The organism is Cupriavidus oxalaticus (assembly GCF_038900635.1).
In the GTDB taxonomy this organism is placed as follows: domain Bacteria; phylum Pseudomonadota; class Gammaproteobacteria; order Burkholderiales; family Burkholderiaceae; genus Cupriavidus; species Cupriavidus oxalaticus_B.
This window is the reverse complement of sequence record NZ_JAYMRX010000006.1, coordinates 1-230,686: the sequence shown is the minus strand read 5'-3', so window position 1 is coordinate 230,686 and position 230,686 is coordinate 1. Positions and strand designations below refer to the sequence as shown.

The following is a 230,686-nucleotide window of genomic DNA, read 5'->3' as shown; positions in this document are numbered from 1 at the left end:
GCCGGACCGGTGGTGCCCGAGGTGAACATCATCAGGAAGGGATCGTCGCCGCCGCGCATGACCGGCTCGAAGCTGGCCGGCTGGCGCGCCAGTTCGGCCCAGAAGCTGAAGTCGCCGGAGGCTGCGTCCCCGGGCGCCTCGCTGGTGCCGGCCACGGTGACGACCGGTGGCGCGCCCTCCACCTCATCGAGCTTGGGACGGTTGACGGTATCCGTGACCACCACTTTCGCGCCCGAGCTGTTGAGCCGGTGCTCGATGGCCTTGGGACCGAACGCCGTGAACAGCGGCTGGTACACCGCACCGGCGCGCCAGGTACCGAGGATGGTCACGAGCAGCTCGGCCGTGCGCGGCAGCAGCCCCGCAACGCGATCGCCCGGCTGCACGCCCCGCGCCTTCAGGAAGCCGGCAAACTGCGCCGACAGCGCCTGCAGTTCGGCATAGGTCCAGCTGCGCGCGTTGCCGTCGCGGCCTTCCCAGTACAGCGCGATGCGGCCAGCGTCGGCATGGCGGTCGCAGCATTCCACGCAGGCGTTGATCGCATCGAGGCTGCCGTGCAGTTGCCGGGCCACCGCCTCGTCATAGGAAAAGCCGTCGTAGGCCTGGGCGTAATCGCGCATGGTGTCTCCTCTATGTCAGGTATGTCCGGCTGTCCTGCCGCGGGCGCCGCCCGGGACATGGTGCCTGTTATCGTCTGTGATCGTCTGCGATCGTCGGTGCCGCGCGGCGCGGCTGCCGCAGCAGTGTGCGGCAGCGCCGTGCCGGCGGGCAATAACCGATTCCGCCAGCGCGCCTGACGGTTTTTGCCATGCGCCGGACGCAACGCGCGGTGCGCTTGACGCCATGCGGCCCGGCGCCGACGATACTACGAGGCGACAACACGGCGATCGCGGCGGAGTTTGCTCCAGGGAGGCCAGCGCATGTGCACCAACTACGCCCCGGTCCAGCGCCGGATCCTGCGCGAGATCTTCGGCGTGGAGCCGCCACCGGGCGTCTTCAAGGCCGAAACCTATCCCGACTACCTGGCGCCGATCGTGCGCGCCGCGGACGACGGCGTTCGGCATGCCGAGCTGGCGTCGTTCGGCATGGTGCCGCGGCCGCGCATCCCGCCCGGCACGCGCCGCTACGACACCACCAACGCGCGCAGCGAAACCGTTGGCGAGCGCCCGGCGTTCGCCCGCTACTGGCGGCAGGGGCAGCTGTGCCTGGTGCCGGCTACGGCGTTCTACGAGTACGCCTACCCCGAAGACGCGGTGCCGGGCGGCCCGCCCGGCAAGCCGGTGCGCTGGCGCGTCTGGCTGCCTGGCGAGACCGCCTTCGGCATCGCCGGCCTGTGGCGCGGCTGGCCCGATGCGGCCCTGTCCTTCACCATGCTGACGGTGAACTCCGCGCAGCATCCGGTGATGGAGCGCTTCCACAAGCCCGGCGATGAGAAACGTTCAGTGGTCGTGATCCCGCGCGAGCAATGGGACGACTGGCTTGCCTGCCGCGACCCCGAAGTCGCGCGCACCTTCCTGAAGCTGCTCCCCGCCGAAGCCATGCGGGCAGAACCGGCGCCCAAGATCACCGGCGCACCGATCCCGGACGCCGACTGAACCCTTCCCAGCCCGATGCCAGCCGGTGCCAGCCGGTGCCAGCCGGTGCCAGGCGGGCATCAAACGGCGCGTGCCCTCCGTCATGAGGGTGTCGGGCGATAACAATGCTGCGCATACTGCCCCGCACACCGGCCACAAGAGCCGACATCCCCGGGTCGATCATCATGCAAAACGTTGCCGCCTTGTGCGCGTATTTTTTCGGGTGCCTTGTCGCATTGCTATTTGCCGCACGCTGGATCCTGCGCAACCATCCGGCGCTGCGCGAGCGGCCGCCCGCCCCGCCCCCTTACACTGCCAGGAACGATCCGCCAGGCCCTGGCTGACCATCTAACGGGCCAAAACGCGGCTGCCAATGCCAGAAAATGCCCGCCAATTTCCGCGAATTTCTATCAACTAGCGGGAACTCATAGCATTCTGGTTTGCCATACCCTGTGGCCACAGCCGTTAGAGTGGCGCCTGCATCATATCTCCAAGCTATCATGCGTGCCTGCATTGGCACGCCCGTGCCGCCCGGCATGGCATAAGGACAAGAAAGGACACACAGGGATGGCTCCGACTTCCAACAAGCTGCCGGCATGGACCGTCGGCGCGCCGGTCGCTGCCGCGGCCACGCTCGCGCTCGCCTGGCTCATGCCCGGCCAGGGCTGGCTGATCGCGTTGGTGGCCGTGGCACTGGCCGGCGCGGTATTTGCCGCCGTGCACCACGCCGAGGTGGTTGCGCACAAGGTAGGCGAACCGTTCGGCACGCTCGTGCTGGCGATTGCCGTGACCGTGATCGAAGTGGCGCTGATCGTCTCCGTGATGCTGTCGTCCGGGCCGGAGAAAGCCGGCCTGGCGCGCGATACGGTGTTTGCCGCGGTCATGCTGATCTGCAACGGCATCGTTGGGCTATGCCTGTTCGTCGGCGGCCTGCACCACCGCGAGCAGGCGTTCCAGGCGCCCGGCGCCAATGCCGCCATGGCGGTGCTGGCGGCGCTGCTGGTGCTGACGATGGTGCTGCCCAACTACACCAGCTCGTCGCCGGGGCCGGTGCTGACGCCGGCGCAACTGGCGTTCTCGGGCGTGATGTCGCTGGTGCTGTACGGGTCGTTCGTATTCGTGCAGACCATCCGGCACCGCGACTACTTCCTGGCCGAAGGCAGTTCGGACGAGAATGTGCACGCACCGCCGCCGCCCGCGCGCGTGGCGCTGGCCAGCGGCGTGCTGCTGGTGGCTTGCCTGGTGCTGGTGGTGGGCCTGGCCAAGCTGCTGTCGCCGTCGGTCGAGGCCGCCGTGCTGAAGGCGGGTGCGCCGGCCGCGGTTGTGGGGATCGTGATTGCCGCGATGGTGCTGCTGCCCGAGGGGCTGGCGGCACTGCGCGCCGCGCGCGCGGACCGCATCCAGACCAGCCTGAACCTGGCACTCGGTTCGGCGCTGGCCAGCATCGGGCTGACCATCCCGACCGTGGCGGCGGTGTTTATCTGGATCGGCCAGCCGCTCGAACTGGGGCTGGGAGCCAAGGACATGGTGCTGCTGTTGCTGACGCTGGTGGTGTCGTCGCTGACGCTGGGCATGGGCCGCACCACGATCCTGCAGGGCGTCGTGCACCTGGTGATCCTGGCGGCCTACCTGTTCCTGTCGATCGTGCCATAGCCGGTCCGCCATCCGGATCCGCGGCGTGTTGCGGGTGGCTGCCGGGCCCTTGGCCTGGCGTCCGCGACGTCTACACTGGAACCTCCCGAGCAGGAATCCCGACCAGGGCGCGCATGCCTTGCCGCGCACGCACCGGAGAACGCCAATGCTGGAAGTCGCTGTCACCGCCGCCGACCACGCCGTCGGCCCGGATACCGCCAGGGTCACCGTCGTCGAATACGGCGACTTCGAATGCTCCTACTGCCGCATCGCCTACGGCGCCATGAAGATCCTGCTGGAGCACTATGGCCCGCGGGTGCGCTTTGTCTACCGGCACTACCCGATGGCGAACTGGCACCCGTCCGCCGAGCCGGCGGCCGAGTGCGCCGAGGCCGCGGCGGCGCAGGACCGCTTCTGGGATATGTACCGCATGCTCTACGAGCACCCGCAGGGCCTGAAGCCCGATGCCCTGCGCCAATACGCGGGCATGGCCGGCCTGGATCTCGATCGCTACGACAAGGACATGTCCACGCACCGGCACCTGCCGCGCATCCGCGCTGACCAGCACGGCGGCACGCGCTGCCGGGTGCGGGGCACGCCGTCGTTCTTCGTCAACGGCACGGTGCAGGACGTGACCTTCGGCATGGAGCGGCTGCAGCGCGCCATCGATACCGCGCTGGCAGCCTAGCCGGGCGCGTCAGAAGCGGTACGTCACGCTGCCGACCACGGTACGGCGCGCGCCGAAGTAGCAATCGCCGCGTGCCAGGCAGGTGGTCAGGAACTGCTTGTCGAACAGGTTGTTGGCGTTCAGCGCGACGCGCAGCGGACCGTGGTCGTAGGCAATCATGGCGTCATACAGCGTGACCCCGCCGACGCGATTCTGGTCGGTGCCGTCGTAGCTCGGGCCGACGTAGCGCACGCCGCCGCCCGCCACGAAGCCCGGCAGCCCGAACAGCTTGAAGCGGTAATTGGCCCACAGCGACGCCATGTTCGACGGCGTGCTGGCCAGGCGCTTGCCGACCTCGGCGGCGCTGCCTTCGATCACGCGCGCATCCAGGTACGTATAGGTCGCGATCAGGTCCAGGCGATTGGTCAGCGAGGCCAGTGCCTCGACCTCGATGCCGCGCGTGCGGGCCTCGCCCACCTGCACCTGGTCAGGAATGCCGTTGACCACGCCAGCCGTCTTGCGATTGTTCTCGCGCATGTCGAACGCCGCCACGGTCAGCGAAGCATTCTTGCCCGGCGGCTGGTACTTGATCCCCGCCTCCCACTGCGAACCGCGCAGCGGCTTGAAGGCCTGGTTGGAGCGGTTGAAGCCGGGCAGGCCCTGGAACGACTCGGTGTAGCTGACGTACGGGTTCAGGCCGATGTCCGAGCGGTACATCAGGCCGGCGCGCTTGGTCAGTTCGTTGTCTTCGCGGCTCGCCGCAGGCGTGTTGTCCTGTGCCGCGCGCGACCAGTCATAGCGCAGGCCCAGCATCAGCAGCCACTTGTTCCACGACAGCTGGTCCTGCAGGTACACGCCGGTCTGGATCTGCTTGCTGGGATTCAGGTCGCGCGTGCCAGGCAGCGTGAAATTGCCGTAGACCGGGTTGAACACATCGAGCGGCGCAGCGGTGCCGCCCACGCCCGAGCGGCCGGTGATCTCGGCATGCTGGTAGTCCATGCCGGCCAGCAGCGTGTGATCGACCGCGCCGGTGCGGAAGTTGCCTTGAGCCTGCGTGTCGACCACGAAGGAATTCAGCGTCGGCTGGTTCAGGTAGACCGTGCGGCGCATCAGCGTGCTGCTGCCGGGCACCCAGCCGTGCGTCGCGCCGGTGAAGCCAGCGGCGTAGATGCTGCGGTAGTCCACGGTGCTGTGCGAGTAGCGCAGGTTCTGGCGGACCGTCAGCGCATCGTTGACCTTGTGCTGGAACTCGTAGCCCACCGAGGTCTGTTCGGCGTTGTAGCGGTCGTAGCCCGGCTCGCTGATAAACAGGTGATCGGGAATCTGCCCGCCCGGGTTCGGATAGAGCGTGCCGCGCCACGGGAAGAAGCCGACCGAGGTCCCGCTTTCGTCGCGCTGGAAATTGGTCAGCAGCGTGAACGAGGTATCGGCATTCGGACGGTACGTCAGCGACGGCGCAATCAGGTAGCGGTTGTCCGGCACATAGTCGACCTGCGTGTCGCTGTCGCGCGCCAGCGCCACCAGCCGGTACATCCACTTGCCCTCGGCATCGAGCGGGCCGGTCAGGTCGGCCTGCACCTGTTTGCGGTTGTAGTTGCCGAACTGCACGCCGACCTCGCGCGCGGCCTCGGCCTGCGGGCGCTTGCTGACCAGGTTCAGGATGCCGCCGACCGCGCCCTGCCCGAACAGCATCGACGACGGGCCGCGCAGCACGTCGATGCGCTCCAGCCCGTAAACGTCGGCGCGCACGTTGTTGTAGAAGCCGACCTGGTTGAGCAGGCCGTCGCGGTACTGCGTGAAGTCCGTGCCGCGGAACTTGCCCCAGTCGCCGCGCGCGTCATTGCCGTACGGCCCGGCATAGACGCCGGCGGTATAGCCGATAGCCTGCTGCACCGACTGTGCCCCCTGCGCTTCCATCCGGTCGCGCGTGATCACCGTGATCGACTGCGGCGTCTCCATCACCGGCGTATCGGTCTTGGTCGCGGTGGCGCTGCGCCTGGCAACGAAGCCGTGCACCGGCCCGGTTGCGGTCTCATCCGCGCCAGAAGCACGCACGGTCACGGCCGGTAACTCGGCGGCAGCGCCCGAGGTTGCCAGGGGCGTGGATGCCGACTGGGCAAACACGCCGCCGGCATGCAGGCTCAGGGCCAGGGTAGTCAGCGAAAGGCCGCGGGGAGGCGTCAGCCGGGAGCGGGCAAAGCGCGGCCTGGCCCGGGAGATCGGATGAAAGGACATCACTCAGGAACGGGAATGTAGCGTACCGTGCACCACAAGGGCGGACGGGCTGCCAGTGGAAATTTCTTATTACGAATGCGAACAATTCGTAATTACATTCCAGATTGTAACCTGAATGTGTCAGATGCGATACATTTTCCAGGGACGCCCTAAGGGAACGGGCGCAATGGGATGGCGCAATGGGATGGCTGTCCGGCTACGGAGTCGGATCGAGCACTTTATCGTCCTGCAGCCTGCCCAGCAGGCGCCGCCCGGCCTCGATCACCGCCGCGTCGCCGTGCATCTGGTAGCGCACGATCATGCCTTCGATGCACAGCATGGCTTCCTCCGCCACCTGTACTGGCTGGCTCAGGCCGAGCCGCGTGGCGATATCGGCAACGAACGCCGCCAGCTCTTCCTTGTGTGCGGCAGCCTGTTCCGCCGCGCGGGCATCGCCGCCGGCCTCGGCGACCACGTTGATGAAGGCGCAGCCGCGGAAGTCCGCGGTGAACCAGTCTGCCAGCGCGTCGGCAATCACGTCCAGATGCGGGCGCACGGCCAGGCGGGCCTCGACGTCGCCGCGGAACCAGGCCATCCACTCGTCATGGCGCCGCTCGAGGAAAGCCAGGATCAGCTCGTTCTTGGAAGCGAAATGCCGGTACAGCGACATCTTTGCGACGCCCGATTCCGCAATGATCCGGTCGATGCCGGTGGCGCGATAACCCTCCTGGTAGAACAGGCGGGCGGCGGTGTCGAGGATGCGGTCGCGGGCGGACGGATTGGCCATGGTGGCGCGGCGAAAGACTGGTGGGAATCGGCAACGGGCCGGCGGCATTTCCTCGCCGCCGGCCGCTTGCGCCAATACTATGACAGACAGACCTGTCTAGCAATCACGGGCCACGGTCATGCGGCAAGCCTGGCCGCCGCGTCGCGCAGCGCCGTGCGCAGCCCCTCTTCCACCACCGGGTGGTAGAACGGCATGGCCAGCATCTGCTCGATGGTCATGCCCTGCTGGTACGACCACGCCAGCAAGTGTGCGATGTTTTCCGCACGCGGGCCGATCCATTCCGCGCCCAGGAAACGACCGCTCGCCTTGTCCGCGTAGACATGCATCAGCCCGCGGTTCTTCAGCATCACCCGGCTGCGGCCCTGGTCTTCGAAGCTGACTTCGCCGGTGACGAAGCTGCCTTCCCCGCGTTGCACCAGGTCAGCGTAGCGCTGGCCGACCATCGCGATCTGCGGGTCGGAGAACACCACCGCCAGCGGCGCCCGGCGCGCCAGCCGCTTTACCTGCGGATAGCTCACGGCGTTCTCGCCGGCGGCCTTGCCCTCGTCCGCGGCTTCGTGCAGCAGCGGCAGGATGTTGTTGGCGTCGCCGGCGATAAACACCGGCGCATTGCCGCACTGGAGCGTTTCGGGATCGAACACCGGCACGCCGCGCTGGTCCAGCTCCAGACCGGTGTTTTCCAGGCCCAGTCCGCGCACGTTCGGCTCGCGGCCAGTGGCGGCCAGCGCGTAGTCGAAGCGCTCGGTCACGCTGCGGCCTTCGCGGTCGGCATAGGTCACCACCACCTGGTCGCCGTCGCGGCCCATTTCACTCACCCTGGCATCCGGGTCGAGGTAGAAGTCATCGTTGAAGGCCTTTGCGGCATAGGCGCGAATCGCCGGATCGGTCAGCGGCCCGAGCGAACCGCTGACGCCGAACACGCGCACCCGCACGCCGAGGCGCGACAGCGCTTGCCCAAGCTCCAGCCCGATCACGCCCGGCCCGAACACCACCACGCTGCCCGGCAGGTCTTCCCATGCGAACACATCGTCATTGACGATCAGGCGGTCGCCAAAAGCCTTGAATGGTGCCGGCAGCGAAGGTTTGGATCCGGTGGCAATGACTACGCGGCTGGCGCGCACGGTCGTGTGGCCGTCCACTTCCAGCGTGGTGTTGTCGATAAAGCGGGCGTAGCCGCGGAGCCGGTCGGATTCGGGGATGTTCTCCACGCCGCGCACGACAAAGCCGACAAAGCGGTCGCGCTCGCCGCGCACGCGGGCCATGACCTCGCGGCCCTCGATGCGCACCTGGCCGTCCACGTGCACGCCGAACGGCGCAGTGTGGCGCAGTTCGTTCGCGGCCTCGGCGGCGGCGATCAGCAGCTTCGAAGGCATGCAGCCGACGCGGGCGCAGGTGGTGCCGTATGGGCCGCCTTCGATGATCACGGCGCGCTTGCCGGCGGCGATCGCAGCCCGGTAGGCAGCAAGGCCGGCGGTGCCTGCGCCGATCACGGCGACGTCGGTCTGGATGGTAGTCATGGCGTGCGGTTCCTTGGTTGTCATGGCGTGAATCAGAGGTCAATCAACGGGCTGGATGGCACCGCCCTGCCCCTTGCCAGCAAACGCGGGCAAGGCGGTGCCATCGGGTCCGGCGACTGCCGGTCCGCGCAAGCGGAAAAGAAGGGATCTGAGCGGCTTAGCTGGTCACTAAGCTGGTCACTAATCTGGCCACTTAGCTGGCCAGGTACGTCTGCAGCGCGTCGGCGCCGCCGACCAGCTTGCCGTTGATGAAGACCTGCGGCGCGGTCATCTCGCCCGACACGGCGCCCAGCACCTTGCCGCGCACCTTGTTGTCCAGCGGCACGTCGATGTAGTCGAAGCCGTTGTCGTCCAGCAGCTGCTTGGCCTTGGCGCAGAACGAGCAGCCGACCTTCGAGAACACCACCACCTGGTCAGGCCTGCGCGCACCCGGGGCAATGTGGTTCAGCATGGTGTCGGCGTCGGAAACCTTGAACGGGTCGCCCGGCTCTTCCGGCTCGATGAACATCTTCTCGACCACGCCGTCGCGCACCAGCATCGAATAGCGCCAGCTGCGCTTGCCGAAGCCCAGGTCGGCCTTGTCCACCAGCATGCCCATGCCTTCGGTGAATTCACCGTTGCCGTCGGGAATCATGGTGATGTTTTCGGACTCCTGGTCCTTGGCCCATTCGTTCATCACGAAGGTATCGTTGACCGACACGCACAGGATGTCGTCGACGCCGTGTTTGGCGAACACCGGCGCCAGTTCGTTGTAGCGCGGCAGGTGGGTGGACGAACACGTCGGCGTGAAGGCGCCCGGCAGCGAGAACACGACCACGGTCTTGCCGTTGAACAGCTCGCCGGTGGTGACGGTCTTCCACTCGTTGTCTTCACGGACGCGGAACGAAACATTGGGAACGCGTTGGCCTTCACGGGATTGCAGCATCGGAATCACTCCTTGGTCTGGGTCAGTCGGTTGTTTCGGCTGCGTGTTGCAGCGAAGGCCTCATTCTGTCGATCGGGATGTGATTTGTACAATTCATCGTTTCAAACGAACCAATTGCCATTAACTATCAATGCAGCATAGGAACCCTCTATTGCGGCCTGGGACACACCGCACGCGCGCATTCCACGGCATATTTCTTCGGCAAACCCTGGCGGGTGCCCTATCATGCGGCATCCAACCTGACACCCTCTTCGCAATGACCCCAACTTGCCGCCCGCACCACCGGCCGACGCCACGCCGGTGGGCTGTACTGCTTGCGCTATCGCTGCTGATCGCGCACCCGGGGCAGGCGCAAACCCTGAAGAAGCCGGCGCTTGACGCGCTGGTCAGCAGCCCCCGCACCGCCGCGACGGCCGACCTGCAGGCCTTCATGGCCGCCGCCGCCAAGGTCGAGCCGGCGGCCGCCCCGGCCGTGGCCGCCTGGCAAGCCAAGGCGCCGCTGGCCGGCGACAACCTGGTCAATATCGGCCGCCTGCTGGGCGTCTACAACCGCGTCCGCAACGAGGCGGCGGTGATCGACACCATCGGCAAGATGGTGGCGTTGCGTACCGTGCGCGATGAAAAGATCGCCCAGCACGACAACCCCGCCATTGTGGAGTTCGGCAAGCTGGTGGAAGGCATGGCGCGCGACTTCGGGCTGGCCTACCGCAACGTGGACAACCGCGTGTTCGAAGTCACGCTGCCTGGCGGCGGCAAGGACACCTTTGGCATCCTGACGCATGCCGACGTGGTGCCGGCCGTGGCCGAGGAATGGGTGCTGGACGACGGCACCCGCCTCGACCCGTTCCGGCTGACACGGGTCGGCGATACGCTCTACGGGCGCGGCACCATCGACGACAAGGGCTCGATCGCCGCCGTGCTGTATGCGATGAAGACCGTCAAGGAAAGCGGCGTGCCACTGGAACGCACCATCCGCCTGATGATCGAGACCACCGAGGAAACCGGCGGCGACGGCATGAAGTACTACCGCCAGCACACCACGCTGCCGGAGTACAACATCGTGCTCGACAGCAAGTACCCGGCCGTGGTCGCGGAGAAAGGCGCCGGCACCCTGACGGTCTCGTTCGGAATCAAGTCGGCCGACGGCAAGGCCGAACGCGGCAGGGCAGACAGCAAGGGCCCCGCCATCGTGGCCATGCGCGGCGCCGCCTCGGCCAATGCCATTCCCGAGACCGCCACCGCGCGCATTGCCGGCGGCGATGCCGCCGCCGTGGCCGCGGCGCTCGAACAGGCGAAGGCGGATTTCGTGCGTCGCTACGCGCCGCGCGGCAAGTTCTCGATCGATGTGAAGCGCGAGGGCGATGAAGTCGAAGTCAAGGTCACCGGCGCATCCGCGCACGGCTCGCGCCCGGAAGAAGGCGTCAACCCGTTGCCGCGGCTGGCGCTGTTCCTGCAGGCCAGCGGCGTGCGCTTTGCCGACAACCACTACCTGAACGCGGTGCGCTACCTGAACGACCTGTACGGGCTGGACTACCTCGGCAACAAGATGGAAGTGGCATATCGCGATGCCTTCATGGGGCCGCTGACGATGTCGCCCACGCTGGTGCGCGAGCGCGGCGAGTATGTCGACGTCGTCACCAACGTGCGCATGCCGCGCGGGCGCACGCCCGACGAACTGGGCGCCCGCATCACCAAACGCATCTTCGGCTGGGCCGCGACGCACGGGCCGGTGGAGATCAAGTACGACCAGGGCAACTGGATGGCGCGCGACCCCAAGGGCGCCTGGCTGTCCACGCTGCTGAATATCTTTGGCGACACTACCGGACTGGAAGCCAAGCCGGTCGCGACCGCGGGCAGCACCACCGCCAAGCTGATGCCCAATGCGATCAACTTCGGGCCGGCGATGCCGGGCAAGAAGTACACCGCGCACAATGCGCGCGAGTACAAGGAAGTGGCCGATCTGAACCTCGACATGCAGATGTTCACGGAAATGCTGGTGCGGATCGGCAACCTGGACAAGATGCAGTAGCGCTGGCTTAGCCCTGGTTCCCTCTCCCGCGTGCGGGAGAGGGCAAAACAACAGCGGTTTTTTCGCTTACAACCCCAGTTCGCTCAGTCCCGGATGCCCGTCCGGACGCCGCCCCAGCGGCCAGTGGAACTTGCGGTCCGCCTCGCGGATCGGCGCATCGTTGATGCAGGCGAAACGGCGCCGCATCAGTCCCGCCTCATCGAATTCCCAGTTCTCGTTGCCATACGACCGGTACCAGTTGCCGGAATCGTCGTGCCATTCATAGGCAAAGCGCACCGCGATGCGGTTGCCGTCGTGCGCCCATAGCTCCTTGATCAGGCGGTAATCCAGTTCCTTCTGCCACTTGCGCTGCAGGAAGGCGACGATATCCGCGCGGCCATTGGCAAACTCGGCGCGGTTGCGCCAGGCGCTGTCGACGGTATAGGCCAGCGCCACGCGCTCCGGGTCGCGGCTGTTCCAGCCGTCTTCGGCGGCGCGGACCTTGGCGACCGCGGAATCGTGGGTGAACGGCGGCAGTGGCGGGCGGATTTCGGGTTGGGCGGACATCGGGTTTCTCCTGCAAGGCGAAGGGTGGTTGGTTTTGGCGGCCTGTGCCCTCGGGCATCGACAACGCGCCAGACAATGATACAGACCTGTCTCATTATTTGTAGACAGATCTGTCTTGTCAAGGCAATTTCTCGTGCAGAATTCAAAAGCAAGACCCGGAGTGCCACGGCCGCTTGCCAGGCCTAAAGTGGGCACCATGCAAGCCAACAGCGGAGAACGGCAGTGACGATCAAGCAGGCACAGCGCCCCCAGGCACGCGCGATGACAGTTGGCGGACCGCGCCGCCCCGTGCCGGCATCGCAGGAAATCCAGCGCCAGCCGGCACCGCAAGCGGCCATTGGCGCGCGCGTCGATGGCATCGACTGGGCCACGCTGGAGAGCGAGCTGGACGCCTATGGCTGCGCCGCCATCCGAGGCCTGCTGGCCGAAGCGGAATGCCGGGCGCTCGCCGCGCGCTACGAGCAGGACGGGCTGTACCGTTCGCGCATCGTGATGGCACGGCATGGCTTCGGCCAGGGCGAGTACAAGTACTTCGCCTATCCCTTGCCCGACATCGTCGGCGCCTTGCGCATGGCGCTGTACCCGCGACTGGTGCCCGTTGCGAACCGCTGGAACGCCGCGATGGGCATCGACACCCGCTTTCCGGCCGCGCACGCGGACTACCTGGCGCGTTGCCACCAGGCCGGCCAGGCGCGTCCCACGCCGCTGCTGCTGCGCTACGGCCCCGGCGACTACAACTGCCTGCACCAGGACCTGTACGGCGAGCATGTGTTTCCCCTGCAGGTGGCGGTGCTGCTGTCCGAGCCCGGACGCGATTTCACCGGCGGCGAGTTCGTGATGACCGAGCAGCGCCCGCGCATGCAGTCGCGCGCCGAAGTGGTGTCGCTGCGCCAGGGCGATGCGGTGGTGTTCGCCGTCAGCCAGCGGCCCGTGCAGGGCAGCCGCGGCAGCTACCGGGTCAACCTGCGACATGGCGTCAGCCGGCTGCATGCGGGCCAGCGCTACACGCTCGGCATCATCTTCCACGACGCCAGTTGAGGATCGACATGCCTGCATCCATGCCAGGGCCGCGCCGGAACACCGGCGACGCCACCACCATTGAAAACGACCCGCGCTGGGCGCGCGTGCTCGCGCGCGATCCCGCCGCCGACGGCAGCTTCGTCTACGCGGTCAAGACCACCGGCGTCTATTGCCTGCCCAGCAGCCCGTCGCGGCTGCCGCACCCCGCCAACGTCGAGTTCTTCGACAACGCCTCGGCGGCCGAAGCCGCAGGCTACCGGCCAAGCCGCCGCGCCGCGCCGCCAGCGCTGGCCGCACAGCACGCCGCCATGGTGGCCGACGCATGCCGCCGCATCGAGGCCGCCGACACCTTGCCCGCGCTGCCCGAACTGGCGCGCGCCGCCGGCGTCAGCCCCTACCACTTCCACCGGCTGTTCAAGGCCGCCACCGGCCTGACTCCGCGCGCCTACGCGGCCGCGCACCGCGCCAGCAAGCTGCGCACGCAACTGGGCAGCAGCGAATCGGTGACGGAGGCGATCTACGATGCCGGCTTCGGCTCCAACAGCCGCTTCTACGAGACCGCGGACGCGGTGCTCGGCATGACGCCGTCGCGCTACCGCGCCGGCGGCGCAGGCACCGATATCCGGTTCGCCATTGGCCAGTCCGCGCTGGGAGCGATCCTGGTCGCGCAGAGCGACCGCGGCGTCTGCGCGATCCTGCTGGGCGACGATCCGCAGGCTCTGCTGCAGGATCTGCAGGACCAGTTCCCGCGCGCCAACCTGATCGGCGGCGACGCCCGGTTCGAGCAACTGGTGGCGCAGGTGGTCGGCTTTGTCGAGGCGCCATCGACCGGTCTGGCGCTGCCGCTGGACGTGCGCGGCACCGCCTTCCAGCAGCGCGTCTGGCAGGCGCTGCAAGAGATCCCGCCCGGCAGCACCGCCAGCTATGCCGAGATCGCGGCCCGTATCGGCGCGCCGCGGGCGGTACGCGCGGTGGCGCAGGCCTGCGCGGCGAACCACCTGGCGGTGGCGATTCCGTGCCATCGCGTGGTGCGCAGCGATGGCGGCCTGTCAGGCTACCGCTGGGGCGTGGCGCGCAAGCGCGACTTGCTTGCGCGCGAAGCGAAAGGCTGAAGCCTGCGCTATCGGGCCGCCGCCAGCCGGACCTTCGCCAGGTAGTCGTGGATCTGCGCCACCACGGCAGCGCCCTCGCCCACCGCGGCCGCTACGCGCTTGGTCGAGCCCGAGCGCACGTCGCCGATGGCGAAGACACCCGGCACGCTGGTCTGCAGCGGATACGGCACCGCTGCCGCGCAGCCAAGTTCGCCGCCTCCTGTGCGCACGAAGCCCTTGTCGTCGACCTCGACATGGCAGGTGCGCAGCCAGCCCGCGTTGGGGTCCGCGCCGATGAACAGGAACAGGTGGCGCACGTCCATTTCCACCGGCGTGGGGCTTTCGCCAGGCGCGTCGTAGCGCACCCGCGACAACCAGCCGTTGCCCGTCAGCGCGGTGATGTGCGCATGGGTATGCAGCGTGAGATTGGGCAGTGAACCGATGCGGTCGATCAGGTAGCGCGACATGGTCGCGGCCAGCCCGGGTCCGCGCACCAGCATATGCACGTGCGCGGCGTTCGACGCCAGGTAGACTGCCGCCTGCCCGGCCGAGTTGCCACCGCCGACCAGCATCGCGGACTCGTTGCGGCACAGCTTGGCTTCCACCGGCGAAGCCCAATAGTAAACGCCGCGCCCTTCGAAGCGCTCCAGCGACTCGATGCCGGGCCGCCGGTATTGCGCGCCGGTGGCGATCACCACGGTATGGGTCGGAATCATGCGTCCGTCGACAAGCTCCAGCCGGATCGGATCGGTGCCGCAATGCAGGGCCTTCACTTCCAGCGGGATGGCGATATGCGCGCCGAACTTCAGCGCCTGCACGAAGGCGCGTCCGGCCAGCGCCTGCCCGGATATGCCGGTGGGAAAGCCCAGATAGTTCTCGATGCGCGCGCTGGCGCCAGCCTGGCCGCCAGGCGAGCGGCAGTCGAACACCGCGACCGACAGCCCTTCGGATGCCGCATACACCGCCGTCGCCAGGCCGGCCGGCCCCGCGCCCACCACGATCACGTCATAGACGTGGTCCGGATCGAACTCCGGCAGCAACCCCAGGCATGACGCCAGCTGGCCCTCGTCCGGCGCGCGCAGCACGCGGCCGTCGGGGCAGATCACCAGCGGGAAGTCGCTCGCGGGCGCGTGAGCGTACTCGAGCAGCAGCGAGCAATCGCCATCCACGTCCATGTCGATCACGGTATGCGGATAGCCGTTGCGCCGCAGAAACGCCTGCAGCGCCAGCAGCAGCGGCTCGGTGCCGTGGCCGACCAGGACCGGGCCGCTGCCGGACTCGATCAGGCCGACGCGGCGCAGGATCAGCGCGCGCATGATGCGCTCGCCCAGCTCGGCCTCGGCCACCAGCAGCGCGCGCAGGCGCTCGGGTGCGATCGCGTAGCCGTCGGTGTCGCTCACGGCGACGCCGTCGACCAGTGCCGGCCGGCCGCTGAGCGTGCCCACCTCGGCCAGGAAGTGGCCCGGTCCCTGTTCGGTGATCGTGTGCTCGCGGCCCAGCCCGTCGCGGCGCACGATGCGCACGCAGCCGCTGGTGACGAGATACATGCCGCGCCCGGTCTGGCCGATCGAGAACAGCTTCTCGCCGGCGCGCCAGCGCTGCGGCGTGCCGAAGCGCTGCACCCGTGCCATGTCTTCGGCGCCAAGCTGCGGGAACATCTGGTGCCAGCGCGACTCCAGCGTGGAGTACGGCGCTTCCAGGCCGGCGACGTCAGGCGTTGCGCCCGCGCTGCCAGCCTCGTCATCGGTGGCACCCGTTGCCATCGCTTCCGCCTGCAAAATCGCCATGTTGGCCCCCCTGTAGTCAATGCGCGCACAGCCAGTGCGGCGCGGCGCGGCCTCTCGATAGTAGACGGCACGCCGCAGAATGCGAGGGACGAACCGGGCGCAAGCAGCGGCGCTGCGGCGTTGGCATGGCATAGTTGCGCCTGGCGCTGCCTTGCGCTTGAATGGGAGCGCGCTGCCAGGCCGGCAGGCGCCGCCCGAGTCCAACCCAGAGTCTTGATGCAACCCGATTCCGTCTCCGACGCCAGCCAGCCTGGCGACCGCCCCGCCCGCCCCGCGCCGCGTCCCCTTTCCGCCGTAGAAGGCCGCGTGCTCGGCGTGCTGGTGGAAAAACAGCACACCGTCCCCGACACCTATCCGCTGTCGCTCAATGCCCTCGCCTCGGGCTGCAACCAGAAGACCGCCCGCGCCCCCGTCATGAACGTGAGCGAGCCCGAGATCCTCGACGCCATCGACGGGCTCAAGCACCTGAGCCTGGTCTTCGAAGGCAGCAGCAGCCGCGTGCCGCGCTTCGAGCACAACATGCAGCGCGCGCTGGCCGTGCCAAGCCAGTCAGTCGCGCTGCTGGCAATGCTGTTGCTGCGCGGACCGCAGACCGCGGCGGAACTGCGACTGAACACGGCGCGCCTGCACGCATTTGCCGATATTTCGTCGGTGGAGGGGTTCCTGGAGGAACTGGCGGAGCGCGAGCCGCCCTTCGTGGTGCGGCTGGCGCGCGCGCCCGGGGCGCGCGAGCACCGCTGGATGCACCTGCTGAGTGGCGAGGCGGGGCTGGAAGCCGCGCAGGAGCCGGCTTACGGCGGCGGCCAGGGCAGTGCCGACGGGGGTGCCGGCGGGGGTGCCGGAACGACCGCCGAGCTCGCCCAGTTGCGCGCGGAACACCAGGCGCTCGCGGAGAAGGTTGTCCGCCTGCATGCGCTGGTCGAGCACATGGCCAGCCAGCTTGGAATTTCTCCCGACGAATTCCTGGAATAGCGCACCCAATCCTTTTTCGCGCCCCGGCATGCCCTGCCGCGGCCGCGGGTACCGCCAGCAGGATCCCTCCTGCTGCAAGCCCTGCAAGAAGTTGTCCGAAATATTCTCTTGGCGGTTAATTGCATAATTTGGGGGACGAAACACGGACGTGACGGCCGGCTCTTCGGGGACACCATCATGCCCAGCCGGTCCGGTGTCGGTTATGCTTTTGCCAGGGTCGGGACACGCGAGCCGACATGCAAAGGGGAAAACGGCGCGGACGCACTGCGCCATTACGACAGCCATGGACAAGACAGCCTTCGTATTTGCCGGCGGCGGCAGCCTCGGCGCAATCCAGGTCGGCATGTTGCGCGAGCTGGTCGCATGGGGCGTGACGCCCGACATCGTCATAGGCGCCTCGGCGGGTGCAATCAACGGGGCCTATTTCGCCTGCAACCCTGGCGTTGAGGGCGCTGGCCGTCTTGAGCAGTTGTGGCGCGGCATCCGCCGCGCCGACATCATGCCGTGGGGCTGGCGCAGCGTGCTCGGCATGGTTGGGCGCAGCCGCGGACACCTGGTCGAGTCGGCGGGCCTGCGCGCGCTGCTGGCGCGGAATTTCGGGCCGCGCCGGCTGGAAGCTGCCGACCTGCCCCTGCACGTGGTCGCGACCGACATGAGCAGCGGCGACGAAGTGCTGCTTTCGCGCGGTAACATCGTCGATGCGGTGCTGGCCAGCGCCGCCATTCCCGGCGTGTTCCCGCCGGTCCAGTTCGAAGGCCGCACGCTGATCGACGGCGGCGTGGCCAACAATACCCCGGTATCCACCGCCGTTGCCCTCGGTGCCACCCGGGTGATCGTGCTGCCCGCGGGCTTCACCTGCGCCCAGCGCCGGGCGCCGCGCGGCGCGCTGGAACATGCCTTCAATGCGCTGTCGCTGCTGGTGGCGCGCCAGCTGGTGAACGACCTGCAGCACTTTGCCGACCGCGCATATATCAGCGTGGTGCCACCGCTGTGCCCGCTCGATATCTCGCCCTACGACTACACGCGCTGCGGCGAACTGATCGACCGCGCCGCCGCCACCACCGCCCAGTGGCTGCAGGGCAAGGGCCTGGAGAGCCGGCATGTCCCGCACGCGCTGCACGTGCACTCGCACGACGACGCGTCGCCCAGCTGCAGCACCGATATCCCGGCGGAAGCGCCGCACTGACGGCGCCCGCGTGCGGGCAGGGTCCGGCACGTTGCTACAATGGCCGGCATGCCGTCCCAGACCGAGCGCAGCGCGAGTACCCGCCAGGCCCTGATCGAAGCCGCAGCAGCCTTGCTGATCGAGCAAGGCTATGCGGCTTTCTCGGAAGCGCGCGTCAGCGAAATCGCCGGCACCAGCCGCGGCTCGCTGCGCCATCATTTCCCCGATGGCCGCTACGACTTGCTGCCCGCCATGCTGGCATGGCTGCTGGAGCGCGAGTCCGCCAGGCTGGCGGCACTCGGGCCGCTCACTCCCACGCTGCGGCTGCACCTGATGCTGCATATCCTGGCGAACCGCCCGCAGCGCCACAACTCGCTTGCGATCCTGGAAGTCTGGATGGCGGCGCGCGGCGATGAACGCCTGGCGCGCGCGGTCCGCGACCCGCTCGAGACCGTGCCTGCGCTGCTGTTCGGCCAGCCTGCGGATGCGCCGCCCTGCCCGGAATGGCTGGCGCTGCGGTGCTTCCTGCACGGTGCCACGCTGCAGAGCTTTGCGCCCGACTATGACGGCCATGCGCTGGCCGATGCCGTGCGCTGGCTGCTGGTTCAGATCCCCGCGCCGGCCGGGCTCGACGCGGTGCTCGGACGGATTGACCTGGCGCAGCGATAGCCCTCCGGGGGCTTCAACGCTTCATGGCTTCAGGGCAGCCGCGCCAGCAAGCGCTCGCGCCATGTGGGCGGCAGCGCCAGCCGGCCTTGCGCACCTCCCCCCGGAGACGCGTAGACCAGCGCCTGGCCATCCCAGCTCACGTGGACCGGACCGACGCTGGTGATGGTTCGATGTACCAGCAAATGCTCACGCCCTGCACCACGCCCATCGCCACGCCCTTCGCCATACACGCGCAGCAGCAGCCGGTCATGGCGCAGGTAGCAGTATTCCGCGGCGTAGCGCGCAGCCGCATCGACCGCCGGCAGGTGCCGGCAGTTGTGGGCACCGGCGCGCTCCCATGCGCCGTGCCCATAAACGATCGCCGTCCAGATGGCGCCGAGCGCGGCCAGCCGGCCAATTGCAACGCGCACCAGGCGCTGCGCTCGTTCGCGGCGCCCCTCGCGCGTGGCCAGCACCTGCAAGATGGCGCGGCCGGAAAAGAACGACAACAGCAGCAGCGCCACCGCAGCGAGGTGAAAATAGAAGGCCGATTCCGGCAATGCCGCCAACGCATGGTTCATGACCCGTTCCCGGAAAATGCCGGTGCCGGCTCTGGATAATCTGGCTGAAATGGCCGCGCCGAATTCCATCCATGCCCGCACCGAATGAATCGGCAGCATTCATTACCGGATATTCAGGATAACCAGCCACCGTTAATCCAGCATAATCAAGCGGCGTGTTTGTGCCAATCCGGTGAATCACCGTGCCTGATAATCGCGTCAATTGGCCAGGCGCTATGTCCTGGCCGCCAGTGCCATCAGCAATTCAATCAGGCGCGCGCAGGTCGGCTCGAACACCGCGCGGAGCGCCATCACCGTCCCGGCATCACCGCTGCGGGCGGCGTCTTCCATGCGCTGCGCCAGCACGCGCAGCGCGTCGCAACCGACGTAGTGCGCAGACGATTTCATCCGATGCGCGATGCTCCCGCATGTTTCCAGTTCGGTGCCGGCAGCGCGCAGCTGAGCCAGGTCGGCCTGCGCCGACGACACCAGCGCTTGCAGCAATTCGACCGCGAAGCTTTTGTCGCCGAGGGTCTGCGCGGCAATCGCAGCGGGGATCGCGGCAGCCTCGTGCGCAGGCAGCGCAAGGTAGTGGCGCTCGGCCAGCATGGCAAGTATCGCCACCTCGGTCGTCGGCACCGGCAATCGGGCCACGAAGGCACCGTGGTCCGCGTGTTTCCCGGGCGGTACCGCGACCGCGCACAGCGCGCCGGCGGCATGCCAGCCTTCCAGCAGCGTGGGCGGCAGGGTTGTGCCCGGCCCCGCGATGACCAGCCCGACCGTGCCGGCCGATGCCGGCGCAAGCGCCGTACCCGGCGCGGCCAGGTGCGGTGCAAACCCCAGCCGCTGCAGCAGCGCCGCCAGGCTGGCGCCCCACTGTCCGTCGTGCAGGGCTGCAATCAGCAGCGCGCCGGTCATGGCAGCGCGCCCCCGGGCAACACGAATGAAACCAGCCCCGCCATGTCAGCCGATCGCAATATGGTGGCGCCGCGCAAAATCGATGACGTCCACGATCGAGCGCGCCTCCAGTTTTTCCATGATCCGGGTCTTGTGGGTGCTGACGGTCTTATTGGAAATAAACAGCACTTCGCCGATCTCCTTGTTGCTCATTCCTTTCGCCAGCATTTGCATGATAATCAGCTCCTTGTCCGACAGGCTGGCCAGGCGCAATGCTTCATCGCCGAACTCCGATTTGCCGCCCTCGAGCTCGGGCATTACCGTGTAGCCCGCCAGCACCGATTCGGCGCAGCGCACGATTTCCGAAATCTCCTGGGTCTTGCTCACGAAGCCCTGCGCGCCAGCCTGGCGCGCCCGCGGGGCAAAGGTATTCTGGTCCTGGCCCGAGATCACCAGGATGCGCACACTCGGATGCACGGCCTTGAGGCGGGGGATCACATCAAGGCCATTGATCCTCGGTATGTCCAGGTCGAGGATCACCACGTCCGGCGCATACTGCCGCACGATTTCCACGGCAGCCTGGCCGTTGTCCGCTTCCAGCACATGCGTGACGCCCAGCACCTGGGACAAGTGGGTCTTGAGGACGACTCGTACGGGCGGATGATCGTCGACAATCAGGATAGTGGCCACTGCATTTACTCCATAGCGAACTTTTCTGTGCCTGGTTGAAAGGAGCACAAAGTCAGGCGTTGCAGAATTGTGCTCAGCATTTGCTCACGAATACACCTGAAGGCTCCGAGGAGTGAAAGGAAAATTCCCATCTTCGTGAGCAGGCAAGTGGTTGTCCTGGTTGTCCTGGTTGTCCCATGCCGCGGCCCGTGCTTCGATCGCGAGCGATGAGCATGGATGGAGCGCGTACGCATCGCGATCGACAAGGTGAAATCATAGCGCTCCGGTCGCACTTGCAATGTGCAGAGATCGTCGCCCGACATCCATTCCGTCGGCGCGGGCGCAGGCCAAACTCCCGCTGCAGGCCCGCCAATGGCAGCGCATTAGGCACTGTCACCAATCGATTCGGAAATTTCCACAGGCATTTTCGGCATTGTCTGAATGAAGTGGAGCAGCTTGGCTCATAGAGTGAACACCAGCCGCATTTTCCTGGTTCGCCTTTCCCGCCTTGCCCCGCCTGCCCTGCTTCTCCTGGTTGCCTGCCTGTTCGAAATACCACCGCACGGCATCCCGCGCCCCATCGCTCCCCCGCCACGCAACTGCCGTGTTGCATCGTTGGGCCGCGATGCTCCTGTTCGCCTGCTCGACCGGCGCCGCGGCCCAGGCCATGGCGCCCCTGCGCGCCACACCGCTCGCCCATGAACGCCTGTACGGCTGGGCCGCGATGCTGCTCTGCGCCCTCAGTGCATGCCTGCTGGCATGGATCGCCGTACTCCACCGCGAGGTTCGCCGGCGCCGCGCCGCCGAGAGTGCGCTGAACGACCACATAGCGATCCAGTCGGCGCTGCTTGACGGCATCCCGCAGCCGGTCTACCTGCGGGATGCCTCGCTGCGGCTCATCACCTGCAACCGCAGCTACGAGGAGCTTGTCGGCGTCACGCGCGATCTGCTGCGCGGCCAGCCGCTGGATGCGCCGGGCCACGCGCATCCCATCGTCACCGACATGGCCGAGCTGGCGCGCGACTACCGCAAGGTCCTCGACGAGGGCTCGCCGCTGCGCAAGGACCGTTGCCTGCAGCTCGACGGGCGCAGCCATCATGTGCTCAACTGGATTACCCCGCTGCGCGCCGCCGACGGCAAGGTCAAGGGCCTCGCGGGCGGCTGCGTCGACCTGACCGAACGCCACGACATGCTGGCCGAACTGGCGCACGCCACGGCCGAGGCGGAAGCCGCCAACCGCGCCAAATCCACCTTCCTGGCTTCAGTCAGCCATGAGATCCGCACGCCGATGAACGCGATCACCGGCATGCTGGAGCTGACACTGGCGCAATGCCAGCTGCCTGACCGCGAACGCCTCCAGCTGGTGACCGCGCATCAGTCGGCGCTAGGCCTGCTGGCACTGATCGACGACATCCTGGACTTGTCAAAGATGGAGGCCGGCAAGTTCAGCGTCCAACCGGCGCCGGCATCGCTGCCGGCGCTGGTCAAGGACACCCTGCTGATATTCGGTCCCGTGGCCGAGCAGAAAGGATTGACGCTGACCAGCGAAACCGGCGCCGGCCTCGCGCCGATGCACCAGGTCGACGGCCTGCGCTTCCGGCAGATCCTGGGCAATCTGGTGTCGAACGCCGTGCGTTTTACCGACCGCGGAACGATCCATATCCAGCTCGAAGCCGGGCCGGCCGAGGACGGCAAGCAAGGCGTGACACTGACCGTCAGCGATACGGGCATCGGCATACAACCGGCGGCGCAAGCGCGGCTGTTCGAGCCGTTCGCGCAGGTACACGGCCAGTCGCGCGCGCACGCAGGCGGCACGGGGCTGGGCCTGGCGATCTGCCGGCGCCTGGCGAGCGCGATGGGCGGACAGATTGCGCTGGCCAGCCAGCCGGGCCAGGGCACGCGCGTGACGGTATCGCTGCCGCTGGCGTTGGCCGACGCCGTCGCAGCCGCGCCGGCGCAGCCGGTGCCGATGCCGGGCTGCGCACGCTGCCATGCCCGCATCCTGGTGATCGACGACCATGCGCCGAACCGCCTGCTGCTGCAGCGCCAGCTGGAGTACCTGGGCCACCATGTGGCCACCGCGAAGGACGGCCGCGACGGGCTGGCCAGGCTCGATGGCGCCGTGTTCGACGTCGTCGTCTGCGACTGCGCGATGCCAGTGATGGACGGCCTGGCGTTCGCCCGCGCGGTGCGGGCCCGCGATGACGCGGTCCGCGATGTGCCGATCATCGGCTGCACCGCCAGTGCCGTGGCGGATGACCATGCCGCGGCGCTGGCTGCAGGCATGAACGCCGTGATCGTCAAGCCGGTGGGCCTGCAGGCGCTGGACGAAGCGGTGGCACGCGCCTGTAGCGGCGGCCACCCGCCGCCGCCCCGGCCAGCGATGACGGTGCATGCGCCACGATCCGACCCACCCGCCAAGGATGCGCCAGACGCCAGCAAACCCGGCTCATGTCCCGCCTGGTGTGCGGTTTGCCGCGCGATGAATGTGGCGTGCGACCGGATCGACTCGGTCCCGGAGTAACGGGAAAACCGGGAACCCCGGCGCACGCTTTCAGGCTTCCACCGGCACGGCGCTGGTGCACTTGATCTCGTCCAGGCAGACGCTGGACTTGACCGCACTGACGCCCGGTATGCGCATCAGCGTATCGAGCAGGAAGTCGGACAACGCCTTCAGGTCCCTGGCGACCACTTTCAGCACGTAGTCAATATCGCCGGTCACGGAAAAGCACTCCTGGATCTGCGCCAGTTCCGCCACCAGCCGCTTGAAGTTGGACAGCTCGCGGATATGCCCGCGCTCCATGGTCACGTGGATAAAGGCAACGACGCCCAGGCCGAGGGCAGCGGCATCCAGCCGCGCTTCGTAGCGTTTGACCAGCCCTGCCTCCTCCAGGCGGCGGTGGCGCCGCAGCGTTTGTGCCGGAGACAGCGCAATGGCCTCGGCCAGTTCCAGGTTCGAGGCGCGCGCGCGCTCCTGCAAGACCGCCAGCAGGCGGCGATCGGTACGGTCCAGCTCGATCGTTTGCACTTTGATTTCCTCACTTCATCGATTCAGGCAATTTGATTTCATAAGCTAGGGTTTCCCTGCGTGGCTAACGAAATCCAATTTTGCTGGGCAGAATATACACTGCATCCCAAGCCAGCGACATAAAGCCAGCACCAAAACCCGCTGGCCGGCAATGACTGGCGGCGACGCCACCCGCTGCGGGCAACATCGCCACTGCAATAATATTTCCCGACTGACCGGTTCTGAACGCCCCCATGACCACGAACCTGCCTTCCCTGCCTGGCACGCCAGGCGCCGGCGCCGACGGCGCGGAGCGCTGAACCGGAATCCCGATCTCCGATGCGCGCCGGCCCTGCCCGATGGCACTCTGCCGGCGCCGCACCGATCCAAATCCTTAACTTCCCCTTAGCGAGAAAGCCATGGCCGACCTGTTTGACAACCCGATGCAACTGATGGGCTTCGAATTCGTGGAATTCGCCTCGCCCACCCCTAATGTGCTCGAGCCGCTGTTCGAGCAGATGGGCTTCACGCTGGTGGCAAAGCACCGCTCCAAGGACGTGGTGCTGTACCGCCAGGGCGAGGTGAACTTCATCGTCAACCGCGAACCGAATAGCCACGCCGCCTACTTTGCCGCCGAGCACGGCCCCAGCGCCTGCGGCATGGCCTTCCGCGTCAAGGATTCGCACAAGGCCTATGCCCGCGCGCTGGAACTGGGTGCGCAACCGGTGGAAATCCCGACCGGCCCGATGGAACTGCGCCTGCCCGCGATCAAGGGCATCGGCGGCGCGCCGCTGTACCTGATTGACCGTTTCGAGGAAGGCAAGTCGATCTATGACATCGACTTCGAGTTCATCGAGGGCGTCGACCGCCACCCGGTCGGCCACGGCCTCAAGCTGATCGACCACCTGACGCACAATGTCTACCGTGGCCGCATGGCTTATTGGGCGAATTTCTACGAAAAACTGTTCAACTTCCGCGAAATCCGTTACTTCGACATCCAGGGCGAATACACCGGCCTGACCTCCAAGGCCATGACCGCGCCGGATGGTAAAATCCGCATCCCGCTGAACGAGGAATCGTCCAAGGGCGCCGGCCAGATCGAAGAGTTCCTGATGGCCTTCAATGGCGAAGGCATCCAGCACATCGCCTTCCTGACCGACAACCTGCTCGAGGTCATCGACAACCTGCAACTGGCAGGCGTGCCGCTGATGACCGCGCCGAACGACTACTACTACGAAGCGCTGGACACGCGCCTGCCCGGCCATGGCCAGCCCGTCGAGCAACTGAAGTCGCGCGGCATCCTGCTGGACGGCACCACGGAAGGCGGCAAGCCCCGCCTGCTGCTGCAGATCTTCTCCAAGACCGCACTGGGTCCGGTGTTCTTCGAGTTCATCCAGCGCCGCGGCGACGAAGGCTTCGGCGAAGGCAACTTCAAGGCGCTGTTCGAGTCGCTGGAACGCGACCAGATCGAGCGCGGCACGCTCAAGGTCGAGGCCTGACCGGCATCGGCCTTCACTGACCGGCCGCCTGTGACAGGCACTGGCCAGTTCCGGTAAGCGAACCACTCACGCGGCAGTCACCCTGCCGCGCGGGTGGTGGCGTCCCCCGGCCCAAGCGTCCGACTCCAAACAGCCAGAGGCGCGGGCCCACATTCCATGAGAATGGGTAGAGGAAACATCTGAATGCATGCAAGCAACAATGACGGCACGCTCAAGCGTGGCCTGAAGAACCGGCATATCCAGCTGATCGCGCTGGGCGGCGCCATCGGCACCGGCCTTTTTCTGGGCATCGCCCAGACCATCAAGATGGCGGGACCCTCGGTCCTGCTGGGCTACGCGATCGCCGGCATCGTGGCGTTTTTCATCATGCGCCAGCTCGGCGAGATGGTGGTGGACGAGCCCGTCGCCGGCTCCTTCAGCTACTTCGCCGACAAGTACTGCGGCCACTTCGCCGGCTTTATCTCGGGCTGGAACTACTGGGTGCTGTACATCCTGGTGAGCATGGCCGAACTGTCGGCCGTCGGCATCTACGTGCAGTACTGGTGGCCGGAAATCCCGACCTGGGTCTCGGCGCTGGTGTTCTTCCTGGTGATCAATGCGATCAACCTGTCGAGCGTGAAATCCTTCGGCGAGATGGAATTCTGGTTCTCGATCATCAAGGTCGCCGCCATCATCGGCATGATCGGCTTCGGCGGCTACCTGCTGATGTCCGGCAATGCCGGCCCGCAGGCCAGCGTTGCCAACCTGTGGCAGCACGGCGGCTTCTTCCCCAACGGCATGGGCGGCCTGGTGATGGCCATGGCGGTGATCATGTTCTCGTTCGGCGGGCTGGAGCTGGTGGGCATTACCGCGGCGGAAGCGGATTCGCCCGAGAAGACCATTCCCAAGGCCACCAACCAGGTGATCTATCGCATCCTGATCTTCTATGTGGGCGCGCTGGCGGTGCTGCTGTCGCTGTACCCGTGGGAGAACGTCGTCACCGGCGGCAGCCCGTTCGTGCTGATCTTCCATGCGCTGAACAGCAACTGGGTTGCCAACGTGCTCAACGTGGTGGTGCTGACCGCGGCGCTGTCGGTCTACAACAGCGGCGTGTACTGCAACAGCCGCATGCTGTACGGCCTGGCCCAGCAAGGCAATGCGCCCAAGGCGCTGCTGAAGGTCAACAAGCGCGGCATCCCGCTGACGGCGCTGGGCTTCTCGGCGCTGGCCACCGCGGCCTGCGTGGTGATCAACTACTTCATGCCGGGCAAGGCCTTTGAGATGCTGATGGGCCTGGTGGTCTCGGCCCTGATCATCAACTGGGCCATGATCAGCCTGATCCACCTGAAATTCCGCGCCGACAAGCGCAAGGCCGGCCAAAGCACGAAGTTCCAGAGCTGGGGCTATCCGCTCACCAACTACCTGTGCCTGGTGTTCCTGGCCGGTATCCTGGTGGTGATGTACCTGACGGAAGGCCTGCGCCTCTCGGTGTACCTGATCCCGGTGTGGCTGGTGGTGCTCGGCGTCAGCTACCTGCTGCGCCAGAAGAACGCGGCCGCCACGGTGCAGGACGGCGTCGCCGCCCAGCAGTTGCGCTGACCGGCCAGTGCGGCCCCGCGACCCGCGGGCGCCGCCGGTTAGAATCCTTGCTGCGCGGTGCCCGGCGCCTGCCGAGGCCACGCAGCAGCCTCCTCCGACCTGATTCCATCGCATCCCATGTTTGCACACATCGAAGCCTTCCCCGGCGACCCGATCCTCTCGCTCAACGAGGACTTCCAGAAAGATCCGCGCACCGACAAGGTCAACCTGAGCATCGGCATCTACTTTGACGATGACGGCCGCCTGCCGGTGATGCAGGCCGTCGCCAAGGCCGAGGCCGCGCTGCTGGCGGACATGGGCCCGCGTCCCTACCTGCCGATGTCGGGCCTGGTGGGCTACCGCAGCGCGGTACAGGCGCTGGTGTTCGGCGAAGACTCGCCGGCGCGCGCTGCCGGCCGCATTGCCACGCTGCAGACGCTGGGCGGCTCCGGCGCGCTGCGCGTGGGCGCGGACTTCCTCAAGCGCTACTACCCGCAGTCGCAGGTCTGGATCAGCGACCCAAGCTGGGAAAACCATCGCGTGGTGTTCGAGCGCGCGGGCTTCACGGTCAACACCTACCCGTACTACGACGACGCCACCGGCGGCCTGAAGTTCGACGCGATGATGGACGCGCTGCGCGCCATTCCCGCGCAAAGCATCGTGCTGCTGCACGCCTGCTGCCACAACCCGACCGGCGTGGACCTGAACCAGGACCAGTGGCGCCAGCTGATCGCGCTGATCAAGGCCAACAAGCTGCTGCCCTTCGTCGACATGGCCTACCAGGGCTTCGGCGCCGGCCTGGAAGACGACGCCTTCGCCATCCGCGAACTGGTGGCGCAAGACGTGCCCTGCCTGGTGGCGAATTCGTTCTCGAAGAACTTCTCGCTGTACGGCGAGCGCTGCGGCGGCCTGAGCGTGTTCTGCAACACCGCCGGCGAAGCCGCCAACGTGCTCGGCCAGCTGACCGGCGCGGTGCGCGCCAACTACAGCAACCCGCCGACGCACGGCGCGCGCGTGGTGGCCAAGGTGCTGACCACGCCCGAGCTGCGCCAGCTGTGGGAAGAGGAACTGGCGCAGATGTGCGGCCGCATCGCGCGCATGCGTGAAGCCATCCACCACAACCTGCGCGACCATGTCAGCGGCGAAGCGCTGTCGCGGTACCTGACGCAGCGCGGCATGTTCACCTACACCGGCCTGAGCGCCGACCAGGCCGAGCGCCTGCGCGAGCAGCACGGTGTCTACCTGCTGCGTTCGGGCCGCATGTGCGTGGCCGGCCTGAACGAGCGCAACGTGGGCATCGTGGCGAAGGCCATCGGCAGCGTGCTGAAGGGCTAAGGCTTTCCGGCCACGCTGACAAATGCCAGGAGCGGCGCCATCGTGCGCCGCTTTTCTTTTGGCTGGCCGACCGGCGCAAGCGTAATTTCTACAAGTCCCCGTGGAGTTATGACGCACGCGGCGGTACCGCTTTCCCGCCACTGCCGGTACAGGCCTGCCCCGCCGCCGGGCACCGAATTTGCTGTCCTTCTTGCTGCAGTATCAGGCGCGACGCCATCCTCCTGGTGCCGCCCAGTCCACAAGAGGCCAGCACAATGTCCGAACACAAGGAGCCCTCCCGGCGCGATGCCACCGCGCCCGCAGGCAGCGCCGCGCGACCCGTCACGCTCAGGATCAACGGCCAGTCCCACACCCTGCAACTCGAGCCACGCACCACATTGCTCGACGCGCTGCGCGAAGTGATGCACCTGAGCGGCACCAAAAAGGGCTGCGACCGCGGCCAGTGCGGCGCCTGCACGGTCCTCAGCAACGGGCGGCGCATCCAGTCCTGCCTGACGCTGGCCGTGATGCAGGAGGGTCGTGACCTCACCACCATCGAAGGCCTGGCCGACGGCGACGCGCTGCACGCGGTGCAGGCGGCCTTTGTCGCGCTTGACGCACTGCAGTGCGGCTTCTGCACGCCCGGGCAGATCTGCTCGGCCGTCGGCATGCTGAGCGAGGCGCGCGCCGGCGAGGCCAGCGCGGTGCAGCCGCTGGCGGCGCCCACGCTGCCGCTTGGCGACGAAGAGATCCGCGAGCGCATGAGCGGCAACCTGTGCCGCTGCGGCACCTATCCCAAGATCGTCGCCGCAATCCGCGAGGCCGGCGGCAAGCAAGGCACGCGCTAGGCGGCGGCATGCAGCCCTTCTCCTACGCGCGGCCCGACACCATCGACGAAGCGCTGCGACTCGGCAGCCAGCCGGGCGCGCGCTATATCGGCGGCGGCACCAACCTGATCGATCTGGTCAAGGCCGGCGTCGAAGCGCCGCGACAGCTGGTCGACGTGAGCCGCCTGCCACTGGCGCAGGTCGAGGCGATGCCAGACGGCGGCCTGCGCATCGGCGCGATGCTGACCAACACCGACGCGGCCAACCTGCGGCCGGTGCGCGAACGTTATCCGCTGCTGGCGCAGGCGCTGCTGTCCGGCGCCTCCGGGCAGCTGCGCAACATGGCGACCGTCGGCGGCAACCTGCTGCAACGCACGCGCTGCCACTACCTCTACGACACGGGTTTTCCGGCCTGCAACAAGCGCAAGCCCGGCTCGGGCTGCGGAGCGCTCGGCGGCATCAACCGCATGCACGCGATTCTTGGCGCGAGCGAGCATTGCATCGCCGTGCATCCGTCAGACATGTGCGTGGCGCTGGCCGCGCTCGAGGCCGTCATTGTCGTGCGTGCGCCCGGCGGCGAGCGCCGCATCCGCATCGCCGACTTCCATCGCTTGCCGGAAGACCGGCCCGAGATCGACACGACGCTGGCGCCGGGCGAACTGGTCGTGGCGCTGGAGCTGCCGCCCTCGCCCTACGCCGCCCATGCGCACTACCTGAAGGTGCGCGACCGCTCCAGTTTTGCCTTCGCGCTGGTCTCGGTGGCCGCCGCGCTCGAATTTTCCGACCATATCGTGCGCAGCGCACGGCTTGCGCTGGGCGGCGTGGCACACAAGCCCTGGCGCGTGCCCGCCGCCGAGCAGGCGCTGACCGGCCGGCCGCTGAGCGCGCACAGCGCGGCCGAAGCCGCCCGCCTGCTGGTCGATGGCGCCAGGCCTTATGAGCACAACGCCTTCAAGGTCGGGCTGGCGCAACGCGCCGTGGTGCGCGCGCTGCAAGTGGCGGCGCGCCCGCCAGGCGCCTGAAGGAGCATTGCAATGAGCGTTACCGGGGCTCCCATCGACCGCACCGACGGCGTGCTCAAGGTCACCGGCCGCGCGCGCTACGCAGCCGACCATTTCCTGCCGGGACTGGTCCACGCGGTGATGGTCACCAGCACGATCCCCCATGGCAAAGTGGAATCGATCGATTGCGCCGCGTGCGAGCAGTTGCCCGGCGTGCGGCTGGTCTTGACCCCCTTCAACGCGCCGAAGCTGCCCAAGGGCGGCAAGGCCGGGGCCGATACGCCGACCGCCGGCCACGTGATGACGCTGCTGCAGGACACCGCGGTCCATTACAACAACCAGCCCATCGCCGTGGTCGTGGCCGATACGCTGGAGCAGGCGCGCGATGCGGCGGCGCGGGTGGTGGTCCGCTACCGTGAGGAGCCGGCCGTGCTGGACTTCGCGCAGGCACGCGAGCACGCCGGCAAGCCGCAGGGCGAAGACGCCGGCGAAGCCGACAGCCATCGCGGCGATGTCGACGCCGCGCTGCATGCAGCGAGCACGGTTGTCGACGAGATCTACACCACGCCGATGGAGCACCACAACCCGATGGAGCCGCATGCCACCATCGCCACCTGGGACGACGACGATCTGACGCTGTACGACTCGACCCAGTACGTCACCGGCGTGCGCAAGGCGGTAGCGGCCACGTTCGGCATCCCGGACGGCAAGGTACGCGTGCGCTGCCCCTTCGTCGGCGGCGGTTTCGGCTGCAAGGGTTCGATGTGGTCGCACGTGGTGCTGGCGGCCATGGCGGCGCGCGCGGCCGGCAGGCCGGTCAAACTGGTGGTCGAGCGCGTGCAGATGTTCGGGCCGGTGGGCGCGCGGCCCGTCACCGAGCAGCGCGTGCTCGCCGCTGCCGGGGGCGATGGCCGCCTGCTGGCGATGCGCCACGACGTCGTCGTCGGCAGCGCGCAACTCGAGGAATGGCTCGAGACTTGCGCCGCGCTGACGCGCTCGCTCTACGCATGCCCCAACCTGCAAACCAGCCATCGGCTGGCACGGCTGCAGATCGGCACCATGACCTTCATGCGCGCGCCCGGCGAGGCTCCCGGGAGCTTTGCATTGGAGTGCGCGCTGGATGAGCTGGCCGATCGGCTCGGCATCGATCCGGTCGAATTACGCCTGCGCAATCACGCCGATGCCGACCCGCACAAGGGGAAGCCCTTCTCCAGCAAATCGCTGCGCGAATGCTATCGCGTGGCGGCCGAGCGCTTTGACTGGTCACGCCGCGATCCGAAGCCGTGTTCGATGCAGGCCGGCGGCAAACTGGTGGGCCTGGGAATGGCCACCGCCACCTATCCTGCCTACCGTTCGCGCGCGAGCGCCATGGCGCGTATCCTGCCGGACGGGACCGCGCTGGTGCGCAGCGGCTCGCAGGACCTTGGCACCGGCACCTATACCGTAATGACGCAGGTCGCTGCCGACGCGCTCGGCCTGCCGTTGGGGCGCGTGCGCTTTGAACTGGGCGATACGGACTTCCCGGAGGCGCCGGTTTCGGGCGGCTCGCAATCGGTAGCCAGCGTCGCGCCGGCGGTGCAGCAGGCCGCCTTTGCCGCACGCGACAAACTGGTGGCGCTGGCCGTGGCCGACGCCGCCTCGCCACTGTCCGGCGCGCGCCCGGATGAGGTGGAAGTCGTGGACGGCTGGCTGCGGCTGCGCAGCGACCCGTCGCGCCGCGAACCGGTCGGCGCCGCCATCACGCGCGCCGGCGGCCAGCCTGTCGAGGCTCGCGCCAGCGCCGCACCGGGCGACGAGCGCAAGCAATACTCGATGCATGCCTTCGGCGCGGTCTTTGCCGAAGTGCATGTCGATCCCGAACTGGGTGAGGTCCGCGTGCATCGCGTGGTCGGCTGCTACGACGTGGGTCGCGTGCTGAACCGCAAGACCGCGCATAGCCAGCTGGTGGGCGGCATCGTCTGGGGCATCGGCATGGCGCTGCATGAGAAAGGCGACCTGGACCTCGCCACCGGCCGCGTGGCCAATGCCAACCTCGCCGAATACCATGTGCCGGTCAACGCCGATGTGGGCGAGATCGAGGTCGACATGCTGGACGGGCACGATCCGCATATCAATGCGCTGGGCACCAAGGGCATCGGTGAAATCGGCATCGTGGGTGTCGCCGCTGCCATTGCCAATGCGGTGTACCACGCGACCGGACGGCGTGTGCGCGACCTGCCGCTGACACCTGACAAATTGCTTTGAGGGTTGGATGGATTGGTTTTTTGATTGCTGTTCCTGCGGCTTGGCATCTGGCAGGTTTTGATATACCCGGGTTTCGCCCCTAAAGGGGCGAGTCACTTTTGCCCGAGCGGCAAAAGTAACCAAAAGCGCGTTTACGGCCCTGCGGGCGGCCACTCTTATCGTAGTGTTCCGGGGCTTTCGTACGGGGCTTCGTTTCGTCGCAAAACAAGACTGCCTGCCGCCTTGGTGCGCCACAGTGGCTGGGATTGACGCGGCGATTGAACGAGCCCTGAGCTGTTGGGTGGCCCCTGCTGCGGGCGTCAACGTAGGAACGCCTACGGCTGCGCTGCGCGCCGGCAGTATCACAGGTCCTGGAGGCGGGCACAGATCGCGTCGCTGCGCTCGCTTGGCGCCATCGGCGGTGAACCCGCAAACCTTTCCCTGCCCCGCTGGTTTGCTCCCCTCTCCCGCTTGCGGGAGAGGGGCCGGGGGTGAGGGCCAGAGCATCCACGAAGTGAGAACGTCCCCACCGTACGTCGCTTTACGTTCGGCCAGCCCCGGCTCACGCCGTCGGTATTCCCAAACAGCCTACGTATGTCAAAATTCGTTTCCGATCGGTCAGTCTCATTGACCGGTTAAGTGCGGGTGTTTGAGAATGGTTCGTCGCCCAGACAACGGCGACCAGGTTTAGCAGCCTGAAAAATGCTCCTCCATCTCTAACTCGGAGGTTGTCATGCAAAGCACCAGCCGGGCTCCACAAGAGCCAACCCTCACCCAAGACCAAGCCGAGCTTGCGAGTAGCCGAGCCAAGGCCGATCGCGCCCTCGCCCGCCGGCTCGCCGGTACCGTACCGCCGCCATCCGTTAAATCTGTCACGATTGAGGAGCACGTTCTCCAAGTAAGCGATGACCTGCTGCGGGTCAGCGCTGGATTTGAATCCGTCCTGACTTTGCTCGATTTGCAGAGCGATACCTGTGCCGGGAGTATCGGCCTGCATGCGTTGCTGTTGCCGCTCAAGCAAGAGATCGATATGAGTGCTGATCGGCTGCAAGCGATAGTCTAGCGAACAGCGATGCGTTAGCGTAAAAGGGTGCGATGGGAGGGACCTGTCAGAAATTTTGTGTTTAGGGCATAACATGTCGCCAAGGAGCATGTATGCCACGCAAAACCAAGACGAGCCAGGCCGCCGACCGTGAGCTGCCGACCATCCCCGAGGACTTGATTGCCCATTTCGTAAAGGGCCCGATGACTGCCGAGGCGGTCCAGGACGCTTCGATGGCGTTCAAGAAGGCCCTGATCGAACGAGCTTTGGGCGCCGAACTGGGCCATCATTTGGGCTACCCGCCGGGCGCCGAGCGCCCGGCCGGCACAGCCAACCAGCGCAACGGCAAGAGCGCCAAGACCCTTCTGACCGACGACGGCCCGCTGCGGGTAGACATCCCGCGCGACCGCGACGGCAGCTTCGATCCGATCCTGATCCCCAAGCACGAGCGGCGCTTCACCGGGTTCGACGACAAGATCATCGCCATGTACGCCCGGGGCATGACCGTGCGCGAGATCCAGGCGTTTCTGGCCGAGCAGTACGGCACCGAGGTATCGCCCGAGTTCATCAGCTCGGTGACCGATGCGGTCATGGACGAGGTCACCGCCTGGCAAGCCCGCCCGCTGGAGGCGATGTACCCGGTGGTGTTCTTCGACGCGCTGCGGGTCAAGATGCGCGAGGACGGCGTAGTGCGCAACAAGGCCGTCTACCTGGCCTTGGGCGTGCTGCCCGACGGCACGCGCGACATCCTGGGCCTGTGGATCGAGACCACCGAGGGCGCCAAGTTCTGGATGAAGGTGTTCAACGACCTGAAGACCCGTGGCACGCAGGACATCCTGATCGCCGTCACTGATGGGCTCAGAGGCATGGAACAGGCCCTGAATGCGGTGTTCCAGAATACGACGCTGCAGACCTGCATCGTCCATCTGATCCGCAACAGCCTGGAGTACGCCAGTTGGAAGGAGCGCCGGGCTGTGGCGGCCGCGCTCAAGCCCGTGTACACGGCCCCCACCGTCGAGGCGGCGCTGGCCGAGTTGGAGGCCTTCGAGCAGGGAGAATGGGGTAAGAAGTACCCCCCGATCGCCGCGTCATGGCGTCGCGCCTGGGATCAGGTGATCCCGTTCTTTACGTTCCCGCCGGCGATCCGCAAGATCATCTACACAACAAATGCCATTGAGAGCATCAATGCGCAGCTACGCAAGATCATCAAGACGCGGGGGCACTTCCCCAGCGATGAGGCGGCCACCAAGCTGCTGTGGCTGGCCCTGCGTAACATCACCGGGAAGTGGGGCAGTTCAACGCACGACTGGAAGGCTGCCATGAACCAGTTTGCGATCCTCTACGAGGAACGCTTTACCCACCCACATCGTTGAGATAATGCTGACTCACCGATCAGGTTGACGGTGAGCCTTTACCTGCCCTGCACACAAAAAAACTGACAGGCCCGATGGGAGGGTTTCACTTCGTGGAGGCTCTGGCCCTCACCCCCGCCCCTCTCCCGCAAGCGGGAGAGGGGAGCAAGCAAGCAGGCAGGGAAAGGCTTGCGGGTTCACCGGCGATAGCGCCAAGCGAGCGCAGCGACGCGTTCTGTGCCAGTGCCCCTGACCTGTGATACGGCCGGCGCGCAGCGCAGCCGTAGGCGTTCCTACGTTGACGCCCGCAGCAGGGACCACCCAACAGCTCAGGGCTCGTTCAAACAGCGCATCAATCCCGAGCCACCGTAGCGCACCAAGGCGGCAGGCAGTCTTGCTCTGCAACGAAGCGAAGCCCCGTACGAAAGCCGCGGAACACTACGATAAGAGTGGCCGCCCGCAGGGCCGTAAACGCGCTTTTGGTTACTTTTGCCGCTCGGGCAAAAGTGACTCGCCCCTTCAGGGGCGAAACCCGGGCATATCAAATAGCCACCAGATGCCCAGCCGCAGCACACACAAAAAAACTCAATGAAAATCCCGACTCCCCACCATCAACCTCCCCAACAAAAAACTAAGATCCACCAGCTCCTTGGCCACAAGGTGCCGAACGTCCCCCTGCCGCTGCCAGGTCCCCACCACCCCCAGCAACGTAGCCCCCAACACCTCCCTCCGCTGCCTCTCCACCAGATCCGGCCATAAGATCAGATTGACCGTCCCAGTCTCATCTTCAATCGTCGCAAAAATAGTCCCGCTGGCCGTAGAAGGCCGCTGCCTCACCGTGACAATCCCGCAAGCCCTCACCCGCCGCCCATTGCCACAGCGCTGCAGCTGACTGGCGGTAGCAAACCGCATCGCCTTCAACCGGTCCCGCAACAATGCCAGCGGATGCGACTTGAGCGAGAGCCCGAGGCTGGCGTAGTCCGCCGTCACATCCTCTCCCAGCCGCGGCGCGGGCAGTATGAGCGCGTCTTCTGCCGGCGGCGCCTCGTACAGAAGATCGCGGTGCGCCGCGTGCCCGGCCGCCGCGCGTGCCTGCCACCGCGCCTGCCGGCGATGACCCGCAAGCGGCGCCAACGCGTCTGAAGCGGCCAGCACGTCGATATCATGCCGATCCAGCGCGGCACGCAGCGCCAGGTCTTCCACACTGTCGAACGCACGCTGCGCACGCGCATCCTCGATCCGCAGCGCGGCCTCTTCGCGCATGCCCTTGACGCGGCTCAGGCCCAGGCGCACGCGCGGATGCGTTTCCGCGGCATCGGCCTCCACCGGCTCCAGCGTGCTTTCCCACCGGCTCGACGTGACGTCCACCGGCAAGACCACCACATCATGCCGCTGCGCATCCTGCACCAGCTGCGACGGCGAATAGAACCCCATCGGCTGGCTGTTCAGCAGCGCGCACAGGAAGGCCGCCGGATGGTGGCATTTGAGCCAGGAACTGACGTACACCAGCTTGGCAAAACTGGCCGCATGGCTCTCCGGAAAACCGTATTCGCCAAACCCCTCGATCTGCTTGCAGATCGCCAGCGCGAACGATTCCGGATAGCCATTGCCGGTCAGCGCGCGCACCAGCGCGTCCTGGTGCTGCCGCAAGTCGCCGCGCCGCCGCCACGCGGCCATCGAGCGCCGCAGCTGGTCGGCCTGTCCCGGCGAAAAACCGGCCGCGTCGATGGCCAGCTGCATCACCTGCTCCTGGAAGATCGGCACGCCCAGCGTGCGGCCCAGCACCTTCTCGATCACGGCGTTGAAGTAGACCGGTGGCTTCTTCGTCAAGCGGAACGCCTCGCGCCGCTTCAGGTAAGGGTGGACCATGCCGCCCTGGATCGGGCCGGGGCGCACGATCGCGACTTCCACCACCAGGTCGTAGTATTCACGCGGCTGCAGCCGCGGCAGCATCGACTGCTGTGCGCGCGATTCGATCTGGAATACGCCGATGGTGTCGGCCTTGCAGATCATGTCGTAGGTCTTTCCATCTTCCTTCGGGATGTCTTCCATGCGCGCCGGCATCGCCGCGCGCGCGGGGTCGTCGCTGGGGTTGGGAATCATCTCCAGCGCACGCCGGATCGCCGACAGCATGCCCAGCGCCAGCACATCGACCTTGAGCAGGCCCAGCGATTCCAGGTCATCCTTATCCCACTGGATCACGCTGCGGTCCGCCATGGCCGCGTTTTCAATCGGCACCAGCCGCGACAGCTTGTGGCGCGCGATCACGAAGCCGCCCACGTGCTGCGACAAATGGCGCGGAAAGCCGCGCAGCTGCGCGGTCAGGCTGGCCCATTGCTGCACCGCCGGCGAGTCGGGATCGAGCCCGTAGCGCGCGATCTTCTCCACGAAGCCGGGACCGTCCCACCAGGCCTGCCCCTTGACCACCTGCTCGACCACGCTCGCGTCGATGCCCAGCGCACGGCCCACGTCGCGCAGCGCGCTGCGCGAACGGTAGGTGATCAGCGACGCCGCCAGCGCGGCACGGTGGCGGCCGTACTTCTGGTAGATGTACTGGATCACCTCTTCGCGCCGCTGGTGCTCGAAGTCGACGTCGATATCGGGCGGCTCATCGCGCTCGCGCGACAGGAAGCGGCCGAACAGCAGGTTGGCCTGCTCGGGGCTGACCTCGGTCACATACAGGCAGAAGCACACCAGCGAGTTGGCGGCCGAGCCGCGGCCCTGGCACAGGATGCCGTTGGCGCGCGCAAAGCGCACGATGTCGTGCACGGTGAGGAAGAAAGGTTCGTACTGCTTTTCCTCGATCAGTTGCAGCTCTTCCTCCAGCTGCCTTTCCCATTCCGGCTTCAGGCCATTTGGGAAACGTTCGGCCTTGCCGCGCTTCACTTCGTCGCGCAGGTAAGAGATCGGCGTAAAGCCCGGCGGCACCAGTTCCTCGGGATATTCATAACGCAGCATGCCCAGCGAGAAATCGCACTGCGCGGCAATCTTCAGCGTCTGCGCCAGCGCATCGCGCGGGTACAGGCGCGACAGCACCTGGCGCATGCGCAGGTGCTGCTCGGCATTGGGCGCCAGCGCCATGCCGCATTCGGCCAGCGGCTGGCCGAGCCGGATCGCGGTCATCACGTCGGACAGCGGCTTGCGCGAGCGCACGTGCATGGTGACCGCGCCGGCGGCGGCCAGCGGCACGCCGGTCTGCGCCGACACGGCTTCCAGGCGCGCGCGGTGCAAGCCGTCGGCATGGCCCTGCAGCAGTTCCAGTGCGATCCAGGCGCGCTCGCCGAAAACGTCGCGGCACCACTGCGCCTGTTCGCGCAGCAGCTCGGGATCGGCGCAATAGTCCGGCAGCAACAGCGCCAGGCAGCCCGGCATGCCGCGCAGGTGGGCTTCGTCGCCGGTCGGCGCGGCGATGTCTTCGGGATGCAGCCGGTAGCTGCCCTTCTGCGCGCGGCGGCGGCCCAGCGTGATCAGCTCGGACAGGTTGCCAAAGCCATCGCGATGCCGGGCGACCAGCACCAGCCGCAGCGGCGGGCGGTCGGCGCCATCAGCCGGCGGCAGGCTGAAGCGGCTGCCGATCAGCAGCGCGAAGCCGTCGGCGGCGGCGGCCAGCGCCTGCAGCCGCCGGTGGCGGCTGGCGTGCGCGGCGGGGTCGTCTGCGTCGGGTTCGGCGTCGACCTCCGGATCGAGCAGCGGCTCGTCGATGTCTGCCTCCGCGCCGCGCGCCGCGCTGCGTGCCACCGCGTCGTGCAGGCGCTTGCGCAGCGTCTGGATCGCATCGTGGGCGCGCGCGGTGCCGGCCACCGAGCACTCATCGGTCAGCGCCAGCCCCCGGTAGCCCAGGCCGAAGGCGCGCTCGATCAGCTCGCCCGGGTGCGAGGCGCCGGTGAGGAAGGTGAAGTTGGAGATGCAGTGCAGCTCCACGTAGTCGGGCAGCGCCGGCAGCAGGCCGGGCAGCGAAGCGATCACCGGCGTCATGCGAACAACCCGTGCAGGAACCAGCGGTACTCGCTGCCCTCGTCCGCGCCGTGGCCGGGGCGTTCGCGATAGATCCAGCAGCGCAGGCCGTCGGCGCGCTCGGCGATGAAGTAATCGCGCGTGGCCAGCGCGCCGTCCCACCAGCCGGCCTCGATGCGCTCGGGCCGGCTCAGCAGGGCCAGCGGCCCGCCGTGGCTGGGGCGGTGCTGCTGCACCGGCAGCGGCAACGGTTGCGGCAGCAGCCACAGCGGGCGCTCCGGCAGCGGGCCCGGCATGGCGGCGGCCTTGCCGCCGGGATAGGGTTCGTCGACCGGCACCCAGCGGTTGGCGCGCTCGGGACGGTGGTCGGCCAGCGGCCGCGGCTGCAGCACGTTGTCGCGGCCCAGCCGCGCCATCAGCGTATCGAGCAGGCGGCCCAGGTCTTCCGGCGAGCCGCCGGGCTCGGGGAACAGCGCCTCGCTCTGCGGCACGCAGGCCTGCATCGCTTCCACGCGCAGCGCCAGGCCGGTGACCGGGGCGTGGAAATTGAGCTTGTCGAGCTTCTCTCGCAGCAGCCGCGACAGGTGCGCGGGATCGCGGCTGGGCTGGGCCAGGCCGAGCGCGACCGGCGTCCCTTCGGTATCGACGCCGCGCCGGTAGCGCTCATGCTCCAGCACCAGCACGCAGCGCGTGACGCCGGCCTGCAGCAGCGCCAGCCAGCCGGCCAGCGCCAGCAGCAGGCGCTGCGCGCCGGCCAGCACGCCTTCGGCGGATTCGATCCGCCCGGGCAAGTCCATGCGCTGCGCGAACGTGGGCGGCGCCGCGTACCAGGCAAAGCGCGCCGGGGCCCCGCCATAGGCCTGGTCCAGCCGCGCCAGCAGCGCGGGGCCCAGCCGCCGGGTCAGGCCGGCGCGCGGCAGGCGCCGCACCTCGCCCAGCGTGCGGCAGCCGATGCCGTCGAGCCAGGCCGGGTCGGCCAGCGTGTGCAGCGCCTCGACCGGCAGGCGGTCGAGCAGCCGGTGCAGCCGCGCCATGCCCACCGCCCGGCGCGCGGGCCGCACCACGCCGCGGCGGCTGCGCCGCAGCGGCTGGCGCGCCAGCCAGGCGGCGCCGTGCGCGGTCGGGCCGCTGCCCACCTGGGCAATGGTGCCGAGCTGGCGCACGCAGGCGCGCACCGCGCGGCACAGCGCGCGGTGGCCGCCGAAGAGGCGCAGGCTGGCGGTGACGTCGAGCATCACCGTTGCCGATTCCGGCTCCTCGTCGAATGTCACGGCCGGCGTGAAGCGCAGCAGCGCCAGCGCCACCGTTTCCATCAGCGCCGCTTCCGCAACCGGGTCGCGCTCCAGCTGCACGATGTCCGCCGACAGCGCCTGCACGCCGCCGCGGCGCATGCCGTAGCGCACGCCCAGCTGCATCGCGGGACCGTTGGCCAGCACCACTTGCTCCTGCGCCATCACCGCCACCGGCAGCGCATGGTGCAGCGTGCCGGTGACGGAGGATGGGCTGGAGGCAACCGGCTCAGGCCAGTTGGGCTGCAGTGCGTCCAGGGGCAGGCGCGGCAGGTGCACCGCGATCCAGTACGGCATCGGGAGAAGACTGAGAAGACGAAGACACAACGGAACGCGTGGCGGCCGGGGCGCCGGCGGGCACCGGCCAGGCGGCCGTGCGCGTGGCCGCCTCCATCCCACCCAGGCGCAGCAGCAACGGGGTATCGCGCACCGGGCCGCGCCGCTTGTGGAAGGTGATCGACAGCACATTGCCGGGTTGCGGCGCCAGCAGCAGGCGCAACACCGCCGGCGACGACTCGCGCAGCGCCGCGGCCGGGCGCAGCGCCCACACCACCGCGTCGCCGGCCTGCGCCAGCACCTGCAGCCGGCGCAGCGCCTCGGGCCGGGCCGAGGGCAGCCACACCAGCACGCCGCCGAAGGCCTGGCTGCGCAGCATCTGTTCGGCCGCCCACAGCATGTCGGCCTGCCCGGCAACCTGGGAGCCCTTGGCCGCGCTGGCGGGCGGACGCACCCAGTACAGCTGGCGCGCCGGCAGCCCGGCCGCGGCCAGGCCCATCGCATTGGGCAGGCAAGGCGGCGCCACCAGCGCGATGCGGCGCCCCGCCCCGGCCAGCACGCGCAGCGCCGGCAGCAGCAGGCGCAGCTCGCCCGCGCCACCCTGCGTGGTCAGCAGTTCGGTCAGTCCGCCCGCCGGCCAGCCGCCACCGGGCAGTTCGGCCGAGAGCGCGTCATACCCGGTCGGGCACACCGCGGCGCTGCCGGCACGGCCCAGCTGGCCGGCGCGCCACAGGCCGGGATAGCGCTGCTCGAGCGCCGACAGCGCCTGCTGCCGCGTAGCGTGGACCGCTGGGGCTGCGGGCGTGGCCGGCGTCGGCGCAGGGAAAGAAAAGCCCTTCGCCGCCATGGGCGGGGCTGCGTGCGATTGCGCAGGCATGTGAAGTCAGGGTCGCTCGGGAGGCGAGGACATAGGATATTTACGATAACTGTATATTTATACAGTATCGGGGCGAGCGCAAGGGGTAGCCGCGCGAGGGATGTCAGGGGGCCGTGCAGCTGATTAGGACCGCTACCGGGCCATCTACGGACGCTCGCCCACGGCTTCACGCGGACAGTCGAACGTCGGCTTTTCCCAGCTATCCGACCTTCGTGGATGGACCAGTCGATTCACGTTGTCGGCCAACACGGCCCTTCGATCAGCCGCTTCGCAGGCCCCGCCGCATGGATGGCCAGCGCCGGATTGCCTGCCGCTAGTCTACGGCTGCCTGACCGCTATCCCGCCGGAAATCGGTAATCGTCTTGAAGTCAGGGGCCAGCCGCCCCGTCAACCAAATCAGTTTCAGATTGCGCCGACATTCCCCGCCGCAGATCGCGCTCGGCAAGAGAAGCGCCCCCGAGCGCTAGACGTTCATGGCCCGAAAGTTGACACCGGCAACACTAGCGTATCCCATCTCAATATGGGATTGTTTTCGGGCTCTCAACACCGGCATCTTCACGAACCATGTAGTTGGGAAGATTGGGATTCTTGCCGCCATTCCACCAGTCAGTCATGTCGAAGACAATATTCGAGTCCGCCAGTTTTTCGACAAAGACGTCCGGCATGCTCAATGGCGTGCCAGACGTGCATATGCTAGGCGACGTCAGCGGACTCAGGAAGTGGACGGCGCTGCTTGAATTCGTCGAGATATTGGTCACCCGCTGAGCGATGTAACGCCCTGAAACGTTTTGAATTTCGAGCGCGGTCTCGACGTCAAGGCCAATGCCTCTGGCGTTTGAAGGCGTCAGAATCCCCTGGGAACAACCTGTGTTGTTAGACCCGGGGGCAATGGTTCTCGAGACGAACGTGACCAGTCGGCCCATCCGATCACGGGCGTCGAAATGAGGGTCGACAAACGTATTCGCTAGCGCCGGAACGTTCAGGAAGCTGGTACCCGAAAACGGGGTCGGCTCGAAGGTCATGAGGTTGTTGTATGGGTCGCTCACTGCCTGTGCCGACGTTACGGTTCCGTTCAGGGCGGCGAAGACGAACTCGCCGAGTACGTTAGCCCCGGCGCTGGTGCCGCCTACGGGGACATTGTTCGTGAGGAGTGTCGCAATCGTCGACTCGAGAGGTGTGCCTTTCCACAACCTGATGTAGTTACTCTGGTCACCGCCGGCGATCCACAAAGCGTTTGCGGAGGCAACCACGGCATTAACAAAGGGATCGTTGGCAGCTTCCCTGGTTGTAATGATGAGGGTTTCCGCCGAGGTCAGACCCAGGTAGGCACCACCGACAAATCCATCCACCGCAGGGATATTGGTAGCGTTTTGCTTGTCGCTGTAATAGAAATAGGGATCGTAAGCGTCGGTACCACTGGCTCGGATCACGACGAAGCGCCCCCCGGTAGCTTTTGTAATGCCTGCCTGCTGAATCATCCACCGGTACGCTTCATCAACATCCGGCCCCCCACCCATCAGAACCACAGGTTGCACGGCCTGCGGGCGAGGTGAAGGGAGCGGTTGCACTGGCGTCGGCTTTCCGGCCACGAAGTACTGCGTACCGGTCACGAAATAACTGTAGGGAGGAGTGGGACTAGTACTCTTGTTAGCTGCAAAGGCAGGGGGCAGCGTCACAAAGACTAGGATGAGCCCAACAGAAGCGGCTGCGCGGCGTACGACAGTCCTGCAGCGCGAAGCAAATTCGGCAAGGATTCCCATAACTCAGCCTCCCAGTGTTAGTTAGTCTAAGCTCGTGGCGCACCGTGGACGGACCTGCTCCGGCGATGGAGACATAAGCAGAAGCTTCTTTCTGGCGCATGTTCACCAAACGCAGTTTTGGAGTCTATAGCCCGGGCAGGTGGTGGTCAATTGGCTCGTCGATGCCACGCTTTTGCTATCGCAGACAAAGGTAGCAGCGAACTGTGACAAGTCATCGGTCGCCAGCGACGGATGGACAGTCCGGCGCAGAGCCGAAACAGCGTTGGCACAACCTGGTTCTATCACGGTCCTGTATGGCGGATGACTGCAACGGTTGGTCTTGTCCGGAGCGACGGATTCTCGACCAAAGCCGACGACACTGTCACGGATCCTGCGCCTCGCAAGTGCAAGAGGTGACCCCCATCAGAATGGGGCCGGCCAATCTCCAGGTAGCAAAGGTGCGGCTCGCGCGGGTACCCCTTCCAGATGTAGTAGACTCACTTCCGACCTATTGCCGTCAGCTTGACTCCCTTGAAGCAAGCGATTGTTCTACATTGGATTGATAGAACATCTTAAGCCGGCCACCGGTGATGACTCGGTACTGGACCAACATCCTCTTGATGCGGTAACCCGGTGGAAGGAATTCGCTCATGGGTCGACAGGTGGAGACGGCGGCGGCGGACCTTGACGTCAAGATCGTTGTGCTTTTCGCACTGACAGTCTTCCTGAGTGCGTTCCTCCTGTTTCAGGTCCAGCCGCTGATCAGCAAGTGGATCTTGCCGTGGTTTGGCGGCAGCCCGACGGTGTGGACCACCGCCATGCTTTTTTTTCAAAGCGTCCTGTTCGGCGGCTATGTCTATGCCCACACGATTACCCGCCGCTCCCCCCGCGTGCAGGCCGGCGTTCACATTGTCTTGCTTATCGCGGCGGCAGTGCTAGCGATGTGGGTCGTGCCAGGCCAATCCATGAAACCCGCAGGTGATGAGAATCCGATCACAAAGATCCTGCTGCTCCTTTGTCTGAGTGTCGGCCTGCCGTATTTTTGTCTGGCCACGACCGGTCCGTTGATGCAGTACTGGTTTTCCCGGGCCCGCCCCGGCGATTCGGCATATCGCCTGTATGCCTTGTCGAACGCGGGATCGTTTATTGCGCTGCTTTCCTTTCCGTACGTCTTCGAACCGCTGTTCGAATTGCCGCAACTGGGCCGCTTCTGGACGTATGGATTCTGGGTTTTTGCCCTGTTGTGCGCCGTGGTCACGCTTCGCGTCAGGCACAAGCCCAGACAGCTTCCTGCCGAGGGCGATTCAGCAGTGACCGGAACGACTGAGGCGCGCGATCAGCCAACACTGAAGCAGCGCATTTCGTGGGTAGTCCTGCCGGGACTGGCGTCGCTGACCTTCATCGCAACCACGGATCATGTCAGCCACAATATTGCCCCGGAACCAAGGCTGTGGATCGCCACACTCAGCCTGTATCTGCTGACGTTTATCATTTGCTTTGACCATCCTCGCTGGTACCGCCGCAATTGGGTTGCCTTTGCCTGTGTGCTGACGGCCGTACTGCTCAGCGGGCGCAACGAGATACCCGGTTGGTTCGGTCAGGAGTGGGACTATGGCGTGACAGAAGTCCGCTGGAGCCACCTTGTCACCATGTTTCTCGTCTGCTTCATGTGCCATGGAGAATTGTATCGGCGACGCCCAAGTAATCCCCGATATCTGACTGAGTTCTATCTTTGGATGTCCTTTGGCGGGGCATGCGGCGGACTGTTCGTCGCGCTGATCGCGACGAACTTCTTCGTGGACTACTATGAATGGCCGCTGTGTCTCGTTGCGGCGATCGCCCTCGGTTGCTTCATTTTTGCTTCCGGATGGCGCGCGCCGGGCAGCACAGCACGCCAACGCAACAGATCGGGCGGGGTGGCCGGCCGGCCGCAGGGCAATACTACCCTTGCCATTGCCCTGGCGGTGCTGGTCTGCCTGGGCCTGGCAGGGCTGGTCCTGTATTGGGAGGACTCGCTGCATTGGCGGTCCGACTCGACCCCGGAATACACCGACATCGCGCTGCATCAGTCGCGCAATTTTTACGGGACGATTTCTGTCAACGAACGCCGTTATCAACATGCCCCGTCCGGAAGCTACCGCGTGTATTACAGCGGCCAGGTCATTCACGGCGTCCAATACCTCGATCGGGAAAAACGCCGGCTGCCGGTCGGTTACTACTCGGAAGAGAGTGGCGTGGGGGAGACGCTCGGCTATGCGAAATCCCGCAAGCCGAGCTTGCGCGTGGCCGTTATCGGACTGGGCGCCGGAACGCTGGCGACGTATGCCAGGGCGGCCGACCGCTACGATTTCTATGAGATCAATCCTGAAGCGGTGCGGGTGGCCAGCCAATGGTTCGACAATCTTTCCGCCTGCCTCGCGCAAACCAGGCAGGTAATCATCGGTGACGCTCGCCTGAAACTGGAGCAGCAACCCGCCGACGTGCTGTATGACGTCATTGCATTGGACGCCTTTACCGGAGACTCGGTGCCAATTCACCTGCTGACCCGGGAAGCATTCCAGCTCTACAGACGCCATCTGAAACCCGATGGTTTTATCGTCGTCAACATCACGAACAGCTATTTGAATCTTTATCCTGTGGTCCGCCGCCAGGCGGAAGCACTGGGCATGGGCTTCCGAAACAAATATCAGCCGCCGGAACCGGATCGTCTCATCCGCCGCAATCATTACTTTGTCATGACCGACGATCGGGAATACCTGCAACGCTTTCAGTCGGTGAATCGAAAATACTTCGATGAGCACGGCATTCTGGCACGAGTGGAAGATCCCAATCTTCCAGACGTCCCTCTCTGGACCGACCATTTCAGTAGCTTGAACCCTATTGAACTGCCCGATTGAATTCCCCAGGGTATTGATGATGGGCGCAGGTGCCGACACGACTGGCCGCAGAGGCCGACAACTTGCCGGCAAAGGCGGCTGTTCGAGTGACCGTTGTACACTGCAAGTGGCCGTTGATTGCGCGAGGGAGCGCACGACCGAGATGGGTCGCTCCAAGACGGTCGTAGGCCACCGCGAGTTGGCGGCCCTACCCGGGATCCCACGTCCGCGGCCTGATCCGCGACAGCTATGCCGACTTCGGCCCGACGCAGCCGTCACCCCAAGATGCCGCTCGACGTGTTCCGCTCGCGCGATTTCTCCGGCGCCAACCTCGTCACACTGCTGCTCTACTTCGGTCTGGGCGGCGCACTGTTCTTCCTGCCGTTCACGCTGATCCGCGCACATGCCTACACCGCAACCGAAGCGGGCGTGGCGCTGCTGCCCGTGCCGGTCATCATCGGCTTGCTGTCGCGCTTCACCGGTGGCCTGACGAGCCGCTTTGGTTCGCGGGTCCTGCTGAGCGCTGGCCCGTGCGTCGCCGGAATCGGGTTCGTGATGCTGGCGTTTCCGTTCGTGCGCGGCAGCTATTGGGCCGGATTTCCCGACGCTCGCCGTGCTCGGCCTCGGCATGACGATCACCGTCGCGCCACTCACAGCGACTGTGATGGGCTCGGTGCCGGGCGACACGCAGGCGTCGCATCCGGCATCAACAATTCGGTTGCACGCGTGGCGAGCCTGTTGGCTATTGCGGTGCTTGGCATCGTGTTCGTGTGGTCGCACCAGGCGGCGCTGTCGGCGCGGCTCGACGAACGGCACGTTCTTCAGGACGCACGCCAGGCCGGGCAGTTGCTGGAACCGGACGCGCAAGCCGAGGGGTAGCGGGTGACGCTCTTACGCCGCTTCAGACACCCGTGGCGCCGGCGGAAGCCGAAGCCATCGCTGACGCGCTGCGCGCCGTTGCGCTGGTGTCCGCCGTGTGCGCATTCGCCGGAGCGGGTCCCGCGGTAGCGACCATCCAACCCCGCAAGTGAGCGCTTCCCGTCGCCGGACGCGTACGCATGCTGCATCGATACGTCGATCTCCGCAGAAGTGATTCCGTGGCCTTCACTTCTCCGCCAAGGCTTGGGCCCAAGCTCCATGAAGTTCCTTTCCGTTCCAATTGCGTTGGCCGGTTTAGCCTAAGCTATAGACGAGTTGGGGGTGAATGTTATGGTCCGCCCAGCGGCGTCGACGATTCTCGTTCTGGGGCTCGCTGCCTGTGCCCACACGAAATACCATACGCAAGCCTGCGTTTCTGGCATCGGTGTTTATGAGGTTACGGCTGATGGTAGCGATGCCGGCGCGGTGACGTTCTCAGGAACGGACAGCAGACTCGTCGAACCGTGCCAAGGGGCGAGCGCAGGCCAAGGTGGTTTCTGGATTGTCAGCCTTGACCGCACAGGCCCGGTGCGGTCGAGTCAGGACGCCACTGTCCTCGGCGGCGAGTGGCAATGGTGGCAGGCTCACGGTACCCTGCAGAGTGGCAGCGTTGCCGGGGGGGCGTGTGATATGGCCAACCGATTCGCACCATGACGTCGGCAGTTGTGGCTACGGAGTTGCACAAATCAGCGTCGCGCTCTCAGTGAGCCAGGAGTATCCGGGTAGCGGCACCTTTGAGGGCTGTCTGGATGGCACGCACTTGGACCCGACATTGCCATGGGTTGTCTTCCCGCCCAAGATTTGGGGTAGGTTGACGACAAGTTCGCCATAGTGCAGTTCGCGCCCCAAGACGGAGCCCGATGACGCAGGCCGCCCTACAACAAATGCCTGATACTCCCTACCAGAGCGGGGACATCATGAACGACGACACCGTTTCGACCGTTACAGTTACCGTACAGGACAATGGCCCCTACCGCATAAAGGGTCCCGTCAGGATCGTGACCCCGGCAGGAGCTGCCTTCACTTTCGAAGGGGATCAAGTCTGGCTGTGCCGGTGCGGCCATTCCGAAAACAAGCCCTTCTGCGATGGCTCGCACAAGCGAGTCGGGTTCTCCAGCATGCCGCAACCCAAGCCTTGACCTGCTGATTGCATACCTGCTCCACACGCGCGAGCAGGCCTTTCGCGACCCTGCGGACGGCTCAGGGATGCCTTCTTCCGAGCTCAATTGGCTGGCCATGGGGAGTGCGTCGTGCCGCCAGATCCCAATCGGCTCGACGCAGCAGGAGTTTGTCACTTGCTACCAATAGCCAACTCTGAATAGAAATACGAGCTGATCGGTTGAGGAAATCGCCGTTGATATGTATGTGAGACAGAGGGTTGGCCGCGCATGCAATCAGGCGACCTCGACGATCAGTTCGATTTCCAGGCAGGCGCCGAGCGGCAACTGCGACACGCCGAACGCGCTGCGCGCGTGCTGGCCGCGCGTGCCAAACAACTCGGCGAGCAGATCGCTGGCGCCATTGGTCACGAGGTGCTGCTCGGTGAAGTCCGCTGTCGAATGGACGAGGCTGGTGAGCTTGACGACCCGCACGATCGAATCGAGGTCGCCGGTGGCGGCGTGCAGCGTCGCGAGCAAGTCGATGGCAACCAGGCGGGCCGCCGCGACACCGTCGGCGGTGCGCAGATCGTCGCCAAAGCGGCCGGTCCGAACCTGGCCATCGGCGCGGGAGAGATGGCCGGACACGTGGATCATCTTGCCGGACCGCACGCTCGGCACATAGGCCGCCGCCGGGGCCGAAGCCGTGGGCAGTTCGATGCCGAGCTGCGCAAGCTTGTCGTAGATTCGTGGCGCCGGCGCGAACGCAGGACCGTTCGGTTTCAGGCGCATGCCGGGCTTGAGATGCCGCCATGGCAGGTCCGCCGGATCGGCGATGAACGGACCGGGCGCACGCACCACGAAAATGTCTTCCGCGATCGCGGCGAAGTCGGCGCGGAAATGCACTGAGCTCTTGTTCACGAGAATCTTCATCCCCGCCGGTTCGATGCCGACCGCGCGGTACATGTTGCGGTCGAGCAGCTGTGCCTTGGTCGAGCTGACGGCAACGAGCACACCGTTGAGCCGCAGCCGCGCCATGGGTCCCATGTCGGCAGCCTTGCCATGCATCATCGGTCCGCCATAGACGAACTTGCCATCGGACAGTGCCTCCACCTCGAAGGTCGCCCGCAGCGGGGCATCTTCGCTCACCTGTGGGCAGCCGCCAAGCGCAAGATCGATCCTTGCGCCGACTCCAGCCTGGTGCGCGGTGGCAGCCGCGGCGGGATCGCAGATGATCCCGATCGCGGCGTCCTGCGCACCGGCCTTGAGAAGCGCGCGCAGCATGCCCATGGTGTTGCCATCGCCACCGACGCCCGGGTTGTCCTGCGTGTCCGCAAGGATCACTGGCCGCGTGGCTGTTTGCGCGATCCGCATGGCACGCTGCACCGCTGCATCCGGCTCCTCGAACTGCACGGCCCACTGGCTCTCCGGTTCGCAGATGCGCGCGAACAGTGCGTCGACGGCCCGCTCGACGCGGGTTTTGTCGAAGCCGTACCCCCAGACCACGGGACCGCACTCGGCGAAGTCGGCCGCGGGAAAGCCCGGTGTGAACGACAGCGACAGCACGCCTTGTGGCTCCAGCTCTTCGAGCAGGCCGTAGATGCCTTGAGCGGGCTGCATCATCGTGGACATGCTGTTGACCGGTATCAGGAACGGTACGCGTCGTGCCACCAGGTGCGCACGCGTCTCCCGCCTGCACAACTCCAGCAGCATCTCGGCTGCCCGCTTGCCGGTGGCGGCCATGTCCACGTGCGGATAGGTGCGATACGCCACTACCCCATCCGCCAGTGCGAGCATCCGTTCGGTGACATTGGCATGCAGATCCAGCGAGACCACGATCTTCATGTCCGGGCCGGCCACGGCACGGATGCGCGCCAGCAACTCACCCTCGCCGTCGTCGAGGTGCTGGGCCACCATGGCGCCATGCAGGTCGAGATAGATCGTGTCGTACGAGGCCGTCGTCACCGCCTCCATGATCTCGCCGGCGATGCGCTCGTAGGCATCGGTCGTGACATGGGCCGAAGCGCCGGCTGCCGCCCAGATCACCGGCGTGACGGTGTGGCCGTGCTCGCGAACGTGGTGGATGAAGCCGCTGATCGGCACGTTCACGTCCAGCAGGTCGTAGATCGCCTCGCCGCGCACCATGGCGGGAAAGTCCTCGCCACGGACGAAGCTCTCGTAGGTGGCCATGGTTGGGGCGAACGTATTGGTTTCGTGCTGGAAACCGGCAACTAGGATATTCAAGGAGAACCTTCCTGGAACGGGATGCTGGAACGAGGCGGGGCCGGCGATACGAGCGCGGGCGCCGCCATGGGAACGGCCGTGAGGGGTGGTATTACTGCGGCGTCAGCTTGATCGAGGCGGCCATCTTCCTGAACTTCTCGGTCTCGTCGACGTAGAACTTCGCGGAGGCCTCGAGCGTCTGCGGCTTCATCGGCTGCACGCCGGAGAGCTCGAGCGCCTTGATCAGTTCGGGCGACCGCAGCGCTTGCTGCGAGGCGTCCATCAATACGCGGGCACGCTCCGCCGGGACGCCGGCCCTGCTCATGACGCCCAGCCAGATCGAATACACGAACTCGGACTTGCGCGCGACGCTGGTTTCGGAGATCGCAGGCACATCGGGCAGGTTTCGCATGCGCTGCGTGTCCAGCACTGCGACCGCCTTGATCTTGTGCGTTTCGAGCAGCTGCGTGGAGGCACCGAGGTTTGGCAGAATCGTCATGTCAATCTGGCGACCGGTCAGGTCTGCCAGCATCGGCGTGGCGCCCTTGTACGGCACCTGCAGCATCCTGGCGCCGGTCAGCTGAGCCATGTATTCGGCGACGATGTGGTACATGGTCCCGTAGCCCGGATTGCCGAAGGTCAGGCTCTTGCCACCTGCCGACTTGCTGGCCGCGATGATCTGTTCGAGCGAGCTGTACGGCAGGTCGCTGCGCGTCATCACGACGAGCGGGTGGTTCGAGACTGGCGCCAGCAGGGCCAGCTCCTCCGACTTGTACTTGGCGCTGGCGAGCGCCAGCGGCGTCAGGATGGCCTCGTTGGGCGAGCCCATGATCAGCGTGTAGCCGTCGGCCGGACGGCTCAGCAGCCGCTGCACTGCCAGCGCGCCGCCGGCGCCGGGCAGATTCTCGATGACCACGGGCTGGCCGAGCGCCTTGGCCATCGCCGGCTGCATGGCCCGCGCCAGAACATCAGCGGGCCCCCCCGGAGGGAATGCGACCAGCATCGATATCGGCTTGGAGGGAAAGGTGTCGGCGGCGGACGCTGGTGCGCTGGCCAGCGTCATCCCCAGAATGGCGGCACCCAGCGCCATCCAGCGTTTGACGGGGGGTAGTTCTCGGTCTTGCATGTCGTCCTCTACTTTCTTGAATCTTCCTCGCATCTATGCGAGAACTGGTTGTGAGAGGGATTGTTGGCGGGAAAATTCGTTCGAGGAACAGCAATCTTTGCACGAGATCGTTGCCCTGCGGGCAACGCAGACCGCTTCAGGCGCCGAGGTGCTTTCCGCTTTCCGGTCAATGCGCTGACCGGGAAGTGCTGCGTAATGTGGAACAACCGGATCAAACTCGGACAAGGGGCAGGAAGGCCCGCTCAATGGCGCACAGGGATGATGCTGAAGCGGACCACGTCCTCCGCAGCGGTGATCTCCTCGGCCAAGCCCGCCGGCGACACCGCACGCGAGCGGTTCAGCGCCACGAGGCTGAAGCGCCACACTAGTTGCTTGTTGTCAAAGGTAATGGTCAGGCTGTCGCGCAACAGATGATATCCGCGGGCTTCTGCAGTCCTGGCCAAGACGCCTAGGTCCGGCGGGCCAGCCCGGAAGGTCAACGAGACATCGAGCGTCGCGCGACCGGGCAGTTTGACTTCGAGGCGATGCAGCAGCGACATCGACAGCATGCACAGCATCGCCAGCAGCAGTGCCGCGGCGTAGAACCCGACTCCGAGTAGCACGCCCACGGCCGAGGCGGCCCAGATGGAGGCCGCGGTGGTCAGGCCGCTGATGCTCAGGCCATCCTTCATGATGACGCCCGCACACAGGAACCCGACTCCTGTCACCACGCCCTGCACGACCCGTGTGGGGTCGGTGCTGTGCTCCGCGACGCCGCCAAACCACAAAGGCGCATAGCCGACGAAGACGGTCAGCGCCGTCGACGCCATGCACACGAGCCCGTAGGTCCGCATGCCCGCGGCGCGGCCGTTGTACGAGCGCTCGTAGCCCACCAGCATCCCGAGCAGAAGCGCCCCCAAAAGGTTCAATCCGATGAGGGCATTGGCAGCGAGGAAGGCGCCGCTCCAGTAGTGCTGCAGATTTCCGAGCATCGTGTGTTGCGGGCGAGTTCTGCATTGGCAGTCGGGCGGCTACGCCGCCCAACCACACGCGAGACTGCGCTTCTGTGAAATCAGGAACGTGCCGCCTGGCAACGTGCCAGCGCCATGCGCAGCAGAGAAGCCGACGCTGCCAGCAGCACCAGGTCCTTCAGCAGGAACTGGCCGATCGGCGCGGAGATCGCCGGGAACCCGCCAGCGGTCGGCTCTGCAACGCCGGGCGTGGTGACGAAGAACGTCAGCGTGATGGCGTATGTCGCGCATGACATGGCAGCACCAAGTAGTGCGACCCGATGATGGAACGCACCGACGGTCAGTGTCACGGCGGTGGACAGTTCCATCACGCCAATGACAGCGCTGGCGCCACGGACACCGAATGCGTCGATAAGCCAGGCCATGAAGGGGCTGTTCTCGATGAACGGGGCAATGCCCTGCGCTTCGTAGCCGGTGAACTTCATCCCGCCGAACCAGAGAAAGACGACAACCAGGGACCAGCGCAGCAACGCCTCGTGGTTGTTGACGACTGCGTTGGACCGCGTTGTCGTGGCGGCGGATGTGATGGGATGCATATCTACTCCTCAACGGATTGTGGTGTGGTGGAGGAGCACGCCCCGGTGGCGCAGACCTCCTTTCCTGTCACTGCAACGACGCGCATGCGTGCATTTCCGCGTCGCCGGTTCCGGCGCTGCCAGAACCGGCGATTCGAACAACGCTTCGTTCCAGAGACGTAGCGGGTGTGTCGTTTGCCGATAGACGCTCGCCCCACGGACTTCGGGACGACCGCCGCTCGGCAAGGTGCGTTGGATGGCGTTCAGTCGCGGAACAGGTGCGTGGCATGCGTGACGGCACCGCCCGCCCGGATGGCGGCGGCCACGAGTGCGGCTTCCGCAAGTTGCGCATTGGTGGCGCCGGCATCGTGGGCGGCCTTGGTATGCAGGGCGATGCAATATGGACACTGCGTGGTCAGCGCGACGGCCACCGCGATAATCTGTTTCTGCTGCACCGAAAGCGCGCCGTCGGCAAAAGCCGCGTGGTCAAATGCACGGAAGCTCTTCATCGCTTCAGGAGCGTTTTCGTCCAGCTTCCTCAAACGGGCAAGATCCTTCATATCGAACATGGAAAACTCCATCAAGGTTGGGATTGGAGTAGGAATGATAGGAATGGCAAGGTTCCACTTGGTCTTAGTTTGGTTTCAATTCGTCCAAGAATGGCATCCGCCCCTTCAGCACATCGTGTGCTCGAACGTTTCCTTGCCTGCGAGCCTGAGCGACCAGTTCGTCATGCTGTTGGCGGAGTCCGCACAGCCTGGGCTGGGACCGGGGTGTTGATCGAGGCTTTACACGAGCGATGCCTAGTCACGCTGCCGAATTCGCGCATCGAGAAACTCTTTAAACCTCCCGAGGCGGCGCTGTCGGTGCAGCATATGGCCGATCTGTCCGGAATGAGCCATACAGCATTCGCCTCCACACTTCGAGCGTGAGAGTGGCTGATGCCAGCGTGGCCATGGTCAATACCCATTGGCTGACCGTCGCATTCGCTGGTGCCAATATCGGGTCCAGGTTTGGTCGGAACGGGCCTCAGCGCTGTCTCAGTCGCTACCCACCCTGACGAATAACGAAATGGCCGCTCAGGCTCGCAGGCAAGGAAACGTTCGAGCACATCCTTGGACGAATTGAAACCAAACTAAGACCAAGTGGAACCTTGCCATTCCTATCATTCCTACTCCAATCCCAACCTTGATGGAGTTTTCCATGTTCGATATGAAGGATCTTGCCCGTTTGAGGAAGCTGGACGAAAACGCTCCCGAAGCGATGAAAAACTTCCGTGCATTTGACCACGCGGCTTTTGCCGACGGCGCGCTTTCGGTGCAGCAGAAACAGATTATCGCGGTGGCCGTCGCGCTGACCACGCAGTGTCCATATTGCATCGCCCTGCATACCAAGGCCGCCCACGATGCCGGCGCCACCAATGCGCAACTTGCGGAAGCCGCACTCGTGGCCGCCGCCATCCGGGCGGGCGGTGCCGTCACGCATGCCACGCACCTGTTCCGCGACTGAGAGTTCACCTGATACGCCTCGGGAACGAGCCATTTTCCGCGATCGCCGGTTCTGTCGCGCGTAATGTCGCATACGACAAAGGAAACATCATGAATGTCATTTCCAAGGGACAAAAACCGTTGAAGATCGATATCTGGACAGATTTTCTCTGCCCCTTCTGCTATTTGACGACACTCCGCGTTCAGCGCCTGGCGCAGATCATTCCGGTTGAAGTCACCGCGCGTGCCTTCATGCTCAGGCCTCATGACGCGCCGCCATTGCCAGAGGATTTCCGCGGTATCGTGGAGGCGGAGTATGAGCGCATCGGCTACGACATCGCGGCCGAGTTTGATCTGCAGATCGCGCCCGGTCCTGTCGGCTTGCGAACCTACGCGGCGCATCTTGCCAGCAAGCTGGCGCAGGGCGAAGGCATCGGGCTCGAATTTCACCGGGCCGTGATGCGTGCCTATTGGCTCGAAGGGCTTTCTATCGACGACGCGGATGTCCTGATGCGCATCGGGAAAAGCGTGGGGGCCAAGCGGAGTGTCGTCGCAAACGATCAGATGATGGCTTGTGCCGATGCGGCATTACGGGCGGACCAGGAAGCGGCACTGGCCTACGCTGCGCGCAGCGCCCCTCTCCTTGTGTTTGACGAGCGCATCATTCTGCGCGGGGCTGTGTCCTTCGACACGATGCTCAAGGCCGCCACCGATGCCACGTGCACCGATCTCGCGGGGAAGTCTTCATGCGTGAAACTCCCGGACTGGACTGGCTATTCTTTCCAAGGCTCCGGGCAACAGATACCCCGCCGCGTCGAGTAGCAGGGACAAATGTATCGGTTCGTATCGGCCGCCGTGAGCCATACGTTGCAATACAAAAAAACCGGCAGTGCGCGGCCGACGTGTGCTCAGATGCAACGCCTATCAGCAATTTGCACGTCACGTCCCCGGCGGGGGATCTGCGTGCCGCGGTAACCCGTCTGCATAGAAGGACAACACCATGCCCTCCCTCCTGAAATACCTCTCGGCCGCTGCCGTTGTCGCGGCGTTCTCCGCGAGCGCGTCTGCGCAAGTCGCGAGAGATGCCATTCGCCCGCCAGCCATTCTTCCGCTCAATGCCGAACCTGCGCCAAAGCTGACCCCGTACGCGGCGCTGCCCGAGCCGCTTGCGCGCGGCGTGGTCATTGTCCAGTTCCGAACCGAAAATTTTCGAGTCATGCCGGTATTCGGCAAGCCCGCCGTCGACATCTCGCCCCGTATCGGGCACCTGCACGTGACGGTTGACGATACCCGTGGCACCTGGGCCCACACGAGTGAAGATCCGATCATTGTGGTTGGGCTCACGCCCGGGCCGCACAAGCTGCGCCTGGAACTGGCCGACCCGAGCCACCAGATCCTCGCCACCGAGGTGGTTGCCGTCACGGTCCCCGATGTGAAGGCATCGGGCTCACCCGCTGCCTCGCCTTCCGCCTCACATCAGCATTGATCGGACCTCTGACTTTCGCACTCCAATCAAGGCCAGCCCCTGCGGAGAAATCCCGCGGAGCTGCCTGCTGACCCATACCCGCCAGCTATCGCGTGTCCTGACCGCGGTCTATGACGACGCGCTCAGGCCCTTTGGCGTCAACGCACCGTTCACGCTGCTGGTGATGATCCCATGACTCGGACCAATCGGCCGCGCGGCACTTAGCCGCCGCAATCGCCACGACCGCTCCACGCTCGCCCGACATCTGCAGCCGCTGCTGGCCCAAGGATGGATCGTCGAGCGTCCGCCGGATGAGGACGGGCGAGGATAAAGCCGATGCAGACGCCATCGCGCGGCATGCTGCCCTGCGCAATTGCCGGGAAGTCATAGCTGCCGGCTTCGACCAGAACATCACCGAGCACCAGGCGCTGATGCTCCATCGTGGCATTACCGGCCGCGAGCAGGCGATGCTCAAAGTGCCCTCCATAGACGATGTCAAAGGCCTGCAGCGGCTTGAAGCCGGAATAGGTATGCCGGAAGTAAGGCGCGGAACCGGGAAAGGACCGCGCGCGATACCAGATCGGTTAGGCGTGCGAGTCGAGCCCGAGAGTTCAAGTCGAGATTTCTAAATTCGCCCGCGCAAAAGATTCACTTCCGCCACATCGGGGGAAGCGAAAGGATATGAGTCGGGCCTCGCCCCGAGTTGCTATTCGTTCACTTGAGGGGAAATTTCATGTCCGGACGTGTTCGTACCCTGCTGTCGATCGCGGCGCTGTCCGCGATGCAGGTCACGCTGGCGAATTCCGCGCTCGCCCAGGCCAGCCGCTTCGACGCACTGGCAAAGCAGCCCTTCAAGCAGAACCGACCCACGGAAAAAGCGGCCGAGACGCTCAAGGACGAATTGCTGTTCCAGCGGGCAACACAGACTTATCTTTGGGCGATGCCGCTGCTCAATTCGATGGGGATGCGGGACGGCTTCGCGCAGTCGTTCGGCGCTGGCTACAACACCATGGCCATCTGGGAGAAGCGTCTGGATGCCAAGACGCGCATCACGATGATTGCCTTCAACGACGCCTCGTGGCAGCCGCTGGTGGGCGCCAACAGCTACAAGGTCAGGCTTCCGCCCAATATCCCGACCGAGGCCTTCTTCAACAAGTCCTGGGCACTGCCCGACTTCGAGAAGGTGAACTGAACCCACTGAACCCACTGAACCCACTGAACCCACTGAACCCACTGACCCGCCAAGCCCGCCAGCCCGCTGCCCGGGGAGCCAGCCGCCATCGCCATGGAACAAATCATCCGACACCCGGCCGTCCTGTTCGTCCTGATGCTGGTCCTGCTGGCCATTGCCACGGCCATCGGCGCCCTGGTACTGCGGCGATTCCGACCAATTCGCAGCGAGGGGCGGGACGACTTCAACATCATCCAGGGCGCAACGCTGACGCTTCTGGCGCTGCTGATCGGCTTCACGCTGTCGATGGCCGTGGGACGATACGACCAGCGCAAGAATCTCGAAGAGGAAGAAGCCAACGCGATCGGCACCGAATATCTGCGCGCGGACCTGATCGAAGGACCGGAGGCGGACAAGGTCAGGGCGCTGCTGGTGCGCTATCTCGACCAGCGCCTGCTCTACTACCGGACGCGCGATCGCGTGCAGCTACGCGAGATCGCGACGGCGACCGCGCAGGTCGAGGACGAGATGTGGAAGATCGTGCGAGACGTCGCGCGCGAGAAGCCCAACCCCATCACCTCGCTGGTGGTGGCGGGCATGAATGATGTCATCAACTCGCAGGGCTATGCCGAGGCCGCCTGGCTGAACCGGATTCCGGTTGCCGCCTGGTGCCTGATGATCATCATCGCCTTCTTCGGCACGCTGATGCAGGGCTATGGCGCGCGCACGGAAACGTCGAAGGTGTTCCTGCTATTCGTTCTGCCGGTGACCGTCTCGCTGTCGCTGGCACTGATCGCCGATATCGACAGCCCGCGCGGCGGCCTGATCCGCGTTGCGCCGCAGAATCTCATGAGCCTGGAGGCTTCGCTGCGTCGGTAGGCAGGTTTGTGTTTCGAATCTCATCTCGCGGACGCAACTGGCAACGTGGCGCGGGAAGTACTATCCTCCTCCATGGGTTAGGGTAAGGAGGCAAAATGTCGCAATGTTCTCGGCATTCTTGCAAAGCGAGCTTTACTGTACTCTGCGTGGCAGGCGTGCTCGTTTCGTGTACCACACCGAGGATATCGGCTCCTCCCGAGCTCCAGCCCGCCGACGCGCGTGGAACGATTACGGTGCTGCATGCATCCGGTGTACAGATTTATCAGTGCAAGCGTGCGAACGACGGCCGGTTGTTATGGATCTTTTCAGCCCCGGAAGCAACCCTGAAGGATGCCACCGGACAACTCGCCGTCAAACATTATTCTGGGCCGACCTGGGAAGCGCCTGATGGCAGCAAGGTGACCGGCAAGGTATTGCGGCAGACGCCCAATGCGCAGGAACCAGACAGCATTCCACTCTTGCTGTTGCAGGCAACGAGCACCGGCGGAGCTGGCCTGCTTTCGAGGACGCGTTACGTGCAACGGCTGAATACCCAAGGCGGACAGGCCCTCCCTCAGGCTTGCACGCAGGAGGGACAGGAGAATCGCATGCCGTATCGGGCGGACTACGTCTTCCTGGAATAGCCATGCGATTCAGAAGCAGAGCTAAGCGCAGCGGCTGCTTCTTGATACGGTGGGCGCGCAAGGCGCCCCGCGGTGATTTATCCGGCCAGGCCCTTGTTCGGGTTGATCAGGTACTTCTCTCCCGTAGCACGCTTGTTGTAGACGGCGATCACGTCCAGGTCCAGCACCTCGGCCAGCGAGATCTCCTTCGCGTAGTGGCTGGCAAAGGTGGTCTTCAGGTCCGCCACCACGCGTTGCTTCAGCGCGTTGGCCCGCTCGCGTCCGATCTTCTGCAGGAACGGGAACAGCAGCCAGCCGCCCATGCCCCACGCCATGCCGAAGTTGCGGTTGAATTCTGTCGGGCTTGTGTCCAGGCCGCCGTAGAGGTAGACCTGCTTGTGGGTGGTCGAGCCGTAGCGGCTGTATTCGCGGGCCGTCTTGTTCAAGGCCGCTTCCATGCAGGTGAGTATCTGGCCGCCAAGCTTGCCGCCGCCCGTGGCGTCGAACGCGATTGTTGCGCCAGTGGCGACAAGTGCCTCGGTGAGGTCCTGCATGAACGTGGGCGACGCGGCGTTGCAGACGTGGACCGCGCCTTGTGCCTTGAGCAGGTCCGCCTGCTCTTGCTTGCGCACGATGTTCACCAGCTTGATGCCATCCTTGAGACAGATCTGATTGAGCATCTGGCCCAGGTTGGAGGCCGCGGCGGTGTGCACCAGGGCGCTGTGTCCTTCGAGCCGCATGGTCTCGACCATGCCCAGTGCGGTGAGCGGGTTGACGAATGACGACGCGCCGTCAGCAGGCGTGGCGCCGTCGGGCAGGACCAGGCACTGGTCCACGGGAACGCAGCGGTACTGCGAGTACATCGCGCCGCCGATGGCAGCCACGGTCTTGCCCATCAAGGCTTGCGCCGCAGGGGACGAGCCTGCATCGACGACCACGCCCGCGCCCTCATTGCCAACCGGCATGGACGCATCCAGGCGGCCGGCCATGCTGCGCATTGCGCCTTCCGGAACGCGCGCGGTGACTACGGGGCGCTCGGCCGTGCCGCTGGCCTTGGCCGTGCTCATGTCGGCCGCACCGAACAGCAGGCCGAGATCGGACGGGTTGAGGGGAGAGGCTTCAATGCGGATGAGCACTTCATCCGGGCCAGGGTTCGGCGTGTCGATGCTGGCTAGCGACAGCTCGAGTTCACCGCTGCTCTTGATTTGCGAACGAAGTTGAAGTGTGGTGCGCATTCGATGTCTCCTTGGTCTGTCGGTTTGCGATGAGCGGGACAGCAGCGTGGGGCTGTTTTTGTCAGCAGTCAGCAATGTAGCAAGTTCCTGCAAATCGCGTACTGGCCGGAAATTCAGTCATGCGTCGGCCGGCCAACTCTCGTATCGGTGCGCTTGCCGGTCTGGTCGTGCCAGCCGCCGCCCAGGGCCTTGTACAGGTTGACTTCACTGGAGAGTTGCTCGAGCCGGGCTTCGATCAGCAATTGTTGCGCGTTGTAAAGCGAGCGCTGCGCGTCCAGCACGGCAAGGTAGCTGTCGACACCCGTGCGGTAGCGCCGGTCGGCCAGGCCATAGGCGTCCTGTGCAGCTTCCACGAAACGGACCTGGGCCTGGAGCTGGCTGGTGTAGGTGCCCCGCGCCGCCAGCCCATCGGCCACCTCGCGGAAGGCGGTCTGCACCGTTCGCTCGTACTGGGCGACGTTGACGTCCTTCTGGATGGTGGCGAAGTCCAGGCTGGCCCGCAGGCTGCCGGCGGTAAACAGCGGCAGATTGATGCGCGGCTGGAACAACCACGTGCCGGAGCCCGCCCCGAACAGGCCGGAAAGCTGGCTGCTGGCGGTGCCCGCCGACGCGGTCAGGCTGATGCTGGGGAAGAACGCCGCCCGCGCGGCGCCGATATCGGCGTTGGCGGAGCGCAGCCGGTGCTCGGCCGCGAGCACGTCCGGACGGTTCTGCAGCAGGTCTGAGGGCAGCCCGGCCGGCACATCGGCGAACAGCTTCTGCTCCAGCGGCAGGCCTTCCGGCAGGTCCGCTGGCAGGGACGTGCCGAGCAGCAGCACCAGGGCATTCTCATCCTGGGCAACCAGCCGGGTGTAACGCGCAAGGCTCGCGCGGGCGGTTTCCACGGCGGTCTGCGCCTGGCGCAGGTCCAGCCGGGAAGCGATCCCTTCCTCGTAACTGCGCCGGGTCAGGCCATAGCTGCGCTCATAGTTGGCCAGGGTTTCCAGGGTGAGCCGCAGCAGGGTTTCATCGGCGCGCTGGGTCAGGTAGGCGCTGGCAACGCCCGCCACCAGCGAGATCTGGGCACTGCGGCGTACCTCGTCGCTGGCGAAATACTGTTCGAGCGCGGCTTCGCTGAGGCTGCGCAGGCGGCCGAACAGGTCGATCTCCCACGCCGTGGTGCCCAGCGACACGCCATACTGGCTGCTGATCAGGCTCCGTCCGGTGGCGGACAGGTCGGCGGGAATGCGCTGGCGCGTGCCCTGTGCGGCCGCGCCGATGGCGGGAAACAGGTCGGCGCGCTGGATGCGGTACTGTGCCCCGAACGCCTCCACGTTAAGCACGGCCACGCGCAGATCGCGGTTGTTCTCCAGCGCCAGTTCGATGAGGCGGCGCAGGCGCGCATCGGCGAAGAATTCGCGCCAGCCCAACTCGACCGCAGGCACCTGGCCGGCTTCGGCGGCATCGGCGGCGGCATCGGCGGGCAGGTAGGCCGGGCCCTGCGGGTACGCTGCCGCCACCGGCGAGGCCGGGCGCTCGTACCTGGGAATCAGGCTGCAGCCCGCCAGCATGGCCATGGCGGCGGCGCAAGACAAGGTCTTCTTCATTCGAGCGCGCCTTTTTCCACGGAGGCGCCATGCGGCTGCGGCCTGCGCTTGCGTCCGAACATGGACGTGACAGCGACAAAGAACAGCGGCACCCAGAAGATCGCCAGTACCGTGGCAGTGATCATGCCGCCGATCACGCCGGTGCCGATGGCGTGCTGGCTGCCGGCACCGGCCCCGGTCGACACGGCCAGCGGGAACACGCCGAGCATGAAGGCCAGCGAAGTCATCACGATGGGGCGCAGGCGCAGGCGGCACGCCTCCACGGCGGCCTCGACCAGGCCCTTGCCCTGGTCGTACTCGCTCTTGGCGAATTCCACGATCAGGATGGCGTTCTTGGCTGACAGGCCGATGGTGGTCAGCAGGCCCACCTGGAAGAAAACGTCATTCGACAAGCCGCGCCCCAGTGTGGCAAGCAGTGCGCCGATCACGCCGAGCGGCACCACCAGCATCACCGAGAACGGGATCGACCAGCTTTCGTACAGCGCGGCCAGGCACAGGAACACCACCAGCAGCGAGAGCGCATAGAGCGCCGGCGCCTGCGAGCCCGACAGCCGTTCCTCGTAGGACAGGCCAGTCCAGGCATAACCAACGCCTGGCGGCATCTGCTTCATGATCTCTTCGATTGCGTTCATGGCCTCGCCGGAACTGCGCCCCGGCGCGGGCTCGCCGAGCAATTCCACCGCGGCCACGCCGTTGTAGCGCTGCAGCTTGGGCGAGCCATAGCCCCACTTGCCGTCGGCAAAGGCTGAAAACGGCACCATTTCGCCCTTGCCATTGCGCACAAACCATTTGTCGATATCGTCCGGGCTCATGCGGGAATCCGGGCGGCCCTGCACATAGACGCGCTTGACCCGGCCGCGGTCGATAAAGTCGTTGACGTAGCTGGAACCCCAGGCGATCGACACCGTGCTGTTGATGTCAGCCAGCGAAACGCCGAGCGCGCGCGCCTTCTCATCGTCGATCACCAACTGGTACTGCGGCTGGTCGTTCAGGCCGTTGGGACGCACGCGCTGCAGCACCGGGCTTTGCGAGGCCAGCGCCAGGAACTTGTCACGCGCGTTCATCAGCGCCACGTGGCCAATGCCGGCCTGGTCCTGCAGGTAGAGGTCAAACCCGGTGGCATTGCCCAGCTCCTGCACGGCGGGCGGGGCGAACGCGAACGACATCGAATCGCGAAAACTCATGAACTTGCGCTGCGCGCGCGCGGCCAGGTCGAATACGCTGGTGCTGTCCCCGCTGCGCTGCGCCCATGGCTTGAGCAGAATGAATGCCAGTCCCGAGTTCTGGCCGCGGCCGGCAAAGTTGAAGCCGTTGACAGTGAACAGCGATGCCACCACGCCGCCCTCTTCCTTCAGCAGGTATTCGCGCATCTGGTCGAGCACCTTCTGCGTGCGCTCGGCGGTGGCGCCGGCAGGCGTCTGCACCTGGGCGTACAGCACGCCCTGGTCTTCCTCGGGCAGGAATGAAGTGGGGATGCGCGTGAACAGGAAGCCCATCACCACCAGGATGGCCACGTAGATCAGCAGGAACGGCAGGCGGCGCTTCAGGATGCCCGACACGCTGCGTTCATAGCGCCGGGTGGTCGCGCTGAACATGCGGTTGAACCAGCCAAAGAAGCCGCCCTTGTTCTCGCCATGATCGCCCTTTTCGATGGGCTGGAGCATGGTGGCGCACAGGGCCGGCGTCAGGATCAGCGCGACCAGCACCGACAGCACCATGGACGAGACAATGGTGATGGAGAACTGCCGGTAGATCACGCCGGTCGAGCCGCCGAAGAACGCCATCGGCAGGAACACCGCCGAGAGCACCATGGCAATGCCCACCAGCGCGCCCTGGATCTGGCCCATCGAGCGCCGCGCCGCCTCCCTGGGCGGCAGGCCCTCCTCGGCCATCACGCGTTCGACGTTCTCGACCACGACGATGGCGTCATCCACCAGCAGCCCGATGGCCAGCACCATGCCGAACATGGTCAGCGTGTTGATGGTGTAGCCGAACGCCGCCAGCACGCCAAAGGTGCCCAGCAGCACCACCGGCACGGCGATGGTGGGAATCAGCGTGGCGCGCACGTTCTGCAGGAACAGGTACATCACCAGGAACACCAGCACGATGGCTTCCATCAGCGTCTTCACCACTTCGTGGATGGAGCCTGCGATCACCGGCGAGGTGTCATACGGAAAGACCACCTTCATCCCGGGCGGGAAGAACGGCTCGAGCCCGTCCAGCGTCTTGCGGATGGCGCGCACGGTTTCCAGCGCATTGGCCCCCGCGGCCAGCCGCACGGCAATGCCCGAGGCCGCCTGGCCGTTGTATTGGGCGTTGATGTTGTAGTCCTGCCCGCCCAGGCCCACCTCGGCCACGTCCTTCAGGCGTACCTGGGAGCCGTCCGGATTAACCTTGAGCAGGATGTTGCCGAACTGCTCGCTGGTCTGCAGCCGGGTCTTGCCGATCACGCTTGCGTTGAGCTGCTGGCCCCGCACCGCCGGCAGGCCGCCCAGCTGGCCCGAGGCCACCTGAACGTTCTGCGCCCTGATCGCGTTGCTCACGTCCAGCGGCGTGAGCTGGTAGCTGTTGAGCCGGGCCGGGTCAATCCATACCCGCATGGCATACTGCGCGCCGAACACCTGGAAGTCGCCCACGCCGTATGTGCGCGACAGCGGGTCCTGGAGACTCGAGACAATGTAGTTCGACAGGTCTTCGCGCGTCACCTTGGGATCAGTGGAAATCAGGCCCACGATGACCAGGAAGTTGCGCACCGACTTGGTCACGCGGATGCCTTGCTGCTGCACTTCCTGCGGCAGCAGAGGCTGCGCCAGCGCCAGCTTGTTCTGCACCTGCACCTGGGCAATATCCGGATTGGTGCCCTGCTCAAAGGTCACCGTGATCGTCATGCTGCCGTCGGCGTTGCTTTCGGAGGAGATATAGCGCAGACGGTCCAGGCCGTTGAGCTGTTGCTCGATCACCTGCACCACGGTGTCTTGCACCGTCTCGGCGGAGGCGCCGGGGTAGTTGACCGAGATGGCGATGGTGGGCGGCGCGATGGCCGGATACTGGCTGATGGGCAGCGCACGAATCGACAGCACGCCGGCCAGCATGATGACCAGGGCGATCACCCACGCAAAGATGGGCCGATCGATAAAGAAGTTGGACATGGCTACTCCCTCGCCCGGGCGGTGCGCTCAGGGCCTGGCCGCGGATGGGGCGGATTGTGCGGATGGACCGGATGCGGCAGCCACCGGCGCACCCGCACCGCTCCCGGCCTGGGCTACGCGCACTTTTGCCCCGGGCCGCACGAACTGCAGGCCCTCCACGATGACGCGGTCGCCGGCACTGAGACCCTCAGACACCAGCCACTTGTCGCCAACGGCGCGCTCGGTGCGGATCTGGCGCAGTTCCACCTCGTCCTTGGCATTGACCACCAGCGCCGTCGCCTGGCCCTTGAGATCGCGCGTCACCCCCTGCTGCGGCACGAGCAACGCATCGGTCTTCACGCCTTCACGCAGTCGGGCATGGACAAACATGCCCGGCAGCAGCTCATGGCGCGGGTTGGGAAACACCGCGCGCAGCGTCACCGAGCCGGTGCCCTGGTCCACAGCCACTTCAGAGAACTCCAGGCGGCCGGTTTCGGGATAGCGGGTACCGTCTTCGAGCACCAGGCTAACCTGGGCCGCGTTGGTGCCGGCACTCTGCAGCGCACCATTGGCCAGTTCGCGCCGCAGCCGCAGCAGCGACGAAGACGCCTGGGTCACGTCGACGTAGATCGGGTCGAGCTGCTGCACCACTGACAGCGCGGTAGCCTGGCCATTGGTCACCAGCGCACCTTCGGTCACATTCGAGCGTCCGATGCGGCCGGAGATCGGCGCCAGCACCCTGGTATAGCGCAGGTTGATTTCGGCGCGATCCACCGCGGCCTGCGCCTGCAGCCAGGCAGCCCTGGCCTCGTCATACTGCTGCTTGCTGACCGCCTCGTCACCAACCAGGCGCCCGTAGCGCTCTGCCAGCAGGCGGGTGGATTCCAGCGTCGCCCTCGCGCTCTTGTAGGTGGCCTCGTAGGTAGACGCGTCGATCTGGTAGAGCTGCTGGCCCTGCGTGACGTCGCTGCCTTCCTTGAACAGGCGGCGCAAGATGATGCCGTCCACTTGCGGCCTGACTTCGGCAATGCGGAACGCCGTGGTGCGCCCCGGCAGCTGAGTATCCAGCGTCAGTTGCTCGGCCTTGAGCGTGACCACGCTCACTTGCGGTGGCGGCGGGCCTGCGGCCTCCTTCTTGTCGCCGCATCCGGCAAGCATTGACATGGCGATGGCCAGCGTGACCGGAACCCGGGCGCTGCAGCCGCGTGATCGTTGCATGGCGATGTCCCGCGTAGGAATGAAGCCGAGTCAGAATGTCGCTGGCGGACCGGGAAGCCGAAGAATAGCTCCAGGTGCCGCAAACGCCATGTCCGCAATTGGTCCAGCGGCAGCGCCAGTTGCAGGCGCAGCCGACAAAGTCTAGCGCGACTCGAAGAATTGGTTAGGCCGATTATCGGCCACTTATATTTCAATCACTTGCGTGATGGCCTGACATTCCCTCGGCGAGCGGTAGCCGCCGGCGGCGGACACGGGGGGGCGGGGGCGCCTCGGCAAGCCGTCGCAGTCGCAATGACAAACAAGCGCTGCCAGGCGGCAGCGCCGACGAGAACTTGAACGGTACTCAATGACCGGCGACCTGGCCGCCATCGACATGCAGGATTTCGCCTGTCACGAACGGCGCTGAATCCAGATACAGGATCGCTTCGACGATGTCGCTCATTTCGCCCATGCGGCCCATCGGATGCAACGCTCCGAATCTCGCGTACAAGTCCGGGGGAAACATCGGGGTCTTGATCATTCCCGGTGAGACCGCATTCACGCGGATGCCGCGCTTCGCGTATTCGATCGCAAGCGCGCGAGTGGCCGCCGCGAGTCCGCCCTTCGTCAGCGACGCGATAGCCGCCGGCAAGGCTTCCATCGCATGTTCGGCGAGGGTCGCGGTGACGTTGACGATATGCCCGCCCGATTGCTTCTCCATTTGAGCCAGCGCGAGCTGGGTGATATAGAAAAAGCCCGCCAGGTTCACGTTGATCAATGACGTGAAATCTTCGGCCGTGTATTCGGCGAAAGGCTTCGCGATGAAAATGCCGGCATTGTTCACTAGCGTGTCAACACGCCCAAAGCGTGCCATCGTTTCATCGATCACACGGCGCGCGGTGGCGGGATCGCTGATATCGCCCGCCACGGCCAACAGGTCGGCATCGTCAGTCGGCTTGATGGAGCGAGCCGTTGCGACAACCTGGTGTCCCCGGCCGCGAAATGCCTTGACGGCCTCCGCTCCCATGCCTTGCGAAGCGCCGGTGATAACAATGACCTTCTGTTGGTTGCTCACGTTACACCTCCTCCAGTTGCAGGTTGACGCGGTGCGGGCCCGGACTCAAAGCCCTCCGGACGGCTCAGCCGGCGTCGGCGCGGCTATGCGCGGTTATCGTTGCCAATGTCCTGCTCAACGATGGAACGAGCGTATACATGTGGTACGCGTTGACCCCGAATTAGTCCAGTGGTGTTTTGTTTCCCCGAGAGCAACATGCAAGTTCCCTACGCGTGCATAGAACATGCTGGCGTCGATTGCTAGCATCCGACGCAGCACACCAATCATCGGTGCGATCACAGGCGAAGGGTTGTGCAGGCAGCGCCTCGGTACCCACCGCAACCAATACGCGGCCAGTTGGCCGAAATGCAACAGAAAAGGAGAACGCAATGAACGGTGAAAATAAGTCTGTCATGACGGCGACGCGTCGCGATGCCCTGAAGGCTGCCACGTCTGCCGCGGCATTGCTCACGATGGCTGGCGCCGCAGAGGCCGCCACGAACACGAGCACTGCTGCGCGCCAGAGCAACAAGCAGGGTGACCAGGGCACGCGCACGGTCAGGACAAAGGACGGCGTCGATATCTTCTACAAGGACTGGGGCAGCGGGCAGCCCATCGTGTTTTCCCACGGGTGGCCACTGAGCGCCGACGACTGGGACGCGCAGATGATGTTCTTCCTGAGCCAGGGCTTCCGCGTGATCGCGCATGACCGGCGGGGGCACGGCCGGTCGACGCAGACCGCCGACGGTCACGACATGAATCACTATGCCGACGACCTCGCCACGCTGACGGCCCACCTCAACTTGAAGAACGCCATTCACGTCGGCCATTCAACCGGCGGTGGCGAGGTCGTGCGTTATCTGGCGCGCCACGGCGAGAGCCGCGTGGCGAAGGCCGTCCTGATCGCCGCAGTGCCGCCGCTGATGGTCAAGACGGATGCCAATCCGGGCGGGCTGCCGAAGGATGTCTTCGACGGCTTCCAGGCGCAGGTCGCCAGCAACCGGGCGCAGTTCTACCGCGACATCGCGGCGGGCCCCTTCTATGGCTTCAACCGGCCAGGTGCGAAGGCGAACGCAGGGATGATCGAAAACTGGTGGCGCCAGGGCATGCAGGGCGGCGTCAAGGCGCACTACGACGGCATCGTTGCTTTCTCGCAGACAGACTTTACGGAGGACCTGAAGAAGATCACAGTACCGACGCTGGTAATGCACGGCGACGACGACCAGATCGTGCCCTTCGCTGACTCAGGCCCGCTGTCGGCAAAGCTGTTGCGCAACGGCACGCTGAAGACCTACAAGGGATTTCCGCACGGCATGCCTACCACGCACGCCGAGACGATCAACGCAGACCTGCTGGCCTTCATCCGGTCATGATCCATACCTGACCGGTGCCGGGCACGTGCTTCCTGCCGCTCGATCCATCGCCGTCCAGGACGGCGATGTTCCGCAAAAGGTAAACACTGCACGGTCCCTTGCACTGGAGTTGAATCCGGGCTAAGTTGAAACAGCCGTCATGCGCCGGCGGGGGCAGATATGGTGCGATTGGCACTTCTACCGAGGTTGCTGGCCTTTGCGGCCATGCTGTTCGGACCACCGCTACTTGCCCAGCAGAGGCCATCGATGCCGCTCATACTGACATCCCCCGCGTTTGCCCAAGGCGGGGAGATTCCCACTGTGCACACGTGCGAAGGCGCCGATGTGTCACCTCCCCTGGCGTGGTCAGGGTTGCCACCCTCCACCGCCAGCCTGGTCTTGATTGTCGACGATCCGGATGCGCCGGACCCGGCGTCACCGCAAATGACATGGGTCCATTGGCTCGTGTACAACCTGCCTCCCAGTCCCGGCTCGCTTGCGCAAGGGATGAGCCGGCAGAGCTTGCCGCCCGGCGCTCGCGAAGGTTCCAACGACTGGCACCGTGCCGATTACGGCGGGCCGTGTCCGCCAATTGGCCGGCACCGGTATTTTCACAAGCTATATGCCTTGGATGTCGTCCTGCCGGATCTCGGCAAGCCGGACAAGGCGGCGCTGGAACAGGCGATGCGGGGGCACATATTGGCCCATGCCGAACTGATCGGCACCTACCAGAAGCATACGCGCTGACGTAGTCGTGCACTCGGCCCGAGCAGCACAGGCAGCGCGCAGGCATCGGTCTGCCACCGCGCGTTCTGGCATGTGCTTCACGTTCTCGACAGGCAGCGGATCCAGGATCCGGGGGGCTGACTTGGAGAGTGTTGCATGATGCTGTACGTGCCTCAGCCCGAAACCTCGGTGACGTCCTCAAGTTTCCAGCGCTTGTCGAACCAGGGCTGGAGCGGCCCATAAAGCCGGAAGATGGTGAACCAGCTCTTGCCCGGCACGGTCTGGATCCAGTTCGATGCCTTGCCAGCCGGCGCGCGCGGTCCGAAGTACAGGTCGACCGAACCGTCAGCGTTCCTGGCAAGCGTGCCCTTTTCGCTGGACAGGCTCGGAAACCGCTGGTCGGTCTGCAGCATCGACCGGGTCTGCGTGTCATACACCACGACCGACCAGAAGTCCTTCGCCGGTACGTTCGCCGGAACGCGCAGCCGATAGGTCCTGGCGCCATCGAATGGCTTGCCGGACGCGTCCACATTGGCCGCGGCGTATTGCGAGCCGACGCCTGGCATCGCCACCGCCATGGCTGGCGTGTCGATGGTTGCCGCATAGAAGAACAGGGTACGGGCGTCGAAGTTGCGCGCACCGTTGCGCAGCCATTCATAGCTGCCGCCGATGAAGGGAGTGGTCCAGCGACGGTCCGGGTAAATCAGCACCCCGGGATCGCGGTTCGCGAAGTCAATGGCACGAGCCGTGGCATTGCCCACCGCCACGGCATCGGTCAGGATGCGTTTCATGCGGTCATCCGGCGCGAACGGCTTGCCCTTCTCCATCCCGATGGCGGCGAAGATACCGGCCATGTCGGCGCCGTATGCGCCAGCGGGCTCCTCCTGGATGATCTGGTTCACTTCCTCGAAGAACTTGAAGTTGTTGGCATGCACCGTGTTCATCACCTTGCCGGAAAGATCGATGAAGCGGGTGACGGGCGGACTGGCGGCATCCGCGAGCCGGTAGACCTTGAGCCCGCTCTTCAGGCTGGCCACGCCGGGGCGCGGATCGCCATGCTGCATGAACGCCCGCCCGAACAGCAGGTTGCCGTAGGTCGGGGATCTGACGATGAAGTACCCGCTCGCGGGCAGCGGCCCGCTGTAGCCAGGGGGAACAAACAGGTATTTTCCGCCCTTGCCTTTGTCCGGTCCGGCATTGCCCATGTCGGTGACATAGCGGAACCAGAAATCGTCGACCACCCCGAGGATGTTCGCCGGGGTCTCAACCACCATGGGCCCATCCTTCAGGTCCATCCAGTTCCAGAAGTAGACGGTCTCGGTATTGGCGGTCAGGAAGAGCGACTTCGAATCCATCAGCGACTCGAACACGCCGACTGTGTTTCCCACCGCGCCCGCTTCACGCAGGCCGGCTCGAATAGCAACCAGCGAAGCGCCGGGAATGCCGTTCAGGAAAGCCTCGACACCGCGCACGAAATCGAGATTGTCATAGACCTTCTGGGTGGTGGCCGTTGTCGGCACGCCGTCGAAGAACTCCAGCCGCCCGATCCGCGTATCGACCGATGCGGGCGTGGTGATCTCCGCGGGGATCGGTGTCGTCATGGCATACTGCCTGGCGTCGTGCACAGGGCTGGTACATGCCACAAGACTGGTCAGCGAGGCAAGCGCGCTGGTCAGGCAAAGACCGCGAATCGTTATCACGTTGTTCACTCCGTCATCGTCGAGCCTGAATGCGGCCGGCGAGCGCTGCCAGTTCCGACCGCGCCGCCTTCCTTGCTCGTTTGCACAAGGTCATGTCGAGGCCAGCGCTCTGCGGCCCGATCGATGCCAGCTCATTTCACTTCCACGAAATCGCCGGGCTTCCAGCTCTTGTCGAACGCCGCCGGCTCGGGACCATAGATGCGGATGTAGGCGAACCAGCCCTTGCCCGGCGTCGTCTTGATCCAGCGCCCCTCCTTGCCAGCGGGCGCGGTGGGCCCGACGTAGAGGTCCAGCGGCGCGTTGGCAGGTACGTCCTTGAGCTCGAACAGCGAGCGCAGGGCCGCCTTGTCCTGGTCGGTCTGCACCTGCGAGCGGGTCGCGCTGTCGTAGATGGTGACCGACCAGAACAGCTTGCCTGGCACCGGCTGCGGGATGGTCAGCTTGTAGTTCTTGCCGCCGTCGAGGAAGGCCCCGGCGCCGTCGCGCACGGCCATCCAGTAGAGCGAGCCGGCCCCGGCACTTCGCCTGAACATGGCCGGCGAGGTGACGATGGCCTGGGCGAACCAGCGATCGCGCGACTCCAGGTCCATGCCGGCCGGCGTTTCAAATTGCGCGCTGCCGGGAGTCAGCCCGACCCATTCCACTTGCGATCGGTAGCAACCGTGTACTGCGGCTCGATGAAGGCGTTGAAGATGGTCGTGCCTTCTTTCCACGCCTTGCCAAGGCCGAGCCCGGCCGGAATATAGAAAGTGTCGCGCTGCAGATCGAAGGTCCAGGTCCCGGTCGAGCGCACGTACCAGCCTTCGGGCAGGTTGAAGATCAAAAAGGGCTGCGCCTGCACCGTCGGCCGGCTGCTCTGGCCTGCAAAGGAGTGCTGCCATTGCAGCAGCATGCCCAGCAGCCGTGCGCGGGTCGCGTGGACCGCGACGCCGGCCAGGCCTGCTTGCCACTTGCCAGTGCCAAGGCTCGGATCGGTGGCGGTGGGGATGGTCAGCAACGGGCCGACGCCAAGCTGCACCCCCTGCGTCTTCAGCAGGAAGATGTCGAAGAAGTTAATGTCGCCGAGGCCGGTTTCATATCCGCCATCGGCCTTGGGCCGTGTGCTCACGGGCACCGTGGCGCGAAAGATCCGCGGTACGCCGATCCAGTCGCCCGGGGCGACGGGAATGGTGGGCCGCAGCAGGAAATCGTTGGTATGGGCATTGCTGCCATACAGGCGCGGCGAGTAGTAGTTCTGGATATTGAACGACGCGGCCAGATTGAGCGGATTATTGCTCTTGTTCGCGTCGTCGGCCTTGCTCTGGGCCCTCGCGCCTTGCGCCACTCCCGTTGCACACAGGAGACAGATCATGGCGCGCGCCACGAGTAGCCATTGGGATCGGCAAACTTGCATGATTACTCTGGTCTTCCCAACCCCGAGTCGCCTGTATCCGGCCGTGGCTCGCATTGAAAGTCGTGTCAGAGTATCGCAAGGCGTGGCGGAATGTGCTCTTTAGCGTATTGGATGCTTTCGCAACCGACTTAAAAGGGCTCGACTGCGCTGACTTCGCGACGAAATCACTTAGATCTCGCGAGAAAAGATGAAATTCGGCTCCGTGGGCAGCGCCAATAGAATCGAGCATCCATGCTCCACCCTGCGAGTCTTTCCGTTTGCACCTTTCGCGTACACACAAGTCCGATGCGTAAGCCAACTGCATGCTCAATGGGGAAGCAACTGGCGGCTTGCTCCCTGCTGCTGTCGATCTCGATATTGGCATCAAGTGTGGCCCGGGCAACCGAAGGCGCTCTCGGCCGCCCCGTCACCGGTACCAGCGTCACGCCGAGCGCCGGGATCGTCGCGCCGGAGCCCATTACAGTCGTCAACCTCAGCGAGCTCTACCTGAATGGCTCCGTCGGCGGGGGGCGACAAGTCCCGATCATCGGGCAAACCTCACTCGGCATCGACGCCGAGATTGCCTTTACGCTGGCTACCTTCATGAAAGTCTGGGATACCGGTCCAGGCGCATGGAACTTCGCGTCCAGCTTCACCCTGCCCTACGTGTGGGAGCAAGTGAGCGCCAATCTCAGTACGGGCCCTCGGCAGGGCCGCATCGAAGATCGCGCCTCGAACCTGTTTGACATCACCTTTACGCCGCTGATTGCGGGCTATCACTTCTCCAAGACAGCCCACGCCGCGCTGAGCCTGAACATTTGGGCACCGACCGGGCAGTACGACAAGAATGCGCTGGCCAACCCGAGCCTGAATAACTGGACGTTCACTCCACAGATAGCCTTCACGAAGCTCTGGCCCGAGCACGGGGTCGAATTCGACGCAGTGGCAGGCATCCAGTTCTATACGCGAAACAGTGCCACCGACTACCAGAACGCCCCGCTGTTCACGCTTGACACCATGGTGCTCAAGCGTTTCGCCAGCGGGCTGGGCGCGGGCCTGATCGTCGGTACCACCCAGCAACTCGGCGACGACAGCGGCCCGACCGCCGACCGTCTCAACGGCTTTCGCGGCCACGACTGGGCAATCGGCCCGGTGCTGACTTACGACACCAAGGTTGGCACGAAAAGCAAGCTGTCGCTGGGCCTGCGCTGGGTGCCGACCGTATCGAGCAAGAACCGGATTGATAGTACGAGGACCTTCATGGGTTCGGCCACGTTGATCTTCTGAGCACCGAAGCGTGGCCGAATCACTCTTCGAGGTTACGCGTCAGACGAGGACAAGCGCGTTCCCAAGGATCGTTGGCACATGGATGCGCCGAACGTTGTCTCAAGCCAAAGGCAACTATTGCTACGCGAGCATCAGGTTCAGGTTTTGAATCGCGGCGCCGGATGCGCCCTTTCCAAGATTATCGAAAACCGCGGACAAGAGGACGTGCCCGTGCTCCATGCCAGGAAATACGCTCAAGCGCATCTCGTTCGTACCGTTTAGCATCTGCGGATCCAGGTGTTTTAAGGCGCACGATTCTTGCAGCGGCAAGACATTTACGTGGTCCGCCTTGGCATAGTGGCGCGCGAGGCAGGCGTGTAACGTGGCGCCATTCACGCCGGGTGCCAGCAGCCGCAACGCCAGCGGCACCGTCAGCACGATGCCCTGGCGGAACGCTCCGTATGCAGGGACGAAAATGGGAGGCTGCGCGAGCCCGGCGTGCTGCTGGATCTCCGGGGTGTGCTTGTGCGCGAGTTCCAGGCCATAGACCTGGTATGAAGGCGCGTTAGCGGCTCCCGGCCCCTCATATTCCTCCACGCCGGCGCGTCCGCGTCCGGAGTAGCCGGATACCGCATGAATGCTGATGGGGTAATTGCCCGGTATGAGCCCAGCCTGTACCAACGGACGCAGCAGGCCGATCGCACCGGTCGGATAGCAACCGGGGTTGGTGACCCGACGTGCGTTTGCAATTCTGTCCGCCTGCCCCGGCGTCATCTCCGGAAATCCGTAAGTCCAGTCCGGCTGTGTACGGTGGGCGGAGCTTGCGTCGATGACCCGAACCGCAGGATTGACAATGGTGGCCACTGCCTCGCGCGCGGCGGCATCCGGCAAACAGAGGACGGCGATGTCGCAGGCGTTGATGGCTTCTGCGCGACGCCGCAAATCTTTGCGCTCTGCAGCAGCAAGGGTAAACAGTCTGATGTCGGTCCGGTTACGCAGCCGTTCGTGGATTAGCAACCCGGTGGTGCCTTGGTCGCCGTCGATGAAAACAACGGGAGAACTCATACGTGAAATACTCCGCTGACTTTGGGTTGCAAGAAGTAGAACGAAGAAAGAGCCCCTATGTTCCGTGGACCGTTACAATAGAGAAAGTTGAATTTCATGACGTAGACATTCAGTTTTTCTGAATCTGGACGCCGACATGCGAGAGATCAGCCTGGACCGCTTGCGCACTCTGGTCGCCATTGCAGACCGCGGCTCATTTGCCGATGCGGCGCGTGCATTGCACCTGGCGCCGCCAACGGTTAGCCTCCATATCGCTGAACTTGAAGACCGCATTGGGGCTCCACTCCTGTCGCGCAAGCGCGGACATGTCAAGCCGTCGGCGATAGGAGAGGTGCTGGTGGAGCGCGCGCGTCGACTGCTGGCCGACGCGGAGCAGGCGTTAGACGATATTCAACGCCAGGTGCAGGGGCTCGAAGGGCGCGTGCGGCTCGGTGCGTCGACTGGCGCGATCGCGCACCTGTTGCCGCAAGCGCTTGAGGTGCTGCGCCAGCACCATCCCGCGATCGACATTCAAGTTGCAGTGCTGACTTCACATGAAACGTTGTCCCGACTGGCGGATGGGACGCTGGACGTTGGGCTAGTTGCACTGCCTCAGCCCCCGGTGGCAGGACTCGTGATCAAGCCTTGGAGGCGCGACCCCGTAATGGCCTTTGTGCCGGCACATTGGCGTTGCCCAGCCCGCGTCACACCTGAATGGCTCGCTGCCCAACCTCTCATTCTCAATGACGCGACCACGCGTCTTTCACGTCTGACTGCGGAGTGGTTCGCGACCGGGGGGTATCATCCTGCGCCTCGCATTCAGCTCAACTACAACGACGCGATCAAAAGTCTGGTAGCGGCAGGTTACGGCGCCGCGTTGTTGCCCCATGAGGCGACTGCGCCATTACCCGACAAGCGCATTGTCATGCGTCCGCTGCGCCCGGCGTTGTGGCGTCGGCTCGGCATTGCACATCGTGCGGGGTACGTTGAGCGTTCCACGCAACACGTACTTGATATGTTGCGGGATCTTCGATTGGCGTAGGAGTTGCCATGTTCCGCTTCGGTTCGTTCTCGCTGGCCGTGCTGGATGGTCATGAAGAAGAGAAGGGACTGCGTCGCAATCCGTCACATTGAACAACTCAAGACGCGCTTTGCGAATCACCGTCAATTGGAATCATCTGACCAGAAATGGAGCGCCCTGCGTCGGATGCGAGAAATACGGCGAGCGCTGCAATTTCGGCGGGATCGACGAAGCGTTTGATCGACTGATTGGCCAGAGCGGCAGCTTCTTCCTCCAGCACGCTGCGGCCACTCGCCGCAGCGCGACCCGCCAGAACTTGCTGTATGCGCGGCCCCTCCACGGCGCCCGGCAGGATTGCATTGACTCGGATGCCGGACGGCCCTAGTTCGCGCGACAGCGTTTTGGTGAACCCGATAAGTCCCCACTTCGTCGTGGCATAGGGGCTACGATCGGGATATCCAAAACGGCCTGCCAGCGATGACATGACGAGGATCGTGCCCAAGCCGGACTGCTTCAGATGGGGAATGGCCCGTTGCGTCACCATGAAGGTGCCGGTGAGATTGACCCTTAGCACGGTCTCCCAGGCGTCCGGATCCACGTCTGCAACACTGGCGACGGGCCCTGCAATCCCCGCGTTGTTGATCAGTACGTCCAGTCCGCCGAGAGCGGCTGCCGCCTCGGCAACCATGCGCTCGACGGATGCGCGATCGGCGATGTCGCACACGGATATGGCCACGCCGGGTACTTCCGCCTGCAATCGCAATAGCGCGGGTTCGTCAATATCGCAGGCAAAGACCTTTGCGCCGGCGGCTGCAAAGGCAGTGGTGATAGCCCGGCCTATGCCGCCCGCCCCTGCAGTCACAAGGACACGCTTGCCTGTCAGTGTCGTCATGAATTTCTCCTTTCGATCAGGTTAGCAGCGCCGCTCAGGAACAGGCAGCGCGGATGAACTCGGGTACGGTGATGGCTTTCAGTCGCCCATCCGTCTGCCGCACGCATAGCGCGCGCGTTTCCCGCCCCTCGCAGACCAGAGTGTCACCGCGCAGAACCCGATGGCGCTGGATGAAGATCTTGCCCCGCCATTCCTCGATGTCGGTATGCACGTCAAGGCTTTCTCCATACGTCGCCGAGGTGTGGAAGCGAGTGTGGATCTCGAGCAGCGGCGCGCCGACGCACTGCGGGATCTCGGAGATGGCGCGCCATGGCGGCAGTCCGCACTGTATGAAATAATGATGTGAAGCGGCGTCCATCCAGCGCGAGAAATTGGGGAAGAAAACGATTCCCGCTGGATCGCAATCGCCGAACTGCACGTTGACACGGTAGTTGATTTCCTTGCTCATGAGGCCATGCTCCTGCGTTCGCGGCCATTGTGCGGATGTCGCACCTGCAGCACTGTCAATGCGGCGACACTTGGCGTCGGTGTTTGCCATGATTCCAGCCGGGGAAGTGGATGACCAGGCAGTCACGAGTAGTAACTCCATCGCTCACACTCGATGAATTGCTGGGCCAGTCATCCTGGTTCACGCAGTTGGATGCGCCTACTCGGGGTCAGGTCCGAGCCGAGGTATCGGAGCGTGCGATCGGCGTGGGTCAGAGTCTCGGACATCACGGCGAGCGGCAGCACTTCTGGTTCGGCATGCTCGAAGGTCTGATCAAGTGGTCCATCACTGCACAGGATGGGCGGACGGTCACGCTGGGCGGGCAATCCGTCGGGAGCTGGTTCGGAGAAGGTACGCTGATCCGCAACGCGCCGCGCCAGTCCGAACTCATTGCGCTGCGGGACAGCCGGGTGGCACAAGTCCCGCTTGCCACCTTCAACTGGCTGCGCCAGCATCAACCGGCCTTCAATGAGTTCCTGCTCTTGCAGGTGAACGAGCGCCTGCACTGGTTCATGGGGAGCGTGGCCGCACGCGGGCTGCTGGATACCGACAGCCTCGTCGCCAGGGCTCTGGTTGGCATGGTGCATCCACTCCTGAACCCCGCCGGCGAGCGGCACCTGCAGCTTTCGCAGGAGGAACTCGCGAACCTGGCCACCGTGTCCCGCCAGACTTGCAACAAGGCCATGATGCGTTTCAAGGACTCGGGTCTGGTGCGCACCGAGTACGGCGGAATCGTCGTGCTAGACCTGGCCGGGCTCCAGGCGATCGCGCAGTAGGTCGGGCGGAGATCATTCCCGCCGAGGATCGCTTCACGGTCCTCACCCCCTCGACAGAGAGGCGGCAGAACCGCATGGATGTGGCATAGGCGACCTCGCGTTTACGCTGACGCCAACTGTCGATACATCGACAGTCTTGCCCGTGATCGCCCGAAATAATGCGTGTCATACAAGACCAGGAGACACGCAATGAATCGCGCTCGTACGCTCTCAGCAGGCGCCGCCCCGGGGACCATCAGTTCGTCAGACCGGTCCGCGGAAGACACCGTTTACAAGAAAATCAGCCGGCGTGTAATGCCGATCGTGCTGATCGCCTACATCTTCGCTTTCCTCGACCGCATCAATATCGGGTACGCCCAGCTCCAGATGAAGCAGGACCTGGCGTTCTCCGACGCCGTGTACGGGTTGGGCGCCGGAATCTTTTTCGTCACGTACCTGCTCTTCGAGGTACCCAGCAACCTGCTGCTGGAAAAAATCGGGGCACGGCTTACGTTCCTGCGGATCATGGTGCTGTGGGGCCTGACGTCCGCAGCGACCGCCTTCGTCACCGAGCCCTGGCAGTTCTATGCGATCCGGCTGCTGCTCGGAATCTTCGAGGCCGGCTTTTTTCCCGGCGTCATCCTGTATCTCACATATTGGTATCCCAGCCACCGCCGCGGCCGCGTGACCGGGTTGTTTCTGTTCGGGATGCCCGTCACGGGTGTCTTGGGAGGTCCGCTGTCGGGAATGATCATGAGCAGCATGGAGGGCCTTGGCGGCATGCACGGCTGGCAGTGGCTCTTCCTCGTCGAGGGCCTCCCGACCGTCCTGCTGGGGTTCCTGGTCTATCGCATGCTTCCCGACAATCCCGACGGAACGCCGTGGCTGAGCAATGCGGAGAAAGCACTCGTTCGCTCGGTCATGAACGCCGATCACCGAGGCGATGCGCTGGACGGTCATCACGGCAAGCTCGCCGCAGCGCTGGCCGATCCAATGACCTACGTGCTTGCGTTCATCTATTTCTGCTGCGCGTGTGCCGTCTATACGGTCACGTTCTGGCTGCCGACCATGATCAAAGGGATTGGCATCGGGGAGATTGCCATGATCGGCTGGTATACGGCGGTGCCCTATTTCTTCGGTGCGCTTGGCGTACTTGTCATCAGCCGCAGTTCGGATTATTTCGGCGAGCGTCGCTGGCACGTCGGCGGAACTCTTGCCATCGGGGCTATCGCGCTGGCATCGACCTCCTTTCTCGGGACCGCCGTCGCGCCGGTCATGGCCCTTCTCTGTATCGCCGCATTCTTCATCTTCGGCGGCGGCTCGCTGTTCTGGTCGATCCCACCGACCTACCTTGGCCGACAGGCCGCTGCGGCCGGCATCGCGGTGATCAGCTCGCTTGGAATTCTTGGCGGCTTCGTCAGCCCCACGCTGATCGGCTGGATCAAGGGGGCTACCGGCAGCATTCAGATGGGCCTGTTATCGCTAACCGGCCTGGTTCTCGCTGGCGGCCTGACGATCCTCATCGGCCTGCCCAAAAGCGCCGTCCGCGTTGGCACCGGCCTCACGAACAGCACGCACTAGCCTCACCTACGGAACAGATTTGTCCCCTCTCAGGAGAAAACCATCATGAGCAAGCCAAAAATCATCGTGACCGTCGCCCCGACCGGCGGCATGGCCACCAAGACAATGAACCCGAACCTGCCGACGCAACCGCAGGAGATCGCCAACGACACCTACCGCTGCTACAACGCCGGCGCCAGCGTCGTGGCAGTGCATGCCCGCCGTCCCGACGACCAGGCGACTTGTGATCCGGCAATCTACAGCGAGATAAATCGCAGGATTCGCGACAAGTGCGACATCATCCTCAACAACTCCACCGGCGGCGGTATCAACGGCGATATGGTGCGTGAACTGAACAACGGATTGTGGGAAATCCAGTGGGAAGAGCGCCTGAAGGGCATGCAAGGTGATGGCGTCGAGATGTGCACGCTGGACGCGCAGACCGTGATCGCAAGTTTTGAAGGCAAAGAGATCCTGGTCGCCACCCCGCCCTCGCGAATCCGGCAGATCGCCACCATGATGAAGGCACGCGGCATCAAGCCGGAATGGGAGGTGTTCGGACTCGCCGACATCGTGCAAGATGTCCAGCGCGCCCTCAACGAGGGACTCGACGACGCCCCTCACTTTATCAATATTGTCATTGGCGCGAATGCGTTCCAGGGCGCATTGCCCTACACCCCACGTTTATTGCAGACGATGGTTGATCACCTCCCACCGCAAACGGTCTTCAATGTCAGCGCCATCGGCGCCGCACAACTCCCCGCTGCGATGAATTCGCTGTTGCTGGGCGGCCACGTGCGCGTGGGTCTCGAAGATAATCTGTACTACAGACAGGGGCAACTGGCGACCAACGTCCAACTGGTCGAGCGGCTCGTCCGCCTGGTACGCGAAATGGGCTACGAGCCAGCTACGCCGGACGAAGCACGGGAAATCATCGGCTTAAGACCGCTGCAACAGGAAAGCAACGCTGCGTGTCTGGCAGATTAGACTGGCTACAAAAGAACCCTGAGCCTGCCGTCGTCGACAGGCGTCATCTCACTGGAGCCGTGGCGAAACCCGGCACACTCCGATGCCTTGGCATCGAGGCAGCCGACGCACTCGAAATGGCGCGCTGCGAGTTGCTCGCCTTGAGCGCGGCATCGTCCGGCGACTTTCGTCGGCTGTCGAGCCCCCTGGTCTACGGATAAATTCTTTCGCCGCGATTGAGCATGCCGATGAACTCCTCGATCTTGCGCACCCGTGTTGCGGGCTTTTTGGCATTCTGTATCCGAAACAGGATAGCGTAGCGGTTTCGGCCGTTCAGCGTCGCAAAGAACGCGCTGGCCTTGGGATTGGCATCCAGTGCGGCCTGCAGGTCGTTCGGAACGACCGAGTTGCTGGCCGACGTATAGGCAGCCTCCCAGCGGCCATCCTCTTTGGCTTTCTCGATTTCTCGCATGCCCGAAGGAAGCATTCTGCCTGCGGCGATCAGCGCTTCGGCCCGGTCTTTGTTGAGCTTGGACCAGATACTTTTTGCGGAGCGTCGAGTGAAGCGTTGCAACCAGTATTCTTCACTTTCAGTCTGTTTTTGACCATCGATCCAGCCATGACAAAGGGCACTTTCCAGCGCCTGTTCGTAAGTCAAGGTTGGCTGCCCGGCGCCCTTTTTGGCAAGGCGCAGCCATATCCCGTTCGAGGTACCGCCGTTTTGCGTCAACCAGTTTTCCCATTCATTCTGGTAAAGGAATATCAGACGAGGCTCAGTCATGGAGGATCCGAATGGTTGCATTCAGGCAGCGCGGCTCTTTCGTTCACTGCAACCTCGCAGATTACCGATTTGCGCGGATTTGGGAATACCCGATTTATCGACAATTCAGCGTGTACATCGGAGGAAAGATGGAGGCCTTTCCTGGCGGAGCATCCAGTTGACCAGTTCCCCGCCAACATCGGCCATTGCCATCGGTTCCGGCGACGACCGGCAGGGGTCGGCTGCGGTCCCCCTTGCACGCCCCGGATATTGCCTGCGCCGCTCCGAACGGTCGTTCGCCTCAGGGGTATAGGCGCTATCGGGACCGGCAGCCCCTACCTGCTGCTGCCGCGCGCGTCGCCGCCGAGCGGCTCGACGATGAGCATGGTGCGATCCAGCACGCCGCGATCGTCAAAGTAGGCGCTGAAGTGCGCCGGCTGGTAGGCGCCCGCGTACATGCGATAGGACCAGGCCTCGCGTTTCATCAAAGGGTAGTACTGGATGGCCTCGCGCGGCAGGCCGAAGCGTTCGGCAACGTCCTGCTTGGTCCAGACGCCAGGGCGGGCCTCGTAGATCTCCTTCTCCGTCAGCATCTGGCGGAAATCGGTCAGCTTGCCGCTTGCGTCGAAGTCCGCCGCGTAAACCTGGAAGCCGAGCGGCTGCTTCGAATAGATCCATCGACTGGTCCCGTTGGCGAGCTGGTATGTCTCCGAGGGGGCGCCAAAGGTATCGCGTACGGCACTCTGCGGGCTTCCGAACATCTTCCGGGCGGTCTCCACAGGCTGGAGGGTGGCACAGGCGCACAGCAGGGTTGCCGCAACTGTGGCCAGCGCGGACAGGCGATGGCGCATGGTCGATCTCCGGTAAAGGCGGCGGGCGCGATCAGTTCAGCATAGTGCACGCCACGCCTGGGCAGGCGTTCCTGAGCCGCCCCGGTTTCACGAATCCCATAGCCGAGCCATCAGGCCGCTTGCCCTTGCTGGGCAGCGGCCCAGTTCTTCTCGAACGGCCGATCCCTTTAGCGCTGTGCGTCAAGCACTTTCAAAAGCAGCCTTACGTGTCCTCGTGCGTTTAGGCTTGCAATCGACGGCAGGCAGGCTGCAGCCTTCGGGGTGACCTTCGCAACAATGCTCGACCAGGAACGCTAGCAAGTGGTTCATGCGGTCAAGTTGCGCCCTGTAAATCACAAACTTGCCATCATGCGTGCTTTTGACCAGACCAGCATGGACCAATTCCTTCAAATGGAAAGACAGCGTTGCCGGCGGAAGGCCTAGTTCTTGAGCAATCCCCCCTGCATTCACGCCGTCCAGACCAGCGCGCACCAGCAAGCGGAAGATGGCGAGGCGAGAGCTTTGGGCAAGCGCAGCTAATGCCGCAACTGCGGTTTCATGATTCATTATTCGCGAGAATGTAAAGGCACCTGAACTGAAGGTGAACTTTGTATTTAGGGCTTGTCATGTAAATGTCATGAAGCGACATTTCATTGTCATCCTACCGGCCCGGCATTCCATATGCCTAGATTTTTGGAAATGTAATTCCTAATCTAGCGTTGTCAACAGATCGCTTAAGGGGGCTCAAGATGCGCATCACCCAAGCCACTTTGACGGCACTGGCTCTGGCCGCCCATTCGCATCTCGCTTACGGCCAGGCTGTTGTGAAGGCCGATGGCTCCAGCACGGTGTATCCGATCACGGAGGCCATCGCCGAGGACTTCCAGAAGGCCAAAAAGAACACCATCAAGGTGACTGTCGGCATTTCGGGAACGGGAGGCGGCTTCAAGAAATTCTGCCGGGCCGAAACAGATATCTCGAACGCGTCGCGTCCCATCCTGAAACAGGAGATGGAGGCCTGCGCAAAAGCCGGTATCAAGTACTACGAACTTCCCATTGCTTTCGATGCCCTGACCGTCGTCATTAACCCAAAGAACACCTTCGTCAAGCAGCTGACGGTTGCGCAACTGAAGACGATGTGGGAGCCGGCCGCGCAAGGAAAGGTTACGTCCTGGAAGCAAATTGACCCTTCCTTCCCCGATGCTCCGTTGAAGCTGTTCGGTGCTGGCTCCGATTCCGGCACGTTCGATTACTTCACTGAAGCCATAGTCGGGAAAGCCAAGTCGTCGCGAGGTGACTACACGGCGTCGGAAGACGACAACGTCCTGGTTCAAGGCGTGTCGCGGGACGTCAATGGCATCGGCTACTTTGGCTATGCCTATTACGAAGAGAACAAGAACAAGCTCAAAGCCGTACCTGTTGTCAACAAGGATGGCAAGGCTGTGACTCCGGGCCCAGCGTCGGTGATCGACGGCTCCTACAACCCGCTTTCCCGCCCAATCTTCATCTATGTGAACGAGAAATCCATGGATAAGCCGGAAGTCAAGGAATTCGTCGCCTACTACCTCCAGCATGGCGCCCGCCTGTCGGCCGAAGTCAAGTATGTGCCCCTGCCGGCAAAGGCCTACACCACCGCGGCTGAGCATATCGCCAAGAAGAAGTTAGGCACCGTCTTCGGTGGTGAGCCGGACGTCGCTGCCACCATCGAATCCGTGCTGGCTCGGGAAGCCAGGCTGTAATCAATCAATGGCGCGGGACTTTATCCCGCGCCTCGCCATCGAGGTTCGTGGGTTCCAATGCCAGACGTTCCGACCTTCAGTGTCTCCCCCCATGTGGTCAGCGACCGCTTGGCCAAGAAGGCCTTTCGGAACCGAAAAGAACGCGCGATTGAAATCATCCTTTTTCTTGCAGCCGGCGTGTCGGTCCTGACGACGCTTGGCATAGTCTGGGTATTGGTAACAGAGTCGGTGCACTTCTTCACCAGTATTCCGGCACGCGACTTCTTTACCGATACCCTGTGGACCCCACTATTCGCCGAGCCTCGCTATGGCATTCTTCCCCTGCTGCTCGGCACCCTGACTACTTCGCTGGTCGCCCTGGCCGTGGCCATTCCGCTTGGCACCACTATCGCCATATACCTGTCCGAGTTTGCCAACCCATCATTGCGGGAAATCATCAAGCCCTTCCTTGAGTTACTGGGTGGCATCCCAACCATTGTCTACGGCTATTTCGCCCTGACTGTGGTTACACCGTTACTGCAGGCATGGATGCCCTCGCTCCCCGGCTTCAACATGCTTTCCGCAGGACTAGTAATGGGCATCGCCATCATCCCCTATGTCAGTTCTCTGGCCGAGGATGCCATGCGCGCGGTGCCGATGGATCTGCGCGAGGGTTCTTATGCCATGGGCGGAACACGGTTCCAGACGGCTGTACGTGTGGTGGTTCCGGCCGCGCTGTCCGGCATCCTTTCGGCCTACATCCTTGGCGTTTCCCGGGCCGTCGGCGAAACCATGATTGTGGCGGTCGCAGCGGGTATGCAGCCGAACTTCACAATGAACCCGATGGAGCCCGCTCAGACCATCTCGGCATACATCGTTCAAGTCGCGTTGGGCGATCTTCCCCACGGCTCCATCGGCTACCAGTCCATCTTCGCCGCTGGCCTGACCTTGATGCTGATGACCTTGCTGTTCAACATCCTCGGTCACGTCATTCGCCGCCGCTATCGCGAGGCCTATTAAGGTGCACGCCATGCACCAGCCACCACTTGACCTCATTCGCAGCATCATCAGGGCTAACAAGCGTTGGGACCTCTTCTTTGCCATCGCCGGCTTCCTCGCCTTGCTGGTTGCCGTACTGGCGTTCGTCGCGCTCTTCCTGCAAATGCTGTACACAGGCTGGGAACGATTGACGCCCGAATTCTTCTCCAATTTTCCATCGCGACGTGCCTCGCAGGCGGGAGTGCTCTCCGCCTGGGTTGGCTCCCTGTTAGTGATGCTCGTCACGGCTGTCGCTGCCGTGCCCCTGGGCATTGCCGCGGGAACCTATCTTGAGGAGTATGCGCCCAAGAACCTGGTGACCGACCTCATCGAAATCAACGTCACCAACCTGGCTGGCGTGCCATCCATCGTGTATGGGCTGTTAGCACTGGGGGTGTTCGTCTATGCCTTCGGCTTCGGCCAAAGCATCCTGTCGGCCGGGCTGACGTTGGCCCTACTCATCCTTCCCGTTGTCATCGTGGCAACACGGGAGTCGATTCGAGCCATTCCCCAGCACATCCGCGAAGGGGCCTACAGCCTTGGTGCCACCCGCTGGCAGGTTACGCGCGACCACATCCTGCCATACTCCATGCCCGGCATCATGACCGGAGTCATCATTGGCATGTCGCGCGCCATTGGCGAAACCGCGCCCATCATCACCATCGGAGCGCTGACCTTCATCGCTTTTCTGCCGCCATCCCCGTTGTCGGCAGAGTTTCCCTGGCTCAACTTCGACTGGCTTTGGTCCGGCTTCACCGTGATGCCAATCCAGATGTTCAACTGGACCTCGCGGCCTGAAGAGGCCTTTCAACAGAATGCCGCTGCAGCCGGATTCATCCTGGTCTTGATGACGCTCTCCATGAACGGTCTTGCCATCTGGATTCGCTATCGCCTGAGGAAGGAAATCAAATGGTAAGCAGTAGCATCCCGCTGCAAGGCCAGGGGACGTTGACCGTACCCGCCCCCCATGACACCGCGCAGAGCGGCGCAACCATCGAGCAATCCGCCGTGAAAGCGGCGGCCGTCAACTTCAATTTCTACTATGGAGCATTCCACGCGCTCAAGGATGTAAACCTGCAGATTCGGGAAAAGCGGGTGACCGCCCTGATTGGCCCATCAGGCTGCGGGAAATCCACATTACTGCGCTCCTTCAACCGCATGCACGACCTCTATCCCGGCAATCGCTACGAAGGCGATATCCGACTCTACCCCGACAATACGAACATTCTCGACCACAGGGTCGACCCCATCGAGGTACGCATGCGTATCGGCATGGTTTTCCAAAAGCCGAATCCATTTCCCAAATCCATCTACGAGAATGTTGCCTACGGATTGCGGGTGCGCGGGGAGAAAAGCCGTAGCCGGCTCAATGACCGCGTCGAGCAAGCGCTGCGCAGTGCCGCGCTATGGGATGAAGTCAAGGACCGCCTGCAATCCCAGGCCACGGAACTGTCCGGCGGCCAGCAACAGCGCCTGTGCATAGCGCGCTGCCTTGCCACCGACCCTGAAATCCTGCTGTTCGACGAACCGACTTCAGCGCTCGATCCCATGGCCACAGGCAGTATTGAAGAACTGATCAGCCAGTTGCGCGCCCGAGTCACGATTCTCATAGTGACCCATAACATGCAGCAGGCTGCGCGGGTCTCGGACTTCACCGCCTATATGTTTCTAGGTGAGTTGGTCGAATATGGCCAGACCAACCAAATCTTCCTGAAGCCCGTTAAAAAGGAAACGGAAGACTACATCACCGGGCGTTTCGGCTGACCACTTGGAGTGGCGCATGCCAGGGAAGCACTTGTCCAGCCCCCGGCAAAGGTTGTCACTTTTCTCGGAGAGCGACGGTGGTCGGTGAGTCTCGCATCAGCTTCTGCAATACAAGGCGCGTGCCACTCGATCGATCCATGGATCGATCGATTTCCAATTCAAATCAGCTGCTTAGCCGTAGATGTGGCGGATTTTTTGCGAATCCCGGCCACCGCTCATGTGGTTCCGGGAACCAGCTGGTGGCTTCTCCTCCTTCGCGCAGTCGATTCGGCCATGACGCGCCATTCGACCTTGTACTCGGGCGGACATTCGAACGTCGGCTCCGATCAAGTACCGGGCCTTCGTGCTCATCGGGACATCGGCTCCTGCGGACCTTGGCGCCTGGGGAAGTTGCAGACCCCTCCGGATACCGCATTAATCCCCGCTCAACTCGCTAATCAATCGCTGAAGCGCTTCAAGGCTCACCGGCTTGACCAAGTGGGCATCGAACCCTGCCGCTTCGCTGCGCTGCCGATCTTCCTCCTGTCCCCACCCGGTTAATGCGATCAACACCACCGGCCTGCCGCGCGCCTGCTCTCGGATCTGGCGTGCCGCATCAAAACCGTTGATTCCCGGAAGACCGATATCCAGCAGGATGACGTCAGGCTGCCGTTCCGCGGCAACCTCCACAGCCTCGATGCCATCGAAGGCGGTGTGGACGTCATGCCCCTCCTGGGTAAGGAGCATGGCGAGCGATTCGGCGGCATCGCGGTTGTCGTCCACCACCAGAATCCGTCGCGGCGCGTTTGACTGCGTAACCCTGACGGGGGGCCACGATCCTCGGCGAGGGCCTTGAAGAAGTGGTCGACGGGCAGATGCAGGCGGCGTCCGGTATCGCGCGCCTCGACGTGAAGCACGCCCTTTGCGATCGAAAGGGTCGTGTTAGGCGCTATGACATACACATGGTCGGCCTTGACTGGCATGCCGTCCGCCGCTTCCCGCACGATCATTGGCGTGCCGGAGGCCAGCAGATCGCACAGCCTGCGCTCATGCTGAGGATCCAGATGCTGGATGACAACGAATGCCATTCCAACGGTGGGCGGTAGTGAAGCGAGCAACTGAGTCAACGCCTCCAACCCACCCGCGGACGCGCCTATTCCAACCACCGGGCATCCGGGGTCGGCGGATTGACGGGAATGCTCCTCCGCCGGCGCGCATTCCGCGAAAGCCGCGTCGGACCGACTTTCCTTCATGTGTCCCTCGGTGAACAGGGGTTTTGCATCGGTTCGGCTGGAAAGGGTAGCAACGCTTCCATACCGTCAGATCTTCCCAACAATCCCACCCGACCAGCGAAAGGTCAAGACTAGTGGTGCCCGCCAGGAATCGCTAAGCGCCGGCGGTTAGCTCGGCCGAGAAAATCAGCCTTTAAGTGCATATTAAGTCATGCCGGCAGGCTTTACACGATGCCATTGCCGAGAAGTCGCGATCGGCGTCAGGTGCCGACATGCTGCTGGCGGGACAGAACGAAGCAGCCGCCGACTTTATGCGCTTGCATCTGCGCAATGCGGTGCGAGAAAAAGTCAGATAGCTAGTCAATCCTGGTGACGCCCGCCGCAGCCTCAACGCTATCTTGCAGTCGGCACTGGTCCAATCAGCCGCGACTTCAGGCATGTTCACGTCTGAAACATACTTCTGCTCGATATTGCGCGAACCCCTAAGGAACTAATCTGACATCACAACAAAAGGGGGTCCTCATGAATCGGTCAATTCTGGTGATTGGTCTTGGCCTGCTGGCAATTCAGGGCTGCGCGACAAAGAACTACGGGCGGGTTGGGACGGTGACGGACTTCGAGCGGCAGACGATGTCCTGTCGCGAGATTCAGCTTGAGCAGGCAAAGGTAAATGGCTTTACCCAGGCCATTGAGAAGGAAAGCGAATTCAGTGGCCGCTCAATTCTGTCGTTCCTGGGAGACTTCGGCATCGGCAACATGATCGAGAAGAGTAGCGCGATGGAAAGCGCCGACCATCGGGCGCGTCAGTTGCAGACACTCAGCGACCAGCGTCAATGCTCCGAGGCGAAACCGCAGGCAGCGACGGCGTCAGCTCCAGTGCCAACCGCGAGCCGCTAGTCGGAAGCGGCACGGCCCGTAAATGATGGCGGCATTATTGGAAGCGAGCATGTGCTACTCCCTTCATACTGCGGCGAACCTGGTCGAGCTAGCGACGTCGACCGACCCGGGTTCGAATCCTCGAAAGTATTACGACGAAATTACGACGACTACCGAGAAATCGATTCGCCTTATCCTCGGTCAGTCGCAAAGCGGTCGCGGCAGCAATATCCGAGACGCATGGCTTGCCTACGGCCTCTACGTGGCATGGTGGAAACTCACGGCAAGTCATAGGACACCAGAGGACGATGAGCGTTTGCATAAGCTCGCGAGGCGATTCAGAGAGACGCCCTAGCGACGATGTTGCATCGGTGGTGACATCTCAAACCCGGCCTCCGCAGCATCGCCGCATCGATCCGTGAGAATCTCTATCAGCCGGCAGACGACGGGAGCCAGATAGGCTCCGCTGCGGTACATGATGCCGATGCGCCTGCCAAGGTCCAGCTTGCCGGGCGCCATGTCCAGCGCCCGAAGGTAATCGAGCCTGCCAAGCGTGTCCTGACTGCAGAGACTTAGCCAGCGGGATCCGTGCACGAGTTCAAGCATTGCGAAGCGATTCGAATCGGTTTCCACGCGCAGCCTGGGCTGGGGCAGTCCTTGTGCGAGGAAGGCGTCCTCGATCTGCTCCCGTAGCAAAACCCGCCGGGGCGGCAATACCCATTCCTCCTGCGTCAGGTCCTCCAGGCTGACGTTACGCTTGCGTGCCAGCGGATGACCGGCGTCCGCCACGACGAAGAGCCGATCCGTATACAACGGTTGCATCGTCACCTGCTCGATCTCGGCGTCGGGGATCCGCGCGACGATAAGGTCGACATCGCCGCTCAGGAGCGCATCCAGCAATGCATCGCCCAGCCGCTCGCGCAGATAGAACCGGGCTGCGGGTCGCTCGCGCACAAGCTGCTTGCAGGCACCGAAGACCAGAGATGCCGCAACCGTCGGGCTAAAGCCGAAGCGCACCGTGCCGACCACTCCGGCACGCATCCCTGCGAGTTCCCGCACTGCGTCGTCGTGCTCGAGGCGGATCTTCCGCGCCCGCGCGACCAATGCCGCTCCCGCGATGGTTGGCATCATGCCGCGGCGACTGCGCTCGAACAATGGCATCCCGACCTCGCGCTCCAGCCTCGCCACAGCCTTTGTCACGGCCGGCTGCGTCATGCCAAGTTGCTCCGCAGCGCGCAGTACGCTGCCATGCTCTGCAACGGCAAGCAGGTAGTCCAGATCACGAACGTCCATGGTATTCCCGACGGTTATATAAATTTTCCATTCTGAATATTGTAGGAATAGCACCCAGCATACAGACTGCAGCCAAGGCAAACAAGGAGACGTTATGAGCTTTCCTGCATTCCTGCGTCGGGCTGCGCAGTTCTGGGCAGACCGCCCGGCGGTGCGATGCGGCGACCGCACTCTTACCTATCGGGACCTGAACGACCGCTCCACACGGCTGGCCAATGCGTTGCAGGCGCTGGGGCTGAACCGGGGCGACCGCGTGGCAATACAGGCCCGCAACTGCGTGGAACTGGTCGAAATCGAATGTGCACTGTACAAGGCAGGCCTGGTGAAGGCCGCGATGAATGCGCGCTTCACGGCCGGCGAGGTGAGCGAACTGGTGGAGGGTTGCACGCCACGCGTGCTGATCGCAGGTCCCGGCTTCACCAATTACTGTGCCGACACCCCGGGGTTCGGATCCATCGAGACTTTTGTCGCGATCGGTGGCGGCGTGGAGGGATATGCCGACTACGAAACCATGGTTGCCTCCGCCTCCGCCACGCCGCTAGACGTCCGCTCGGCACCCGATGACCTTGCCGTGCTTCATTTCTCGTCGGGCTCCACTGGCAAAGTGAAGGCGGCAATGCAGAGCCATGGCAACCGGATGGCGGCGTTCCGCAAGGTCTTGCTGACCGACGGCGACGTCCGCCCGGGCGATCGCATCGCACTGCTCGGGCCGGTCACCCACGCCTCCGGCATGCTGGTCCAGCCGAACCTGTTCCGAGGTGCCGAGCTCGTGCTCTTCGAGCGCTTCGATCCCGCAGAATTCCTCGACGCCGTGGGGCGCTACGGCATTACCCACGCCATGATGGTGCCCGCGATGATCAACATGCTGCTCGCCGAGCCGGGCCTTGAGCGCGCGGATCTGCGGACCTTGCGTGCATTGAGCTACGGCGCGGCGCCAATGGCTCCCGCGCGCATCCGGGAGGCATGGGAGCGCATCGGCCCGATCCTGGCACAGGGCTACGGCGCCAGCGAGTCAACCTCCGGCGTGGCGCGACTCAGCATTGCCGACCACGCCCATGCCATCGCGCAGCGACCCGAGCGGCTGGCCTCGTGCGGGCGGCCCTTCGCCGAATCGGAGGTCCGCGTTGTGGACGATGCCGGGAACGACGTGAGTGGCGACGCCATCGGCGAAATCATCATCCGGGGCGACGATGTTTTCCAGGGCTACTGGGGCGAACCGGCGCTTACCGCCGAAGCCATCGTTGACGGATGGCTGCAAACCGGCGACCTCGCCAGGGTGGATGACGAAGGTTATCTATACCTCGTCGATCGCAAGAAGGACATGATTATTTCCGGTGGCTTCAACGTGTACCCGACCGAGGTGGAGGCGGCCCTTTATCGGCATCCCGACATCTTCGAAGCCTGCGTCATCGGCGTGCCTGACTCCACCTGGGGAGAAAGCGTGAAGGCGGTGGTTTCGCTGAAGGAAGGCGCCATGACGCACCAGGACAACATCATCGCGCATTGCCGTGCCCTCATCGCCGACTACAAGACCCCGCGATCCGTGGAGTTCGTCCGCGAGTTGCCCAAGAACCCGAATGGCAAGCTCGCACGCAAGCTGGTGCGCGAGCCCTACTGGAAAGGCGTGGACCGCCGCGTGAACTAGGAGACACTAATGGATCATCTTGTCAGCCCTGAACTCGGGCACATCCGCGAACGCATCCGCACCTTCATCCAGGATGAGCTGGTTCCGCTGCAGGCATCGGCGCAGCTTGGACCCGAGGACCCCTGGCCACGCGACGTGCTGCGCAAGGTCTGGAAGCGCTCGGCAGAGCGGGGCCTGTATGGCATCTATCTGCCGAAGGAGCATGGCGGCCAGGGGCTGACCATTGTCGACCAATGCGCCCTGAAGCTGGAGATCGCCTCCTCGGAGTGCGCGCTGGCGCCTCACGTGCTGGGCGATCTGGGCGGGCCGCCGCGCGTTGGCAACATGCTTCGCCATGCGACCCCGGACCAGATGGAGCGGTATTTCCTCCCTGTTATCCGCGCAGACAAGGCCACCTGCTTTGCCCTGACCGAGCCGCATTCGGGCTCGGATGCCAACAGCATCTCCACCACCGCGGTCGCTGACGGCGACGACCTGGTGATCAATGGCCGCAAGCACTACATCAGCGGCGCTCCCTTTGCCGACTTCGCCATCGTCATGTGCGTGACCGATCCCACCACGACCCCGGCGACGGTCACAGCCGTGCTGGTCGACCTCGATCTGCCGGGCGTGACAGTCGAGGTGGCATACGTGCCGATGTCCGGCCAGCACATCGATGCCGACATCAGTTTCGAGAACGTGCGCGTGCCGAAGTCGAACATTCTCGGCGGGCTCGGCAACGGGTTCCGGCTTGGCATGAACCGTATCAACGTCAATCGGCTGCTGCATTGCCCGAGCATGCTGGGCCAGGCCAGGAAGGTTTACCAGCGCTCATTGCAGTATGCGCAGCAGCGCCATCAATTCGGCGCCCCCATCGCGCGGTTCCAGGCCATCCAGCATATGCTGGCAGATATGGCGGCATCGTTGTGGGCTTGTGAAAGCATGATCGCCAACACAGCGGTGCTCGCCGATCGCGGCGCGGATATCCGCATGCAGGCCTCCGCCTGCAAGCTCTTTGTTTCCGAACGCTGCTTTGAAGTCGCGGACAAGGCGGTGCAGATACACGGGAACGTCGGCGTCACCAGGGGGCACCCCGTGGAGCACGTATTCCGCAAATTGCGCATGAGCCGGATCTACACCGGGACGAGCGAGATCCAACGCAACACCATTGCACGCGTGATCCTGGAAGCCGCCAAGACGGACGCGTGAGTTGCCTGCCGACGCCAGGCTGCCCACGCGTACCACAAAAAAGGAGACACTCAGATGAACCGAAGATCCTGGCTGCTTGCGACGGCAGCCGCAATGGCGCTGCCGCAGCTTCGGACAGCCTTCGCCGCAGGCTACCCCGAGAAGCCCATTCGCATGATCGTTCCCTTTCTCGCCGGAAGTTCGCCCGACCTCCTCGCTCGCATGCTCGGCGCCGAGTTGGGCAAGCGCCTGCGCCAGGCGGTGGTCATCGAGAACATTCCAGGTGCTGGCGGGCTGATTGGAACGACGGCCCTGAAGCGCGCCGCCCCGGATGGCTACACGCTCGGCTTGCTGGCCAACACGCAATTGATCAGCTCGCACATGTATGCGAAGAAGCCTTATGACCTCGCTACGGATTTCACGCCGATCACATGCTTCAGCGGCGGCGCCTCGGTCGTGGTCGTCAAGTCAACCTCGAACCTACGCACCCTGCGCGAGCTCGTGGCGGAGATCCGGCGCGCGCCGGAGAAGTACAACTATGCGTCGAGCGGAAAGGGAAGCATTGCTCATCTCGCGGCGGAGGCGCTTCTTCGTCAGCATGACGCGAAAGCCGTTCACGTCCCGTACAAAGGCGGGCCGGAAATTACCAATGCCGTCTTGAATGGCCAGGTACTGTTCGGCATTCCCGTCGCGTCGATGACGGTGCCCTACCTGCGCAGCGGCCAACTGACTCCGCTGGCGGTGACCACCGCAGCCAGATCGCCCATCCTGCCTGAGGTACCGACGCTGGCGGAGGCATTGCCGCCCGGCTACGTGCTCGATAACTGGGGTGGCATTTTCGCGCCTGCCAGATTGCCGCCTGACCTGTTGGCGCTCCTGTTCACACATCTGCACGCCATCATCGCCCACGGCTTGCTGGACACCCACGCACGCGGTATCGGTGCCGAGATCCGGCTCAGCAAGTCACCGGCCGAATTCGCCGAATTCGTTCGGGCAGAAGACCGCCAGTACGGCAAATGGATCGCCGGCATTGGCATTGCAAAAGAGTCGGGAGGCTGACGAGATGACCATTGCAGCATGGTCCTGTCTGAAGGACGCAAAGATACTGGACGTCAGCCAGCTTCTGCCAGGGCCTCACGCGGCGCTCGCACTGAGCCAACTGGGGGCGGACGTCATCAAGGTGGAGCAGCCCAATGGCGGTGATACGGTCAGGACGATGGGACGCAATGCGTTTGCCCAGCTGAATCACGGCAAGCGCTGCATTGCCCTGGACCTGAAGTCGGACGCGGGGCGAACCGCATTCCTGGCGCTCGCCCGCGAGGCAGATGCCGTGATCGAAGGGTTTCGGCCGGGTGTCATGGATCGGCTCGGCCTCGGCTATGCCCAACTCAGCGCGGCGAATCCGCGCATCGTGGTGTGTTCGATATCCGGATTCGGGCAATCCGGCCCGTACTCTGCCGATCCCGGTCATGACCTGAACTACCTGGCCCTCGCCGGCTACTGGGGAGTACCGGCGCAGATGGAAGACCTGGTGGCACGGCCCCGGGTGCGTATCTCGGACTATGCCGCCGCGGCCTACGCCAGCCTGGCCCTTGCCGTCGCGATCATGAGCGCGCGGCAGAGCGGGTGCGGGCAGCATCTGGACGTGTCGATCCACGACTCCATCTTCGCCTGGACTGCCGGAGCGGCCTGGACAGCCAGGCAAGCGCTCGCAGCCGGCCACGACACGCCTGGCGTGATGCCGGACAACGATATCTTCCAAACCGCGGACGGTCGTCACATGGTCCTCGGGATCATGGAGAACAAATTCTGGCTGTCGCTGCGAGACCGGCTTGGGGCTGAATTTCCGGAGTTGCTGTCGGAAGCCTACGCGTCCCGTGCACAGCGACAGCAGCACAAGCGGGAAGTCCATGCATTGCTGAATCGCATTTTTGCCTCGCGTCCCCTTGAGGCATGGCGAGCTGAGTTCGAGGGGACAGACGTGCCGTTCTCGCCCGTGCTGGACGCCACGGAACTCTTCGACGACCCTCATGTCAAGTCGCGGCAGGTCATACGGCCGCTCGATGGCAACGCAACGATGGCAACACGGTTTCCCGTGAAGTTTTCTGCGGGTCTCGCGGATATCCCCGGCCGGGTGGCGTCAGTCGGCCAGGACAATGACGCTGTGCTATCCGCGCAGGGCTGGCCTGGCCGGGACGTTGAACGCCAGACGGACCTCCAGGGGCAGGATGCCACTTGCCACTCCGTGCGGATCGCTCAGCCCGGGGCCGCAGACGATACTTCAACGAAACGGATGACGCCATGAAAGCAAGGGTGTTCGTGTTTTCCGCCCTGGCATCCATGGGGGGAACGGCGCTGGCGCAGTCCAGCGTGACCATATACGGCGTATTGGATGCCCCCATCGAGTACGTCAACAACGTAGCGCGCGGGGTACCCACTGTCGTCAACGGCCAACTCGTGCCGCAACCGGGCGGGAAGCGCTTCTCGATGGTTAACGCCGGCCTCTCGTCTCCGCGGTGGGGGTTGCGCGGGCAGGAAGCATTGGGAGGTGGCATCTCCGCCGTCTTTGTTCTCGAAGGCGGCTTTGGCGTCGATACGGGGACCGCGACGTCGAACCGGCTGTTCGGACGTCAGGCCTACGTAGGCCTTCAAGGTCCATACGGCAGGCTGACATTCGGACGCCAGTACACCAGCATCTTCGACGGCTTCTCAAACTTTACGCCCACCCGATATGCGGTACTGTATGAACCGATTGCCTGGCAACTCGGGGTCAACTATCGCAGCGACAACGTGATCAAATACCTTGGGACTTTCGGCCGCCTGACGGCATCCGCGCATTACACGCCTGGCGCCGGCACCGGCGTCCTTGGTACCACGGCACTCGCCAACGGCGGCGGCGGCGAAACGCCCGGCAACTTCCGCGACAACACCGGCTATGGCGCTTCCTTGACCTACACCGACGGCAAGTTCGGTGCCACAGCGGTGTACGACGAGTGGCGACCAACCGTCACGACTGGACAGCCAGGCAGGGTTCGCAAGTTCGGCGGTGCCCTCAGCTACGATTTCGGCCCGATCAAGGCCATGGCCGGCTACCGCTGGAACCGCTCCAGCTTTGCCAATAGCAATACATTGATTCGTGACGACTACTGGTGGGCTGGAGTGAACTACCGCGCCATGCCGGCTTTAGGACTCAGCCTCGCCTACTTCTATGGCGACATCAAGGAAGCCAGACTCATTGCCACGGCGCCCGGAACCGAACCCGCCAATCCCTGGCAGGTGACCTTTATCGCCGACTACGATCATTCCAAGCGCACGGATGTATATCTGACGACCGCCTATGCGCGCAACGCCGGCCTGAACTTCGACTCGTCGCCGATCAGCTTTGCCAATGGGTACTTCCCCACCGCCGGACAAAAGGGCATGTTCGGCGTAGCGATCGGAGTTCGCCACAGGTTCTGACCGAAACGCAGTGTGTCAAGCGACTCCGGATGCCTTGCAGGGGACCGCTGCTTCCCCGGTGTGCTGCGATGCTGCCTGTTTCAATGATGTCTCTCCGATTCGGATGCGCTGATGCTACGGACCGGAAGGACGTTGGAAGAATATTCTTGCTGTGTCGCTCAATACATCGGCAGTATCGGCAGCCGGACCGGCCGTTGCGACTCGTCCGCGCCACGCATGGCGGAATAAGTATCACCGGCCATAAGTTCTCCCGTGGTTTTCCCTTTCCCACCCGAACCCTCCATTGCGCGCGCACTGACCGCCCCCCAACAATGGCGTCGCAACCCATACCAAGGACAAGGAGGAGACAGCATGGCCCGACCCTACCCGGACAGTGAGCGGAATCCAGATCGCAACCTCGACCGCGATATCGACGTCAAGCGTTTCATCGACGCGCGGCGCTTTTCGCCCTACCAGTGGGGCATCCTGGCGGTCTGCTTCCTGATGATCGCCATCGACGCCTACGATGCCCTCACCGTGGGCTTCGTGATTCCCGCCCTGATGGAGGCCTGGCACATGGAAAAGTCCGTGTTCGGACCCGTCATGAGCGCGTCCATCGTCGGCATGGCGCTCGGCGCGATGCTGTCCGGCCCGCTGTACGACCGTTCCACGCCGAAGACCGTCATGGTCGTCTCGATGGTCATGTTCGGCCTGTGCAGCTTCGCCAGCATCTTCGCCGAGACGCCGCTCACGCTGGGCATCTGGCGCCTCCTGACCGGCCTCGGCATCGGCGCGGCGGTGCCCGGCGCCAATACGCTGATGTTCGAGTACGCGCCGACGCGGCGCAGCTCGCTCGTGATCAATACGATTGCCTGCGGCGGCATGCTCGGCGCGGCGGGTTGCGGCGTGGCCGCCGCGCTGCTGGTGCCGTCGTTCGGCTGGGAGAGCCTGTTCGTGGTGGGTGCCGTGCTGCCCATCGCACTTGCGCTGGTGGCGCACTTTGCCATGCCGGAACCAGTGCGGTTCATGGTGCTGCGCGATTGGCCGGCCGAACGGATCGCCGCCGTGCTGCGCCGGATCGACCCTGCGCAGCGCTTCGAGGGCGTCCGCTTCGTGTTCACCGAGGCGCATGCCGCGGACCAGCAGTCCGGCATGGGCGTGCTGCTGTCGCGCCGCCTGCGCACGGGCACGCTGATGCTGTGGCTCGCCTACTTCAGCGGCACCTTCGCCTATTACCTGCTGATGAGTTGGCTGCCCACCCTGATCCAGGAAGCCGGCGCGTCGCTGCGGCAGGCCACGCTGTCCACGAGCCTGCTGTCCGTCGGCGGCATCGCCGGCGCGTTCTGCTTCGGCTGGCTGATGGACCGTTTCGACCGCAACACCGTGATCTCGCTTGCCTTTGCGGTGGGCGGCGCGTCGGTCTGGGCGCTCGGCCGCCTGGTTGGCCATCCGGAACTGCTGCCCGTGATTCTCTTCCTCACCGGCGTCGGACTCAGCGGCGCGATGTTTTCGCTGCCGGGGCTGGCCGCAGCCTTCTATCCGACCAATGGCCGCTCGGCGGGCATCGCGTGGATGTACGGCATCGGCCGCATCGGCGGGATCCTTGGGCCGGTCACTGGCGGCATGCTGCTGCACGGCAGCGGCGGCCCCGCCGTGTTCTACGCGGCCGTGACCGCGACGATCCTCATCCCCGCGCTGGCGCTGTGGTGCAAGCGGCGGGCCACGCTGCGCCTCGCGACAGCCAGCGGGGCGGGCGAGGCCCGTGCGATGGCCGACGACCGGCAGGCCGGCTGACCCGGCCTGAGCGACGACGCAACGCCTGTTGCGCTTCAAGGGGCGTTTATCCGCGCCACGCGCGCTCGCCCCCTTCCCCGCATTCCCGCGCCGCGACCCGCCGCCCTCAGGCGGATCGCGGCTTTTTTATGGCACGGCATGCCTGCAACACCTGGCAAGCCTGCACGGTCCCCCTCGGCGGGGGGCGCCGCCCGGGCCGGACTTCACTATGCTCCTGCCCAAGATCATCAGCGGGACTATCCGGATGGAAGCAACCAGGCAGGAGAAAAAGGGGCCGCTGGCAGGCGTGCGCGTACTGGAAATGGCCGGCATCGGCCCCGGCCCGTTCTGCGGCATGCTGCTGGCGGATCTCGGGGCGGACGTGGTCATCGTCGACCGGCTGCAGGCAGGCGAGGATGCCATCGACCTCGGCCCGAGCGCCATTGCGCGCCGCGGCAAGCGCTCGGTGGCGGTCGACCTGAAGACCGAGGAAGGCCGCGCGACGGTGCTGCGGCTGGTCGAACAATGCGATGCGCTGATCGAGGGCATGCGCCCCGGCGTGATGGAGCGCCTCGGCCTGGGCCCTGATGCCTGCCTGCAGCGCAACCCGTGCCTGGTCTACGGCCGCATGACCGGCTGGGGCCAGGACGGTCCGCTCGCCCAGGCCGCCGGCCATGACATCAACTACATCGCCCTGTCCGGCGCGCTCTGGTACTCGGGTCAGCCGGGCGAGGCGCCAATGGCCCCGCCGAGCCTGGTGGGCGACATCGGTGGCGGCGCCATGTATCTCGCGGTCGGCTTGCTGGCGGCCCTGATGCAGGTCCGCGCGGGCGGCCCCGGGCAGGTGGTGGATGCCGCCATCGTGGACGGCAGCGCGCACATGATGTCGCTGCTCCTCGCGCTGCAGGCCGGCGGCCGCTTCGAACGCACGCGCGGCCGCAGCATGATCGACGGGCCGCATTGGTATAACGCCTACCGTTGCGCGGACGGCGAGTTCATCACCGTCGGCGCGCTGGAGCCCAAGTTCTACCGCGAACTGCGCGAGCGGCTCGGGCTGGCCGACGATCCGGCGTACGCCACGCAGCACGATGCCGCACAGTGGCCAGCGCTGCGCGAACGCCTCGCCGCGCTCTTCGCCACCCGCGACCGGGCCGCATGGTGCACACTGCTGGAAGGCACCGATGCGTGCTTCGCGCCCGTGCTGAGTCCGGAGGAGGCGGCCAGCCATCCGCACCTGGCGGCGCGCGGCGTCTACACGCAGGCCAATGGCGTGCTGCAGCCCAGCCCGGCGCCACGTTTCTCCGCGACGCCCGCGGCGGCGCCCGGCCCCGTTCCCGCCCGCGGCGAACACACCGCCGCCGTGCTCGCGGAATGGGCCCACCGCGGCTGATCGCGACACGACCCACTCGACCAACTAGGCCGACAGGACCGACAGGACACACCCGGACGCGCCGCACGCCAGACGGCAGCGCCGGGCGCAAGGAGACCGACATGAAGATGAACTTCGCCAACCTGATGGCACAGATCGCGATGCAGCATCGTGACCGGGAGGCGCTGGTCAATACCGAACGCAACCGCCGCTTCACGCTCGGCGAACTGCATCGCTTCACCAATCAGGTGGCGAACATGATCCGCGACCGGCTTCAGCTGCGCCGCGGCGACACATGGCTGTGCATCCTCGAGAACGACAGCCTCTCGCTGCTGCACGCCTGGACCGCGCTGAAGGGCGAGGCGGCGGCCTGCTGGACCAATTTCCGCGATTCCATCGACGAGCACCGCTGGCAGATCGACTTCATCCAGCCCAAGGTCGTGTTCATCGAGAACAGCCTGATCGAGACGTACTACCCCATGCTGCGCGAGCGCGGCATCACCGTGGTTTGCATGGACCCGCCCGCCGAACGCCGCGAAGGCCTGCTGTGCTTCGGCGAACTGCTGGAAGGCGTGCCCGACACCGACCCCGGCGTGGAGAGCGATATCTTCCGCGACACCCTGGTCTACCGCTTCACCGGCGGCACCACCGGCAAGAGCAAGTGCGCCCAGTACACGATGGACAACTGGCTCGCCAACCGCGACTCCTTCTATGCCCCCGGCGAGACCTGGCTCGACGCCGGCACCCGCTATCTGCACATGGCGCCGATCAGCCACGGCTCGGGCCTGGGCTTGCTGCCCACGATGTTCCGCGGCGGCTGCACCGTCACGCAAAATGTGCCCGACATGCGCCAGTGGTGCCGCAACGTCGAGGCGCATGGCATCACCGTCGCCATGATGGTGCCCACCCTGCTCTACCGCCTGCTCGACATGCCGGAGGCAAGCAGCCACGACCTCTCCACACTCGCCACGTGCTTCTACGGCGCCGCGCCGATGAGCCCGAACAAGCTGCGCCAGCTCCAGCAGCGTTTCGGCAATATCTTCGTGCAGGCCTACGGCGCCACCGAGTGCATGCAGCGCGTGGCCGTGCTGACCAAGGCGGATCACGCCAGCGCATCCGACGAACGACTCGGGTCGGCGGGCCGCGTGACGGGCCAGGCCGAAGTGGTCGTGGTGGACGAGTCGGGCAAGGAAGTGGCGCCCGGCGTCGTCGGCGAACTCTGGCTGCGCTCGCGCGCGGTGATCTCCGGCTACTACAACAACCCCGAAGGCACCGCCGCCGAGTTCGAGAACGGCTACTGGAAGTCCGGCGACCTGGGCTACGTCGACGAGGAGGGCTTCCTCTTCATCGTCGACCGCAAGAAGGACATGATTATCACCGGCGGCTTCAACGTCTATGCCATCGAGGTGGAGTCCGCGCTGAGCGCGCACCCGGCAGTCGCGCTGAGCGCAGTGGTCGGCGTGCCGGACGAGCAGTGGGGCGAGATCGTCCACGCGGAGGTCATCCTGCGCGACGGGTGCGAGGTCACCGCCGAAGCGCTGATTGAGCACGTCAAGGCTACCATCGGTCGCTTCAAGGCGCCGAAGTCAATCGTGTTCGTGACGGAGATTCCGGTCAGCGTGGTGGGGAAGGTTCAGCGGCGGCAGGTACGCGAGAAATACTGGAAGGACCGCACGCGCCGCGTTGCTTGACGGACACTGGCCGCGCGAGAATGCGCGGCGGCTTTATCCCCTCTTCCGCCTGCGGGAGAGGGGGCACACCCCTGCGTCATATTGCGGCTTCCTGCCCCTTCTCGATTTCCCTCCTCCCTTCAGCCCTTCAGCCCTTCATCCGATACCACGCCACCCCGCAGGCGTCGTCTTGCACCTCGATGTCGCCGAGGTTCAACAGGTAGTTCAGGTACGCGAGCGCCTCGCCGGTCGCCAGGCAATAGCGCGACGGGTGAGCCGGCGACATCGGCCCCGAGAACAGCACGGCTAACACATCCACCACGCGGTGCGGCACTGCCAGCGCCCCGCGCAGCTTCGCCAGCTTGCGCTGGATGCCGGCTTCCATCGCCGCCAGTCGCACGTGCAGCCCCGTGAAAGGCTCGTTGTGTGCCGGCAGCACCAGCACGCGCGCCGGCACTTCCCGGCGCAACTTGCCCAGTGACGCGATCCATTCGGCCAGCGGGTCCGCTTCGGGCTCGGAGGGATGCACCGAAATGTTCGAGGAAATGCGAGGCAGCACCTGGTCTCCGGCGATCAGCACGCCCAGGGCCTCGCAGTACAAGGTGGCATGCTCTGGTGTATGGCCCGCACCCACCACCACGCGCCATGCATGCGAGCCGATGCGCAGCATCTCGCCATCCCGTATGCGCCGGTAGCTGTCCGGCAGCGGATGGAAAGCCGACTGGTAGCGTCCGAGCACCGCTTCATAGCGCGCCACGGTATCGGCATCCCAGCCCGCGCGGCGGTAGAACGCCAAGGCTCCCGGCGACAATGCATCGACATCGGCACCCGCGAGCGCCTGCGCCGACAGGTATTCCAGCCGCGTCATCCACAGCCTTGCGCCGGTGCGGCTGGCGAGCCAGCCGGCCATGCCGCCATGATCGACATGCTGGTGCGTCAGCACCACCCGCCGGACCGGCTTGCCGCCGAGCGGACCTTGCAGCAGCGCCTCCCAGTCGCGCACCACGGACGGCGCATGGATGCCGGTATCGACCAGCGTCCAGCCGCCGTCATCTTCCAGCGCCCACAGGTTGATGATGCCGAACGCATCCGGCAGCGTCATGCGAATCCACAGCACGCCGGGCGCGACCTCGCGCACGGCGCCGTCGCCGGGCGGTTCGCCGCAAGGGTAGTCAAGCGCCGCGGCCGCCTGGAGTTCGAGTGTATGCATTGGCGAGTCCTGAAAAAGAAATGCCGGCGCCTGTAGCGGGCGCCGGCAAGGATGTTCCGTTATCGCTTGGTTCTACTGGAAGGCGGACACACCCGTCAGCCGTCGCGAGATGAACAGCCGCTGGATCTCGGTGGTGCCGTCCGGGATCGGGATAATGATGGCCTCGCGCAGGTACTTCTCGACCATGAACTCCTTGGTGATGCCATTGCCGCCGTGCAACTGCACCGCCTCGCGGCAGGCCTTGACCGCCGATTCCGTGGCGAACGCCTTGGCCATCGAGGCTTCCAGGTCGCAACGCACGCCGGCGTCGATCATGCCGAACACGCGCTGGCACATCAGGCGCGAGGCGTCGAGCAGCATGGCGATGTTGGCGATCTTGGCGGCCACGAGCTGGTGGCCGGCGATCACCTTGCCGAACTGCTTGCGCTCGGTGGCGTAGGCGATCGAGTCTTCCAGCGCGGCGCGCATCAGTCCCACCGACAACATGCCCACGTGGCCGCGCGCCATCTCGAACATCTTCATGGTGTTCTTCAGGCCCTCGCCTTCGCCGCCGAGCAGGTTGCTGGCGGGCACGCGGGTGTCGCTGAAGAACACCTGCGCGGTCGATTGCGAATTCAGCGCGATCTTCTCGATGTTGCGCGTTTCATAGCCGTGCTCCTGGCGGTCGACCAGGATGTGCGAAAGCCCCTTCTCGCCCTTGAAGGTGCAGATGATGAAGTCGGAGTAGTGGCCGTTGGTGATCCAGGTCTTCTCGCCGTTGATGATGAAGTCGTCGCCGTCGCGCACGCCGCGGGTCTTGAGCTCGGCCACGTTGGAGCCGACGTCCGGCTCGGAGATGCCCGCGCAGCCGAACAGCTCGCCGGCCAGGATGCCCGGCAGGTAGCGGTCGCGGATCTCGGGGCTCGCCGTCAGCAGCTTGCGCGCGACGCCGTTGTTGATCATCACGCAGATGCCGATGTCGCACGACACGGCCATCAGTTCTTCGAACAGCATCCCTTGCGCGGTATAGGTCCAGCCCAGGCCGCCGTGCTCGACCGGCACCGTGCAGCCCGGCAGGCCGAACTTCGAGATCTGCATGATCAGCTCGCGCATCTTCTCTTTCGGGATGAAGCGGTCGCGGTACTCCTTCACCACCGGCTTGATTTCGGCGTGCAGGAACTTGCGGAAGGCCTCGACGGCCATGCGGTGGTCTTCGTTGGGCAGTTGGTATGGCATCGTGTTACCTCGTGTGTGGTCTGTTCTGGCGATGTATCAGTAGCCCTTGAACTCGGGCTTGCGCTTTTCCGCGAAGGCGCGCAGGCCTTCCTGGATGTCGTACGAGCGCTTGTGGTCGCGCAGCTCCAGCAACTCGTGACGGATGGCCTCGGCGGTGGTCTTGTCGCAGGCGTTGGCGGCGACGCGCTTCATGCGGGCCAGTACCAGCGGGCTCTTGCCCGCAAGCTTCTCGGCCAGCGCCTGGGCGCGGGCGGTCAGGTCGGCATCGGGCAGCACTTCATTGACCAGGCCATAGGTCTTCATCTCGGCGGCGCTCAGAGCGTCGCCCGTGAAGAGCAGGTAGCGGGCCACGTTGTCGGGCACCTTGCGCGGCAGCAGCGCCGCGCCGCCACCACCGGGGAACACGCCGAAGTTCGAGTGGGCGTCGCCCAGCGTTGCGCTTTCGGCGGCCAGCACGATGTCGCACGACAGCACCACTTCCATGCCGCCCGCCAGCGCCATGCCGTTGACGGCCACGATCACCGGCTTGGGGAAATTGCGCAGCGTGTCGAAGAACTCGACGATGACGTCGAGCGAGTCCCGCTCGCCCGGCTGCGGCGCGGCGGCGCCATTACCCGCCTTCAGGTCCGCGCCGGCGCAGAAGGCACGTCCGGTGCCGGTCAGCACCACCACGCGCACGGCCGTGTCGTCGCGCCACGCCTTCAGCGTCGCGGTCATCGACTCGACCATGTCGCGCGTCATGCTGTTCAGCTTTTCCGGCCGGTTCAGCGTCAGCCAGCCGACCACACCTTGCAGGGCTTGGGTCACACTCATCTTGTCTCTCCAGGGTTGCGGACGGGCAGGCGTCCGTGTTCGTTCGTTCGGTGTTGCCAATGTACGGAGCGCCCCCGGTCGCCCGCACACCCCCTCGGGGGTGGCAAGCACTCCCGGACGGGCGCTCAGATTGCCGGACGGCACGCCATTCCGTCACGTGCCGTTGCATCGAGACCGGTGTTTATGCTCTACTTGGCGCCAGGATTGGCAGGGTAGGAAAGGAGGCGGGATGCGCGTCGCGGCAGAAGTGGTGCTGAGCGCCAGCGAACGTGAGGCGTTGACGGCACTGGCGGATGCGGCCGATACCAGTGCGCGTCTGGCGCAGCGGGTCCGCATCGTCCTGCTCGCCGCGCAGGGCATGCAGAACAAGGACATCGCCGACCAGCTTGGCATGGGCCGCGCGCAGGTAGCGCGCTGGCGCGAACGGTATGTGCAGTGGCGCCTGCCCGGCATCGAGAACAACCTCCCGCGCGGCGCACCGCCGGTGAAGGTGGACCTGGCGCAACTGGCCGAACTCACCGCGCGCGGCCGCCCGGATTCTTCGGAGCCGTGGAGCACCCGCACGCTGGCCGAGACGCTCGGCGTCAGCGCCGCCACCATTTCGCGCCACTGGAAGGCGATGGGCCAGGAGCCGCCCGTGCGCCATCGCATGCGCGCGCAGGGGGCATCCGACTCGGCCGGCTTTCCCGATTTTTCCGGCTGCATGGTGGATATCGTGGGCCTCTATGTGCACGGCGACGAACACGCCCTCGTTCTCGCCAGCCGCAAGGCGGACGATGCGCCCGGCGTCGCCGACGGCGATGGCACGCGGCGCGTGGGCATGGCGGCCCTGCTCGACGCGCTCCGTCAACTCGGCGGCGACCACGGGGCGCATCCCGCGGACAACCCGGCGCCCGCCACCGTGCGCCCCTGGCTTGCCTTCCTGCGCAGGGTGGAGCGTGCCGTGCACGGCAATGCGGCCCTTTATCTGCTCTGCGACAACGACATCGGACAGCGGCACCCGGCCGTGCGCCGCTGGCTGGCGCGGCATCCGCGCTTCCAGGCCTGTTTTCCGGGACCATCCGCCTCGTGGCCACGCACGGTGCAGCGCTGCCTGCGCGCCATGGACACCAGCGCGCTGCGCCACGCCATGCGCACCGTGCCGGACTTGCTGGCATGCGTCGCGGCGTATCGTGCGGACGCCGCCGCGACCCAGCCGTTCGTCTGGCTGGCGCCTGCTCCTGAGGCCGCTCCTGCGGCCGCTCCCGTGGCCGCCGCCGTGGCTGCGCCCGACGCCGCCACGGCGACCGTGGCTCCCGAGCCGTCACCGCCCGCGGAGCCGGACAGCCACGATCTCTTCGCAGGCATCGACGCCGCCCGCCTGACTCCACCACGTACGAAGGACGCCCTGCTGCCCCGCGACGCCCTGATGGCGCGGCTGCAGGACGCCCGCCGCCATCGCTGTGTGGTGGTACACGGCCAGGCCGGCAGTGGCAAGACGACCACCTTGCTGGCATGGCGCCGGCAGCTGCTGTCGATGGACTATGACGTGACGTGGCTGTCGCTCGCGGCGGACGACAACGCCCCGGCCCACTTCTGCGTCAGCCTGCTGGCGAGCGTTGCGCGGGCCGATCCGGCTGCGGCGCGCGCAATCGCGCGTCCGCCGGGCGTGGCGCCCGGGCACGCGGAACCCGCCGACGCAGAGATCGAGCCCTGGATCATCAGCCTCGTACAGGGACTCGCACGCCACCCGCGCGAACTGGTGCTGATCCTCGACGACCTGCACCGCGTGCGCAACCCGCGCACTTTCCGGGCAGTGCAATGGCTGATCGACTATGCACCGCCCAACGTCCATGTCGTGCTCGGGTCGCGCACCGCCCTGCCGCTGTCACTGGAGCGCATCCGCGCGCGCGGGCTGCTGACCGAGGTGGGCATGCGCGACCTGCGCTTCACCGCCGAGGAAACCGAGCGCTTTCTTGCCGGACAGCTCGGCGGCATCGACGCACGCGACGTCGCCGAGATCCACCGCTTCACCGACGGCTGGGCCACGGGCCTGCAACGCGTCGTGGCCGAACTGCGCAGCCGCTCCCATCCCGACAGGCATACCGCGCAGGCGCGCGTCGTCACCGCCCTGACCGGCTATTTCGAGCGCGAGGTCCTGGCGGCCCTGCCCGGCGATGATCTGGAATGGCTGGCGTCGACGGCGCTCTGCCAGCGCCTTTGCGGACCGCTTTGCGCGGCGGTGCTCGGGCGTCCGGACGATGCCGCGGCGCTGTCGGCCCGCCTCGCCCGCCTCGAAACGGACCAGCTGTTCGTGACCCGCGAGAGCGAGTCCGGCCACGACATCTGGTACCGGCTGCATCCGCTACTGCGCGACGTCCTCGCCGCGCGGCTCGGCGTCATGCCGGCCAGCACCCGCCAGGCCCTGCACGGCGCCGCGGGCGCATGGTTTCATGCCCACGGCATGATCGACGAGGCGGTACACCATGCGGTGCAGGCGGGCGACGTGGACGCTGCCGCCGGCATGGTGGAAGCCTGTGCCTATGACCTGCTCGCGCGCGGCGACCTGACTCGCCTCGTCGGCCTGCTGCGGCGGCTGCCGGAGGCGGTACAGCGCGGGCGCTTCGGCCTGCTGCTGGTGTCGGCCTACTACGCGATGTACACGGCCCGCTTCGATGCCGCCCAGGAAAGCCTCGCGCGGATCGCCGCGCAGCGCAAGACGCTCGACAGCCGCCAGCGCTACGCCGAGGCACTGATCCGGGCCGGGCTCGCGCTCCAGCAGGACGATGTCGATACGGTGCTGGCGATGGTTCCCTCCCTGCGCGACGGCATTCCTGCCGAAGCCGACGACTTCAGCTGGAGCTGCCGCAGCAATATTCTCGGCTGGGCCTATATCTACCAGGGCCAGTACGACCAGGCGCGCGCCGTCGTGGACGAAGCCCGCGCGCGCGGCGCAGGCACGCGCAGCCGGCTCCTGGGCGACTGCATCGCGGCCATGAGCGTCGCCGTGGAAGGCCGCCCGGACGCCGCGGAGCAAACCGTGCGCGAGCTGCTGGAAAGCGCCGATGCGCGCGGCACCGATGCCACCGGCCTTTCCTGCATGACCGCCGGCCTGCTTGCCGACATCCTGTACGAGGTCAACGACACCGAGGCCGCTGTCCGGCTGCTGGAATCGCGCATGAACGTGCTGGAACGCGCCTCGCTGCCCGACACCGTGCTGCATGCCTGCCGGGTGCTCGCACGCGCGCACTGGCTGGCGGGGCGCCGGGCGCAGGCCATGGCCAGCATCGACCGGCTGGAAGCCTACGCTGACCGCTTCGGCATGGATCGCCTGCTGGCCGAAGCCCATGCCCTGCGCCTGCGCCGCCATCACGAGCTCGGCGAGATGCAGAGCGCCAACACCGCGCTGAGCCAGCTCGAGGCCATCGGCAAGCGCCATGCCGAGGGGCGCACCGAGACCGCGCGGCGCGTGCTGGCAGTCGTCCGGCAGGCGCGCGACGACATGCTGCTGCCGCTGCGCGACTACGCCACCTGCGCCACCCGGATGGCGCAGGACCTGGAATCCGCCTCGCTCCACCCGGTACGCCGGGCCGGCCTCGAAATGCAGCTCGCCCTGGCGCAACACCGCGTCGGCGGCCCGCAAGCCGCGCATTCCCACCTGGCGAATGCGCTGTCGCTGGGTCACCGGTTCGGACTGGTACGCACGCTGCTGGACATAGCGCCAGACCTGCCGGCGCAGATCGACGCGATCCGGGACACCTGCGACACCTGCGGGGGCGCCCCCACGCTCGACCCCGTTCTGGCCTTCTACGCGACGCGGCTGCGCACCGAGGCCGCCAGTACCGGCGCCATCGCGCCCGGCCATGGTACGGGCCGGGCCCCTGCCGACGCGGCCGGCCTGCTCAGCGAGCGCGAGCGCGAAGTGCTCGACCTTGCCGCGCAGGCCATGCCGAACAAGAAGATCGCCATGGTGCTGGGCCTCGCGCAGGAAACCGTCAAATGGCATCTGAAGAACATCTATGCCAAGCTCGGCGTGGCCGGCCGCGGGGGGGCGGCGGCGCGGCTGCGGGACCTGGAGGGGACGCCCAAGCGCTAGATCAAGCCCCACGTACCTTGGCTGCGGCCACAAGACTTTCCAGAATCACCGCTTCATCCGAAACGCATCGCGCCCTTTCTCCGGAATGACCTTCCCGCCCACCCCCATCGGGGTGTGCGGCCCTGCGTCCGCAGCAGCAATCATCTGGGCACAGACCGCGAATTTCGCAAGGAGAAGCTACGTGAATCAGCAATGCGCAATCATCGGCGTCGGCATGACGCCATTCGGGAAGTTCCTCGACAAGTCCGTCCGCATGATGGCCATGGATGCCGCACAGGCCGCGCTGGCCGACGCCGGTATCCAGCCCAAGGACGTCGAGCAGGTGTATTTCTCGAATGCCGTCGCGGGCCTGGTCACCGGCCAGGAAATGGTGCGCGGCCAGGCCGCCCTGCGCTTCCTGGGCCTGCCGGGCGTGCCGGTGGTCAACGTCGAGAACGCTTGCGCCTCGGGCAGCACGGCCTTCAACCTGGCCTACAACGCGGTGCGCGCCGGCCAGGTGCAGGTGGCGCTGGTGGTGGGCGCCGAGCGCATGTCGCATGAAGACAAGCGCGTATCGTTCGGCGCGCTGGCCAAGGCGGTGGACCTGGAGGAAGAACTGCCGAAGCACGTCGGCTCAGGCAGCGGCTCGATCTTCATGGACATCTACGCCGAGAAGACCCGCAAGTACATGGAAGCCACCGGCTGCACGCGCGAAGACCTGGCGCAGATCGTGGTCAAGAGCCGCCATGCGGCCTCACTGAACCCGCTCGCCCAGTTCCGCACCGAAACCACGGTCGAGGAAGTGCTGGCCAGCCGCGTGATCAGCGATCCGCTGACGCTCCAGATGTGCTCGTCCATTGGCGATGGCGCCGCCGCCGTGGTGCTGTGCACCGCCGACTACCTGAAGAAGCTGACGGCGAAGAAGCCGGTGTGGGTCGGTGCCTCGGCGATCGTGGCGGGCACGCCCGACCTGAGCCTGGCACCATCGCCGATTCGCGCCACCTTCAAGGCCTACGAGATGGCCGGCGTCGATCCGCGCGACATCCACGTGGCCGAAGTGCACGACGCCTCCGCCCCGTCGGAAGTCATGTACTACGAAAGCCTCGGCTTCTGCGCGGCGGGCGAAGGCGTGGGCCTGCTGCGCAGCGGCGCCACCGGGCTGAACGGCAAGATCTCCGTCAACCCGAGCGGCGGCCTGCTGAGCAAGGGCCACCCCATCGGCGCCACCGGCGTCTCGCAACTGGTGGAGCTGGCCCAGCAACTGCGCGGCGAAAGCGGTCCGCGCCAGCGCCACGGCGCAAAGATCGCGCTGGCCGAGAACGGCGGCGGACAGGTGGGCCTGGACGGCGCTGCGGCCGTCTCGACGATCCTGCAGGTCTGAGCCCGCTGCTCGCGATCTGCTGCAAGCGCATCCCCCTCGCCTCGTGAGAGCGAGGGTTTCTGCCGTCTGCCGCCCTGAAGCCTGGAATTCACAAGCACATGCCCCCTCCCAACCGCAGGCCACTGCACACGCGCCAGATCACCTGCACCGGCTACCTGCGCGATGACGGCCTGATCGACGTCGAAGCAGAACTCAAGGACATCTCCCCCGACGGCACCCACCTGCTGTTCAAGAAGGTGCCGCCCGGCGGCGCCATCCATCACATGCACGTGTCGGTAACCGTCGACATGGACCTCGTGATCCGCGACATCACCGCCCGCATGCTCGCCGGCCCGTCCGACATCTGTCCCGAGATCGAGCCCGCCTATGGCGCGCTCAAGGGCGTGGCGCTGCGCGCCGGCTTCCGCCAGGCGGTCAAGGCGCGCGTGGGCGGCGTGAAGGGTTGCACCCACATCACCGACCTGCTCGGCCCGATGGCGACCACCGCCGTGCAGAGCCGATTCTCGCTCGACCGCGCCGCACGCAACGGCCGCCTGCCCGCCGACGAAGCGGGACCGATGCCAAGGCCTGCCCTGATCGGCACTTGCCATACATACCGCATTGATAGCAGTGCGGTGGCCATCCTCTGGCCGCCGCATCGCCGTCAGAACGACCAGGACGCAGACGGATCCGCCAATGCCGACGTGCGCGACTGACGGTTCCCGTCCTCGCCGGCCGGCTTGCGTATGCCGGCCAATCGGCCCATGCGCACGTCGCTCTCGTGCGCGTTGCATACCTGCTGAGACATAAGGCGTTGATACACGCCCAGATCGGCGCATAAGAATCCCAAGACATATCCACCCAGCGGATTCGCGCACATATTTCGACTAACAGTAGTCTCCTACACCCCCTCGAAATATTCATTGCCTTTGCATTCGGCTGGTCGTACATTATTTCCATAGGTCGTAATCAAATTCGGTATTTCGGAGACAAGCTTGCCCGTCCAGATTCCCGCAGCCAGCCGCGCCATGGCCGTATTCGAGGTCTTTGCACGCGAGAAGCGCGACCTCTCCAATTCCGAAATGGCGAAGCTGCTTGCCGTCGCCGACAGCAGCTGCTCCGACCTGCTGCACACGCTGCACTCGCTGGGTTACCTGATGCGCACCACGCGCACGCGCCGCTTTTATCCGACCGGCCGCCTGTTCGAGACCGCGCGCCAGATCGCCGACAACGACCCGCTGACCCGGATGGCCCAGGAAGCGGTGCTGCGCCTGACGGACGCCACCAACGAAAGCGCCTTCTTCGGCGTGCTGGAGCCCCAGGCCGTGCGCGTCGCAGCCGTGGCGCAGAGCCGGCTGCCGCTGCGCTACATCCTCGACGTCGGCGAACGTGTCGCGCTGCATGCCTCCGCGCTGGGCAAGGCCCTGCTCGGCCTGTTGCCGGAAGACGAGGCACGGACCAGGCTTGAAGCCGTGCGCCGGCCGGCGGTCACGCGCAGCACGGTGGTGGCTATCGAGCCGCTGATGGCGCAACTGGCGCGCGGACGCGAGCAAGGCTGGTACGAAGCCCATGACGAAGGCACCGCCGGCGTGACGGCGCTGGCCGTCCCGGCGCGCCTGGATGAGCGTCCGGTGGCCATCTCGCTGGCGGGGCCGACCGAACGTATCGAGAAACACCGCGAATCCTATCTGGCGGCCCTGCGCGACGTGCGCGAGTCCCTGCTGGCCGACCACTGACTCCGCGGAGCCCGACTCTGCAAACCCCGACTCTGCAACCAATTTAAGGAGGAGAAATGGATCTTGGACTGAATGGCCGCGTGGCGATCGTCACCGGCTCGGCGCGAGGCATCGGCGCGGAAACCGCCCGCATGCTGGCGAAGGAAGGCGCGGCCGTGGTGATCACGGACCTGGACCTGGACGCCGCGCGTGAAACCGCGAGCGGGATCGAGCAAGCCGGCGGCAAGGCGATTGCCGTGCAGTGCGACGTGCGCCAGGAAGAACAGGTGCGCAACATGGTCGGCGCCGGCAAGGAAGCGTTCGGCAGCATCGACGTGCTCGTCAACAACGCCGGTCTGGTCAAGGACCGCACCATCCTCAAGATGGACGAGTCTGACTGGGACCTGGTGCTCGACGTGACGCTCAAGGGCTCGTTCCACACCTGCCGCGCCGCGTTGCCGTTCATGCACGAGAAGGGCTGGGGACGCATCATCAACATCAGCTCGCGCGCGCTGTTCGGCAACCCGGGCCAGGCCAATTACTCGACCGCCAAGGCCGGCATCATCGGCTTCACGCGCGCGCTGTCGCTGGAGCAGGCGCGCAAGGGCGTGACCGTCAACGCCATCGCCCCGGGCTATATCGAGACCGAGTACATCAAGAGCCTGCCGAACTACGACACCATCCTGGCCAATGTCATGGCCAAGAACGCTGTGACCTTCCCGGGCCAGACCAGCGACATCGCCGGTGCCGTGGCCTTCATGGCATCGGAACATGCCCGCTACATCACCGGCACAACCCTGTTCGTGACCGGAGGCCGCTATGGTTGATTCCAGCATTGACGTCGACGGCCTCGATGCCGACCAGCGGCTGCTGCGCGACAACATCCGCCGCTACCTGAAGGAAAACATCGCGCCGCGCATTGACCAGGCGGAAAAGGACAAGCGCTTTCCACACGAGGTGCTGACCGGCCTGGCCGACTTCGGCTACTTCGGCGGCTACCTGCCCGAGTCCGACGGCGGACTTGGTCTCGACTACCAGACGTGGGCCGTGATGATGGAAGAAGCCGGCTACTGCTGGCTGTCGCTGCGCATCCTGCTCAACGGGCTGAACATCGTCTCGGGCATCATCAACGCCTACGGCAACGAAGAGCAGAAAGAGCGCTTCATGCGCCCGCTGCTGCGCAACGAGCGCAAGGCCTTCGTGTCGATCTCGGAGCCGGACGTCGGCTCCAACGTGGCCGAGATCAAGACCCGCGCCGACAAGCGCGGCGACCGCTACGTGCTCAGCGGCAGCAAGCTGTGGGTCACCAATGGCATGTTCGCGGACTTCGGCATCGTGGTGGCGCGCACCTTCAGCGATACCTGCAACGGCGAGCTGTCGCTCTTCCTGGTCGAGCGCGACGTGACGCCGTATGACGCCACGCCGGTGGAAACGATGTTCACGCGCAGCACCGGCACCGCGGCCTTCACGTTTGAAGACGCCGAAGTGCCTGCCGCCAACCTGCTCGGCAAGGAAGGCCAGGGCCTGCGCCAGATCCTGATCGGCCTGAACTTCGGCCGCCTGAACGTGGCCATGGGCGCGGTGGGCGCGGCGCAGTGCGCGCTGGACCTGTCGGTCGACTATGCGCTGCAGCGCAAGCAGTTCGGCCGCCAGATCGGCTCGTTCCAGCTGATCCAGAAGCACATCGTCGACATGACCATGAAGACGCAGGCGGCGCGCTCGCTGGGCTACCGCGCCGCGCGCTCGATGCAGAACGGCACCTCGCGCACCGAATGCTCGATCGCCAAGCTGTACGCCACCGAAGCCGCGTTCGAGGTGTCGAACCTGGCGCTTCAGGTGCACGGCGGCATGGGCTACGCGACCGGCTACCCGATCGAACGCATCTTCCGGGATACGCGCGGCGGGATGATTCCCGAAGGCACCACGGAGATCCAGACGCTCATCATCGGGCGCGAGATTCTGGGAATCAGTGCGCTGACATAAGCAGTGCCGGCGCCAGCATCACCACCTGAGACTGACACCGCCTGAAGAAGGCTCCCCTCTCCCGCCCACGGGAGAGGGGACGGGGGTGAGGGCAGGAGTTGCCACGAAGTAACAGCCTTCGCTCTTGCAAACGCCCGCCCTCACCCCCAGCCCCTCTCCCGCAAGCGGGAGAGGGGAGAAACCCTGAAAGACACAGAGACACCGAGAGACACCACCCATGACCCAACCCGCCATCCTCGAACAAGTCGCGAACACCACGCTCTACTGGGAAGACCTGACGCCCGGCCTGACCTACAGCACCTCGTCGCGCACCATCACCGAAGCCGATGTGGCCGCATTTGCCGCGCTGACCGGCGACTTCAACAAGGTGCACGTCGACGCCGAATACGCCAAGGGCACCATCTTCGGCCAGCGCATCGCCCACGGCATGCTGGTGGCAGCGTTCATGGCCGGCCTGACCTCGCGCTCGATCCCGAACCAGTTCTTCGAAGGCTCGCTGTTCAGCGTGCTGGAAAACCGCCTGAAGTTCCCCAAGCCCACGTTCATCGGCGACACCATCCGCGTGGACATCGAGGTGGTCGAGCAGAAGGCCACGAGCCGCCCGGACCGCGGCATCGTCGCCTTCATGCGCAAGGCCGTCAACCAGCGCGGCGAAATCGTGGCCGAAATGGCCGCGACCTGCCTGTTCAAGCGCCGCACGCCGGGAGAAGCGCAATGACCAACCAGGCCATCTGGTTCAGCGACCTGTCGCGGCTCGTCAATCCGAACTCGATAGTGCTGGTCGGCGCGTCCGAAAAGCCGGACAGCATCGGCGGCCGCACGTTGGAAAACCTGACCACGTTCTCCGAGTTCAAGGGCGAACTCCACCTGGTCAACCCGGGCCGCGCCGAGATCCATGGCAGGCCCTGCGTCGCATCGGTCAAGGACCTGAAGGAAGCGCCGGACCTGGCGATCCTGGCCGTGCGCGCCGACATGGTCATCCAGACCCTGCGCGACTGCGGCGAGCTGGGCATCAAGTTTGCGATCGTGTTCACGTCGGGCTTCGGCGAGACCGGCGAAGACGGCCGTGCGGTGGAAGCCGAGATGCGCGAGATCGTCGCCAGCACCGGCATGCGCATCTATGGCCCGAACTGCCCCGGCCTGAACAATATGAACGCGCGCCTGGGGCTGACATTCTCCCCGGCATGGCGCATCGACCGCCGCCCCGGCCCGATCGGCGTGGCCACGCAAGGCGGCGGCCTCGGCCGCTCGTTCATCCAGGCGATGGACCGTGGCGTTGGCGTGGGCCTGTGGTGCTCGGGCGGCAACGAAGTCGACCTCGAGGTCAGCGACTACATCCACTACATGGCCGACGCGCCCGACATCGAGGTGATCGTCACCACGCTCGAAGGCGTGCGCAATGGCCCGCGATTCATGGCCGCGGCCCTGCATGCGGCCCGGCGTGGCAAGCCCATCGTCGCGATCAAGGTCGGCAAGTCGGAATACGGCGCGAAGGCGGCGCAATCACACACGGCTGCCATCGCCGGTTCCGCCGAGATCAACAGCGCGGTGTTCAGCCAGCTAGGCATCATCGAAGTCGACGACATCGATGAACTGATCGACGTGGCCTCGCTGCTCGCACGTCGCAAGCCGACCGGCAAGGAGCAGCTTGCCGTGTACAGCTTCTCGGGCGGCACCGCGGCGCTGGCTTCCGACATGGTCGGCCTGGCCGGCCTGAAGCTGTCCGAGTTCGCGCCGCACACGATCGAAGCGCTCAGGCAAGCCCTGCCCGGCTTTGCCGCGTTCACCAATCCGGTCGACGTCACGGCCGAAGTGCTGGTCAACACCGAAGTCAGCTACGCCACGCTCAAGGCCACCGCCGCCGACCCCAACACCGACCTGGTGCTGGTGCCGATCCCGGTGGAGTACGGCAAGACCACGGCCATGCTGGCCGACAGCATGGTGCGCGTGCAGCTGGAGGAAACCAGCACGCCGATCGTGCCGGTCTGGATGAGCGACCGCACCGGCGAAGGCCATCGCAAGATGATCGATGGCGGGCTGATGCCGATGCGCGCGGTGGGCAATGCCGTGCTGGCCGTCCAGCGCTTCATTGAATACGGCCGCTGGAAAGCGAAATTCGAGCGCGAATGGCGGCCGTTGGCCGACGTGAGCGGCGTCGAGACAACCGCCAACTTGTCTGAAGCGAAGACCAAGGCTCTGCTGGAGCAGGCCGGCATTCCGACGCCGCAAGGCGTTGTGGCATGTTCGCCGGCCGAAGCCGCGCTGGCGTTCCGCAATGTCGGCAATGGCCGCGCGGTCATGAAGATCGTCAGCGCGGCCATTACGCACAAGACCGATATCGGTGGCGTGCGCCTGGGCATCGCATCCGACGGTGCAGCCATGGGAGCGTATGAGGAAATCCACGCCAACGGCACGAAAGCCTGCGACGCCGCGCAGATCGAAGGCGTGCTGGTGGAGCCGATGCTCCCCTCCCCGTTCGTTGAAGCCGTGGTGGGCGTCCACCGCGACCCGGTGTTCGGCCACGTGTGCACGTTCGGCCTGGGCGGCGTCAGCATCGAGCTGTTCAAGGACGTCAGCCGCCGCCTGCTGCCGCTCACGCCGGCCTCGGCGCGCGAGATGATCGCCGAAACCCGCTGCCATGAACTGCTCAAGGGCTATCGCGGGCAGCCGGCGTTTGACATCGATGCGCTCGTTGAAGTGCTGGTGAAGCTGTCCGGCTTTGTCGCAAAGCACGCCTGCAGCATCGAGGAACTGGAAATCAACCCCCTAGCGGTCCGCCCGCAGGGCGAGGGCGTGGTCGCGCTGGACGCCGTCCTCTCCTATCAAGGCACGGAGCCTTCCACATGGTAAAGACTGAAATCGGCTACACCACCACGGACACCATCATGGTGCGTGGCCTTAACCTCGCCACCGAGATCATCGGCAAGTTCGACTTTGTCGACATGATCTTCTTCACCACGCTGTCGCGTTTGCCCACGCCGCGCGAAAAGGTCATGGTCAACGCCTTGCTTGTGACCACGGCCGACCACGGCATCACGCCAAGCTCGCTGTCGGCCCGCCTGACGTACATCGGTGCGCCGGAAGCGCTGCAGGGCGCGGTGGCCACCGGCCTGCTCGGCGCGGGCAGCGTGTTCCTGGGCCCGATGCAGAACGCGACCGAGATGCTCAACGAAGGCACGCGCGAGCTGAGCGAAGATGCCACCGACGAGCAGGTCCTGGAAGCGGCCCGAGGCCTGATCCAGCGCTACAAGGAGCGCCGCCAGCAGATCTACGGCGTCGGGCATCCGATCCACGTCGACGGTGACCCGCGCGTGCCAGCGCTGCGCGAACTGTCGCGCCAGAACGGTTACTACGGGCTGCACTGGCGCCTGATGGAGGCCATCGTCGAGGTCCTGGTCAAGGAGCAGAAGCGCAAGCTGCCGATGAACGTGGTCGGTGCGATCGGCGCGATCGTCGCCGCGATGGGCCTGGACCCGCTGATCGCACGCGGCCTGGCGCTGGTGGGCCGCTCGGCGGGCCTGCTCGCCCACGTGCTGGAGGAAAAGCAGGAGCCGATGGCGCGCGAAGCCTGGCAACTCGTGCTCAAGGCCGACCCGCGCAACGTGCTGCCCTGAGCGGCGGCCGGAAAGCACGCTGCCGCTTGCGCGGCGTGCTTTCCGGCGGGTGGCGAGATCCGGCGGACAGGCTTCCCGATCGATACGAAATTTCGTATCATTCCTCCATCCACCGAATCCTTGCCCACCCTTCCAAAGCATGCCCACGATGATTCCCGCCGCCGGCCGCGCCATGGCGGTATTCGAGGTCTTCGCGCGCGAAAAGCGCGAACTGTCCAATTCCGACATGGCACGGCTGCTGTCACTGCCGGAAAGCAGCACCTCCGACCTGCTCCATACCCTGCATTCCCTGGGCTACCTGATGCGCACGACGCGCACGCGGCGCTTTTACCCCACCGGCCGCCTCTCTGAAATCGCGCGGCAGATCGCCGAGAACGACCCGCTGACCACCGTGGCCCAGGAAGCCATCGAGCAGGTGAGCGCCAGGACGAACGAAAGCGTGTTCTTCGGCGTGCTCGACGGAACCGCGGTCAAGGTGGTCGCCGTGCAGGCCAGCCGGCTGCCTTTGCGATACATCATCGAGGTCGGCTATCGCGCGGCTTTGCACGCCTCCGCCCTCGGCAAGGCGTTGCTCGGGCTGCTGCCGCCCGAAGAGGCCCGTGAGACGCTGGCCAGGAGCAAGCTCCGCCCTGCCACCGCGCATACGATCCTGGACGTCGACACGCTGATGGCCCAGATCGCCAAAAGCCGCAAACGCGGCTGGTACGAAGCGCACGAAGAAGGCAGCGAGGGCGTCCACGGCCTGGCGGTGGCGGGATGGCTGGGCGGCCAGCCCGCGGGCATATCGTTGGCGGGGCCAGCCGAGCGCATGAAGAAGAACCACGACGACTATCTCGCTGCACTGATCGAAGTGCGGGATGCATTGATGAGCGAGGATTGATCGTGCGCGTTTCCCTTGCGTCGCACGGGGACGTGTGAGCGTCTCTGGTCGACCCCTATGTGCAATTCGCAACTATGGGTAAACAGAGATACCGCGCCGGCCCCCTCAAATGCGAATTCGGCCGATACGCCCTTGCATAGATTGCGTCCGTAGGAACCGCATGCGCGTTCCGCGCCTATGACCGATGCATGGTGATGTCGGCCAGCTTCATTCGTGCGAGCGCCTACGTTTCATCGAGGGTTCGCTGCGACATAACGGTGATGTGGTCTTGATACGCTGCTGGCCCGGCAAGGTGTATTGACCTGGTGCGGCACGCCGGACCGCGGCCGCCACCGTAGCTCCATACGTGGCACCACCACTTCAATCCGAAGCGGCAACTATGCGCGCGTCTGTACGGAACGTACCATGCCGGCGTTCCGCGCCGCGCCCGGTGTTGGCTGCCATTTCGACACGCCGCTCCGTTGATCCTCGAATTCTCCCGGGACCAGTTCCTTCGCCATTAAGAATCAATGGCGGCATTGGGGCATCTCAATGTGGCAATTGCATCGAGTCCTCTGAACTATGCATTGGACACATCCCCAGTGCCAGCCTAACCTCGCTGCATCAGACAAGCGCGAAGGACAGCCGCCAGGCGGGGTGGCCTTCATTGGTATCAACCTGTACCGAGATCCCATGTATCACGCAGACAAGTTCTACCTCAACGGCGCGTGGACGGCGCCCGCGGCCGGCGGCACGCTGGCAGAGATCGTCAATCCCGCCACCGAGGCAGTGATCGGCACGATGGCGATGGGCACGGCGGAGGACGTGGATCGCGCCGTCGAAGCGGCCTGCTCGGCATTTCCAGCCTGGTCCGAAACCAGCCGTGAGGCGCGTCTCGACCTGCTGGAGCGCATTCTCGCGGGCTGCACCGCGCGGAAAGAAGATCTTGCCATGGCGATCAGCGCCGAGATCGGCGCACCGATCTCGCTGGCGCGCACCGCGCATGTCGGGCTTGCGCTGGCGCAGCTAGACATGGTGGTGAAGACACTGCGCGAGTTCGCCTTCGAGACGCCGCATGGCAGCAATACCGTGCGCCGCGAGCCGATTGGTGTGGCGGGGCTGATTACGGCATGGAACTGGCCGCTCGTGATGGTCTGCAACAAGGTCGCGACCGCGCTCGCCGCCGGTTGTACCGTCGTGCTGAAGCCGTCAGAGATCGCGCCGCTCGATGCCAGGATTTTCGCCGAGATCGTGCACGAGGCGGGCGCTCCCGCCGGCGTCTTCAACCTGGTGCAGGGGGCGGGACAGGTGGTGGGCGCGGCACTGTGCGCCCACCGTGGCGTAGCCATGGTCTCGTTCACGGGATCCACCCGCGCCGGCATCGAAGTGGCACGCAACGCTGCGCCCACGGTCAAGCGCGTGGCGCAGGAGCTGGGCGGCAAGTCGCCCCTCATCGTACTGGACGACGCCGACCTGGGCACCGCAGTGAAGACCGGCGTGATGCAACTCATGATGAATTCCGGTCAGACCTGTGTGGCGCCTACCCGCATGTTGGTGCCGCGCGACCGCTACGATGACGCGGTGGGCATCGCGGCGGCCGTGGCCAACGGACTGAAGGTCGGCGATCCGTCGGATGCGGGCACGCAAGTCGGCACCATTTCCAATCGCCAGCAATACGAGAAGGTCCAGCGCATGATCGGCATAGGGATCGAGGAAGGCGCGCGGGTGGCCGCGGGCGGTCCGGGACGGCCGGATGGGCTGGCGCATGGCCTGTATGCACGGCCCACGATCTTCGCCGATGTCCGCAATGACATGACGATTGCGCGTGAGGAAATATTTGGACCGGTGCTGGCCGTCATTCCCTACGACGACGAAGACGACGCCATCGCCATCGCCAACGACACCGACTATGGCCTGGCGGCCTATGTCGCATCTGGCGACACCGCCCGCGCCCGCCGCGTGGCGGCGCGCATACGTGCCGGCTCGGTGCGCATCAACGGTGCCTCCACGGATCTGTCACTGCCATTCGGCGGCTACAAGGCCTCCGGCAACGGTCGGGAGAACGGCGCGCACGGGCTTGCCGAATTCCTCGAATGCAAGGCCGTGATCGGCTGAACGACCACCCCGGATAACGAGAAGATCCCGAATGCCAGCGTTCGAGGATTTCAGGACGAAAAACAAGCGCCGGCAGGAGTAAGCCGGCTGCAACGAGGCGGAGACAAGATGCGAACTACATACGACTACATCATCATCGGCGCCGGCTCCGCAGGCTGCGCCGTCGCAGGGCGTCTGGCCGACGCCGGCGCAGGAAGCGTCGCGCTCGTCGAGACCGGCGGCCACGATCACAGCAAGGTAGTCACCACACCAATCGGCATCGCAGCCATGGTTCCGAAGCCGGGCCCCTTCAATTATGGGTTCACGACGGAGCCGCAACCGGCACTCAACAACCGCAGGGGTTATCAGCCGCGCGGCCGCGGCCTCGGCGGAAGTTCGTCCATCAACGGGATGATCTACATTCGCGGAACACCCAGTGACTATGACCATTGGGCTGATCTGGGATGCGAAGGATGGGCATGGCAGGATGTGCTGCCGTACTTCAAGAAGGCCGAATGCAACGTCCGGCTTGGCGGGCGGGAGGAAGATGCCTTGCACGGCGGCCGCGGGCCGCTTCATGTGGCCGACACCCGCTCCACCAATCCCTTTGACCACCGCTTTCTGGAAGCTGCGGAAGCCGCGGGCTTTCCCTACAACCACGATTTCAATGGCGACCGTCAGGAAGGCGTCGGTTTCTATCAGCGAACCATGCGCGATGGCGAGCGCTGGAACAGCGCGCGGGCTTACCTGCATGGCGGGAAGACGGATTCGCTGAACGGGGGCCGGCGCAATCTCGACGTGCAAGTGAACGCGACGGTGCTGCGCATCCTCTTCGAGGGAAGGCGTGCAGCGGGCATCGTGCTGATGCGTGATGGGCGCGAGCAGACAGTGCTGGCACAGCGCGAGATCATCCTCTGCGGCGGGGCATTCGGCTCGCCGCAGTTATTGATGGCATCCGGCATCGGGCCCGCCGCGCACCTGCGTGAAATGGGAATCGACGTCGTACACAACGCACCCGGCGTTGGTCAGAACCTGCAGGAACATCCTCTGGTGAAACTCCATCACCGGCTGTTCAGTATCGACCTCATGGCGAAATCACTGCCAGGCGGCCTCCGTCTCCTGAGTGAGTGGCTCAAATACCGGCGTTCACGCGACGGCATGCTGGCGGCGACCATCTCGGAGACGGGAGGGTTCGTGAAGAGCCATCCCGGCCTGGCCGAACCGGACCTGCAACTCCATTTTGCACCGAACCTCTCGGACAAGGCCCATCTGTCCAGGCATGGCTACAGTTGCATCGTCTACGTCCTCCGTCCCCACAGCCGCGGAGCGGTCTGGCTGGCGTCTCCCGATACCCGCGTCGCACCGGTGATACACCAGAACCTGCTTGCGGATCCCCGCGACATGGAAACACTGCTCGCCGGAACCCGCATCGTCAGGCGGATCTTCGACCAGGCGCCACTGGCACGCATGGGCGGCAAGCCTTATTTCGACGCACACCTCCGCTTCGATGGCAGCGATGACGACGCGGTGCGGGACATGCTCAGGCAGCGTACCGACATCGCGTTCCACCCCGCCGGCACGTGCCGAATGGGCGACGACCCGGCGTCGGTGGTCGATCCGCAACTGCGGGTCCGAGGCGTAGAGAACCTGCGCGTCGCGGACTGCTCCATCATGCCGACCCTCAACGGCGGCAACACCAATGCGCCGGCCATCATGATCGGCGAGAAGGCCGCGGACCTTGTTCTCGGCGTCATGCGCGCAGGAAACGACCTGCGGTCAAAGCATCCGCAAGCGGACGCCGCACTCGCCTGAGCGCCTGAAAATGCCCGTGCTCCGGGCGGCGGAAATCATCTGACCCCTGGCCATTCAAGAATGGCCGGCCAGAGACGTCGCCGTTCCGGGGGCGCTTCAGTTCGTCCGCCAGGATTTTCATCGACAGAAACACCAGGATCCATCTATGGCCCTCTCCAGACAGCATCGTCGCATCGCGGCGCCCAGTTCCGTCCGGCTCATCGTCGCCGTCGCGCTTGCCGGATTCGGCCTGACGGTACAAGCCGGCAAGCCCGCGGAACCCGAGCGCAATCCTTTCCTCGCTCCGTCCTATAACAACCAGACGCACTGGAACGATGCCGCCACGGACAGCGTGGGCTTTTCCATGCCCCGCGGCGCGTTCGAGCTGACGCCAGAGTCAGTGCAGGTCATCCCGAACGAATCGACCAGCCTGCCCCTCGTCACCGACAGGGTCGGGGGCCAGGACATCTTCTGGTGGTGGAGCGGCTTCTCCCTTCGCAAGCTTCGCCTGGATGGCGACAAGCTGGTCGAGATCGCGCACCGCGATATCCCGGTTACGCTCCCGGACTATCGGCCCGTTACGCCCCAGCAGCGCCGCGCGCAGGCCCTGGCTGTCAAGGGCTTCCTCGATGCCGGCGACGAGAAGGGCATGCTTGCGTATATGAAGACGCAGCCGAACCGCATGCTCAATGCTTCCGAAGACCAGCTCGTCAATGGCGCGGTCTATTCGATGCTGAGCCGCGAAGACAGCTTTTACGGATGCAGCGGCCGCCAGCTCTTCCGCATCGACCAGGCAGACCGGCAGGATCCGCTTTCAGGCATGGCACCTCCACGCAGGGTAATCTTGCCCGAGTCCCTGTTCGACAACGCCCGGGCCGCGCGCGGGACCCGCATCCCGGTAGACATGCTGCTTGGGATGGGCATGACATACAACGGCTACGTGGTGTTGAACACGCTGGGCGGGAAAGTCATTACGCTTGACCGCAATTCGCTGGAAGTCATCGATGTCTTTACTGTTCGGGGCAGCGACGAGCTGTTTCTCAACAGCTTCGCCACCGGGCCCGAAGCGGGCGGCGGCGCAGTCTATGTGGCCTCTAACACGACCATGTACCGCCTGGTGGTCGACGCAGCCGGCAAGATTCACAGCGACGAAGCCAGCGGAGCCTGGCAGACGCCTTATGAGCGCGGCGAGCGCATGCCGGCGCCGAAGCTCGCGGACGGCACGGGTTCGACGCCCACGCTGATGGGCTTCGGCCCGGACGAGGACAAGCTGGTGGTCATTACCGATGGCGCGCGAAAGATGAATCTGGTCGCCTTCTGGCGTGACAAGATTCCCGCCAACGCGAAGCAAAAACCAGGTACGTCTTCCCCCCGCATTGCGGACCAGATCAAGGTGGACATGGGCCCGGGAATCGACGTCGTGCAGTCGGAACAGTCCGTCGCGGCATATGGCGACTACGCCTTCGTCGTCAACAACATCCCGACCGCCGATGCGCCGCAGGTGCACGGCACCCACTACTTCGTCAGCCTGGTGAGTGGCGCCACGCGGCCCGGACCGGCGGGAGTCGCCAGCTACAAGTGGAATCACGGCACGCATTCGTGGAAGCAGCAATGGACGCGCACCGACGTCTCGTCGATCTCCGTGGTGCCGATGATTAGCGGCGCCGGACATATGGCCGTTACGGACGGCTATTTCGTGGGCAGATGGAACGACCGCTACCACATCGGCATGGACCTGGATACGGGCAAAACGGTGATGACTATCCGCACCGGCAGCGATCCCAGCTTCAATGGCATGTACGCCCCGATCAAGATCGATCCTCAAGGCCGGATCTTCTACGGCGGCGCGTTCGGGCTGATGCGTCTCGACACGGCCAGGATGAAGCGCGTGCCACTCCCCGATGAGGTGGCAATGGGGCCGCGAACGCATCCATAGCCAAGCGGCTGGCTACGCGCCGAGAACCGGGCTACGCACGCACGTCGCCGCCGCTGGAAAGCCCCGCGGCGACGCGCTCGATGCAGGCCATGGCGGTCCTGGCCATCGGTGACGGCGTCCGGTTGCGCAACGTCGCGATACTGAAGCGGGTGGGGAGGTTCAGCGGATCGGCGAGGTCGAGTTCCACCATCGCCCCTGAGCGCAGGTCGGCGCGCAAGGCGCCGCGGGTCGAAATCAGAACGGTGTCGGTGGCGAGCGTCACGAGGCGCAGCGTCTCGGGATCTTCGCACTGCAGGGCTGGCGTGGGCTGGACTTCCGGCGATAGCTGCAGGCGGGCAGCGAAGACGCGTGCCGTGTGCTCGGAGATGCTGACCGTCGCAATGCCGTAACGCCAGGCCTCGGCGAACGCGCACTGGCGTCCCGCCAGCGGATGGCCGGTGCGCACAAACAGGCCGATATGCTGGACAGGAAGGAGGCGCACGTCGAGCCCATCCGTCGGCTCGCGCACATCTGCCACCACGAATTCGAGCGCCTCCTCTGAGAGCCGGCGCATCAGTTGCTGCCGGCTGCTTTGTTCCACACGAATGCACACGTGCGGATGGCGCCTGCGCAGTTCGGCCAGTACCGCCGGCATCAGATTGACATTGACAACCGGGCCGACGCCGAACGCCGTGTCGCCAAGCTGGCTATCGAGATAGAGATCGACATCGCGCTGCAGGCAGCGCGCCTCGAACAGCAGCCGCCGGATGCGCTCGATGACGAATTTCCCCGCGGTCGTCACCGCGACGTTGCCGCTGTCGCGGTCGAACAGCCGCACGCCGAGCTCCAGTTCGAGTGACTGAATGCTGCGGCTGAAAGCCGGCTGGCTCAGGTGAGCCCGTTCTGCGGCGCGGGCGAAGTGGAGTTCATCCGCGAGCGTGGTGGCGTGCGTTAATCGGCGTAGATCCATCTCGATATCGGCGTTGGATATTCAATGTGTAGGCTGCATTGAGTTTCTCATACTATGCATTGGACGCATCGTCGTGACAAGCCTAACCTCCAGGGACGGCCCGCACGGGCTTGCCGAATTCCTCGACGACGAGCCCGTGACCGGCCCGAGGCGACAGCCTCTATTCCAACGACATCAAGGAGACAACCGCATGCAAGCCGACACCATGCTGACCGCGGCCGAAAGGCCATTTCCCGCCGGCCAAGCCCGGGCAAACGATGAGTGGCCCTTTTCACTCAGCCGCTGCACGCCGGTGATCGGTGCGGAGATCGACGGCGTAGACCTGGCCCGCCCGCTGAATGACGATACCTATGCCGCCCTGCGGGCCGCGCTGCTGAAATTCAAGGTGCTGTTCTTCCGCGACCAGGCCATCACGCCCGCGCAGCACGTCGCTCTGGCCCGGCGCTTCGGCGAACTGGAAGTGCACCCCCTGCTGAGCAACCATCCCGACCATCCGGAACTGATCATCTTCGGCCGCGATGCCATCGAGCGCGGGCGGGAGAACATCTTCCATTCCGACGTGTCGTGGCGCGAGATCCCCTCGATGGGGTCCGTGCTGCGTTGCATTAGCTGCCCGGAAGTCGGAGGCGACACCATCTGGGTCAACATGGCCGCCGCGTATGCCGACCTGCCGCAGACGGTGAAGGACCAGATCGGAGACCTCAAGGCCGTGCACGATTTCGTCCCCACGATGGTCCGCGAGGTCTCGGAGGAGCAATCCGAGGCGTGGCGCAGACAGTATCCGCCTGTCACCCATCCGGTCGTGCGGACCCACCCGGAGACTGGCGAAAAGATCCTCTACATCAACGAGGCTTTTACCACGCACCTCGCCAACTTCCGCAAGGCGATCCATGACAACTACCGCATCGGCTTTGACTTCCGTCTGGCTGAAACCGACCTGCTGCAGTACCTCTACCGGCGGGCGGCGGCACCTGAGTACCAGGTGCGGCTGCGCTGGAAGCCCGACACCATCGCCATCTGGGACAACCGCGCCACGCAGCACTATGCCGTGCAGGATTACTTTCCGGCGGTTCGCCACATGAATCGCGCGACGATCATCGGCGAGCGTCCCCTGTGAGGTCAGGCACAGAATGATGAAGTCAGTCAACATGCAGCCCGTGCAATCGGGCACTGACGCCAGGTTGCCGCGCAGGCGGGCGTTGCTGGCCGTCGCGGCCGGCGCCATCCTGGTTCCGCTGGCCGGCCCGGCCATTGCCCAGGGCTATGCGGACCGGGTAATCCGGCTTGTATCGCCAGTGAGCCCGGGCACCGGCGTCGACGACTACGTGCGCCTGCTGGCCCGGCACCTGAGCCACAAGCTGGGGCAGAGCGTCGTGGTGGAGAACAAGCCGGGCGCCAACATGATCGTGGCAAGCGAGTTCGTTGCCAAGTCGGAGCCGGACGGCTACACGATCTACTTCTCTGGCTCCAGCGCCATGGCGGCGAATCCCTACCTGTACAAACGGCTGCCGTACGATCCCGACAAGGACTTCGCGGCGGTCGCCCGGCTCACGGCGCTGCCGATGGCCGTGGTCGTGGCGGCCGCCTCACCGTACAAGTCCGTGGCCGACCTGGCGGCCGCCGCGCGCCGCAAGCCTTCGGGCCTGAACTGCGCCAGCGCGACGTCGGGCTTCCGTGTGCTGGGCGCGGCCTTCAGTCGGGCGGCAAATATCCGCAACGAGGAAATTCCATACAAGGGGATGAGCCAGCTCGTGACCGACTTGGTCGGAGGTGTCATCGACTACAGCGTCGTCGACCTGACACTCGCCAGCCCACTGATCCAGTCGGGCAAGCTGCGCGCCGTGGCGGTGCTGAATCCGAAGCGCCTGGCGATGCTGCCTGACGTGCCAGCGCTGGCCGAAGCCGGGTTGCTCGATCACGTCCTGGTCGATGCCGTCTCGCGCGTCAGCTGGACGGGCCTCTTCGTTCCCACCGGAACCCCTGCCCCGATCGTCGAAAAGCTCGCGCGGTTCTCACTCGAATTCGTGCAGTCGCCTGAAGCGAAGGCCTTCCATGCGACACGCGGCGGCTTGCCGAACCCGGGCACCGGGCCGGAACTGGCACGGAATATCCGGGCGGACCAGCAGGTTTGGAAGCAACTCATCGCCGCGGCGGGACTGCAGCCGGAGTGACGGGCGCCTGCGGCATGACATGGCGTCCCCGCAAATCTCCCAGGCGGGGTAAATAAGGGGGGCGTGGCGACCTTATGCACCTTATGTACCTTGTGCAACGCCCCGAAACGACAGGCCCCCGCATGTGCGGGGGCCATCGCCTTTATAAGCGGCCGATTATTCCGAATCACCCGTATTCCGCAGCATTTCCGGCAGCGTGTCGCGATGGAAGCCTTCAAAGGGCACGCACTTGTCGTGCGGCGCGAGTTTCCAGAACGATCGCTCCATCGGTCCGCCGCCGTCCACGCGCAGGCTCGCGCCGGTGATGAACCCGGCGGCGGGCGAGAGCAGATAGACGATCGCCGACGACACCTCGGCCACGGTGCCGTAGCGCTGCATCGGCACGCGCGAGGTGTATTCGCGGATCGCCTTCGCCTGTGCCTCGCCGTAGTTGTCGAAGCCGCTCGACGCAATCATGCCGGGCGCCACGCTGTTCACCCGCACGCCGGAATGGGCCCACTCGTAGGCCGCGGTCTCGGTCAGCAAGTTCATGCCGGCGCGGGCCGACCCCGAATGGGCGAAGCCCGGCAGCCCGTTGTAGAGACTGGCGGTGACGTTGACAATGGCGCCGCCGTGGGCCTTCATCCAGCGCCCATACACTTCGCGCATGAAGATGAAGCCGCCGGTCAGGTTGTTGCGCACGACCGCGTCAAAGCCCTTGGTCGAGATCGACTCCATGGCGCTGTAGAACTGGCCGCCCGCGTTGTTCACCAGGCCGTCGATACGGCCATGTGTGGCCAGTACCTCGTCGACGGTCCCGATGACGGTAGCTTCATCGCGAATGTCGCACACGTGGATCGAGACCTTTCCCCCATCCTCGAGGATTTCCGCCTGCACCATTTGCAGCTTTTCCACGTTGCGGCCGACGAGGGCCACCGTGGCCCCCAGCGCAGCCAGCTCGTGCGCGGTGCAGCGGCCGATGCCGCTGCCGCCACCCGTCACGATCACCGTGCGGCCCTCGAACGCGCCAGCCTTGAACATTGATTGATAACCCAAAGCGCAACCTCCTTGTACCTTTATTCTCGCCGGCACGCTGCTGCCCGGGCCGGCCACGAAACCATGTTTGCCCGCACACCGGATGCCGGACTCACCCAGGGCTCACTTGAAATTACTCGGGCTGGATGCCTGAGATTGCGATCATCCGCTTCCACACCTGCTGGTCCGACTGGATCGCCTTCGTCAGGTCGGCGGCAGAACCCGGATTGGGCAGGCTGCCGCGTTGGGCGTAGTGATCCATGGCAGTCGGCGACGTCGCGAACTCCAGTGCCAGCTTCGACAACTGGCCAACGATGGGCGCCGGCGTGCCGGCGGGGGCGAACAAGCCCGTCCAGTTGGTGCGCGACACGGCTTCGAGCAGGTCCTTGTTCACTCCGCCCGCTTCCGAAAGCGTCGGCACGTCGGGCAGTTGCAGCGTGCGTTTCGGGCTGACGACGGCCAGCGCACGCAGCTTGCCGGCCTTTACCTGAGGCAGTGCCGCCGAGAACTCCAGCATGCAGAAGTCCACCGTGCCGCTGATGACATCCGGCAGCAGGCCGCTCGTCGCTTTGTACGGGACGTCGGTGATCCGGATGCCCGAGGCATCGGTGAAGGCCGTCGTCATCAGGCGGTAGCCATTGCCGCTGCTGCCGGCGTTGATGGTTCCCGGCCTGGCGCGCGCCGCCGCCACCAGGTCGGCCACCGACTTGTACGGCGACGTGCCGGACACCACCAGGGCGATAGGCAACGTCGACAGCCTGGCCACTGGTACAAAATCCCGCGTCGGGTTGTAGGGTAGCTTCGTATAGAGCAGGGGATTGGCCGACATGGCGCTCGATGCGGTCAGCAGTAGCGTGTAGCCGTCGGCGGGCGCCTTTGCCACGGCGTCGTTGGCGAGGATCATGTTCGCTCCCGGCTTGTTCTCCACGACCACGCTCTGGCCGAGGCGTTCGCTGAGGAACTTGGCGAGCAAGCGGGTGTAGTCGTCGATGCCGGTGCCGGCACTCGCCACCGAAACTATCTTGATCGGCCGTTGCGGCCAGGACTGCGGTTGCGCCGCCGCGATACCGGCGAAGGCGTATGCCCCCACACCCGCTGCCATGGCCAGCAGCGCGAGCCGGCGCCGGGGATCGGGTTGCTTCATGATTGCTCCTCCACTTATTGAGCCGCGCCGGCGACTGACCGGTGGCGAAAATTGGCTGGACTGCAGAAAAAAAGCCCACACGACATCAGAGAATTTGGGATACGGAAAACGGGCGCGTGGGCCTCTCGCGGACATATCATCACGGCCAACCCCTTTCATGGTGGCCCCCCGGTGTGGGGTGTGCTGAGGATCGGACGTGTCTCCGGTTGTCGCGTGTTACGTTTGTCGTGTGGCTTATCCGCGCAGACGCTGGAGTGTCCAATGTCGTGGTGTCGTGGCGGAGCGGACCATCGGTTGGCCGGCCGACTGATCAGTCCAGTGTCGCGCCCGCGCGCTCGATCGTCGCCTTCCATTTTGTCCGCTCGCCCTGCACAAAGGCGCGGAAAGCCTCTCCGCTCAGCGGCAAGGGCACGCCTCCCATCTTCTGCACGGCTTCGACCGTTGCCGGCTCCTTGAGCATGCGGCCGACGTCGGCCTCCCACTTCGCCACGACGGCAGCAGGCGTGCGCGCCGGAAAGAACAGGCCGATCCACGATGTGGATTCGGCGCCGGGATAGCCCGCCTCTGCAATCGTGGGCACCTGCGGCAGCGCCGGCAACCGGCTCGCGCCGGTCACTGCCAGCGCGCGCAGCTTGCCGGCCTGCACCTGCGCCAGCGTCGACACCGGATAGTCGAACGTCAGGTCGACCTGGCCGGCGAGCAGGTCAGTGATGGACGGTGCGCTGCCCTTGTACGGCACGTGCACGAATTTCACGCCGGCCAGCGTCTGGAACAGCTCCGCAGCCAGGTGGCTGCCCGTGCCATTGCCGGCCGAAGACACCGCCAGCTTGCCCGGATGCGCCTTGGCGTACGCCACAAGATCCTTGACTGACTGGTAAGGCAACTTGCCGTTGACTACCAGCAGGTTGGGAATGGAGACCAGTCCCTGCGCGGCAACGAAGTCCTTTGCGGGATCGAAGCGCAGCGCCTTGTACAGGAACTGGTTGCTGGCCATCGTGCCCTGCGTGCCGAGCAGGACGGTATAGCCATCAGGCTCCGCGCGCGCCACGATGTCCGTGGCCAGGTTGCCGCCCGCACCGGGGCGGTTGTCGACGACGACCCGTACGCCGTAGTCGCTGGTCATCCTGGCCGCCACAAGGCGCCCGATCTGATCCGTAATGCCGCCGGGCGGCCCCGGCACGACCAGCGTGACAGGTTTGGCCGGGTACACCGGCACGGCCAGCGCAGCGGGCGCGGCGGCGGCGAGCGTGCCGCAAGCCAGCAGGAAGCCGCGCCCGGCAGCAGCCGTCCGGGCAAGCAAGGTTCGAAACTGAGGGATCAACGTGGTCATGGAATGTCTCCTGTACGCCGGGATGCCGGCAATGCCCTTGCGAAGCCGTGTGTGCGCTTCTTCTCACTGCGCAACCTCGTCGGCGGTCGCGGCGCAATTAATTCTACGTTATTTCGTACATATCTACCGTATATCGTAGCAATGCTCATATGCCTTCGCGACGGGCGCGCGCCGCTGTTTCACGAAAGACGGTTCGTATAGCCCCCGGGGTGGGTCAGACCGCGGCATGCCCCCCTTGGTCGAGTGGGGCAATTCCGGCGCGCACGCGTGACACTGGTTTCCACGACGGCGCGGGCACCCCTTGCCCAATGCGCAGCCATTTCCGGGACGCAATACGATGCAGCTTCAACCGACCACGACTCACACCCACACCGCCAGCCGGCAAGGGCCCCATGCAACCAGCGGCATGGCGAATGCCATCGCACCGATGGAACGGCTCATGGACCTGCTGCAGGAAGTTCGCCAGTTCAGCCGCCAGTTGCAACGCTGTGCGCGGGAGTCCTCGCGTGCAACGAACCGGCCGTCCTACGTGGAGACGCTGCACGCGCTGCTGGACAGCCGCATGCAGTGCGGCGATGCACGCACGCGCATCGTCTGCTACGCGTGCGCCGCCGAGCTTGGGGTAGCGATTGAACTGGAAGCCGAGCATTGCCGGCAGGCCATGACCGGCAGCCTGGGATTTCCGCTGCGCGTCCTGTTCTGGGCCGCTCACCGCCGCATGCAATCCGGTCGGCGCCGTCATCGCGGCGCCTGGGTGCTGCCGCAGAACTGACCTTGGTTGTGGCGCCCCGACCACGGCTTTGCGCTCCGGCATCGCGGCGATCCATCTCCGGCGAACCCGCGTCAGTCGTCACTGGCGTGTTGCACATGAAGCGGTATGGCAACTTTGCCGACGGGGGGTAGCCGCGGCCATCGACGCCCCGGCGCCATCTGCGCCGGAATGTCCTACCCAACGGGTGGCAACCCGCGCTGCGCAGATGTCCTGTTCCACATGTTTCAGTCCTGCTGGCGCAAAAAACCAACCCGAGACGGGTAGCGGAGTGCATGGGCAACCGTGCTTTCCTTACCAATACGCACACCCCGTGCGTGAAGCACCCCCACCTCGGCACACCACGGTGCACGGCCGGGGTAGCACAAACAATGATGGAGGAGATGGCAGCACATGAAACATAAACTGTGCGCACTTGCGGTACTGGGAACATTGCCCGGATGGAACGGCGTCGCCCACGCGGCGACTGGTGTCACGCTTTACGGTGTTATCGATGCCCCGATTGAGTACGTCAACCGCGTCGCCACGTCCGCTGCAAGCCCGAACACCGGCGGGTCGCGTGTCGGCATGCCAAGCGTTGGCGGCCTGTCCGCGTCGCGCTGGGGCATGCGCGGCACTGAGGACCTTGGCAGCGGCCTGCAGGCAATCTTTGTCCTGGAAGGCGCATTCATGCCAGATTCCGGCGCCCCGTCTTCCAGCGGGCTGTTCGGCCGTGTGGCAATGGTGGGACTGAAGAAGAGCGAGCTTGGACAGATCACCCTTGGGCGGCAAACCACCAGCCTGCTGGACGGCCTGGTGAACTTTTCTCCCCTTCGCTTCGCCGCCACCTATGAGCCGGGTGTCTGGTGGATGGGTATCAACTACCGCCAAAGCAATATGGTCAAGTACAAAGGCGAGTTTGGCGGGGTGCAGGCAGTGGCCCACTACTCGTTCGGCACGGGCGTTCCGGCGCTGTCCTCCGGCAACCTGCTCGCCAACGGCGGCGCGGGCGAGAATCCGGCGCATTCGAAGGACAACACCGCATATGGCGCCTCGGTGATGTACCTGGGCGGCACGTTCGGCATGGGCCTCGGCTACGACGAATGGAACCCGGCGCTCACGCCGGGTCAGACCGCCAAGGTGCGCAAGGCCTCTGCCGGCGCGAGCTATACCAACGGCCCGGTCAAGCTCACCGCCGGCTACCGCTGGAACAAGGCCGACTTCCCCAACGGCAACACCTTTCTGCGCGACGACTACTGGTGGGCGGGCATCAACTACCAGGTGACGCCGGCCCTTGGCCTGTCGCTTGCCTACTACTATGCGGATGTCAAGAAGTCCGCGGCCACGCCGGCGGCTGCGTCCACCAATCCGCCGAACATGCAGCAGTACACGTTCCTGGCGGACTACAACCTGAGCAAGCGCACCGACGTGTACTTGTCGGTGGGCTATGCGCGCAATGGCAGCCTGAGCTTCGACAGCGCGGCAACGGCCTACGCGTTCAACTATCCATCCATGACGGGACAGAAGAGCATGGTGGGGGTGATCACGGGCATCCGGCATATCTTCTGACGACCCGTTCGACTGGCGTGCGATGAGACTGGCGCGGTCAGTGCGATCGCGCCAGCCTCAACCAGCGCATTGCGCTGCGGCATTGGCTCGCTGCCTTGTCATTTCTGGTGCCCGTGGCAATTGGCGGCGTTCCCGACGGGCCCTGCCAACCGAGCCAGTATCCCTCTGCCCCAAACCCTTGCGAGCGGCTGGGGCCGGCGGCAAACCTGTGTACGCCAAATGGAGCGCGAATGGTAGTGCAGCCAGGCCGCTGCAGCCGGGCAAATATATGACCACAAAGAGAAGACAGATCATGCTGACATTCAAACGCCGCGCCCTGTGGCTGCTGTGCCCCATGCTCGCCACGCTTGCCATGGCCGCACCCGTCCGCGCAGCCGACTACCCCGAGCGTCCCGTGAAGATCGTTTCCGTCACGAGCGCCGGGACCGGCATCGACGACTACACGCGCCTGCTGGCCAAGTACCTGTCCGACAAGCTCGGCCAGAGCTTCGTCGTCGAAAACCGCCCGGGCGGCAATATGGTCGTGGCCACCGACTACGTGTCCAAGGCCGCACCGGACGGCTACACGCTGCTGCTGTCCGGCTCTGGCGCCATGGCCGCCAATCCCTTCCTGTTCCGCAAGCTGCCATATGACCCGATGAAGGACTTCGCCCCCGTGGCGCGCTTGTCGGTGCTGCCGGTGGCCGTGATCGTGCCCGGCAACTCGCCCTACCGCTCCACCGCCGACCTGATCGCGGCCGCTCGCGCGAAGCCGGGCAAGCTCAACTTCGCCACCTCCAGCACCGGGTACCGAGTCATCATCACCGCCTTCAACGAAGCAGCGAAGATCGACACCGTCAGCGTGCCCTACAAGGCCGCCAACGCGATGATGACCGATGTCATGGGCGGCGTGGTCGATTACGCCTGCGTCGAAGTGTCGGCCGTCATCCCGCACGTGCAGAGCGGCAAGCTGCGCGCGCTGGCGATCTCCGGCCCGAGCCGGCTGCCGCAGCTTAAGGACGTGCCGACAATCAGCGAGCTCGGCCTGGAGCGCTATCCGCTCAACACCTGGGTCGGCCTGTTCGCACCGGCCGGCACGCCGCAGGCGATTGTCGACAAGCTGACCCGGCTCGCCATGCAGTTCACCGCCACGCCCGAGGCCATGGCGCACTACCAGGCCCGGGGCAGCGCGGCCTATGCCGCCGATGGCGCCGAACTGCGCAGGAACATCGTGGCCGACCAGTTGGGCTGGAAGCAGATGATCACGCTTGCCGGCATCCAGCCAGAATGAGCCGCGATGCGCTCCAACAATTGCTCCCGACAGAGCAACAATGAATCGCGGGAGAACCGACATATGAAGACGCTGGACCGCTTCTACATCCACGGAGAATGGGTCACGCCGGCTGCCGGCAGCACGCTGGCCGACGTGATCAACCCTGCTACCGAAGAGCCGGTCGCCCGGCTTGCGATGGGCACCGCGGCAGACGCCGAACGTGCGGTCGCGGCCGCCCGCGATGCCTTTGCCACATGGTCTCAGAGCGCGCGCGAGGAACGCATCGCGCTGCTCGAACGCATCGCCGAGCAGTACCGCGCACGCGTGCCGGAACTTGCCGAGGCCGTGCGTCTCGAAATGGGCGCCCCCGTTACGCTGTGCAATGCCATGCAGGCGCCGATCGGGCTCGTGCATATCCAAAACACGCTCGAGGTTCTGCGCGGCTTCGCGTTCGAGACCACGCATGGCAAGACGTGGCTGCGCCGCGAGCCGGTCGGCGTGGCTGCGCTGATCACGCCGTGGAACGTGCCCCTCAACCAGATCGCGGCCAAGGTCGCACCCGCACTGGCCGCCGGCTGCACGGTGGTGCTCAAGCCTTCGGAGATTGCGCCGCTGGACGCGGTTATCTTCGCCGAGATCATGCACGCGGCCGGCACGCCGCCGGGCGTGTTCAACATGATCTTCGGCGACGGGCCATCGGTCGGCGCCGCGCTGTCGTCGCATCCCGAGGTCGACATGGTGTCGATCACCGGCTCCACGCGCGCCGGCGTGGAAGTGGCGAAGAACGCCGCGCCCACAGTCAAGCGCGTCGCCCAGGAACTCGGCGGAAAGTCCCCCTTGGTGGTGCTCGACGATGCCGACCTGAAGACTGCCATCAGCACCGCCGTGGCGCAGTGCATGGTGAACACCGGCCAGGTCTGCGTGGCGCCCACGCGTCTGCTGGTGCCGCGCGCCAGTTACGACGAAGCGCTCGCCATTGCCGCGGCCACGGCCAACGCGCTCCAGGTCGGCGATCCTGCCGATCCGGCGACCCGAATCGGACCACTGTCGAACCGCGCGCAGTTCGACAAGGTGCAGCAGATGATCGGTCTCGGCATCGAGGAAGGCGCGCGCGTGGTCGCCGGCGGCCCCGGCCGCCCGGACGGTCTCGAGCGCGGTTTCTATGTCCGGCCGACCGTGTTCGCCGACGTGCACAACGGCATGACCGTGGCCCGGGAGGAGATCTTCGGCCCCGTGCTCTGCATGATCCCTTATGACAGCGAAGAAGAGGCGATCGCCATTGCCAACGACACGGTGTATGGCCTGTCTGCCTATGTTGCGTCGGGCGATGCGGAGCGTGCGCGCCAGGTGGCGGCTCGGCTGCGTGCGGGGACCGTGCGTATCAACTTTGCGCCGGCGGACCTGAGTGCGCCGTTCGGCGGCGTCAAGCGTTCGGGCAACGGGCGCGAGTTCGGAGCGGAGGGGCTGGCCGAGTTCCTGGAGTGGAAGGCGGTCAGCCTGTAAAGCTCTATCAGGAGCCGGCGTGCCGCTTCCATGCAAGGAGGCGGCGCGCCTAGCCGGATATCGATCAGAACCTGAACTTCGTCTTGGCGATGATGCCACGCTGGATTTCGCTGGTGCCACCGTAGATCGTGGTGGCGCGGCGGAAGAACGCTTCCATGGCGATGTCCTGCATCAGGTCCTGCATCGGCAGCGGCTCGCCGGCGTGGCCGTCGTGGCTGGCCGGATACGACACCGGGCCATAGTCGCCCATGCTTTCGATCGCGAACTGCCCCATTTGCTGCTGCAGCTCGGTGCCGCGGATCTTCAGCATCGATCCCAGCGCATGCGCGGCAGGGCTATGGTCGCCCGCCTGCTCCATCGCCGCGACGCGCTGGACCATCACCGTCATGGCTTCCAGCTCGGCCTCGTGACGCGCCAGGCGCTGCGCGAACTGGGGCTGCGCGCCCAGCGTGGCGCCAGCCGACGGTGCCGCGGCGAACGCGCGGAGCTGGCGCTGCAGGCGGCGCAGCGTGGGCAGGTCCGCCGTGGTGGCGTGTTCATTGTTCAGCAGGAACTTGGTCACCTTCCAGCCGCCGCCTTCCTCGCCGATCAGGTTGCCGACCGGCACGCGCACGTTGTCGAAGAAGGTCTCGTTCAGGTGGTGGCAGCCGTCGATGCTGATGATGGGACGCACGGTGATGCCGGGCGTCTTCATGTCCACCAGGATGAAGGTGATGCCGGCCTGCTTCTTTTCGCTGTTGCCGGTGCGCACCAGCAGGAAGATCCAGTCGGCATGGTGGGCGTAGCTGGTCCAGATCTTCTGGCCGTTGATGACGTAATGGTCGCCATCGCGCACAGCCTGCGTGCGCAACGAGGCCAGGTCGGAACCCGAGCCCGGCTCGGAGAAGCCCTGGCACCACAGGCGCTCGCCACGCAGGATCGCGCCGATGTGCTCTTCCTTCTGCCCCGGCGTGCCGAAATGGTTCAGCACTGGCCCGACGAGTTTCTGTGCGAAGGCGTCCTGCGACGGCGTACCGGCCAGCGCGCACTCCTCGTCAAATGCCAGCCGCTGCGCCACGGTCCAGCCTGTGCCGCCGTGTTCGGCGGGCCAGTACGGTGCACCCCAGCCATGCGCATTGAGCACGCGTTGGCACTGCATCAGCGTATCGCGCGGCGAGCGCATGCCATGCGCGCGGCGCGGCAGGTCGGCCGGCATATGCTCGCGCAGCAAGTCGCGCACCTGCTGGCGGAACTCGGCGAGGTTGGGGTCGGGTCGGAAGTCCATCTGATTCGCTCTCCATCTTGCGTGGCGGCGGCGCCGCGGACGCGGCTTGCCGGATGGTGACACCTTAAGGGTTGGGGTGGTTGCTGGCGCCCCCCGCCACTGGTGGCGATAGGTGCCGCCAGGTTTGAAGCAGCTGTTGATTGCAAGCCGTCTGACATATGCGCGCGGTCTGGCGGTATGAAATCCCCCGGGTCACGTGGACTTTCATGCGCCTGCGCAGCGACATCAGGGGGGTTGGCCTGCAGGCAGCACCCGCCGGCATGCCTGGCAAATCACCTCCCCTTCTCCCAATCAAATCCCCCTGCCGTTCCCCCCACAAACGCCGCAATTGCCTCTGCATGAAACGCCGTGGCCGAAGCCACCCCTTGCGCCTGGCTCTCAAGTTCAAGCATGGTTTCGTACGGCGTCTCGAACGATCGATTCAGCAGCCGCTTGGTCAGCGCAATCGCCGTGCGCGGAGCTGGCACCAGTCGCGCGGCAAACTTCCGCGCTTCATCCACCAGGCTGTCGGCCGGATGGATCGCATGCACCATGCCGACCGCCTTCGCCTCGGCCGCCGACAGGCGGCGAGCCGTGAACATCAGCTCCTTGGCCAGCGAAAGCCCCACCACGCGCGGGAGCTCATACAGCGCGCCCATGTCAGGCACCAGGCCGATTTTCGAGAACGACATCGAGAAAAACGCCCGGTCGGAGGCAAGGACGAAGTCGGCTACCAGCGCCAGCGAGAATCCCGCGCCCGCCGCGGGTCCATCCACCGCGGCGATCACCGGAATCTCCAGGCTGCGCAGGCGCCGCAACCATTGATGCGAGGTGCGCACGCGCCGGCACATCAGTTCCGGGCCGCTGGTGTCGGGACCGGCTTCCTCCTGCATGCGCTTGACGGACTTGAGGTCGCCGCCGGCACAGAAGCTGCCGCCCGACCCCGTGATGATCAGTACCCGCACGCTTCGGTCGGCCTCGACCTGGTCGAGCATGTCGAAATAGTCCGCACGCAACTCGTTCGAGAATGCGTTGCGGCTGGCCGGCTGCTGGTGGGTCAGCTCCGCAACGCCATTCCCGATGCGAAGCAGGGAGTGGCGAAGCTGGATATCGCGGGTTTCCATGGTTGTTCCTTGGTGAATTCGAATGCCATCCCGGCCGGCGTAGATCCGTGTCGGCCGGGATGTGGGCAGTGCGGTGCGCTTAGCGGCCGCACCAGCGGGGCTTGCGCTTCTCGGCAAACGCGGCCAGGCCTTCGCGGCGGTCCTCGGACTGGAGCACGCGCGCGGCGATCGGCGCCTGCAGGCGCCACGCCTCCTCGTCGGTCCAGTCGGCGCTGCGGCTGACCACCTCCTTGCTGGCGGCGAGCGCGAGCGGTGCGTTGGCCAGCAGCCCCTCGGCGAGCGAAATTGCCTCCTGCAAGGCGGCGCCGGGCTCCACCAGGCGATTCAACAACCCGTGCTGATGGAAGAACGACGCGTCCCGGATCTCTCCGCTCAGCACCAGCTCCATCGCCACGTGATACGGAATGCGCCTAGGCAGGCGGAACAGGCCGCCACCGAGGGCGATCACGCTGTGGCGCACTTCCGGCAGTCCCATGCGGGCCGACCGCGATGCCACGATCAGGTCGCACGCCAGGCAGATCTCCAGGCCGCCGCCAACGGCGTAACCTTCCACCGCCGCAATCAGCGGCTTGCGCGGCGGGCGCTCGAACAGGCCAAACAGGCCCCGGTCGTCGGTGCTCAGTCGCTCGCCGCGCGCTGCCGCCTTCAGGTCGCCTCCGGTGCAGAAGTTGCCGCCGCTGCCGGTCAGGATGCCGATGAACAGGCTGTCATCCTCATCCAGCAGATCCATCGCTGCGTTCATCTGCGCAGCCGTGGCGGCGTCGACGGCGTTCTTCGCTCCCGGCCGGTTCAGCGTGACGATGAGCAGCGGTCCGCGTCGCTCGACGACGATGTTCTGCGCGCTGTCGGTCATGCGTGCCTCACAGGCCGAAGGAGAAACCGCCGTTGACCGCATAGGTCTGGCCGGTGATCCACGAGCTGGCGTCCGAAGCGAGGAACAAAACCATGTTCGCCACGTCGTCAGGCCGGCCCGGGCGGCGGATCACGTACTTCTCCATCATCTTCTTGAGGCGCTCCGGATCGGCCGAAAGGGCCTTTTCGGTGAACGGCGTGGCCGTGGCGGAGATCGCCACGCAGTTGGCCGTGATCTGGTGGCGGCCCAGCGTGCGTGCAATGCCGCGCATGAAGCCCGCCGCGCCGGCCTTGGCACCCGAGTAGATCTCCATGCCCGGCTCGCCTACACGGCCCGCGTCGGAGATGATCGTGATGATGCGGCCGCCCTTGCGTTCGATCATGCTGGCAATGCAGGCGCTGGCGCAGTGGATCACACCGTAGAAGTTGACCTCGACGGCGCTGTTCCATACCTCGCGGCCGTGCTCCCAGAACGGCTTGCGGATATCCGCCGACGGTGCCGCGCCGTTGTTGCCGGCATTGTTCACGAGCACGTCGACCGGGCCCGCGAGTTCGGCCGCCTTGTCGACCATGCGCTTGACGCTGTGCGGATCCGACACGTCGGCCTGCACTGCAAAGGCCTTGCCGCCGCCTTCGCGGATCGACGCGGCCACCACTTCGGCGCGTTCGAGATGGAAATCGTTGACGATGACGGTCGCGTCATGGTCGGCGAATTGACGTGCGATCTGCTCGCCCACACCCTGGCCGGCACCGGTCACCAGCGCGACCTTGCCGGAAAGATTCAGAATATCGTTCATGGCTGTTGTCTCCTTGTTCAGTAGCCCTTGAATTGCGGCTCGCGCTTCTCGACGAATGCGCGCAAACCTTCCTGGATGTCCCACGAGCGCTTGTGGTCGCGCAGCTCGAGCACTTCGTGGCGCAGCGCGTCGGCCAGGGACTTGTCGGCGCTTTCGCTGGCCACGCGCTTCATGCGGGTCAGCACCAGCGGGCTCTTCTTCGCCAGCTTCTCGCCGAGCGCCTGTGCGCGCCCGAGCAGTTCGGCGGCGGGCAGCACCTCGTTGACGAGGCCGACCATGCGCATGTCGGCGGCGCTCAGCGAATCACCCGTGAACAGCAGGTAGTTCGCGACGTTTGCCGGCACCTTGCGCGGCAGGATCGCCGCGCCGCCGCCACCCGGGAACACGCCGAAGTTCGAATGCGCGTCGCCAAGGCGGGCGGTGTCGGCGGCGAGCACGATGTCGCAGGACAGCACCAGTTCCATGCCGCCGGCCAGCGCCAGGCCATTGACGACGGCCATCACGGGCTTCGGAAAGGTGCGCAGCGTGGTGAAGAACTCGACGATGTTGTCGAGCGAGTCACGCTCGCCCGGCTCGGTCGTGGACTTGGCGCCCTTCAGGTCGGCGCCGGTGCAGAACGCGCGCTCTCCGGTGCCGGTGAACGCCAGCACGCGCACGGCCGGGTCATCGCGCCACGCCTTGAGCTGCGCGGTCATGCCTTCGACCATTGCGGGCGTCATGCTGTTGAGCGCTTGTGGGCGGTCAAGGGTGATCCACGCGACCGAGCCAACCACGGTGGGTACGAAACTCATTCTGTTGTCTCCACTATTCTTCTGCTATCAGGTATGAAGGATGGTCGCCACGGCCGCTGCGCCGTCCTGGCCCACGGAGCCGCCGGCGTTCTCGGCCAGCGCCACCCTGGCGCCCTCGCGCTGGCGCGGCCCGCTCTGGCCACGCAGCTGCTGCGTGAGTTCGACGATCTGCGCCGCGCCCGTCGCGGCGATCGGATGGCCCTTGCTCAGCAGGCCGCCGCTCGGGTTCACCGAGACCTTGCCGTTCAGACCGGTGGCGCCGCTGCGCAGCAGCGCCGGGCCCTCGCCCGACGGGCACAGGCCGAGCGTCTCGTAGTACATCAGCTCGGCGGGCGCGGAGGCGTCGTGCAGCTCGACCACGTGCACGTCGGTCGGCGACACGCCGGCCTGCTCATAGGCCGCCTTGGTCGCACGGATGGCGCTGTGCTCCATCTGGCCTTCGGGGTCGCCCGACAGCAGCACCGAGGCGCCCACCCAGACCGGCGCGGCAACGCCATGCTTGCGCGCGAATTCCGGTGAACACAGCACCACCGCGGCGGCGCCGTCGCCGATCGACGAACACATCTGCAGCGTCAGCGGATCGCTGATCACGCGGCTGCCCAGCACTTCCTCGACGGTGGTCTCGTTGCGGAACTGCGCCACCGGGTTGAGCGACGCCGCGTGGCGGCTCTTGACCACGATCTGCGCGATGTCCTCGCGCGTCGCACCCGTGGCCGCCATGTACTTGCGCGTCTTCTCGGCGTAATGGTCCATGAACACCGAGCCGCTGCCCTTGCCCATGTGCTCGGGCTGCTTCTCCTCGAGGTCGACCGCCGTGGCAAGCGCGCGCAGCGACAGGGTCTTGTCGGCATGGGTCATGCGTTCGGCACCCATGGCGATGGCCACTTGCGCCTGTCCGCTGCGGATCGCGTTGCAAGCGAGCCAGAACGCGGTGCTGCCCGAGGCGCAGGCATTCTCGACGTTGATGATCGGCTTGCCGGCCAGGCCGGCGAAGCGCAGCGCGGCCTGGCCGCGCACCATCTCCTGCCCGGTGATCAGCCCCGCCACCGCATTGGCGAAATAGACCTGATCCACCTGCGCGGGCGCGATGCCCGCATCCCCGAGCGCGGCCGTGATTGCCAACTGGGCCAGCTCGCGAACGGACATTTCAGGGAACTTCCCGAATGGCGTCATGCCGACGCCGATGATTGCGCACTGGTTGCTCATACCTGTCTCTCCCTTCCTTTCCAATATGGTTCTCTGAGTTCGCGCTTCAGCAGCTTGCCCATCGGGTTGCGCGGCAGCTCCTGCATGAACCGGATGCGGCGCGGCCGCTTGTACGACGCCAGCAGCGGCACGCAATGCGCGAGCAGCGTCGCTTCGTCGGCCTGCTGGCCGGGCTTGAGTTCGCAGAACGCCAGCACTTGTTCACCGAATTCGTCGTCGGGAATGCCAATGACCGCGGCGTCGAGGACTGCGGGGTGCTTCTGAAGCGCGGCTTCGATCTCGGCGGGGAAGATGTTCACGCCGCCGGAAATGATCATGTCCTTGGCCCGGTCGGTGATGAACACGTAGCCGTCTTCGTCCATGTAACCGACGTCGCCGGTCCTGAAGAAGCCGGCGGCATCGAGCGTGTCGGGGCCGAGCGGCGGCGCGTTCAGGTAGCTGCGGATCGCCACGGGCGTCCTTACCCACAACTCGCCCTGCTGCCCCACCGGCAGGCTGTTGCCCTGCGCATCGCGCACTTCGAGCTGCACGTGCGGAAGCAGGTGGCCGCACGAACCCGGCTTCTTGCGTTGCATCGACGGCGGCAACGTGGTGACCAGGCCGCATTCGCTCGCGCCATAGACTTCATGGAGAACGTCGTCGCCGAAGTAGTCGAGGATCCAGGTCTTCAACTCCAGCGGCACCGGCGCCGTGCCGATGCGGATCTGGCCGATGGACGACACGTCGGCGGCGGTCAGCACCTCTGCCGGCAGCGCGGCAATGCGCTTGAACATGGTTGGCACGGCCGTCCAGTGGCTGATGCGGTGCCGTGCGATCAACTCCAGCGCCTCCTCGGGGTTGAAGCGGCGCTGCAGCACCACCTTGTTTCCCTGGCGCACCGACGTCCAGAACTGGGCCGGGCCGGCCGCATGGTGGAACGGCATGTTGATCAGCGTCGCGTCGCGGTCAGAGAAGCGCACGTAGCCGTCGCGCCCTTCCAGGAACTCGCGCATCGTCTGCTCGTTCGCGCCGGCGCTCTGGTTCATGACGATGCCCTTGGGCATGCCCGTTGTCCCCGAGGTGTAGATGATCAGGCGCGGATCGGCCTTGGCATAGTGCTTGTCCGGGCTGCCCTTGAGCAGATCGGCGTAGGAGATGAAACCGTCCGCGGGCGTGTCGATCGAAACGGCGAGCCTGACAGGAGGCTTCACCAGGGGCGCCAACGGCGCCGGATCGGCGTCGTCGCAGACCAGGATTGTTGCGCGGCTGTCTTCGATCACATGCCGGCCTTCCGCCGGTGTCAACCGGTAGTTGAGCCCCAGCATCGAGCAACCCAGCTTCGCAATGGCCCCGGCGATTACAGCCCATTCGGTGCGCGGGCGCGTGCGCACCATGACGATGTCGCTCGCGACCACGCCACGCGCCTGCAATGCGTTCGCCACGCGATTGGCAAGGTCGTCGAGCTGGGCCCAGGTCAGGCTGTGCTCCCCTTCCACGATGGCCACGCCGTCCGGCCTTTCGATCGCCCAACGCTCGATGCCCCTCGGGCTCGTCTGGTTCATGTCTCCTCCTCTGGCTGATGAATTGCAAAGGCCTTTCGCCAACGGCGTCACCGGCCATGCTGCATGCCATTCTACTTAGTTGCTTGTCGATAGCAAGTATGTTGAAGGATGAAATTCGGCCGCACGCGGGCATATCGGCGAAAAGCGCCTTATGAGGGAGACGGAAACAGGTCGAGCGCCGTCAAGGCGGCGTGGCCGCGGATTGCGCGGCCGATAGGCAGAACGCCTGAGTCAGGCCCGCGGGTCGGGACCTTTTTTGTGGTCGTCGGGACGCAGTTCCCGCTCCACGGCATGGAGCGCCACGTCCCGCGTGCGCTTCCAGTTCTTGGATGGGGTACCGAGATAGAACTGCGCCGATACCCCGCGCAGCACGCCGAGGATCATCGCGGCCTGCGCCGCGGCATCGACGTCCTCGCGAATCTCTCCGCGACGGATGCCGGTGCGAATCTCCTTGCGGAAGTGCGTGAGCGTCGAATCGGTGAACGCTTCGAGCGCCGTGGCCAGTTCTCCGCCGGAAACGAATACATCTGAGAAAAGGACGTGCATGGCAAGCAGCCCGCGGTCGCGGCTGCCCGAACGGTCCAGGTACATCCGCATCGTTCCAAGCACCGAATCGAGGCCCGGCTGCATATTGGTCGCAAGCCGCGCGTCGCGGAACTCCTCGACAATATCGACGATCAGTGCCTTGAGCAGCCCTTCCTTGCTGCCGTAGTGATGTGCCGCCAGGCCGCGGCTGTAACCGGCACGCTCGCCCACCTCGCCAAGCGTCATACGCACCACGCCTTTCTCGACGACAAGCTCGAGCGCGGCGTCAAGCACCCGGCGCTCCGCCTCGGCGCGGCGTTCATGCTGGGTACGGCGTGGTTTTGCTGCTTGAGTAGTGGTGGCCGGGTCCATATCGGCGGGGATCGGGAAACGATTTGTGCTGCATGATAGCACCCCACCCTTCGTGTCGGACTTGCCGAATACCGGCGCCAGGCTATTTTCTTGCTTGTCGTTAGCAAGTATCTTAGTATTCTGAGGATGCCGTCGTGCCCGTGCCGGACGGCCAAGCAAACCTATAAAAGGAGACAAGATGCAACGACTAGCAGACCTGGCAAGGCGGACCCTGACGATACTGGCCGCATCCCTCGCGCTGGCCCCACCTGCCATGGCGCAGAACTATCCCGAGCGGCTCGTCAAGATCGTGTCACCGGCCAGTCCGGGTACCAGTGTCGACAACTACCTGCGGCTGCTGGCGCAGCATCTCGGCCAGAAGCTCGGGCAACCGTTCATCGTGGAAAACCGGCCGGGCGGCAACATGATCATCGGCACCGACTATGTGGCCAAGGCCGCACCGGACGGCTATACGCTGCTGATGGCCTCGTCTGGCGCGATGTCCGCCAATCCGTATCTCTTCAAGAAGCTGCCCTATACCCCGCTCAAGGACTTCATCCCGATCGCACGCTTCATGTCACTGCCGATGGTGATCGCCGTACCGGCGTCCTCGCCGTACCAAACGCTTGCCGAACTGGTCACCGCGGCTCGCGCGCAACCGGGCAAGCTCAACTTCGGCACGGCTGCCGCGCCTTCCCAGGTGGCGATGGCTGCCTTTAATGAAGCGGCGGGCATCCGCGCGGTCAGCGTTCCGTACAAGGGCATGGCCAACCTGCTTCCTGACGTGATGACCGGCGTGGTCGACTATTGCGTGAGCGAAGCGGCAACCGTGCTGCCCCACGTCCAGTCGGGCAAGCTGCGCGTGCTCGCCGTGCTCGGCAACGCACGCGTTCCCGCGATCGGCGGCGCCCCGACCATGGCGGAAGCCGGATACCCCGGTTTGCGCGTCGGCAGTTGGGCCGGCCTGTTTGCGCCGGCTGGCACGCCGCCGGCGATCGTCGAGAAGCTGTCGCGGTACACGCTGGAGTTCGTGAACTCCGCGGAATCGCAGAACTTCCTGGCCAGGCAAGGCAGCCTGCCGTGGCCGGCGTCCGGCCCCGAACTCGCCCGGGCGATCCGGGACGACCAGCAGATGTGGCAACGCCTGATTTCCCTTGCCGGCATTGAAGCCCAATAGCCGGCCGCGGACGCAAAGATTTCATTTTGACTCGACGGAACAGCAATGACCGATACCACAGCAGCCCTGCTCAGCGAGCAGGAGATCATGATCCGCGACTCCGCCCGCAAGGTCGCCACCGAAGTCGTCGCCGCCACCGCCGCGGAGCGGGACCGCACCAGCGCCTGGCCGCGCGACGAGCTCAGGACGGTCGGCGAGCTCGGCTTCCTTGGCATGCACATCCCCGAGGAGTACGGCGGCAGCAAATCGACCTTCACCGAGTACTGCCTTGCGCTCGAGGAGTTCGCCGCCGCCGATGCCGGCTTCGCCACCATCATCCATGTCCATAACGGCATGGGCGGCAAGCTCGCGCGCTACGGCACCGAGGCGCAGAAGCGCAGGTACCTGCCAGCCCTGGCCAGCGGCGAGACCATCGGCTGCGGCCTGTGGACCGAGCCGCAGGCCGGCTCCGACACCTCGGCGTTCCGCACCACCGCACGCCGCGAAGGTGACCACTACGTGCTCAACGGCACCAAGCAGTTCATCTCCAACGGCAGCGAGGCAGGGTTCGCCTTCGCGCTCGCGATCACCGACAAGGCCGCCGGCAAGCACGGCGCGAGCTGGTTCATCGTCGACCCGAAGGGCCCCGGCTACAACGTCACGCGCGTGGAGAGCAAGATGGGCCAGCATACCGCCCATACAGCGCAGATCCAGCTGGAAGACCACCGTGTCCCGGTGGAAAACCTGCTCGGCGAGGAAGGCACCGCCTACAGCCGCATGCTTGGCGGCATGTCGGAGGGGCGCATCGGTATTGCGGCGCTGGCGGTCGGCGTCGCGCGGGCCGCGCTGGAAGCGGCCGTAAAGTACGCGAAGGAACGCGAAGCCTACGGCGCGCCGATCATCAGGCTCCAGGGCGTGAGCTTCGATCTCGCCGACATGGCGACGCAGGTCGAAGTCGCGCACCAGTTCGTGCTACATGCCGCGCGCATGCACGACGCCGGTGTTCCGTGCAGCAAGGAAGCATCGATGGCCAAGCTGTTCGCCGCCGACATGGCCGAGAAAGTCTGCTCCGGCGCGATGCAGATCCACGGCGGCTACGGCTATCTCAGCGATTTCCCGGTCGAACGCTACTACCGGGACGCGCGCGTGACCAGGATCTACGAAGGGACGAGCCACATCCAGAAGGTGATCATCGCGCGCAGCCTGATGTCGGCCTGATCCAGTCGCACGTCGGAGAGAAGCCAGGCACGGGCCCACATACGCCGGGCCCGCGCTTGCGAACCATTCGCGTCATGTTCAACTGCTGGACTATTGCCGCGGCCGGCTATTGTGGGCACCTGTCAAACATATCGGCTGGATGGCGAGGCGATGAAGGTGAGGTGGCCGCAGGGGTGGAGGAAGGAGTAAGGCTGACGACGCCGATGTCCGCCGCTGACCGACCAGGAGCGGCGCGCAGCGCAGCCGAAGGCGTCCCACCGACAAGGCTGGCAGCAGGCTGCCTACATCCTGCTTGGGGATCGTTCAAGAGTCGGTTGGCGCCAGGCACCATCCCTGACTCACTGCGCGTTAGCAGGCTGGAACGGGCAACCACGCTTCGCGAAACCAAAGCCGTTTGAATTCAGGAGGCGCATCGTTGATGGCCGGCCGCCAGGCGACGCGCTCTTTGGTTGTTTTCTGTCGCTCGGACAGAAAGTGACTCGCCGGTGAAGCCGGCAAAAAGGAGCAGCGTTGCCCTGAAAGCCAACGCTGCCCCAACGAGCAACCTTACGGATACCTCCGGAGAATCGACTCCGCAATACAAACCGGCCGCTGCCCGCCCTCACGTTCAACAATCATCTCCACCTTGGTCTGGGCACCACCGCCCTCCAGCGGCTCGTACGACAGCAGCTTGAACTGCGCACGCAGCCGGCTGTTCACCGGAACCGGCGCCGGAAAGCGTACCTTGTCGAGCCCGTAGTTCACGCCCGTGCGCGTTTCGCTTACGCGATACGCCGTGTTGGTGAGTTCGGGCAGCAGGCTCAGCGTCAGGAAGCCGTGCGCGATCGGCACGCCGAACGGGCCGGACTTGGCGCGTTCCACGTCGACGTGGATCCACTGGTGGTCGCCGGTGGCGTCGGCGAACTGGTTGATGCGGCCTTGCTCGATGATCACCCACTCGCTCGTGCCGATGATTTCGCCCACCAGAGGCTGCAGGTCGCTGATTTTTTCGTAGACTTTCATGCTGGTTCTCATTCCGTGGTCAGGGATTGCTGCAACGCCTGGGCGACCAGCGCTTCGTGCAGGTCGGCGTTGCCGAAGAGCGCATCGGCTACCACCGCGCGCTTGAAGTAGTGACCGACCGTGTACTCTTCGGTCATGCCGATGCCGCCATGGAGCTGGATGCCCTGGCCGCATACATACTTGGCGGCGCGGCCGATCAGGGCCTTGGCCTGTGACATCGTGCGCTGGACGACTTCCGGCGTGCCGGTTTCGACCGCGGCCAGCAGCGCGTACAGCATCGAGCGCGCGACTTCCATCTCGGCCGCCATGTCCGCCATGCGGTGCTGGAGGGCCTGGAAGCTGCCGATGGGCACGCCGAACTGTTGGCGCACCTTCAGGTATTCGGATGTGATCTCGATGGTCTTTTCCATCGCGCCCACGAGTTCCGCGCACAAAGCGGCGGTGCCATGCAGCAGGCCTTGCCGCAGCGCGGCCAGGCCCGTGCCCGGTTCGCCGAGCAGTGCGTCGGCATTGACGGCGACGCCGTCGAACGTCACTTCAGCAGCCCAAGTGCCGTCATGCAGCGGCAGCGCGCGGCGCTTGACGCCAGGCGCATCGGCATCCACCACGAACAGCCGCAACTCGCCGCCGTCATGCGCGCTGGCCGGCTGCGCGATCGGCGTCATGGCCGAGACGATGAACGCGTCGGCTTCGGTGCCGCCAAGCACGAGGGTCTTGACGCCGTTCAGGACGTAGCCGCCCGGCGCGGCGTCGGCATGCGTGGATACCGGCGCCGGCAGGCCGCGCGTGCCGGCTTCACTGTACGCCAGCGCAATCTTGCGCGAACCGTCGGCCAGCGCCGGCAGCAGCACATCGCGCTGGGCGGCCGTGGCGGCGGCCAACAGCGTCTGTGCCGCGGCCACGGCGCAACCGAGGTACGGCTCGATGACGAGGCCGCGGCCAAACTGCCCCGCGATCAGCACGGTGTCGAGCAGCGTGCCGCCGAGGCCGCCCTGCTCTTCCGGCAGCGCGGCGGCGAGCCAGCCGTTGTTGGCAAAGGTATTCCAGTGCTTCGCGTCGCAGCGCGAACCCGCCTTGACCAGCGCGGTGCGCGCCTCGAAGTCATAGTCCTTCTCGACGAAGCGGGCCACGCTGTCCTGCAGCATCTGCTGCTCGGAGGTGAGATTGAAGTTCATGATCGTTATGTGCCAGGAGACGTGCGTCGGGACGTCAGAGTTGGAACAGGGCGCGGGCGATAATGCCGCGCTGGACTTCGCTGGTGCCGCCGTAGATGGTCGAGGCCCGGCGGAAGAACAGTTCGTTGGCCATGCCGCGCGCCACCTCCTGCATCGGCAGCGGTTTGGCGTCGGCCTCGCCCTCAGGCGAGGCGTATGCCACCGGGCCGTAGTCGCCGAGCGCTTCCACGACAAAGCAGCTCATGCGCTGCTGCAGTTCCGTGCCGCGGACTTTCAACATCGAACCGAGCGCATGCGCGGCGGGACTGTGGTCCTCGGCCTGCTCCAGCGCGGCCACGCGCTGCACCAGCATGGCGATAGCGTTCAGCTCGGCTTCGAAGCGGGCGGCCTGCTGCGCGATATGCGGGCGCTCGATCAGCGCGCGGCCTTCGGCGTCGCGTTGCCGTGCAAGGCTGCGGATCTGGCGCATGTAGCGCCGCAGCATCGGCAGGTCGGCTGCGGCAGCGTGTTCGTTGTTCAGCAGGAACTTGGTGATCTTCCAGCCGTCGCCTTCGGCGCCGACCAGGTTCTTCACCGGCACGCGCACGTTGTCGAAGAAGGTCTCGTTCAGATGGTGGCAACCGTCGATGGTGTGGATCGGACGGACGGTGATGCCCGGCGTCTTCATGTCCACGAGCAGGAAGCTGATGCCGGCCTGTTTCTTGACCTCGGTGTTGGTCCGCACCAGCAGGAAGATCCAGTCGGCGCGGTGGCCATGGCTGGTCCAGATCTTTTGGCCATTGATCACGTACTCGTCACCGTCGCGCACGGCCGACGTGCGCAGCGAAGCCAGGTCGGAACCCGAGCCGGGTTCGGAAAAGCCCTGGCACCAGGTACGTGTGCCGCCGAAGATGTGCGGCAGGTGCTCGGACTTCTGCTCGGGCGTGGCGAACTCGTTGAGCACGGGGCCGAGCAGCTTCTGGGCGCCCACGTCCTGCGTCGGCGCGCCTGCGGCGGTGCATTCCTCGTCGAACGCCAGGCGTTCCAGCACGGTCCATCCGGTGCCACCGTGGGCCTTCGACCAGTACGGCGCTCCCCAGCCCTGCTCGTTGAGAATGCGCTGCCAGCGCGCCAGTTCCTCGCGCGGCGAGCGGGTGCCGATACGCGGACGGCCGGCCAGGTCGGCCGGCAGCTTGTCGCGCAGGAAGGCGCGCACGTCTTCGCGGAACGCCTCCAGGCTGAGGTCAGGCTGAAAATCCATATCTGTTCCTTGTCATCCACCATGGCGGCCAGCCGCCCCCCGCGGCCGGCCGCCAGCTGCTATCCCACCCGTGGCAATGCTCAGACCGGGTCCCAGGCGAACGCGTCGCGCGAGAGATCCAGCGGGAACAGCGACGGCCGGAACATCGGGATCGCACGCTCCAGGCAGCTCTCCACCGTCCAGCCCTGGTCGTTGTGGGCGGTGCGAATCGGGCGCGGCTGCGAGATCAGGTAGATCTCGTTGCTGCGCACACCGAAAATCTGGCCGTTGACGTCCTTGGCCTGGTCCGTCAGCAGCGCCAGCGTGAACGGCGCGATCTTGCCCGGCTCCATGCGCATGTGGATCTTCATGCGCGCTTCGGCTTCCGGCGTGTTGGCCGGGATGCTGCCCACCATGCGCGTGAACGCGAACGGCGCGATGCAGTTCGAGCGCACGTTGAACTTCTTCATGTCGAGCGCAATCGACTTCGACAGGCCCACAATGCCCATTTTGGCGGCGGCGTAGTTGGCTTGGCCAACATTGCCGATCAGGCCCGAGGTCGACGTCATGTGCACGTAAGCGCCACTCTCCTGCGCCTTGAAGTGCGGGGCGACGGCGCGCGACACGTTCCACGTACCCTTCAGGTGCACGCGGATCACGGAGTCGAACTCTTCCTCGGTCATCTTGTGGAACATGACGTCGCGCAGGTTGCCGGCGTTGTTCACCACGCCGTCGATGCGTCCGTACAGGTCCATGGCCTGCTGGGCGATCTTCTGGGCCGATTCCCAGTCCGCAACGCTGTCGGTGTTGGCCGCGGCTTCGCCACCCAGTGCCTTGATCTCGTCCACGGTCTGCTGCGCTGGCCCGGCGCTGCCGCCCGAGCCGTCAATGTTCACGCCGAGATCGTTCACGATCACGCGCGCACCCTGGCGGGCCGCTTCCATCGCGATGCCCTTGCCCACACCGGCGCCCGCGCCGGTCACGATGACAACCTTTCCTTCAAGCAAGCTCATGCTGTGTCTCCACTACTGGTCAAAGAATTCTTCAGGAACCGGATCTCACAAGGCAGCGTCCGGATAACCACACCCATCGCCGGAGCGGTGACCTGCCGGCAGCGGCACCGGCGCGATACCGGCCGCCACGGCCCCCGCGAGGTCATGCACGCCCGGCCGCGCGTACTGGACCGCGCCGGGCACGATGCAGCCATACAGCGACCCGTCGTCAAGCAGCGGCGCGAGCGCCGGCAATGCCCCGGTCGGGGCGATCGCCACCTGCACGCCGTGCGCCGCGGTCTGCCGCGCGATCTCCGCGCCGTCCTCATGCGCGTCGGGCGCAATGGCCGTGGCGCTGCACCGGGCAACGGCATAGGTGGCAATGGCGGACGACTCACCGTCTTCCAGCATCAGCAGCACGTGGTCACCCGGACGCACACCGAGCCGCTGCTGCATGTAGCCGGCCAGCGCAAGGCTGGCGTCAAGCAGGTCGCGGTAGGTGGCGCTGCCCACGGCGATGGTGTCGGGCTGCGCCTGCGCCAACGCTTCCAGTCGGCGGAACAGCGCGCAGCCGCTGACGCGGGCTGCGGACGGATCGCCGGCTGGCAGGTGAACGGCGGGCGTAGAGTTGCTGGACATAACGCGATGGAACTCCGGAAATCCGGTACGACTACCTTGTTGAGTCCATCATCGGGGCCGACGCGTTCGGGGGGTACTCCCCGACGCGGGTGGACGGCAGGGGTGGAACTTATGCCGGGACTTTAGCCGGGACTTAATGCTGCGCTTGTAATGGCGCATAAGCGGCAAAGGCGGGCCCGTTGCCGGGCCCGCCTTGCACTGCATGCTCCTGCTCGAGTGGTTGCGTCCTGTAGTCTCGTGTCTGCCGCCGTGGTTCTTCGCTTACGCGGCCAGTGCGCTGCCCCGCTCCTGCGTCACGATATCGCGCAGCCGCGCCGCCGCCCGGCCACGGCCGTTGACGCCGAGCTTTGCGTAGATATTCTTCAGGTGCCACTTCACCGTTTCCGGCGACACGTTGATCACGCTGGCGATCTTCTTGTTCGACATCGCCTGGGCAAGCAGCCCGAGGATCTCGCGCTCGCGCTCGCTCAGCAGGGCAATCGGTGCCGCTTCCGCCGCCGGGGGCGAGGCCGCGGCCTCGGACACGGCGGCCGCCGCCTGCAACCGCCGCGCATAGAACGCCAGCACCGGCTCGTCGATGACTTCGCCGGCAAGCTCCTGGAACACTTGCGGGGCCCCGCCCGTGACATCGAGCAAGGTGCGGATCAGGCCCGCCCCATGACCGGCGCGCATCGCGCTCAGGAAAGCCGGACGCGCGCCGCGCGCGTTCCCCGAGGCTTGTCGCGCCAGCGCGAGCTGCAGCCACAGCGCGGCAATGCGCAGCGGCTTGGCGCCTGCCTCGCGGGCCAGCAAGTCTTCCAGGCGCGCGGCAGCGGCGGCGTAGTCCTGCGTATAGAGGGACATCTCGGCCTCGGCCCGCGCAGCGGCCAGCGCAATCTGCCGCGACACCGTGCCGGTTTCGCCCGCATGGCGTCGGGCCAGTTGCTGCAACTCGCGGAACACCGTGTTGGCGCGCTCCGTCTCGGCCTGCTGCAAGTGCCGTCGCAGCCGCAGGGCCAGCGCCTCAGCCTGCAGGCGATCGAGGTTGTTGCGCGCGGCGTACATGGCGAGCCGATCCAGGCAGGCGCTGGCCTGGGCACGCCTGCCTGCCAGCCAGTGCGCATTTGACAGCAACGTCAGCGCGCGCAGGACCACGTCGGGCAACGACACGCGTTCCAGCATGCCGATGCGCGGCTCCAGCAACTGGCAGGCCCCCTCGGGATCGTTGAGCTCATACTGGATGTCGGCCAGCAGGCCTGCCGCCATGCAGGTGAGTCCGAGGAACGTCACGCCCTGCCGTTCCGACTCACGCAGCACCTCGCGCGCACAGCGCCCCGCCCGTTCGATCTCCCCTTCCATGACCAGGCTCATCGCCGTGATGTAGCGGCCGAACAGGCTGCTGCGCGGCACGCTGCTGCGGCGCTCGGTGTCGTCCTGCAGGCGGCGTGCCTCGTCGTACTCGCCGCGCAGGATAAAGAGCCACGACAGCACGTTGCGCCGCGCGGTCCACCACAGGTCGTCCGCCTCTGGCGGAATTGCCCACAGCGCCGGCAGCATGCCGAGCACGCGGTCGGGATCGTCGACCTGCACGGCGCGGCCCGCGCGCAGCAGGCAGACGATGTACTGCTGCACGGCGTTGGTGCGGTCGCAAAGTAGCTCCAGGCGCTCCAGGCTGCGACGCAGGCCGTCGACATCGCGCATATAGAGCTGCAGGAATGAAACCAGGGCCAGCAGGCCGAAGCGGTTGTAGTGCTGCTCCCGGGGCAGCCGCCGCACCAGAGCCAGCAACTGGGGCAGTTCGCCGCGCTTGAGCAGGGCGTGGCCGCATCCTTCGACCATTGTCGCGGCGGCGTCGGCATCGCCGGCGCGCACCGCGTGATAGACGGCGTCGTCGAGATGGCCGCGCCGGTCGAACCAGCGCCACGCGGCAGCATGAAGTTCGCGTGCGGCGCCGTGCGCGCACGGGCCGTGATCGTCGCTTGCGTTGTTTGCGCCATCTGCATCCACATTGTTCGCAGCGTGCGATTCCGACATATCGGCCAACCCGTTCTTGCCCGGCCCCAGCCTGGCCAGCAGCGTTTCGCGCAGCAGCGGGTGGATGCGATACCACACATCGCGGTCCTGGCTGTCCACCTGCGTGATGAAGAGGTTGTCGGATTCGAGACGCGCGAGGCGGTCGCCGATGCGAGATGGCGTCTCAGTTTCGCCCGGCATGGCCGCGCACAGGTCCGCACAGAAGCGGTGGCAGGTAGCCATGCGCGTGAGCAGCGCCAGGTCGTCGGGCGCCAGCAGGCCCAGGACCTCGCGCTCGAAAAACGCCGCAAACGTGCGCGGGTCGCGCACTTTCGTGAGCGGATAGTCGGCGCCGTGGCGCGCACGCAGGTCCACCGCGAACAGTTGCAGCCCGGCCACCCAGCCGTCGGTCAGCTCGTGCAGCGCGGCCGCGTCGCGCGGTGCGATGGCGCCGAGCTGGTCTTCCAGGAAACGCACGGACTCCTCGGCAGTAAAGCGCAGATCGCGCATGTCGATCTCGGACAGCAGGGCTTGCGCGCGCAGCGCCTCCAGCGCGAGCGGTAGTGCGCTGCGCGAGCTGAGCGCAAGGTGCAGATGCGCGGGAGCGTAGTCGAGCAGGCACTGCAGCGCGCGGTAGATGCGCGCGTCGGTGATGTGGTGCAGGTCGTCGATCATCAGCACCAGTTCGCGCTCGCGCGGGGCCAGCGTCTGCACGAGCGCGATCACCCATTGCTCGATGGCGTCGTCCTCCGCGCCGCCGACCTGCATGGCGGCATCGCGCGCCATGCCCGGATCGATCTCGGCCAGGCTGGCGAGCAGGCAGTCGAAGAAGCGCGTCGGCTCGTTGTCCTCGGCGGCCAGCGCCAGCCAGCTCACGTCGAAGCCGAGCGAAATCAGCGCCTTGCGCCAGGCCATGAGCGTACAGGTCTTGCCTGCGCCGGCCTGGCCCTGGATCACCACGCAGCGCTGGCGGCGGGCGTCGAGCAGCCGGTTCATCAGGCGCTCGCGCGGCAGCAGCGTGCGCGCGTGCCGGGGCGGCAGCAGCTTGGCGCTGGCCACCGGCTGCAGCGGGCGCAGCGGCCTGGGCCGCGCGTCGAGACCGGGTACGAGCGAAAGGAAGGCCTGTGCCGGCATCGCGGAAAACTGCCTTGGCGCGCCCGGCTTCGCGGACGCCAGCGTGGCCACCGTGTCGAGCACAGCGTCCGTACGGGCGTCGAATGGACGTCCGACAGCCGGGTACGCAACAGTCGATGGCACGAGTGCCGCATGCGTGGCGGACGGACGCGGCAAGGCCCCCTGCCCTTGCGGAACTCCGGCATCGCCAGCACTGCGAATCCAACGGAACGGCCCGAGCGCATGTTCGCCGATCGCAGCCAGCACTTGCGGAATGCCCGCGGACAGCCCCTCAGCCGCATCACGCAGCAGACGCTGCACGGCGCGCATCCAGGCCGCTTGCCCGGCGGCGAAGCTGACTGTCCAGGACTGCCCGGCGATGAAATCCCGCACCTCCGGGGCGTTGTGCGAGACGGGGTTGTCCGTGAGGATCAGCAGCTGGCGCCCCGGCGGGCTATGTTCCGCCAGCGCGTGAAGGAAGGTAAGCCAGCCGCATGCCCGGCCGTCCTGAAAGGCCGGCGCCGCCCCCCCATCGATGACCTTGAGCGCCGTCATGAACGAGGCGGCCAGCGTACGGCGGTAGGTAGCACTGTTGCGTGCGGCGGCGTCCGATGCCGGGGCCATGCCCGCATGAACGGCGTCCACCTCCAGCGCCACGACGATCGCATGTTCCGGCCCGGCAACGTAGATACCGGCGATCTCGATTGCGCGCAGGGTGACGCCAGCGGCACCAGGCTGTTCGTCCGCGACCGCCAGGCCGCGCCGGGGCGGCAGCCCGCTGGCGCGCCAGTGGCGCGACACACTTGCCGGACTGACGCCCAGTTCGGCGGCAAGCTGGCGGGTACTGAGCGCCGCCGGGCCAGCGGCGCGGGCCAGCGCCACCAGGCGGGCCACGTCGGTGCGCACAGGCGGCGCGCCGCGCGGCAGATCCTGCTCGATGCCAGCCAGCCGCGACGCGGCAAACCGGTCGCGCCACCGCGCCACCTGCACGCGACCGACGCCGATCTGTGCGGCGATGTCCTTGTTCTGCCACCCGGCGGCCGCCAGGAGAATCATCCGCGCGCGCTGCGCCAGGCGCAGGTTTCCCACGGTGGCGGCGGACAAAGCCTCCAGTTCGGTCCGTTCTGTCTCACTCAGGAGGATGCGGGATGCGATGCGCATAGTGGTTCCCCTTGCTGGCGGATGGAAACGCTACCGGTACGAGCGATCGGACAGGCGGGCAGCACGGACTGGTCGCAAAGGCTGCGGCGCAAACGCCACGCCGGGCGCACGGGTTTTCGTCTCCGTTTTTCTATTGACTACGAAACTACGGATAATGCTACCATACCTCGTAGACAAATGCGGTCGGGAGTTACCCGGCTGACCGCGCGTCCCGCTACCAGACATATGCCGCAAACCTGGCCACGGTTCTGCCCAGGCCTGGACTCGCCCACGGTCCTTCCGTACGCGAGAGGATCCCCTTACCAACCAACCATCCGACCCAAGGAACAACGCATGAGCATCAAAGGCAAGGCATACATCGTCGGGGCCTATGAACACCCGACCCGCAAGGCGCCGGACAAGTCGGTCGCGCAACTGCACGCGGAAAGCGCCAAGGGCGCCCTGGCGGACGCCGGCCTCACGCTGGCCGATGTCGACGGCTATTTCTGCGCCGGCGACGCGCCGGGCCTCGGCGTTCTCAACATGGTCGACTACCTCGGCCTGAAGCTGCGCCATGTCGACTCGACCGAGACCGGCGGCTCGTCGTATCTCGTGCATGTGGCACATGCCGCGCAGGCCATCGCCATGGGCAAGTGCAACGTGGCGCTGATCACGCTGGCTGGCCGGCCGCGCTCGGAAGGCTCCAGCGGCACCAAGCCACGCAACTGGGGCAGCGGCCTGCCCGACTCGCCCTTCGAAATGCCGTTCAGCCCGATGACCGTCAACTCGTACGCCATGGTCGCCATGCGCCATATGTACGAATACGGCACTACGGCCGAACAGCTCGCGTGGATCAAGGTCGCCGCGTCGCACCACGCGCAGTACAACCCGAACGCGATGCTGCGCGAGGTCGTGACAGTGGAAGACGTGCTGAACTCGCCGATGATCTCGGACCCGCTGCGCAAGCTGGACTGCTGCGTGGTGTCCGATGGCGGCGGCGCACTGGTCGTCGCGCGTCCGGAAATCGCCGCGAAGCTGAACCGCCCGAGGGTCAAGGTGCTGGGCGCCGGCGAATATGTGAAGGGCCAGATGGGCGGCCACGTCGACCTGACCTGGTCGGGGGCGAAGTTCTCGGGCGCAGCCGCGTTCGCAGAAGCGGGCGTAACGCCGGCCGACATCAAATACGCGTCGATCTACGACAGCTTCACCATCACCGTACTGATGCAGCTCGAAGACCTCGGCTTCTGCAACAAGGGCGAAGGCGGCAAGTTCGTGATGGATGGCAACCTGATCTCGGGCGTCGGCAAGCTGCCGTTCAATACCGATGGCGGCGGCCTGTGCAACAACCACCCGGCCAACCGCGGCGGCATCACCAAGGTGATCGAGGCGGTGCGCCAGCTGCGCGGCGAAGCGCACCCGGCGGTGCAGGTGAAGAACTGCGACATCGCCCTGGCGCAAGGCACCGGCGGCCTGCTTGGCTCGCGCCATGGCAGCGCCACCTTGATCCTCGAACGCGAGTAAGCCGCGCCGAGCATCCCACACAGAATCACTGAGACCTCATCATGAGCACTCCTTTCACTCCCCAAGTCCTGACGGCGCCCGAAGAGATGCCGGACAACGCCGAGTTCTGGGCCGCCGCCTGCGAAGGCCGCCTGCTCCTGCGCCACTGCAACGACTGCGGCAAGCCGCACTGGTATCCGCGCACGCTGTGCCCGTTCTGCATGGGCGAGACCGCCTGGAAGGCATCGGCCGGCCGCGGCACCGTCTATTCGTACAGTGTCACGCGCCGCGCCGGCCCGACGCCGTTCTGCATGGCCTATGTCACGCTCGACGAGGGCGTCACGATGATGACGCGCATTGTCGACTGCGACCTCGACACAGTGCGCATCGGCCAGCAGGTCGAACTGACCTTCACGCCGACCGACAACGGCCCGCCGCTGCCGACGTTCCGGCCCGTCTGATGGCCTGCCAGCCCCGGCACCTGTGCCGGGGCTGGCCATCCCTTCAAGAACATCCGCACACCGACTCACTGCCATGACTTCCCCTGCCATTCCGGACTGCCTGCTCGATCCCCGCTCGGTCGCCATCATTGGCGCGTCCGATGAGCCCACCCGCATCGGCGGCCGCCCGATCTCCTCGATGCTCGCCAGCGGCTTTGCCGGCCGCATCCTGCCGGTCAATCCGAACCGGGCCACGGTGCAGGGTCTTCCCGCCTATGCATCGGTGGCCGACTTGCCGGAAGTCCCCGACGTGGCGATCGTCGCGGTTCCCGCCGCGCAGGCGCTGCCTGCGGTGCAGGCGCTGGCTGACCGTGGCACGCGCGCCGCGATCCTGTTCACCGCGGGCTTCGCCGAGATCGGCGAGAAAGGCGCTGCCATGCAGGCCGAGATGGTCGCCATCGCGCGCCGTGCCGGCATGCGCCTGCTCGGGCCGAACACGCTGGGCATGGCGAACATGCACAACGGCTTCATCGCCAGCTTCTCGACGTTCGCGAGCCAGGCGAAGCCCCGGCCCGGCCGTGTTGGCATCGTCAGCCAATCCGGCGCCTACGGCAGCCACCTGGTCAGCTCGGCCATGGAAGCTGGCGTGTTTCCGTCGAGCATCTTCATGACCGGTAACGAAGCGGACCTGAATGTCGGCGATATCGTGCGCCTGCTGGCGGCGGACCCGAATACCGACGTGATCGCCGTGTATTCGGAGGGCATCAGCGACGGCCCGGGCCTGATCGACGCGATCAAGGCCGCCTACGCCGCGGGCAAACCGGTCGTCATGATGAAGGTCGGCCGCAGCGAATTGGGCGGTGCGGCAGCGCGCTCGCACACCGCCTCGATCGCTGGCGACGACGCCGTGGTCAGCGCAGTGCTGGAAGAGCTGGGTGTGGTACGCGTGCGCACCACCGAAGAGATGATCGACATCCTGCAACTGGCATCGCGCCGCATTTTCCCGGTCGACAACACGCTGGGTGTGGTCACCGTCAGCGGCGGCGCCGGCGTCATCATCTCGGATGCCGCCGAGGATCTCGGCATCCGCATGCCCGAGATGCCCGCCGCCGCACAGGCCCGCATGCTGGAAATGCTGCCGATCTGCTCGCCGCGCAACCCTGTGGACGTCACCGCGCAGTTCATCAACGACACCGCTCTGGTGACCCCATTCACCGAAGCGATGATGTCCGAAGGCGGCTACGCAACGCTTGTGGCCTTCTTCAGCTATGCCGCAGGCTCCCCGGTCGCGGCCGAAGCGCTGCTCCAGCAACTCGGCGATTTGCGCAAGCGCCATCCGGACCGCCTCTATGTCATGGTGGGCAAGGGCGATCCGAAGATCATGGCGCGTTACGAGGAGGCAGGCTTCTCGGTATTCGGCGACCCGAATCGTGCCGTAGCCGCCATCGCTGCGATGGGCCGCTTCGGCCGGGCCCTTGCGGGCAAGTCCGCGGCGCCGGCACCACAGGTCGCCGCTGTCACCCTGCCCTCGACAACGCCCACTGAAGCCCAGGCCAAGGCGCTGCTCGCCGAAGCCGGTATTCCGAGCGCACCGGAACTCGCATGCGCCGATGCGGAAGCCGCAGTCCGCGCCGCGTGCGGGATTGGCTTCCCGGTCGTGCTCAAGATCCTGTCGCCGGACATCCTGCACAAGTCGGAGATCGGCGGCGTGCTGCTGAATGTCACCAGCGAAGGCGCCGTGCGCGAGGGCTTCGCCTTGCTGCTGGAACGCGCCCGCAAGGCCGTGCCCGATGCGCGCATCGAAGGGGTGCTGGTAGCCAGGCAGCTCGTCGGCGGCGTGGAATGCATCATGGGCATCCACCGCGACCCGGTCTTCGGGCCGATCGCCATGTTCGGCCTTGGCGGCGTGTTCGTCGAAGTACTCAAGGACGTGGTGTTCCATCGCTGCCCGTTCGGGCCGGATGTTGCAGAGACCATGATTCGTTCGATCAAGGGGGCTCCATTGCTGCTGGGCGCTCGTGGGCGCCCGGTCGCGGACATCCCGGCGCTTTCGCGCGCGCTGTCGCAGCTCTCGGCGTTCGCCGTGGCTGCGGGGCCCCGGCTACAGTCGATCGACCTGAATCCGGTACTGGCGATGCCGGAGGGAGAAGGGGCGTATGCGGTGGATGCGGTGATTGAGATCCGGGGGGAGTAAACAAGGTGACGGGCACATCGGCGTGAAGAACGCCGGTGCCGCTGCCATTGCCTTCCCGGAGCCTGGCGAAGGCAGACCGGCCCGTCCGTCCAACGTGGTGCCCGACCTCGACTACACCACTACGCCCTCAAACAACAAGCCCCCGAGACCATTCCGGCCCCGGGGGCGTCCCACTGCACCAACTGGTCCATCAACGCTTCAAGTTCGGCGTGACGATTTCGAATGACGGATCGAAGACCGTCATCATTCCCATGAGTTCGCCAAGCTTGTTGCCATCCCCCTCCACCTTGATGGTCCCTTGCGCCAGCGCCGTCTTGAGGTCAATCTGCCGCAGGTTGATGCGATCCAGCGTCGGCTTGGTCATGGTGACCGTGACATCCGCCCTCGGGTTGCGCACCCCTTCGCGATAGGTCAGCACGCCGTTGCGCAACGTCACCGCAAAGGGCTTCTTCAGGTCCGAGAACACCCAGTTGAGCGTCATGTCATGCCCCTGCGCCTTCTCCGAATCCAGCCGCACCCCCATGAAGTCGAAGAACATTGACGGCTCCAGCGCCCGGACCATATCCGCGGCGTTGCGGCCGGGGAGCGGGCGCGTGCCATTGCGCAGTTCGGATGCGCCCATCAGGTACATATTGCGCCAGAGCGAACTCTCGGCCTGGTAACCAAGCTGCTCGAGCGCATCGGCCTGGGCATCGCGCGCGGCCTTGTTGTCCGGGGCCGCAAAGACGAGATGATTGCCGACCTCGGCCGCCCAGCGGTAGTCGCCCTTCTGCATCGCGCTTTGCATCAGCTTGAGCACGTTGTCCGCGCCACCCATGGCTTCGACATAGCGCTTTCCGCCCTCGACCGGCGGCAGCGGATTCAGGTGTGCCGGATTGCCATCGTAGAACCCGAGATAGCGCTGGTACACGGCCCGTGAATTGAAGCTGAGCGAGCCGTAGTACCCGCGCGTGTACCACGTCTTCTCGAGGTTGCCTGGCAGCTTCTGCATGGCCTCGGAGATCTCCATCGGCGTCTTGCCCTGGTTCAGCAGGTGCAGGGTCCGGTCGTTCAGGTACGTGTACATGTCGCGCTGGTCGGCCAGCAGGGTGCGGATGTTCTCGCCGCCCCACGTCGGCCAGTTGTGCTGCGCCACCAGCACCTCGGCACGGTCGCCATAGCGCACCAGGCTTTCGTCGAGGAACTTGCCCCAGGCCTTCGGATCTCGCACCAGGGCGCCCCGCGGCGTCAGGATGTTGTGCATGGTGCGTGTGGCGTTCTCCGCCATGCACAGCACGCGCATCTGCGGCAGATAGAAGTTCATCTCCGCCGGCGCTTCGGTGCCGGGCGTGAACTGGAACTCGACTTCGACACCGTCGATGCGGCGCGTCTCGTACGGCTTGGTAATCAGCACGGTCGGTGCGATCAGGCTGAGGGTGCCACCAATCGAGCCCGACTTGCCGATTCCGGTGTCAAGCTGGCCACGCTCGTTCCTCGGCACGCCGCTGCCGGCCTGGTAGAGCGCGCGGCGGAACATGGCATTGCCTGCGAACACGTTCTCGCTCGCGGCCTCGTGCATGAAGCCGTCAGGCGCGTAGATGGCCACCTTGCCGGCCTTCACGTCGGCCTCATCCACGACGCCGCGCACGCCGCCAAAGTGGTCGGCATGCGAATGGGTGTAGATCACCGCGACAACCGGCTTGCGCGGACGATTGGCGTAGTAGAGGTCAAGCGCCGCCTTTGCCGTCTCCGCACTGGTCAGCGTATCGACCACGATAATGCCGCGCTGTCCCTCGATGATCGTCATGTTCGCGAGATCGAGTCCGCGCACCTGATAGACACGGTCCGCGACCCGGAACAGGCCCGCATAGTTGTTGAGTTGTGCCTGGCGCCACAGGCTCGGGTTGACGCTGTCGGGAACCTTTGCCTGCGTGTCGGCCCGCACCTGCGGCTTCTGGTCCGCCACGCGGATCATCCCCGCACTCTGGCCGGAGCCTGCCACGCCGCTGGCAGCCGTCCAGGGTGTTTGCTGGAAGTCATAGGTCGCGGTATCCCAGACCACCCGCCCCTGTGCATCGTGGATCTGGCCACGGAATGGCACGACCAGGCCACGCTGCGCAGCCTCGTAATCGGCGCGGTCATCGAACGGCAACTGCTGCAGGACGGCGGCGTTAGCGGCGGCGGTGATGGCGCTGGCTGGCTTCGGCTGCGTGGCCATCGCAGGCGCGTCCGCCGCCTGCGCGGACGTAGCCATCGCCAATCCGGCGGCCAGTGCGGCGAGTCGGTGATGATTGGTGCGGGCTGCAGGAGCGATTGCTTCGGGCATTGCCGTCGCGGCGGCAGGTTGCGCCGCTGCAGCGCGCGGCTGGACGAAGACGACGCCGCTGGCGCGCTCGATGCCGCGCACGAGGTCGGCGGCCTTCTCGCCGATCATGATCGCAGTTGCATTGGTGTTGCCGCCGATCAGCGTGGGCATGATCGACGCATCGGCCACGCGCAGGCCCTCGACACCACGCACGCGCAGTTGCGGATCGACCACCGAAGCGGCGTCGCCGCCCATGCGGCAGGTACCGACCGGATGGAAGATGATGTCGGTGCGCGCGCGGATGAACTCGCGCACCGCGGCGTCGTCGGAGCCGTCGAAGCGCAGGCCCGCGTAGTTGTGCGGCCGGCCGCCCAGGCGCCGGAACGGCTGCTGGTCGAGGATGCGGCGCACCACGCGCAGTCCGGCCAGCATGCTTTCGACATCGCGCGCATCGGCCAGCAGGTTCTGGTCGATACGCGGTGCCTGCCGCACCTCAGGCGACGCCAGCAGGACCTGGCCGCGGCTATGCGGGCGCAGTACGCAGACATGCAGGCTGTAGCCATGCGCGCTGCGCGCGGCGGGATCGCTCAGTGCCGTGGAGAAATGCAGCTGCAGGTCCGGGTCGGCAAGCGAGGGATCGCTCTTGATAAAGCCGCCTGTCTCCGCGATGTTCGACGCGAACATGCCGAAGCGCTCGCGCTTGTAGCGGCGCCACTCGCCATACAGCCGGATCGCGCCGCGCACGCTGAACGCATACAGGTCGGTGCTGAACACGCGCTCCTGCACTTTAAGGTTCGGATGCTCTTGCAGATTCTGGCCAACGCCGGGCGCGTCATGCACCACGGCAATCCCGTGCGAGCGCAGATGCGCGGCGGGGCCGACGCCGGACACCATCAGCAGTTGCGCGGAGCCGAAGGTGCCACCGCTGAGGATGACCTCGCGGCGCGCGCGCAGCGTGAACTGCTCGCCGCCACGCTCGACCAGCACGCCCACCGCACGCTTGCCTTCGAACACGATACGCAGGGCCTGCGTGTCGGTCAGCACAGCCAGGTTGTCGCGGCCGCCATTGATCGATTGCCGGTTGCCCTGGTGGAGATAGGCACGCGCGGCATTCCAGCGCTCGCCGTCGCGCTGCGTACGCTGGAAGAAGCCCACGCCCTCCTGCTCCGGGCCGTTGAAGTCGGGGTTGTAGCGAAGGCCCGCACATTCGGCGGCCTGCAGGAAGCGGCGGTCGAACGGATTGATCGAACGCGTGTCGACCACGTCCAGCGGACCCTGGCCGCCGTGCCAGGCATCCTCGGCCTGGCCACCGAGACGCTCATTGCGCTCCGCACGCTTGAAGTACGGCAATACGTCTTCCCAGCCCCATCCGTCGCAACCATCCGCGGCCCAGCGCTCATAGTCCGACGGGACACCGCGGATGTAGATCATGCCGTTGATCGACGAACTGCCACCCAGGCCCCTGCCGCGCGGCTGGTAGCCGACACGCTCGTTGAGCGCCGGCTGCGGCTCCGTGGCGTAGCCGTAGTTGAACGGGCCGGGCTTGGGCACCGTCGAGGCGATGCCGATGGGAATGGTGATCGCCGGGTTGAAGTCATGGCCGCCTGCCTCCAGCAGGGCGACACTGCCCACGCGGCTGTCCGCGAGTCGTGCAGCCACGGCACAACCTGCAGAGCCTGCGCCGATAACGATGTAGTCGTACTGGGCTTGCATGTCTGTCTCTCTTTGGAATTTTGATTGGTGACTCATGCCGTCCTACGCCGTCTTAAGTCGTCCTGAATCGTCTTAAGTCGTCTCTTTCTCAGCAGTTGCGGCATGAGTCCCATGCATGCATGACGGATAGAGGCCTTCAGGCAGCCATGGTCACCGTCTCCCACGAACTCCGCCCCACCCAACGCGGGGAGCGCGGCCCGAGCATGGCGGCGGAGGCTGTTTCAGATGAAGCGGAACATCGGGACGACGTTTGCCGCTTACCGTCGTCGGCGCATCGACGGCATCACCGCCACCACCTGCCCGGCGCATCGCGCGGCTGCATCATATTTCAACTTTGTACGTACACATATAAGCCTACGACACATTTACCTTCAGACGCGATGGCACATATTTTTGCGGCACTACTTCGATTCTCTTGCATATTTCCCGAAATCGACATCATACTATGTACGTACATAGTGCCAGGACGATGATGACCTGGCACACCGGAGACTGAAGGAGCAAGAGGTGCAGAAACTGACCGAAGAGCGTCGCATGATCCAGGAGGCCGCGCGCCAGTTCACGATGGAGCGCGTGCTGCCCATCGCCAACAAGCTGGATCCTGAGAAAGGCCAGATCCCGCGCGAGCTGATCGAAGAGATGGCCGAGCTCGGCTATTTCGGCATCCTGATCCCCGAGGAATATGGCGGCCTGGGGCTGGGCGCCTACGAGTACTGCCTGGTGGCCGAACAGCTCTCGCGCGCCTGGATGAGCGTGGGCAGCCTGATCGCACGCGGTAACGGGCTGATCGGTGCGCTCAAGGGCCTGAGCCCGGAGAAAAAGGCCGAATACCTGCCGCGCATGGCGCGTGGGGAGTTCCTGGGCGCATTTTCACTGTCGGAGCCCAATGCCGGTTCGGACGTCGCCAATATTGCCTGCCGCGCCGTGCGCGACGGCGACGACTGGCTCATCACCGGCAGCAAGTACTGGTGCACGTTCGCCGACGAGGCCGATTTCATCCTGGTGATCTGCCGCACTGATCCGGTCATCGACCCGAAGGCGCGCCACAAGGGCCTCTCCGCTTTCATGGTGGAAAAGCCGCGCGGCGAGCTGCCCGAGGGTGTCAAGGGCAGCGTGATCCCCAAGATCGGCTACCACGGCTGGACCACGTGGGAACTCGCCTTCGACGGCTGCCGCGTGCCGCATTCGAAAATGGTCGGCGAAGAAGGCAAGGCGTTCTACCTGACCACGGCCGGGCTCGAAACGGCGCGGGCGCACACCGCCGCGCGTTCGATCGGCCTGGCGCAAGGCAGCCTGGAAGACTCGATCCAGTACGCCAAGGACCGCAGCCAGTTCGGCAACCCGATCGGCAACTTCCAGGCGATCCGCTTCAAGCTGGCCGACATGGCCACGCAGATCGAGGCTTCGCGCGCCCTGCTCTACGCCGTGTGCGAGAAGATCGACGAAGGCGTGCGCGCCGACACCGAAGCGTCGATGGTCAAGCTGTTCGCCAGCGAGATGTGCGAGCGCGTGACCAGCGAAGGCCTGCAGATCCACGGCGGCGCGGGCTACACCACGCACTTCGCGGCCGAGCGCTACTGGCGCGATGCGCGCCTGACCAAGATCTTTGAAGGCACCTCCGAGATCCAGATGCGCATCATTTCCGATGCCATGCTGGGCAAGGTCGCCGCCTGAAGGAGCCTGAAGTGCAGACTCAAGCCAAATCCGCCGGAGCGCTGGCCGGCCTGCGCGTGATCGACCTCACGCAGATGCTGGCCGGCCCCTTTTGCACGCAGATCCTCGCTGACCATGGTGCGGATGTGATCAAGGTCGAAGCGATGACCGGCGACGGCACCCGCGTCACCGGTCCGTTCTGCGCCGACGATTCGCTGCGCGACTTCGGCGGCTATTTCCAGAGCGTCAACCGCAACAAGCGCTCCATCGCCGTCGACCTGAAGACCGAGGCGGGACGCGCCGTCCTGCGCGGCTTGATCGACCAGTCCGATATCGTCGTGGAAAACTTCCGTGCCGGGGTGATGGAGCGCCTGGGCTTCGCCTACGAAACGCTGCGCCAGACCAACCCGCGCCTGATCTACGGCACGGTACGCGGCTTCGGCGACCCGCGCAGCGGCGAGAGCCCGTATGCGCAATGGCCTGCCTACGACGTGGTCTCGCAGGCCATGGGCGGCATGATGGGGATCACCGGGCCGGAACGCGGCACGCCAACCAAGATCGGGCCGGGCGTGGGCGACACCATTCCGGCACTGATGCTCTGCATCGGTATCCTCGCCGCAGTCAATCGCGTGCGCGAAACCGGCCAGGGCCAGTTCGTCGACGTGGCCATGACCGACGCAGTGCTGGCAATGTGCGAGCGCATCGTCTACCAGAACTCCTACACCGGCGAGGTCGCCGCGCCGGAAGGCAACCGCCACCCGCTGCTGTGCCCGTTCGGCTTGTTCCGCGTGCGCGACGGGCATGTGTCGATCGCCTGCGCCACCGACGCATTCTGGGAGAAGCTTGCGGTGGCCATCGGGCGGCCGGATATGGCCACCGATGAAGCCTTTGCGACCAATGCAGCCCGCGTGCAGCGCCAGCATGAGGTGATCGCGGCGATCGAAGCGTTCACATCGGTGCGGACAAAGGAGGAAATCGCGGCGTGCCTTGGCGGCAAGGTGCCCTTCGGCCCGGTCTACACATCGGCCGAGATCTTCGCCGACAGGCACTACGCCGTGCGCGAGATGCTGGTGGAAGTGGAGCAGCCCGGCTCGGCCGTGCCTGTAAAGATCGCCGGCGTGCCGATCAAGCTCAGTGAAACGCCGGGTGCGGTGCGCCGGCGGGCCCCGCTGCTGGGCGAGCATACCGAAGACATCCTGTCGGCGGCCGGCTATACCGGGGAAGACATCCAGCGTTTGCGCAAGGAAGGTGTTGTGCGATAGAACTGCCCAGACAAGGGGCACGCCCCCTCGCCCTACTTCAGGTACTTCATCGTGGCAACGCCGGTCGCCACCAGCAACTCCTGATCGAGCCAGACTTCCGCGCGCGAGAAGAAGATCGATCGTCCGCGCCGGTCGACTGTGCCCTTTGCGGTCAGCACGCTGCCCGTGCCGTTGCTCAGGAAGTTGGAAGTCAGCGACAGCGTCACCGCATGCCGCGCCGCTTCGCCAGGTGCCGAGAACAGGCCGGCATAGCCGGTGGCGGCATCCAGCAGCGTGCAGATCGTGCCGCCATGGACCACGCGGCTGCGGTTCAGCATGCTGGACGTGACCGGCAGTTCAAGCTCCACGTAATCGGGGCGCCACTGTGTGATGCGAACACCGATGCTTTCAAGGGCGGGATTGTCCAGGGCGAAATTATCGAGGGCGCCGCCGGCGCCACCTTCCGTCACGGATTCCGTTGATTGGTTTTTCATTTCACTGCTCACCACCGCTCAAATTGTCCAGTCGGTATTTCCTCGCGATTCGAGGGACCCGACAATTCCGATTTGGCGAACAGCGGCTTTTGCGTGCATGAAGCGCACGGGCCGGCGCCGGCCCGTGCGCCCTGCCGTCAGGGCTTCCCGGGCCGCACCGCGTCGGCGGTGCCCTGGATGAACGCCTGGATCTTGACCACGTCCTCGGCCGTCAGCTTGCCGGTGAAATCCGGCATGCCTTTCTGCACGAACGGCCCGTTGAACAGGATCTTGTCGAGGTGCTCGATCATCGGCGCGCCGACATAGGCCAGGTTGGGGATATTGCCGCCCTTGTCGACGCCGGGCACGCCATGGCAGAAGACGCAGTTGTTGACGTAGAGCTTCTGCCCGTCGGCGACCTTGGCGGGGTCGTACTTCACCCCGCTCAGCAGCGGCGCCATCGCGTACGGCGCCGACTCGGGCATCGGCTTCCTGCCGTTCAGCACGAAGGTGTAGAGCCGCCCCGGCGCCTGCTTGTCGCTGCCGCGCTGGCTCAGGCCATACACGCCGCCCCAGCCCACCGCCACCGAGACGTACTGCTTGCCGTCGAGCAGGTAGGTCACCGGCGCCGCCACCACGCCGGAGCCGGTCGGCGCCTGCCACAGCTTTTCGCCGGTGCCGGCGTGATACGCCACCAGCCGTCCGTCCGCCGTGCCCTGGAACACCAGGTTGCCGGCGGTCGCGAGCGTGCCGCCGTTCCACGGCCCGGCATGGTCCTGGTGCCATACCGCCTTCTGCGCCAGGGGGTCCCAGGCGATCAGCCGCCCCATCGGCTTGCTCTTCGGGGCCTCGGCATTGACCAGCATGCCCAGGTTCCAGCCCACGCCGCGATGCGCCTCGGGCGAGTCCTTCTGGTTGTGGACCCACTTGTTGTTGTCGGCCAGCGTCAGCGGCACGTGCTGCGCCGGGATGAAGGCCAGCCCCAGCCTGGGGTGGAACGACATCGAATGCCAGTTATGCGCGCCGAACGGCCCCGGCACGATATCCGCCGGCTTGCCCGAAGTGTCCGACTGCGGCGTCTCGATCGGCCGGCCGTCCTTGTCATAGCCAGACGCCCAGTTGACGTCGACGAAGTTTTTGGCCGAGATGAACTTGCCGTTGGTCCGGTCGATCACGAAGAAGAAACCGTTCTTGGGCGCGTGCAGGATCACCTTGCGTGGCTGGCCGTCGATCTTCAGGTCGGCCAGGATGATGTCCTGCGTCGAGGTGTAGTCCCAGTTGTCGCCCGGGGTTTCCTGGTAGTGCCAGACGTATTCGCCGGTGTCGGGATTCAGCGCCACCACGGAGGCCGCGTAGAGGTTGTCGCCGCCCTTGGGGCTGCGCAGCCTGCGGCTCCACGGGCCGGCGTTGCCGGTACCGATGTACATCAGGTTCAGCTCGGGGTCGAACGCCATGGTGTTCCACACCGTGCCGCCGCCGCCGTTGACCCAGTACTTGCCGCTGGGATCCCAGGTGGCCGCGGCCTTTGCCATGGCTTCGTTCTCGAAAGGCCTGGCGGGGTCGCCCGGCACCGTGTACCAGCGCCATTGCTGCTTGCCGGTCTCGGCATCGTAGGCGGTGATATAGCCGCGCACGCCGTACTCCGCGCCGCCGTTGCCGATGATCACCTTGCCGTTGTAGACGCGCGGCGCGCCGGTGATAGTGTAGGACTTGCTGCGATCGACGATGGTGTCCTGTTCCCAGACCTTCTTGCCGGTGGCGGCGTCGATCGCAACCAGCCGGCCGTCGAACGCGCCGACGAAGACCTTGCCCTTGTACAGCGCCACGCCGCGGTTGACCACGTCGCAGCAGCCCTTGTAGGCCTGGTCACGCGGCACCTGCGGGTCGTAGGTCCACAGGCGCTTGCCGGTGCGTGCGTCGACGGCGTGCACCACGCTCCACGGCGCGGAAACGTACATCACGCCATCGACCACCAGCGGCGTTGCTTCCACGCCGCGTGTCGATTCCAGATCGTAGGACCACGCCAACCCCAGGCCCTTGACGTTGCCCGCGTTGATCTGCTCGAGCTTGCTGAAACGGGTCTCGGCGTAATCCAGGCCGTAGCTGGGCCAGTTTGGCGTGCCGGCCTCGTTGGCGCGGATGGAGGCGCCATCCACGCGCGCCGCCGCATTGGCCTGCTTGCGCGTCTTTGCCGGGCGGGCGGCAGCGTTGCCATCGGCGCCGAATGCCACCGGCGCTGGGAGCGCCACGCTGGCAGCGGCCATCACGCTCACTAGCAGGCTTAGCTTGTTGCTATGCATCTTGGTCTCCTCTGTCTTCGTTCTTGATATGGCGTGTCAGAACACCTTGAGCAGGCGCAGGTTGACGCGCAGGTTCTCCATCGGCCCGTTGCGCACCGAGATATCGCGGCCGAAGGTGCCGAGGACCTGGAGCGAGCGCACATAGCGCACGATGCCCACGTCGGAATCCAGGTTGCCGCCGGCGACGCGGTTGCCGCCCGCATAGACGCGGTCGCGCTGCGCGTGCTGGTAATACAGCAGGCCGAGATTGGTGCCCGCGGGCAATGCGGTGTAGTCGCCCGCGTCGACGTCGATGGCGTGCGCCGGCGCTGCGCCGAGCAGCAGGGTCAATGCCACGCCCGCCGCCTGCGCCGCGGCGCTGCGTACGGGCGAGCGCCGTCCCCGGCCGCCCGTTCTGGTTTGATGCATGTCTCCTCCGGATTTTTTCTTGCTTGTGTCGCCCGCCGCGCGGCGGGCGTGCTGCGTCAGCTGGCCTGCGCGCGCGCGATATTGATCACGCTCAGTTGCGCATACTCGGCCAGCCCTTCCGGCCCGAATTCCACGCCGACGCCGGACTCCTTTGCGCCCACCAGCGGAATGTGCGGGCCAAAATGCAGGTGGTGGTTGACCCACGCCGTGCCCACGTCGAGACGCCACGCCACCTCATAGGCGCGCGCTTCGTCGCTGGACCACACCGAGCCACCCAGCCCATACGGCGTGCCGTTGGCGCGCGCCACGGCTTCATCGATGCTGTCGAACTTCAGCACCGGCAGGATTGGCGCGAACTGCTCCTCGGCCACCAGTTCGCTCTGGTCGGTCAGGTTGCGCACGATGGTCGGTGCCACGAAGTAGCCATCGCCCTTGAGCAAGGCGCCCCCCGCCAGGATCTTGCCGTCGCGGCGCGCGCTGGCCAGGAAGCGGCTGGCCTTGTCGTACTGCATGGCGTTCTGCAGCGGTCCCATCGTGACGCCGGCTTCGGCGCCATTGCCTACCACCGCGCGCCCGGCCAGGTCGGCCAGCGCGTCGCACAGCGCATCATGGACCGAGGCGTGGACGTACAGCCGCTTCAGCGCCAGGCATACCTGGCCGCAGTTGTAGAAGGCGCTGCCAAAGATCCTGGGTGCGATCTCGGCCACGTCGGCATCGTCGAGCACGATGGCCGCGTCGTTGCCGCCCAGTTCCAGCGTGATGCGCTTCAGCCCGGGGCCGGCGCTTGCCATCACCTTCTTGCCGGTCGCGGTCGAGCCCGTGAACGAGACCTTGGCCACGTCGGGGTGCGAGGTCAGGTAGCTGCCCAGGTCATTGGCATCGGTGATGACATTGACCACGCCCGGCGGCAGCAAGTCGCCAAGGATCGCGCCGAGTTGCAGTGTTGCCACCGGCGTGGTCGGCGCTGGCTTGAGCACCACGGTATTACCCATCAGCAACGCCGGCGCGAGCTTGTAGGCCGCGATCAGCACCGGGAAATTCCACGCCGCGATCGCCGCCACCACGCCCAATGGCTTGTGGTGCAGTTCGATGCGATGGGTGGCATCATCCTGCACCAGCGACACCGGCAGCTCCAGCCCGGCGATATGGCGCACAAAGGCCTCGGCGAACTGCAGCTCCTGGCGCGCTTCGGCCAGCGGCTTGCCCTGCTCCAGCACCAGCGTGGCGGCAAGATCCTCGGCGTTGCCGTGCAACTCGTCGGCAAAGCGCAGCAGCAACGCGCGCCGCTGCGCCAGTTCCAGCGCGGCCCAGCCGGGTTGCGCGGCCTTGGCGGCGGCGACCGCGGCGGCGGCCTCGCGCTCAGTGGCGCGCGATACCGCGGTGAACACCTTGCCGGTGGCGGGGTTGACCACGTCGAGCGTGGCGCTGCCCTGCACGATTTGTCCGTTGATCAGCAGTCCTGCATTGCCGTGCATCGCTTGTCTCCTCATGTTGATCCTTGGGTCGTACCCTGGTTGGTATGCAATGCCTTGCAACGCAAGCGCCGTGCCCGCCGCCCAAATCGCGCACAGGTGCGTGTTTCTTGCGCCAGTTACGCGTGAATCGTCGTCGCGACGCTGCCCGGGATGTCGCAATCTGAGCCAGTGTCTCGATACAGCCAAGACAGGCGGCCAATAAAAAACCCCCGCTGCCACGGCGTGGCAAACGGGGGTTGATGAAGGATGAGAAGACCGCGCTAGCGGATCTTGGCGCGCGCCATCTTGCGGTACAGCGTCGCGCGCGAGATGCCGAGTGCGCGCGCGGCTTCGGAGCGGTTGCCGCTGAGTTCGTCGAGGGTGCGCTGGATCAGCTCGTTCTGCGCCTGCGCCAGCAGCATCGGCTGGCCGGCGGCGGGCAGCATGTCCGCCACCGTTACGCGCGTCGCCGCGTCCAGCCAGCTTTCATCGAGATGCTCGCGCCGGATTTCTTCACCGAGGCCAGACAGCGCCACCGCGGTACGCAGCACCTGGTGCAGTTCGCGCACATTGCCCGGCCAGGGATGCGACATCAGCAACGCCATCACGTCTGCATCGAGCGCCTTGCATCGGCCGTGCGCCAGCGTCTGCAGCATCGCCGCGATCAACTCGGGCAGGTCGGTGCGGTCGCGCAGCGCCGGAACGCGGATCGACATGCCGTTGATGCGGAAATACAGGTCCTCGCGGAAGGCACCCTGCCGCACCAGTTCCGGCAGGCTGCGGTGCGTGGCGCAGATCACCGACAGGTCGACCGGGATGGGCTTGGACGCGCCGACGCGCGTGACGCAGCGCTCCTGCAGCACGCTCAGCAGCCGCGTCTGCAGTGCCAGCGGCATGTCGCCGATTTCGTCGAGGAACAGCGTGCCGTGGTTGGCCTGTTCGATCTTGCCCGCGCTGCCGCCCCGCCGGCTTCCGGTAAAGGCCCCGTCGGCATAGCCGAACAGTTCGGCTTCGGCCAATCCTTCCGGGATGGCCGAACAGTTGATCGAGACAAAATTTCCGTCCGGCCGGCTGGCCTCGTGCAGTGCGCGCGCCAGCATGGTCTTGCCGGTGCCGGTCTCGCCCAGCAGTATCACCGGCACGTGCGCGTTGATCGCCATGCTGGCCTTGTCAAAGGCGCGCGCCAGCGTGGCATCGGCAATCAGGTGGCCGGCCAGCGGGCCGGTGACGTCGGTGCGCGGCGCCGAGCCGCGGGCGCGCGCGCGCGGCCGCTCGGTTTCGCTTGCCGAGACATGCAGGCGCCCGCCGGCGACCGTGCGTACCACGCCCTGCATCGCGCCCGCCTGGCCATACATGCCTTCGGCAAAGACGCTGCCGATATCGATCGCGCCGATCTCTGCGTTGCCGAGCCGCAGCATGTCGCGTGCGGTATGGTTAGCCGCCACGATCACGCCGTCGGCGGACACCGCGACGATGCCTTCGGCCGGTGTATGCAGCATGCGCCGGTCGTGGTGCAGGCGCACGATGCAGCAGCCGGACAGCCGCTCAAAGGTGCGGTTGCCGATCGACGTCGCGGCCGCGCGCACGTGGCTGACCGCGTAGGCCGGCAAGTCGACGCCGAATCCAGTGATATCGAGCACGCCGATCAGGCGGTCATGGCAGTCGTAGATCGGCGCGGCGGCGCACACCACATCGGCCAGTTCATGCAGGAAATGCTCGCCGCGACGGATCTCGACGGCGCTGCCGCCCTCCGCCAGCAGACAGCCGGGCGCGTTGGTGCCGATGCCGGCCTCGCAGATGTGCCGGCCATGCTGCAGCGGCGACGGCCCGCCGGGCCCCGCACCCAGGCGCCCGTGGGATGACACGATCACGCCTTCGGCATTGGTGCACAGCACGATCCACTGCTGCGACGGAAAGGCGCCGGCCAGCACTTCCATGTCGGCGCCGGCCAGTTCGATCAGCGTGCGGTTCTCTTCCTCGCTGCGGCGGACTTCGCTGTGCGTGATCACATCCGAAAACAGCATGCGCTGATCCGGACGCACGCCCGCACGCGCGGCGCGCTGCCACGAACGCACGATCACGTCGGATACGACGCCAGCGGGCACGTCCTTGCCATCGAGGAACTGCCGCCGTGCAATGCTGGCATCGCACAGCAGGCTTGTCGGTGCGGGGCGCATTACCTTGTCTCCAGTGGTCGGCGTCGCGCGGTGTAACGGGAAAGCGGTTCGCGCGGATGCCGGTGGCACGCCCCGACCGTCGTTGCGGCGGGGTCATCTATGCGCGCCGGACTGTTGCTGCGGTGGTGCCGGCGCGGACTGGAAAGGTACTTTAAGAGAGCCCCCGGGCGATTTCAAGCGTTGTGTGGCAGCTTTGCCGAGGGTGTCTCAGGATGAGGCGGGAAGTGTCTCAATATGAGACAAGCGCCCCGCATTCGAGGGGCGCCTGCATTACTGCGATACCGGCTTGCCGATGGCCCGGGAGATCAGTTCGGCCGCCGCGATGACCTTGTCCAGATCCACCCCCGTCTCCATCCCCAGGCTCGCCAGGCGCCGCAGCAATGCCTCGGTCGCCACGTTGCCTGTCGCGCCTTTCGCATACGGGCAACCGCCAAGCCCTGCGACGGAAGCATGGAAGATGCGGATGCCGGCTTCCAGGCTCGCCTCGACGTTGGCCAGGGCATGGCCATACGTGTCGTGGAAGTGCCCGGACAGCTGCGCCAGCGGGAATTCCGTGGCCGCGGCACGCATCACGGCCTTCACCTTGTCCGGCGTTCCCACGCCGATGGTGTCGGCGATATCGATCTCGTCGCAGCCCAGCTCGCGCATGCGCCGCACCACGTCGGTCACGGCTTCGACCGGCACCTCGCCCTGGTAAGGGCAGCCCAGCGCGCACGACACGCTGGCGCGAAGCCGCACGCCCTTCGCCCTGGCAGCCGCGGCCACGGGCTCGAAGCGCGCCATCGACTCGGCGATCGAGCAGTTGATGTTCTTCTGCGAGAACGCCTCGCTGGCCGCGCCGAAGATCACGACCTCGTCGGCGCCCGCCGCAAGCGCGCCTTCCAGGCCCTTCATGTTCGGCGTCAGCGCCGAGTAGATGGTGCCGGGGCGCCGCCTGATCGCGGCCATTACCTGCGCACCGTCAGCCATCTGCGGCACCCACTTCGGCGAGACGAACGATGCCACTTCGATATTGAGAAAGCCCGCATCGGTGAGCTGGTCGATCAACGCCACCTTGGTCTCGGTGGGGATCAAATTCTTCTCGTTCTGCAGGCCGTCGCGCGGGCCGACTTCAACGACCTTGACCTTGTCCGCATGCATGTGCCGGGTCTCCGTAAAAAAATCAGGTACCGAACGCGAGCAGCTGGGCGCCTTCGGTCACCTGCTCGCCGACGCCATACAGCACTTCGCTGACCACGCCGTCGGCCGGTGCGCTGATGGTGTGCTCCATCTTCATCGCCTCCATCACCAGCAGCGGCGTTCCGCGCGTGACCGTGCTGCCAGCTTCGACCATCACGGCGATGACCTTGCCGGGCATCGGCGCGGTCAGCTTGCCGCCCTCGCCTTCGGCTTCGCCGGCGTGGGACAGCGGATCGATCCAGCCCAGCAGCACCTGGCGGCCCGCGGAGAATACGTGGAAATCGTCGCCTTCGGCATGCACGTGCCCGTGCACGCGGCGCGTGCCGAGATCGATGCGGATATCGTCGGCCTTGCATACCGCGGAGAACGGCACGGACTGCCCGGCGTAGGCCAGCGTGCTGCCGCGCGCATTGACCTGCAGCGTCACGTCGAGCACCTGATCGCCGTAGCCGAAGCGCAGTTGCCGCGAGACGCCGCTGTTCAGCCGCCAGGCGCCGCCATGGGTCCACGGGGAATGCTGGTCGGCAGCGTCGATGCGGCGCTCACGCGTTTCGCGGTCGAGCAGCGCGGCCACGGCCAGCGCGACGGTGTCGATGCCGACCGGCTCGGGCCGCGGGAACAACTCGCTCTCGTTGCGCTCGATCAGTCCGGTATCGAGGTCGGCGGTGCGGAACGCCTGCGATGACACCAGCCGCTGCAGGAACGCCACGTTGGTCGACAGGCCCACCACGTGATACGCGGCCAGCGCCTGCCGCATGCGCGCCAGCGCCTCGTCGCGGTCCTTGCCCCAGACGATCAGCTTGGCGATCATCGGGTCGTAGTACGGGCTGATGGTGTCGCCCTCGCGCACGCCGGCATCGATACGGATGCCGGCCGGGCCATGAGCATCCTCGCCGCGCATGAACTGCACCGCCGGCGGCGTGCGCAGGAAGCGCAGCGTGCCGGTGGAGGGCAGGAACTGCTTGTCGGGGTTCTCGGCGTAGATCCGTGCTTCCAGCGCGTGGCCGTCGATACGCAACTGGTCCTGCGTCAGCGGCAGCGGCTCGCCGGCGGCGACGCGCAGCTGCCATTCGACCAGGTCCTGCCCGGTGATCATCTCGGTGACCGGGTGCTCGACCTGCAGGCGCGTGTTCATCTCCATGAAGTAGAAGGAGCCGTCCTGGTTGGCGATGAACTCGACGGTGCCGGCGCCGACATAGCCCACGGCCTTGGCGGCGGCCACGGCGGCTTCGCCCATCGCGCGGCGGCGCTCGGCGGTCATGCCCGGCGCCGGCGCCTCTTCCAGCACCTTCTGGTGGCGGCGCTGCACCGAGCAGTCGCGCTCGAACAGGTAGACGCAGTTGCCGTGCGTGTCGGCAAACACCTGGATCTCGATATGGCGCGGGCGGGTCAGGTATTTCTCCACCAGCACCTTGTCGTCGCCGAAGCTGGCGCTGGCCTCGCGCTTGACCGACGCCAGCGCGGCCTCGAAGCCCTCGCCCGACTCGACCACGCGCATGCCCTTGCCGCCACCGCCCGCGCTGGCCTTGAGCAGCACCGGGTAGCCGATGCGGTCGGCCTCGCGGCGCAGCAGCGCCGGGTCCTGGTCTTCGCCGTGGTAGCCCGGCACCAGCGGCACCGACGCCTTTTCCATCAGCTGCTTGGCCGCGCTCTTGCTGCCCATCGCGTGGATGGCGGAAGCCGGCGGGCCGATGAAGACCAGCCCCGCCGCGGCGCAGGCCTCGGCGAAGGCTTCGTTTTCGGACAGGAAGCCGTAGCCCGGGTGGATCGCCTGGGCGCCGGTTTCCCTGGCCATCTCGATGATGTGGTCGGCGCGCAGGTAGCTGTCGCGCGCGGCGGCGCCGCCGATATGGACGGCCTCGTCGCAGAAGGCGACGTGGCGCGCATCGGCGTCGGCATCCGAGTACACCGCGACGGTGCGGATGCCGAGCCGGCGGCAGGTGGCGGCGACACGGCAGGCGATCTCGCCACGGTTTGCGATCAGGACTTTGGTGAACATGACTTCGCCTTTCGCTCCTCGCGGGGAGCGTTCTTGAAAACGATTCTGGGATGCCTGGGGGGCAGGCTTACATGCGGAACACGCCGAACTTCATATCCTCGATCGGCGCGTTCAGGCTGGCCGACAGGCCCAGCCCCAGCACCGTGCGCGTCTGCGCGGGATCGATCACGCCGTCGTCCCACAAGCGCGCGCTGGCGTAGTACGGATGGCCCTGGTGCTCGTACTGGTCGCGGATCGGCTGCTTGAAGGCGTCTTCCTCTTCCGCGCTCCACTTGCCGCCCTTGGCTTCGATGCCATCGCGGCGCACCGTCGCCAGCACGCTCGCGGCCTGCTCGCCGCCCATCACCGAGATGCGCGCGTTCGGCCACATCCACAGGAAGCGCGGCGAATACGCGCGCCCGCACATGCCGTAGTTGCCGGCACCGAACGAGCCGCCGATGATCACCGTGAACTTGGGCACCTGCGCCGTCGCCACCGCGGTCACCATCTTGGCGCCGTTGCGGGCGATGCCTTCGTTCTCGTACTTGCGCCCCACCATGAAGCCGGTGATGTTCTGCAGGAACACCAGCGGGATCTTGCGCTGGCAGCACAGCTCGATGAAGTGCGCGCCCTTGAGCGCCGACTCGGAGAACAGGATGCCGTTGTTGGCGACGATGCCGACCGGGTAGCCCCAGATGCGCGCAAAGCCGCACACCAGCGTGGTGCCGTAGCGCGCCTTGAACTCGTCGAACTCGGAGCCGTCGACGATGCGCGCGATCACCTCGCGCACGTCATAGGGCTTGCGCGTGTCGGTGGGGATCACGCCGTACAGCTCCTCCACCGGATACAGCGGCTCGACCGGCTCGTGCAGGCGGATCTGGTCCGGCTTGCGGCGGTTCAGGTGCTGCACGATATTGCGCGCCAGGCTCAGCGCGTGGTGGTCGTTCTGCGCGAAATAGTCGGCCACGCCGGACAGGCGCGTATGCACGTCGGCGCCGCCCAGGTCCTCGGCGCTGACTTCCTCGCCGGTGGCGGCCTTCACCAGCGGCGGGCCGCCCAGGAAGATGGTGCCCTGGTTCTTGACGATGATCGACTCGTCGCTCATCGCCGGCACATAGGCGCCGCCGGCGGTGCACGAGCCCATCACCACCGCGATCTGCGGGATGCCCTGCTTGGACAGGTTGGCCTGGTTGTAGAAGATGCGGCCAAAGTGGTCGCGGTCGGGAAAGACGTCGTCCTGGTTGGGCAGGTTGGCGCCGCCGGAATCGACCAGGTAGATGCACGGCAGGTTGTTCTGCTCGGCGATCTCCTGCGCGCGCACGTGCTTCTTGACCGTCATCGGGTAGTAGGTGCCGCCCTTGACGGTGGCATCGTTGCACACGATCACGCATTCCTGCCCGGCCACGCGGCCGATGCCGGTGATGATGCCGGCGCCCGGCGCGGCATCGTCATACATGTCGTAAGCGGCGAGCTGCGACAGCTCCAGGAACGGCGTGCCCGGATCGAGCAGTTGCTGCACGCGGTCGCGCGGCAGCAGCTTGCCGCGCGACAGGTGCTTGTCGCGCGCGGCTTCGCCGCCGCCTTCCGCCAGCTTCGCGATCTTCGCTTCCAGGTCGGCAACCAGTGCCTGCATTGCCTGCGCATTCGTCTTGAACGCTTCGGAACGTGCGTTCAGCTTTGTCTCAATTGCCGCCATATCAGCCTCGGCCAGTCAGTTCGTTGTAGGGTGCAGCCATCGCGGGGGCTTACATCGTTTCCGCGAACAGCTCGCGGCCGATAAGCATGCGGCGGATCTCCGACGTGCCGGCGCCGATCTCGTAGAGCTTGGCGTCGCGCCACAGGCGCCCGGCCGGGTACTCGTTGATGTAGCCGTTGCCGCCCAGGATCTGCACGGTCTCGCCCGCCATCCAGGTGGCCTTCTCGGCCGTGTACAGGATCACCGCGGCGCAGTCCTTGCGCACCTGGCGCACGTGGTCGCTGCCGAGCGCGTCCAGGTTCTTGCCGACCGTGTACAGGTAGCTGCGCGCCGCCTGCAGCGTGGTGTACATGTCCGCCACCTTGCCCTGGATCAGCTGGAATTCGCCGATGCTCTGGCCGAACTGCTTGCGGTCGTGGATGTAGGGCGTCACCACGTCCATGCACGCCTGCATGATGCCGACCGGGCCGCCCGACAGCACCGCGCGCTCGTAGTCCAGGCCGCTCATCAGCACCTTCGCGCCGCTGTTCTCGGCCCCGAGGATGTTCTCGGCCGGCACTTCCACGTCCTCGAACACCAGCTCGCCGGTGTGCGAGCCGCGCATGCCCAGCTTGTCCAGCTTCTGCGCCACCGAGAAGCCCTTCATGCCCTTCTCGACGATGAAGGCGGTCATGCCGCGCGCGCCCAGCTCGGGCTCGGTCTTGGCGTAAACCACCAGCACATCGCAATCCGGGCCGTTGGTGATCCACATCTTGGTGCCGTTGAGCACGTAACGATCACCCTTGAATTCCGCGCGCAGCTTCATGCTGACCACGTCCGAGCCCGCGTTGGGCTCGCTCATCGCCAGCGCACCGATCCATTCGCCCGAGACCAGCTTCGGCAGGTACTTCGCCTTCTGCGCCGGCGTGCCGTTGCGGTGGATCTGGTTCACGCACAGGTTGGAATGCGCGCCGTACGACAGGCCCACCGACGCCGATGCGCGGCTGATCTCTTCCATCGCGATCATGTGCGCCAGGTAGCCCATGTTGGCGCCGCCATATTCCTCGGCCACGGTGATGCCGAGCACGCCGAGGTCGCCCATTTTCTTCCAGGCGTCCATCGGGAACTGGTCGGTGCGGTCGATCTCGCCCGCGCGCGGCGCCAGTTCGGCCTGGGCCCACGTGCGCACGGAATCGCGCAGCATCTCGATGTCTTCGCCGAGGTCGAATTTCAGGCCGGGCAAGGTAGTCATGGCAGTGTCGTCTTGATAATTCTTTGTGATCGATTTCGGCGTGGGAATCAGGCCGTTTTGGATTCGCTGAGGTTCAGCTCGCGCACCATCTGGTCGCGCATCACGAACTTCTGCACCTTGCCGGTCACGGTCAGGGGCATCTCGTTCACGAAGCGGATGTAGCGCGGAATCTTGTAGTGGGCGATCTGGTTGCGGCAGAACTCGCGGATCTCTTCCTCGGTGGCGCTTTCGCCCGGCTTGAGCACGATCCACGCGCACACTTCCTCGCCGTACTTCTGGTCCGGCACGCCGAACACCTGCACGGCCTGTACCTTGGGATGGCGGAACAGGAACTCCTCGATCTCGCGCGGGTAGATGTTCTCGCCGCCGCGGATCAGCATGTCCTTCACGCGGCCGACGATATTGCAGTAGCCGTCTTCGTCGATGGTGGCGAGGTCGCCGGTATGCATCCAGCCGTCGCGGATGGTCTCGGCGGTGCGGGCCTCGTCGTCCCAGTAGCCCAGCATGACCGAGTAGCCGCGCGTGCACAGTTCGCCCTTCTCGCCCACCGGCACGGTGGCGCCGGTGGCGTCCACCAGCTTGACCTCGAGGTGCGGCTGGATGCGTCCCACCGTGGCGGTGCGCTTGTCCAGCGGATCGGTGGTGCTGCTCTGGAACGAGACCGGGCTGGTCTCGGTCATGCCGTAGGCGATCGTCACCTCGGACATATGCATCTGCGACACCACGCGCTTCATGGTCTCGATCGGACACGGCGAGCCGGCCATGATGCCGGTGCGCAGCGACGAGAAGTCGTAGTCGCCGAAGCGCGGATGGTCGAGCTGCGCAATGAACATGGTCGGCACGCCGTGCAGCGCGGTGCAGCGTTCCTCGCTGACGGCCTTCATGGTCGCTTCCGGCTCGAACGCTTCGCCCGGGAACACCATCGCCGCGCCCGTGGAGACGCAGGCCAGCACCGCCAGCACCATGCCGAAGCAGTGGTAGAACGGCACCGGGATGCACAGCTTGTCCTGCTCGGTGAAGCGCATCGCCATGGCGATAAAGCGCGCGTTGTTGACGATGTTCCGGTGCGTCAGCGTGGCGCCCTTGGGCGCGCCCGTGGTGCCGCTGGTGAACTGCACATTGATCGGGTCGTTGCGGTCGAGCTGCGCTGTGATGGCGTCGAGCGTTTCCCGCGCCACGCCAGTGCCGCGCGCCACCACATCGTCATAGCGGATCATGCCCGCGGTCTCGCCCTCGCCCATGCGGATGACCCAGCGCAGCGACGGCAGCCGCGCGGCATGCAGCGCGCCCGGCTCGCTGGTGGCCAGTTCGGGCGCCAGTGCCTGCAGCATCTCCAGGTAGCGCGAGGTCTTGAACGCCTCTGCCGCGACGATGGCCTTGACGCCAACTTTGTTCAGCGCGTACTCCAGCTCGGACAGGCGGTAGGCCGGGTTGATATTGACCAGCACCAGCCCGAGCCGCGCGGTAGCGAACTGCGTCACCACCCATTCCACGCGGTTGGGCGACCAGATGCCGACGCGGTCGCCGCGGACCAGTCCGAGCGCGTGCAGCCCCGCCGCCAGCGCATCGATGGCCTCGGCGAACTGCTGCCAGGTCCAGCGCACGCCCTGTTCGCGGAAGGCAACCGCGTCGCGCTGCGCAAAGCGGGCGACGGCCTGCGCCAGCAGCTCCGGCACCGTCTGCTCGGACAGCGGGATATCGGTTACGCCTCGCACATGCGACAGCCCGCCCAGGGGCAGGATGGTGGGTTGGGACTCGCCCTGCATCGTCATACTGGTCTCCAAAGCTCGGTGTCGTTCCGTGCACCGGCGTTTTGTGAGTATCACTCAATTCACGCCGTGTTCATTGTCAGTAATCGGGCTGGCGGCGGATTGCATCAGGGAAATCCCCTAAATTCGCCTTGCCTGCAACCGCCAGCCGATGCGGCCTGTTTCGCCGACGAGTGAAAAGTACACGCTCGGCAGGCAGAACGCAATATTAATTTTGAGCTTTACTCAAGTTTTGGCGAAGGGCGCACTATAATCCTCGGCACCAGAGAGACATCCACACCCCCGACAGCATGGAAGACACCAGTTCCCGGCGCCGCGTTCCGGCCGGAGCCAAGGCCGAGCAGCGCATCCGCGACATCCTGCGCGTGAGCCGCGACGTGTTCGCCGAGCTTGGCTACGAGCGCGCCACCACCACCGAGATCGCCCAGCGCCTGGGCGTCTCGGAGGGGACGGTCTTCACCTATTTCCACGGCAAGCGCGAGCTGTGCGTGCGCGTGATCGAAGACTGGTACGACGAAATCATCAACACGCTGGAACAGGGCATGCCGCACGGCCAGCCCACCAAGGCGCAGCTCGAGTTCTACGTGAAGACGCACCTGCGCCTGTTCCTGATCCAGGGGACCGGGTTGTGCGCGCTGGTGCTGTCGGAGGGCCGGGCCAAGGGGCCGGGGCTGGGCGAGGTGTTCCTGCCGCTGCAGCGCCGCTACACGGCGCCGCTGATGGACCTGCTGGCGCGGGCGCGCAGCAATGGCGAAATCCGCGGCGACTTGCCGCTTAGCCTGCTTCGCTCAGCCATCCTGGGGCCGATGGAGCACATCCTGTGGGACGCGATCGCGCGGCAGCGCGAGGTCGATATCGAGAAGACCGCGCGCGACATGGTGGCGCTGCTGTGGCCGGCGCTGCAGCCGGTGGACCTCGAGCTGGAAAAGCTGCGGGGCTTCTACGGCGAGGTCAGCGCGGCGCTGCGCAAGACAACGGAAGGCTGAGGCACGCCGGCGCGAGACCGGCGTGCTGGCTGGAGCAGCGCAAGGCCTGCTTGCCAGGCATGGCCCGCGGCCTCGCGGGCCGCAGGCACGGCGCTCAGGCGCTGAAGCCGCCGTCGATCATCAGGCTGGCACCCGTGACGAAGCCAGCTTCCGGACCCGCGACATAGGCCACCATGCCGGCAATCTCGTCCGGCGTGGCATGCCGCTGCAACGCCATCAGGCTATGCAGCGCCGCGCCGAAGTCCCCGGCTTCCGGGTTCATGTCGGTATTGGTCGGTCCCGGCTGGATGTTGTTCACGGTAATGCCGCGCGGGCCCAGGTCGCGCGCCATGCCCTGCACCAGCCCCAGCAGCGCGGACTTGCTCATCGCATACGCGCTGCCGCCGGGGAACGGCATGCGTTCGGCGTTGGTGCTGCCAATGTTGATGATGCGGCCGCCCTCGCCCATGTGCGGCAGCGCTGCCCTGGCCGCGACGAACACCGCGCGCACATTGACGGCCAGGGTCTCGTCGAAGTCTTCGAGCGACAGGGTCTCGACCGATCCCAGCCGCAGCACGCCGGCATTGTTGACCAGAATATCGAGCTTGCCGAACTGGCGCGCGGCGCCGTCGATGGCGCGGGTCAGCGCGGCGGCGTCCGCGGCGTCGGCCTGCAACGCCAGCGCGCGTCCGCCGGCGGCTTCCACTTCCGCCGCCAGCGCGTTGGCGCCCGCGGCGGAGCTCTGGTAGGTGAAGGCGACGGCGGCGCCTTCGCGCGCCAGCCGGCGCACGATGGCCGCGCCGATGCCGCGGGCGCCGCCGGTAACGAATGCAGTTTTTCCTGTCAGGGTGGCCATGGAATGCTCCGGGAAATGGTTGGTTGGCAAGCCCAGTATGGTTTGCGTATTGCCCCTTCGGTAGCCACGAATTGGCATCAACTTTTTCAACCACTGGTATAAGCTGACGCCATGGAAGCCCTGAACCTGCTCGAATCCTTTGTCCGGAGTGCCGAAGCCGGCAGCTTTTCCGCGGCGGCGCGCCAGCTCGGCATGACGCCCGCGGCGGTCAGCAAGAACGTGGCGCGGCTGGAGTCGCACCTGGGCTTGCGGCTGTTCCAGCGCAGCACGCGCCAGCTGACGCTGACCGCCAGCGGCGAACAATTCCTGCGGCAGGTCTCGAACCCTTTCTCGACCTTGCGCGATGCCTTTGCCAGCGCGTCGCAGGACGCGGGCAAGCCCGCGGGCACGCTCAAGGTCAGCATGGCCCTCGCCTTCGGCCGCGAACACCTGGTGCCGCTGCTGGGCGAGTTCCTGCAGCGCTATCCGGCAATCGTGCCGGACTGGCATTTCGACAACCGCCCCGCCGAGCTGATTCATGACGGCTTTGACGCGGCCATCGGCGGCGGCATTGAACTGACCGAGGGCGTGGTGGCGCGCGAGCTGGCGCGGACCTGCATCGTCGCGACCGCATCGCCGTCCTATATGGCGGGCAGGCCCATGCCGGGCCACCCCAGCGAACTGGCCGCGATGGACGGCATCGTGCGGCGCTCGGGCCCGACCGGCAGGCTGCGCGCTTGGACGCTGCGCAACGAAGCAGGCGAAGAGGCGCCGGTCACGCAGCGCACGCGCATGATCTTCGACGACCCCGAGGCCATGGCGCACGCGGCCATGCTTGGCTACGGCGTCGCGCTGCTGCCGACGCCGCACGCGGCGCGATGGCTGGAAAGCGGTGCGCTGGTGCGGCTGCTGCCCGGATGGCACGCCGACAACGGGCCGATCTCGCTGTACTACCCGAACAGGACGCTGCTGCCGCCGAAGACGCGCGTGTTCATCGACTTCGTGGTGTCGGCGTTCCGCGACCGGGGGCTGTCCTCGCGCTTTGATGCCGGCGTCGGGCCGGCGCATTAAGGCGAATTAAGGCGCATTAACACGCATTAACGCGCATAGGGCGCGCGCGGCCCTACGCGCGCCTACGCGTCACGCGCCTCCAGCGTGACGAGAACGGCCCTGCTCCAGCGTGCCGGCCCGTTTGACTAGGGTTGGAGAACGACCTAGGCTAAGTACGCTCGAAGTCCACTTCCGTGCGCGGACGCTGCCATGCCGGCCTGCGCGATCTCGCGGCATGTGACCGGCGTAGAACCAGGAGGGCTAACCATGAACATGCGGCCGGATCCCACGTTTTACCCGTCGCCCCAGCTCGCGATGAGCGCGCCACCGGAAGAATTCGCCTACACCCTGCTGCTGAGCCCCGATGGCTCGCGCCCCGACGCGCTGGCCGTGATCGACGTCAAGCCCGGCTCGCCCACCTACAGCACGGTGGTGCATACCGTGCCGATGACCAACAAGGGCGACGAGCTGCACCACTTCGGCTGGAATGCCTGTTCCTCAGCGCTGTCGCCGCTGACCGGCCACGCGTTCCTGGAGCGGCGCTACCTGATCATTCCCGGCATGCGCTCGTCGCGCATCTATATCATCGACACGAAGCCGCATCCCACGCAGGCGCGCATCCACAAGATCATCGAGCCGGACGAGATCATCAGCAAGACCGGCTACTCGCGTCCGCACACCGTGCATTGCGGCCCGGAAGGGATCTACGTCAGCACGCTCGGCGGCGCGGGACAGGACGGCACCGACGGCCTGCCCGGCATCTTCATCATGGACTGCGAGACCTTCGAGGTGCTCGGCCGCTGGGAAATCGACCGCGGCGAGCAGGAGAAGCACTACGACTTCTGGTGGAACCTGCCGCGCGACTACATGGTGTCGAGCGAATGGGCCTTGCCGCCGCAGTTCGAGAACGGCCTGGTGGCGGAAGACCTGCTCTCCAACAAGTACGGCCACAAGCTGCATTTCTGGGACCTGCGCGCGCGGCGCAACGTGCAGACCATCGACCTGGGCGCCAACCACCAGATGGCGCTGGAAGTCAGGCCCGCGCACGACCCGGTGCGGGAATACGGCTTTGTCGGCGTGGTGGTCGACACCACCAACCTGGAAGGCTCGATCTGGACCTGGTGGCGCGAAGGCGGCAAGTTCCATGCGGAAAAGACCGCGACCATCCCGCCCGAGCCGGCCTCGACTGACCTGCTGCCGCCGTTGCTGCAGGGCTTTGGCGCGGTGCCGCCGCTGATCACCGACATCGATCTGTCGCTCGACGACAAATTCCTCTACGTGTCCTGCTGGGGCACCGGCGAGATGCGCCAGTACGACGTCACCGATCCGCGCAAGCCGCGGCTGTCGGGCTCGGTCCATCTCGGCGGCATTGCACGGCGCACGCCGCATCCGAACGGCAAGACCTTCGCCGGCGGCCCGCAGATGGTCGAGATCAGCCGCGACGGCAAGCGCGTTTACTGGACCAACTCGCTCTACTCCACCTGGGACAACCAGTTCTATCCCGATGGCGTGCCCGGCGTGCAGGTGATGGGACGGGCCGAGCCGGAGGGCGGGCTGGCGCTGGCCGATGACTACTGGCTGGAATTCCCCGACGGCTACCGCGCGCACCAGGTGCGGCTGGAAGGCGGCGACTGCTCGACTGACTCGTTCTGCTATCCGTCGGTCCGGTCTTGACGGCGTTCTCCTGGGAGCATGCCGGCCTGTGGTCGGCGGTCCTGGCAAGCGGCATCTATCACGGCCTGAATCCCGCGATGGGATGGCCGCTGGCTGTTTCGAACGGGTTGCTGGCGCGGCAGGACCGCGCCGTGGTGTCGGCGCTCGGATCGCTGGCGTTGGGCCACCTGCTGGCGATGATCGCCGTCATGCTGCCGTTCGGCATGCTGGCCATGGTGATCCGCTGGCAGGCGCCGCTGCAGTTTGCCGCGGGGCTGCTGGTGATCGGCTGGGGGCTGGCGCTGCTGGTCTGGCGCCGCCATCCGCGCACACTGGCGCGCATTCCGCCGTCGCGCCTCGCGCTGTGGTCCTTTGCCGTGGCAATCGCGCACGGTGCCGGGCTGATGCTGGTGCCGATCTATCTCGGGCTGTGCCGCGCCGACGAGGATGCCGGCCACCAGGCCGCCACTGCGCTGATGGGCGCCAATGCCAATGTCTCCATGGCGCTGCTCGTGTCCGTCGTGCATGCCACGGCCATGATCGCGACCGGCGGCCTGGTGGCGTGGCTGGTCTATCGCTATGTCGGGCTCAAATTCGTGTCGCGCAGCTGGTTCAACCTCGACGTGGTGTGGGCGCTCAGCCTGGTGCTGGTCGGCGGGCTGGCGCTGGCATTCAGCGGCATCCGGCTTCCGTGGCTGCGCTAGCCTGGAAGGAATCCCCAGCAAGATCACAGCAGGAAGCCGCGAATCACAGTAGTGCCTCACACCGCCAGCGTCTGCGCCACCACCGCCGCGGCGCCGACGCTGCCCATCATCACCGCAAGCCAGCATCCCAGCAGGCAAGCGCCGCGGCCAAGCCTTTCACCGATATTCATGTTGTTCTCCTGTCCGGGATGCCGATGCAATGGCGATCGATCAGACCGCGGGAACCGGGGCCAGCGACACGTGCTGCGTCGCAGTGCGCTGCGCGGCCTTGTGCACCATGGTGTAGGCATAGTCCACGCCCATGCCGTACGCGCCGGAGTGTTCCTTGACCAGCGCCATCACGGCGTCGTACGAATCGCGGCGGGCCCAGTCGCGCTGCCATTCCAGCACCACCTGCTGCCAGGTCACCGGCACCACGCCGGCCTGGACCATGCGCTGCATGGCGTAGTCATGCGCTTCCTTGCTGGTGCCGCCCGAGGCGTCGGCGACCATGTAGATCTCGTAGTCGCTGTCATGCATCGCCGACAGCGCGAAGGTGGTGTTGCAGACCTCGGTCCACAGGCCGGCGACGATGATCTTCCTGCGGCCGGCGGCGGCCAGCGCGTCGCGCACCTTCTGGTCGTCCCACGAGTTCATCGAGGTGCGCTCCAGCGTTTCCTTGCCGGGGAATACGTCGAGCAGTTCGGGGTAGGTATAGCCGGAGAACGAGTCCGATTCGACCGTGGTGATGGTGGTCGGGATGTCGAAGATCCTTGCCGCCTTGGCCAGGCCGACCACGTTGTTCTTCATCAGCTGGCGGTCCATCGACTGCACCCCGAAGGCCATCTGCGGCTGGTGGTCGATGATGATCAGCTGGCTGTTTTGCGGGGTCAGGACTTCCAGTTTGGCGTTCGACATGATGGGCTCTCCGTAAGCTAGGTTGGTCAATTTCCCGCAACGTCTTTTGGTGTGTGGCGCTGCGATGGAATGAACTATACGGAACGAAGTGCCTGCCAAATTACTCTCATCATCACATAGTTATTCAAATATTTTGATGATTGATTCCGGGCAAAAAAGAGCGGCCGTTGCCGGCCGCCCAGTCAAGAGCCATGAATCGTTGCCCCCCGCCGTCTTCTTCAATCAAGCCGCGAAGGACCGTCACCCAGCCTCAGGTCACCGGCGCCGGATTGAACAGCACCAGCGCATTCTTGATCTTCCAGTGTTCCGCCCAGGACTTCTTGCCGCTGGCCACCGCCAGCAGCGTGTGGAACAGCTCCCAGCCCACCTCTTCGATGGTGGCTTCGCCGGTGGCAATGCGGCCGGCGTTGACGTCCATCAGGTCGTGCCAGCGGCGTGCCAGGTCATTGCGGGTCGAGACCTTGATCACCGGCACCTCGGCCAGCCCGTACGGCGTGCCGCGGCCGGTGGTGAAAACGTGGAGGTTCATGCCGGCGGCCAGCTGCAGCGTGCCGCAGACGAAATCACCCGCCGGCGTGGCGGCGTAGATCAGACCCTTCTGCGTGACCTTCTCGCCCGGACCGCTGACGCCGTGGATCGGGCCGGTGCCGGACTTGACGATCGAGCCCATCGCCTTTTCCACGATATTGGACAGGCCGCCCTTCTTGTTGCCAGGCGTGGTGTTGGCGCTGCGGTCGACCTTGCCTTTCTCGAGGTAGGCGTCATACCAGGCCATCTGCTTCATCAGCGCCTCGGCCACTTCGGGCGAGGCCGCGCGCGCGGTGAGCTGGTCGATGCCGTCGCGGACCTCGGTGACCTCGGAGAACATCACCGTGCCACCGGCGCGCACCAGCAGGTCGGTGGCGAAGCCCACCGCGGGATTGGCCGTCACGCCGGAGAAGGCATCGCTGCCGCCGCACTGCACGCCCACCACCAGGTCGGATGCGGGACAGGTTTCGCGCCGGCGCGCGTTCAGGCGCTGCAGGTGCTTCTCGGCCGTGGCCATGATCGAATCGATCATCGAGGCAAAGCCCACGTGCTGTTCGTCCTGCAGGCAGACCACGTCGGGCTCGCCTTCCCGCTGGATCGGGATGGTGCCGGCGCTCACCAGCCGCGCGGGCTGCAGCTTTTCGCAGCCCAGGCTGACGATCATCACCTCGCCGCCGAAGTTGGGGTTCAGCGCGATATTGCGGATCGTGCGGATGGGGATGCCGGCATCCGGCGCGTCGATCGCCACGCCGCAGCCGTAGGTGTGCTCCAGGCCCACCACGTCGTCGACGTTGGGGTACTTCGGCAGCAGCTCTTCCTTGATGCGCCGCACGGCAAACTCGACCACGCCCTCCACGCACTGCACGGTGGTGGTGATGCCGAGGATATTGCGCGTCCCGACCGAGCCGTCGGCATTGCGGTAGCCCTCGAAGGTGTAGCCCTCCAGCGGCGGCAGCGGCGTGACGCGCGTGCCGACCGGCAGGTCGTGCAGCTCCGGCGCGGCCGGCATGCGGATCACGCGCTCGTTGATCCAGCTGCCGCGCGGCAGGTCTTTCAGCGCGTAGCCGATCACCACGTTGTAGCGGATCACCTCGTCGCCTTCGCGCAGGTCCGTCAAGGCGACCTTGTGGCCCTGGGGCACGCCTTCGACCAGCGTCAGGCCGCACGGAAACGTTGTGCCGGCCGGCAGGCCGCCGTCGTTGGCGACGATGGCGACGTTGTCGTCGGGGTGCATCGTGATGTAGAGGGGGCGCGATGCCGGTGCTGGGGTCGCTTCACTCATGATTGCAGGCTTTCTTCAGGGGGCGGCGAGGGGCCACCCATGTGTTACGTTGTCTGACGACATTGTAGAGACTCTGGCGCGCACTGGTGTCCGGGGTTACCCTGATTTGAGCGGCTTATGCGCCATATAATGCATCGAATTGCTTGCATGGACGCGAATCTTTCGTTGTCAGCCATTGATTTTCGATGATGTTGTATGACAACTATCGCTGATCCTGCCGACGATAGTCATCTATTTCATCCGGCAAAACTTTTTGGCACCGCAGAATGACGAGCGGTGCCAGATGGCCTATAACGGCTCCAACCGGTTTCACGTGACGAAAACCGGACAAGGAGACCACCGGCGTGACCATCCCGAGCACCTCGCTGCAGAAAGCCTGCCGCCTGCTGCGCGCGCTGACCGATGCCCGCAACAGCCGCCTGACCGACCTGGCGCTGGCCGCCGGCGTCGACAAGGCCTCGGCGCTGCGCCTGCTTGAAACCCTGACGGCCGAGGGCCTGGTGCAGCGCGATCCCGCCACCAAGGCCTTTGCGCCGGGACGCGAATGGCTGGCATTGCATGCCGCCACGCTGGCGCGCACCGACCTGCGCCCGCTGGTACGCCCGGCGCTGATCCGGCTGGCCAATGCCTTCGAGGACAGCGCCATCCTGTCCGTGCCGAGCGGCTGCGAATCGGTCTGCATCGAACTGCGTCTGGGCACCTTCCCGATCCGCGCCAACTACCTGGACATCGGCAGCCGCCGGCCGCTGGGAATCGGCGCCGGCAGCCTGGCGCTGCTGGCCGCGCTGCCCGATGCCGAGGTCGACGCCGTACTCGACGGCATCGCCCCGGCCATGCGCCGCTACCCGCGTTTCAGCCGCGACATGCTGCTGGGCCATGTGCAGGCCACGCGCGAGCGCGGCTACGCCGTATTGCTGGACGTCGTGGTCGAGCGCATGGGCGGCATCGCCATCGCCCTGCCCGGCCCCGACGGCTACCCGCTGGGCGCGCTCAGCATTGCGGCGCTGAACGAGCGCATCACCGGCCGCGAGGCCGCGATGGCGCGCGCGCTGCGGCGCGAGGCCGACGCTATCTGCCAGCACTGGCGCGCGCGCGCCGGCGCCGGACCTGACATCCAACGGCCGGCCGCCCGGCCACGTACGCGAGAGGAGGCATGACATGCGCTGGAAGCAACGTCCGCAGGGCTCCAACTGGGGCGATTTCGGCCCCGACGACCAGCTTGGCCGCGTCAACCTGATCGGCCCCGAGCAGGTCGTCAGGGGCGCGCGCGAGGTGCGGGCCGGCATCAGCTTCTGCCTGTCGCTGCCGCTGGACTATCCCGGCGGCAACAAGCTCAACCCGCGCCGCCACCCGCCGCAGCTGCGCCCCACCTTCCGCGACGACAGCCCCTACCTCAACTTCCCGCTGGCCAAGGTCGATCCCGCCGCCACCGACGTGATCAGCGACGACCAGGTGCTGATGTGCCTGCAGTACAGCACGCAGTGGGATGCGCTGGCGCACGTGGGCGCGCTGTTCGATGCCGACGGCGACGGCCGGCCCGAGCGCGTCTACTACAACGGCTTCCGCGCCAACGAGCATATCGTCGGCCCGGTGGACTACGCCGACGACGACCACTTCGCCGCCCATCCCTGCGGCCACGACCACAGCGCCGCGCAGGCGCTCGGCATCGAGAACTTCGCGGTCAAGGGCATGCAGGGACGCGGCGTGCTGGTGGACCTGGCTCACGTGTACGGCCAGGACTTCCGCAACATCGGCTACGACGAGCTGATGCGCGCGATGGACGCCGGCAAGGCCGAGGTCGAGCCCGGCGACATGCTGCTGCTGCGCACCGGCTTTGCCGAGGTGGTGCTGTCGATGCAGCGCGAGCCCGACCAAGCCGTGCTGCATCACAGCTGCTGCGCGCTCGACGGCCGCGACGACCGCCTCTTGCAGTGGATCACCGATGCCGGCATCGCCGCGCTGATCGCCGACAACTACGCGGTCGAGCGCTACCCGGCCCGGCCCGCGCCCGACGGCGACCAGCACCACCCGCTGCTGCCGCTGCACCACCACTGCCTGTTCAAGCTGGGCCTGCCGCTGGGCGAGCTGTGGTACCTGCGCGAGCTGGCCGACTGGCTGCGCGCCAACGGCCGCACCCGCTTCCAGCTGACCGCGCCACCGCTGCGGCTGCCGGGCGCGGTGGGCTCGCCGGTGACGCCGATCGCCACGGTCTAGCCAAGACCAGAAACCAAAACAAGCCAGAGGAGACACCATGAAGCTTCGCCATTCGATCCGACGCCGGGCCGTCGGCGCGCTCACCCTGGCCGCCGCGCTGGCCTGCGGCGCCGCGCACGCGCAGCCCAGGGCGGCGATTTCCGACGACGTGGTCAAGATCGGCATGCTGCTCGACATGAGCGGCCTGTACGCCGACGTCACCGGCCGCGGCAGCGCCACCGCGGCGCAGATGGCCATCGACGATTTCGGCGGCAAGGTGCTGGGCAAGAAGATCGAGCTGGTGGTGGTCGATCACCAGAACAAGGCCGATATCGCCGCCAACAAGGCGCGCGAGTGGTACGACACCGGCAATGTCGATGCCATCCTCGACGTGGCCGCCTCGGCGCCGGCGCTGGCCGTGCTGGAAGTGGCGAAGCAGAAGAACCGCATCGTGGTGTTCTCGGGACCGGGCACCGAGCGCATCACCAACGACCTGTGCACGCCGGTATCGGTCCACTACGCCTACGACACCTATGCGCTTGCCAACACCACCGCGCGCGCCACGGTGCAGCGCGGCGGCAAGACCTGGTTCTTCCTGACCGCGGACTACGCCTTCGGGCATACGCTGCAGGACTCCGCCACCGCGGTGATCAACGAGACCGGCGGCAAGGTGCTGGGCGCCGCGCGCCACCCCATCGGCGCCAGCGACTTTGCCTCGTACCTGCTGCAGGCGCAGGCCAGCAAGGCGCAGGTCGTGGGGCTGGCCAATGCCGGCGGCGACACCATCAATGCGATCAAGGCGGCGTCGGAGTTCGGCCTCACGCGCAACGGTGCGCAGCGCATGGCGGGCCTGCTGCTCTATATCAACGATATCCACGCCATCGGGCTGAAGACCGCGGGCGGCCTGGTGCTGACCGAGGCCTTCTACTGGGACATGAACGATGCCACCCGCGCGTGGTCGCGCCGCTATTTCGAGAAGCTGAAGAAGATGCCCAATATGAGCCAGGCCGGCGCCTATTCGTCGGTGATGCACTACCTGAAGGCCGTGCAGGCGGCGGGCACCGACGAGACCGCGGCGGTGATGAAGAAGATGAAATCGATGCCGGTCAACGACTTCTTCGCGAAGAACGGCCGCATTCGCGAGGACGGCCGCATGATCCACGACATGTACCTGTTCGAGGTGAAAACGCCCGCCGAATCCAGGTATCCATGGGATTACTACAAGGTCGTGGCGACGGTGCCCGGCGAGCAGGCCTTCATGCCGGCATCGAAGTCGCAATGCCCGCTGCTCAGGCACTGACATGAGCGCCACCTATACCAGCTATATACGCGGCACCGGCAACACTCGCTTCGGCCGCATCGAGGGCAGCACGCCGCTGGCGCTGATGGCGCAGGCCGCCGATGCCGCGCTGGCCGATGCCGGGCTGGCGCGCGCCGGCATCGACGGGGTGCTGTGCGGCTATGCCACCACGCTGCCGCACCTGATGCTGGCCGACCGCTTCTGCGAATACGCCTCCCTCACGCCCGCCTATGCCCACGGCGTGGCCGCGGGCGGCGCCACCGGAGGCGTGATGGCGATGCTGGCGCATGAGCTGGTGCGCGCCGGCCGCTGCCGCCATGTGCTGGTGGTCGCGGGCGAGAACCGCCTCAGCGGCCAGAGCCGCGACCAGTCGATCCAGACGCTGGCACAGGTGGGCGAGCCGCATGCCGAAGTGCCCAACGGCGCCTCGGTGCCGGCCTACTACGCGCTGCTGGCGTCGCGCTACCTGCACGAGACCGGCATGGATGCCGATGCGCTGTCCGGCTTCGCGGTGCTGATGCGCGAGCATGCCGCCGGCCATCCGGATGCGCACCTGCGCGAGCCGCTGTCGCTCGCGCAGGCACGCGCCGCCCGCCCGATCGCCACGCCGCTGCGGCTGTCCGACTGCTGCCCGATTTCCGATGGCGCGGTGGCGGTGATCGTGTCCGCCGAGTTCGACGCCGACGCCGGCGCCGGCACGCCGGTGCGCATCGCCGGCGCGGGGCAGGCGCACCGGCACCAGCACCTCGGCGCGATCGACGACGTGATGCAGACCGGCGCCGCCGAGGCCGCGCGGCGCGCCTTTGCCGAGGCAGGCGGCGGCGTGGACGGCATCGACTGCCTGGCGATCTATGACTCGTTCACCATCACGCTGGTCATGCTGCTGGAAGAACTGGGGCTGGCCCCGCGCGGGCAAGCGCATGCACGGCTGCAAGCCGGCGATTTCAGCCGCGGCGGCGCGCTGCCGCTCAATACGCACGGCGGGCTGCTTGCGTTCGGCCACTCCGGCGTGGCGGGCGGGCTGATGCACCTTGCCGAAGCCGCACGCCAGCTCGCGGGCCGCGCCGGCGAACGCCAGCTGGGCAAGCGCCGCCGCGCGCTGTTCCACGCCGACGGCGGCGTGCTGTCGTCCCATGTCAGCCTGGTGCTGGAGGCCACGCCATGAGCCATCCCACAAGCCATCCATACACCGACGGACTCGATGCCGGCGTGGTGCGATACCAGTGCTGCGGCGCCTGCGGGATCTGGCAACCGCTGGAACGGCACGCATGCCGGGCCTGCGGCAGCGTGCAACTGCGTTGGCGCGATGCCGGCGGACTCGCCACGGTCTATGCGGTCACCGAGATCAGCCGTGCCCCGGCCGAGGCCTTCCGCGCCCTGGCGCCCTACACGCTGGTGCTGGCCACGCTGGACGAAGGCCCGCGCGTGATGGGCCATGCCGAGCCCGGCGTGGCCATCGGCGACCGCGTGCGCGCGGGCTTCCTGCGCTTCGGCGAAGGGACACTGCTGCGTTTCCTGCGCGAATAGCGGCCTTCCCCGCGCCAGCCGGCGCGCGCCCGAGCTCCCATCCCAGCCGGCACCACAACCGGAGAACCCCCCCTTGGCACCGAATCGATCCCGGCGGCACGCGCTCGCCCTGCTTTCCTGTCTCGCCATGTCCGCGGCAGTCATGCCGCCAGCGCTGGCGCAGCCCTTCCCGGCCAAGCCGATCCGGCTGGTGGTGCCCTACCCGCCCGGCGGCCCGACCGACATCGTCGCGCGCGTGGTCGGCCAGAAGCTCTCGGACAAGCTCGGCCAGCCCCTGGTGGTGGAGAACCGTCCCGGCGCCGGCGGCAATATCGGCGCAGAGGCGGTGGCCAGGGCCGCGCCCGACGGCTACACGCTGCTGGTGGCCACCACCGCGCATGCCATCAACATGACGCTGTTCCGCAAGCCCGGCTACGACACGCGCAAGGACTTCGCGCCGGTGAGCCTGCTCACGCGCGGCCCGCTGGTGCTGGTGACCGCGCCCGCCACGCCCGCGGGCAATGTCGCCGAGCTGATCGCGCTGGCCAGGACCAGGCCCGGCCAGGTCACCTTTGCCAGCTCCGGCAATGGCCAGTCCACCCATCTGGCCGCGGAACTGTTCAACAGCATGGCCGGCGTGCGCATGACGCACGTGCCATACAAGGGCAGCGCTCCCGCGCTGACCGACGTGATGGGCGGCCAGGCCACGGTGATGTTCGACACCATGCTGTCGGCCATGCCGTTCGTGCGCGACGGCAAGCTCAAGGCGCTGGCGGTCACGGGCGCGGCGCGCTCAACGGCCGCGCCGGACACGCCGACCGTGGCGCAGTCAGGCTTGCCGGGCTACGAGGCCAGCGCCTGGAACGCGCTGCTGGCCCCCGCCGGCACGCCGCCCGCGGTGCTCGATACGCTCGGCACGACGCTGAGATCCGTGCTCGACGACGCCGACGTGCGCGCGCGCTTCGCCACGCAGGGCTTTGCCGCGGAATGGACCTCCCCGCCAGCCACCGCGCAGTTCCTTGACAAGGAAATCGACAAATGGGCCCGGGTCGTGAAGGCATCCGGCGCCACCATCGACTGATCGATCACACATAACCCACGCCCCTTCCGTCATGACCGCCCCCCTCCAGTCCCTGCTCGCCCCCCGCTCCATCGCCGTGATCGGCGCCTCCGACAACATCCACAAGATCGGCGGCCGCCCCATCCACTACATGAAGGCGCACGGCTACGCCGGCACGCTCTACCCGGTCAATCCGCAGCGCGACACCATCCAGGGCCTGCGCGCCTTCCCCACGCTGGACGCGCTGCCCGAGGTCCCCGAACTCGCCATCATCATCGTCGCCGGCGACGCCGCGGTGCAGGCCGTGCGCGACTGCGCGCGGCTGGGCGTGGCGGCCGCCATCGTGATCGCGTCGGGCTTCGGCGAAGCCGGTGCCGGAGGCCGGCGCCAGCAGGACGAGATGGTGCGCGCCGCGCGCGCCAGCGGGCTGCGGCTGGTCGGGCCCAACAGCCAGGGGCTGGCCAATTTCGGCAGCGGCGCCATCGCCAGCTTTTCGACCATGTTCATCGAGGTGCCACCGCAGGACGGCCCGGTCGCCGTGGTCAGCCAGAGCGGCGGCGTCGCGGCGATGGTCTATGGGCTGCTGCGCGGCCAGGGCATCGGCGTGCGCCACATGCATGCCACCGGCAACCAGGCCGACATCACCGTCAGCGAGCTGGCGCTGGCGGTGGCGCACGATCCCGGCGTGCGGCTGGTGCTGCTGTACCTGGAAAGCCTGTCCGATCCCGAGGTACTCGCCGAAGCCGCGCGCGTGGCGCGGGCGCGCAACGTGCCGGTGGTGGCGGTCAAGGCCGGACGCTCGCAGGACGGGCAGCGCGCCGCCGCGTCGCACACCGGCGCCATCGCCAACGAGGACCGCGCGGTCGATGCCTTCCTGCGGCGCCATGGCATCTGGCGCGTGGACGATGCGCACGCGCTGGCCCGCTGCGCGCCGATGTACCTGCGCGGATGGCAGGCGGAGGGAAGGCGGCTGGTGGTCGTCAGCAACTCCGGCGCAAGCTGCGTGATGGCCGCCGATGCGGCGCCGTCGTGCGGGCTGGCGCTGGCGCCGCTGTCCGATGCCACGCAGGCCGCGCTGGCGCAGCGCCTGCCCGGTTTCGCCGCCACCGCCAACCCCGTCGATGTCACCGCCGCGCTGCTGACCAACAGCGCGCTGTTCGGCGAGGTGCTGCCGGTGGTGGCGCGCGATCCCGCCGCCGACCTGTTCCTGCTTGATATCCCCGTCTCCGGCATGGGCTACGACGTGCCGCGCTTTGCCCGCGACGCGGCGGCGTTTGCCGACACCGCGGGCAAGCCCATCGCGGTCGCCGTATGGCAGGCGCCGGTGGCCGACGCATTCCGGCAGGCCAACGTTCCGACCTACGCCAGCGCGGCCGAAGCGCTGGCGGCCTTCTCGCAACTGGTCTCGCACCAGCAACGGCTGCGGCAGATCGCGGCCGAAGGCGAGCCACTCGTGCCGGCCACAGCGGCCTTGCCAGCATCCGTGGCAAGGAGCACAACGCTGAGCGAAGCCGCCAGCCTCGCACGCCTGGCGGAAGCAGGCATGCCGGTGGTCGAACACTATCTCTGCCGCAACGTGGATGCCGCGGTGGCTGCATGGCAACGCATCGGCGCACCGGTGGCGGTCAAGGCAAGTTCGCCGCAGGCGCCGCACAAGAGCGAGCACGGGCTGGTCGCGCTGCACTGCAATGACCCCGAGGCGGTTGCGAGCGCATTCACCGCGCAGACGGGCGCGCTGCAGGCCATGGAAGCGCATTGCGAAGGCATCGTCGTCGCCCGCATGGCGCGTGGACAGCGCGAATGCATGATCGGCGCAAACTGGGATCCCGTATTCGGCGCAGTGCTGGTGATCGGCGACGGCGGCAAGTATGTCGAGACGCTGCGCGACACCGCCGTCCTGCTGGCGCCGTGCAGCGAAGCCGACGTCGCCCGCGCGCTGGACGGTCTTCGCATCGCGCCGCTGCTGCGGGGCGTGCGCAATGAGCCGGCGGTCGATATCGCCGCGCTATGCCGGCTGGCTGTGCAGGTCGGCAACCTGGTCCACGCGGCCGGTGGTGCGATCCGCTCGGTCGACCTCAACCCGGTGATGGCGAGCGCCGACGGGGTGGTCGTGGTCGATGCGCTGATCGAGGTGGCAGAGGTGGCGGAGGTGGCAGAGGCGCAGCGCTAGCGCACTCCCAGGCCCTATTCCGAAAACAATTCAATAAACTCGTTGCGCAACCACTGGTTCGCAGGATCGCGGTGATACCGGGCATGCCAGAACAGGTTGATCTGAATGGCCGGCAGCGCGAACGGGTGGTTGACGTACCTGAGCCCGAAATACCGGGCACATCGTTCCGCAAACGTCCAGGTGACGGTGGCGACCAGGTCGGTGGTGGCGATGATGTCCGCCAGTGCCACGAAGTGCGGGACGCGCAGCCGGATGCTGCGCTTTACGCCGCCCTGGGCAAGGAGCTCGTCGACGCGGGCATGCCCTGTTCCCGCTGCCGTCACCACGACATGCTCGGCGGCTTCGAAGTCCCGCATGCTGACCTTCTTCTTGTCCATCGCGTGACCGGGACGGAACAGGCAGACGTAGCGCTGGCGGAACAGGCGTCGTTGAAAGAATTCCGTGCTGAGTTCAGGCAGATGGCCGACAGCGAGGTCGATCTTGCCCTGGCTCATCTCGGCCGCCAGGTCGACCGCCGTATTGCGCACCGTGGCCACGGTCACGCCAGGCGCGCGTTGCCCAAGCACACCCATCAGCGGCGGAATGAAGTGCACCTCGCCGATATCCGTCATGGCGATGCGGAACGCGCGCTCGCTGTGCAAGGGATCGAATGTCATCTTGCGGCTGAGCGTTGCCTGCAGCGATTCCAGAGCCTGGCCGACCGGCTCGGCCAGTTCCTGTGCAAGTGGTGTCGGCAGCATTCCCTTGCTGCTCCGCACGAACAACTGGTCGCCGAGCAAGGTCCGCAGGCGGGCCAACGCATTGCTGACAGCCGGCTGGCTCAGGTTCATGGCCCTGGCCGTTCCGGAAACGGTCCCCTGCCGCAACAGCTGATCGAACACGACAAGCAGGTTCAGGTCGACGTCCTTCAGTTCCATCGCGGGCCTTTATTGATTTCGTGAATATCAACTATAGCCGGGATTCTATTGGTTTATTGCGGTCGATGCCCGATGATCGTTTCCATACGAAAAGACAAAGCAGGAGACGCCACTTGAACCCCGCCCTCCCCCGGCGATAGCCGCCCCAGGGAATCCTTCCCTGCCTGAAGTCACCCGAGCACACCGACGTCGCACTGGCCAGCGGGCCCGCGCGCGGACTCCATTCGCCTCTATGGAAACAGCCATGGCAACTGCCTCCCATGAAGATCGCCCAGTGTGGGCCGACGACAGCATCAGCCGCATCCCGTTCCGCGTCTATACGGACACGCAGCTTTACCAGCGCGAACTCGAACGCTGCTTCTACCAGGGTCACTGGAACTATGTCGGCCTGGAGGCCGAAATCCCGCATCCCGGCGACTTCAAGCGCACCACGCTCGGCGAGCGTTCGGTGATCCTGGTGCGCGACCAGGACGGGGAGATCAACGTGATCGAGAACGTATGCGCCCATCGCGGCATGAAGTTCTGCCGGGAGCGCAGCGGGAACCGGAAGGATTTCCACTGCCCCTACCACCAGTGGAACTACGACCTGAAGGGCAACCTGCAAGGGGTGCCATTGCGGCGCGGCGTCAGGCAGGACGGCAAGGTCAACGGCGGCATGCCCGCCGACTTCAAGCCACAGGAGCACGGGCTCACGCAATTGAAGGTCGCAACGCGTGGCGGGGTCGTGTTCGCCTCGTTCGACCATGACGTCCCCTCGCTCGAGGCCTACCTCGGACCGGACATCCTCGGCTACTTCGACCGCCTGTTCAATGGCCGCAAGCTGAAGGTCCTTGGCTACAACAAGCAGCGCATTCCGGGCAACTGGAAGCTGATGCAGGAGAACATCAAGGATCCCTACCATCCCGGCCTGCTGCATACGTGGTTCGTTACGTTCGGGCTCTGGCGCGCGGACAACAAGGCCCGCCTGGTGATGGATCCCGAATTCCGCCATGCCGCGATGGTGTCGACCCGCGGCCAGGGCGGCAAGAGCGACGTGACCTCCGGCGTGTCCAGCTTCAAGGACCATATGGCCCTGCACGACGACCGCATCCTCGACATCGTGCACGAGCCGTGGTGGGGCGAGCCGACCGCGGTGATGATGACGGTCTTCCCGAGCGTGATCTTCCAGCAACAGGTCAATTCGGTATCCACGCGGCATATCCAGCCCAACGGCCCCGATTCCTTCGACTTCGTCTGGACGCACTTCGGCTTCGAGGACGACACCGAGGAGATGACGCGGCGCCGGCTGCGCCAGGCCAATCTCTTCGGGCCAGCTGGCTTCGTGTCGGCCGACGACGGCGAAGCCATCGAATGCTCGCAGCAAGGCTTCACCCAGAAGCCCTGGCATCGCGTGATTGCCGAACTGGGTGGCAAGACCGCCGAGAACACCGAACACATGGTCACCGAGACCCTGATCCGCGGCATGTACGCCTACTGGCGCAAGGTGATGGAGGTCTGAAGCCATGAACTTTACCGACTACTACGCGCTGCTCGCCCTGTACGCCGACTACACCAGCGCCGTGGACAGCGGCGAATGGGACCGCTGGCCGGGGTTCTTCACCGACGACTGCCTCTACCGGGTCCAGCCGCGCGAGAACCATGAGCGCGGCTTGCCGCTCGCCACGCTGTCGCTGGAAGGCAAGGGCATGCTGAAGGACCGCATCTATGGCATCCGCGAGACCCTGTTCCACGATCCCTACTACCAGCGCCACATCGTCGGCGCGCCGCTGATCCGGGAGGCCGGCGCCGACAGGATCGTGGCCGAGGCCAACTATGCCGTGCTGCGCACCAAGCCGGACCAGATGACCGATGTGTACAACGCTGGCCGCTACCTCGACACCATCGTGCGCACGCCCGAGGGCTGGCGCTTCGCGTCGCGCATCTGCGTGTTCGATAGCGAGATGATCCCCAACTCGCTGATCTACCCCATCTAGCCGGAGCCATTCATGACCGAAACCTGGATCGAGGCAGCGTTGCTGTCCAGCGTCCCGCAGGACGATGTGATCGCCGTGGCCGTCGAGGGCAAGGAAATCGCCCTGTATGGCGTCGACGGCAACGTCTACGCGACCGACAACCTCTGCACGCACGGCCACGCGCGCCTGTGCGACGGCTTTCTTGAAGGACACGAAATCGAATGCCCGCTCCACCAGGGCAGGTTCGATATCCGCAACGGCGCAGCAATGTGCGCCCCGTTGACCGAGGGCATCCGCACCTATCCGGTCCGTATCGAAGGCCACAGGGTCTACCTCGACCTGGGCTGAGAAGCGCCGGCCACGCAACCACAAGGGGACGCACATGATTTCCGATCCACCACCCGGCGCGACTGCCATATCGACGGCCGCCACCATCGTCATCGTCGGCGCGGGCCAGGCCGGCGGCTGGGCCGCCCGGACGCTGCGCAGCGAGGGTTTCGCCGGCCGGCTCGTGCTCATCGGCGACGAGGCCCATCCGCCGTACGAGCGGCCACCATTATCCAAGGCCGTGCTTGCCGGTGAAGCGGCTCCCGCCAGCACGTGGCTGCATAAGCCGGAGGCGTTCGAAGCGCTCAGGATGGAGTGGTGGGTGGACACGCGGGTGGCCCGCATCGACCGCGGCGCGAAGTGCCTGGAGATGTCCGATGGAGAGAGGCTGTCCTACGACAAGCTGATCCTGTGTACCGGCGGCAAGGCGCGCGTGCTTGCCGTGCCGGGCGCGGATACGACGCCGAGCCATACGTTGCGCACGATCGGCGACGCGTTGTCGCTGGCGCCCGAGCTTCAGCCGGGCCGCAGCATCGTCATCGTCGGCGGCGGCTGGATCGGCCTGGAAGTCGCCGCCACCGCGCGGCGGAAAGGCGCGGATGTCACCGTCGTCGAAGCGCAAAGCCGGCTGTGCGAACGCACCGTGCCCCCGGAGATCTCCGAACACCTGCTCGGGTTGCATGGTGCGCACGGCACCCGCGTCATGCTCGGCGCCCGCATCACCGGCATCGCGCAAGGCGCTGACGGCAAGTCCGTGGTGACGCTTGCCGATGGCAGCACGCTGGCGTGCCACGCCATCGTCGCGGGCGTGGGTCTCGTGCCCAATGATGCGCTGGCCCGTGACGCCGGGCTGGCATGCGATGGCGGCGTGATCGTCGACCGAAGCTGCCGTACGTCCGACCCGGATATTTTCGCCGCGGGAGATGTGGCGGTGGCTCCGAATCCGTGGGCCGGGCGCCGTTTGCGACTGGAATCCTGGCAGAACGCGCAGGACCAGGGTATCGCCGCGGCGCGCGCGGCACTGGGCCTCGCCGTCGACTATGCGCCGCTGCCGTGGTTCTGGTCGGACCAGTATGGCATGAACCTGCAGATTTGCGGCATCCCCTTGCCGTCGCATCGCGTGGTGGCACGCGGCACGCCCTGCGAGGACAGCTTCCTGCTGTGCTATCTCGACGGCGATGTGGTCCAGGCTGCCATCGGTGCCAACGCGGCGCGCGACCTCCGCTTCGCACGCCGCCTGATCGAGCAGCGCAGGCAGGTCGATCCCGATCGCCTCGCCGACCTTGGCGTTCCCATGGCAAAGCAGTAATCCACCAGATAAAAAAATACCGGAGACAAGCCCCCATGTCGCACATCGATGTCCACAAGCTGGCCGACGACGCCTCCTTCAATCGCTTCCATGCGCGCGTACTGTTCTGGTGCGCAATCATCATCATCTTTGACGGATACGACCTGGCGGTCGTAGGCATCGCACTGCCATCGATCATGAAAGACCTCGGCGTGGCACCGGCTCAGGCCGGGCTCATGGTCAGCTCTGCCCTGTTCGGCATGGTGTTCGGCGCGATCTTCCTCGGCACCCTGGCGGACAGGATCGGCCGGCGCCGGGCCATCGCGCTCTGCGTCATCCTGTTCAGTGTGTTCACTGCCGCGGCTGGCCTGGTCAAGGATCCCCTGCTCTTCGGCATTGCGCGCTTCCTCGCCGGGCTCGGCATCGGCGGCGTCATGCCCAATGTGGTCGCGCAGATGACAGAGTACGCACCGAAGCGGATGCGCGCGACGCTTGTCACCCTGATGTTCAGCGGCTATGCCGTCGGCGGGATGCTCGCCGCCATCCTCGGCAAGGGCCTGATCGAAACGTACGGCTGGCAATCCGTCTTTCTCGCTGCCGGCCTTCCGGTCCTGCTTGTTCCCGCCATTCTCAGGTCGCTGCCCGAATCCATGCCCTTCCTGCTGGCCAGGGGCGACGACGAGGCATTGCGCCGCATTGTTGCCAGCCTCGCGCCAGCCCGCCAGTGGTCCCCAACCGACCGATTCTCCGTGCCGGCCCGGGACAATGCCGACAGCGCGCCGATCCGGCATCTGTTCCGCGACGGCCGCGGCTTCAGCACCATCATGTTCTGGATCGCGTTCTTCATGTGCCTCTTCATGGTTTATGCCCTGAGCTCATGGCTGACCAAGCTGATGGCAAGCGCGGGTTACAGCCTGGGCTCCGCGCTGACGTTCGTGCTGGTCCTCAACCTCGGCGCGATGATCGGCGCCGTCGGAGGCGGATGGCTTGCCGACCGCTATCACATCAAGTACGTGCTTGCCGCGATGTATGCGCTGGCCGCGGTCTCGATCACGCTGCTCGGGCTCAGGCTGCCCGCGGAACTGCAGTACCTTGTGGTGGGCCTTGCCGGCGCGTCGACGATCGGCACGCAGATCGTAGCGAATGCCTACACCGGGCAGTTCTATCCGGCCGCCGTCCGTTCCACCGGACTCGGCTGGGCGCTGGGCGTCGGTCGCAGTGGAGCCATCCTGGCGCCAATCGTCATTGGCGTACTCGTCGCCATGGACCTGCCGCTGCAGCAGAACTTCGTTGCGATTGCCATTCCGGCCGTGATCGGCATGGCCGCGGTCCTGCTGATCGATCACAGGCGCTCGGCATCGGCAGCCCGCTCCGGCCGCGCCGAAGCCGCGACCGGCGAGCCACAGGCCCGCCTCTCCATCGCGGACCGAAACTAGTCCGGGCAATCCACCTGCCCGAAGAAGCCATCAGGGTGTCCGGCTGGCAAGCCGGGCATCGGCGCCCGATTCGTCCTCCCAGTCACCACCCAACGCCAGCAGCAGCGCAATGCGCTGGTTGAGATGATCGGCCTGTACGTTGACCAGATCCATCTCGGCGGCCACGAGTGCCTGGCGCTGCTTCAGCAGGCTGCGCGTATCCGAGGCCCCGATGGCGGCGCGCGCCTGCGCTCGCCGCACCAGCGCACCGCTTTCATCCACCCGCTCCTGCAGCTGCCTGGTACGCCCGGCATAGCCCGATTCGGCCCGCAGTCCCGCCTCGACCTCACCCAGCGCCTGCAGCGCGGTGTTGCCATAGGCGATCAGGGCGGCTTTCTCCTCGGCGCTGTAGTAGTCCGCTCTGGCTTTGAGCTCTCCGCCGGTGAAGATCGGCGCGACGAACGAACCGTTGAGCCCCGTGATCGGGGTGCCGGCCTGGTTGAGCAGGAACACGTCGCTGCGGATGCCGGTGATGGCTGCGCTGATGGAGATCCGCGGCAGGCGCGCTGCTTGCGCCGACTGCCGCATATCGAAGGCCGCCGCAACCCGGCGCGCCGACGCCGCCAGGTCGGGCCGGCGCTCGACCAGGTTCGCCGGCAGGCCCGCAGCCGGGGCCGGGGGCATGGCCGGCAGTTCCGGCACCGTCGCGATCTCTCCGGCGGGATAGCGGCCCAGCAGCAGTTCCAGCGCCTGCGCGGCCTGGCTTCTGGCCAGTTCGGCCGTGCCGATGGCATTGCGTTGCGCGCGCAGGACATTGCGCGCTTCCAATAGCTCGGTGTCCGGCGCTGCCCCGATCTCGACGCGCTGGCCGGCGATCCGCACCAGCTCTTCCTGAATGGCGGCCGACTGCCGCAGCCGGTCCTCCAGCTTCGCGTTGCGGATCAGCGTGAACCATGCCCTGGCAGTGGTCGCCGCAACCACGCGCTGGGCCCAGAGATAGTCGTCCCTGGCGGCAGCGTATTGCGATTCCGCCGCGCGCGTCTGGGCGCGGATGCGTCCCCACAGGTCGATCTCCCAGCTCGCGCCGATCGACAGGATCTGCGTTTCCGAATTGCCTGCCCTGCCCTTCGCGCCCGCGTCCGGCAGCAGTCCGCTGCGCTGGATGGCGACCAGCGCCTGCGCCTGCTGCACGCGCACCGCGGCCAGCCGGAGATCGCCGTTGTGCGCGATGGCCTCGCGCACCAGGCGCTGCAGCTCGGCATCGTCGAAGGTGGCAAGCCAGCCATCGGCGGCGTCACCGGCGATGGCCGCGTTGGCCCACGTGGCGTGCCCTTCGAGCACGGGCACGGCCTGGCGCAGAAGGTCCGGGCCCTCGGGCGGTGCCTGCAGGGCGCAGCCGCAAAGCATGGCGACCGGAAACGCCAGCAGCAAGGTCTTCATGGGTTGAAACGGCGACACGGACTTCCCTCTTCCAAATTTCTGAAAAATTTCTGCCAAATTTCTGTCGAATCCCGGATCCGGCGAACCTAGTGAAGCTTGAACACCAGGTAGTTCAGCTTGGAACTGACGCGCAGGAAAACCATGCGAATGATGTGGAACACTTCCATATGCTTCGTATAGATCGCGCCCGCCCCGACTGCCCCGACCGGCAGCATCCGCCCGCTGGATTCGTCACGCAGGTCGAACTTGACCGCGAAGCGGTTCGGCACCGCATCGGTGGCGCCGGTGTTCGGAATCATGCCGCCCTGCGCAATCTGGCCTTGCGACTGCGCCCAGACGATCGAGTTGACTTTCGCCTTGATGATCTCGCCCGGACTCGTCGGCAGGTAGATCTCGGCGAGGTCGCCTTCCCTGACGTTGTAAAGCTCGTTCTGCCGGTAAAAGGCAATGACTTCCTGCTGGTCCTCGACAAAGCTGAACGCCGGCGAGAAGGGGAACGGCACGAGCATGGTGCCCACCCGTACCTGCAGGTTCACGACCGTGCCATCGGAGGGCGCGCGGTAGACGGTCTGCTCAAGTTCCCAGCAGGCGTTCTCGAGCATGACTTCGGTTTCCGCCCGCTTCGCGCGCGCCGTGGCAATGGCAGCAAACTCCCCCTGGCTTTTGGCCGACAACTTCTGCCGGGCCTCATCCTCCACGGCCTGCGCGCTGACCAGTTCGCCTTCCAGTTCACGCTGGCGCGTCAGCGCGTCTTCCCGGTCGAACTTCGACCCGGCCCCTGCCGCGAGCAGCGCTTCGTGCTCCTTGACGCGCTGGCGGGCAAGCGACAGCCTGGCCTGCACCGTGCCGACCCGGCCAGCGGCACCGCGAACCGATTCGCCGAGCTGGCGCGCCGATGCCTCGGCTTCCGCCAGCGCGGCATCGTCCGCCCTCAGCCTGACTTCGAGTTGCCTGACCGAGGCCTGATAGGGAGCCGGATCGATCCGCAGCAGGACTTCGCCCTTGCGGTAGCGCCGGTTGCCTTCGGCCGGCAGCTCGACGATGCGGCCGCGGACCTGTGGCACGACCTGCAGGACCTTGCCGACCACCCGTATGTCATGGGTGGACGGAGCCACCACGTTGAGCGTCAGGATCAGCAGCGTTATCGCCACCACGGGAATCGTGAATACGATCACCATCGACGTCGTGTTCCACGGCAGCCACTTGAACTTGAAGAAGATCAGCCAGACCGCCAGCGCGTAGAGACCAAGCAGCAGCGCATCCATTCAGGTCCGCTCCTTCCCGGCGTGCTTGCCGCCGGCGATGTCCGTCGCCGTGTGATCGGGCGCGTCATCGTCGTCCGGCGCCTTGTCGGTGCCGTACGCGGCGCGGTAGAACACCGGCTTGGTGTGCGCCCAGAGCCAGGCCAGGGGCCACAGCATCCCACCGAAGAACAGCGACAGCACGCATAGTGAATGGATGGCTTCCTTTTGCGGATGCCGCTTGCGATGCGCGATCTTCTCGGGCCAGATATGGAGCATCCAGAACAGGTAGCCTCCTGCCACCGGCACGAAGATCAGGACCACCCAGGAGATGGCGTTGGCCGCGGTCTCCAGGGCCTTGCCGCTGAGTAGGGAAGCGAAAGCGGGTTCGCTCGATGCCAGCAGGCCGATGCCTGCCAGCAGATAGGGGCGCAGTTTCATCGAATTGTCTTGAGAGGGAGCGTGGTGCTCGGTTGCACAATGCACCGCCCCGGTCAGGAGCCGGTTGGTTCGTTGCGCGAGCCGCCCTGGTAGGCCTCGCTGCGCGCGCGTCCCGCGGACCGGTGGGATGTTGCCTTGCCCTCGCCTTCGTCCGCTGATGCATCATCGGCGTACAGAAGGTTGTACTTGCTGCTGGCGGTGTCGCCGGCAGCGTGGCAGCCGGCGGGCTTCGAGGCAAGTCCGGCTCCCGCGCACGCGTCCGGCTGCTCCCGCGTCCCTTGTGGCTCCAGTCCGCGGGTGTGCTGCGCATATGCCTGGCCAGCGCCCGCGATCAGCAGCGCAGCGCCAAAGGCCCGGACGGCCGAGCGGCAGTTGTTTGTCATGTCTGCAGGTTCCTTCGAATGGATTCGGATGTCATCGGCGTGCGTTGGCACTGCCGCCACATCCCGATGAAGCGCACACGTTATGGCAACGCGTCAGTCGCGGCTATCGAAGAACTTAGAAAGTGCGGGAACGCGGCATCGATCCGCTCCCGGTACGGCGGCGCATTTCGAATTCCTTTGATAGCTCCCACGGCGCGACCGGCCTAACCTGTCCGCCGTCGTACATCGCTCGGGTGTAGTCCAGGCTTGCCCGACCCGCAGAGCCCCATGAACGTTGTTTCCCCGATCGCCGCGAGCCTCGTTGCCGCCGCCGCAAGCGCCCTGTCCGGGTGCGCAGTCCCTACCGCCGAGATCATGAGCCCGTTCCAGGAGCCGTGGCCCTGGACGAAAATCGTTGCCGTCAATCGCACCGATCACGATGTGCTGGCGGTGCGCGCCGGCAATTGCGAAACCGGGCGTGCGTTGCGGCAATCGCAATCCGCGCCTTCATACTGCTTCCTCGGCACGAAGCCCGAGGGACCTGTCGCAATCACCTGGAACGATGCAGGCGTCGGCGGCGAGCACACCGCCACGGTACCGTTGCCGCCGCTGTGGCACACAGAGCCCCGCCCCGAAGACATGACGGGTGGCTACCTGTGCTTGCTGTTGCGCAATGATGCGCGAGCGAGTCTTACCGTCGTCGCCACGTCGGAAGCCTGTGCTGTTCTATAGGCGGACCGGGCAATGCACGCGTGCGCTCGCAATAACTGGAAAGCGGCAGGTCGCGGCCGCCTTCGCGGCTGCTACGCAGACTGGCGCCCGCACAACTGCCTGAGACTCCGCGCGATATACGCTGACTGGGTTTCGATCTCGTCGTCCCAGCCATCCGCATCCGCGGCGTACTCGCGCAGGTCTTCGCACAGCTCGGCCAGTTCCGACGGCCCGACGACAGCCAGGCTGCCGGCGATGCGGTGCAGCAGTTGCGCCAGCCCGCTCACGTCCCGTGCGGACCGGATTGCGTCGTATTCATCGAGATCCGCGCCAGTCTGGACGAGGAATGCTTCGACATATGCGGCAGGAATCCGCGGCAACTCGGGGAGATCCTCGTCACCGGCCGATGCGGCTGTCCACGCCACATCCTCATGGCCCGCGCCATCGTCGCTGCGTGCAAAGACCGAGGCCAGCCCGGCGAGAGAGACCGGCTTGGTCAGGTAGCCCGTGAATCCCCTGGCCCGCCCCTCGGCGACATCCTCGGGCCGCGCGCTTGCGCTCACGGCATAGACGGGGATGTCGATGCCGGCATCCTGCATTTCCCGCAGCAGGCCGAAGCCGTTCATGACCGGCATGTCGATATCGGTCAGGACCGCGTTGACGCGATGCTCCTTCAGTGCAGCCATGGCTTCGCTGCCATTGCCCGCGGCGATGACGCTCGCGCCCAGCGCACGAAGCTGGTCGCGCAGCAGGTTCCGGTTCAGCAAGTTGTCCTCGGCAATCAGCACCGCGTGGCCCGCAAGCGGCGATGCGGGTTGCCCGACAGCGGCTTCCCCGATCCGCTTCGGTGGCTGTGCCCCGGTGATGACCGCCAGCACTGCTGCATGGATGCCTGCAAGGCTGTAGCTGGAAACCTCGCGACCGCCATCCGGCCGTATGGTGCCAACCAGCGGCCCCAACTGCTTCAGCCAGACGACCGCGGCCGGCTTCGGCCACCAGGCCAGGACGTGCCCGGGATCAAATGCCTCGGTTACCAGCAGGCAGTCAAAGCTGTCGCCATCCACGGGCTCGTCCAGGCTTGAGCGCGCCGATGGCTGGCTCGCGCCCCAGTCGAAATGGTTCAGCAAGCCCTCGATGCACTCGGCATCGCGGGACAGCACCAGCGTCCGGTTCCGCGGCAAGCCCGGGCGCACCGGCGGCGGCACCGCGTCGGATACGCCGAGCGGCAGACGCACCGTGACGCGCGTTCCGACGTTCAGGGTACTGTCCAGCATGATGCTGCCGCCCATCCGTTCCACCAGCCGCATGCAGATCGAAAGCCCAAGGCCGGTGCCACGCGCCTGGGCAATCCGATTGTCGGCAACCTGGGAGAATGGCTGGAAGAGCCGGTCCTGGTACGCATCCGGTATGCCGATGCCGGTATCGGCAATGACGATCTCCAGGTTCCCTTCCTGCCATTGCGCGCGCAGGACGATCTTGCCCGCCGGGGTGAACTTGAACGCATTGCCGAGCAGGTTGTTGACGATCTGGGTCAGGCGCACCGGATCGAGCTCGAGCTGTGCGGGAATGCGGCTGCCGTACACCGCGTGGAAGCCCAGGTTGCGCTGCGCGGCAAGCGGGGCATGGGCGATCGCGATGCGGCCGAGAAGCTCCGTGACGGATACGGGCTGCACCGCGATGCTCAATGCGCCCACGTCGATCCGGGAGAAATCGAGCACTTCGTTGACGATCTGCAGCAGCCCATCGGCAGACACCTGCATCGCCTCCACCCTCATCCGCTGCTCCGGCTCCAGCGGCCCCATCGCGACGAGCTCCATGTTCCCCAGCAGCGACGCCAGCGGCGTGCGTATCTCGTGGCTCATCGATGCGAAGAAGGCCACCCGGGCCCTGGCGGCCGCCTCGGTCGCGAGCCGGGCTTCGTGCAGGAGCCGCTGCGCACGCGCCGCATCCGCATAGGTGCTGGTCAGGAAGCGATAGTTCCAGTAGCGGTACATCGCGAACAGCAGTGCAAGCAGCACGGCGGTGAATGCGCCGATGACGATCAGATCCTCCATCATCACCCGGCCCTGATGCCCGATCGGCAGCGCGAAGATCAGGTGCCCGAAATCCGCCACCAGCGGCGGGCGGCGCAGTGCCCAGCCATAGTCCGGGACCCAGTGGAACATGCCATCCTGCCGCGCTTCCAGCCTGGCATCCAGGCGCTGCGCGTTGGTCCGTGCGCCGGCCGCGACCAGCGGAGTGCCAAGCCTGTCGAATACGATCGGTTCGGGGATCGACAGGTTTGGCCCCGCAGGCCGCAGCAGTCCGTACAGCGGGATGCGCGTCAGCACGACCGCGTAGAGCGTGTCGCCCTTCGCCACCAGCGATGCGCCAACCATCTCCGGGCCGGAGCCGGCGGCACTGCCCGGGACACCCAGCCATTCGACGCGCTTTTCCCTCGCGGCCTGCAGCACGTCGATTTCGCGGCTGCGGAAGCGCTCCAGGATCATCCTGGTGATGAGCGCCGGCGGCATCGGCGGCGGCATCGGACGCACTCCCAATCCCGACGCATCGGGCGATTCATAGCGATACGTCGCACCGCTGGCGATCGAGATCATTTCGATCGACGGCCGCTGGCTCGCGGCAATCAGCGTGCGGACCGACTGGTCGCAGCTCTGGTGCAGGACGTCGTCGGCCGGCGCGGACGGAAAAACCTGCGTGCAGAGGCCGCGCCGGCTTTCCGGCGAGAGCGGAAGCGCGCCATTGGCACGCAGTTCCAGGATCAGGTTGCTCGCGGCCAGTGTGCTGCGGCGTTCGAGGACGGCATCGACCACACCCTGCTCATACAGGCGGGCCACCTGCTCCTGGGCGCGCAGCGAGCCATTGAGCCGGACCAGTGCGCCCGTGCAGGCGATTGCGACGGCGAGCAGCCCCAGCAGCACAATCACCATCGAGAAGACCCGGCGTTCCCGCTTCAGGTTCCGTTCAACGGTGCGGAGGTCGGGCGACGGCTCGAACGCGCCCTGCATCAGCTCAGGCCGTTGTCGCGCGCGTACGCGACAAGCTCCGCGTTGCTGGTGATGTTCAGCTTGCGCATGGCCGAGCGCTTCTGTGTCGCCACGGTTGCCAGGGTGCGGTGAAGGTAGCCGGCGATTTCGGTGACGGTGCTTCCCGCGGCGAACATCCGCACGACTTCGATCTCCTTCGGAGACAGCGCGCTGGCGCTTGCGCCGGGCCGCGCGCCGGCGCTCGACATCCTGGCCGATACTCCCGGCGACAGGCGCAGGCCCTGACCGGAAATCGCATCCATGCAGACCTGCCGCAGAATGCGTGGGTCTTCATTTTTCCCCACGATGCCGGCGATACCTGTCTCCTGGAGGCGCGTGAGCAGACCGCCGTTGGTCAGCATCGTGAAGACGACGATCGGCGTACCGGGGCTGGCCTCCTTGAGCCGCCGGATCAGGCGCAGTCCGTCATCGCTCTCTTCGGAATGTCCCATTGTGAAATCCGTAACAATGAGATCCGGCCGGTGCGCCTCGAGCGCAGCCAGAAGCTCCCTTCCGGAGGAACACGTTGCGGAAACCTGGACATTCGGGATCTCGCTCAGGGTGGTCCTGACGGCGAGTTGAATCACCGGGTGATCGTCCGCGATCACGGCGGAGATGGTACGTGGTGGCATGCGGGTTCAATTCTCCACATCCCGGGCCGGGGCCGGGAGGGTATCTGCTTCCGCAGCCGGCAATGGATGGTGCGGCCTTGAAGCGAATGCCTTCGTCATCCGGTGGCGCAATGACTGAACCGGGATGGCGCGACCAGCCGGGAGACCGGGCTGCATAGGGCTCGCGATTGTACCAACTGGCCCACACGCCCGTTTGACAAACCGGGACAGTTACTTGGCTGATCGTCCCACGGCCGGCACAGGGCGCGGCCTCTCAAGCGACCGGTTAGCGAAGACGCAGAGCGTGCCCGCGCCTCCGACCATTTGTAATCCGGGCGGCCTCCCGCAACTCAGCCGGTTTGCGACGCGTCCAGGGTTTCGCGCTTGATCTTCCTCGCCAGCGACCATTTGTGGACTTCGGTCGGGCCGTCGTAAATCCGGAACCCTCGTACTTCCCGGAAGATCTGCTCGACGATCGTGTCGCGTGACACGCCCATTCCCCCCAGGATCTGCACGCAACGATCCGCCACACGGAACAGCGCTTCCGAGACGGCCACCTTGGCCATCGAGCTCTCCGCGGTCCCCGACGAGCCGCCGTCGAGCACGCCCGCACACCAGTCGATCATCAGGGCGGCCTGTTGCAGGTCGATCAGGTTATCGGCCAGCATGAAGCCGACGCCTTCATGGTCGATCAGCAGCTTGCCGAAGGCCTTGCGTGTGGTGGCATACGCGCGCGCGATCTCGTCCGCGCGCGCGGCGCCACCGAACCAGCGCATGCAATGCGAAAGCCGCGCCGGCGACAGACGAACCTGCGCATAGCGGAAGCCCTCGTTCACTTCGCCCAGCACCTGGTCGTGCGGCACGCGCAGGTCATCGATCACGACCAGCGCGTGTCCGCCGGGCATGGAACTGTCGATGGTGTCGATCAGGCGCTCGATGCGTATGGCCGGGTGTGGCAGATCGACCAGGAACATCGTGGCCTGCGCGCGCTCGCCCTCTCCCGTACGGGCCATCACGATGCCCACGGCTGCGCCTTCCGCTCCGGTAATGAATTTCTTGCGGCCGCGAATCACCCATTCGTCGCCGTCCCTCTGCGCCGTGGTCTGGAGCATCGACGGGTCCGAACCGGCGCCGCCGTCTTCCGCTGGCTCGGTCATGAAGAACGCGGAGCGCGCCTCGCCGCGGACCAGCGGCGCCAGGAATCGTTGCTGCTGCGCCGTGGTGGCCACCTTCCCCAGCAGGAACATGTTGCCTTCGTCGGGCGCCATCGTATTGACCGCAACCGGGCCGAGCGGTGACAAGCCCGAGCGCATGAGCACGGCGGCGGTTTCCCGCTGGCTCAGGTGAGACCCGTCCGGGAGAATATGAGGCGTCATGACGCCGGCGGCGCGCGCCTTGTCACGCAGCTCGGCGACCAGTTCCGGCGACGGGCCATGAGATTCGCAACGCGGGTCACGCTCATAGGGCACGACGACATCGCGGATAAAGCGCTCGACGCGCTCGCCGATGCTGCGGCTTCTTTCGGTGGGATAGTCGGTGAACAAGATGCAGGTCTCCTTACAGCGTATTGACCAGGTGACCGCCGTCGACGGCGATCACGGTGCCCGTCATGTATCGGGATGCATCCGAGGCCAGCAACAGCAGCGGCCCGTCGAGGTCCTCCTGCTGGCCGAGCCTGCGCTGCGGGATGCGCAGGATCAGCGCCTTGCCGGCATCGGTCTGCCAGAAGTCCCGGTTGATGTCGGTGTCGATATAGCCGGGCGCGAGGGCATTCACGCGGATGCCGTAGCGCGCCCATTCCAGCGCAAGCGCCTTGGTGAGCTGGACTACGCCGGCTTTGGAAACAGCATAGGACAATACGCCTCCCGCCTGTCGCAGTCCCAGGATCGAGGCGATATTGACGACACTGCCGCCACCGCGTTCGCGCATGCTGGGGGCCAGCGCCTGCGCGAGAAAGAACATGCCCTTGAGGTTGGTGTCCATCACCACATCCCAGTCATCCTCGGAATGCCCGAGCGCCGCGCCCTCGCGCACCAGACCGGCATTGTTGATCAGGATGTCAACGGGCTCGATGTCGCGCACCAGTGCCGCGCGCGACGCGCCATCGGTCACATCGAGCGCCACGCACTGCAGGCGAGCGTGCCCTCCGATCTTTTCCGCAACGGCCTTCAGCGCGTCAACGCGCCGCGCGGCAAGCACCACCTCGGCACCGCGGGATGCCAGCACCTGCGCACAATGCGCGCCCAATCCGCCCGACGCGCCTGTCACCAGCGCGCGCTTGCCCCGAAGATCCAGCAATGTGTCCTGCACGGTTGTCTCCTGATCCGTTGGATTCAAGGATCAGATTGTAGGATGATTTCATCCCATGTCAACGTCCGACAGCTTGCTGTTAGAATGCCCGCGTGACGCCTGCGACATCCCTTCCCCCTTCTTCCCCGCCTGCCGATACCGGCGAGCCTGACCGGAGCGCCTCCGCCACCGTCTTTTTCGGGATCATTGGCGGGCTGGAACTCGGCAGCTTCGTGCCCGGTCAACGGCTGGTCGAAACCGATCTGGTTACGCAATTCGGCGTTGGCCGCAATTCCGTGCGCGAAGCCTTGCAGCGGCTTGCCGCCGAGGGCATCGTGGAATTGCCCCGCCATCGCGGCGCGATGATTCGACGGCTGACCATGCAGGACACCCTGGATGTTCTCGACGTGGCGGAACGCATGACGGGACTGCTGGCACGCGCGGCAACCCGCGGTTGCACCGATCGCACCCATGCCCAGGCCTTGCGCGCCACGGTTCAGCAGCTGGGTGCCGCGGAAAAGGCGCACGATACCGCGGCATTTGCGGCGGCGAGGCGGCAGTTCTACCGGACATTGCTGGAAATGGGCGGCAACCGCGAGCTGAATCGCCTGTTTCCCACCATCCAGATGCCGATCGTCCACGCCCAGCATCGGCTCGGGTCGCTCCAGCAGATGCGGCTGGCGGACTACCGGCGCATCGCGACGGCCGTGCTGGCAGGCGAGCCGGACGAGGCCGAAGCCACCGGCGTGGCGCATGTCAGGAACGTGCGGCAGGCGATACTGGCCGAACTATCAGCGTAGCCCGGCTATCAGACGAGGCGCACTGCTTCCCGATTGGCGTGGAAGCGATTCGTCACGCAGCAGTGCCGGCTTAGCAGTGCCGGCTTGAGTCGACGTTCCGTCTACCCAGGTTTTTGCGAGCTCTCAAACTTGGCGAACACGCGCGCCTGAACGGCGTCCATGACTTCCAGGACCTGCGCATCGGCGGGGCCACTGGCCGTGACGCCCGTGGCCTTCCTGGGCTTCGCGCCCAGTGGATAGAAGACAAAAACCGTGTCGAACCTACCTGCCGACTCCTTCTTCAGGTGCCTGTTTAGCGCTTTCAGGTACCGCTTCTTGATGGTCTTGGACATAGGCTTCCCGGCTCCATGCTTTTGTCTTGGCGTACGACCGTACTAAATGCACTTGGGCAAATCCGGGCCAGGCCGCACGACTGCGTTCGTCAGCCAGACGGAGCCAGGATTGCTTTCGGCAGCCGGCCGCTTCCGATCAGGACGATAAGATCGCTCACGCGTGCTTCGGCAAGGGCAAAGGCATCCGCCTCCGCCATCGACGGCCGCCCCGCACGAAAGACGGACTGCTGCATGCCCACCAGCGTGTGTTGACGGACAAGCACGAAACCCTGGTGCTTGCCATTGCTTAATGGCTGGGTATAAGCCTTGAACTCGTAGTAGCCCGCGCGCCTGTGACTTTCCATTGTGACTCGTTCTGCTGGCGTAAGTAGAATCCGCCAGCACGCGGGGCGGACTTCGGCTCAGCATTCCCTGCGGCTATCGTAAAGCTTAACGTTAGCATACTGTGGCCAGGCGGGAGCCACTCTCAGGGGAAGTACGGTGCCGCGCGACTCATACAGTCAGCCGCGCGAGTTGTTGTTCCAGTCGAACCTTTGCTGGCCGAACGTGAAGCGTGCTGCTCTGCAGCAACCGGATATCGAGGAGCCGTGAAGGCGCAGAGCCCGCCCCGCGAGGCGGACGTCCGCCCTCACGGGCCGATCAGAGCTGGACCGATGCGTGTCCGATGCCCTCGAACTCGGCGGTCACCAGGTCACCCGCGGACGCGGGAAGGATGCCAACCCAGGTGCCGGTGGTGACGACCGTACCAGCCTCCACGTGCCGCCCCTCTTGTGTGGCATGGCGCAGCCAGGCCAGCAGTACGTAAGCGGGATCGCCCATTGAATGCGTGCCGCAGCGCTCGATCGCTTCGGTGCCGATCTTTACCCGGCAACGCTGTGTTGCCCAGTCCCGGTCTGCATAGGCTTGCCACTCACCGAGTACGAGTGCGCCATGCGACTGCAAGTCGGCGAGCTTCAGCAGGGCAGGCGCCGCCAGGCCTTGCTGCCAGCGCGAATCGACGACCTCGATGGACACCGCCATCGCGTCAACCAGTGCCGCCGCGCCAGCGTGGTCAAGACTGGCCGCTTGCGCCGCGTCGACACTGCGCCCGAGCCGCAGCGCAATCTCGGCCTCGATGCCGCGCCATGTGAAAGGCCATTCGCCGGACTGCGCCGGACTGGCCCAGACACCGGCCGACGGGAGCCGCGCGTGCGTCAGCGTAGCGTCACGCGAAGCGCCTCCGGATTTCCAGTACGCGGTGCCGCCATCTTCCCAGGCCAGCGATCGCGCCACGATCGCCTGAACGGCATAGGCCTGGCCTGCGTCATCCAGTGCGGTGGCGAAATTTTCCGCGTCGGCGCAACGGCCCTCGCGTCGCGCGTCGAGCAACGCCTGTGCAACCCGGTCAATGTTTGATGAATTCATGCGTTTGAGGATTTCGATAAGAAATAGAAATATCGGACGAGGAACCGCTCCCCCCAATCCTGCCCGCAACGCACGCTGGGGGGAGCGGACCGCCCTTACAACCTGCTTGCGCTCGCTGCACTTTCGCCGACTGCCGTGTCGGCCTCATCGTCGGCAGCCGTGTCTCCCATTGCACGCCCGAAAGTCTCCGGCGCGAATTGCACGCTCAGCGCGAATACGGCGTACATGGCGGCAAGCATGCTGAACATACCGCCAACGCCGTAGCTTTCAAACACGCGGCCACTCACAAGCGGCGTCAGCGCTCCCGCCAGCGTGCCGAGGGCCAGGATCAGCGAAGTGCCGAATGCACGCACGTGGGTCGGATACTGCTCCGGCGCGAAAATCCAGATCGAAGTGTTCAGCAACACCACGCAGAACGTAAATGCAGCACCGAACAGCAGCACCAGCGCGACGTTATACGTCAGGAAGCCGAAGCACAGGCCGGCCGCGCACGCCAGCCCCGCGCCGATCGTCAGCACGCGCTTGCGCGGAAAATGATAGCCACAGTACGACGCCGCCAGCGCCCCGAACAGGCTGCCGCTTTGCATCACCATCGTAAAGAGAAAGCTCTTCGAGATGGTGTAGCCCTGCGACATCAGGATGGTTGGCATCAGGGTCAGCACCGAGATCTGCGCGCCGTAGGTCATCGATACCGCGATGCCCAGTGCGATCGTGCGGCGCCCCAGCCGGCCCTTGAAGATATCGCTCAGGCCCACTTTGGTGTGCGGGGTGTCATCGTGCACCGCGGCCTTGATATAGGATGTCGGCTCCCCGCGGAGCTTGCCCAGGCGGCCGGATGCCAGGACGGACAGCACCCGGTTAGCCTCGTCCACGCGCCCCTTGGACAGCAGGAAGCGCGGCGTCTCCGGAATAAAGCGCCGGTAGAACACGACAAAGAATGCCGGCAGCACCAGGCAGGCAAACAGCCAGCGCCAGCTGTCCGGCCCCGGGAACATCGCGAATACGGCCAGGCCGAAGGCCGGTGCGAGCATATTGCCCAGGCCGCCGCTGCCCACGCTCACCATGCCCACAGCGGTGCCGCGGAATCGCGTCGAACACAATTCAGCCAGCATGGTCACGGCAATCGAGATCTCGCCGCCCAGGCCGATGCCGACAATAAAGCGGCCCGCCGCCAGCACGCCATAGTTCGGCGCCAGCGCGCAGATGATGGCGCCCAGCGTGAACAGAAGCAGGTTGGCGCTGAGCATCGTGCGCCTGCCATAGCGGTCCGCGATATAGCCGGAGCCGATGCGCCCGAGCGCGGCCGCGCTGAAGGTCAGGGTATTCAGGAAGCCGATTTCGGCGACCGAGATTCCCCACTGCTCTCGCAACATCGGGCCGATCAGGCCGACGGCGTTCTGTTCGAAGACGTCGAACATCACCCCCAGCATGATCAGGAAAATGATTTTCTTGTGCGAGGCCGTTACGCCGATGCCGTCCATGGCCCGGTCGAGTTCGTGCTGCTGTGGGGAATTCGGCGATTGAACTACGGTTTCTGCGCCCATCTTTGTCTCCTCCTCGTATCGAGGTAGTCGTCGCGGTGTGTCCACGACCTTGTCGCCGCCATGTCTGGCTGGCGTTTTGCAGAGCAGCGATAAAACTTCGTTCCGACGCGAGCCGCTATTCCAGGGCGGGTGTCGATTGCGGCGGCCGGCGGGTGCGCAAGGCCTGCTCCGAGGCATAGGCGAGTCGTATCAGCACGGGTTCCGAGTAGGGGCGGCCAAAGAATTCCAGCCCGACCGGCACCCCCTGCGGTGCATTGCCGTTCGGCGGCGAAAACCCGGCCGGAATGACAATGGCCGGAAAGCCGGTGGCCGACGCCAGCACTCCGTTGCGCTCGGCCTGGGTCTCGCCAACCGGCACGACCAGGCGCCGCTGGTGCGGAAACACCAGGGCGTCAAGCCGATGACGCGCCATCAGGTCCAGCAGCCTCTCCCGCAACGCCTGCTGGCGCTGCAATCGGTGGCGGTACTCCCCTTCCCGCCCGCTTAGGGCGGCAGCGGTATCGAGTGTTCCCGCCACGCTCGGATGGACATTCCCCGCGGCGATGATGTCCTTCATGGAACGCACCGGCACGCGGGTCGAAATGCGCTTCAGGTAAGCGTCGAGATCGCGCTCCATCTCGTAGTGGTGGACAAGCGTGGTGGCCAGCAACTCGTCCGGGCTGATGGCATCTTCAATCGCGACCAGCTCGGCGCCCTGCTCGGCGATCATGGCAAGCGCCGCCTGCATGACTGCGTTGACGGGACGGTGTACCTCCTGGTCGCCAAAGAAATGGCGCAATACGCCGATCCGCGCGCCCTTGAGTCCGTCGCGGTCAAGGCTGGCGGCATAGCTCGCCGGAATGTGGGGCGCGCCCTCGCTGGTGACGGGATCGGCGGGGTCATGGCCGGCAATGACATCGAGCAGCCGCGCCGTGTCGGCGACGGTGCGGGTGATCGGGCCAATGGTGTCCTGCGTCAGGCCGCACGGGACCAGCCCCGCCCTGCTGACCAGTCCCATGGTCGGGCGCAGGCCGACCAGGCCATTTGCCGAGGCCGGCGAGCGGATCGAGTTGACGCCGTCGGTGCCGATGCCCAGCACGCCGAAGCTGGCGGCAATGCCGGCGCCGGTGCCCCCGCTGGAGCCGCCGGGCGTGCGTGTCAGGTCATAGGGGTTCAGGGTCTGGCCGGACAAGGTGCTGACGGTCTCGCCACCGGAGGCCAGCTCGTGCAGGTTGGTCTTGGCCAGCACGATCGCGCCCGCCTCGCGCAGGCGACGGATGACAAAGGCATCGTCGGAGGAAAGGTTATCGCGCAGGCAGGCGGCACCGGCAGTGGTTGCCATGCCGGCGCACTCGATGTTGTCCTTGACCAGCACCGGAATGCCGTGCAGCGGGGCCAGCGCCTGCGAGGGATTGCGCCCGGCCTGGGCATCGATGCGCCCGGCCTCGTCCAGCGCGTGCGGGTTGAGTTGCAGGATGGTGCGCAGGGCGGGACCGTCCTGGTCAAAGGCCGCGATGCGGTCCAGGCATGCGCTGGTCAGCTGGCGCGCCGTCAGCCTGCCGTCGCGCATCGCGGCATGCGCACCGGCAACAGTGGCTTCCACCACGCTGAACGGCGCGTGCTGGCCCGGCTCGTCCGGCGCCGGTTGATATGAATTTGTCATGAGAAGATCCATGCGCCGGCAAGGGCGCGAATGGTTGGCGAAGTCATGAAGAGGCGGGGCTGCAGCACGGTGTCCGCGCCCCGCCTTGTCCCGCTATCGGTTGACCAGCCGGGCGGGTATGGTCCAGATGCAGAAGGCACCCAGCACCAGCATCCCGGCGATCATGTAGTAAGCACTGCTGCCGCTCTGGGTCACGTCGCGCAGGTAGCCGATCATGTACCCGCTGGTAAAGCCGGCGAGGTTGCCGATCGAGTTGCTCATGGCGATGGCCGTGGCGGCCGCCGCGCCGCTGAGGAAAGCCGTCGGCAGGGACCAGAACAGCGGCGTGCAGGTCAGGATGCCGGCTGCCGCGATCGACAGGAACACCAGCGACAGCGCGGTGTTGTGCATCACCCAGGGCAAGGCCAGGAAGCCGATCGCGCCCATCATGCACGGGATGATCAGGTGCCAGCGCCGCTCGCGATGCTTGTCGGCACTGCGCCCGAAGAAGTACATCGAGACGATCGCCGCCATATAAGGAATCGCGCTCAGCAAGCCGATATGGAGCGGGTCGCTGACCCCGGTGGACTTGATGAACGTGGGCAACCAGAGCGTGATGCCGTACTGCCCGGTGACATAGCAGAAGCAGATCAGGCTGATCAGCCAGACGCGCGGATCGGTGAAGACCCTGCCGACGCGTGCCTGCGGATCCGCCGCCTTGACGTCCTCCGTCTTGGCCAGCTCGAGGACCTGCTTCTCCTCGCCGGTCAGCCATTTGGCCTTGGCAATGGAGTTGTCCAGGTAGTAGAAGCAGAAGCACCCCAGCAACACCGCCGGCACCGCCTCGATAATGAACATCCATTGCCAGCCGCCCCAGCCGGCCACGCCTGCCATGCTTCCCATCAGGTAGCCGGAGAGCGGGTTGCCGATAATGCCTGACAGCGGCGATCCCATGCAGTAGATGGCCATGATCTTGGCGCGCCGGTGCGAGGGGTACCAGCAGGACAGGTAGTACACGATGCCTGGCGTGAAGCCCGCTTCGGCCAGCCCCAGCAAGAATCGCAGCGTGTAGAACTGTGCCGGTGTCTGCACGAAGGCGAAACACGCGGAAAGAATCCCCCACGTGATCATGATCCGCCCGATCCATACCTTGGCGCCGAACTTGTGCAGGGCCAGGTTGCTTGGCACCTCGAACAGGAAGTAGCCGATAAAGAAAATGCCGGCACCCAGGCCGTAGACGGTTTCGCTGAAGCCCAGCTGCTGCGACATCTGGAGCTTGGCAAAACCTACGTTGACACGATCGAGATAAGCGATCAGGAAGCAGACCATCAGGAATGGCACCAGTCGCCAGCTCACCTTGCGATAGGTCGCGTCCTCGAACGACCTGATCCTTGCTCCCGCCTGCAGGGTTGTATCCACAGCGTCTCCTCTGTTTTTTGTCAGGTACGGCAGTGCTGCGCTGATCCGTTGCGATCAGTCGGGCGGGGGGCGCGGCGCAAGCGATGCGCCCCTCCGGCCCTGGATGGAAGCGGCTGCGTCAGGCAGCGGCCTTGAGCGACAGCGGCGTGGTATGCGCGGCGAGATAGTCCATGGCGGCAACCGTGCCGCTTGCGGCAATCGGCACCCCAGAGATCTTCAGGCCCATTTCGCAGCCGGCCAGTGTCGCCATCAGCGTCAGGTCGTTGCAGTCGCCCAGATGGCCGATGCGGAACATGCGGCCCTTGACCTTGCCCAGGCCGGCGCCGAGCGACATGTTGAAGCGCTCGTAGATGTTCCTGCGCACCACGTCGGCGTCGATGCCGTCGGGCATCATCACGCCGGTCAGCACCGGGCTGTAGACGGCGGGGTCCGCGCACTGGATCTGCAGGCCCCAGGCCTTGACTGCGCGGCGGCAGGCTTCGGCCAGGCGCTCATGACGGGCGAAGACGTTGTCGAGCCCTTCTTCCAGGATCATGTCGAGCGCTTCGGACAGGCCATAGAGCAGGTTCGTGCTGGGCGTATAGGGCCAGTAGCCGGTGCGGTTCATCTCGATGATCTCTTCCCAGCCCCAGAAGCTGCGCGGCAGCCGGGCCTGGCGAGACGCTTCGATGGCCTTGGGCGACACCGCATTGAAGCTGATGCCCGGCGGCAGCATCAGGCCCTTCTGCGAGCCTGACACGGTCACGTCCACGCCCCATTCGTCATGGCGGTAGTCGGCGGACGCCAGCCCCGAGATGGTGTCGACCAGCAGCAGCGCGGGATGTCCGGCCGCGTCGATGGCGCGGCGCACGGCGGCGATGTCTGATGTCACGCCTGTCGAGGTTTCGTTGTGCACCACGCATACGGCCTTGATCGCATGCGCGGCATCGGCGCGCAGCCGGGCTTCGATCATGTCGGCCTGCACTCCATGGCGCCAGCCCTCCACGCCGGGCAAGCCAAGGAACTCCGGCCGGATGCCGAGGTTCTCGGCCATCTTCTTCCACAGCGTGGCGAAGTGGCCGGTCTCGAACATCAACACCGTGTCGCCGGGGCTCAGGGTGTTCGACAACGCCGCTTCCCAGGCCCCCGTTCCCGAAGCGGGATAGATCACCACCGGATGCTCGGTCTTGAAGATCTTCTTGATGCCATCCAGCACCTTCAGGCCCAGCGCGCCGAATTCCGGCCCGCGATGATCGATGGTCGGGTAGCTGATTGCACGCAGGATGCGATCGGGCACCGGGCTCGGTCCGGGGATCTGCAGGAAGTGGCGGCCAGCGGGGTGAAAGTTGAGATTGAGCATTTGACTCCTCCGATTGAGTTTTGAATGCAAAATACTTTAGCAGAGGAAATGCGGGAAAGACGGCTCATTCGAAGTAGTGTTTACCCGTCAGAAACCCCGTTGCACAAGGGTTTACGCGGGTTTTTGAGTTTCCTTGAAGCGTCTGCTAGAATCGTATGCAAACGCGCGTAAGGAATTTTGAATGCCAAAAGAAGACGTCTTCGGCCTGGAGTCGCCAACCCCGGTCCTGCCCAAGCTCGAACGCCAGCGCCTTCATGACACGGTGGTGGCGCACCTGCGGAAATTTATCGTCGAGGGGGTGCTGGAGCCAGGCCGCAAGCTCAATGAACGGGAATTGTGCGAGACCCTCGGCATCTCGCGCACGCCGCTGAGGGAAGCACTGAAGGTGCTCGCCGCCGAAGGGCTGATCGATATCTCTCCCAACCGCGGCGCGACCGTATCCCGGCTGTCGACGGACGAAATACTCGATACCTTCGAACTGATGAGCGGGTTGGAAGCCTTGTCGGGCGAGCTGGCCTGCGCGCGCATCACCGCTGTCGAGCTGGCGGAAATCAAGGCCCTTCACTATGCAATGCTGGCGTGCAGGGCAAACGAAGACCTGCCCGGCTACTACAGCCTCAATCACCAGATCCATGACCGCATCAACCTTGCGGCACGCAATACGGCACTGCGCCAGACCTATCTGTCCGTGAACCGGAAGCTGCAGGCACTGCGCTTTCGCTCAAACTATCAAAAGCCGAAATGGGACAGCGCCATCCATGACCACGAAGACATGCTCGTGGCCCTTGAAGCCCGCGATGGCAAGCGTCTTGCCGCAATCCTGCGCCAGCACCTGCTCGACAAGCGCGATGCCGTGCTGCTGATCCAGGCGGGCGCGGCCAGCGGCATGCCGCAGGCCTAGAGCGCCAAGTCGAAGATCAGGCGCCGTCGTCTGGCGGCTCGCCTGCCCTCCCCCTCAGACACAGCATTGAACTTGCCGGCATCTTCGACGGCTACTGACCGGTCCAGCACTATGCGTATTGCCCTCCTGAATCCCAATTCCAGCCAGCACATCACCGACCGTATGCTTGCAGAAGCCAGGCGGGCCACCGGCGACACGTGCGAGATCTTCGGCTTGACCAACACAGCAGGTCCCGCGGTTATCCGGTCGCGCGTGGACAATGCCGCTGCAATCGATGGCCTGCTGAAGATGGCCCGGACGCTGGATGCCGATGTCGAGGCCGTGATTCTGGGGGTTTCAATGGACACAGCCCTTCATGCACTGCGGCAGATGCTTCATGTCCCTGTTGTCGGCACGACCGAAGCGGCCCTGGCGACGGCAAGCATGATGGGCGGCAGGATCGGACTGCTGACCGTCGGTCGCGCCTTGACGCCGTTGTACGGAGAACTGGCGGCCTCATACGGCTATGCCGGGCGCGTGGCTGGCATCCGCGGCATCGAAACGGCTGCACCATATGGCATCGGACTTGCGCCAGAAGCCAGCGCAATGATGCTCGACGCCGTGACGTCGCTCAGCCGGGACGATGGTGCGGACGTGGTCGTCACCGTGGCTGCAGCATTGTGCGGCTATGTACCGGCGATTGCCGCGCAGGCAGACGTGCCGCTTCTGGACGGCATCGCTTGTGCGGCCGTGCAGGCAGAGGCGCTCGCAAGATTGAGACCGCGCAAGGCGAGCTACGGCAGCTTCGCCACGCCCGAGCGCTAAATCAGCTGGCACTATTGCGCGGCCACCGGCCAGCAGACCGTCTCGCGTGCGTCAGGATCAGGAAGCCGCCGTCTGCACGAGTTCGTCGACGCCAGGCTGCTCTTTCGTCCGGCTCTGACTGGTCTTGTTGACGCTGCCCTCCGGAGCGCACTCGCTCGGCGTAACGCCTTGGTTGCGAAGGTGGGCGGCGACCGTCTCGCACCAATTGAGCAACTGGTGCTTGTCAAGATCCGCGACCACGTCTTCACCGAAGAGATTCGAAAGCTCCAGCGCGACTCCTGAAAATTCGGCGCCGTCATCTCGAATGGTCAATACGCCGTCGCCATCCTGGTCGCACATCTCAATCCTTGTGGCAGACATAGCCGTTACCTCCTGGAGCTTCGTAGCCGTCACTTGACACGTGGCAGCCATATCAGGCGCTCCCTGCCTTGTCGGCCGTCTGGCCAGCGTATCCATGCTAGTGTCCTGCGTCAGAAATTCGCAGACAAAATCGCCTGATGCTGGCGAGGATGTCATCGGCGGACTTCGTCCACACGAACGGCGTGGGGTTGGCGTTGTTCAGGTCGAGGTATTGATGGATGGCTTGCTCAAGTTGTCGGGTTGATCGATGCGTGCCGCGGCGGATGTATTGTTCCGTGATGGTTGCAAACCAGCGCTCCACCTGATTGATCCATGAGGCGGAGGTCGGTGTGAAATGAACATGGAAGCGCGGATGGCGAGCGAACCAAGCCTTGATCGACGGCGTCTTGTGCGTGCCGTAGTTGTCCATGACGAGATGCACATCGAGCTTGGGTGGCACGTTGGCTTCGATCGTGCGTAGAAACTGCAGGAACTCACTGCTGCGATGTCTGCGATGCAATTCACCGATAACTTTTCCAGTGGCGATGTCCAGCGCAGCGAACAACGTTGTCGTGCCATGGCGCATGTAGTCGTGCGTGCGTCGCTCGGGGATGCCTGGCGCCAGCGGTAGCATGGGTTGCGTGCGGTCCAGTGCCTGAATTTGGCTCTTCTCGTCAACGCACAACACCATGGCTTTGAGCGGTGGGGCGAGGTACAACCCCACGATATCGCGCACCTTCTCCACGAACAATGGGTCGGTGGAGAGCTTGAAGGTCTCCTGTCGATGAGGCTGCAGTCCAAAGGCACGCCAGATACGCGTCACGGTCGACGGAGATAGATTCTCCGCGCGAGCCATACTGCGCGTGCTCCAGTGGGTGGCGTTGGCTGGCACGGATTCGAGCGTCTTGGCAATAACCGCATCCACCTGTGCATCATCGATGGACCTCGGTGCCCCTGGGCGCGGCGCATCGAGCAGTCCATCGAGCCGATGCGCCACGAAGCGCGCACGCCATTTCGATACGGTTTGCTGAGTGACACGCTGCTTTGCAGCGACGGTCTTGTTGTCCAAGCCTTCAGCGCTAGCCAGCACAATGCGCGCGCGTAAGGCCAACGCCTGTGCGGTCTTGCGCCGCATCGTCAGCGCCTTGAGCTGCTCACGTTCGACCTCATTCAACACGAGTTCCGCCTTTGGTCTTCCTCTCATCACCGCCTCGCCGTTTGCGTGCCTTCAACGAAGACTACTACGTGGCGTCAATAATGCAATGAACTTCTGACGCAGGACACTAGAAGATCGGCCTCCCTGCGACCAAGGGGTATAAGGACCCGGTGTCGCCGCCGACGCGGCGCCCATGGCGCGCAGACTTGTCGGATGACAGAGATAACAACAATCGTCCCCTTGAAATAAAAGGCTTTATTCATCTGTTTTGTCACAACGACACGTTAAGCTTGACAGAATAATTGAAAGAGCAGCTTGAAATGACTGAATAAAGGAAAATTTACCGCCATGCCCTTGAAAGCGTGAAATCCGCTATATATAAGGCGCATAGATCACTGGCTTTCCTCTGTCTCTGCGCTTTTATTTTCAAACCACTCGTGATCCTCCATTCGGCCTCTACGCAAATCAGGGCGATCAATTCGGCGAGAAATGTGATTCTTCGAGCAGTTTACACGTTGAATAGACGCGGCGTCACCACCACTCTTCAGCTCAGCGGCTCCCGCCTCTAAAATTAGGAGATTAATTTGCCTGGCTATTTCCGCATCAATTCCGTCTTCCTTCAGGCTATAGCAGCGATGCCCTAGTGAGCGCAGGGCAGCCGCCACCCCAAATTGGCCGACGTCCATATGACTCGAGGCGCACTCCAACAGATTATCGCGAAAATTGTTTGGCCAATCTATCAGCGAATCTCTAGTTACATCGTCGATACGAAAAAGGGGTGATATCGAGAATATTCTGTAAAACTCCATCATCAATGTTGTAAATCGCGGCAGATTGGATTTTCGGACCCACAGCGGCAACAAAAGTCGATTATCACTCACCTTTTCTTTCGCAATCACACCTCTCAGATACTGGCCTACAACTAACTCCCACGTAACGAAATCAGCTCTTACTCCTATGACAGGAGTGTCTTTAAGATCAAATCCGCAATCACAATGGTTATTAAGAACTTCACGTGGGCTAACAGGCTTGGCACACGCGTAGCATAATCGCAACAAAGGCTGCAGGTGCACCGGGCAGAATCGAAAATCGTAGTAATCAATAATCCACAATTGATATCCAAACTCCGAAGCACAGGCGCAGCAATATTTTAGCCCCCTATTTTCAAGTCTCCGCCCCGGGATCCTCGGGAACCCATCGCTCCACGCAAATGGAGCCTCATGGATGGCGGATCCGCATAATCGTCCCATTGCTTGAAACCATAGGCGAAGATGCGGGCGTTGCAAGAATGGAACTCCGACGCGGTGACCATTAGCGTCATAGACCCGATGAATATACATTCGAACACTTTCATCAGTCTTCGCCTTTGGACGCAGAGGGAATTCGTCCAACGCAATCCTAGTCCGGGTCTTCACGATACACCCCTTATAAATCCCCAACGAGAGCTGACGATGCACCTTCTTTTTTTGCGAACTCAGGAACATAGAACGGTTCGCCATATTCATTCAGACTGCGCCCACAGAAACGCGTTGAAAAGGGATTAAGCTGGCCCACCCCCTGATACCATATCTCTGCCGCAAATGCTTTCTCGAGCAGGCCTTGATCAATGGTCCACACGCCGTCAGCGTCAGCGATCAGCAGAGCCCGACTCAAGAGGCTGGCGAGATATCCGACTCGCCCATCAGTCGCATAATAAAACTTACACAAATCATCAATGGATGCATCAGGACGAAGCGAGCAGCGTAAAGGCATTCCCTCCAAAAAGGAAATAACAACCCCAGAAAACTCATTTATGCTTTCCGAGTCACACATATTAAATCGTTCTAGATATAAGGTTGCACTGAATCGCCTGCGCAGCTGCTCGTTCGCATCCAATAAATACTGTGTTCGAGGCAATCCTACCAGCGCGAAGGGACAGCCAACGGCATTAGAGAAACCCTTTATCCAATCAGCAGCTTTTGAAATCGTCAAATCTTGCCCACGGTCACGCACATGTTGCATTTCATCCAATATAATGATAAACACACCACAACCAACAACTAAACGACAAAGCCTGGCTGTCTTATCGGAAATCGTGCCTGCCCATGGCGCTGGATCGCCAAGTTTAGAAAGTAGGCCCTCCACCAATGATTTGATTGTCGCCAAGGCTGGTATCTCCATATAGAGCACACGAATGACGTTCCGTTCGGGCTCCCTCATTTCTGGATACTGCGAAATCAAAAGCTTGCACAAAGTGGATTTCCCGCAACCAGAGGACCCCAGGATCAGATGATTCGATGCGACTCCGGATGCGCGATATAGCTCAACAGCCTGAGTCAATTGCTGAAATGCTTTGCGAAAGCGCGGAAACATGAACACGTTCCTTCTCAAATCCGCTATCGCACTATAGACATCTCTTGATCGGGACATAAGCGCCTCCGCAATTAAGGCAGCCGCATTTTGGGAAAAGTCTTAACCGACGCGAGCGACGAGGTCAAATCCGCTTGGCGGCTAATGCTCTTCGCCGTGGCTGCTTGTCGATCAAGCTTTTTGGTAGGTTGTTCACTGTTTGCGCCTTGGACGCGTGCCGCTTTTTTACGGGACCTTAGCTTTCTGCTGCGCAAGAGATCTTGGATCCTCCCGGCAAGGTCGGCCTTGGCGTATAAGAGCGAGGACTCGTTTTTATCGTCCATTTTTCGCTCCTTGACAAGCGCACGAATCAGCTTATGCTGCGCCAATGTAAGTCCGTTGGCGTACTCCGAAAAAACGGCTGGAACAACCAAAGGACTATCGTCTTCTGGCGGCCACACAAGGATTTTCCCTAAATTCTCTCTGTCGTACATTATTCGAACGGAAATTCCTTCACCATAGCGCCACATGAGTCCTTTCAGCGCTTCAGTACTATATCGTAGGTTTTCAAGGCAAACTGCATCATGTCGAATGCAGCGTGTCGTCGAGATGCCCAAGGCAGGAACCAAATCAATGGCACTTTGCGGCAGTCTCGGCGGCTGCAACGCGGCAGAGGCCTCCCAAGCGTGATATGGCGTATCATTGAGGCTTCGATGGGGTGTTTGCGCGTAGATGTCAAGCAGCCATTTCTCTAGGGCATGCTTGAACTCACTTAGTGTCAGAACAGCATCCTTGAGAGGATCATAATCACCCCGCTCAGATAAATGCGCAAGACTGGTTCCCGGCAAGCAGTGGGCAAATCCGTAGTTGAGAGTCTTTAGGAAGCGTTCAATAGTTCCTTTAAATCTCGGCTGACGTACGGGACAGAACACCAATTCAATACCCAGATCAAAGCAGGCTCGCTCTAGAGCATCGCTGTGGAATTCTTTCCCATTATCGACGACGAGCCGCTTCATCAAGCCATAACATGGCCAGCGATGCTCCACCGTTAGTCCAGGAATGACGCTCTCCGCCGCGCATTTGGGAAGAATTGCATGACGTAACGCGCCCAATACCGCAGATACTGATGGCCCACCGAAGCTAAAGTAGTAGCCGATAGGCATCCTGCTAAAGTGATCAATCATTATTGTCATTAGCGGTCTACCTAGAGGCAGCAAGGTCTTGTCAGCGACAATGAATAGGTCCATCGGCGTATGGTCCATCTCCACTCGCTCTAATATTGTTCTTGTCCTCACCGTTTGACATGTAAGCTTGACCTTGCAGCCTCCCACTCCCCGCGCCACCTCTTCGCTTTCCAACTCGCGAAGACGGGGAATAAGCCGGTATAGCGTCCTACGAGTTGGCATCTTGAGTTGCAAATTCTCGGGTCGGCCATAATTCTCGTTATCCACTAGGACTTGCAGAGCGGACTCGACATCCGCCATGGTCCAGCCTTGCATTGTCTTGACGACCTGCTGAACAGCTTGCACCAATAAGGCGAGTACTTCAGGATTCGTGTTCGGCCTAATCGGCCCCCGTCGATGATACTGGGGCACTAGCGAACGCACGTCCTGGGTCAGTTGGAACCTACGATGCCAGCGATACAGTGAGCTGACTGTCGGTGGCTTCTCATCGCTAAAAGCTGTTGCAGCCGCTTGGATTAACCTTTCCATCTCGGCTTTTGTCCAAGGGACTCTTCCAGAGTCAGCCAAAAAATCTAAATATCGCTTTCGCCTGTACGCTTCCGACTTCACATGATCAGGCAATTCCTCAAGGGGACGCCCAAATACTGGGAGACTAGACCGTATTGCTGGGGAAGGCCCGCATGCCGAAAGTGTTCCCGCGATGTATTCATCCAGCAAATCGTCCTTACGGCAGGTGGAAACGTAGCCTGTCTGCAATTCCTCCAGAACAATGCTGCCATCCTCTATGACTCGCAGGATCCTTACCTGAACCTGGTTGCGCTCAAGCACTGCTCCTTTGCGCAAAGCAAAGCTATGCATGATGTGCCTCCTTCGAATACCTGGCAGCACCGATCCCAACGCGAACCTTTTTGCCGGCGCGCTTCTCGCCATCCGCCCAGACCCATGAGAGTTATAACCCTGAAGGTTGCGACGCGCGTTCGAGGCCGATTGACGACCTAGCCTGATCTCGAAGGGAAAGGATGTCAAACGGTAACGCCTGCAAACGCCTCTGTTACCTGTAGACCAATGCTCGTCTAGACAGATACGTAATATTCAAGACGACGTCCGTCTAGGCAGCCAAAAGTGATCCCTTCCAACCTTCCATAATTCATATATAGATAATTTTGTGCGCCGCACCAAATCATCAATTGAGCATCCCAATCTTCAGATTGGCACGACAGCTCAGCTCTCTGGTACTAATTAATAGTACTGAGGCACTCCTCTGCCCGGTATCAATTGAGGACTGAATCAGAGCAACTCAGGGTACTAATCAATAGCACCTTTAAGTGGTAATCCAAGCTTGATTAACAGTCCCCAGGTGCTACACGGCACTAAGCAGCAAGTCCGAAATCTCCCTTCTTGCCAAACTCGCGGGCGGTGCTTAGGAGTACTCTGCGCCTGGTATGGTTCCTGTTGCTGCTCGCTACACCCTCGCAATCAGCGACTCTTAACCCAAGTGTCCCACCGCGGTTCCCGGTGCGGCGGCACGTGCCGCAACTGCGAACTTGGGCGCCGACGCCCCTCACGCCGTTGTTGCCCGGGAACGCGGACGACTGAGTAAAAAGACATTCGTCACTCACGCAGGTACTACGCGCTTCGCTCGAGAGTTATCTATGCGACACTTATACAGCTGTAGTTCGATGGGGGCTGACTAACCGAGCTAAAATTTCATCGGGTTACCCGGCACGGAAAACCGCACCGAGCTGCCTTGCACGGTTCGTGTCGTCCCCGTGGAGATAGCAGGAAGTGGTCGAGATCGACGCGTGTCGCAGGTTGTCTCGGACCGTAAGCAACTCCACTCCCAGCGCCAAAGCATGGGTTGCATGCGTGTGCCGCATCCAGTGAGGGCTAGCAAGCCGCAGCTTCTCAGCTGCGCCAGGATGGTCTTTGTAGATCAGTTCAGCAGCCTGAGAGAAGAATCGTCGTACCAAATGCCACAAGCGCGTGCTTGTAATCGCCGTGTCAGCATACTTGCCAAGCCCGGCAATGAGTGAGGTCTTGGGATGCCAGCGTCCTCGCGTCACCGGTAAGCCTCGTTCGACCAGGTAACGATCCAGCGCGGTTCGTGCCAGCGGTGGCAGCGCGACTCGTCCAGCTCGGTCGCCCTTACCCACCAACCTGAGCCAGCTATCGCCCTGGGCGTCAATCTCAATGTGGCCGAGTGTTGCGCCGACCAGTTCGCTGGCGCGCAAGCCAGTGGCATAGCCAAAGTCGAGGACAAAGCGCAGGCGCTGTGCCGCCGGGGTATCCCAGCCATAGGACCATTCCAGCCCGTCCGCGATGGTGCGGACCAGCAGCCATTCGCCCTCCGTAAATGCATGCGAACTGTCGAGCGCGGGCGACCGTCCCCCGCCGCGCACCTTAATGCCGGCGAACGGGTTGGCCAACACATAACGTTGCTGGATCAGCCAGCGGAACATCGCCCCCAGGATGGACAAGGCATGGGCGGTGGATCGAGCCGACAGGCCGCCGGTGAATGGACGCCAGTCCGGAGCGCTACGCGGTCGTGCGGTGCCCACCCACCTCGCATGGGGCGCTGGCCGTCGCAAAAAACTGCGGTAGGCGATCGCATCCTCGGTGGTGAGGGATGACAATGGGCGCTTGCGTTCCACAATTGCCCACAGAATCAACCGCTCGGCCTCCTTCCGATAACTCCGCACGGTAGCCGGCGATTCATGGAGGGCAAGCCATGCCTGGATTGCCGCGTAGTCATCATCCGCATCCAAGATGCAGGTCTCGCGCGGAGCGCGGAACTGACCTTGAGAGCCGTCAAATTCTTGCGGCAGGCGTAATCGCTCCCAAGGCGCGACCGCCTCGATCGGAACTTGGGTGATCAATGCCCGCGCGCGTTCGGTCAGTTGCGGGTGCTGGGCGAAAAACGCCTCGACCCGCCGCGCCCCGGCGGCGCCCAACCCGGGAATGACGGCCCACCAGCGGCGTCGGCGCGGCACGCGCACCGTCAGGTCGGCCAGCGTGTCGATCCCCTGTGCCCGCAGCGCGGCGACGGCACGCGGCGCCAGCCACAGGCCGATATCGTCACTGATGGCCGGTACCGGCGCAGGCAGCGCGCGCAGCAACTCGATCGCCCGGTCCGCCGCCCTGCCCTTCGCGGTCCGATCAGTGGCTGAGATCTCGAACAGCCAGGCCAGGTCCTCGCGCTGACGGCTGCGAGCATACGCAGGCCTCTGACCAAGATAAGGCCGAATTGCTATCATAAGCCTTGAGGTTATGAAAACACTTCGCCTTATTCGGATTGAGAATAAGCAGTTCAGGCCGTGAACGCCTGCCCAAACTGCCTTGCCCGCTT

At 65.3% G+C, this 230,686-nt stretch carries 187 protein-coding genes and 2 pseudogenes (1 of these 189 cut by a window edge); 95 read left to right on the top strand and 94 right to left on the bottom strand.

Annotated elements, in window-relative coordinates; all coding sequences use genetic code 11:
* A protein-coding gene (locus VSR71_RS12985; RefSeq protein ID WP_342914262.1) for an AMP-binding protein crosses the window boundary here: on the bottom strand, positions 1-617 show its 5' portion. 1,042 nt of this gene lie to the left of the window's left edge; the window shows 617 of its 1,659 coding nt (coding positions 1-617); its start codon is at positions 615-617; its stop codon lies beyond the left edge, outside the window.
* 300 nt (positions 618-917) lie between these two features.
* On the opposite strand from VSR71_RS12985, the gene VSR71_RS12980 reads away from it, so the two are divergent.
* The 3 genes from VSR71_RS12980 (at position 918) to VSR71_RS12970 (ending at position 3,891) form a co-directional block, all read left to right on the top strand.
* Positions 918-1,592 (top strand): SOS response-associated peptidase, encoded by a 675-nt coding sequence (locus VSR71_RS12980; RefSeq protein ID WP_342914261.1) that lies wholly within the window; start codon positions 918-920, stop codon positions 1,590-1,592.
* A 546-nt stretch (positions 1,593-2,138) separates the two neighbouring features.
* Positions 2,139-3,224: an ionic transporter y4hA gene (locus VSR71_RS12975; RefSeq protein ID WP_342914260.1), complete on the top strand. Its 1,086-nt coding sequence runs from the start codon at positions 2,139-2,141 to the stop codon at positions 3,222-3,224.
* Between the two features lie 145 nt (positions 3,225-3,369).
* Positions 3,370-3,891 carry a DsbA family protein gene (locus VSR71_RS12970; RefSeq protein WP_342914259.1) on the top strand — a complete coding sequence of 174 codons (522 nt, stop codon included), beginning with the start codon at positions 3,370-3,372 and terminating at the stop codon, positions 3,889-3,891.
* A gap of 9 nt (positions 3,892-3,900) precedes the next feature.
* On the opposite strand, the gene VSR71_RS12965 is transcribed toward VSR71_RS12970, so the two are convergent.
* From VSR71_RS12965 to VSR71_RS12950, 4 genes are all read right to left on the bottom strand, one after another.
* Positions 3,901-6,105 carry a TonB-dependent siderophore receptor gene (locus VSR71_RS12965; protein ID WP_342914258.1) on the bottom strand — a complete coding sequence of 735 codons (2,205 nt, stop codon included), beginning with the start codon at positions 6,103-6,105 and terminating at the stop codon, positions 3,901-3,903.
* Positions 6,106-6,301: 196 nt separating this feature from the next.
* Positions 6,302-6,871, bottom strand: coding sequence for a helix-turn-helix domain-containing protein (locus VSR71_RS12960; protein WP_342914257.1), 570 nt, complete (start codon positions 6,869-6,871; stop codon positions 6,302-6,304).
* Between the two features lie 116 nt (positions 6,872-6,987).
* Entirely contained in the window at positions 6,988-8,388 is a 1,401-nt protein-coding gene (locus VSR71_RS12955) for a dihydrolipoyl dehydrogenase (protein ID WP_342914256.1), read from the bottom strand.
* 193 nt (positions 8,389-8,581) lie between these two features.
* Complete coding sequence (locus VSR71_RS12950; protein ID WP_342914255.1) at positions 8,582-9,313, bottom strand: glutathione peroxidase; 732 nt, start codon at positions 9,311-9,313, stop codon at positions 8,582-8,584.
* 256 nt (positions 9,314-9,569) lie between these two features.
* On the opposite strand from VSR71_RS12950, the gene VSR71_RS12945 reads away from it, so the two are divergent.
* Entirely contained in the window at positions 9,570-11,342 is a 1,773-nt protein-coding gene (locus tag VSR71_RS12945) for a dipeptidase (protein WP_342914254.1), read from the top strand.
* 66 nt (positions 11,343-11,408) lie between these two features.
* On the opposite strand, the gene VSR71_RS12940 is transcribed toward VSR71_RS12945, so the two are convergent.
* Positions 11,409-11,888: a nuclear transport factor 2 family protein gene (locus VSR71_RS12940; RefSeq protein ID WP_342914253.1), complete on the bottom strand. Its 480-nt coding sequence runs from the start codon at positions 11,886-11,888 to the stop codon at positions 11,409-11,411.
* 261 nt (positions 11,889-12,149) lie between these two features.
* On the opposite strand from VSR71_RS12940, the gene VSR71_RS12935 reads away from it, so the two are divergent.
* Together VSR71_RS12935 and ada are read left to right on the top strand one after the other, a co-directional pair.
* Positions 12,150-12,926 (top strand): 2OG-Fe(II) oxygenase, encoded by a 777-nt coding sequence (locus VSR71_RS12935; RefSeq protein ID WP_342914373.1) that lies wholly within the window; start codon positions 12,150-12,152, stop codon positions 12,924-12,926.
* An 8-nt stretch (positions 12,927-12,934) separates the two neighbouring features.
* Complete coding sequence (gene ada, locus VSR71_RS12930; RefSeq protein ID WP_342914252.1) at positions 12,935-14,020, top strand: bifunctional DNA-binding transcriptional regulator/O6-methylguanine-DNA methyltransferase Ada; 1,086 nt, start codon at positions 12,935-12,937, stop codon at positions 14,018-14,020.
* 8 nt (positions 14,021-14,028) lie between these two features.
* On the opposite strand, the gene VSR71_RS12925 is transcribed toward ada, so the two are convergent.
* Positions 14,029-15,786, bottom strand: a complete 1,758-nt coding sequence (locus VSR71_RS12925; RefSeq protein ID WP_342914251.1) for an FAD-dependent oxidoreductase — start codon at positions 15,784-15,786, stop codon at positions 14,029-14,031.
* 216 nt (positions 15,787-16,002) lie between these two features.
* Here VSR71_RS12925 and VSR71_RS12920 point away from each other — a divergent pair, with 216 nt between their 5' ends.
* From VSR71_RS12920 to VSR71_RS12910, 3 genes are all read left to right on the top strand, one after another.
* The gene (locus VSR71_RS12920) at positions 16,003-16,758 is read left to right on the top strand and encodes a YceH family protein (protein WP_342914250.1); all 756 of its coding nucleotides are present in this window, start codon (positions 16,003-16,005) and stop codon (positions 16,756-16,758) included.
* 283 nt (positions 16,759-17,041) lie between these two features.
* Entirely contained in the window at positions 17,042-17,944 is a 903-nt protein-coding gene (locus VSR71_RS12915; protein WP_342914249.1) for a patatin-like phospholipase family protein, read from the top strand.
* 48 nt (positions 17,945-17,992) lie between these two features.
* Positions 17,993-18,592 (top strand): TetR/AcrR family transcriptional regulator, encoded by a 600-nt coding sequence (locus VSR71_RS12910; protein ID WP_342914248.1) that lies wholly within the window; start codon positions 17,993-17,995, stop codon positions 18,590-18,592.
* A 29-nt stretch (positions 18,593-18,621) separates the two neighbouring features.
* Here VSR71_RS12910 and VSR71_RS12905 read toward each other — a convergent pair whose 3' ends face one another.
* From VSR71_RS12905 to VSR71_RS12895, 3 genes are all read right to left on the bottom strand, one after another.
* Complete coding sequence (locus VSR71_RS12905) at positions 18,622-19,152, bottom strand: hypothetical protein (RefSeq protein ID WP_342914247.1); 531 nt, start codon at positions 19,150-19,152, stop codon at positions 18,622-18,624.
* 213 nt (positions 19,153-19,365) lie between these two features.
* A complete protein-coding gene (locus VSR71_RS12900) occupies positions 19,366-20,049 on the bottom strand; it encodes an Hpt domain-containing protein (protein ID WP_342914246.1) in 684 nt (227 codons plus the stop codon).
* Positions 20,050-20,094: 45 nt separating this feature from the next.
* Positions 20,095-20,718: a response regulator transcription factor gene (locus VSR71_RS12895; protein WP_342914245.1), complete on the bottom strand. Its 624-nt coding sequence runs from the start codon at positions 20,716-20,718 to the stop codon at positions 20,095-20,097.
* 583 nt (positions 20,719-21,301) lie between these two features.
* Between VSR71_RS12895 and VSR71_RS12890 the strand changes: the two genes are divergently transcribed.
* Positions 21,302-23,221, top strand: coding sequence for a PAS domain-containing sensor histidine kinase (locus VSR71_RS12890; RefSeq protein WP_342914244.1), 1,920 nt, complete (start codon positions 21,302-21,304; stop codon positions 23,219-23,221).
* A gap of 30 nt (positions 23,222-23,251) precedes the next feature.
* Here the strand turns inward: VSR71_RS12890 and VSR71_RS12885 are convergent, their stop codons facing one another.
* Positions 23,252-23,725: an Lrp/AsnC family transcriptional regulator gene (locus VSR71_RS12885; RefSeq protein ID WP_342914243.1), complete on the bottom strand. Its 474-nt coding sequence runs from the start codon at positions 23,723-23,725 to the stop codon at positions 23,252-23,254.
* A gap of 398 nt (positions 23,726-24,123) precedes the next feature.
* Here VSR71_RS12885 and hppD point away from each other — a divergent pair, with 398 nt between their 5' ends.
* From hppD to VSR71_RS12845, 8 genes are all read left to right on the top strand, one after another.
* Complete coding sequence (gene hppD, locus VSR71_RS12880) at positions 24,124-25,203, top strand: 4-hydroxyphenylpyruvate dioxygenase (protein ID WP_342914242.1); 1,080 nt, start codon at positions 24,124-24,126, stop codon at positions 25,201-25,203.
* A gap of 183 nt (positions 25,204-25,386) precedes the next feature.
* Complete coding sequence (locus tag VSR71_RS12875) at positions 25,387-26,781, top strand: amino acid permease (RefSeq protein WP_342914241.1); 1,395 nt, start codon at positions 25,387-25,389, stop codon at positions 26,779-26,781.
* Between the two features lie 117 nt (positions 26,782-26,898).
* A complete protein-coding gene (locus VSR71_RS12870; protein WP_342914240.1) occupies positions 26,899-28,095 on the top strand; it encodes an amino acid aminotransferase in 1,197 nt (398 codons plus the stop codon).
* 254 nt (positions 28,096-28,349) lie between these two features.
* A complete protein-coding gene (locus VSR71_RS12865) occupies positions 28,350-28,922 on the top strand; it encodes a (2Fe-2S)-binding protein (protein ID WP_342914239.1) in 573 nt (190 codons plus the stop codon).
* Between the two features lie 8 nt (positions 28,923-28,930).
* Entirely contained in the window at positions 28,931-29,923 is a 993-nt protein-coding gene (locus tag VSR71_RS12860; protein WP_342914238.1) for a xanthine dehydrogenase family protein subunit M, read from the top strand.
* 12 nt (positions 29,924-29,935) lie between these two features.
* The gene (locus tag VSR71_RS12855) at positions 29,936-32,146 is read left to right on the top strand and encodes a xanthine dehydrogenase family protein molybdopterin-binding subunit (RefSeq protein ID WP_342914237.1); all 2,211 of its coding nucleotides are present in this window, start codon (positions 29,936-29,938) and stop codon (positions 32,144-32,146) included.
* Positions 32,147-32,858: 712 nt separating this feature from the next.
* The gene (locus VSR71_RS12850; protein WP_342914236.1) at positions 32,859-33,188 is read left to right on the top strand and encodes a DUF1484 family protein; all 330 of its coding nucleotides are present in this window, start codon (positions 32,859-32,861) and stop codon (positions 33,186-33,188) included.
* A gap of 92 nt (positions 33,189-33,280) precedes the next feature.
* The gene (locus VSR71_RS12845) at positions 33,281-34,540 is read left to right on the top strand and encodes an IS256 family transposase (RefSeq protein ID WP_342914235.1); all 1,260 of its coding nucleotides are present in this window, start codon (positions 33,281-33,283) and stop codon (positions 34,538-34,540) included.
* Between the two features lie 564 nt (positions 34,541-35,104).
* Here the strand turns inward: VSR71_RS12845 and VSR71_RS12840 are convergent.
* The 4 genes from VSR71_RS12840 to VSR71_RS12825 all read right to left on the bottom strand — a co-directional run bounded on the left by VSR71_RS12840 (position 35,105) and on the right by VSR71_RS12825 (position 42,525).
* A complete protein-coding gene (locus VSR71_RS12840) occupies positions 35,105-38,494 on the bottom strand; it encodes an error-prone DNA polymerase (protein ID WP_342914234.1) in 3,390 nt (1,129 codons plus the stop codon).
* Positions 38,491-40,059: a DNA polymerase Y family protein gene (locus VSR71_RS12835; RefSeq protein ID WP_342914233.1), complete on the bottom strand. Its 1,569-nt coding sequence runs from the start codon at positions 40,057-40,059 to the stop codon at positions 38,491-38,493. Before VSR71_RS12835 ends, VSR71_RS12840 begins: the two co-directional genes overlap by 4 nt.
* Entirely contained in the window at positions 39,992-40,885 is an 894-nt protein-coding gene (gene imuA, locus VSR71_RS12830; protein WP_342914232.1) for a translesion DNA synthesis-associated protein ImuA, read from the bottom strand. The genes VSR71_RS12835 and imuA overlap by 68 nt, the downstream gene beginning before the upstream one ends.
* A 545-nt stretch (positions 40,886-41,430) precedes the next feature.
* Entirely contained in the window at positions 41,431-42,525 is a 1,095-nt protein-coding gene (locus VSR71_RS12825; protein WP_342914231.1) for a cyanophycinase, read from the bottom strand.
* 779 nt (positions 42,526-43,304) lie between these two features.
* Here VSR71_RS12825 and VSR71_RS12820 point away from each other — a divergent pair.
* The 3 genes and pseudogenes from VSR71_RS12820 to VSR71_RS12810 all read left to right on the top strand — a co-directional run bounded on the left by VSR71_RS12820 (position 43,305) and on the right by VSR71_RS12810 (position 47,587).
* Positions 43,305-45,551 (top strand): fused MFS/spermidine synthase, encoded by a 2,247-nt coding sequence (locus VSR71_RS12820; RefSeq protein WP_342914230.1) that lies wholly within the window; start codon positions 43,305-43,307, stop codon positions 45,549-45,551.
* Between the two features lie 249 nt (positions 45,552-45,800).
* A pseudogene (locus VSR71_RS12815) lies at positions 45,801-46,561 on the top strand (MFS transporter); the annotation flags it as partial.
* Between the two features lie 804 nt (positions 46,562-47,365).
* The gene (locus tag VSR71_RS12810) at positions 47,366-47,587 is read left to right on the top strand and encodes a CDGSH iron-sulfur domain-containing protein (RefSeq protein ID WP_342914229.1); all 222 of its coding nucleotides are present in this window, start codon (positions 47,366-47,368) and stop codon (positions 47,585-47,587) included.
* Between the two features lie 255 nt (positions 47,588-47,842).
* Here VSR71_RS12810 and VSR71_RS12805 read toward each other — a convergent pair whose 3' ends face one another.
* From VSR71_RS12805 to VSR71_RS12785, 5 genes are all read right to left on the bottom strand, one after another.
* Complete coding sequence (locus VSR71_RS12805) at positions 47,843-49,789, bottom strand: Atu1372/SO_1960 family protein (protein WP_342914228.1); 1,947 nt, start codon at positions 49,787-49,789, stop codon at positions 47,843-47,845.
* A gap of 91 nt (positions 49,790-49,880) precedes the next feature.
* Positions 49,881-50,894 carry a tripartite tricarboxylate transporter substrate binding protein gene (locus VSR71_RS12800; protein ID WP_342914227.1) on the bottom strand — a complete coding sequence of 338 codons (1,014 nt, stop codon included), beginning with the start codon at positions 50,892-50,894 and terminating at the stop codon, positions 49,881-49,883.
* Between the two features lie 242 nt (positions 50,895-51,136).
* The gene (locus VSR71_RS12795) at positions 51,137-51,865 is read right to left on the bottom strand and encodes an MgtC/SapB family protein (protein WP_342914226.1); all 729 of its coding nucleotides are present in this window, start codon (positions 51,863-51,865) and stop codon (positions 51,137-51,139) included.
* 80 nt (positions 51,866-51,945) lie between these two features.
* The gene (locus tag VSR71_RS12790; protein WP_342914225.1) at positions 51,946-52,440 is read right to left on the bottom strand and encodes a YkgB family protein; all 495 of its coding nucleotides are present in this window, start codon (positions 52,438-52,440) and stop codon (positions 51,946-51,948) included.
* A 242-nt stretch (positions 52,441-52,682) separates the two neighbouring features.
* On the bottom strand, positions 52,683-52,988 hold the full coding sequence (locus VSR71_RS12785) for a carboxymuconolactone decarboxylase family protein (protein ID WP_342914224.1): 306 nt from the start codon (positions 52,986-52,988) through the stop codon (positions 52,683-52,685).
* 634 nt (positions 52,989-53,622) lie between these two features.
* On the opposite strand from VSR71_RS12785, the gene VSR71_RS12780 reads away from it, so the two are divergent.
* The 8 genes from VSR71_RS12780 to VSR71_RS12750 all read left to right on the top strand — a co-directional run bounded on the left by VSR71_RS12780 (position 53,623) and on the right by VSR71_RS12750 (position 58,044).
* Entirely contained in the window at positions 53,623-53,928 is a 306-nt protein-coding gene (locus VSR71_RS12780; protein WP_342914223.1) for a carboxymuconolactone decarboxylase family protein, read from the top strand.
* Positions 53,929-54,017: 89 nt separating this feature from the next.
* Positions 54,018-54,728, top strand: coding sequence for a DsbA family oxidoreductase (locus VSR71_RS12775; protein WP_342914222.1), 711 nt, complete (start codon positions 54,018-54,020; stop codon positions 54,726-54,728).
* 178 nt (positions 54,729-54,906) lie between these two features.
* Positions 54,907-55,392 carry a DUF6130 family protein gene (locus VSR71_RS12770; RefSeq protein ID WP_342914221.1) on the top strand — a complete coding sequence of 162 codons (486 nt, stop codon included), beginning with the start codon at positions 54,907-54,909 and terminating at the stop codon, positions 55,390-55,392.
* A gap of 184 nt (positions 55,393-55,576) precedes the next feature.
* Complete coding sequence (locus VSR71_RS35300; RefSeq protein WP_428979395.1) at positions 55,577-55,702, top strand: MarR family transcriptional regulator; 126 nt, start codon at positions 55,577-55,579, stop codon at positions 55,700-55,702.
* Positions 55,683-56,000 (top strand): hypothetical protein, encoded by a 318-nt coding sequence (locus VSR71_RS12765; protein WP_342914220.1) that lies wholly within the window; start codon positions 55,683-55,685, stop codon positions 55,998-56,000. Before VSR71_RS35300 ends, VSR71_RS12765 begins: the two co-directional genes overlap by 20 nt.
* A gap of 104 nt (positions 56,001-56,104) precedes the next feature.
* Positions 56,105-56,563: a hypothetical protein gene (locus VSR71_RS12760; protein WP_342914219.1), complete on the top strand. Its 459-nt coding sequence runs from the start codon at positions 56,105-56,107 to the stop codon at positions 56,561-56,563.
* 93 nt (positions 56,564-56,656) lie between these two features.
* The gene (locus VSR71_RS12755; protein WP_342914218.1) at positions 56,657-57,421 is read left to right on the top strand and encodes a hypothetical protein; all 765 of its coding nucleotides are present in this window, start codon (positions 56,657-56,659) and stop codon (positions 57,419-57,421) included.
* A gap of 233 nt (positions 57,422-57,654) precedes the next feature.
* Positions 57,655-58,044: a DUF3455 domain-containing protein gene (locus VSR71_RS12750; RefSeq protein WP_342914217.1), complete on the top strand. Its 390-nt coding sequence runs from the start codon at positions 57,655-57,657 to the stop codon at positions 58,042-58,044.
* 77 nt (positions 58,045-58,121) lie between these two features.
* Here the strand turns inward: VSR71_RS12750 and VSR71_RS12745 are convergent, their stop codons facing one another.
* The 5 genes from VSR71_RS12745 to VSR71_RS12725 form a co-directional block, all read right to left on the bottom strand.
* Complete coding sequence (locus VSR71_RS12745) at positions 58,122-59,258, bottom strand: zinc-binding dehydrogenase (RefSeq protein ID WP_342914216.1); 1,137 nt, start codon at positions 59,256-59,258, stop codon at positions 58,122-58,124.
* A gap of 113 nt (positions 59,259-59,371) precedes the next feature.
* Entirely contained in the window at positions 59,372-60,844 is a 1,473-nt protein-coding gene (gene adeC / locus VSR71_RS12740; protein ID WP_342914215.1) for an AdeC/AdeK/OprM family multidrug efflux complex outer membrane factor, read from the bottom strand.
* Positions 60,841-63,993 (bottom strand): efflux RND transporter permease subunit, encoded by a 3,153-nt coding sequence (locus VSR71_RS12735; protein WP_342914214.1) that lies wholly within the window; start codon positions 63,991-63,993, stop codon positions 60,841-60,843. Before VSR71_RS12735 ends, adeC begins: the two co-directional genes overlap by 4 nt.
* A gap of 27 nt (positions 63,994-64,020) precedes the next feature.
* Positions 64,021-65,190, bottom strand: coding sequence for an efflux RND transporter periplasmic adaptor subunit (locus VSR71_RS12730; RefSeq protein WP_342914213.1), 1,170 nt, complete (start codon positions 65,188-65,190; stop codon positions 64,021-64,023).
* A 343-nt stretch (positions 65,191-65,533) separates the two neighbouring features.
* Positions 65,534-66,244, bottom strand: coding sequence for an SDR family NAD(P)-dependent oxidoreductase (locus VSR71_RS12725; RefSeq protein WP_342914212.1), 711 nt, complete (start codon positions 66,242-66,244; stop codon positions 65,534-65,536).
* Positions 66,245-66,612: 368 nt separating this feature from the next.
* Here VSR71_RS12725 and VSR71_RS12720 point away from each other — a divergent pair, with 368 nt between their 5' ends.
* Both VSR71_RS12720 and VSR71_RS12715 read left to right on the top strand, forming a co-directional pair.
* Positions 66,613-67,596 (top strand): alpha/beta hydrolase, encoded by a 984-nt coding sequence (locus tag VSR71_RS12720; protein WP_342914372.1) that lies wholly within the window; start codon positions 66,613-66,615, stop codon positions 67,594-67,596.
* Positions 67,597-67,842: 246 nt separating this feature from the next.
* The gene (locus tag VSR71_RS12715; protein ID WP_342914211.1) at positions 67,843-68,322 is read left to right on the top strand and encodes a YbhB/YbcL family Raf kinase inhibitor-like protein; all 480 of its coding nucleotides are present in this window, start codon (positions 67,843-67,845) and stop codon (positions 68,320-68,322) included.
* 152 nt (positions 68,323-68,474) lie between these two features.
* On the opposite strand, the gene VSR71_RS12710 is transcribed toward VSR71_RS12715, so the two are convergent.
* The 3 genes from VSR71_RS12710 to VSR71_RS12700 all read right to left on the bottom strand — a co-directional run bounded on the left by VSR71_RS12710 (position 68,475) and on the right by VSR71_RS12700 (position 71,325).
* On the bottom strand, positions 68,475-69,902 hold the full coding sequence (locus VSR71_RS12710; RefSeq protein ID WP_342914210.1) for a DUF1254 domain-containing protein: 1,428 nt from the start codon (positions 69,900-69,902) through the stop codon (positions 68,475-68,477).
* A gap of 230 nt (positions 69,903-70,132) precedes the next feature.
* Complete coding sequence (locus VSR71_RS12705; protein WP_342914209.1) at positions 70,133-70,645, bottom strand: DUF1214 domain-containing protein; 513 nt, start codon at positions 70,643-70,645, stop codon at positions 70,133-70,135.
* Positions 70,627-71,325 (bottom strand): hypothetical protein, encoded by a 699-nt coding sequence (locus tag VSR71_RS12700; RefSeq protein ID WP_342914208.1) that lies wholly within the window; start codon positions 71,323-71,325, stop codon positions 70,627-70,629. Before VSR71_RS12700 ends, VSR71_RS12705 begins: the two co-directional genes overlap by 19 nt.
* Before the next feature lie 378 nt (positions 71,326-71,703).
* On the opposite strand from VSR71_RS12700, the gene VSR71_RS12695 reads away from it, so the two are divergent.
* Positions 71,704-72,660 (top strand): transporter, encoded by a 957-nt coding sequence (locus VSR71_RS12695; protein WP_342914207.1) that lies wholly within the window; start codon positions 71,704-71,706, stop codon positions 72,658-72,660.
* A 120-nt stretch (positions 72,661-72,780) separates the two neighbouring features.
* Here the strand turns inward: VSR71_RS12695 and argC are convergent, their stop codons facing one another.
* A complete protein-coding gene (argC, locus tag VSR71_RS12690) occupies positions 72,781-73,704 on the bottom strand; it encodes an N-acetyl-gamma-glutamyl-phosphate reductase (protein ID WP_342914206.1) in 924 nt (307 codons plus the stop codon).
* Between the two features lie 136 nt (positions 73,705-73,840).
* On the opposite strand from argC, the gene VSR71_RS12685 reads away from it, so the two are divergent.
* Positions 73,841-74,725, top strand: a complete 885-nt coding sequence (locus VSR71_RS12685) for a LysR family transcriptional regulator (RefSeq protein WP_342914205.1) — start codon at positions 73,841-73,843, stop codon at positions 74,723-74,725.
* Positions 74,726-74,822: 97 nt separating this feature from the next.
* Here VSR71_RS12685 and VSR71_RS12680 read toward each other — a convergent pair whose 3' ends face one another.
* Positions 74,823-75,596 carry an SDR family oxidoreductase gene (locus VSR71_RS12680; RefSeq protein ID WP_342914204.1) on the bottom strand — a complete coding sequence of 258 codons (774 nt, stop codon included), beginning with the start codon at positions 75,594-75,596 and terminating at the stop codon, positions 74,823-74,825.
* A gap of 34 nt (positions 75,597-75,630) precedes the next feature.
* Positions 75,631-76,044 carry an acyl-CoA thioesterase gene (locus VSR71_RS12675; RefSeq protein ID WP_342914203.1) on the bottom strand — a complete coding sequence of 138 codons (414 nt, stop codon included), beginning with the start codon at positions 76,042-76,044 and terminating at the stop codon, positions 75,631-75,633.
* 110 nt (positions 76,045-76,154) lie between these two features.
* Between VSR71_RS12675 and VSR71_RS12670 the strand changes: the two genes are divergently transcribed.
* The 3 genes from VSR71_RS12670 to VSR71_RS12660 all read left to right on the top strand — a co-directional run bounded on the left by VSR71_RS12670 (position 76,155) and on the right by VSR71_RS12660 (position 79,385).
* Positions 76,155-76,859, top strand: coding sequence for a Crp/Fnr family transcriptional regulator (locus VSR71_RS12670; protein WP_342914202.1), 705 nt, complete (start codon positions 76,155-76,157; stop codon positions 76,857-76,859).
* Positions 76,860-77,048: 189 nt separating this feature from the next.
* The gene (locus VSR71_RS12665; protein ID WP_342914201.1) at positions 77,049-78,419 is read left to right on the top strand and encodes an MFS transporter; all 1,371 of its coding nucleotides are present in this window, start codon (positions 77,049-77,051) and stop codon (positions 78,417-78,419) included.
* A gap of 45 nt (positions 78,420-78,464) precedes the next feature.
* A complete protein-coding gene (locus tag VSR71_RS12660) occupies positions 78,465-79,385 on the top strand; it encodes a 3-keto-5-aminohexanoate cleavage protein (RefSeq protein ID WP_342914200.1) in 921 nt (306 codons plus the stop codon).
* A 190-nt stretch (positions 79,386-79,575) separates the two neighbouring features.
* On the opposite strand, the gene VSR71_RS12655 is transcribed toward VSR71_RS12660, so the two are convergent.
* The 3 genes from VSR71_RS12655 to VSR71_RS12645 form a co-directional block, all read right to left on the bottom strand.
* Positions 79,576-80,145: a YdeI/OmpD-associated family protein gene (locus tag VSR71_RS12655; RefSeq protein ID WP_342914199.1), complete on the bottom strand. Its 570-nt coding sequence runs from the start codon at positions 80,143-80,145 to the stop codon at positions 79,576-79,578.
* Positions 80,146-80,459: 314 nt separating this feature from the next.
* Entirely contained in the window at positions 80,460-80,975 is a 516-nt protein-coding gene (locus tag VSR71_RS12650) for a hypothetical protein (protein ID WP_342914198.1), read from the bottom strand.
* Between the two features lie 180 nt (positions 80,976-81,155).
* Entirely contained in the window at positions 81,156-81,521 is a 366-nt protein-coding gene (locus tag VSR71_RS12645) for a metalloregulator ArsR/SmtB family transcription factor (protein ID WP_342914197.1), read from the bottom strand.
* A gap of 182 nt (positions 81,522-81,703) precedes the next feature.
* Here VSR71_RS12645 and VSR71_RS12640 point away from each other — a divergent pair, with 182 nt between their 5' ends.
* From VSR71_RS12640 to pstB, 4 genes are all read left to right on the top strand, one after another.
* Positions 81,704-82,693: a PstS family phosphate ABC transporter substrate-binding protein gene (locus VSR71_RS12640; RefSeq protein WP_342914196.1), complete on the top strand. Its 990-nt coding sequence runs from the start codon at positions 81,704-81,706 to the stop codon at positions 82,691-82,693.
* 108 nt (positions 82,694-82,801) lie between these two features.
* Positions 82,802-83,692, top strand: coding sequence for a phosphate ABC transporter permease subunit PstC (gene pstC, locus VSR71_RS12635; protein WP_342914195.1), 891 nt, complete (start codon positions 82,802-82,804; stop codon positions 83,690-83,692).
* A gap of 10 nt (positions 83,693-83,702) precedes the next feature.
* The gene (pstA, locus tag VSR71_RS12630) at positions 83,703-84,626 is read left to right on the top strand and encodes a phosphate ABC transporter permease PstA (RefSeq protein ID WP_342914194.1); all 924 of its coding nucleotides are present in this window, start codon (positions 83,703-83,705) and stop codon (positions 84,624-84,626) included.
* A complete protein-coding gene (gene pstB / locus VSR71_RS12625) occupies positions 84,620-85,474 on the top strand; it encodes a phosphate ABC transporter ATP-binding protein PstB (protein WP_342914193.1) in 855 nt (284 codons plus the stop codon). The genes pstA and pstB overlap by 7 nt, the downstream gene beginning before the upstream one ends.
* 414 nt (positions 85,475-85,888) lie before the next feature.
* On the opposite strand, the gene VSR71_RS12620 is transcribed toward pstB, so the two are convergent.
* Together VSR71_RS12620 and VSR71_RS12615 are read right to left on the bottom strand one after the other, a co-directional pair.
* Complete coding sequence (locus VSR71_RS12620; protein WP_342914192.1) at positions 85,889-86,236, bottom strand: response regulator; 348 nt, start codon at positions 86,234-86,236, stop codon at positions 85,889-85,891.
* Between the two features lie 59 nt (positions 86,237-86,295).
* Positions 86,296-86,706: pseudogene (locus VSR71_RS12615) on the bottom strand (chemotaxis protein CheB); the annotation flags it as partial.
* Positions 86,707-87,207: 501 nt separating this feature from the next.
* Here VSR71_RS12615 and VSR71_RS12610 point away from each other — a divergent pair.
* On the top strand, positions 87,208-87,582 hold the full coding sequence (locus VSR71_RS12610) for a hypothetical protein (protein ID WP_342914191.1): 375 nt from the start codon (positions 87,208-87,210) through the stop codon (positions 87,580-87,582).
* A 330-nt stretch (positions 87,583-87,912) separates the two neighbouring features.
* Here the strand turns inward: VSR71_RS12610 and VSR71_RS12605 are convergent, their stop codons facing one another.
* On the bottom strand, positions 87,913-88,854 hold the full coding sequence (locus VSR71_RS12605; RefSeq protein WP_342914190.1) for a LysR family transcriptional regulator: 942 nt from the start codon (positions 88,852-88,854) through the stop codon (positions 87,913-87,915).
* Positions 88,855-88,948: 94 nt separating this feature from the next.
* On the opposite strand from VSR71_RS12605, the gene VSR71_RS12600 reads away from it, so the two are divergent.
* The 8 genes from VSR71_RS12600 (at position 88,949) to VSR71_RS12565 (ending at position 99,937) form a co-directional block, all read left to right on the top strand.
* The gene (locus VSR71_RS12600) at positions 88,949-90,499 is read left to right on the top strand and encodes an AMP-binding protein (protein ID WP_342914189.1); all 1,551 of its coding nucleotides are present in this window, start codon (positions 88,949-88,951) and stop codon (positions 90,497-90,499) included.
* Between the two features lie 9 nt (positions 90,500-90,508).
* Positions 90,509-91,687, top strand: coding sequence for an acyl-CoA dehydrogenase family protein (locus VSR71_RS12595; protein ID WP_342914188.1), 1,179 nt, complete (start codon positions 90,509-90,511; stop codon positions 91,685-91,687).
* Between the two features lie 54 nt (positions 91,688-91,741).
* On the top strand, positions 91,742-92,725 hold the full coding sequence (locus VSR71_RS12590; RefSeq protein ID WP_342914187.1) for a tripartite tricarboxylate transporter substrate-binding protein: 984 nt from the start codon (positions 91,742-91,744) through the stop codon (positions 92,723-92,725).
* Positions 92,726-92,729: 4 nt separating this feature from the next.
* The gene (locus VSR71_RS12585) at positions 92,730-93,971 is read left to right on the top strand and encodes a CaiB/BaiF CoA-transferase family protein (protein WP_342914186.1); all 1,242 of its coding nucleotides are present in this window, start codon (positions 92,730-92,732) and stop codon (positions 93,969-93,971) included.
* Entirely contained in the window at positions 93,968-95,125 is a 1,158-nt protein-coding gene (locus VSR71_RS12580; RefSeq protein ID WP_342914185.1) for a porin, read from the top strand. The genes VSR71_RS12585 and VSR71_RS12580 overlap by 4 nt, the downstream gene beginning before the upstream one ends.
* 351 nt (positions 95,126-95,476) lie before the next feature.
* Positions 95,477-96,898, top strand: a complete 1,422-nt coding sequence (locus VSR71_RS12575) for an MFS transporter (RefSeq protein ID WP_342914184.1) — start codon at positions 95,477-95,479, stop codon at positions 96,896-96,898.
* 244 nt (positions 96,899-97,142) lie between these two features.
* Positions 97,143-98,267, top strand: coding sequence for a CaiB/BaiF CoA-transferase family protein (locus VSR71_RS12570; protein WP_342914371.1), 1,125 nt, complete (start codon positions 97,143-97,145; stop codon positions 98,265-98,267).
* A 101-nt stretch (positions 98,268-98,368) separates the two neighbouring features.
* On the top strand, positions 98,369-99,937 hold the full coding sequence (locus VSR71_RS12565) for an AMP-binding protein (RefSeq protein WP_342914183.1): 1,569 nt from the start codon (positions 98,369-98,371) through the stop codon (positions 99,935-99,937).
* Positions 99,938-100,064: 127 nt separating this feature from the next.
* On the opposite strand, the gene VSR71_RS12560 is transcribed toward VSR71_RS12565, so the two are convergent.
* The 3 genes from VSR71_RS12560 to VSR71_RS12550 all read right to left on the bottom strand — a co-directional run bounded on the left by VSR71_RS12560 (position 100,065) and on the right by VSR71_RS12550 (position 103,154).
* Complete coding sequence (locus VSR71_RS12560; protein ID WP_342914182.1) at positions 100,065-101,126, bottom strand: MBL fold metallo-hydrolase; 1,062 nt, start codon at positions 101,124-101,126, stop codon at positions 100,065-100,067.
* Between the two features lie 72 nt (positions 101,127-101,198).
* Positions 101,199-102,341, bottom strand: a complete 1,143-nt coding sequence (locus VSR71_RS12555; protein ID WP_342914181.1) for an acyl-CoA dehydrogenase family protein — start codon at positions 102,339-102,341, stop codon at positions 101,199-101,201.
* A 36-nt stretch (positions 102,342-102,377) separates the two neighbouring features.
* The gene (locus tag VSR71_RS12550) at positions 102,378-103,154 is read right to left on the bottom strand and encodes an enoyl-CoA hydratase/isomerase family protein (protein WP_342914180.1); all 777 of its coding nucleotides are present in this window, start codon (positions 103,152-103,154) and stop codon (positions 102,378-102,380) included.
* A gap of 229 nt (positions 103,155-103,383) precedes the next feature.
* On the opposite strand from VSR71_RS12550, the gene VSR71_RS12545 reads away from it, so the two are divergent.
* From VSR71_RS12545 to VSR71_RS12485, 13 genes are all read left to right on the top strand, one after another.
* A complete protein-coding gene (locus VSR71_RS12545; RefSeq protein WP_342914179.1) occupies positions 103,384-107,229 on the top strand; it encodes a LuxR C-terminal-related transcriptional regulator in 3,846 nt (1,281 codons plus the stop codon).
* Positions 107,230-107,410: 181 nt separating this feature from the next.
* The gene (locus tag VSR71_RS12540) at positions 107,411-108,589 is read left to right on the top strand and encodes a thiolase family protein (protein ID WP_342914178.1); all 1,179 of its coding nucleotides are present in this window, start codon (positions 107,411-107,413) and stop codon (positions 108,587-108,589) included.
* Between the two features lie 98 nt (positions 108,590-108,687).
* Positions 108,688-109,284, top strand: a complete 597-nt coding sequence (locus VSR71_RS12535; protein ID WP_342914177.1) for a DUF2889 domain-containing protein — start codon at positions 108,688-108,690, stop codon at positions 109,282-109,284.
* Positions 109,285-109,563: 279 nt separating this feature from the next.
* Complete coding sequence (locus tag VSR71_RS12530) at positions 109,564-110,304, top strand: IclR family transcriptional regulator (RefSeq protein WP_342914176.1); 741 nt, start codon at positions 109,564-109,566, stop codon at positions 110,302-110,304.
* A gap of 56 nt (positions 110,305-110,360) precedes the next feature.
* Complete coding sequence (locus tag VSR71_RS12525) at positions 110,361-111,110, top strand: SDR family NAD(P)-dependent oxidoreductase (RefSeq protein WP_342914175.1); 750 nt, start codon at positions 110,361-110,363, stop codon at positions 111,108-111,110.
* The gene (locus VSR71_RS12520) at positions 111,103-112,266 is read left to right on the top strand and encodes an acyl-CoA dehydrogenase family protein (protein ID WP_342914174.1); all 1,164 of its coding nucleotides are present in this window, start codon (positions 111,103-111,105) and stop codon (positions 112,264-112,266) included. Before VSR71_RS12525 ends, VSR71_RS12520 begins: the two co-directional genes overlap by 8 nt.
* A gap of 217 nt (positions 112,267-112,483) precedes the next feature.
* Complete coding sequence (locus tag VSR71_RS12515; RefSeq protein ID WP_342914173.1) at positions 112,484-112,984, top strand: MaoC family dehydratase; 501 nt, start codon at positions 112,484-112,486, stop codon at positions 112,982-112,984.
* Complete coding sequence (locus tag VSR71_RS12510; protein WP_342914172.1) at positions 112,981-115,116, top strand: acetate--CoA ligase family protein; 2,136 nt, start codon at positions 112,981-112,983, stop codon at positions 115,114-115,116. The genes VSR71_RS12515 and VSR71_RS12510 overlap by 4 nt, the downstream gene beginning before the upstream one ends.
* Positions 115,110-115,880: a citryl-CoA lyase gene (locus VSR71_RS12505; RefSeq protein WP_342914171.1), complete on the top strand. Its 771-nt coding sequence runs from the start codon at positions 115,110-115,112 to the stop codon at positions 115,878-115,880. Before VSR71_RS12510 ends, VSR71_RS12505 begins: the two co-directional genes overlap by 7 nt.
* 139 nt (positions 115,881-116,019) lie before the next feature.
* Positions 116,020-116,760, top strand: coding sequence for an IclR family transcriptional regulator (locus VSR71_RS12500; protein WP_342914170.1), 741 nt, complete (start codon positions 116,020-116,022; stop codon positions 116,758-116,760).
* Between the two features lie 672 nt (positions 116,761-117,432).
* The gene (locus VSR71_RS12495) at positions 117,433-118,854 is read left to right on the top strand and encodes an aldehyde dehydrogenase family protein (RefSeq protein ID WP_342914169.1); all 1,422 of its coding nucleotides are present in this window, start codon (positions 117,433-117,435) and stop codon (positions 118,852-118,854) included.
* Positions 118,855-118,962: 108 nt separating this feature from the next.
* Positions 118,963-120,645 (top strand): GMC family oxidoreductase, encoded by a 1,683-nt coding sequence (locus tag VSR71_RS12490; RefSeq protein ID WP_342914168.1) that lies wholly within the window; start codon positions 118,963-118,965, stop codon positions 120,643-120,645.
* Between the two features lie 145 nt (positions 120,646-120,790).
* The gene (locus VSR71_RS12485; RefSeq protein WP_342914167.1) at positions 120,791-122,560 is read left to right on the top strand and encodes a hypothetical protein; all 1,770 of its coding nucleotides are present in this window, start codon (positions 120,791-120,793) and stop codon (positions 122,558-122,560) included.
* 31 nt (positions 122,561-122,591) lie between these two features.
* Here VSR71_RS12485 and VSR71_RS12480 read toward each other — a convergent pair whose 3' ends face one another.
* Positions 122,592-123,509, bottom strand: a complete 918-nt coding sequence (locus tag VSR71_RS12480; protein ID WP_342914166.1) for a LysR family transcriptional regulator — start codon at positions 123,507-123,509, stop codon at positions 122,592-122,594.
* Between the two features lie 190 nt (positions 123,510-123,699).
* Between VSR71_RS12480 and VSR71_RS12475 the strand changes: the two genes are divergently transcribed.
* Both VSR71_RS12475 and VSR71_RS12470 read left to right on the top strand, forming a co-directional pair.
* On the top strand, positions 123,700-124,626 hold the full coding sequence (locus tag VSR71_RS12475; RefSeq protein ID WP_342914165.1) for a TauD/TfdA dioxygenase family protein: 927 nt from the start codon (positions 123,700-123,702) through the stop codon (positions 124,624-124,626).
* A gap of 13 nt (positions 124,627-124,639) precedes the next feature.
* Positions 124,640-125,680, top strand: a complete 1,041-nt coding sequence (locus tag VSR71_RS12470) for a tripartite tricarboxylate transporter substrate binding protein (RefSeq protein ID WP_342914164.1) — start codon at positions 124,640-124,642, stop codon at positions 125,678-125,680.
* 156 nt (positions 125,681-125,836) lie between these two features.
* Here VSR71_RS12470 and VSR71_RS12465 read toward each other — a convergent pair whose 3' ends face one another.
* The 3 genes from VSR71_RS12465 to VSR71_RS12455 form a co-directional block, all read right to left on the bottom strand.
* Positions 125,837-126,700 (bottom strand): SDR family oxidoreductase, encoded by an 864-nt coding sequence (locus VSR71_RS12465; RefSeq protein ID WP_428979394.1) that lies wholly within the window; start codon positions 126,698-126,700, stop codon positions 125,837-125,839.
* A 127-nt stretch (positions 126,701-126,827) separates the two neighbouring features.
* Positions 126,828-127,838 (bottom strand): tripartite tricarboxylate transporter substrate binding protein, encoded by a 1,011-nt coding sequence (locus VSR71_RS12460; RefSeq protein ID WP_342914162.1) that lies wholly within the window; start codon positions 127,836-127,838, stop codon positions 126,828-126,830.
* A gap of 310 nt (positions 127,839-128,148) precedes the next feature.
* Positions 128,149-129,168, bottom strand: coding sequence for a tripartite tricarboxylate transporter substrate binding protein (locus VSR71_RS12455; protein ID WP_342914161.1), 1,020 nt, complete (start codon positions 129,166-129,168; stop codon positions 128,149-128,151).
* Positions 129,169-129,574: 406 nt separating this feature from the next.
* Here VSR71_RS12455 and VSR71_RS12450 point away from each other — a divergent pair, with 406 nt between their 5' ends.
* The 4 genes from VSR71_RS12450 to VSR71_RS12435 all read left to right on the top strand — a co-directional run bounded on the left by VSR71_RS12450 (position 129,575) and on the right by VSR71_RS12435 (position 134,240).
* Positions 129,575-129,940 carry a hypothetical protein gene (locus VSR71_RS12450; protein WP_342914160.1) on the top strand — a complete coding sequence of 122 codons (366 nt, stop codon included), beginning with the start codon at positions 129,575-129,577 and terminating at the stop codon, positions 129,938-129,940.
* Between the two features lie 390 nt (positions 129,941-130,330).
* Positions 130,331-131,485: a porin gene (locus VSR71_RS12445; RefSeq protein WP_342914159.1), complete on the top strand. Its 1,155-nt coding sequence runs from the start codon at positions 130,331-130,333 to the stop codon at positions 131,483-131,485.
* Between the two features lie 292 nt (positions 131,486-131,777).
* On the top strand, positions 131,778-132,755 hold the full coding sequence (locus VSR71_RS12440) for a tripartite tricarboxylate transporter substrate binding protein (RefSeq protein ID WP_342914158.1): 978 nt from the start codon (positions 131,778-131,780) through the stop codon (positions 132,753-132,755).
* 63 nt (positions 132,756-132,818) lie between these two features.
* Positions 132,819-134,240 carry an aldehyde dehydrogenase family protein gene (locus VSR71_RS12435; RefSeq protein ID WP_342914157.1) on the top strand — a complete coding sequence of 474 codons (1,422 nt, stop codon included), beginning with the start codon at positions 132,819-132,821 and terminating at the stop codon, positions 134,238-134,240.
* A 64-nt stretch (positions 134,241-134,304) separates the two neighbouring features.
* Here VSR71_RS12435 and VSR71_RS12430 read toward each other — a convergent pair whose 3' ends face one another.
* The 8 genes from VSR71_RS12430 to VSR71_RS12395 form a co-directional block, all read right to left on the bottom strand.
* Complete coding sequence (locus VSR71_RS12430; protein WP_342914156.1) at positions 134,305-135,504, bottom strand: acyl-CoA dehydrogenase family protein; 1,200 nt, start codon at positions 135,502-135,504, stop codon at positions 134,305-134,307.
* A 272-nt stretch (positions 135,505-135,776) separates the two neighbouring features.
* The gene (locus VSR71_RS12425) at positions 135,777-136,607 is read right to left on the bottom strand and encodes an enoyl-CoA hydratase/isomerase family protein (RefSeq protein WP_342914155.1); all 831 of its coding nucleotides are present in this window, start codon (positions 136,605-136,607) and stop codon (positions 135,777-135,779) included.
* A gap of 79 nt (positions 136,608-136,686) precedes the next feature.
* The gene (locus tag VSR71_RS12420) at positions 136,687-137,460 is read right to left on the bottom strand and encodes a crotonase/enoyl-CoA hydratase family protein (RefSeq protein ID WP_342914154.1); all 774 of its coding nucleotides are present in this window, start codon (positions 137,458-137,460) and stop codon (positions 136,687-136,689) included.
* Between the two features lie 7 nt (positions 137,461-137,467).
* Positions 137,468-138,256 (bottom strand): SDR family NAD(P)-dependent oxidoreductase, encoded by a 789-nt coding sequence (locus VSR71_RS12415; RefSeq protein ID WP_342914153.1) that lies wholly within the window; start codon positions 138,254-138,256, stop codon positions 137,468-137,470.
* Between the two features lie 17 nt (positions 138,257-138,273).
* Positions 138,274-139,047: an enoyl-CoA hydratase/isomerase family protein gene (locus VSR71_RS12410; protein WP_342914152.1), complete on the bottom strand. Its 774-nt coding sequence runs from the start codon at positions 139,045-139,047 to the stop codon at positions 138,274-138,276.
* A 27-nt stretch (positions 139,048-139,074) separates the two neighbouring features.
* Positions 139,075-140,253: a thiolase family protein gene (locus tag VSR71_RS12405; protein ID WP_342914151.1), complete on the bottom strand. Its 1,179-nt coding sequence runs from the start codon at positions 140,251-140,253 to the stop codon at positions 139,075-139,077.
* Positions 140,250-141,794: a class I adenylate-forming enzyme family protein gene (locus VSR71_RS12400; protein ID WP_342914150.1), complete on the bottom strand. Its 1,545-nt coding sequence runs from the start codon at positions 141,792-141,794 to the stop codon at positions 140,250-140,252. The genes VSR71_RS12405 and VSR71_RS12400 overlap by 4 nt, the downstream gene beginning before the upstream one ends.
* Positions 141,795-142,025: 231 nt before the next feature.
* The gene (locus VSR71_RS12395; protein ID WP_342914149.1) at positions 142,026-142,691 is read right to left on the bottom strand and encodes a TetR/AcrR family transcriptional regulator; all 666 of its coding nucleotides are present in this window, start codon (positions 142,689-142,691) and stop codon (positions 142,026-142,028) included.
* A 178-nt stretch (positions 142,692-142,869) separates the two neighbouring features.
* On the opposite strand from VSR71_RS12395, the gene VSR71_RS12390 reads away from it, so the two are divergent.
* Positions 142,870-143,847 carry a tripartite tricarboxylate transporter substrate binding protein gene (locus VSR71_RS12390; RefSeq protein WP_342914148.1) on the top strand — a complete coding sequence of 326 codons (978 nt, stop codon included), beginning with the start codon at positions 142,870-142,872 and terminating at the stop codon, positions 143,845-143,847.
* A gap of 45 nt (positions 143,848-143,892) precedes the next feature.
* Entirely contained in the window at positions 143,893-145,044 is a 1,152-nt protein-coding gene (locus tag VSR71_RS12385) for an acyl-CoA dehydrogenase family protein (protein ID WP_342914147.1), read from the top strand.
* Positions 145,045-145,590: 546 nt separating this feature from the next.
* Here the strand turns inward: VSR71_RS12385 and VSR71_RS12380 are convergent.
* The 6 genes from VSR71_RS12380 to VSR71_RS12355 form a co-directional block, all read right to left on the bottom strand.
* Positions 145,591-146,046: a MaoC family dehydratase gene (locus VSR71_RS12380; RefSeq protein ID WP_342914146.1), complete on the bottom strand. Its 456-nt coding sequence runs from the start codon at positions 146,044-146,046 to the stop codon at positions 145,591-145,593.
* Between the two features lie 8 nt (positions 146,047-146,054).
* Entirely contained in the window at positions 146,055-147,221 is a 1,167-nt protein-coding gene (locus VSR71_RS12375) for an acyl-CoA dehydrogenase family protein (protein WP_342914145.1), read from the bottom strand.
* A gap of 34 nt (positions 147,222-147,255) precedes the next feature.
* The gene (locus tag VSR71_RS12370) at positions 147,256-148,461 is read right to left on the bottom strand and encodes an acyl-CoA dehydrogenase family protein (RefSeq protein ID WP_342914144.1); all 1,206 of its coding nucleotides are present in this window, start codon (positions 148,459-148,461) and stop codon (positions 147,256-147,258) included.
* An 80-nt stretch (positions 148,462-148,541) separates the two neighbouring features.
* Entirely contained in the window at positions 148,542-149,453 is a 912-nt protein-coding gene (locus VSR71_RS12365; RefSeq protein ID WP_342914143.1) for an SDR family NAD(P)-dependent oxidoreductase, read from the bottom strand.
* 45 nt (positions 149,454-149,498) lie between these two features.
* Entirely contained in the window at positions 149,499-150,071 is a 573-nt protein-coding gene (locus VSR71_RS12360; RefSeq protein ID WP_342914142.1) for an AMP-binding protein, read from the bottom strand.
* A gap of 261 nt (positions 150,072-150,332) precedes the next feature.
* A complete protein-coding gene (locus tag VSR71_RS12355; protein WP_342914141.1) occupies positions 150,333-154,337 on the bottom strand; it encodes a LuxR C-terminal-related transcriptional regulator in 4,005 nt (1,334 codons plus the stop codon).
* A gap of 333 nt (positions 154,338-154,670) precedes the next feature.
* On the opposite strand from VSR71_RS12355, the gene VSR71_RS12350 reads away from it, so the two are divergent.
* The 3 genes from VSR71_RS12350 (at position 154,671) to VSR71_RS12340 (ending at position 158,450) form a co-directional block, all read left to right on the top strand.
* Positions 154,671-155,837: a thiolase domain-containing protein gene (locus tag VSR71_RS12350; protein WP_342914140.1), complete on the top strand. Its 1,167-nt coding sequence runs from the start codon at positions 154,671-154,673 to the stop codon at positions 155,835-155,837.
* 41 nt (positions 155,838-155,878) lie between these two features.
* On the top strand, positions 155,879-156,277 hold the full coding sequence (locus VSR71_RS12345) for a Zn-ribbon domain-containing OB-fold protein (RefSeq protein WP_342914139.1): 399 nt from the start codon (positions 155,879-155,881) through the stop codon (positions 156,275-156,277).
* A 73-nt stretch (positions 156,278-156,350) separates the two neighbouring features.
* Positions 156,351-158,450: an acetate--CoA ligase family protein gene (locus tag VSR71_RS12340; RefSeq protein ID WP_342914138.1), complete on the top strand. Its 2,100-nt coding sequence runs from the start codon at positions 156,351-156,353 to the stop codon at positions 158,448-158,450.
* Between the two features lie 190 nt (positions 158,451-158,640).
* Here VSR71_RS12340 and VSR71_RS12335 read toward each other — a convergent pair whose 3' ends face one another.
* Positions 158,641-162,447, bottom strand: coding sequence for an alkyl sulfatase dimerization domain-containing protein (locus VSR71_RS12335; protein WP_342914137.1), 3,807 nt, complete (start codon positions 162,445-162,447; stop codon positions 158,641-158,643).
* A gap of 507 nt (positions 162,448-162,954) precedes the next feature.
* Between VSR71_RS12335 and VSR71_RS12330 the strand changes: the two genes are divergently transcribed.
* Complete coding sequence (locus VSR71_RS12330) at positions 162,955-164,121, top strand: acyl-CoA dehydrogenase family protein (RefSeq protein ID WP_342914136.1); 1,167 nt, start codon at positions 162,955-162,957, stop codon at positions 164,119-164,121.
* A 74-nt stretch (positions 164,122-164,195) separates the two neighbouring features.
* A complete protein-coding gene (locus tag VSR71_RS12325; RefSeq protein ID WP_342914370.1) occupies positions 164,196-165,362 on the top strand; it encodes a CoA transferase in 1,167 nt (388 codons plus the stop codon).
* A 32-nt stretch (positions 165,363-165,394) separates the two neighbouring features.
* Here the strand turns inward: VSR71_RS12325 and VSR71_RS12320 are convergent, their stop codons facing one another.
* The 10 genes from VSR71_RS12320 to VSR71_RS12275 form a co-directional block, all read right to left on the bottom strand.
* On the bottom strand, positions 165,395-165,835 hold the full coding sequence (locus tag VSR71_RS12320; RefSeq protein WP_342914135.1) for a PaaI family thioesterase: 441 nt from the start codon (positions 165,833-165,835) through the stop codon (positions 165,395-165,397).
* Between the two features lie 137 nt (positions 165,836-165,972).
* Positions 165,973-168,114: a PQQ-dependent dehydrogenase, methanol/ethanol family gene (locus VSR71_RS12315; protein ID WP_342914134.1), complete on the bottom strand. Its 2,142-nt coding sequence runs from the start codon at positions 168,112-168,114 to the stop codon at positions 165,973-165,975.
* 36 nt (positions 168,115-168,150) lie between these two features.
* Positions 168,151-168,522 (bottom strand): hypothetical protein, encoded by a 372-nt coding sequence (locus tag VSR71_RS35295; protein ID WP_428979393.1) that lies wholly within the window; start codon positions 168,520-168,522, stop codon positions 168,151-168,153.
* A 56-nt stretch (positions 168,523-168,578) separates the two neighbouring features.
* A complete protein-coding gene (locus VSR71_RS12305) occupies positions 168,579-169,997 on the bottom strand; it encodes an aldehyde dehydrogenase family protein (protein ID WP_342914133.1) in 1,419 nt (472 codons plus the stop codon).
* A 260-nt stretch (positions 169,998-170,257) separates the two neighbouring features.
* Entirely contained in the window at positions 170,258-172,153 is a 1,896-nt protein-coding gene (locus VSR71_RS12300) for a sigma-54-dependent Fis family transcriptional regulator (RefSeq protein ID WP_342914132.1), read from the bottom strand.
* Positions 172,154-172,423: 270 nt separating this feature from the next.
* Entirely contained in the window at positions 172,424-173,293 is an 870-nt protein-coding gene (locus VSR71_RS12295) for a hydroxymethylglutaryl-CoA lyase (protein ID WP_342914131.1), read from the bottom strand.
* 22 nt (positions 173,294-173,315) lie between these two features.
* Complete coding sequence (locus tag VSR71_RS12290) at positions 173,316-175,331, bottom strand: acetyl/propionyl/methylcrotonyl-CoA carboxylase subunit alpha (RefSeq protein WP_342914130.1); 2,016 nt, start codon at positions 175,329-175,331, stop codon at positions 173,316-173,318.
* Between the two features lie 67 nt (positions 175,332-175,398).
* Positions 175,399-177,006, bottom strand: coding sequence for a carboxyl transferase domain-containing protein (locus VSR71_RS12285; RefSeq protein WP_135703851.1), 1,608 nt, complete (start codon positions 177,004-177,006; stop codon positions 175,399-175,401).
* A 49-nt stretch (positions 177,007-177,055) separates the two neighbouring features.
* Complete coding sequence (locus tag VSR71_RS12280; RefSeq protein WP_342914129.1) at positions 177,056-178,237, bottom strand: isovaleryl-CoA dehydrogenase; 1,182 nt, start codon at positions 178,235-178,237, stop codon at positions 177,056-177,058.
* A 47-nt stretch (positions 178,238-178,284) separates the two neighbouring features.
* Positions 178,285-180,009 carry an AMP-binding protein gene (locus VSR71_RS12275; RefSeq protein WP_342914128.1) on the bottom strand — a complete coding sequence of 575 codons (1,725 nt, stop codon included), beginning with the start codon at positions 180,007-180,009 and terminating at the stop codon, positions 178,285-178,287.
* A 287-nt stretch (positions 180,010-180,296) separates the two neighbouring features.
* On the opposite strand from VSR71_RS12275, the gene VSR71_RS12270 reads away from it, so the two are divergent.
* The gene (locus VSR71_RS12270) at positions 180,297-180,992 is read left to right on the top strand and encodes a TetR/AcrR family transcriptional regulator (RefSeq protein WP_342914127.1); all 696 of its coding nucleotides are present in this window, start codon (positions 180,297-180,299) and stop codon (positions 180,990-180,992) included.
* 94 nt (positions 180,993-181,086) lie between these two features.
* Here VSR71_RS12270 and VSR71_RS12265 read toward each other — a convergent pair whose 3' ends face one another.
* Positions 181,087-181,827, bottom strand: a complete 741-nt coding sequence (locus VSR71_RS12265) for an SDR family oxidoreductase (RefSeq protein WP_342914126.1) — start codon at positions 181,825-181,827, stop codon at positions 181,087-181,089.
* Between the two features lie 111 nt (positions 181,828-181,938).
* Between VSR71_RS12265 and VSR71_RS12260 the strand changes: the two genes are divergently transcribed.
* The 3 genes from VSR71_RS12260 (at position 181,939) to VSR71_RS12250 (ending at position 185,213) form a co-directional block, all read left to right on the top strand.
* Positions 181,939-182,877, top strand: a complete 939-nt coding sequence (locus tag VSR71_RS12260) for a LysR family transcriptional regulator (protein WP_342914125.1) — start codon at positions 181,939-181,941, stop codon at positions 182,875-182,877.
* A 246-nt stretch (positions 182,878-183,123) separates the two neighbouring features.
* Positions 183,124-184,530 (top strand): selenium-binding protein SBP56-related protein, encoded by a 1,407-nt coding sequence (locus tag VSR71_RS12255; RefSeq protein ID WP_342914124.1) that lies wholly within the window; start codon positions 183,124-183,126, stop codon positions 184,528-184,530.
* A complete protein-coding gene (locus VSR71_RS12250) occupies positions 184,527-185,213 on the top strand; it encodes a hypothetical protein (protein WP_342914123.1) in 687 nt (228 codons plus the stop codon). Before VSR71_RS12255 ends, VSR71_RS12250 begins: the two co-directional genes overlap by 4 nt.
* Before the next feature lie 210 nt (positions 185,214-185,423).
* On the opposite strand, the gene VSR71_RS12245 is transcribed toward VSR71_RS12250, so the two are convergent.
* Positions 185,424-186,110, bottom strand: coding sequence for a hydrolase (locus VSR71_RS12245; RefSeq protein WP_342914122.1), 687 nt, complete (start codon positions 186,108-186,110; stop codon positions 185,424-185,426).
* A gap of 250 nt (positions 186,111-186,360) precedes the next feature.
* A complete protein-coding gene (gene garD, locus VSR71_RS12240; protein ID WP_342914121.1) occupies positions 186,361-187,920 on the bottom strand; it encodes a galactarate dehydratase in 1,560 nt (519 codons plus the stop codon).
* A 344-nt stretch (positions 187,921-188,264) separates the two neighbouring features.
* Between garD and VSR71_RS12235 the strand changes: the two genes are divergently transcribed.
* The 7 genes from VSR71_RS12235 (at position 188,265) to VSR71_RS12205 (ending at position 196,149) form a co-directional block, all read left to right on the top strand.
* Complete coding sequence (locus VSR71_RS12235) at positions 188,265-189,077, top strand: IclR family transcriptional regulator (RefSeq protein WP_342914120.1); 813 nt, start codon at positions 188,265-188,267, stop codon at positions 189,075-189,077.
* 1 nt (position 189,078) lies between these two features.
* Positions 189,079-190,134, top strand: a complete 1,056-nt coding sequence (locus VSR71_RS12230; protein WP_342914119.1) for a cyclase family protein — start codon at positions 189,079-189,081, stop codon at positions 190,132-190,134.
* A 37-nt stretch (positions 190,135-190,171) separates the two neighbouring features.
* On the top strand, positions 190,172-191,413 hold the full coding sequence (locus VSR71_RS12225) for an ABC transporter substrate-binding protein (protein WP_342914118.1): 1,242 nt from the start codon (positions 190,172-190,174) through the stop codon (positions 191,411-191,413).
* Between the two features lies 1 nt (position 191,414).
* Positions 191,415-192,578: a thiolase family protein gene (locus VSR71_RS12220; protein ID WP_342914117.1), complete on the top strand. Its 1,164-nt coding sequence runs from the start codon at positions 191,415-191,417 to the stop codon at positions 192,576-192,578.
* A complete protein-coding gene (locus tag VSR71_RS12215) occupies positions 192,575-192,940 on the top strand; it encodes a Zn-ribbon domain-containing OB-fold protein (RefSeq protein ID WP_342914116.1) in 366 nt (121 codons plus the stop codon). The genes VSR71_RS12220 and VSR71_RS12215 overlap by 4 nt, the downstream gene beginning before the upstream one ends.
* Before the next feature lie 73 nt (positions 192,941-193,013).
* Positions 193,014-194,000, top strand: coding sequence for a tripartite tricarboxylate transporter substrate binding protein (locus VSR71_RS12210; RefSeq protein ID WP_428979392.1), 987 nt, complete (start codon positions 193,014-193,016; stop codon positions 193,998-194,000).
* Positions 194,001-194,031: 31 nt separating this feature from the next.
* On the top strand, positions 194,032-196,149 hold the full coding sequence (locus tag VSR71_RS12205) for an acetate--CoA ligase family protein (RefSeq protein ID WP_342914115.1): 2,118 nt from the start codon (positions 194,032-194,034) through the stop codon (positions 196,147-196,149).
* 14 nt (positions 196,150-196,163) lie between these two features.
* Here the strand turns inward: VSR71_RS12205 and VSR71_RS12200 are convergent, their stop codons facing one another.
* On the bottom strand, positions 196,164-197,066 hold the full coding sequence (locus VSR71_RS12200) for a LysR family transcriptional regulator (protein ID WP_342914114.1): 903 nt from the start codon (positions 197,064-197,066) through the stop codon (positions 196,164-196,166).
* A gap of 244 nt (positions 197,067-197,310) precedes the next feature.
* Here VSR71_RS12200 and VSR71_RS12195 point away from each other — a divergent pair, with 244 nt between their 5' ends.
* From VSR71_RS12195 to VSR71_RS12175, 5 genes are read left to right on the top strand one after another with little or no spacing between them, the layout of a single operon-like run.
* Complete coding sequence (locus VSR71_RS12195) at positions 197,311-198,564, top strand: aromatic ring-hydroxylating dioxygenase subunit alpha (RefSeq protein WP_342914113.1); 1,254 nt, start codon at positions 197,311-197,313, stop codon at positions 198,562-198,564.
* 4 nt (positions 198,565-198,568) lie between these two features.
* Positions 198,569-199,039 (top strand): aromatic-ring-hydroxylating dioxygenase subunit beta, encoded by a 471-nt coding sequence (locus tag VSR71_RS12190; RefSeq protein ID WP_342914112.1) that lies wholly within the window; start codon positions 198,569-198,571, stop codon positions 199,037-199,039.
* A 12-nt stretch (positions 199,040-199,051) separates the two neighbouring features.
* Positions 199,052-199,366 (top strand): non-heme iron oxygenase ferredoxin subunit, encoded by a 315-nt coding sequence (locus VSR71_RS12185; protein ID WP_342914111.1) that lies wholly within the window; start codon positions 199,052-199,054, stop codon positions 199,364-199,366.
* Positions 199,367-199,400: 34 nt separating this feature from the next.
* A complete protein-coding gene (locus tag VSR71_RS12180) occupies positions 199,401-200,654 on the top strand; it encodes an NAD(P)/FAD-dependent oxidoreductase (RefSeq protein ID WP_342914110.1) in 1,254 nt (417 codons plus the stop codon).
* A 35-nt stretch (positions 200,655-200,689) separates the two neighbouring features.
* Positions 200,690-202,069 (top strand): MFS transporter, encoded by a 1,380-nt coding sequence (locus VSR71_RS12175; protein ID WP_342914109.1) that lies wholly within the window; start codon positions 200,690-200,692, stop codon positions 202,067-202,069.
* A gap of 30 nt (positions 202,070-202,099) precedes the next feature.
* Here VSR71_RS12175 and VSR71_RS12170 read toward each other — a convergent pair whose 3' ends face one another.
* From VSR71_RS12170 to VSR71_RS12155, 4 genes are all read right to left on the bottom strand, one after another.
* Complete coding sequence (locus VSR71_RS12170) at positions 202,100-203,488, bottom strand: TolC family protein (RefSeq protein WP_342914108.1); 1,389 nt, start codon at positions 203,486-203,488, stop codon at positions 202,100-202,102.
* Positions 203,489-203,574: 86 nt separating this feature from the next.
* Positions 203,575-204,753 (bottom strand): HlyD family secretion protein, encoded by a 1,179-nt coding sequence (locus tag VSR71_RS12165; RefSeq protein ID WP_342914107.1) that lies wholly within the window; start codon positions 204,751-204,753, stop codon positions 203,575-203,577.
* On the bottom strand, positions 204,754-205,170 hold the full coding sequence (locus VSR71_RS12160; protein WP_342914106.1) for a DUF3302 domain-containing protein: 417 nt from the start codon (positions 205,168-205,170) through the stop codon (positions 204,754-204,756).
* 53 nt (positions 205,171-205,223) lie between these two features.
* Positions 205,224-205,553 carry a hypothetical protein gene (locus VSR71_RS12155; protein WP_342914105.1) on the bottom strand — a complete coding sequence of 110 codons (330 nt, stop codon included), beginning with the start codon at positions 205,551-205,553 and terminating at the stop codon, positions 205,224-205,226.
* Between the two features lie 267 nt (positions 205,554-205,820).
* On the opposite strand from VSR71_RS12155, the gene VSR71_RS12150 reads away from it, so the two are divergent.
* A complete protein-coding gene (locus tag VSR71_RS12150) occupies positions 205,821-206,264 on the top strand; it encodes a hypothetical protein (RefSeq protein WP_342914104.1) in 444 nt (147 codons plus the stop codon).
* 71 nt (positions 206,265-206,335) lie between these two features.
* Here VSR71_RS12150 and VSR71_RS12145 read toward each other — a convergent pair whose 3' ends face one another.
* The 4 genes from VSR71_RS12145 to VSR71_RS12130 all read right to left on the bottom strand — a co-directional run bounded on the left by VSR71_RS12145 (position 206,336) and on the right by VSR71_RS12130 (position 212,190).
* Positions 206,336-209,251 (bottom strand): ATP-binding protein, encoded by a 2,916-nt coding sequence (locus tag VSR71_RS12145; RefSeq protein WP_342914103.1) that lies wholly within the window; start codon positions 209,249-209,251, stop codon positions 206,336-206,338.
* Positions 209,251-209,901: a response regulator transcription factor gene (locus VSR71_RS12140; protein WP_342914102.1), complete on the bottom strand. Its 651-nt coding sequence runs from the start codon at positions 209,899-209,901 to the stop codon at positions 209,251-209,253. Before VSR71_RS12140 ends, VSR71_RS12145 begins: the two co-directional genes overlap by 1 nt.
* A gap of 329 nt (positions 209,902-210,230) precedes the next feature.
* Positions 210,231-211,424: an acyl-CoA dehydrogenase gene (locus VSR71_RS12135; RefSeq protein WP_342914101.1), complete on the bottom strand. Its 1,194-nt coding sequence runs from the start codon at positions 211,422-211,424 to the stop codon at positions 210,231-210,233.
* Between the two features lie 13 nt (positions 211,425-211,437).
* Complete coding sequence (locus tag VSR71_RS12130) at positions 211,438-212,190, bottom strand: glucose 1-dehydrogenase (RefSeq protein WP_342914100.1); 753 nt, start codon at positions 212,188-212,190, stop codon at positions 211,438-211,440.
* 92 nt (positions 212,191-212,282) lie between these two features.
* On the opposite strand from VSR71_RS12130, the gene VSR71_RS12125 reads away from it, so the two are divergent.
* Positions 212,283-212,969, top strand: a complete 687-nt coding sequence (locus VSR71_RS12125; RefSeq protein WP_342914099.1) for a GntR family transcriptional regulator — start codon at positions 212,283-212,285, stop codon at positions 212,967-212,969.
* A gap of 101 nt (positions 212,970-213,070) precedes the next feature.
* On the opposite strand, the gene VSR71_RS12120 is transcribed toward VSR71_RS12125, so the two are convergent.
* The 7 genes from VSR71_RS12120 to VSR71_RS12090 form a co-directional block, all read right to left on the bottom strand.
* On the bottom strand, positions 213,071-213,301 hold the full coding sequence (locus tag VSR71_RS12120) for a hypothetical protein (RefSeq protein WP_342914098.1): 231 nt from the start codon (positions 213,299-213,301) through the stop codon (positions 213,071-213,073).
* Positions 213,302-213,390: 89 nt separating this feature from the next.
* Complete coding sequence (locus tag VSR71_RS12115; RefSeq protein WP_342914097.1) at positions 213,391-213,645, bottom strand: hypothetical protein; 255 nt, start codon at positions 213,643-213,645, stop codon at positions 213,391-213,393.
* A gap of 295 nt (positions 213,646-213,940) precedes the next feature.
* Positions 213,941-214,705 carry a fumarylacetoacetate hydrolase family protein gene (locus VSR71_RS12110; RefSeq protein WP_342914096.1) on the bottom strand — a complete coding sequence of 255 codons (765 nt, stop codon included), beginning with the start codon at positions 214,703-214,705 and terminating at the stop codon, positions 213,941-213,943.
* Between the two features lie 95 nt (positions 214,706-214,800).
* The gene (locus VSR71_RS12105; protein WP_342914095.1) at positions 214,801-216,249 is read right to left on the bottom strand and encodes an MFS transporter; all 1,449 of its coding nucleotides are present in this window, start codon (positions 216,247-216,249) and stop codon (positions 214,801-214,803) included.
* Between the two features lie 115 nt (positions 216,250-216,364).
* The gene (locus tag VSR71_RS12100) at positions 216,365-217,891 is read right to left on the bottom strand and encodes an amidase family protein (RefSeq protein WP_342914094.1); all 1,527 of its coding nucleotides are present in this window, start codon (positions 217,889-217,891) and stop codon (positions 216,365-216,367) included.
* A 93-nt stretch (positions 217,892-217,984) separates the two neighbouring features.
* Positions 217,985-219,289, bottom strand: a complete 1,305-nt coding sequence (locus VSR71_RS12095) for an MFS transporter (RefSeq protein WP_342914093.1) — start codon at positions 219,287-219,289, stop codon at positions 217,985-217,987.
* A gap of 118 nt (positions 219,290-219,407) precedes the next feature.
* Positions 219,408-220,628, bottom strand: coding sequence for a pyridoxal-phosphate-dependent aminotransferase family protein (locus VSR71_RS12090; protein ID WP_342914092.1), 1,221 nt, complete (start codon positions 220,626-220,628; stop codon positions 219,408-219,410).
* Positions 220,629-220,809: 181 nt separating this feature from the next.
* Between VSR71_RS12090 and VSR71_RS12085 the strand changes: the two genes are divergently transcribed.
* The gene (locus tag VSR71_RS12085; RefSeq protein WP_342914091.1) at positions 220,810-221,529 is read left to right on the top strand and encodes a GntR family transcriptional regulator; all 720 of its coding nucleotides are present in this window, start codon (positions 220,810-220,812) and stop codon (positions 221,527-221,529) included.
* A gap of 111 nt (positions 221,530-221,640) precedes the next feature.
* On the top strand, positions 221,641-222,333 hold the full coding sequence (locus VSR71_RS12080) for an aspartate/glutamate racemase family protein (protein ID WP_342914090.1): 693 nt from the start codon (positions 221,641-221,643) through the stop codon (positions 222,331-222,333).
* A 57-nt stretch (positions 222,334-222,390) separates the two neighbouring features.
* Here the strand turns inward: VSR71_RS12080 and VSR71_RS12075 are convergent, their stop codons facing one another.
* From VSR71_RS12075 to VSR71_RS12050, 6 genes are all read right to left on the bottom strand, one after another.
* On the bottom strand, positions 222,391-222,789 hold the full coding sequence (locus VSR71_RS12075) for a hypothetical protein (RefSeq protein ID WP_342914089.1): 399 nt from the start codon (positions 222,787-222,789) through the stop codon (positions 222,391-222,393).
* Between the two features lies 1 nt (position 222,790).
* Entirely contained in the window at positions 222,791-223,876 is a 1,086-nt protein-coding gene (locus tag VSR71_RS12070; RefSeq protein ID WP_342914088.1) for an IS630 family transposase, read from the bottom strand.
* Between the two features lie 344 nt (positions 223,877-224,220).
* Entirely contained in the window at positions 224,221-225,333 is a 1,113-nt protein-coding gene (locus tag VSR71_RS12065) for a hypothetical protein (protein ID WP_342914087.1), read from the bottom strand.
* A complete protein-coding gene (locus tag VSR71_RS12060; RefSeq protein ID WP_342914086.1) occupies positions 225,254-226,180 on the bottom strand; it encodes a TniB family NTP-binding protein in 927 nt (308 codons plus the stop codon). The genes VSR71_RS12065 and VSR71_RS12060 overlap by 80 nt, the downstream gene beginning before the upstream one ends.
* 71 nt (positions 226,181-226,251) lie before the next feature.
* Entirely contained in the window at positions 226,252-228,198 is a 1,947-nt protein-coding gene (locus VSR71_RS12055) for a Mu transposase C-terminal domain-containing protein (protein WP_342914085.1), read from the bottom strand.
* Positions 228,199-229,055: 857 nt separating this feature from the next.
* Positions 229,056-230,686: phage integrase family protein (locus tag VSR71_RS12050; protein ID WP_342914084.1), on the bottom strand; the 1,631-nt coding region annotated here is incomplete at its 5' end.

Excerpts from the sequence above, each read along its gene's own strand:
- VSR71_RS12980 (WP_342914261.1), top strand. The coding sequence starts at position 918 with ATGTGCACCAACTACGCCCCGGTCCAGCGCCGGATCCTGCGCGAGATC.
- VSR71_RS12975 (WP_342914260.1), top strand. The coding sequence starts at position 2,139 with ATGGCTCCGACTTCCAACAAGCTGCCGGCATGGACCGTCGGCGCGCCG.
- VSR71_RS12970 (WP_342914259.1), top strand. The coding sequence starts at position 3,370 with ATGCTGGAAGTCGCTGTCACCGCCGCCGACCACGCCGTCGGCCCGGAT.
- VSR71_RS12965 (WP_342914258.1), bottom strand. The coding sequence starts at position 6,105 with ATGTCCTTTCATCCGATCTCCCGGGCCAGGCCGCGCTTTGCCCGCTCC.
- VSR71_RS12960 (WP_342914257.1), bottom strand. The coding sequence starts at position 6,871 with ATGGCCAATCCGTCCGCCCGCGACCGCATCCTCGACACCGCCGCCCGC.
- VSR71_RS12955 (WP_342914256.1), bottom strand. The coding sequence starts at position 8,388 with ATGACTACCATCCAGACCGACGTCGCCGTGATCGGCGCAGGCACCGCC.
- VSR71_RS12950 (WP_342914255.1), bottom strand. The coding sequence starts at position 9,313 with ATGCTGCAATCCCGTGAAGGCCAACGCGTTCCCAATGTTTCGTTCCGC.
- VSR71_RS12945 (WP_342914254.1), top strand. The coding sequence starts at position 9,570 with ATGACCCCAACTTGCCGCCCGCACCACCGGCCGACGCCACGCCGGTGG.
- VSR71_RS12940 (WP_342914253.1), bottom strand. The coding sequence starts at position 11,888 with ATGTCCGCCCAACCCGAAATCCGCCCGCCACTGCCGCCGTTCACCCAC.
- VSR71_RS12935 (WP_342914373.1), top strand. The coding sequence starts at position 12,150 with ATGACAGTTGGCGGACCGCGCCGCCCCGTGCCGGCATCGCAGGAAATC.
- ada (WP_342914252.1), top strand. The coding sequence starts at position 12,935 with ATGCCTGCATCCATGCCAGGGCCGCGCCGGAACACCGGCGACGCCACC.
- VSR71_RS12925 (WP_342914251.1), bottom strand. The coding sequence starts at position 15,786 with ATGGCGATTTTGCAGGCGGAAGCGATGGCAACGGGTGCCACCGATGAC.
- VSR71_RS12920 (WP_342914250.1), top strand. The coding sequence starts at position 16,003 with ATGCAACCCGATTCCGTCTCCGACGCCAGCCAGCCTGGCGACCGCCCC.
- VSR71_RS12915 (WP_342914249.1), top strand. The coding sequence starts at position 17,042 with ATGGACAAGACAGCCTTCGTATTTGCCGGCGGCGGCAGCCTCGGCGCA.
- VSR71_RS12910 (WP_342914248.1), top strand. The coding sequence starts at position 17,993 with ATGCCGTCCCAGACCGAGCGCAGCGCGAGTACCCGCCAGGCCCTGATC.
- VSR71_RS12905 (WP_342914247.1), bottom strand. The coding sequence starts at position 19,152 with ATGAACCATGCGTTGGCGGCATTGCCGGAATCGGCCTTCTATTTTCAC.
- VSR71_RS12900 (WP_342914246.1), bottom strand. The coding sequence starts at position 20,049 with ATGACCGGCGCGCTGCTGATTGCAGCCCTGCACGACGGACAGTGGGGC.
- hppD (WP_342914242.1), top strand. The coding sequence starts at position 24,124 with ATGGCCGACCTGTTTGACAACCCGATGCAACTGATGGGCTTCGAATTC.
- VSR71_RS12875 (WP_342914241.1), top strand. The coding sequence starts at position 25,387 with ATGCATGCAAGCAACAATGACGGCACGCTCAAGCGTGGCCTGAAGAAC.
- VSR71_RS12870 (WP_342914240.1), top strand. The coding sequence starts at position 26,899 with ATGTTTGCACACATCGAAGCCTTCCCCGGCGACCCGATCCTCTCGCTC.
- VSR71_RS12865 (WP_342914239.1), top strand. The coding sequence starts at position 28,350 with ATGTCCGAACACAAGGAGCCCTCCCGGCGCGATGCCACCGCGCCCGCA.
- VSR71_RS12860 (WP_342914238.1), top strand. The coding sequence starts at position 28,931 with ATGCAGCCCTTCTCCTACGCGCGGCCCGACACCATCGACGAAGCGCTG.
- VSR71_RS12855 (WP_342914237.1), top strand. The coding sequence starts at position 29,936 with ATGAGCGTTACCGGGGCTCCCATCGACCGCACCGACGGCGTGCTCAAG.
- VSR71_RS12850 (WP_342914236.1), top strand. The coding sequence starts at position 32,859 with ATGCAAAGCACCAGCCGGGCTCCACAAGAGCCAACCCTCACCCAAGAC.
- VSR71_RS12845 (WP_342914235.1), top strand. The coding sequence starts at position 33,281 with ATGCCACGCAAAACCAAGACGAGCCAGGCCGCCGACCGTGAGCTGCCG.
- VSR71_RS12840 (WP_342914234.1), bottom strand. The coding sequence starts at position 38,494 with ATGACGCCGGTGATCGCTTCGCTGCCCGGCCTGCTGCCGGCGCTGCCC.
- VSR71_RS12835 (WP_342914233.1), bottom strand. The coding sequence starts at position 40,059 with ATGCCGTACTGGATCGCGGTGCACCTGCCGCGCCTGCCCCTGGACGCA.
- imuA (WP_342914232.1), bottom strand. The coding sequence starts at position 40,885 with ATGGCGGCGAAGGGCTTTTCTTTCCCTGCGCCGACGCCGGCCACGCCC.
- VSR71_RS12820 (WP_342914230.1), top strand. The coding sequence starts at position 43,305 with ATGGGTCGACAGGTGGAGACGGCGGCGGCGGACCTTGACGTCAAGATC.
- VSR71_RS12810 (WP_342914229.1), top strand. The coding sequence starts at position 47,366 with ATGAACGACGACACCGTTTCGACCGTTACAGTTACCGTACAGGACAAT.
- VSR71_RS12800 (WP_342914227.1), bottom strand. The coding sequence starts at position 50,894 with ATGCAAGACCGAGAACTACCCCCCGTCAAACGCTGGATGGCGCTGGGT.
- VSR71_RS12795 (WP_342914226.1), bottom strand. The coding sequence starts at position 51,865 with ATGCTCGGAAATCTGCAGCACTACTGGAGCGGCGCCTTCCTCGCTGCC.
- VSR71_RS12790 (WP_342914225.1), bottom strand. The coding sequence starts at position 52,440 with ATGCATCCCATCACATCCGCCGCCACGACAACGCGGTCCAACGCAGTC.
- VSR71_RS12785 (WP_342914224.1), bottom strand. The coding sequence starts at position 52,988 with ATGTTCGATATGAAGGATCTTGCCCGTTTGAGGAAGCTGGACGAAAAC.
- VSR71_RS12780 (WP_342914223.1), top strand. The coding sequence starts at position 53,623 with ATGTTCGATATGAAGGATCTTGCCCGTTTGAGGAAGCTGGACGAAAAC.
- VSR71_RS12775 (WP_342914222.1), top strand. The coding sequence starts at position 54,018 with ATGAATGTCATTTCCAAGGGACAAAAACCGTTGAAGATCGATATCTGG.
- VSR71_RS12770 (WP_342914221.1), top strand. The coding sequence starts at position 54,907 with ATGCCCTCCCTCCTGAAATACCTCTCGGCCGCTGCCGTTGTCGCGGCG.
- VSR71_RS12765 (WP_342914220.1), top strand. The coding sequence starts at position 55,683 with ATGAGGACGGGCGAGGATAAAGCCGATGCAGACGCCATCGCGCGGCAT.
- VSR71_RS12760 (WP_342914219.1), top strand. The coding sequence starts at position 56,105 with ATGTCCGGACGTGTTCGTACCCTGCTGTCGATCGCGGCGCTGTCCGCG.
- VSR71_RS12755 (WP_342914218.1), top strand. The coding sequence starts at position 56,657 with ATGGAACAAATCATCCGACACCCGGCCGTCCTGTTCGTCCTGATGCTG.
- VSR71_RS12745 (WP_342914216.1), bottom strand. The coding sequence starts at position 59,258 with ATGCGCACCACACTTCAACTTCGTTCGCAAATCAAGAGCAGCGGTGAA.
- adeC (WP_342914215.1), bottom strand. The coding sequence starts at position 60,844 with ATGAAGAAGACCTTGTCTTGCGCCGCCGCCATGGCCATGCTGGCGGGC.
- VSR71_RS12735 (WP_342914214.1), bottom strand. The coding sequence starts at position 63,993 with ATGTCCAACTTCTTTATCGATCGGCCCATCTTTGCGTGGGTGATCGCC.
- VSR71_RS12730 (WP_342914213.1), bottom strand. The coding sequence starts at position 65,190 with ATGCAACGATCACGCGGCTGCAGCGCCCGGGTTCCGGTCACGCTGGCC.
- VSR71_RS12720 (WP_342914372.1), top strand. The coding sequence starts at position 66,613 with ATGAACGGTGAAAATAAGTCTGTCATGACGGCGACGCGTCGCGATGCC.
- VSR71_RS12715 (WP_342914211.1), top strand. The coding sequence starts at position 67,843 with ATGCCGCTCATACTGACATCCCCCGCGTTTGCCCAAGGCGGGGAGATT.
- VSR71_RS12710 (WP_342914210.1), bottom strand. The coding sequence starts at position 69,902 with ATGACGACACCGATCCCCGCGGAGATCACCACGCCCGCATCGGTCGAT.
- VSR71_RS12695 (WP_342914207.1), top strand. The coding sequence starts at position 71,704 with ATGGGGAAGCAACTGGCGGCTTGCTCCCTGCTGCTGTCGATCTCGATA.
- argC (WP_342914206.1), bottom strand. The coding sequence starts at position 73,704 with ATGAGTTCTCCCGTTGTTTTCATCGACGGCGACCAAGGCACCACCGGG.
- VSR71_RS12685 (WP_342914205.1), top strand. The coding sequence starts at position 73,841 with ATGCGAGAGATCAGCCTGGACCGCTTGCGCACTCTGGTCGCCATTGCA.
- VSR71_RS12680 (WP_342914204.1), bottom strand. The coding sequence starts at position 75,596 with ATGACGACACTGACAGGCAAGCGTGTCCTTGTGACTGCAGGGGCGGGC.
- VSR71_RS12675 (WP_342914203.1), bottom strand. The coding sequence starts at position 76,044 with ATGAGCAAGGAAATCAACTACCGTGTCAACGTGCAGTTCGGCGATTGC.
- VSR71_RS12670 (WP_342914202.1), top strand. The coding sequence starts at position 76,155 with ATGACCAGGCAGTCACGAGTAGTAACTCCATCGCTCACACTCGATGAA.
- VSR71_RS12665 (WP_342914201.1), top strand. The coding sequence starts at position 77,049 with ATGAATCGCGCTCGTACGCTCTCAGCAGGCGCCGCCCCGGGGACCATC.
- VSR71_RS12660 (WP_342914200.1), top strand. The coding sequence starts at position 78,465 with ATGAGCAAGCCAAAAATCATCGTGACCGTCGCCCCGACCGGCGGCATG.
- VSR71_RS12655 (WP_342914199.1), bottom strand. The coding sequence starts at position 80,145 with ATGACTGAGCCTCGTCTGATATTCCTTTACCAGAATGAATGGGAAAAC.
- VSR71_RS12650 (WP_342914198.1), bottom strand. The coding sequence starts at position 80,975 with ATGCGCCATCGCCTGTCCGCGCTGGCCACAGTTGCGGCAACCCTGCTG.
- VSR71_RS12645 (WP_342914197.1), bottom strand. The coding sequence starts at position 81,521 with ATGAATCATGAAACCGCAGTTGCGGCATTAGCTGCGCTTGCCCAAAGC.
- VSR71_RS12640 (WP_342914196.1), top strand. The coding sequence starts at position 81,704 with ATGCGCATCACCCAAGCCACTTTGACGGCACTGGCTCTGGCCGCCCAT.
- pstA (WP_342914194.1), top strand. The coding sequence starts at position 83,703 with ATGCACCAGCCACCACTTGACCTCATTCGCAGCATCATCAGGGCTAAC.
- pstB (WP_342914193.1), top strand. The coding sequence starts at position 84,620 with ATGGTAAGCAGTAGCATCCCGCTGCAAGGCCAGGGGACGTTGACCGTA.
- VSR71_RS12610 (WP_342914191.1), top strand. The coding sequence starts at position 87,208 with ATGAATCGGTCAATTCTGGTGATTGGTCTTGGCCTGCTGGCAATTCAG.
- VSR71_RS12605 (WP_342914190.1), bottom strand. The coding sequence starts at position 88,854 with ATGGACGTTCGTGATCTGGACTACCTGCTTGCCGTTGCAGAGCATGGC.
- VSR71_RS12600 (WP_342914189.1), top strand. The coding sequence starts at position 88,949 with ATGAGCTTTCCTGCATTCCTGCGTCGGGCTGCGCAGTTCTGGGCAGAC.
- VSR71_RS12595 (WP_342914188.1), top strand. The coding sequence starts at position 90,509 with ATGGATCATCTTGTCAGCCCTGAACTCGGGCACATCCGCGAACGCATC.
- VSR71_RS12590 (WP_342914187.1), top strand. The coding sequence starts at position 91,742 with ATGAACCGAAGATCCTGGCTGCTTGCGACGGCAGCCGCAATGGCGCTG.
- VSR71_RS12585 (WP_342914186.1), top strand. The coding sequence starts at position 92,730 with ATGACCATTGCAGCATGGTCCTGTCTGAAGGACGCAAAGATACTGGAC.
- VSR71_RS12580 (WP_342914185.1), top strand. The coding sequence starts at position 93,968 with ATGAAAGCAAGGGTGTTCGTGTTTTCCGCCCTGGCATCCATGGGGGGA.
- VSR71_RS12575 (WP_342914184.1), top strand. The coding sequence starts at position 95,477 with ATGGCCCGACCCTACCCGGACAGTGAGCGGAATCCAGATCGCAACCTC.
- VSR71_RS12570 (WP_342914371.1), top strand. The coding sequence starts at position 97,143 with ATGGAAGCAACCAGGCAGGAGAAAAAGGGGCCGCTGGCAGGCGTGCGC.
- VSR71_RS12565 (WP_342914183.1), top strand. The coding sequence starts at position 98,369 with ATGAAGATGAACTTCGCCAACCTGATGGCACAGATCGCGATGCAGCAT.
- VSR71_RS12560 (WP_342914182.1), bottom strand. The coding sequence starts at position 101,126 with ATGCATACACTCGAACTCCAGGCGGCCGCGGCGCTTGACTACCCTTGC.
- VSR71_RS12555 (WP_342914181.1), bottom strand. The coding sequence starts at position 102,341 with ATGCCATACCAACTGCCCAACGAAGACCACCGCATGGCCGTCGAGGCC.
- VSR71_RS12550 (WP_342914180.1), bottom strand. The coding sequence starts at position 103,154 with ATGAGTGTGACCCAAGCCCTGCAAGGTGTGGTCGGCTGGCTGACGCTG.
- VSR71_RS12545 (WP_342914179.1), top strand. The coding sequence starts at position 103,384 with ATGCGCGTCGCGGCAGAAGTGGTGCTGAGCGCCAGCGAACGTGAGGCG.
- VSR71_RS12535 (WP_342914177.1), top strand. The coding sequence starts at position 108,688 with ATGCCCCCTCCCAACCGCAGGCCACTGCACACGCGCCAGATCACCTGC.
- VSR71_RS12525 (WP_342914175.1), top strand. The coding sequence starts at position 110,361 with ATGGATCTTGGACTGAATGGCCGCGTGGCGATCGTCACCGGCTCGGCG.
- VSR71_RS12520 (WP_342914174.1), top strand. The coding sequence starts at position 111,103 with ATGGTTGATTCCAGCATTGACGTCGACGGCCTCGATGCCGACCAGCGG.
- VSR71_RS12515 (WP_342914173.1), top strand. The coding sequence starts at position 112,484 with ATGACCCAACCCGCCATCCTCGAACAAGTCGCGAACACCACGCTCTAC.
- VSR71_RS12510 (WP_342914172.1), top strand. The coding sequence starts at position 112,981 with ATGACCAACCAGGCCATCTGGTTCAGCGACCTGTCGCGGCTCGTCAAT.
- VSR71_RS12505 (WP_342914171.1), top strand. The coding sequence starts at position 115,110 with ATGGTAAAGACTGAAATCGGCTACACCACCACGGACACCATCATGGTG.
- VSR71_RS12500 (WP_342914170.1), top strand. The coding sequence starts at position 116,020 with ATGCCCACGATGATTCCCGCCGCCGGCCGCGCCATGGCGGTATTCGAG.
- VSR71_RS12495 (WP_342914169.1), top strand. The coding sequence starts at position 117,433 with ATGTATCACGCAGACAAGTTCTACCTCAACGGCGCGTGGACGGCGCCC.
- VSR71_RS12490 (WP_342914168.1), top strand. The coding sequence starts at position 118,963 with ATGCGAACTACATACGACTACATCATCATCGGCGCCGGCTCCGCAGGC.
- VSR71_RS12485 (WP_342914167.1), top strand. The coding sequence starts at position 120,791 with ATGGCCCTCTCCAGACAGCATCGTCGCATCGCGGCGCCCAGTTCCGTC.
- VSR71_RS12480 (WP_342914166.1), bottom strand. The coding sequence starts at position 123,509 with ATGGATCTACGCCGATTAACGCACGCCACCACGCTCGCGGATGAACTC.
- VSR71_RS12475 (WP_342914165.1), top strand. The coding sequence starts at position 123,700 with ATGCAAGCCGACACCATGCTGACCGCGGCCGAAAGGCCATTTCCCGCC.
- VSR71_RS12470 (WP_342914164.1), top strand. The coding sequence starts at position 124,640 with ATGATGAAGTCAGTCAACATGCAGCCCGTGCAATCGGGCACTGACGCC.
- VSR71_RS12465 (WP_428979394.1), bottom strand. The coding sequence starts at position 126,700 with ATGTTCAAGGCTGGCGCGTTCGAGGGCCGCACGGTGATCGTGACGGGT.
- VSR71_RS12460 (WP_342914162.1), bottom strand. The coding sequence starts at position 127,838 with ATGAAGCAACCCGATCCCCGGCGCCGGCTCGCGCTGCTGGCCATGGCA.
- VSR71_RS12455 (WP_342914161.1), bottom strand. The coding sequence starts at position 129,168 with ATGACCACGTTGATCCCTCAGTTTCGAACCTTGCTTGCCCGGACGGCT.
- VSR71_RS12450 (WP_342914160.1), top strand. The coding sequence starts at position 129,575 with ATGGCGAATGCCATCGCACCGATGGAACGGCTCATGGACCTGCTGCAG.
- VSR71_RS12445 (WP_342914159.1), top strand. The coding sequence starts at position 130,331 with ATGAAACATAAACTGTGCGCACTTGCGGTACTGGGAACATTGCCCGGA.
- VSR71_RS12440 (WP_342914158.1), top strand. The coding sequence starts at position 131,778 with ATGCTGACATTCAAACGCCGCGCCCTGTGGCTGCTGTGCCCCATGCTC.
- VSR71_RS12435 (WP_342914157.1), top strand. The coding sequence starts at position 132,819 with ATGAAGACGCTGGACCGCTTCTACATCCACGGAGAATGGGTCACGCCG.
- VSR71_RS12430 (WP_342914156.1), bottom strand. The coding sequence starts at position 135,504 with ATGGACTTCCGACCCGACCCCAACCTCGCCGAGTTCCGCCAGCAGGTG.
- VSR71_RS12425 (WP_342914155.1), bottom strand. The coding sequence starts at position 136,607 with ATGGAAACCCGCGATATCCAGCTTCGCCACTCCCTGCTTCGCATCGGG.
- VSR71_RS12420 (WP_342914154.1), bottom strand. The coding sequence starts at position 137,460 with ATGACCGACAGCGCGCAGAACATCGTCGTCGAGCGACGCGGACCGCTG.
- VSR71_RS12415 (WP_342914153.1), bottom strand. The coding sequence starts at position 138,256 with ATGAACGATATTCTGAATCTTTCCGGCAAGGTCGCGCTGGTGACCGGT.
- VSR71_RS12410 (WP_342914152.1), bottom strand. The coding sequence starts at position 139,047 with ATGAGTTTCGTACCCACCGTGGTTGGCTCGGTCGCGTGGATCACCCTT.
- VSR71_RS12405 (WP_342914151.1), bottom strand. The coding sequence starts at position 140,253 with ATGAGCAACCAGTGCGCAATCATCGGCGTCGGCATGACGCCATTCGGG.
- VSR71_RS12400 (WP_342914150.1), bottom strand. The coding sequence starts at position 141,794 with ATGAACCAGACGAGCCCGAGGGGCATCGAGCGTTGGGCGATCGAAAGG.
- VSR71_RS12395 (WP_342914149.1), bottom strand. The coding sequence starts at position 142,691 with ATGGACCCGGCCACCACTACTCAAGCAGCAAAACCACGCCGTACCCAG.
- VSR71_RS12390 (WP_342914148.1), top strand. The coding sequence starts at position 142,870 with ATGCAACGACTAGCAGACCTGGCAAGGCGGACCCTGACGATACTGGCC.
- VSR71_RS12385 (WP_342914147.1), top strand. The coding sequence starts at position 143,893 with ATGACCGATACCACAGCAGCCCTGCTCAGCGAGCAGGAGATCATGATC.
- VSR71_RS12380 (WP_342914146.1), bottom strand. The coding sequence starts at position 146,046 with ATGAAAGTCTACGAAAAAATCAGCGACCTGCAGCCTCTGGTGGGCGAA.
- VSR71_RS12375 (WP_342914145.1), bottom strand. The coding sequence starts at position 147,221 with ATGAACTTCAATCTCACCTCCGAGCAGCAGATGCTGCAGGACAGCGTG.
- VSR71_RS12370 (WP_342914144.1), bottom strand. The coding sequence starts at position 148,461 with ATGGATTTTCAGCCTGACCTCAGCCTGGAGGCGTTCCGCGAAGACGTG.
- VSR71_RS12365 (WP_342914143.1), bottom strand. The coding sequence starts at position 149,453 with ATGAGCTTGCTTGAAGGAAAGGTTGTCATCGTGACCGGCGCGGGCGCC.
- VSR71_RS12360 (WP_342914142.1), bottom strand. The coding sequence starts at position 150,071 with ATGTCCAGCAACTCTACGCCCGCCGTTCACCTGCCAGCCGGCGATCCG.
- VSR71_RS12355 (WP_342914141.1), bottom strand. The coding sequence starts at position 154,337 with ATGCGCATCGCATCCCGCATCCTCCTGAGTGAGACAGAACGGACCGAA.
- VSR71_RS12350 (WP_342914140.1), top strand. The coding sequence starts at position 154,671 with ATGAGCATCAAAGGCAAGGCATACATCGTCGGGGCCTATGAACACCCG.
- VSR71_RS12345 (WP_342914139.1), top strand. The coding sequence starts at position 155,879 with ATGAGCACTCCTTTCACTCCCCAAGTCCTGACGGCGCCCGAAGAGATG.
- VSR71_RS12340 (WP_342914138.1), top strand. The coding sequence starts at position 156,351 with ATGACTTCCCCTGCCATTCCGGACTGCCTGCTCGATCCCCGCTCGGTC.
- VSR71_RS12335 (WP_342914137.1), bottom strand. The coding sequence starts at position 162,447 with ATGCAAGCCCAGTACGACTACATCGTTATCGGCGCAGGCTCTGCAGGT.
- VSR71_RS12325 (WP_342914370.1), top strand. The coding sequence starts at position 164,196 with ATGCTGGCCGGCCCCTTTTGCACGCAGATCCTCGCTGACCATGGTGCG.
- VSR71_RS12320 (WP_342914135.1), bottom strand. The coding sequence starts at position 165,835 with ATGAAAAACCAATCAACGGAATCCGTGACGGAAGGTGGCGCCGGCGGC.
- VSR71_RS12315 (WP_342914134.1), bottom strand. The coding sequence starts at position 168,114 with ATGCATAGCAACAAGCTAAGCCTGCTAGTGAGCGTGATGGCCGCTGCC.
- VSR71_RS35295 (WP_428979393.1), bottom strand. The coding sequence starts at position 168,522 with ATGCATCAAACCAGAACGGGCGGCCGGGGACGGCGCTCGCCCGTACGC.
- VSR71_RS12305 (WP_342914133.1), bottom strand. The coding sequence starts at position 169,997 with ATGCACGGCAATGCAGGACTGCTGATCAACGGACAAATCGTGCAGGGC.
- VSR71_RS12300 (WP_342914132.1), bottom strand. The coding sequence starts at position 172,153 with ATGCGCCCCGCACCGACAAGCCTGCTGTGCGATGCCAGCATTGCACGG.
- VSR71_RS12295 (WP_342914131.1), bottom strand. The coding sequence starts at position 173,293 with ATGCATGCGGACAAGGTCAAGGTCGTTGAAGTCGGCCCGCGCGACGGC.
- VSR71_RS12290 (WP_342914130.1), bottom strand. The coding sequence starts at position 175,331 with ATGTTCACCAAAGTCCTGATCGCAAACCGTGGCGAGATCGCCTGCCGT.
- VSR71_RS12285 (WP_135703851.1), bottom strand. The coding sequence starts at position 177,006 with ATGGCGGCAATTGAGACAAAGCTGAACGCACGTTCCGAAGCGTTCAAG.
- VSR71_RS12280 (WP_342914129.1), bottom strand. The coding sequence starts at position 178,237 with ATGACTACCTTGCCCGGCCTGAAATTCGACCTCGGCGAAGACATCGAG.
- VSR71_RS12275 (WP_342914128.1), bottom strand. The coding sequence starts at position 180,009 with ATGACGATGCAGGGCGAGTCCCAACCCACCATCCTGCCCCTGGGCGGG.
- VSR71_RS12270 (WP_342914127.1), top strand. The coding sequence starts at position 180,297 with ATGGAAGACACCAGTTCCCGGCGCCGCGTTCCGGCCGGAGCCAAGGCC.
- VSR71_RS12265 (WP_342914126.1), bottom strand. The coding sequence starts at position 181,827 with ATGGCCACCCTGACAGGAAAAACTGCATTCGTTACCGGCGGCGCCCGC.
- VSR71_RS12260 (WP_342914125.1), top strand. The coding sequence starts at position 181,939 with ATGGAAGCCCTGAACCTGCTCGAATCCTTTGTCCGGAGTGCCGAAGCC.
- VSR71_RS12255 (WP_342914124.1), top strand. The coding sequence starts at position 183,124 with ATGAACATGCGGCCGGATCCCACGTTTTACCCGTCGCCCCAGCTCGCG.
- VSR71_RS12245 (WP_342914122.1), bottom strand. The coding sequence starts at position 186,110 with ATGTCGAACGCCAAACTGGAAGTCCTGACCCCGCAAAACAGCCAGCTG.
- garD (WP_342914121.1), bottom strand. The coding sequence starts at position 187,920 with ATGAGTGAAGCGACCCCAGCACCGGCATCGCGCCCCCTCTACATCACG.
- VSR71_RS12230 (WP_342914119.1), top strand. The coding sequence starts at position 189,079 with ATGCGCTGGAAGCAACGTCCGCAGGGCTCCAACTGGGGCGATTTCGGC.
- VSR71_RS12225 (WP_342914118.1), top strand. The coding sequence starts at position 190,172 with ATGAAGCTTCGCCATTCGATCCGACGCCGGGCCGTCGGCGCGCTCACC.
- VSR71_RS12220 (WP_342914117.1), top strand. The coding sequence starts at position 191,415 with ATGAGCGCCACCTATACCAGCTATATACGCGGCACCGGCAACACTCGC.
- VSR71_RS12215 (WP_342914116.1), top strand. The coding sequence starts at position 192,575 with ATGAGCCATCCCACAAGCCATCCATACACCGACGGACTCGATGCCGGC.
- VSR71_RS12205 (WP_342914115.1), top strand. The coding sequence starts at position 194,032 with ATGACCGCCCCCCTCCAGTCCCTGCTCGCCCCCCGCTCCATCGCCGTG.
- VSR71_RS12200 (WP_342914114.1), bottom strand. The coding sequence starts at position 197,066 with ATGGAACTGAAGGACGTCGACCTGAACCTGCTTGTCGTGTTCGATCAG.
- VSR71_RS12195 (WP_342914113.1), top strand. The coding sequence starts at position 197,311 with ATGGCAACTGCCTCCCATGAAGATCGCCCAGTGTGGGCCGACGACAGC.
- VSR71_RS12190 (WP_342914112.1), top strand. The coding sequence starts at position 198,569 with ATGAACTTTACCGACTACTACGCGCTGCTCGCCCTGTACGCCGACTAC.
- VSR71_RS12185 (WP_342914111.1), top strand. The coding sequence starts at position 199,052 with ATGACCGAAACCTGGATCGAGGCAGCGTTGCTGTCCAGCGTCCCGCAG.
- VSR71_RS12180 (WP_342914110.1), top strand. The coding sequence starts at position 199,401 with ATGATTTCCGATCCACCACCCGGCGCGACTGCCATATCGACGGCCGCC.
- VSR71_RS12175 (WP_342914109.1), top strand. The coding sequence starts at position 200,690 with ATGTCGCACATCGATGTCCACAAGCTGGCCGACGACGCCTCCTTCAAT.
- VSR71_RS12170 (WP_342914108.1), bottom strand. The coding sequence starts at position 203,488 with ATGAAGACCTTGCTGCTGGCGTTTCCGGTCGCCATGCTTTGCGGCTGC.
- VSR71_RS12165 (WP_342914107.1), bottom strand. The coding sequence starts at position 204,753 with ATGGATGCGCTGCTGCTTGGTCTCTACGCGCTGGCGGTCTGGCTGATC.
- VSR71_RS12160 (WP_342914106.1), bottom strand. The coding sequence starts at position 205,170 with ATGAAACTGCGCCCCTATCTGCTGGCAGGCATCGGCCTGCTGGCATCG.
- VSR71_RS12155 (WP_342914105.1), bottom strand. The coding sequence starts at position 205,553 with ATGACAAACAACTGCCGCTCGGCCGTCCGGGCCTTTGGCGCTGCGCTG.
- VSR71_RS12150 (WP_342914104.1), top strand. The coding sequence starts at position 205,821 with ATGAACGTTGTTTCCCCGATCGCCGCGAGCCTCGTTGCCGCCGCCGCA.
- VSR71_RS12145 (WP_342914103.1), bottom strand. The coding sequence starts at position 209,251 with ATGCAGGGCGCGTTCGAGCCGTCGCCCGACCTCCGCACCGTTGAACGG.
- VSR71_RS12140 (WP_342914102.1), bottom strand. The coding sequence starts at position 209,901 with ATGCCACCACGTACCATCTCCGCCGTGATCGCGGACGATCACCCGGTG.
- VSR71_RS12120 (WP_342914098.1), bottom strand. The coding sequence starts at position 213,301 with ATGTCCAAGACCATCAAGAAGCGGTACCTGAAAGCGCTAAACAGGCAC.
- VSR71_RS12115 (WP_342914097.1), bottom strand. The coding sequence starts at position 213,645 with ATGGAAAGTCACAGGCGCGCGGGCTACTACGAGTTCAAGGCTTATACC.
- VSR71_RS12110 (WP_342914096.1), bottom strand. The coding sequence starts at position 214,705 with ATGAATTCATCAAACATTGACCGGGTTGCACAGGCGTTGCTCGACGCG.
- VSR71_RS12105 (WP_342914095.1), bottom strand. The coding sequence starts at position 216,249 with ATGGGCGCAGAAACCGTAGTTCAATCGCCGAATTCCCCACAGCAGCAC.
- VSR71_RS12100 (WP_342914094.1), bottom strand. The coding sequence starts at position 217,891 with ATGACAAATTCATATCAACCGGCGCCGGACGAGCCGGGCCAGCACGCG.
- VSR71_RS12090 (WP_342914092.1), bottom strand. The coding sequence starts at position 220,628 with ATGCTCAATCTCAACTTTCACCCCGCTGGCCGCCACTTCCTGCAGATC.
- VSR71_RS12085 (WP_342914091.1), top strand. The coding sequence starts at position 220,810 with ATGCCAAAAGAAGACGTCTTCGGCCTGGAGTCGCCAACCCCGGTCCTG.
- VSR71_RS12080 (WP_342914090.1), top strand. The coding sequence starts at position 221,641 with ATGCGTATTGCCCTCCTGAATCCCAATTCCAGCCAGCACATCACCGAC.
- VSR71_RS12075 (WP_342914089.1), bottom strand. The coding sequence starts at position 222,789 with ATGGATACGCTGGCCAGACGGCCGACAAGGCAGGGAGCGCCTGATATG.
- VSR71_RS12070 (WP_342914088.1), bottom strand. The coding sequence starts at position 223,876 with ATGAGAGGAAGACCAAAGGCGGAACTCGTGTTGAATGAGGTCGAACGT.
- VSR71_RS12065 (WP_342914087.1), bottom strand. The coding sequence starts at position 225,333 with ATGAATATGGCGAACCGTTCTATGTTCCTGAGTTCGCAAAAAAAGAAG.
- VSR71_RS12060 (WP_342914086.1), bottom strand. The coding sequence starts at position 226,180 with ATGTTTCCGCGCTTTCGCAAAGCATTTCAGCAATTGACTCAGGCTGTT.
- VSR71_RS12055 (WP_342914085.1), bottom strand. The coding sequence starts at position 228,198 with ATGCATAGCTTTGCTTTGCGCAAAGGAGCAGTGCTTGAGCGCAACCAG.